Here is a 230,686-nt window from a genome sequence, read left to right on the forward strand (position 1 = left end):
CATCTTTTGCAATAACCTGAATGATTGGGATATTGAATTTTGTTGCAAACTCGAAGTCACGATCGTCATGAGCAGGTACACACATAATAGCTCCTGTACCGTAATCAGCCAGTACATAATCAGATAACCAAATTGGAACTTTTGCTCCATTTAACGGGTTGATTGCATATGTTCCTGTAAATACACCTGTCTTTTCTTTATCCTGCATACGGTCAACGTTAGATTTCATAGATGCATCGTAAATGTATTTTTCTACTGCATCTCTTGTCTCGTCTGTTGCAAGGCTCTTAGCAAGTTCATGCTCCGGAGCCAGTACCATAAATGTTGCTCCGTGAAGTGTATCTGGTCTTGTTGTATAAACTGTAATCTTCTCATCTCTTCCTTCTACCGGGAAATCTACCTCTGCACCGTAAGATTTTCCGATCCAGTCAGCCTGCATCTTCTTAACTTTCTCAGGCCAGTCAAGCTTGTCCAGATCATTTAGAAGTCTGTCTGCATATTTTGTGATACGAAGCATCCACTGACGAAGATTCTTCTTTGTAACTTCAGCTCCACAACGCTCACATTTTCCGCCTACGACCTCTTCATTGGCAAGACCTGTCTTACAGGATGGGCACCAGTTGATTGGGAACTCTTTCTCATAAGCAAGTCCTTCTTTGAACATCTTTACAAAAATCCACTGTGTCCACTTGTAGAAGTTTGGATCTGTTGTGTTGACCTCACGATCCCAGTCATAAAGAGCTGCGATTTCATTGATCTGACGCTTAATATTTTTAATATTAGCTGCTGTTGAAATCTCCGGGTGAACTCCCATCTTAATTGCGTAGTTCTCTGCCGGAAGTCCGAATGCATCCCAGCCCATTGGATGAATGATATAATAGCCCTGCTGTAATTTATATCTGCTCCATACATCAGAGATTACATATCCTCTCCAATGACCTACATGAAGTCCGTTACCTGAAGGATATGGAAACATATCCAGGCAGTAATATTTTTCTTTTTTCTTTCCATTCTCATCAAACTGGACATTGACCGGATTCTCTTCCCATTTGTCACGCCACTTTTTCTCGATCGCCTTATGATTGTAAGGTATCTTAGACATATTGATTTCCTCTCTTTCTGCAATACTGCATCTAAAATAAAATGAAAGCCTTCTCATCTCCAAAGAGACGAAAAGGCTTGATTCCGTGGTACCACTCTTCTTCATATGAATTCTCATATGCACTCATTGCTTCTGTAACGGGAAGTCCCGCTCCTGCCTATGTTGTCCTTACGATAAATGTCTGACCTGTTCAGCAGAAGAACTCCGAGGCGAGTTGGGAGATTACGTCATTGCCTTGCACCCTCCGGCAACTCTCTGAAAACGATAGGCTCTTAATACTCCTCTTCCATGTCTCTTTCATATTCTTCATTATTATAAGAAGAATGATAAAATAAGTCAAGACTCAATCCGAAGTTTTCTGCCTTTTTCAACAGTCAATTTTCATAAAATGTATTATTTCTTGCGCTGAAATCTGGCACTGATTATCATAATGATTGCTGCAAGTGAAATCAATACTGCTATGAAATATCCAACCGGCTTATTGTTATCTCCGGTTTTGATTCTATCCCATACAGTTCCCGGCTGTTTCTTTACACTTTTTACCTGAGTTCCATTCGTTTTAGATTTTCCAGAATCATTTTTCTGATTCGTCAATCCCGCCTTGTTCTCTACAATCTCGAACTTATCCTTTCCACTTGGTTCAGATGCTAATTCATAATCTTTATTCAGATTAGAAGTGTCCATGTAAATGTCGTAAAGTCCGACTTTTTCACCTGATTTACGGCTCAGATAAATTCCAAGTGAATCACCTTCGACTAATCCGTCTCCTTCTACTGTATAAGTCAGCGCCGGATCTTTCTGACCTTTCACTTTCTGTTTCTTATCAATCGCCACAGTAATTGCACGCTTCTTAATTGTAAGTGTTCCTGATTCCAGATTATACTTATAATTTGAATTCTGGTTTGCCACCTGCACATCTAATGTATAAGTTCCAACATGATTACCATCTTCGCGTTTCACAACGGAAATGTCTCCAAGGTTCTCCTTATCACTGACTCCGGATATTTGATAAGTAAACTCCGGAAATGTATTGCCGTACTGTGCTTTACAAGAATCCGCTGTAATTGTAACTTCTTTTGAAATAATTGTATGTGTTCCTTTATTGACCTTGATTGTACGCAGATAGTTTCTGGATACAGATTCCGGAACAGTTACTGTAATAGCATGAGAACCAATTGCTTCATCACTTCCGGCACATGCGATTGTATCCTGTATTGCAGCGATATCTCTCTGTGCTATATTCTTTGTCTGAATAATCACACTGTTCAAATTCAATTTCTGTCCATAAGTAGTCTCTGCGTTTCCGACTGTCACATTCCCCTGGGCAACTGCTTTTGTGATAACCAGTGTTCCAACTTCTGATTCTGCATTATCATAGATTGCTACTACCCGGTACATTCCTGCATCTATTGGAGCACTTGAATTCTCTACCGGAGATACATTCGTTGAAGTCTGTAAAATGTTCTGGTATTCCAGCGCTGCTTCTCCAAGCTTATCTCCGTCCTCATTGTATGCGTAAGCAGTCATGCCGTGTTCATTTCCATCATAACTTGCATATACGATCTTTTTTTCGAACTGAATTGTATTTTTCGCTTCACCAATCGTATAAGTTCTTACAATTGGTATTGCCAAATAGTTACCGCCGATAATAGAGATTGTTTCAATATATTCTCCCTCTTCTTTAAAAGCTTCCGTTCCAGACACAATTTCACCTGTTGCGGTCTTACCAACAAAATTAGTTCTAATTCCAGGTGTATCTCCCACAGCATTTCCATCTACTTCAATATGACCACCAAAATCAAAGCTTTCTGCCTCTGCTGCTGTTAAACGGTTGTGTTTATTTTCAATATTTTGATTAAATGAAAGTTTTGCATTTGTCTTTTTCTGTGCAATTACAAGTGTGCCAACACCAATGGCTGTATTATAATTACTGTTGACTGTCACACCAGCTGCTGTGTATACTCCAGCCTCTGTTGGAAGTTCACCGATATGAATTGTAACATCATTTATTCCAGGAACAATCTTCTCAAGAATATTGATTACTTTTTCAATTCCATTGATCACTCCTGCTATATCGCTTTCAGAACCAATAATACCTTGAATTTTTTCAAACAATTCCGGTAACTGTCCAACTTTAATCGAAGTCATTCCCAAACTTCTCATTACCTCTTGTACAGATTTCTTTCCATATATCGGAATATTCGTTCCTGCAATATCATTAACCGTCACCTCGGACAAATCTATGCTGGCATATTTTTCACCAGATGCCGTAATTCCAACAATCAGCCCAATTGCTTTTGCTTCTTCTGGTGAAGCTGTAAATATTGGTGCTTCAAAACTTTCACCGTAAGTAATCTTCTGGGAATTTACAGATACTGTCGCATCACCTTTTGTAATTGTAATTGTTGCCGTTGCCACAGAATCTTTATAATCATCATCACCCGCATAAGACACTGTCAACTCCTGCTGTCCCACGATCCGGTTATAGCTGAGTGTCAGTTCACTCTTATCAACCGGCAATGTATTTCCATCTTTGTCCTGAACTGTAATATACTGAAGTAATTCCTGTTTCATCACATCTTCTGTGTTGTACTGAATTGTGATACCTTCCTGAATGACCACCTGTGTCTCAATTCGCTCATCGGAAATGCTCACGGTTGTTTCTGCCTCTAATGGAGCATACTGTGAATTTCCTTTATAACTGATGCGGATTTTTTCAGTATCATTATTTCCAAACTCATGTGCAAAAACTCCCACAATTGGTTTATAATCTAACTCTTGCCAGCCAAGACCACTTTGATACTGAATTTCAACATCATCAATTGAAATATTGTTGGGAATTGTATTTTCTTTATTAACAACAGTATTAAAAATGTTGTTCTTCAAACGTTCAACATTCATTCCTTTATGATAAGAAACTATTACATTTTCTTTAAGAGCAAGTACTTCTTTTACAACTTTTGGGCTGATAGTAATAGTAGCTTGATTCGTCTCACCTGAATACCATGAAAAAGATGCTGCATACTTCTCAAAGCTTAAATCGGAAACACTGGCTTGATCCACAGTTACACCTTCAATCGCATAGCCCTTTTGAGGTATAATCTTGATCTGAAAATTTTCATTGAGATTTACTCTTGTATCTTCATTTTCTATAAGTGTGTCATTAATATATACCTCTGCATTTTCTGTCTGCCCTATCTTTACATTAACATAATTTGTAGCAATGTATTCAACTTTTACAGTGACATCATCATCAAATATAACCTCATACATTCCGTTAGCGTCCGGAGTTAACTTTCGTTCTCCTTGACTTCCACCTGTAGCTGTTACTTTTATCTCATAGTTTTCTATATTTTTGACTGTGAATTTATACTTATTATCATAAACTTGAAAAGTGCTGTTTAATGGCACTGCCAGATTTTCACTGTTATAAACGACACCTTCTGAAGAACCATAGATATTGATTCCCATATTATAATATGCATGAATTTCTTTTGTGCCTATATCATTCCATTGGATACCACCAGTCCAAGTAACTGTTTCTTTCTGAAAATAATATGTTCCTGTATCAAATGTATATACTGGATTTCCATAGGCACTTGTCTTGTTCCAATTTTCTCTATCTTTACTCCAACGATAAGTTCCAGCATATGGCCAACTATCTCCTAACAGCTTTTTTAGCTCATTTTGTGTAATCTCACCCTTATGCCAATTCCATTGAGTTTCATCACTACTCAGCATCGCTGCCTGCTCACTCACCTGTGCATTCTGCTGATTGTCATCCGTATTCTGCTGTCTGGAAATTTCTTCTGCTACACCACTATTCTCTTGATTGTCTACTTTCTGAAAATTGTTTCCTTCAAACTGGTTATCTTTCTTTAAATCTGTCCCTGCTGGATTGTCTCCTTCGCCAGAATTTTGTTCAGCACCTGCCGGATTATCCGTACTATTTTGTCCATTTTCAGAATTCGTTTCGTTCTGCGCCCCATGATTTTCCTGCAAGCTATCCGACTGCTGTCCCTGATTTTCTGTCTGTACACTCTCAGTCATCTGTTCCTGTCTCGCAGACTGATTTATCTCTGTCGCAAATGCCGTGACCGGAATATTCGTCACAGCAACAGTCAGCGCCAATGTGACTGCAAATAAACTTTCGCATACTTTTCGCTTCATATTTCACGCCTCCATCTTTTTATCATAGAATATTTTATCGTTATCTCTCCTGTTTTTCAAGCATTTTCAGTCACTTCGAAGTAAAAAATGAATAATGGTCATATTTTTTCACCTGCATTTATCACGCTTTATAATCTGCCTCTTTTTTATTTATAGAATTTTCTAATAAGGTTTGCCCTTCTGCAATGAAAGTTCTACAATTCTTACTTAGATATAGTCTCTGGCAGTGTGTACATGATACAGCAAACAACAACTTTACTCCAGCTAAAAAGGATTATGGATGTGCCGGGACGTTCTTGAATTTTACATATGAAAATGAGGTTTTTGACAATGACTACTCATAAAGAGTTTTATTATATTCTGACTTTCAATACAACTACAGATGCTATGTGTGCAGACAAATGCGCGAAAGAAAACACAAACGGCATTCGCGCTGCACTGATGCCGCTTCCTCAGGAATTTAAAAGCGGCTGCGGCTTTGCACTTCGTTTCCTGGACGATAATTTGGAGGCAATTCTAAAATTCTGTAAGACCTCCCCATTTAATGGAAAACTTTTTAAAATGCATACAAAAAGGATCAACGGTCATCATCCCATTGATCCTGTTTCTCTTACCTCTTTTGACTTTTCTGAATAATTACAGTGTAATTACCTGATCAACTCCAGCCGGTGCCAGTGCTGCATATACATTCGGGAAGCATCCGATTCCTGCAGGTGCGATCAGCTTGTCAGCGATATCTCTCTGATAACAGCATCTGTCGCATGCCATAAGAAGCATCCCTGTCTTCTCGCTCAATGCCTGAAGTCTTGCAGCAATATCTGATCCCTCAACAAGCATATATGCATTATCGAAGAAGAACATCATTCCTGCAACCTCTACTCCGTGACGATCCTCCTCAAGCTGCGGAATAATCATATTCTCCAAAATCTCCCTTGCGTGCTCTGACTCAAATAAATAAGCTACTTTCATGTCTTTTTTCCTCCTTGGAATATAAATTTTTATACTTCAAATGTTGCTTTTGCCTCAATCAGTGCCCGGTCAATATCCGCCTTGATCACATCATTCGGATCCAGCTCCATTTCTGTAACATACGCATCGAATTCTGCAGAACTGCAGAAGAAATTCATAACGTTTCAGCATGATCCTGCCCAGTTTGCAAGTTCCCCTAATGGAAATGTAAGGGCATGCAGAGTCTTCGGTGCATAGTCTGCTACCTTTCCATCTACAATCTTTACATAGACAGGCTCTTCACACATTGCACATACTGAATGCACTTCTGTGTCCTGATGAAATGTAAATGCTGCTCCCATAGCGTCAATCGCACACATCGCTGTAAATTCACGGCCATCCGCCAAAGTTACACGGTGATTCGTCTCCAGTGATGATACCGGATAAATAAAGTTTACATTTTTTGTTTCCTCATCAACGACCATTCCATCTTTATCAATCAGGCACTGAATAATCTCTTCATATTCCTGCTCATCCATCTGAAGTACCTGAAATGTAACTTCTTTATCGCTCTCCAGATTATATGGACGTTTATTATCAATGGTAAAATTAATGATATATAATCTTAACTCATTCTGTCTTGCAGTAAATTTCTGATGTACATTCTGTATTCCGTTCTGAACTACCTTTTCATTCTCGTTCTGTGTATTATTCTGTATATTATTGTCTAACATTCCCCAAATTTATTCCTTATTTATTAATATTTTTTATTATCTTTTTTCTTCTTATTATTTTTATAGATATGGTCGCTCATTCCATATCTGAATCTATGTCACATAATCATTTAAGCTGTCGCTCCTGCTGTATCTCCTGCCGGCTTCTTCGCACTCTCAACCCCCTGGATAAACTCCATAATGTCTTTGTCTTCCTGTGTATAGACACCACCACTCAGTGCAGACTTCAGAATCTCTGTTAATTGATCCACATATGCGTGATACTGTGGATTTGTGCGGTCTCTCGGTCTTGGAAGATCAATCTTTAAATCCTCAAGGATTTTACCATGGTCTCTGGACATTACGATGACGCGGTCACTTAAATATACGGACTCATCTACATCGTGGGTTACCATCAGTGATGTTGTCTTTTTCTGTCCAAGAATATCCTCAAGCTGTCTCTGAAGAAGCTGACGCATCTGAAAGTCAACCGCTCCAAGCGGTTCATCCATGAGAAGCACTTTCGGATCACATGCAAGAGCACGAAGAAGTGCAACTCTCTGTTTCATACCTCCTGAAATCTCATGAATATAATAATTCTCATATTTTGTAAGCTGTGCCATCTCCAGAAGCTCTTTTAACTTCTTCTGTCTCTCTTCTTTTGGCACCTTCATCTTCTTCATCGGATATTCGATATTCTCACCGACTTTTAACCATGGGAACAGTGCATAATTCTGAAACATAAACGCACGGTCCGGTCCCGGTTTTGTAACTACATTCCCATTCACTTCAATAATTCCTTCTGTCGGTTTCTGGAATCCTGCAACAATTGTAAGTGTTGTTGTCTTGCCACAGCCAGACGGTCCCAACAGGCATACGAACTGCCCTTCTTCTATTTCAAAAGAAACATCTTTTAACACCTGATTGTCAGACTCACCTTTTCTTCTTCCTTTAAAATTTTTTGATATTCCCTGTACTGAAATTGACATTTTCTTCGACTCCTTCTCTAGTTTTTTGCTTCCAATGGTAAAAATTTTATCTGTTTCTCTTCGACCCATTCTTTACTTACCTTTAATTTTTCAGCCAGGTAAAACGGGTCATTCAATTTTTCAACTGCTTTATTATAGCTTTCTATAAAATTACGAAATGCTTCCGTCTGTTCAAATTCCTTATCTACGATCAATACATAAGAAATGTAGTCGTTATCTGAAAGAGGCATCGTCGGAATATCGCTGACTTCTGCCGCCTTTGTAATATCCAGAACTGCCGCATCTACCTGCTCATCTTCCATGGCATACAGAATACCTTTCTGTGTAATCTCATCAAATTCTTCAATCTGAGGATATGCAGCCTTTGCAAGTGCTTTTTCCTGCTGTCTGCCCTGCGTAATTCCTACATTTTTTACATCTGCCCAGTCTTTTTTATGAACAATAGTCTCTCCATTCATGAGAACTGGACCGTAGATTTCCACATCTTCATTATTTTCAATAGTATGTTTTGCAATATGCGGGCAATAAAAGCCTATATTAATCTCTTTGGCGTTGAGCGCCCACTGAGCAGTATTGCTGCAACAGTCCTGAAAAGATGAACTCTCCGTGGAAGTGGAAACTTTATATTTCTTATTTATTTCCTGTAATGTCTCCTCCATGAGCACACCGGATATATCTGCTCCGGATCCTACACGGATATCTGCATCTTTATTCCATTTCTTCTCCGCGGGCAGAAACAGTGCCGCGCCAATACCTGCCAGTATAAATACTCCGCCAATGATACCTATCACTCTATCAATTTTCATCTATACCGCTGCCTTATTTGTAGTCTTGCCTTTGATATATTTATACAGTGCATATATTGCATAGCAGATCAGAATCACACTGCTGATATGCTGTGCCCAGTCCGGGAAACTAATAATCATCTTATTTGCATACGAAATCGTGTGCTGTGTCTGGTTATAATCCAGCACTGGCGTAAATCCCGGCATCAAAAGGCGATTTGTCAAATATCCAACTATATTAGAAATTATAACAACCATCGCAAAGTACATGATCATAGCACGTTTCCCGATCATTTTGCTGATTGTCAGAAGTTCCGGAATATTCGTTCCTGCACCTGCCATTAAAAATGTAATTGCAACTCCAGGTGCCGCTCCGCTGGCAACAAGTGCCGCAATAAACGGAATATGTCCCACTGCACATACATACATAAGTGCAGCAATCACGGTAATTCCAAGTAGTGATACAAATCCAGGCTGTCCAAGATAATCCTGAATAAATGACTGCGGTACGACATTGAATATCAGCCCCGCGATTAGCATTCCTGATACGGTATATTTACAGATTGTTACACTTAATTCTGTAAAGGACCAGCGCATTCCGGATTTAATCTTGTCCCAAAAGCCCGGCTCCTCAAACTCAAGCTGAATCAATGGCTCCGGACTTACAGAGTCGTCTTCCTCATCTTCATCAGTCTCTAATGTGGTCTGTTTTATTTCCTTATTCCTCAAACCAATATGTAATTCATTTCCGGCAAACTTATTGGCTATCATACCGATGACCATCGGTGCCACGAATCCTGTAATCAGATAAATCGTAGCAATCTCTTTTCCAAGAAGACCATATGCCAGAAGTAATGCAATCGGATTAATCATCGGCGTGCTGGTCATGAATGCCAGCGTTGGTCCAAGATAAGCCCCGCTGTAATACATACTGATTCCAAGTGGAATTGTTCCACAACTGCAGATTGGAATAAACATTCCTGATATGGTTGTCCAGAATACACCGCTGATCTTTCCGGAACCAATGGCTGTCTTCTGAATCTTTTCCGGCTTCAGAAATTCGTGTAATAATCCGGCAACCAGAAAACTAAAAATAATCCAGGGAGAAGAACTGTTCAGCATGTTCCATGTAGATACTATAATCTTCTCCAAAAATCCCCCAAATTCAGCTAACATGTCTTTAATGCCTCCTCAAATGCTTTTCGTATCGCTGGTTTCGTCAGCTTTGTGACTGCTTTCTTTTCATTAATTACTACCATGCTTTTTGTAACTGCACCGTATTTCGGAATATAGTCAAAGTCTTTCCCCGCTTTGTAAATCTTTACATGGACTTTGCCTTCATACTCCTTCTCCAAGGCTTGAACCAAGCCTTCAAATACTTCGCATCAAGCACAGGCACTAATGTATTCAATTGATGGCTTTTCCATAACTTTCCTCCCATTTTTCCTCCAAATATACGTTGTTATTATATATGTAAACCAAATTTTTTTGTTCGTTTATTAAAAATATAAATATAAACAAAACGCAATATTTTATTCCTTAATAAATATATTTAATATTTGCAGTTTTTGGTATGATTCTACTGTATTTTATAAAAAAAGTTAATAAATAGACGAAGAAAGGAGGCAGACAGATTTTGGGGAACAATAATGAAGCGAATCAACAGATCAATCGAATGCAGGCTGCAACCAACAATGCCGATCGTAATCGCTGGCGGAAGCTGGGGGGAAAGAACCGTAACTTCGCCGCACTAATCGCACTGATCATCATCTGCGGAATTTGGACGGTAGCTGCACACGTTGTAGCAAAACCTTTTATCTTTCCTTATTTTGAAGATGTAGTCAAAGAAGTCATCTATTCTTTATCAGATATGTATGTACTTCGCAATCTTGGAATTACGATGCGCCGAGTAATGACCGGAGCACTCTATGCATTTATCATCGGACTTCCGCTTGGAATGATCATGGGGTATTCACCTAAGATCTTAAGAGCTCTGTCACCATTTATGAACTCTTTAAGACAGGTACCGATCATGGCGTGGGTTCCTCTTGCAATTGTATGGTTCGGAATTGGAGACGGACCTACAATCTTCCTGATTGCGTTCAGTGGTGTATTTACAATTATTCTGAATACGATTTCAGGAGTGCAGGATATCAGCAAAGACTTTTACAACGCAGCCCGCTCGATGGGTGCAAATACACTGAATATCATAAAAGACATCGTCCTTCCGGGATCTCTTCCAGGTGTTATGACTGGTGTGAGACTTGCAATCGGACTTGGATGGATGTCCGTTATATGAGCGGAGTTCATTGCGACCAGTGCCGGATTCGGCTACTGTATGGTGGAAGCTCAGGGTAAGATGCAGACTGAGAAGGTCATTGCTTACATGATCATCGCAGGTCTTATCGGATTCCTGATCGATACAATTATGGTTCTCGCTGAGAAAGTACTTCTCAGATGGAGAGCTCAATAGATAACATCAAAAGGCATGGACACCAGATTGCCTGTTATCTATCTGATGCCAGAATTTCAAATGTGGAATAAACTACAGGCATCAAATTCTTGAATGTTTTTTACATTTATATAAGAAGAAAGAAGCGTATTTCTATCAACTGAAATACGCTTCTTTCTTTTTATACATTCTTAATTATGGTAAACCCTGCAGGGGGAGCAGGATTTTTTTATTATAAGAGATAATCATATTAAAGTATTATCCTGAAATCTTCTGGCATTGCTGCCTGATAGATTTGATCGCACTTGTAATAGGAAGGGTCATAATCCGGTCTTTGTGATACAAAAGATAAATCTGTCTCTCTGTATTCACATTCGGAAATTCAAACTTCAATAATTTCCCCAATGCCAGAGAATCCTGAATTGCAAGACTGCTTACAAATGCAACTCCCATTCCTTCTTCTACACTTCTCCGGACCAGATCAGAAGATTCTGCCTGCATGGCTATCTTCAACGGCTTTGCATGCAGATTCAGTGCTTTCTCAATACTTTCATACGCAAGCTTTGTTCCGCTTCCTGATTCCCGCATAACAAATGTCTCTCTCTTCAGCTTATCAAGCGGAAATACCCCATTCAGACTCCGATATTCTTCTGTATTCGGTGTTGCAAGTACAATCTGATCTTTTAGAAGCGGCATACACATACATTTCTCATGATTGGTACGGATACTTCCTATTCCAAGATCTGCTTCAAATCTTAAAACCGACTGGATCACCTGACTGCTGTCTCCCTCCAGCATACGATAATCAATCTCGGGATACTTAAGTCTTGTCTGTTTCAAAATTCCAGGAAGAATATAATTTCCCGGAACTGATGAAGCAGCGATCGTTACAGTTCCTTTTACCTTTGCTTCCGTCTTATTCAAATGTGCCAGCGCCTCATTTTCTGTCTCAAGAAGCCTGACTGCATATGGATAAAACAGAACTCCCTCTTCTGACAATATCACATCTTTTGTTGATCTGACCAAAAGCTGGACTCCCAATTCCGCTTCCAGTTGCTTGATGTGAGTACTGATCGTCGGCTGTGAGACAAATGCTTTTTTCGCAGCAACAGAAAAGCTCTTACAGTTGACGACATTAATAAAACTTCTTATGTAATCCAATCTCATTATTATCTTTTTCCTCTTTTCCTCATGTCATACTTAAAATTGTAACTATATTTTAAATCTTTTTTTACAAAATGTCGAATTGATTGTTCTCATAGTCTTATCGAACCTGTCTATATTTTATTAACATTTCCAATAATTCTGTATATTTTTATCAAGATTATTAATATTCCTTTATATATCTTTTCATTTAATCAGACGTCTGCTATTATAATCACATAATTATTAACAATTATTAATATTTGTTTTTCAGGAGGAAAAAGAACATGAAAAAAAGACTTGTATCTGTACTTCTTGTGATGGCTCTCCTTGTTCCTACCGTAACAGCTTGTCACGATAGCAGCAAAGATAGTCAGGCAACAAAAGATGTACAGGCAACTGGATATGATCCAGAAGAAGCAGCCAAGAAATTCGACTTTGGCGAATTATCCGATGAAGATAAGAACTACACCATCGAAATGGGTTACAACAACTGCGACCATATGGTCGGCGCTATCATTGGTGAAAAGGCTGGTATTTACAAAGCTTTAGGACTGAATGTAAATGTAACAAAATCCGGTGAGACATTAAAAGCACTCACAAGCGGTGCTATGGACGTTGGATACACAGGTATCGAAGGTGCAATCCGTGCAGTAAACCAGGGTGCTCCATTCTCAATGGCTGCTGCGAACCATATGGGCGGATCACGTTACCTCGTAGTAAGCAATGACATCACAGAGCCTTCTCAGTTAGTCGGCAAAACAATTTCTATGACTGCAGAACCTGAAATTAATCCTGAATGGCTGACATGGTCCGAAAAACTGGGAATCCCGGCTGATGCTTCCAGCTACAATATTGTATCGATGGGTGGACAGGATGCCATGTTCGCACTGAAAGCCGGACAGATTGATGCATTCACATGCTGTGACCCTTACGCATCCATCGCTGAATTCGAAGGATTTGGTCATATTATGGGAATCGGCTGGGGTGGAGCTAATGTCGACTCTGACGCTACTGCTGATACATGGGGACTTTGCTGTATTTATGCTATGTCTAACGATTTCAAAGAGAAACACCCAGAGCTTGCAAGACGTCTTGTGTACGCTCATGAGATGGCTCTTGAATACATGTACACACATCCATACAATGCAGCTATGATGTTCGCAGATGGATTTGATGTAGATCCTTATGTTGCTCTTCGTACGATCTATATGAAGACAGTTGCTGAGGGACGTACAATCACATGGCACTTCTCTGAGAAGAACATTGAGAATTTTGAGAACTATTATACACAGTATCCACAGATTCCGGAAGAAGAGATTCCTCGTGTCAGTGACGTAAGTAAATTCATGACAACAGATATTTCAAAAGATGCTGGTGTTGATGATTTTGATGAATTTATCAAGAAAAATGTTGATGACAAGTTCCCACTTGGTATGACATTCGAAGACTGGTACAACGAAGCTAAAAAGGTTGATGATATCTCTGATGAGGAAGCAGTAGATATCTCCAAGACAGCTACATCTTACTTAAATAAAGACCTGAAAGATCGTCAGGCATATGAATAAGATATTCTTTTAAACAAGCACCACGAAGGAGCAGCCGCAATTGCGGCTGCTCCTTTTTAGTAATAAACCATCATTTAGAATCGTCTACTCTTGGAAAATTCATAATAAATGTTGTTCCTTTTTCTTCTTCACTCTGCACCTGTATCCAGCCTCCGTGTTCTTCTACCATACGTTTCACTACAGTCAGGCCGATTCCGGTTCCTTTCCCCTCTTTTTTCGTTGTAAAAAACGGTTCAAACACATGCTTTCGAAGATCTTTTGGAATACCGCAGCCATTATCTTCTACTACAAGCCTTACCGTTTGGTCATCATCTACACTTAATCCAAACTGAAGTTTTATGCGTCCTTTTTTATCTCCGATCGCATGGATGGCATTCGTTACCAGGTTCAGTATGATCTGATTCAGCGCTCCCACCTGACCTTTTATATAATAAGATGTACTGCATACAGATGTCTCAAATTTAATATTCTCCGGAATTAATCTGCTTACAATACTGATACTGCTCTCCACGGCAAATGTGGCATTATACTCGGATAATACTCTCTCTGCTCTTCCCTGTCTGCTGTAATCCAGAAGCTGTTTTGCCAGTTCTTCACATCTTTTTGCTGATATATTTAATTCATAGACCTCTTCCGGCATCTCTTGCATGACCGTATCATTATCTGATAACAATTCACTATATAACACGATCGGGGTCATGAGATTATTAAACTCATGTGCCAGCGCTCCCGTTAGAAATGTCATCGTTTTCGAATGATTATATTTCTGCATCAGGCTTTCCTGATTCTTCATTGCTTCATTTGCCTCATTGAGTTCTTTTTCATGCGCCAGTGCAATCTTAAGCTTCTCTTCTTCTTTTTGCTGCTGTAAGATCCGATATCCGAAAACTCCGACCCAGATCAAAATCAGCACACCAAATAATGACAAATAAAAAGCAATCTTCACAATCGGTGCAGTAATATCCCTGTAATCTTCCACCACGCAAAGCACGAACTGAACCCCATGAAAATCAACAGTATTGTATGCCACAAGTTTCTGCGTCTTCTTCGGCGATCCGCCTTCTACTTCATATGACCATACAACTTCACAGCCGGATACATCTTTACTCGAAAATGAGATTTCTTCTTTTTCATTTCCTGCATCTGCCATGACTGTTGTGCCATTAATATCTTTTACAATGCAGTATCCCTGATTGCCCACATTAAGATTGGAAAGATCCTGTTCTCCTTCATAAATCTCATCCAGATTCAGTTCAATCTGCACATACCCCGCAATGCTGCGGTTCATATAGACTGCTTTTGTCAGATAAAGTACATATCCTCCGCTATATGTTTTCCTTATTGGTCCTGCAATAACGTGTCCTGGATTTTTTCCTGCCTCTCCGCAGGAATCTGCTTCCCAGTCTTGCAATTGGCTGACCTGATCCAGACGGATATATTTTCCCTTTTCTCCAACTTTCAATAAACTTGCTTCTATACTCTCTTCGTTTGCCATATCACCCGATAATGCAGCATATACGAGATTACTTTTCCCTTGAAGCGTCGCTTGCAAGCTATGCGAACTGACTTCTGCAATATTCTGAATACTTTCTTTTTCATTACTAATGATTGCATCTCGTACCGTTTGATAGCAGAATGCTGCACTTAAAATCAAAAGCAGCACTCCGATGACTGAAATAACCAGTTCTTTTCTTTTCTTATTCATTATTTCTTCTTCTCATTTCCTTACAGTTGACTTTAATTTTTTTCATAGATATAATAAGTTTATCTTAGTATATTTTTAATGATTACAATAACAGAAAGGCAGGTATTTGCAAAATGCCAGATATCTCGGTTCTTATTATAGATGATGAACCTTCCATTTTAAAAGCAGTGAGCATGACTCTTAAGCAGGAACATATCGCTGTCACCTGTGCAGATAACGGCGCACTTGCACTTGATATCCTCAAAGCCAATACATTTGACTTAATCTTACTGGATATCATTATGCCCGACCAGGACGGCTTTTCGATTTTAAAGGTAATCCGCAGCAGTCAGAACTACACTCCAGTCATCCTCTTAAGCGGACGCGGCGAGGATTCGGCCCAGGTCAAAGGTCTGGAACTTGGTGCCGATGATTATATTACAAAGCCGTTCAGCAAAACTGTGCTGGTATCTAAGATCCGTGCCATGGTGCGGCGCACGAATCAGTATGTTTTAAGCTCTGATGAAGCGATCACTGAAGTAAAAAAAGGATCCTTCACACTGCGGATGGAGTCTCAGACTGTCCTGAAAAACGGAAAGGAGATATCCCTTACTTCTAAGGAATTCTCCCTTCTCTATCTCTTTATTGAAAATCCGGAGTACATCTTTTCCAAACAGGAGCTGTTCTCCAAGGTCTGGAGAAGTGATAATTGCGACGACAGTACCATCCTCGTATACATCAAAAAACTAAGGGATAAGCTGGAAGATGATCCTTCTCATCCAACTCATATCTGTACTGTCTGGGGAAAAGGTTACAAGTTCTGCATTTAGCAGCAATCCTCCATTCCCTCTCCAAAAAGATCCACCGGTTGGCCGTCTATCATACGATAGATGGCATAACCTACGGCTCCTTTCTTTTCTCCTGTAATAATAATCTCGATTTCTCCTTCTTTATCGATATTCTTAAACTGAATTTTCTGATTCTCTACCGGTGCTGCTATCGGATCTGAAAAATCATAATTCGTGCTATCTCCTTTATCTGTTACTACAATGGTCCGGTTACCTTCTTCCATTTTACAGATTACAACAAGGTCATCCAGCCCATCATCTGTCACATCTTCTCTGCAGGCAAGCAATACTTCCGCCGTCGGATATGTATTTTTAAACACCTGTAAAATGGAATCATCCTCCGGAACTGCCTCTGCATAACTTGTCTCACGTATGGTCTTTCCTGCTGTCTGCTTGTCAATCTGACTCTCCTCATGCTTGTTCTCAAGCACAGATCTAGCTGCAAATGCAATAACCACTACAATTACTGCAAGAATCACTTTTGCCCAAATACTGTCTTCTAACTTCTTTATTATACTCATCTCTCTACCCTTCTATATTATTATTTTCATCTGTTATACAAGCTTTAACGCCCCTGTATTGCAGGCCTTTATGCATGCCGGTTCCAGTCCCATTGCTACTCTCACAGAGCAGCCGTCACATTTGACAATTTTTCCTTCAGAATCAAATCTTGGCACATCGTAAGGACAGGCTTTCAGGCACATCTTACATCCTTTGCAATTCTCTCTGACTGGTATCACAAAACCTCTTTCGTCTCTTTTTAGAGCTCCAAAACGACAGGCTTTTAAACAGGCTGCCTCCTCGCAATGCAGACAGCTCCTTGTCACATATGTCTCGAAATCACTGTCCCCGCTTTTTTGCATCTCATATATTCTCGCCGGAACTGCATGTTCATCAGCCTCATCATAATGCTGATCCAGACAGGCAACGATACAGGCCAGGCACCCGGAACAACGTGCTTTATCACATTCTACTCTGCTCATTATTATGCCTCCTTTTTCCGAATTCTGCAACAATAAGATTTGAATCCCGGAAATCCTGATATCGGATCAATATACTGGTCATCAACCAAAAGATTAATGTCGTAATCTTCGGCACCATGATATACATTTACAGCACCTCTCAGGCAAGAAGAATTCACCACTGCCTCCATATCCATCTGTCCGACCGGAGTCTCAAGTGTGACCATCTCTCCTGTCTTCACGTTATAATTCTCGGCATCTTCCGGATGTAATTCTACGATCGGACAATCTTCCAGATTTACCAGCCATGGCAGCCGATAGGTCCTGGAATGAAATAACTGTGGCTTTCTGCTTCCGGTACTTAATATAAGTGGATACTCTTTCATCGGCAAGGTTTCCCGGAAATCATGATATGCCGGAACTCCTTCATGCCACTCTTTCTTACAGGCATTAAGAATCGTAGATACGAACTCAATCTTTCCGGTAGGCGTCTGAACCTTCATGATATCCTCTGTTGTCCGGGCTGGCATAATATGTTTTGCCGGCATCATACCATGTTCTTTTAATTCGTCCAATGTAAGTCCTGTCGGGCTTAACCGGTCTGCCAGATATTCTTCATAAGTATGATACGCTGGATTGCCAAGCGTAAACCCAAGCCGCTTTGCAAGCTCTAAAAGAATTTCCATATCATTCTTTGTTTCTCCCTGGTTCTTTACAACTTTTGGCTGATAATAGACCATCTGTGGTCCCAGCAGTTCAACCTGTTCCCGTTCCTGTGTAACAGCAACCGGAAGCAGGATATCTGCATATTTACATGTATCATTCATATATAAATCTGCACAGGAGAAAAATTCCACCTGTTTCATTCCCTCTTCAATCCGGTCCGGTCTTGGCCACATATGATGGTTCATTCCAAAGGAAATGAGATTACGAATCGGATATCTACCATTTCCAAGGAGAAAATCTGCAATATGTTCTACCTGCAGTTCTCTGGAAGTTAATTTGTCCCACGCTGGAAACTCTCCATAATTCACTCCTTTTTCCGGATGCTCACGGTCTTTTTTGGTACCCATGAAAGAATCTTTCAGCATAACTCTTGCAGGTCCCGGGCCTGCAAAACCTCCCGGAATCCCAAAATTACCAGTAAGCGCCATCAATAGTCCGATTGCCCGTCCATTTTGCACACCATTTATATTATGTACGACTGGTGATGCCGATAACATAATGGAAGTCGGTCCCTCTGCTGCAATCATTCTGGCAGCCCTTATCATATCGCTTTTCGGAACTCCTGTAATCTCTTCAACTTTTTCAGGAGTAAAATCCATAACATAGTCTCTATATTCTTCATATCCATAAGTATACTTTTCAATATATTCACAATCATGCAGATTTTCTGTGATGATCACTCTTGCCATGCCCAGTGCCAGTGCGCCATCTGTTCCCGGAATCGGACGAAGATGTAACTGTGCATATTCTGTAGTCGGTGTACACTTTGGATCAACAACAATCACTTTCGCACCCCGATCAACTGCATGTAAAAATACGGCACCGCCTTTGACAGAATTACTGTATAAAGGATTCACGCCCCATACGACCAGAGTCCGGCACCGTCCAAAATCCGGTGGCATCAGCATAATATTTTGTCCAAAATTGCATTGATTGGCCATCATAAGCGCATAAGCACATGTACTGGACTCGGTTCCATAATTTGGAGTCCCATATTTATTTACAAATTCTGTTATCTGTGGTCTGAACCACTTCGGATGTCCTACATAGACCATCGTCTGTTCCGGACCATAAGCCTCTTTTACTGACTGCATCTTTTCTGCAATCGTATCAAGTGCTTCTTCCCAGCTAATCCGTTCAAACTTTCCTTCTCCACGTTTTCCGACACGTTTCATCGGATATAGGATCCGGTCTGGATTGTAAAGTGCCTGTTTTATCGCAGCACCTTTCACACACACACGTCCATTGGCTCCCGGAAGTGTACAATTGCCTTCTGTTTTTATGATTTTTCCGTCTTTTATATAAAAATCTAAAAGGCAGTCTCCACCACAAAATCCACAGAATCCTGTCTTCACTTGAATTCCCGTCTCTTCTCCCGGAATCTTTGCTTTCAATAGCTCTTCTTTTGTTATTTTTTCCATAAATTCCTCCAATAGTTATATAAATCCCCATCATTCTATCTTTATATTATCCTACGCTTATAAGCGCTTCGTCAAATTGGATTTATCTATATATCTATATAAAATCCATATATCTACAGCAGCTTTGTATTTTTCCTGCGCCCTCTTCAACTGTCGCGCTTATTCTAAATTTTTCACGAAATCGTCTAAAAACTCCTTTTTTCAGGTTGTTACTGTCTGTACTTTAGTGTATAATATAAACATCAACTATTCGATACCGGATATGCCCGGTATAATATTATACATAAAGGAGAGTTTGCCATGGTAAATTTATTAACTGGCCCTAAAGGCAGCGGAAAAACACAACAAATGATCGAGCAGGCTAATAAGCAGGCGAAAGAATGTAAAGGTAATGTCGTTTTTATCAAAAAGACTCATCGCGATACCGCAAGTGTTGCATTTGATATCCGTACAATTTGTATGGATGATTTTCCATCTATTACGAATACCGATGAGTACATTGGTTTCTTATATGGAATGTACAGCTCCAACCACGATATTGAGTGTATTTTTATCGATGGTATTTTAAAACACGCAGATATTTCTATTGAGAATATTCCAGGATTTATTGACCGGCTGAAAAAACTCTCCGAGGAATGCGGTATCAATTTTTATGTAAGTATCAGCGCAGAAAAAGCAGAATTAAAGGACATTGATTTGGATGGCTGCACTCTTTTAAATTAAATGGATCAAATATGAAACAAGCGGACAGTCTATCTTAAGATGGACTGTCTGTTTTTATGCATATTTTCTACAACGAATGAAAAGGTAACAAAATACTATGAGCGATAACAATTCAGGAATCAAAGCATCAAAAAGACGCCAGATGGAAGCCAGGCGCAGACGCCTCAGACGCAGAAAAAGAAAACGCGCCATGCTGCTTGGAGGCATGTTATGTACAGTCTGTCTGATTCTATTTAGCACAATATATGGCATCAGTCATCTGTTGCATAAACATACTGACACAAAAGAAGCCGTTAAGACTTCCCAGAAGCAGACAGCCAAAAGTAAGGATACTTCCTCTTCCAAGGAAAAAATTGACACTTCTGCTGTAAAAACGCAGGAACTTGTCATTAATACGGACAATGATTCCGGCAAAAAAAAGAAAAAAAGCTCCTCAAAGGAACCTGCCACCATCACTATCAGTTCTATGGGGGACTGCACACTTGGAACTGATGAGGGTTTTGATCAGTCCACCAGCTTTAATGCCTACTACAACGAATATGGTGCAGACTATTTCTTTAAAAATGTCCGTTCTATCTTAGAAGCTGATGATTTATCTGTTGTAAACTTTGAAGGAACGCTGACTGAAGAGACAAGCCGGGCTGATAAAACCTTTGCATTTAAAGGGCCTGCCAAATACACTGACATTTTAACCGGAAGTTCTGTGGAAGCCGCCAATATTGCAAACAACCACAGCAAAGACTACGGCACAAAAAGCCAGGAGGATACCATCGAAAATCTGTCAAACGCAGGCATTGCTACATTTGGCTATGAAAATGTCGTTGTGGTGGATGTAAAAGGTATTAAAGTCGGACTTACCGGTATCTATGAACTTGCTGAGCATGAGCAGAAAGCAACGCAAATCAAAGAAAATATCCAGGCCTTAAAAGATGCAGGGGCACAGATTATTATCGTTAATTTCCACTGGGGAATTGAAAAAGAATACAAACCAAATGCTACCCAGAAAAAACTTGCACATCTGGCCATCGATGAAGGAGCCGACCTTGTCATTGGTCATCATCCACATGTACTGGAAGGCATTGAAAAGTATAATGGAAAATATATTGCCTACAGTCTGGGAAACTTCTGTTTTGGGGGAAATAAAAATCCTTCTGATAAGGATACGATGATCTTCCAACAGACTTTTACCATCGATACAGACGGTAAAGTTGCCGATGACGATAACATTAACATCATTCCTTGTTCTCTGTCTTCTTCCAGTAATAAAAACGATTACTGTCCGACACCTCTTGAAGGTGATGAAGCAGAACGCGTCAGACAAAAGATAGAAAAATACAGCGAAGGGCTCTAAGCCTTCCGCTGTATTTTTCATTTTATTCACAAATGTTACTTAATTTTAAGGCTTACAACTGTATCTGCCTTCTCGCCTTTCTTATATTCCATCGTCACAGTCTGTCCTGCCTCACACCGGACTACATCAATGTAATCAACTACAGACACATCGAAAATATCCTCTGAACCATCAATCATCAGATAATAATGAGAAGTTCCATCAATGACCGCCTGTGCAATCTTTGTAATCTCTCCGGTGATTGTCTCAATCTCTCTGTCGTCCTTCGCTTCTTCTTTCACACCATTGCTTAAGAGCAGATTCAGATAATTGTCCTCACACTGACTCACACTGTCTCCGATAGCAACGATCTGATATTTCTGCACGTTTACCATGGCATATTTCTTAACCAGTCCCGCATCATCCTTTAATGCAATAAAATAAGTCGGCTCTCCGGATATATTAAGAAGCAGTGGAAATGTTGCGGTATACTTCAGATTCTGCACCTGTCCTTCTGCTGAAGACATAGCGGAAGCTTCTGTTGCTCCCTCACATTCATAATACTTTGTTTCCATTGTTCTCTGATTGGATAATACAAATCCAACATTAGACTGATCTCCGTTGACCGAAGTCACGCCTGTGTACATCCATACGTCATCGTCCAGTGCAAGATAATTGTAACCATCTGTTGTCTTCAGGCAGTCTTTCTGGCTTAGCACACTGTTGAAAAATCCATGTTTCAGTGTTCCATAATAGTCAAACAGATTGACAAGAAGATCCGCGGAATAGACTCTGTCTACCCACTCCGGAACATCTGTTGTCTTATAAGTCGTTGTTTCACCAGTAATAGCATTACAGATCACAACTTTACCGATTGTCTCACCGCCAAACAGACCGATGTTATATTTTTTCACCGGTGCGATCCAGTATGGCACACCATCATCATCAATCTCAAAGCTCAAATCCCCGTAAATGTATGTCGGATGTGCAAATCGCAGATGCCGGTAAATGTTCCGGTTAAAGTACTCACTGTTCACATATTTCATGCCTTTATCCAGCTTTACAAGCTCTGTGTTCTGATTTGCCATATTAATACGAATATATGCCGGTATACCTTCTGAACGGTTCGTAAACCACTTAATAATACTGGCATATCGAAGTGGCGTTACACGCACCGGATTATCCTTATAATTAATCTGGGAATAGATGTCATCTGCCTCAAACTGTGAAACCATATCTACCATACTTCCCATCTTACGGTCTCCCAAAAGTGCGGCAGTATCTCTGTCCAGAAGCGGAATCTTATCAAAGGAAAGCTCTTCTACATCTTCTGTAAAATTTCCCTGCTCTACCTTCATCAGCTTCTGATATTTCTTCGCATTAACAATCGGGGAAGATAAAATACTTCCAATGAAATAAACTGCACCAAGCACAAGCAAAAGTATCACGCCTGCCCGGAGTATTTTGCTCTCTTTCAAATCGCTGATACGAATTTTCGCAGGATTTCTGAATCCATAAAAAAAGAGTTTCACAATTAAAGCTATTACGATTAGAAATAATACTGCTCCCCACGTATCTGTAGAGTGAATGTTGATTGCCGGTATAGTCACATAATAATAAATTGCTGCAACGATTACCACAATCAGGGCTATTAAACCTTTTGTCTTTGTTTTCATAACTTTCTCCTTCTAAAACTTTCTCTTCCATGCAAACATAGTAAGGAAAGTAAGGAACGGGAAGATTTCCAGACGTCCTGCAAGCATATCTATACAGAATACAATCTTTGACAAGATTGAAAAATCTGCAAAATTTCCGGTCGGTCCGACTGCCGAAAGTCCCGGTCCGATATTATTAAGTGTTGCCATTACAGATGTAAATGTCGTAGTAAAGTCCTGATTATCTAAAGAAATGATCAACACAGATACAATTGCCAGCAGTGCATATGCCATCAGATATACATAGACCCCTCGTAAAGTCTCATCGCTGATCTTCTTTCTATTGATCCGGATCAGATTCACAGATTTCGGATGCACAAGCTGCTTGATTTCACGTTTTACTCCTTTGAATACAATCATGAGACGTGACACTTTAATACCGCCTCCGGTGGAAGATGCACAGGCTCCAATGATCATCAGCAGCACTAAAATACACTGGGAGAATGTCGGCCAAAGATTGAAATCTGTCGTCGCATAACCCGTTGTCGTAATGATCGTTGATACCTGGAACAAGGCGTACCGGAATGCTTTCATGATACTGCCATACATCTGATTTGTATTCAAAGTGATCAGAATTGTTGCTGTCGCAACAATTCCAAGATACACTCGAAGTTCTTCATTTTTCCAGAATGCTTTAAAGTCTCCCAGGAGCATAAAATAATACAGGTTAAAGTTGATTCCAAACAGAATCATAAAAATTGAAATAACGTAGTCAATATATGCACTGTCAAAATGTCCTACACTGTCTGCATAATTGGAAAATCCTCCGGTTCCTGCAGAGCCAAACGCATGGATCAGACTGTCGAACAGATTCATTCCTCCAAACATAAGAAGAATGACCAGGATCATTGTCAATCCAAAATAAATTCCATACAGAATTCTTGCTGTCGTTTTGGTCTTTGGAACAAGCTTATCTTTCTCCGGTCCCGGAACTTCTGCACGCATCAGATACATGGAATTCTTCTTGTCCAGATTCGTCAACATCAGAACAAAGACAAGCACTCCCATACCTCCAATCCAGTGAGTGAAACTTCGCCAGAACAGCATACACTGTGGTAATGCTTCTACATCTCTTAAGATGGACGATCCAGTTGTTGTAAATCCAGATACAGTCTCAAAAAATGCATCTACAAAATTCGGAATACTTCCGGACAATGTAAATGGAAGTGCTCCGAATAAGGACCATGTAATCCAGGCACTGGCAACAACAACCATACCTTCCTTTCCATAAATCACCTGTCCCTCCGGTCTCTTTCTTCCGGCTATTACAAAAATGCATGTCAGAATCACTGCCGGTATCACAAATGTCAGGGCTTCTTTTTCTTCCCCATATAATATTCCTACAAATGCCGGAAGAAGCAAGAGCAATGCTTCTACCCCCAACATTCTGCCCAGAATATAACGTACCATTTTTCCATTCATATCTTATGACTCCCTATGCAAGTATATCTTTAAAATCATTGATCGTGTGCTCTTTCGCGATCACAATAACACTATCACCGACTTCCAGATGATCGTCACCATTCGGAATGATAATTCTTCTGTGGCGTCCGATACATGCAATCAGGTTATTCGGCTTAGTAGGCAGATCTTTTAACGGAGTATTTGTGAAATCACATTCTTTGTTAATGATGTATTCCTGTGCTACAATCTTGCCATTCAGCAGTCGGTACATCGTCTCAATATTGGCACTGCTGTAAGAATTCATTCTTGCCTTAACGTAAGCAAGGATTGCATCTGCTGTCGCGCTCTTGGCAGAAACCGTACTCTCAATTCCAAGGCTCTCTACCATCTGTGCCCTTGTATCTGCATTGACCTTCGCAACAATTTTCTTGATCCCTCTTGTCTTTGCAAAAAGTGCCATCATAATATTCTCTTCATCCATGCCGGTCAGGGCAACAATGGCATTGGCATTCTCAAGGCCTTCTTCAATCAAAAGCTCCTGATCCGTCGCATCTCCATGAATAATCGTTGCCTTCGGAAGTAATTCACACAATTCCTCACATCTTGCCTGATTCTGCTCGATAATCTTCACCTGCATGCCAGCCTGTTGCAACTGAACTGCAAGATAAAAACATACATGACCGCCACCACAGATCATAACCTTCTTCACTTTCTCTTCCTTATGTCCAAGTGCACGGAAGAACGATTTCAGATTCTGATGTGATGCGACCACATGCATACGGTCTCCCTTTTCAATTACAAAATTACCATCCGGAATATAGACCTGCTCACCCCGCTTGATGGCGCATACAAGAATCTGGAATTCATATTTCTTGTTAATCTCTGCCAGTGATAATCCCACGATCGGGCTTGTCTCAGCAATCGGGAACTCTACCAGTTCCACTCTTCCTTTCATGAATGATTCGACTTTATTCGCCTCTGGGAAAAGCAACATTCTTGATATTTCATTAGCTGCTGCCAGCTCTGGATTGACCGCCATACTAAGATGCAGGTCTTCCTTCAACAATTCCATCTGGCGATAATAAAGAGGATTTCTCACCCTTGCGATGGTGTGCTTGGCACCAAGTCGCTTTGCCAGAAGACAACTAATCATATTCATCTCATCTGTAGATGTACATGCAATCACAATGTCTGCATGCGGCACATCCGCCTGTTTTAAAACTTCTGCATCCGCACCATTTCCATTAATACAGAAAATGTCCAGATTGTTCAAAGCTGCTTTCAGCTTCCCGGCATTTTGGTCAATCAGGGTAATGTCATAATCTTCTTCTGACAACTGTGTTGTCAGCTTATGACCTACCTTTCCATCGCCGATAATCACTATTTTCATTTCTTATCCCTCGTTATATTCTTCTTTATATTTTCACTGAATGCCTGAAAATTACTATTTATAAAACTGCATATAGGTATAGAGATTATAGCACTTTTAATCACAGAAAAAAAGCCCTAAACGGGCTTTTCTCCTGTTAAAACTTTAATTAACTTTTTCTTATCTTTCTATTCTTCAGCGGCTCTTTTTGCAATTTCTGCTTCTTGTACTTCTGAAGGTGCCTGTTCATAACGTGCAAATGTATATTCATAAGTTCCTCGTCCACCTGTCATAGAGCGTAATGTCGTGCAGTATCCGAATAATCCTGTCATCGGGACATCTGCTTCTACGATCTGATTTCCCGCGCCAACCGGCGTCATACCAAGCACACGGCCACGTCTCTTGTTAAGATCTCCCATTACATCTCCGGTGTACTCATCCGGAACTGTTACTTTCACAGATACGATTGGCTCAAGAAGTACTGGAGATGCCTCCATAAATCCTTTCTTAAATGCCTGGATCGTAGCAGTCTTAAATGCCATCTCAGAAGAGTCTACCGGGTGGTAAGATCCATCGTAAAGTGTAGCTTTGACACCAACAACCGGGTATCCTGCAAGAGGACCTTTCACTACAGATTCCTGAAGTCCTTTTTCTACTGCCGGGAAATAATTCTTCGGAACTGCTCCTCCTACAACTTCTTCATCAAATTCATAAGGTATTTCCAGGTCTCCTGACGGAGCAAAGCGCATCTTCACATGTCCGTACTGTCCATGTCCACCGGATTGTTTTTTATATTTGCTGTCTACATCAGACTGTTTGCGGATTGTCTCACGGAATGCAACCTTCGGAGTCTCCAGTGTTACTTCGCATTTGTAACGGTCTAATAACTTGCTGACTGCAATCTCCAGATGCTGATCTCCAATACCATAAAGAAGTGCCTGACGATTCTCGCTGTCATTGACTACCTTAAGTGTTACATCTTCTGCCATCATTTTCTGAAGTGCCTGAGATACTTTATCTTCATCGCCTTTATTCTTTGTTACATATTTCATATATGTATAAGGTTTTGAATATTCTGTCTTACCATAAAGAACCGGTGTTGTCTTTGTGGACAATGTATCCCCTGTTCTTGTTGCAGTCAGTTTTGCGATGGCACCGATATCTCCTGCAAACAGCTCACTGACTTCCACAGGTTTGTTACCGAACATCGTGTAAATCTTACCAAGCTTCTCATCTGTATCTGTATCTGCATTATAAAGTGTATCGTCACCTTTTAATACACCGGAGCAAACTTTAATAAATGAATATTTTCCAATAAACGGATCAACCATTGTCTTAAATACATAAGCTGATTTGGATCTTGCGAAATCATAATTTGCTTCATAAATCTCATTTGTCTTGCGATTGATACCTGCACATTCTCTCCAGTCCGGACTTGGGAAGAATCTTACAATATCGGACAGAAGATTGGCGACGCCCTGTGCCTGGATATTAGATCCCATAGCCACTGGGACAATACTTCCTTCCATAACCTCTGTTCTCATGGCAGAACGGATTTCTTCTACCGAGAACTCGTCTCCTGCAAAATAGCGCTCCATATATTCGTCACTAATCTCTGCGACTGCTTCCAGAAGCTTCTCACGGTACATCTCCAGGTTCGGTTTACAGTAATCTGGAATCTCACATTCCTCTCTCTGTCCAAGACCTGTATAACGGCGCCCTGCATTCTTGATGACATTGACATATCCGACCAGTTTCTCATTCTCACGGATTGGCTGGAAATGTGGTGCAATGACTTTACCAAACTTATCTGTCAGATCCTGAACGACCTGTCTGAAGCTGGCATCATCCACATCCATCTCTGTTACATATACCATTCTTGGAAGATTGTACTTGTCACAAAGTGCCCAGGCTTTTTCTGTTCCGACCTCTACACCTGCTTTACCGGATACGACAATAACTGCCGCATCTGCTGCACTGACTGCCTCTTCCACTTCTCCTACAAAATCAAAATATCCCGGAGTATCTAACACATTGATCTTTGCCTTTTCCCATTCGATTGGTGTCAGGGTAGTGCTAAGAGAAAATCCACGTTTCTGTTCTTCCTTATCAAAATCACTGATCGTATTCTTGTCCGCTACTTTTCCCATACGATTCGTTGCGCCTGATACATACGCCATGGCCTCAACAAGACTTGTCTTACCACTGCCCCCGTGCCCTAACAGGACAACATTTCTGATCTCGTCCGTTCTGTAAACTTTCATATTGGTTGCCTCCTTATATTATGTAGTAATTCTCAAGAATTCTTTATAATACTTCTTCCTGATATCCCATGTGTATATTGTACTAAACAAATCGAATTATTACAACTATTTTGTGCAAATATTATATGAAATATTGATTAATTTTCTAACTTTTGCTATATACAAACATTTTTGCCTTAAAATTCAGTTTTTGCTTTGTTGCTTTAAAGTAACAAAGCATTGACAAATCATAAGTAAGCAAGTTACAATAATTGACAGACATATTTTTGTCTTATGAAACACCAGGAGGTTTTACTATGAAAGAAAAGGTCGGCTTTATCGGTCTCGGACTCATCGGTGGTTCTCTTGCAAAAGCAATTCGAACCTACTTTCCGGATTACGAAATCGTAGCCTTTGATAAAAATAAAGAAGCTCTGGCACTCGCTACCCAGGAATCCGTCATTGATGTTGCGGCAACTACTATTGATGATAATTTTCGCAACTGTTCCTACATATTTTTATGCGCGCCGGTTGCTTTTAATGTAGCATATCTGAAGCAGTTGACAGAATATCTGAACGACGCTTGCATTCTGACCGATGTAGGCAGTGTAAAAACTAATATCCATGAGGAAGTTATTAAGCTTGGCATTGAGAAATATTTCATCGGAGGACACCCGATGGCTGGCTCTGAAAAAAGCGGTTATGCCAATTCCAAAGCAATGATTCTGGAAAATGCTTATTTTGTTCTGACTCCTTCAAAAGAAGTATCTCAGGAAAAAATAGATAAATATGAGCAGCTTGTCTCTACGATCCATGCACTTCCAATTATTCTGGACTACAAAGAACATGACTATATTACAGGCACTATCAGTCATCTGCCGCATATCATTGCTGCAACGCTGGTCAATTACGTAAAGGACAGCGATACAAAAAGCGAGTTGATGAAACGTCTGGCTGCCGGAGGATTTAAAGATATCACACGTATTGCCTCCTCCTCACCGACCATGTGGCAACACATTTGTCTAAAGAATAAAGACAACATTTCACAGATTCTTGCTTCTTATATTAAATATCTGGAAGAAGTAAAGAGCATGATTGATTCCGGAGATGGGCAGGCAATCTATGACTGGTTTGATTCCTCCAGAATATACCGGAATTCACTTCCGGGAGCATCGTCTGGTCCGATTAAAAAGGCATTTGAAGTATACTGTGATATTATTGATGAAGCTGGTGGAATCGCAGCCATTGCAACAATCCTCGCTTCGAATGGTCTCAGTATCAAGAATATAGGAATTGTGCACAACAGAGAATTTGAAGAAGGGGTTCTGCGTATAGAATTCTACGATGAGTCTTCCTCTAAGAAGGCCGCAGAGTTACTGCAGAAATTCAGGTATATTGTATATGAGCGATAGAATTATCTGCCCATGCAAAGGATTGCATGGAGAAATTATGATTCCGGGAGACAAGTCCATCTCCCACCGTTCCATTATGTTAGGTGCACTTGCACTTGGCACAACAGAAATCACTAACTTTTTAGAAGGTGCTGACTGCCTGTCTACTATCGGCTGTTTCCAGTCTATGGGGATTCAAATTGACCGTACTCCAGAGAAAATAATTGTTCACGGAAAAGGCATGCACGGTCTGGCCGCACCAAAAGATATTTTAAATGTAGGGAACAGTGGCACAACAACTCGCCTGATGTCTGGTATTTTGTCTGCCCAGGACTTTACAAGCGTGATGTCCGGTGATGCATCTTTGAACTCCCGGCCAATGGGGCGTGTTATTACACCTCTCACTCAGATGGGAGCACATATCACAAGTGTAAACGGTGATCTGTGTGCTCCGTTAAAAATAGAGCCAGGCACACTGCATGGAATCGATTACACTTCACCGGTAGCTTCCGCACAGGTCAAATCTGCCATACTTCTTGCAGGACTTTATGCAGATGGCAAGACTTCTGTTACAGAACCGGCTTTGTCCAGAAATCACACAGAACTGATGCTGAAAAGCTTTGGTGCTGATATCACTTCCACAGTCAACCCTGACGGTACTGCCACAGCACATGTAAAACCATGTCAGGAACTATACAGTCAGTCTATCTGCGTACCGGGAGACATCTCCTCCGCTGCTTACTTTATTGCAGCCGGACTTTTAACTTTGGATTCTGAGCTGCTTGTAAAAAATGTAGGAATTAACAAAACCCGCGCAGGCTTTTTGGAAGTGTGCAGAAATATGGGCGCTGACATTACTCTGGTCAACGAATCACTTGAGGGAGGTGAACCTCGCGCGGATATTCTTGTCCGTACAAGTAAACTGCATGGCACAACGATAGAAGGTGCATTGATTCCGACGCTCATTGACGAAATTCCAATGATTGCCGTCATGGCAGCCTGCGCCAAAGGTACCACTATCATCAAAGATGCGGCCGAATTAAAAGTTAAAGAAACAAATCGAATCGACACGACAACAGAGGCTTTAAGATCCATGGGCGCTGACATAACCCCGACTGACGATGGAATGATCATTCAAGGTGGACGTACTCTTCACGGTGCAAAGATCAACAGTTATCTGGATCACCGGATTGCCATGGCCTTTGCAATTGCAGCACTTAGTGCCGATGGAGATACCATCATACACGACAGCCAGTGCGTTGATGTATCTTACCCTGAATTTTTCGAGATTCTGGACGGATGCCGATAAAAGCGGCATCGTAAAACGCAATTTGACACGTAGTGCTTTTGCATTTCACTACGTGTCAAATTAATTCAGCTGATCTACAGACCCATTAAATGCTGTTTTAATATCCTGGTCTTATCTCTGGCAATTGGCAGGATCTGATCTTCATATCCCCGCATGCGCAAACTGAAGCTGTTACTTCCCCACGGGAATACTTCCCGCACTTTATCGAGATTTATAATAATACTTTTGTGAATCCTGAAAAACTGTTCCGGATCCAACTTCTTTTCATATTCTCCGATAGATTTGTTTTCGCAGTATTCCCCTTCTGTTGTGTAAATCTTGCAGCCTCGGTTATATGTCTCAATGTAAATAATATCTTCCACATTTTCAATAATAGTTCTTCCGTCACTGTTGATTGCCAGGCGGCGGATGGATGCCTGTTTTCCCTGGCTTTGTGAATCTGCATGCTGTACATTTTCTTCTTTCCCGCCAACTTTACACCTATCCAACACTTTTTGAATTCGATTCTGGTCAAAGGGCTTCATTACATAATCCTCTACCCCCAATTCAAATGCCTCAACTGCATATTCGGAATAAGCTGTCACAAATATGATTTTTGCCTGTGGCTGCATATTGTGAATTGCATTTACAAGTACGGTGCCTGATATATCTCCCAGGTTAATATCGAGAAAGAACAGTTCATACTTTCCGTCTCCTGCAAGCTGTAATGCTGCTGTACCGCTGTCTCCTTCTACTATTTCTGCCTCTTTTAGTAATTCCTGAATCTGATGCCTCAGTTCACTTCTTGCCGGTCTTTCATCATCTACAATCGCTATTCTCATGCTTCCTTCACCCCTTTATAAAAGTATAACTTCACAGTACTTCCCTTAGGCGTACTCTGAATCTGAAGTCCACGTTCCTCTCCATATACACTCTTCATACGCTTATGTACATTCTGAAGCCCGATGCTACTTCCTACCGGTTCATCTTTTGCTATTTTTTCCAGTACTTCTTCTGGAAATCCTTTCCCATGATCTGAAATTTCTACCCGGTATGCATCTGCTTCCTCAGTAATTCCAATATAGACATAACGGCATCCGGTCCGGTCAATTCCATATCGCACTGCATTTTCTACAAGTGGCTGTAAGATCAACGTTGGAACCAGAATTTCCATTTTCTCTGGCACATCATAAGTCACCTGGAGCTTCTCCTCAAATCTTGCCTTCTCAATCTGAAGGTAATCTTTGACATGTTCCAATTCTTCTCTTAGCGGAACCATATATGCATCATAATTTAGATTATAACGAAAATAATCTGCCAGTGTAAGCAGAAGTTCCCTCGCTTCCTCCGGATTTTCCCTGCATACCCACGATATTGTATTCAATGCATTAAATAAAAAATGTGGATTCACCTGAAACTGCAATGCCTTAAATTCGGCTTGTGCAAGCAAATTCTTCTGCTGTTCCAGTTCTAATACCGCAAGCTGTGAAGATCCAAGCGTCATCAGATGCTGTAACAACTCTATTTCACTTTGTCTGTCCATCCACTGACGTTTCATCCATACCGTCAGACTTCCGACTGACTGATTCTTCACCCGAAATGGCACCGAACTGATTGAGTAATCCTGCGCTGTATGGATCCATTTTTTCTCTCCAGTCTGTGCTTCGTATTTGACAAGTTTTCCTTCTTCCATTGCCTGTCTGCAGATTTCCGGAATTGGATCTCCATACTTTGCCTGATAGAAAATTGCCTGTTCATCTTTCGCTTTGCACTGCCACTGTATAACCTTTTCCCGGTCTGTAAACAAAATGCCGGACCACTGCGTTTCCTTCAAGATAATATCGGATAGTTTCTTCATATTTTCTGCTTTATTCAACCCGCCATCTTGCAAAAGTGGAAGACATTTTTGGGAAAGTACAGACATCTTCTGGATCTGTCTGGAGCTTTCCAGATCCTGAAAAATAAATACCCCGTTAAAATTGGAAATAAATACAATCATCCCAATCGCATTCATAATAATCATTGGAAGTGCAGCATCTACAATTGTATCTACTGCTACTTCCAGTGATACTGTCATGCGAAGCAGGGATGCCATGTCACAGATTTCTGCAAAACATGCCAGCAGGAACAGATCCGTATATTTCCACTTGCCTCTTTGAAAATAAGGATAGAATCCTGCTCCCAAAAGTCCGAACAAAATTGTAGCAAATGCAGAACCCCTTGCAAATACTCTCGGTGTCGAAAAGATAAGTACATATATTGCTCCTATGGCTGAAGAATATAATCCCACTAACGGTCCTCCAAGAAGTCCTGCAGACATTGCACCAATGACTCTTGTATTCAAACTGTAAGATGTAATCTTCACTCCGATGCAGGTCGATAAAATAATCAGGCCTGCGAAAATCATTGATAATATCAGATCTCCTTTCAACCCTCTTTTTTCCTGCAGAATCAATTTTTGCACTGTCTGGATCCTGGATAAAAGATTCGCTATAATCGCAAGCAATGCGATATTTACAATCAATGCATATACGATATCTTTGATTGACACGTATCCTTCCTCCTGTCTGTCCTTTACAATACTTTTCACAAATTATATCATGAAACTGTAGAAACAAAAACCCCCGGCATATCGAAGTATGCCGGAGGTCTTTGTTATTTATGAATGATGTTTTTAGCGAAACGGCTAATTATATGACTGCCTCTTAGTAAGTAACAGTCTTCTTTTCATCGTATACATCACGGTCAAGCTCACCAAGCTTGCTTGCTACAAGCAGACCGATCATAACGTCTACGTCTACGTTCATCAGTGTACGGAACATTCCGGCGAACCAGTCAATACCAACCAGTACTGCAATACTTTCAAGTGGCAGACCAAGCGATGTTGCAAGGAATGTATATACGATAACGGATCCGCCTGGTACAGAGATCGTACCAAGACACATCAGGCAGGAAAGAAGGATTGCCATTCCCATCTGATATGGTGTCATCTGAATTCCCGTGGACTGAGCCATGAAGAAGATTGCTGCTACATAACACTGAGCTGCACCACAACTGTTCATGGACATCGTAATCGGTCCTGTGAAATCAGCGACTTTACGGCTGATACCGAATTTTGTAACTTCATCTTCCATCTTAGTTGGAAGGCAGATAGCTCCGGAAGTTGTTGTAACTGCCATCATAGACATTTTAGCAAACTTCTTAGGCATCTTGAAAATATTTACCTTTGTTACTGCTGCTGTAAATGGTCCAAATAACAGGAACTGAATAGCATCACCAATCAGAAGTACAAGTAAGAACTTGAGCATCGGGATGATTACCTTAAATCCTGTAGTTCCGGCAACGTTAGCTAACAGACAGAAGATACCGATTGGAGCAACGTTCATAACAATTTTGATGATGTTTGTAATAACACCGTTAATTCCCTGTACCCACTCGATAATGTTACGGTTACCGCTCTCTTTTGCGTAAGCGCCCATAGCAACTCCAAAGAAAAGAGAGAATACGATACATGGAACCATGGAACCTTCAGCCATGGAATTAATGATGTTTGTTGGAACAAATCCAAGAATCGTATCCTGAATAGAGCCTGTCTCAACAGATGAATTTGCTACATCTGCTACACTTGCGATTTCAACTCCGATACCTGGCTGTAACAACATAGACAATGCTACGCCTAAACCAGCGGAAATAACTGTGAAGATAATGATCCATTTGAATGTATGGAATCCCATCTTACCAACATCTTGTCCATCGCCGCCACCAACTGCGGAAGCAACAGCAGACATAACAAGCAATACCACTGACATCTGGATCAGTCTGATAAAGATATCTCCGATAAACTTCAGGTTAGAAGCCCACTCGCCGACCAGTGCTCCAAACACGATACCACCTGCTGTAGCGATCAGTATCTGAGTTGTCAAAGATATTGAAAAACGCTTTTTATTTTCCATTTGTGAAACCCACTTTCTCATTCTTAGATTATCCGGTGCTTCTTAGATTTCATCTGCACTGAATATACCTTTTTCTCTGTTAATTATTAAAATGTGACTTTATTCAATGGGACGGCCGTGCCATATGTTTGACTATATTCTATATTTTTCACAGAACAAGTCAATAGATTCTGTTTCAAGTGTGGTTTATTATGCTTAAACGGTTGTTTTTTCGTTTTATCAGTGGCAAATTTAATAGTTAAATTTCCCGTCATTTTTTTCTTCTAAGGCTTTGATCATATGATAGGTATATTCACAATATGGAACCGGAATTTCAAACTCTTTTCCCATACGCATCATCTCACCTGCGAAAATATCAATCTCTGTGTGTCTTCCTGCATCCAGATCCTGCAAGGTTGAGAACCTCGCCTCTTTCACGGTTCCGTGAAAGAGAAGTAAACGTTCTGGAAGCCGCACACCTTTTTTTGCTGCCACCTGAACCACTTCCTGCCATAGTCCAGTTGCAACAGCCCGCACGTGTTCGCTATCTTTATATGCGCCAAAACCTACGCCAAGAATTGCCTGTGGAAGATTCTGGGAAACATTACTCACATATTTCAGCCACAGATCAGTCATAATATCCGGCACAAAATTAGCTCTTACAGAAGTTCCTTCAAAAAGATCTAACACTGCCTGTACACATTCTGTCGGCTCCGTATGATTCTTCTCTCCAAAGAATACTCCTGCAATCCGGTCAAAATGAAGTTCCATCTGATTGCCGTCACGGACAGCATCAATCCGCATCAGAGAATATAACATATGCCCCATACCAATTTCATTTCCAATAATCTCCTCGCTGGTCACGCCATTTAAAAGACTTAAGACAATCGTATTCTCACCCACAAGTGCGCAGATATCATCCATAATCTCAGGAAGTGCAGTCTGCTTCGTCGCAACCAATACCAGATCTACTTTTCCCGCTTCCTGCGCTGTTTTCAGATTCAGTGGACATCTCGCACCGTTAATATAGATTCCTTCTTTTTCCAGACGTTCTTTCCGCTTTCCAGAAGCAATTACACAAAAACGGTCTCCTAACTTAGCTGGAAGCCCATACGCAAAATATGAGCCTACCGCACCAACGCCAATCAAAGCCGCTGATTTAATTTCCATATCACACACTCCTTGCACACTATACTAATTTTATACTTTCTTCCAATACTACTTAAAAATCTATTTTAAACTTTGCAACAAATCCTAATTCAGAATTTAGTTCTACAAAATAGAGACTTTCGGTGCAATTATGACAGTATTTTACAAACTGTACAACAATGCATTGCAGATACATGCTGCAATATTACTTCCACCTTTTCTTCCCCGCGCTACGATATAAGGTGTATCCGACAATTCCAAAATCAATTCTTTTGACTGAATGACATTAACAAATCCTACCGGCACTCCGATTACCAGCTCTGGTCGGATTTTTCCGGCACGTATCAGCTCATACAGATGAATGAGTGCTGTCGGTGCATTTCCGATTGCAAAAATTAATTTTTCGTCTAATTCACAAGCTTTTTCCATGCTTGCTACCGCACGAGTTGTACCGTCGCGCTTTGCCTTTTCTGCCACGTCTTCATCAGACATAAAGCAGTACACCTGTCCCCCGTACTGAGCCAGTCTTTTTTTATTAATTCCGGAACGTCCCATCTGGGTATCTGTTACAATGGATGCTCCATTACGGATTGCTTCTTTTGCACGTGCAATTGCATTTTCCGAAAATACAAGGTTCTGTGCATAATCAAAATCTGCACTTGTATGGATACATCGTTTGATAACCGGTGCTTTTTCCGGATCCAATACAATCCCGTTCTGTGTAAGTTCTTCGGTTATAATCTCAAAACTCCTCTTCTCAATCTCAGAAGGAAGTACATTTTCCAGTTCGATTGCCATTACTTTTCCTCCACATTTTCCTTCATAATCTCATAAATCCGCTCCATATCCAGATGTGAACGAATACCATCAGCAAGTTTATCATATTGTTCTTCCTTAAATGACTTCAGATCCATACCGGATGCTTTTTCCAGTGTAATCCCTTTTTTCTTTGCCAGTGCTTTAACAATTACATCGGTAACACCTTCCATATCAAAAACACCATGGATATAAGTACCATATACATTTCCATCTGAGATACCATCCTCACTGATCTTACCGCTGACTGTATCCTGAATCCGGCTCATATGCTCCTTGGAAATAACTTCTTCCACGTATGTTGTCTCACCCATATGAATTTCATATCCTTCAAATGCTACATTAGAAAGCTCCGAAAAGATTCCTTCTACATGTGCAAATGTTCCATTTACTCTTGTCCTCGTCTTCTTTCCGGTAAATACAGTCTCCGATGGCAGCAGTCCCATTCCATGTATCATTCCACCGTCTTCTACTTTGTCTGGATCACTAAGTACTTCTCCTAGCATCTGATAACCTCCGCAGATTCCCCATATAGGCGTACCTGTAGCCGATGCTTTCAAAATACATGCTTCCAGACCACTCTCACGAAGCCATTCCATATCTCCCATTGTATTTTTAGTTCCCGGAAGAATTATCATATCCGGGGTTCCAAATTCAGACACATTTTTCACATAGCGAAGGGATACTTCCGGAATATTTTCCAATGCCATAAAATCCGTAAAATTAGAAATTCTTGGCGTACGTATGACTGCGATATCCAGAAGCCCGCCACTTTTCTTTGAAGTGAAACGCTCTGTCAGACTATCCTCATCCTCAATCTCCACATGAAGATATGGCGTTACTCCTACCACCGGAACATTCCCTTTTTCCTCCAGCATCTCGATTCCAGGATCTAGAATTGTCTTATCTCCACGGAATTTATTAATAATCAGACCTTTTACACGTTCCTTTTCATCCTCTTCCAGAAGAAGCAATGTGCCAAGAAGCTGTGCAAATACTCCTCCCCGGTCAATATCTCCGACAAGGAGAACCGGAGCATCTACCATCTTTGCAAGCCCCATATTGACAATATCATTTTCTTTCAAATTAATCTCCGCCGGACTTCCTGCACCTTCAATTACAATGATGTCATAATTTTCTTCCAGTTTATGAAAAGCCTTCATCACATCTGGAATCAATTCTTTTTTGTATTTAAAATAATCACGGGCACACATATTCCCCAGAACTTCTCCGTTTACAATGACCTGAGATCCCACATCATTGGTCGGCTTTAACAGAATCGGATTCATGGATACTTCCGGCTCGATTCCTGCCGCTTCTGCCTGTACAACCTGGGCGCGTCCCATTTCCAGACCTTTGTCTGTGATAAATGAATTCAATGCCATATTCTGCGATTTAAACGGTGCAACTTTGTAGCCATCCTGCTTAAATATCCTACATAGTCCCGCACAAAGAAGACTCTTTCCCGCATTGGACATTGTTCCCTGTATCATAATCTTCCAAGCCATGTGATCAACCTCTCATTTTCTTCTTTTGTCCGCACTGCAATCCGGTAAAAACCTTCTGACAACCCTTCATAATTCTGACAATCGCGGATCAGAAATCCTGCTTCCAGTGCCTCTTTTTCAAGTCCTGGTCTTCCTTTGAAAAACAGATAATTGGCTTTTGATGCAAATACAACATATCCCATCATCTTCAAGATATTTCTCATATACTCCCGCTGACCAGATACATATTCTCTTGTCTGTCTGATATATTCTTTTGGCTTTTCAAGTGCTGCCACTCCCGCCATCTGTGCCGGAACGGACACATTCCACTGTTGAAGCTTCCAGGACATTTCTTCCAGAATATCCTGATTACTGCTGATTGCATAACCAAGACGCAGTCCCGGCATACTGAATATTTTTGTAAATGCTTTGATGATTAGTAAGTTTGGATATTCTCCCCTTAGATCTGACATCTCATATCTGTTTGGTTCATCCAGGAATTCTAAGAAACACTCATCCAATATGACAACTATATTCTGCTTTTTACAACGATCCAGAATCTTAATCAACATATCCCGGTCAATGGTCTGTCCGGTTGGATTATTCGGATTACACAAAAATATCATATCTATTTCTTCCGAAAGCTTATCCACATAATCTTCCCGAATCTGAAAGTTATCTTCCTCACACAGATAATAATATTCTACTTCTGCACCAACACTTCTTAGAGCTTCTTCATATTCTGAAAATGAAGGCGCTATCACCAGCGCTTTTTGTGGCCAAACTGCCTGCACTACCGCGAAAAAAAGCTCTGCCGCACCATTTCCACAGAGGATTTCTTCCATATTCACTTGTTCAAATCTGCTGATTGCTTTCCTGAGAGCTTCGCATCTTACGTCCGGATAATGCTCAATCTTTGCTACGCTCTCCTGTACCGCGCGTTTCACCGATTCCGGTGTTCCCAACGGATTCGTATTGACCGAAAAATCAATCACGTCCGGGTGACGGTAAATATCTCCGCCATGGAGTTTCCTTGGTTTCTTTTGCACTTGATTCTCTCCTTGATTCTCAATTCATTCTTGCCTTATTATGCGGTTACAATTACATTGACAATTCAATGCATTGTGCCTGTTCTTTTATACTTGTACAGTAAAATACCACAAACATACCAGCACTTTCACAACTTCAAATACCACTAATGCAAGTACTGCTGTCATATACAGTAATGTGTGAGATCTGCGGATATCCTCCGGTTCAATCTCCCGGATCGCATCTCCGATCGTAGGCTTCTTGCAAAGCTTTCCAAAATACCAGGCGTCTCCGGCAAGCTGCACATCTAATGCTCCTGCTATAACGGATTCTGTCTGTGCAGAGTTGGGACTTTTATGATTATATCGATCCCTCAGGAATACTTTCTTTGCATTTTTCCAGTCCATGTGCGTAATTGCAGATGCCAGAATCATAAGCCAGGCAGATAATCTTGCCGGGATATAATTCACTACGTCATCAAATTTTGCTGCTGCCGTGCCAAAATACTGATATTTTTCATTCTTATATCCTACCATGGAATCCATGGTATTAACTGCTTTATAACCAAATCCAAGCAAAGCTCCGCCGATTACCATATAAAAAAGAGGTGCAATAACACCGTCTGACGTATTTTCTGCAACAGTTTCTACCGCAGCCTTTGTCACTCCTTCGATTGTCAGATTCTGTGTATCCCGTCCCACGATCATGGAAACGGCTTTTCTTGCCCTCGCAATATCTCCTGTCTGAATTTCCTGATAGACACGGTCACTCTCCACCTTCAGTGACTTTGTTGCAAGGATCTGATAACACATAAAGCTTTCCACTGCCAGTCCAAGATAAAAGGAAATGTGGTATGCAAGATACAGAATTCCTCCTGGAACTGCCATACTGACTGCCACCACGATTACGACTAATAATCCTCCTCCGATCCGCTCCCCCGTTTTTCCACTAGGGAATAAGCTTCTTATAATTTTTTCCACCCCTGAGATCAAATGACCGATCATTCTCACCGGATGATACAGCCACACCGGATCTCCAAACATCAGATCCAGCACAAATCCCGCCATCACCGGAAGAAACATCTGCAATAATAAGTTCATATCCTTCTCCGTTCTTCACTTGATAATCATAATAACTGCCGTCCGGCTGACCATTCTCATCTCTGGCATATCGGTCCATGATACTCATGATCGTTCCACCATGCGCCACAACTGCGACGCTCTTGATCTGATCATGTCTGCACTCCTTTATGACCTTTTCAAAACCGCGCACACATCTTTTTCTGAATTCTTCCGGATTCTCTCCTCCCGGAAATGTCATGGTCCCCCCACTGTCAATCCATGCCTGATATTCCGGGCAATCCGACAATTCTTTATAATTCTTATTTTCAAATATACCAAAATCACATTCCCTGAGTTCTTCTACTTCATAAAAGTTTTCTTTGAAAATCAATTTTGCTGTTTCCATGCAGCGCTTCATGGGACTTACATATACCCTCTGGACTTCCGGATATATATTTTTCTGAATATAACTTTCCAGTAATACAATTCCCTCCGGGCAAAGTGATTCATCCGTCCGTCCAATATATCGTTTTTTCAAATTGCCTGCCGTCATAGAATGACGAATTAAATATAGTTGTATCATTCCATTTATTTCCTCATATAAATCTGCTTCCATTTATCATAATTGGGGCTTTTGCTCCTAACATCATCCTACTTCTAGTATCAAAGATAAACTATTTGACCTGCGCCTTAATTACCGTCGGAATTCCACAGACAACTCTTATCACACTCTTTGCATCTTTCGCCAGCTCTGTGCAGATGCGCCCTGTAGTTTCCCGTACTTCTCTGAGAAATGGGTCCATCGGCACGATTCCATATCCAATCTCGTCCGTCACTAAAATCAAATCTGGATTTTTCTCCTTCAACTGCTTCGCCAGTTCGGAAATATCTTCTCCTTCCGAGAGCAATCGTTCTATATATTTATGAAAATGAAAAATTCCCCTGTACTGAAAGATTGCTTCTTTTTCGCACTGCTCTCCGTCTGTCCAGCGCACATCCGGAAACGTCTCCTTTGCATAGGCAAGTTTTCCCTGATATGCTCCTCCTATAATCATGATCATCTCTTTTCACATGCCTCGTCTTTCTCTGCGTATATCCTATTGACCTCGCATCTACTTTAATAACAATAAAATCTGTTCCATCACTACAACTGCCAACGCCATCAGAATTTCACACATTTGTAGGAAATACCCTGCCAGATCTCCGGTGACCCCGCCGAATTTGCTGATACACATGTGATGATAATACCAGAATACAAGAAGTGCCATAATCACCGCTGCTGCCCCGGACCATTTCCCCACCACAATCATGAGTGCACTAAGTACGATCAAATATATCATGAGCGTTCTTCGATTCACTCTTTTTTCCGCACTTTCTGAAAATGTTGCCACAAGCCCCTGTCCTTTTTTTCTCGCCTGTGGAAAACAGATAACCGAAAGTCCACTCAATGTACGCGACAGCATAAAGCTAATGGCGATTACTTTCGCTGCATGAGCTGTAAGCATAGAATAAATCCCCGCGTACGCTAAAAAATATACGCTGCAGGAAATAATTGCAAATGCTCCGGCATGAGAATCTTTTAAAATCTCCAGTCTGCGTTCCATCGGCTGATAGGAACTTAAAGCATCCTGTGTATCCAAAAAACCATCCAGATGAATTCCGCCAGTAATAAAGATGGGAATCAGCACTAATAAAATCGTCAAAAAAAGATTACTACTGCCTGGTATTCCAGAAGATAACGTTTCCTGCCTGTCAGCCAGCCAGCCTCCTGCCTGATAGACAACCCATGACGCCAGACCGATAACAGCACCCACCCACGGAAAAAAACACATCGCAAGCGACATATTTTCATCTGTCCATTCACTTTGTGGCATGGGAATCTTGCTGTACATAGAAAATGCAATTTTAAAACTATTCCACATTTTTTTCATACTACTTTGTAACCTTCCTATTTCTATATCCCATCATAGTTGGGACTTTTGCTCCAACATCATTTTACTATTTGCTCATTTTATCTTAATCGGGATTCCATAGACAACTTCTGTTACCTGATCTGCCATTTTTCCAAGCTCCTGATTGATCTTTCCGAGAAGTCCGATATATTTTTTTGTTTCTTCTGAATAATCCTGCAAATCACTATGCACTTCGTTCGTCACAATCGCTAATCGCTCCGTCTGTGTGTTCAAATAACGGATTCCTTCTACAATCATCTCCAGAACCACTTCATCCTCTGCAAGGCTTCCATCTTCCTGATATAGCACATCCGCCAGTAAATTGGAAACGCACTCTAACAGAATTCCTCCTGTTTTAGCATTCTCCTGATTTTTTTCGTTCCTACAAGTTTTATTGATATCTAAGATACTTTTACTTCTCTTCCACCTTTGGATAGAATCATCAAGCGTCCTCAAATCTCCATAACACTCCAGCGTCTGAAATCCTTTTCCGGCGCGCATCTGCCTGTGGCGTTCAATCTTCTTTTGTGTCTCTGCACCAAATGGACGCATGGTCGCAATATACAGATATGGGCATATCGCTTTTTTTTCTTCGCTTTTCTCCGGTTTTCCGGTCAGCCACATTTCCGCATAGGCAGATTTTCCACTTCCACTGCCCCCGGTTATTACATGCATCATCATTTTATCCCCAGACTTTCTTTGAATATTCTATTTATCTCCTAATTCTTCATAGTCGTCAATGTGAATATCGGAAAATGTACTCATTTTCTCATATACAGCCAACGCCATATCCAGTACCGGAAGAAATGCAACAGCTCCTGTCCCTTCTCCAAGACACATATCACAAGTCATAGATGCTTCCCTCCCAAGTGCCTTAAGAAGAATATGCATTCCCGGCTCTTTGGACACATGAGACACAATGATATATTCTCTGACGTTATTGCACATTTGCACTGCTGCAAGTGCCGCTACCGCTGAGATGAAACCATCCATAATTACTGGAACGTGGTAATACGCTCCGCCCAGATAAATTCCAACAAGTCCGGCAAGATCAAATCCTCCTACCTTTGAAAGTACATCTACCGGATCATCTGCATTTGGCTCATTTTTTGCAATGGCTGTTTTGATAGCACATATCTTTCTTCTAAGACCAGCACTGTCAAGTCCGGCTCCTCTCCCGGTCATTGTCTCCACTGATTCATCTAAAAGGACACTCGCCACTGCACTGCTGGTCGTTGTATTACCGATTCCCATCTCTCCGGTCGCAAGTATCTGATATCCTGCTTCTTTTTTCTCTTTCATAAGATGCACTCCTGTCAGGATTGCCTGAAGCGCCTCTTCTCTTGTCATTGCAGGCTCTTTCACCATATTCTTTGTTCCATAAGCAACTTTATAATTCGGTACTCTTGTATCACGAACCATACCAATGTCTATCGGAAACAGATCTACCTCTGCACTCTGACACATAATCGCGGCGCTGGTAGCTCCTTCCAGAAAATTCTCTGCTACAATTGCAGTTACTTCCTGTCCGGTCTGTGTCACACCTTCTTCCACGACACCATTATCTGCACACATAGCTATCAGTGCACGATTCTTAAGTTCAACCTCGGCATTTCCAGTAATTCCGGCAATCCGGATAATATGCTCTTCCAGCTTTCCAAGGCTATGTAATGGCTTTGCGATAGAATTCCATTTCTTCCGGGCAGTTTCCATAGCCACATTGTCCAGATTTTCGATTCCATCTATAATAATTCCAAGTTCCTCTTCCCTTGTCATCTATTAATAACCTCCTGCTTCTTAGCTTCTTATCCCTCTTGTCTATCCTGACATCATGCCTGTTAATCTTTTTCTTTATATCTTCTGCACGCACCTGCAAATGCTTCTGCAACTTGTGGATTTCCCATATAATGAATATGTGGATATCCTGCCAATATTGTATCTGTACTGATCATACACTCCCATCCCCTCGTGGACATCGGTTTTTTCGCTGTAAATGCATGACCACATTCTTCTGATTCGTAATAATGAAATTCATGTGTTGTAATGTTTCCAACATTATGACCAAAAACTGTCCCTTTGGATAATATAATATATCCAAACCTTTTCAGTTTTTCTGTCTTATAGCTTTTTCCAAAAAGTGCTCCAACCATATCATATATTTTCCCGTCAGAACCTTCCAGCCGTTCCTGCAAATACATAAATCCTCCACATTCAGCAATACATGGTACTCCCAACATTACTGCATGGCAGATACTTTCACGCATAGAATCATTTTCACTTAATTCTTTCGCATACAGCTCCGGATACCCTCCATAAAGAACAATTCCCTGTATATTCTCAGGCAGGCTTCTGTCGTGTATTGGTGAAAATGTGACAATTTCTGCTCCCAATTTTTTTAAAATCTCCAGATTATCCGGATAGATAAAACAAAATGCTTCATCATGTGCAACTGCAATTCGAATCCCTTTTTGCAAAGTGTCTGATAAATTCAAAAGATGCTCTTTGACTTGTGTATCTTCCTGCATTGCTGATACATTCCGGGCAAGTTCTAATATTCCGTCCAAATCTACGGTATCTTCCATCACCCTTGCCAGATGTTCCAGCTTTTCATCGATTTTCTCTACTTCTTCCGGAATCTGCAAACCCAGATATCTGCTTTCCAGAACACATTCTGATACAAGCGGAACATATCCATATACGCGGACTTTTAACTGTTCTTCTATCATCTGCTTCATCCTTGCATACATCATCGGGGAGATACGGTTTAAAATCACGCCCTTGATATGATGTTCTGTTTCATATTCCAAAAATCCTTTTACAACTGCAACTGCAGAGACAGAGACTCCTTTGCAATCTAAAATCAATATAGCTGGTGTATCTGTTGTATCTGCCACATCCCATGCGCTGGCTTCTTTTGAAATTCCGGCAATTCCATCATAATATCCCATCACACCTTCCAGAACACAGATATCTCTGTTCTTTCCATGAGAAAGAAGTGATTGTCTCACTCCTGTTCTTTTGCACATAAAGGTATCCAGATTGTAACTGTCGATTCCAAGCACTTTCCGGTGGAACATCGGGTCGATATAATCTGGTCCACATTTAAATGCAACACAATTAAGACCACGATTTTTCAGAGCCTTTAATATTCCACATGTAATCATCGTTTTTCCACTTCCACTGGATGCGGCTGTCAATAATAATCTTGGAATTGCATTACTATTTCTGTTATTGTCTTTATCATCTATGGGCTGCATATTTTTTCTGTTTAACTCCTTGTTCAAAGTCCGGCCGTATAATTAATCTAATTCAAAACTTACAACATAAATCGGATTCTGTCCTGTCATCATATGATAACTTCCAACTACTTTAGATTTTGCAATATTGACCTGCACGATTTCATCATTTTTAATCGGATATTTTCTGCAATATTCCAGAGTCTGCGCCAATGTCTCCAGTGAAATAGCATTTAATACCACTCTTGCCTGTGGATTCTTTTTCCTGATAAGCTCCAGAATCTCTTCCAGCCGTCCTTTACTTCCTCCGATAAATACACAGTCTGGTGCCGGAAGATCTTTTAATATTTCCGGCGCACTGCCTTCAATAACTTTTATGTTGCTCACTGCAAATTTTCTGGCATTTTCCTCAATAAGACCAGCTGCCTCCGGATTGATTTCCACTGCATAAACCTGTCCGTCTTCTGCCTGAATTGCAGATTCCACAGATACAGATCCGGTTCCCGCCCCGATATCATATATAATATCCGACTTCCTGATCTTCATTTTTGAAAGACTGATGGATCGCACTTCCTCTTTTGTCATTGGAACATCTCCACGGATAAATTCTTCATCATTCATTCCATGAGTCACCGCATTTTCTCCACCATATGGATTGGCAATGAGCACCGCTGCAAGATTGTCTCCATCATAATCCAGGAATTCTGACACATTTCCTTTTAAAATCTGCTCTCCCTCATAAGTAAGCTCTGCCCCGACTGCCATGTTACAATCTCCAAGTCTGGCATCGATCAAAGTTTTTGCAAGCTTACGGACATCTGCTGCAGAACCTGTCAGTGTAAACGTATACTTATTATTTTTCACAGCTGCAAGAAGATTTTCCTCTCGTCCATGAATGCTGACAAGTTTTATGTCTTCCCATGGAATCTGAAGTTTTGCGCACAAACTGGAAACTGTAGAAATTCCCGGTAAAATCTCTGTCTTTACACGCTCAGGCTCACCACTTTTTTTCAGCCTGTCACGGATCGTTAAAATCAATTTCTTTGCACCACTGTAAAAGCCAGGATCTCCTGACAGTACAACTACTATATTTTCATCTTGTGGATGACTGAAAATATAATCCGTAATTTCCTCCGGTTTGTAAGCTGCAAATGTCTGCTGTCCTTCTTTTACAACAGATTTTAACATACGTGATGCACCGATCAGTACATCGGCTTCCTCACATGCCTTTTTAACTTCCACAGTCATTGAACCTTCTGTTCCCATTCCGATTCCTGCAAGCGTCACTTTTTGCATTGTTTTGAAATGATACTCTTCTTTTAACAGATCAATGATTTCTTCATAAGTATATCCGGACTCTTCTTTCTGACGGCCCAGAACGATGATTTTCACACCAGCCTTTTTCGCTGCATTATATTTTTGCAGGAACCCGCCAATATTTCCCGAATCCTTTGTCACCATATAAGAAATGTCATAGCTCTTCATAATTGCATAATTCATTTCCACCGAAAATGGTCCCTGCATACAGATCAGATTCTTTCCGGTAAACCCAAGCTGTTCACACTTATGTGCCACTTTCGCTGTTGAAAGCACTCTCGCATAAACACGTTTTTTGTAATCTGTGAGATTCTGAAAAGCTGCCAGTTCTTTACTTCCTGTCGTTGCCAGAATATTTCCTGTCGTCTGCTCCAGATATTCAATTGCCTCTTCCATGCTATCCACATAAATGCAATCTGACTTTTCAGCTCCTGTATCCCTTAAAATCCTCAAATATGGAACTCCGGCTTTTTCACATGCATTTTGCAGGTTTTCTGTCACTTCTATCGCATAAGGGTGAGTCGCATCCACTACATATGAAGGATGATATTCATTGATAAATTCTATCATCTGATTTTCATCCATCCGTTCATGTGTTGTTGTAATATTACTTCCCTCTGGCAGCAGACTCTCTCCATATTCTGTTGCCACGCAGACATGAACACTGACTTCCCTTTTTACTAAAAATTCTGCCAGCCGTCTTCCTTCTGTTGTTCCTGCATATATTAAAATTTTATTTTCTGTCATATCGATATCCCCTTGGTGTAACCATTTTATCTTTAATTATTTTTGTCATTTTATTCCCTATATAAACGGTAGAAAACATATCTACCTCGGTATTTCGTAGCTCTTTCAGTGTCAGTATGTTCATACTTTCTTCTTCTCTTGCAATATTTCTCACAATACCGCATATAATACTTTCTTCTTTGTACTCAAGCAAAATATCACAAGCCCTTGCAAGATAATCTTTTCTCTTTTTGCTGGAAGGATTATATAAAGCAATCAGAAAATCCGCCTGTGCTGCCGCCCGAAGTCTCTTTTCAATCAGTTCCCACGGTGTCAGAAGATCACTTAAACTGATCATACAGCAATCGTGTCCAAGAGGTGCACCAAGCACTGCTGCTCCCCCCATTGCTGCTGTCACACCCGGAAGAACCTCGATCTCGACTTCCGGATATTCTTCTCCGATTTCATACATGAGTCCTGCCATTCCGTAAATCCCGGAATCACCACTGCACACCATAGCTGTCACACGCCCTTTTTTTGCCTCTTCAAATGCCAGCCGGCATCGCTCCGGCTCCTTTCTCATCGGCGTTGTCATAAATTCCTTTTCCGGAAAATATTTTTTCATAAGATCTACATATACTGTATACCCGACAATCACATCACAGCCCTTTAGCGCTTCCACCGCTGCAACCGTCATCTGCTCATAAGCACCAGGTCCCATTCCAATCACATATACTTTATTCAAAATCCACACTCCATTTCTCCACTGCCACAGCAACTGTCACTCCTTCGTGCGCTGTCTTGTGTACCAGAATTTTTTCCCCTCCGGCACACATAGCACTTCTTTCACACACATTATCAACACCTGTGGTCTGTTTTACAAATTCAGATCCTGTAAATTTCCCTTCTGCCTGTTCCAGCTCTTCTTTCGAAAATGTCTGAAACGGTATGTCATATTTTTCACAGTATGTACATAGTCCAGGCTCTTCCTTCTTTAAATCAATGCTTGCTGCAAGTTTCACTGCTTCCGGAAAAATCCCATAATCCTCAAGCACCTGTGTTACATGCTTTTCAATCTTTTCAGCATCAGTTCCTTTCTTACAGCCAATCCCTAAAACCACAGCTTTAGGAATCAAATACAACACCTGTGTTCCGCTTCCTGCAGGTGCATCGTTTTTACAGATTCCTATGTGAATCTTTAAAGTCCTTGAATCACATTTGTCTGACTCATGTATGAATTTTAATTCTTTTGGAATCTGTCCTATGACAGAGCATTCTGGTTCTATCTCTGCTAAAACTTGTTTGCCAGCCAAAATATCTGCAGATACGAGTTTTGCCAGTTTCATATCTTCTATATATAATCTATTTTTCTTTGCAAATATGTCAACCGCCCACTTCTGATTCAAATCTGTTGCTGTTGTGATCACGGCCTCCATGGAAAGCATTTGACTGAGTTTTTCTGCAAGTTCATTGGCACCTCCAATGTGTCCGGACAAGATTGGAATACAGTACTTTCCAAGCTCGTCTATAACCAGTACAGCCGGGTCTTCTTTTTTGGACACTACAAATGATGCAACTGCCCGAACTGCAATTCCTGCTGCACCTACATAGATCAAAACATCAGATACTTTCCAATGTTCTCCGGTCCATTCTTTCAGGCTTCCCTCATAAGAATCTGCCTCTTCTTTACATTTGACATTCTCTGCTACAAGCCAGTCTTCTGCCGACAAAGCTTTCCTGACTTTTCCAGCCGTCTTTCTTCCGTTTGCAGTAAAGCTCAGAATTGCAGCTTTCATCTAAGAATCACTTCCTTTCCGGAATTCAGTTGTGAATCCCGGATCATACAACTTTGACCGTTCATAATGACTGTGAGTCACTACATTTCCCACAAGGATCAGTGCAGTCTTTGTAATCTGATGTTTCCTTGCTGTCTCCACAAGTGTATCTATCGTACATACATATGCCTCTTCCTCCGGCCATGTTGCTTTGTACACAATTGCTGCCGGCGTATCTGATGCATATCCTCCGGCAAGCAGTTCTTTTACCAGCTTTTCCAAAAGACCTGTACTTAAGAAAAGAACCATCGTTGCACCATGTGCAGCAAAACTCATGATCTTTTCCCGCTCAGGAACCGGAGTCCTTCCTTCCGTTCGTGTAATAATAACACTCTGTGACACCTCCGGAAGAGTATATTCCAGATTCAGTGCTGCCGCCGCTCCACAAAATGAGCTGACTCCAGGGCAGGAATCATAATCAATTCCTTTTTCATCAAGAATGTCCATCTGCTCACGGATTGCACCGTAAAGACAAGGATCACCCGTATGAAGTCGTACGGTCATCTTATCTTCTTTTTCTGACTTTATCATAACCTCTATGACTTCTTCCAGTGTCATATAGGCACTATTATAAACTTCGCAGCCTTCCTTTGCATATTCCAGCAGTCCTTTATTGACCAGTGATCCAGCATAAATGATTACATCTGCTTCTTTAAGATATCGTTGTCCTCTTACCGTAATCAGATCGACCGCTCCCGGTCCTGCTCCTACAAAATGTATCATTGATTTTCTTCCTCCCACAAATGCATCAAAGTATCTACCTTGCTTGTTTTTCCCAAAATTCCATACACATTTGAATATAAAATTGCCCCAACAGGCATCTGATCTGCCATGCGGTATTCCATATATTTTTCAATGGATCTCATGATTTGCCCGATTGTAGCTTCTCGCTCTTCTTCACTTAAAAGTGCAAGCGCATCATCGGTCGTCACGCAATCCAGAACCGCTCTGGCGCGATCTGCGGAAAATCCAGCCCGTAGCATTGCCGTTGCCAAAAGATCCATACGGCAGTCTGCCCATCTGGAATGCGTATTCATCACTCCACCTGATACTTTGATCAGCTTTCCGATATGTCCGGCAAGTACAAGCCCTTGAAACTTACAATCTGCTGCCATATCCATACTCTGCCCTATATAATTACTGCATTTTACTACATCTTTATCCTGAATTCCATATGCTTCCCGCAGAAAATCCAGCCCATAATTCCCTGGCGCCATAATGAGATAGTTCTTTCCCCCTGCACGCCTGACCTTCATCTCTAATTCAATCGTATCAAGCAGAGCCTGTTCACTCATCGGCTCCACGATTCCACTTGTTCCCAAAACAGAAATACCGCCTTCAATTCCAAGTCTCGGATTAAATGTTTTCTTTGCCAGTTCTACTCCCTGCGGAATGGATATCTCTATTTTAATTCCGCCGTCGTACCCATACATTTCACACGCCTCTTCGACTTCTCTTAAAATCATCTGCCTCGGCACTCGATTAATTGCAGCATTTCCTACAGGCTGATCCAATCCGGGCTTCGTCACCCTGCCGACTCCAATGCCTCCGTCCAGGACTATACCAGATTTTATTCTGCTTACTTTACTGTATACTAAAATTCCATTTGTAATATCCGGATCATCTCCACTGTCTTTTCGTACTGCGCAGGAAACAGATTCTATATCCGGATTACTTTTATTATATTTATTAAATTCTTTTTGAGCCTCAGCGATCTTCAGTGTCAACACTTCTTTTCCTGGTAAAGACACTGTGACCTGATCTACGCTGACATTTCCAAGAAGCATTGTGACCGCGGCCTTTGTTGCTGCCTGTGCACACGTTCCTGTGGTATATCCTCTTCGGAGTTTTTTCGTCATAGTTTTTTACCCTTCCAGTCTGAAATTCTTGAATTCATCATCGTTCGCTCTCTTCATTCTACCTATCTGTGTGAAGGTTGTCAAATCATTTGCCACTTCCATCTATTGTCTTTTTCTTTCAAGAATGCCAAGGTTTTTATTGATGCCAGACTTTTCAATATCCGCGTGCCGAAATCTACATTCTGTGATACAATAAAGCAAGCAAAGAAAGGAGCCATTTTTATGTCAGAACAAAAGCAGCGCGTCTATGACGCCTTAAACAAGCTCGGAATTAAATATGAAGTCGTAGAACACGAACCCGTACACACAATGGAAGACATGGACCGCCTCGGTCTTCCTGAGAAAGGAACTCTGTGCAAGAACCTGTTTCTCAGAGATGCAAAAGGAAAACGTCATTTTCTCATTACCTGTGATGAAAATGCTAAAGTAGACTTAAAGTCTCTTGGCAGACAGCTCGGTGCCGGAAACTTAAGCTTTGCCTCAGAAGAACGTCTCGAAAAATATCTCGGGCTCAAACAGGGAAGCGTATCTCCATTCGGTCTCATGAATGATACCGACCATGCAGTCGAATTTTTTATTGATAAAAACTTAAGCAAATGCAAAAGTCTGGGAATTCACCCATTGGAAAACACAGCAACAGTATTCCTCTCCTTTAAAGATCTGGATAAGTTCCTGTGGAATCTGGATGTAGATGTGATGAAGATTAAATTATAACCAATAGGCAAAACGATATGAGGTTATCTTTCACTGGTAACCTCATTATGTCATATTATTTAACGTTAATTTAACGATTCAAATTTGTTTTTATATTTACATATTGTATTATCAAATTACATATGCTATAATGCCAATAGGCAAAACGATATGAGGTTATCTTTCATTGGTAACCAAAAAGCTGAAGGTGTGTCAGACCTTCAGCTTTTTTATTCCTACTTTTGGCAATGGGAAGGCTTAACCCCACAGGCTAGTTGCCCTCTACTTATCCCCGTCTAACCATTTGTTGATGCGGTGGCAAACCACACCAGCCACAACAGTGATAATAAACGATATGAGTACTTCTTTCACTGGCAACACCCCCTTTCTACGCTATATAGAGGGTAGCAACAGTGTTATTATATCATGTTTCATCCAATATTTATAGTATTGTTTTTATACAATCAACATGGCGTCTCCGAAAGAAAAGAAACGATATCTTTCCTGTACTGCTTCTTCATATGCTGCCAATACGTGTTCTCTTCCTGCCAGTGCTGATACTAACATAATCAGTGTTGACTCCGGCAGATGGAAGTTCGTGATCAATCCATCTAAAATCTTGAATTTATATCCCGGATAGATAAAAATCTCTGTCCAACCACTTGTCGGTTTCAAATGTCCGGTCTCGTCCGCTGCCGATTCAATAGTTCTGCAGCTTGTCGTTCCAACACAGATAACTCTGTGACCGGAATCTTTTGCGCGGTTGATCTTCTCAGCTGCTTCTTCGTCCACCTGATAGAACTCAGAATGCATATGATGATCTGTAATCTCATCTACCTTTACAGGACGGAATGTTCCAAGTCCTACATGAAGTGTCACTCTCGCAATGTCAATGCCTTTTTCTTCTATCTCTTTTAATAATTCCGGTGTAAAATGAAGTCCCGCTGTCGGTGCCGCTGCGGATCCGGTATGCTTTGCATAAACAGTCTGATAACGATTCTTATCTTCCAACTGATGTGTAATATACGGAGGCAGCGGCATCTGTCCGAGCTGGTCTAAAATCTCTTCAAAAATTCCTTCATATTCAAACTTCACCAGACGATTTCCTTCTTCTACGATTCCAACGACCTCTCCAACAAGAAGACCTTCTCCAAATACGATTCTTGTTCCAACTTTTGCCTTCTTACCGGGCTTTACCAGTGTCTCCCAGATATTATTCTCTTTTCTCTTTAATAATAAAATCTCAATCTTTGCTCCGGTTCCTTCCTTCGCTCCAATCAGTCTTGCCGGAATAACCTTGGTATCATTGATGACAAGACAGTCTCCTTCTTTCAGATATCCTGTAATTTCTTTAAATATATGATGTGAAGTAGCTCCCGTCTCCTTGTCAAGGACAAGAAGTCTGGAACTGGAACGATCCTCAAGCGGATCCTGCGCGATTAATTCCTCTGGCAGATCATAATAAAAGTCCTGACGTTTCATGATTATAAATCCCCTTCCTGTATGTTTTCTTCTATATTATCTTCTACTTCTTCTTTGTTTTCTTTTATTTCTGTTACATTTTCACCTGTAGTCCCGGTTGTTTTTTCAGATTCAGCTTGTGTAAACTCCTTTTTCACTTGCCCGGCATCACTCACGAAACTATATCCTCCATCTGGCACAGCTCTATACGGTTGTCCTGGCTGTGACTGACTCTGCACTTGCACATTTTCCTGTACATAATTCTGTGTCTGCACTGGTTCTCGCGGCTGTACAGACATCTGCGGTCCTGCCGCACTCTGATACTCTGGATACATTTTCACTTTTTTCTCATAGACAACTCTTGTGTCGCAGAGCATATCGTGAAAGCCCCGTTTTTCCTTATCAATTCCCACAATAATATATCCAATCCAGATAGATATTCCACATAAGAATCTTCCGACAGTCTCCCGGTATAACACATCCACAAATGAAAGCTTTTCATTTCTGTCAGCAGGTACTACTCTAAGATTCATCAGTCGTTTCCCAATCGTCGTTCCAGTACACCATGTCAATAAAGCAAAATACATGACTTTGAAAATATACAGCACAATATCTTTTAATGAATAATGAAACAATACATTTTCATCCAATATTGTACCACTGATCAGCGCTCCGATTCCAATCCATGCAAGACGCACAACGAGAAGTCCAATTGCCACAATGACGCTGTCTATCACATATGCTGCTAAACGCACCCAGAACCCGGCATAATTCTCATTACTGTAACTGTTCTGCATAATACATCAGCACCCCGCTTTCCTTCTCTTCGGCAGTTTCCTTTAATATCTGTGCCTCAGATTTTGGAACAAGCTTTTCTGCTTTACTAAATATTGCTGCCAATATGCTTTCCTCACTGCTCGGTGTATAGAACTCGTCTACTCCAAGCTCCGAAGCCATCTGATTCATTACATCCTGGTAAGTTGCGATCTCATCAATAAGCCCATTCGCTTTTGCCTGTTTTGCAGTGTAAGTGCGTCCGTCTGCCAGTGCTTTTACCTGGTCTGCCGACATATCTCTTCCGTCCGCAACAATATTTACGAACTCCTGATAACACTCATCGACCTGTGACTGGTAAATTGCGACCTGCTCGTCTGTCAGCTTGGAACTGTCCTTGTTCACACCACTCGTAATACTGACATAACGAATTCCAAGTTTCTCATAAAGTCCGCTCATATCATACCCTGACATAATGACACCGATAGATCCTGTAACCGTATTCTTATTCGCATAAATCTTATCTCCGGTTACAGACGTCATGTACCCGCCAGAAGCTGCATAATGCGCCATATAAGTCCAGATTGGACGGCCTGTCGTCTCTTTATATTCTATCAGCTTGTCATGAAGTTCTTCCGACTCATAGACCGCTCCGCCTGGAGAATCCACATACAGCAGAATCCCTTTATTATCTGAATCGTCCATAAGATTGTCAATATAATCCATCGTTGTATTGTGCTGATATCCAGACGATGTATCCAGTACACTGCTCTGCGTCTGCTCCTGAATCGTCCCCACTACATTCACAACTCCAATATAATCATCTGCCGGCGGATCAAATTCCAGTTCTCCAGCCAGCATCGTTGTCACATCTTCTGCCATTGTATTTGCAGATAAAGTATTCGTCAATACGCTTGTAACACCTGTCACAATAAATACAGCCCCAGCCACAACCAGACCGATTATCTGTTTGTTCTTCATCTTTTTTTCTCCTTTAAGTTCTAAATCTCCATAGCTTTTTTATTGTAACATATGAAGGATTGTTTTTCAAAAAATAATACATTTAACGCGTAGTAAACCTCGAATTTACTACGCGTCCTGCTATTTTGCTAACTTTATTAATTCTTCGATTCTTTTATTACATTCTCCCACCGGCACATCTGTTACAATAACTCTCTTACACTTTTTCATCACTTCAACTGCTCTTGCAAATGTCTCATCACTAATCTGCCGGAATGGTTCTTCTGTAATCACTTCCACTGCCAGAAGTCTTGCAAGCTGATAGTCAATATCATTCTTGTAGAGGATTCCTGCTGCAAATGGAATGTGTTCTTTCTGTAACTGTCGATAAATTGGGATTCCGCTTCCTCCGGACGAAATTACAAATACCTCTGGTTCTCCTTCTATCTTCGGAAGCTCTATGCTTCCAAATACCGGATCAAAAGAACCATTGTCAATTTCATAAAGACTGCGGATTGTATCTTCCTTAAATACCTCTTCTGGCTTTCCATAATGTGCAATGGTATCTCCCTTCACACAGATAATCTTATCCGACACTTTCTGTGCAAGATCAATCTCATGCAGCGACATAATGACTGTAATATGCTTTTTTCTTGCCATACGTTCCAATATTGCAAGTAATTCTAATTTATATCGTACATCTAAAAAAGATGTCGGCTCATCCAGCACAATAATCTCCGGTTCCTGACAAATTGCTCTTGCAAGAAGAACTCTCTGTTTTTGTCCATCACTAATAGCGTTAAAATCGCGGTTTCCCAGATCTTCTGCATGAACTGCCTTCATTGCCTCATCTACGATTTGTTCATCTTCCGGCGTCAGTATTCCAAGCCGCCCTGTATATGGGTAACGTCCTGTTGCCACAATTTCATGACAGGTCATAAGCTCCGTTTTGATACGTTCTGTCAAAACAACAGCCATATTGGAAGAAAGTTCTTTATAAGACATTTCCTGAAGCGACGTGTCATCGAAGAACACCTTTCCTCCAATTAATTTCAATTGTTTTGTAATACTCTTTAAAATTGTAGATTTACCGGATCCATTTGGTCCAATGAGCGTTACAATTTCACCTTTATCAATACCAATATTAATGTCATGGATCAGTGTCTTTCCCTGGTATCCAACAGCCATATCATCCATTTTGAAATAATAATCTACCATGTTACATTCTTCCTTTCTCGCGCTTCACCATCATATAGATGACAATCGGTGCACCAAGTATCGATGTGACTGTACTGATATTCAGCTCCACCGGTGCCAGTGCCATACGAGCGATCAGATCACAGATCATACAGAATACAGCCCCTATAAAAAATGTACCCGGTATCACCACAATCGGTTTTGATGTTCCGAACGCTTTTCTCGTAAGAAATGGAACTGCAATTCCCACAAAAGAAATTGGTCCGGCAAATGCAGTCACACACGCAGAAAGAATACTTGACAGTAATATAATAACAACTCGGAATACTTTAATATTCACTCCCATACTCTGTGCATATGCTTCTCCAAGCTGATATGCACTGATTGGTTTTGACAGTAAAAATGTACACACTGCCGCAATTCCAACTACAACTACAGCTACTTTTATATTTCCCCAGCTCATACCGGAAAAACTTCCCTGTGACCAGCCATGAAGATTTACAATATCAGAATCATCTGCAAATGTCACCACAAAATCTGTAATTGCGGAACAGATATATCCAATCATGATTCCTCCTACCAAAAGGGATGCCATATGATGAATCTTCTTTGACATCAAAAGAATGAATCCCGTCGATATCAACGAACCAATGAATGCTGCCACTACTAATGTGTAAGATGAAAAATGTCCTACATATTTTAAAAATACAATCATAGTCAGTGCGACAGCCATCTTCGCTCCGGAAGAAATTCCAAGTACAAACGGTCCTGCGATCGGATTTGAGAAAAATGTCTGTAATAAGAAACCGGACAGAGACAATGCTCCGCCCAGTAATGCTGCCATGAGGATACGCGGCAGACGTATCTTCCATATGATACTGTACTCTACCGCCTCTCCATCATGTAAAAATAATATTCTCAAAATCTTCGGCACAGAAATATGTACATTTCCCGTATTAATATTCAGCACTGTAATGACAAAAAATGCTGCGATCATACACACAAATACAAATGTATATCTGAATCTTTTTCTGAAATTTTCAGTATGAAAACTTAACTGTTCCTGCTTTGTTTCCTTATTTTGCATATTTCTCCACCAGTTTCTTTTATTTTTTGATCTTTATTTCATCTTTTCAAGAAATGTCATCTGACTGGCATCACCCTCTGTCAGCATCAGATGAATATCTGAAATCAGTTCTCCAACTGTGTCTGTCGCCTGATATAAGTTTTTACCAGTATACCATACATTTCCATCTTTGACAGCTTTAAACTCTGCAAACAGATTGCTCTTAGCTTCCAGATCACCAAGACTACTCACCTGTCCGTCAATGGTTCCGTTGTAAATAAGATAATCTGCATCTACTGCCGTTGCATAAAATTCTTCCATCGTAAGTTTTACAGATGGCGCATTCCCCTCAGAATTCTTCAGATCCTTGAACACATATCTTCCACCGGCAATCTCAATCATAGTCGGAATGTAGTCATCGGATTTGCGGACAACCACAGAACCGTCTGTATTGATGTAAAAATATGCCACTGTCTTCTCTGTATTCTTAAAATCCTTCAGATCTTCGATTACCTTGGCCTGGTCATCAAAAAATGCTTCTGCCTCTTTTTCTTTATTCAACATTGCTCCATAGACTTTAATCCACTCTGTTCTTCCAAGTGGATGTGACTCATAACTGGAATAATCTACAAATACTGGGATATCAAGGTCTTCAATCATCTCCTGCACCTTCGGTGAATGAAGGATCATCGTAGATTCTACTGCCAGTTTGCAATCTCCATCTACAATCTTCTCATAATCCGGTTCACTGTATTTTCCTGCAAATGTCATGGCTCCGGATTCCATTGCTTTCTTCGCACTTTCTATATACCAGCCGGAAGCCTCTAAACCAGAAAATTTCACAGTATCCATTGCATCTAATGCATCAAATAATGACATGATTGCTGTAGCAGCCATATAAATATTCTGAACCGGCTGATGGATGACAACAATATCACTGTCCAGTCCCTCCGGAGCCTCTTTGCCTTCCGGAACGATCAGATACTGCCGTCCCTCATGAACATCAATCAGCTTATATCCATCTTTGTAATAAAATACATCGAATTCCTGCGCATATGTCAGATTCATCGCAGACTCATACGTCAGCCCGTCAATTTGAGGGGCTTCTGCTTTTTTTGAATCATCACTCTTCTCTGAAGAAGTCTCAGTCTTCTGAGCCGCGCTATCCACACTATTCTTACCGCTTTTCACTGAGTTGCATCCTGCAATACTCGTTATAGTCATCGCAATCGCAACGCCAATACATAATTTTCTCTTTATCCATTTATTCATTATTTTGTCAACTCCGCATAAATTTCCTCTGCTTTATCTTCACAGCCAAAGATTGCTCCATAGACTTTCAGCCATTCAGCCTGTGCAAGTTCATCTTCTTCATCGATGGAGCGATCAATAAATACCGGAATATTTAAAGTATCATATTTGCTTAAAATTTCTTTCATTGTATTCAACTGATCTTCCAGAGTCTCTTGTGTCTCTGAATCCTCTTTCGGAAGAATCTCAGTATCCATCACTGTCAGATTACATTCATCTTTTATCAGTTTTTTATAATCAGGCTCGTCATATTTTCCAATACTGTCTACGGATTTATCCTTTAAAGCATTTTTAATTATTTCATTTGTGCAATCCTTCTCTTCACTAGCCACGGCTTTGACCTGATTTAATGCTCCAAGCTGCTCTAGTTTATCTAAAATCACATCTGACGCAACATAGGTCTTATCTGTCGGCTGCTGGATCACAATTGTTTCTTTATCCAATCCTACCGGAATCTCAACACCTTCCGGAACAATCAGATATTTCACAATATTGTTCATATACAGCTCGGATTTATCTTCCTGTTCTGACTGATTTTGGGAAGCTTCACTTGCACCGTCTTCTGTCTGTTCTTCCTCTTTTTTGCTCTGATCTGTAGTCTTTGTTTCAACACGGCCACTCTGAGTCATTTCTGTGGACTGTTGTACTTCCCCAGATTCGTCTTCCTGATTTTCTCTTGGTGTGCCAGACGCCAGATCAATCTCTAATAATTTAATTCCCTGCTCGTATTCATATATTTTAAAATACTGTGCATGGTTTAATTCTATCTCGCCCTGATATTCCAGTCCGATGATACTTGGTGCTTCCTGATCCAATTTCTTACTCTCAGAAGCCATTCCAGCTCCGATAACAGAACTTCCTTCTGCTGCCTGCGCACCTGCAAGATATACAAAAATGCTATATGTAATCTCATGCGCCTGAGACATTGCCGTTGTCATACCGATAATCTTATTATTCTTATTCAGTTCTACCGGAATCTCAAATGTTGTAGAGCCTCCCTGTGATACCGGTAAATATTTACTTCCATTTGCTTTTACATACTGATAATGTGAACTGCTAAATGCAATTGTCGCATATGCCTGGCCACCGGAAATTCTAATCTGTGAACAGGTAATACTAACCTTTCCAGTTCCGCCGGACCATAAAAAGCCATCTGGACTGTATACACCATCGGCCAGTTTTGTAGAAGTATTCACACGACCTGTAGAACCATTTGTATTGGAATCATACTTATTATCAGAACCATTCTGTCCAGAATTATTATTGGAACCGCTGTTATTAGTATTTCCGCCATTGTTACCTGAGCCACTATTATTGCCGTTATTTCCATTGTTGTTGGAGCCACCATTATTTCCGTTGTTGCCATTATCACCAGAATTGCTCTGATCTTCTCCGGCATCTACAGTGTTGGTGTTGAAGTTAAAGGTGATTGTACGATCATACCAATAATACTGCTGATCTTTTCTTGATTTTGCATATGCTGATATTTTTATTGGTACGTTCAACGCTGAAACTGGGATTTTATATGTGTACTTTCCATTTACTTCTACATATGGAATGAATCTTTCTTCATTTGCCTTTTCTGCTTCTGCTGCAGTTCCCATATATAATTTCTTATAGCTTGTTCCGCCTAATGTAATAATTGCTTCCATTCCTTCTGCTTTCTTCGTTAAAGTAGCAGCAACAACATTAAACATACTACTATTAGTTTCAACTTTATATGGACTATCATTTTTGTTCGGATCAAATTCATAATCTCCATTTTCTATTTCTTGAAACTCCATTTTTTCCGAACTAATAGTAATTTTTCGATCATACCAATGATATTGTTGATCTTTTCTTGATTTTGCATATGCTGATATTTTTATTGGTGTGTTCAATGCTGAAACTGGGATTTTATATGTGTACTTTCCATTTACTTCTATATATGGAATAAAACTTTCTTCATTTGCCTTTTCTGCTTCTGCTGCAGTTCCCATGTATAATTTCTTATAACTCGTTCCACTTAATGTAATAACTGCTTCCATCCCTTTTGATGTACTTGTTAATACACAATCTACTATATTAAACATTCCTGAATTAGATGTCGCTTCAACCTTGTAGCTTGCCCCATCAATCAGCTCAACTGTCTTATGTCCCGCTGCCACTTCTTTGCTTTGAACTTCTCCAGCACTGAGCAAATTCGCTCCTGCCACTTCATTTACTGATGTGGCAAGCTCTGGAAAATGAGCTTCTGCTGGCATATCCAAAAACAAATCTTTCTCTGAATACCACTCATTTTTTTCTGTCAGATGTGGTACGAACTGAAGTTTCTGCCCTAAATATTCAGCCTCAGTCTCAAATACAAAATCATATCCGCCAAGATTATTTTTCTCACCTTTTACTTCCGGTGTTTTTTCTGAATCTTCTTTTTTTCCGATATAAATCTTGTCATAGTTCTCATCTTTTGTAGATACTGTTACCTGAATCTTTCCATTCACAACAACCGCTTCCACTTTTTCTGCCTTAAACTCAGGAACAGCCGCTTCCTGCTCCGGTGATTCTTTTTCCTGATTTTTCTTATCGTTCTTCTCTACATTTGATGTAATATTCTGATTACCATTCTCCTGTACATTTTCCTGATTTGTATTATCAGACACCGGTTCTTCTTTAACCGGAACATTATCCTGAGTATCTTTTACTTCTGCCTGCTCATTCTTACCTATTTCTTCCTTCGAATTCTCCGCAGAATTACTCTTCTCATTTGTCTCACTATCTTCCTGTGCTATATTTTCATCTTGTTTTATTTCAACATTCTGAATCTGATCTGTCTCGCTGTTTTCTTCCGCATGCAGAACTGTTGTTGGTGTAACAGACATAGACACCGCCATAAACAGTGCTAAAAATCTCTTAGAATTTCTCTTCATCTCTTCCTTCTCCTTATTCTATTTCATCTTAGTTGTTTGGGACTTTTTAAGAAATATTTACACGAAAATAAAAAACCTTCTACCTGCAATAGCAAAAGATTTCCTGTTCCTTATGTATTTCGGCACAATCAATTACTCGTGATCTGGAATTTCTATTTCCCGTACCAACGGTCGGCAGGTTTCCTGACTTGTAAATCTTACATAGAATCTCCTTCCCAGTCTCCCAGTGGATGTCTAACACAACCTCAGATTCTGTGCTAACACACAATCTATGTATTCACTCACAGTGACGAGTTCGTACAGGTCTTGCACCTGTTTCCCTTTTACCTGTCTTCTAAAAACAGCACCGAACGTTCTTCATAATTTTCCATAACAAATATAACATTTAGACTTGAGAAAGTCAATGAAACCGGGGTTTTATTACAATTCATTATACTTCAATGACATGCTTAAAAAGCTTCCACAGGATTTCTCCCATAGAAGCTTCTTTTTCAATTTATACGCCAAATTCCTCATACAATTTCTTACGATATTCCAAATCCTCCAACGCCTTAATACTATCTTCCTGACGATTCTGCTTTGAAAGCTTCATTAATAAATTAGCAAGCCGTTCTTCCCCTATACGTTCTCCTTCTTTTCTTCCTTCCTCTCTTCCTTCTATTCTTCCTTCTATTCTTCCTTCCTCTCTTCCTCGTATTCTCCCTTCTCTTAAACCTCGCTCTATTGCCTCTTCTTTTACCAGTCTTTCTCTTTCTTCCATCTTCATATACTCGACCTCCACACTTGTACTTGTTTTTATCTCCTGTATACTCTCATGCAGACGGCGAAGTCTTTCATCACATTCCTCTGGAAGTCCATGTTCATTACTCTCAGTAATATAATGAAGAAAATCCACTAATTCTTTCGATACTTCATCTCCATTTTCCCCTTTTGTACTGAGAAATAATTTTGTAACCTCATCTCCAAGTAATAAATCCGGCTGTTCCTTGCAGCGACTTTCAAACGTATAGCAATACTTCTTCATTCCATATGGATCATAGTCACAAATTACAATAATAAACAGCGGTTTTAGCTTATCAAAACCTTTTTCACCGCTTTTCAACATTGGTGCGTCCATCAATGCCTGATAGAATCTGGTTCGTTTTGGAATATTTCCTTCCTTCCGATTCTGCATCTCTACATCAAAAACGCGACCATCTTCAGATTCTGCGACAAAATCCATTCGGATTCCACGTTTTCCCGGAATATTGTGAATAACCTTCTGACCTTCTTTCCACTTGAGGCTTTTTAATCGCAAACCAGTAGATAATTCGATAATTGTCTTGCAATTTTCCAGTTCCGCGGTTGCCACATCAAATAGAAAATCGTCCGTGAGATTCATCTCCTTTAATGGCTTCCATCTGTCTTCCTGCATGATTAAGTTTTCGGTTCTCTCCATACACTTTTCTCCTTGTATTATACCATTTATAGTTATTTTTTCAAACATGGAATATCGGACGAATCTGTCCGTATGATCAGAGCAGAACTGCTCTTAAATTAACTTGATCTTTTTCGAATGTTTGAAGTGGGTATATCATAACATATTCAACATCTTCTATACAATCAATTAATCCTTAATCTTTCCTTAAATCTGTAGAACTTTTTATAAATGTAATTTTTACATGCCGTTTTGTTTCATTAGATATACAGATGTAAATAGATTTATAAATTCGTCTGCTTTACCAAGAAAGGACAGCCATGTGTTTTTTCACATCGGCTGTCCTTTTGACATTTCACAAATATGCTGTTAAACAAAAGCCAGTGACTACAATAGCTTTACTTCTTTAAAAATCCCATGATTCAGCTGATAGCCAACATTCTTAATACACATCTGTCCGGCAAAATGTGCTTTTCCGATCATATGAATGCAGGCCTGTGCATATCCGATTGGCTCTTCTAACTGATGGTCCACAAACTTCGCTTTTTCTGTTCCAATAAGAGCAAGCGTCGTTTTCGGGCAGAGCAGAATCATAGTCTTATCATCGGCAAGCTGCTCTACTTTCTTCAAGAATGGGTACGTAAAATTCACCGTAACAGCTTCCATCATCTTCGGTCCCAGAATATTCACTCCGCCAGAAGAATCTGCATAGCTGATCAAATCTCCCCCGTACTCTTTCACCAGTTCCATATATTTCAAAATCTGATCTCCCAGTTTCCAGAAGACCTTTTCCATCACTTCCGGTTTTTTTCGCATTCCCTTGAACACATATCTTGCATCGATCAGCACATTGAGAATTGTAAATGGTCCTGCCACTTCGAATACAACATGTTCTCCTTCTTCACGAAGTTTTTTACATGCAAGAAGAGTCTCTTGAATTCGTCCTTTCGTGAAATCCATGTCCGGCAGATTTAATATTTCTTCTACATCTGTACAGACATATCCTCCAGCTCTCGGACCTGCAATCTCATTTCCAAGATTTATAATTCCTCCCATAGCCTCTGCCTCTAATGTATGGCAAAATGGAAGTTCACATATAACTGTTTTATCTTTCTCTTTCAACACTTTTGAAAGAGTCACCATTGTATCACAGTATGTGTATGCATCTGGAAATGTTAGTCCCAGTCCTTCTGTCACTTCTGAACGAATTCCTGCTGAATTATCATATGTACAATTAAAATCTTTTATATCTCCCATATTTTTAACATTACCTCTTCGCATAACCAAGATTGGATTTCCTCGCTTTATTCGGGTATTTCCTATCTCATTCGTTTCTTCAATTTTTAGTGAACTTCCGGAAACATAAGGCAATCGGCAAATAATCTCTCATAGCCTTCTGTTGCACCAAGTTCCATATAATCCATATGATGAGCCAGTTCTTCCATCTCACGCTTCACCTGACCGGATAAGAGCGCCATATAAGCCCCGGTCTTGGATGAGTTACCGACATAGACAAGTTTATCTTTCACTTCTGCCGGAAGAATTCCTGTTCCAATGAGGCTGTCTGCCGGAAGATGTGCTCCAAATTGTCCTGCGATCATAACCTTGTCAAGCTCACTCATCTCTTTTCCTGCCTTCTTAAGAAGTGCATAGAAGCCAGACAGAATGGCTCCTTTTGCAAGCTGTACCTGTCGGACATCTCCCTGAGTAATCTTAAGGTCTTCCGTCATCTTAAACTGACGTTTGATACCATCCATCTCAATCATTGGGTAACGATAATCTGTCTCTTCCAGATTCTTCAACTTGATAAATGCGCCGTCTTTTCTTACAAGTCCGGTTCTTACCAATTCTTTTACCACTGCCAGAATACCACTTCCACAGACACCGATTGGATCGGCATTGCCGATAATTTTCAGCTTCACGCCATCTTCCTTAATTTCAACATCTTCAATAGCTCCCTCTGCCGCACGCATACCTGAGCTGATGTTCATACCTTCCAGTGCCGGACCTGCGGCACAGGAACAGGAAAGTAATCTTCCATGATCTGAAAATACAATCTCTCCATTCGTTCCGATATCAATAAACAGAACATTTTCATCTGCCTTATGAAGCTCACAGACATAAGCTCCTGCCACAATATCTGCTCCGATATAAGATGATACTGACGGCAGACAATAAAGTCTTGCCCCTCTGGATGCATGAATACCAATCTCCTCTGCTTCAATATCCTTTGCCTTTACAAACATTGGTGCATACGGTGATTTTCCAATGGACAGTGCATCTACACCAAGAAGCATATGCATCATCGTACAGTTCGCTCCTACAGAGACCTCGTAAATCTGTTCTTTCTTCACTCCGGTCTGTCCACAGACATCTGCGATCATCTCATTGATGGAAGCAACGATTGCTTCCTTAAGTGCCTGTACCCCTTCCTTGGGATGCTCCATCTCATAAGTAATACGAGTCAGGACATCCAGCCCAAAATGCTTCTGTGCATTGATCATAGAGGAATCTGCCAGTTCTTTTCCGGTCAGCATATCAATCAGTGCTGTAACAACGGTCGTTGTTCCGATATCTATTGCGATTCCATACATAGAATCTGTAGTATCTCCCTCTTCCAGATCCATCAGCACTTTTTTGCCATCTTTTTCACGATGGATAACTGCCGTGTAACTTCCTTCTTTGAAACAGAATCCACGCAATACAGAAAATGGAAATTCCACATTCGAAAGTTGTTCTTTAATCTGATCTTCAAATGGTGTTTGGTCTGTCAAAAGCGGCTTATGTATATTCACAATCTGTTTGACAATATCCAAGTCTTTTTCAAATTTTGGCACATATCCTTTTGATAGAACTTCATGCTTGCGCTCTTTCTGCATCAGCTCTACTTCCAGATCACACTGTGGATGAACCATACAAGAAAGACGCACACCACTTTTTACTTCTTCTGGTTTTAAGAAACGTAATTCTGTAGAAGATACTTCCCCTACTTCTCCTGATACGATGCGTACTTTACACTTTCCGCATACTCCTTTTCCATTACACGGATTATCAATAAATATGTTCTGCGCCAGCAAGATTTCCAGAAGGCTTGCTCCCGGTTCATAATCGTATTGCTTGCCAGACTGAACGACACGTAATTTATACATTAGCTGCTTCCTCCATAATTCCATGACGGATTGCCTGGATATTGGTCAGTGGTGACTTCGTTCCAAGTCCGCATGCCGGAGAAATGATATTGGAACCGTCTCTCCAACATTTTACTGCAAGCTGCTCTACCTTCTCAGGCTGTCCAAACTCCAGCGTCCATGTACTGACATTTCCCATCAGGGCGTGCTTTTTTAAATGTTCGCGTGCCTCACGCATAGATACACAGGAATCGAAACTAAGTACGTCAGAATGTATCAGTTCTGCCTGCGGATATACATTTTTCATCTGTCCGCAAATATGCATGATTTTTCCCATGGTTTCTTTCTGAAGAGCATCCCAGATCATATTATTATATTTGACCGTATACTCCTCAAAAAGCTTCGGTCCCAAAATTTCTCCTGTTCCACTTGGATCGGAAATTGCAATTATATCTGCGCCGGCATCAATCTGTGCTCTTGCAAACTTTATGATCTCATCAGTCACAAACTGCATGTAACGGTGCGCTTCTTCTTTTTTCTTACGAAGCTCTTTATAAAAAATAACCGGCTCCATAACGGAACTTGCTGTGCTGACCGGTCCCGTAATATTTCCGATAATCGGTACATCTAAGTTTCTGGATTTCAGAATACGGATTGCATCCAGTACAACCTTTGCTCTTCCTTCCTCCATACTCATCGGTGTAATGGTCTCCCACTCTGTGACCGAATTGATCGCATATCCCGTTACATGCGGCTCATAAATCTTACTGCCCATAGTCACCTGAGCCCCCATAGCTTCTGCCTCAATCGTCATGCAGAATGGAACACCTACATTTTCAAAGCAGCCTTTTTCATAATTAGCTTCTGCCAGATCTGCCATCATTCTGGCATTCAGATGTGCCTCCGGCCAACTTACATTTGCCTCATCCATCAGATCTGTCGTTATCATATTCATCATTCCACCGGGACAGATACATGGCGGTCTGTCTGTCGGCTCCTGATGCATGGCTTTCCTAATTCGTTCTTTTGCATCCATAAATCCCCAGCTCCTTTTTCGAATTCTTATTCGGATTCTTTTATATTTAGCCTGGCCTATACCTTTTCAGACCGTTTCCAGTACATCTTTTGTCTTTTCAGTACATCTTTTGTCTTTTCTATCTAGGCAATTCCTGTCAGCTCTTTCGCAACTTTTACAGCTTCAACCGCATTCACAGAGTATCCCTCTGCTCCGATATCGTCCGCAAATTTTTTGGAAATCGGGCTTCCTCCGACCATAACTTTAAACTTATCACGGATTCCCTGGTCTTTTAATTTCTCTATAACTGTCTGCATTCCACCCATAGTTGTCGTCATCAGTGTGGACATACAGATCAGATCTGCATCTACCTCTTTTGCCTTCTCAATAAACTGGTCAAGCGGAACGTCTCGTCCAAGATCATACATCTCGAATCCTGCTGTCTCCATCATAATCTTTACCAGGTTTTTACCGATGTCATGAGTATCTCCTTCCACAACACCAATAACTGCTTTTTTCTTCGTCTGATCATCTGTATTTTCCAGATGCGGACGAAGTACATCCAGTCCCGCATACATTGCATCAGAGCAAAGGAGTACATCTGTTACAAAATACTCTTCTGCATCGTAAAGCTCACTGGCCTTGTTCATACCATCTACAAGACCTTCCATAATTCCGTCAAACGCCGGATATCCGGCCTCAATATATTCTTTCGCAACTTCTACGACTTCCTCATCTTCCATCTCTACTACACACTCTGATAATTTTGCTAATAATTCTTCTTTAGATGCCATACTATAAATCCTCCATAATCTAAATTTTTATTTTGTTAGAAAATACCTCATAGCCCGCAAGCTGTTTTTTCCTGACATTCTCATCTCTTGACGTGTTTTATCTTGATACATTTTAACATTAATTACACATATCTTCAAATTGAGCACTTCCATATATTCGTACAGACATTTATCCATTCTATATGTCATCCATCAGATAACGAATCGCCCAAGCCGGCACTTCCGGAATCTCATCCAAAACTTCACTATCATATATAAATGCCACTGGATACTCCGGTTTTTTTCTCGGATAAACACCCATTCCATCTGTAAAATACAGCATTCCATTCAAGTTCGTAAGTTCTCCATTTTTTCGAAGTTCTTCTATATACTCAAATGCCGGTCTGAAATCAGTTCCTCCCCGGCCATAAAGTGTCAAATCTTCCATCACCTGCTCCAGTTCTTTCTCTGATGTAATCTTCACATCCTTCTGAACCAACGCATCACACTGGATCAGATGGAAATTCACTCTGTCTTCGCTTTTCTGCCCACTTTTTAATATCTGGTACGTTTTTTCCAGAAATCTCCGAAGTTTTTCTTCCTCCACTGACCCTGAAGTATCAATCACAGTCACAAATGTTTTCACTACCCGGACATCCTTGTACTCCAACGGCTCGACCAGCGGCATATTTCCATACAGTTGCATTCCATAAGTATAGAAATTATAATCAAATTCCTCATCATTGATCTTCATACGTTCCCCAAGCCTGGTGAACTTTCTTAAGAATGCACTGTAGTCCTGCTTCTTTCTGTTCGCAAGCTTTAAATTCACCAAAAAATCACCGGTTTCACCACTCCGGCTTTTCATAAATGTCTCAAGATCCACCTGAATCTTTTTCGCAGCCTGCTTCCACAGCTCTTCCAATTTTTGATTTGAGAACATGACCTCCCGGTTCTGATTCACCTGCCCTGATTTCACCTGGATTACATCATTCCTGTTTTTTGTTTCGGGATACCAGAAGCTATGGTCATCCCGACGGAAAATTTTCTCCAGCCAGTCTATTTCTGACTCTTTTGTCTTTTTCAGATATCCATAAATCTTTTCCGCATTCATAAGTCCCACATTTTTCCGGATGCGGTCAAGTTCGCGCTTTTCATCTGCCCCGGCACTAATGTCTGCAAAGTCCAGTTTCCAGCTTTCGATGATATATTCTGTTGCCATATCGCATGCAAGATCCCATTTTCTTTGCTCGATCTGTGGATTTACAAAGAAATGTCTGAATATTCCATGCACGACTAAATGCAAATACATTCTGCTGACGAAACCTTTCTCTTTCTGATATGCTCTCAGTACGTATTCCGGATTATAGTAAAGATTTTTTCCATCTGTTCCCATACCATATGAACGATTACACATACATTTAGAGGGACTCTCCGTCAGCATCCGAATTGCCGGTTCCAGAAACCTCATATTGACCAACGTTCTCTGTCCGCTAAAGTTCAGAACTTCTGAAGCCACTTTTATTATTTCCACACACATAAATATTACACCTGATCAAGCCCCAGATTTTGAATCTGATCCATAAGATTTTTCTGTCTCTCGTAGAACATCAAATTCTTATTATGTTTAAAATACTCCCGACATCCATACTGACTGATAAATCTGGCCGTATATTCATTTTCCGTAAGTTCTGTCACAAGTACAAGAATCTCCTGTCCTTCTTCAAACACATCTTCACAAAAGTAAAATGAGTTGGACAGACACCCCGATGCTTTTCTTGTCTGCTCTTGAAAGCTTTCTGTCAACTGGGCAAAATAATCTCTGAGAATTACAAAATCTCTTTCATCCGGAGTCCGTATGCCTGCTTTTTTCCGGCATTCTTCCAGATAAACAAGCACACGGTCATCTTCCCACACCTGGGCACGGGATAAATTACCGGCACGTTTTTTCTGTTTTTCTTGTTCCATTAAACATTCTTTTTGTTGTTCGATACAAGAAACAAGGTCTCGGCCTTTTTCCACATCTGCTTTTATCTTTTTCAGGCAATCCCCAAATACAAACAATGCATTTTGCATCTCCATTGTCTCTTTAACAGTATCCGTAATTCCATCCATCAAAAGACCAAGGAAAGAAATCCTCTCATCAAAAGATGCTTTCATCGCCCTCTGTCTTACTTGCTCTGATGGAATGCCAAATAAGATACGGTCCACCTGATAATCATTTTTATATTTTTTGAACAAATCATAATAAATTGCAAAGTCACGGGCAATCTGCTCATCCTGCACGTACTGGCTGATCAGATTCAGATCCACAGGCAGATTCTTCTTTTCACTCAGACACATGATCTGACTTAAATCTTCCCAGCCTCTTGCTGTCACAAAATGCTTTCCATCCACTGTATTTTCCACGGAATAAAATGCATCTTTCTTCAGATCCAGATAGGTCAGGATTGCCGGGTGCATCCCCTGCTCATAAGCATATGTTTTCCAGACACTATAATCAGGCTCTACATCCATTCTCTTTACGCGGTCCCAGGACGCAATATCGAATTCCCTCACAGAATGATTGTATTCTGGCGGATTCCCTGCAGTTACGATAATCCAGCCCTCAGGCACTTTGTGCTGTCCAAATGTCTTGTACTGTAAGAACTGAAGCATCGCCGGCGCCAAAGTCTCAGATACACAATTGATCTCATCTAGAAAAAGAATTCCTTCACATATTCCCGTGTCCTCCATCACTTCATAAACCGCTGCAATAATCTCACTCATCGTATACTCAGATACCTGAAATTTTTCTCCGCCATACTCCTTTTCTACAATGTATGGAAGTCCCAGTGCACTCTGCCTTGTGTGATGTGTCATCGTGTAAGACACAAGTGCTACTCCAAGTTCCTGCGCAACCTGCTCCATAATTGCAGTTTTACCGATTCCCGGCGCTCCCATCAAAAATACCGGACGCTGCTTTTCTGTCGGAATTATATATCTGCCTTTTTCATCCTTTTCCAGGTACAATTTTACCGCATGTTCAATCTGCTCTTTTGCTTCCCTAATATTCATAAATATTATGACAACGCTGCCAGAAGCTGATCAAGCTGGCTGCCCGTCTCCTCCTTCTTATCCTCATTTTGGATTTCATCCTGATAATTCAACAGCATGCTGCGGATCTCCATATCGGATTTTTGCAGTGACTGATCCAGAAGTCTGTTCACTGCCTGTTCCGCCAATAAATTGTAATGAATGAAAAACTGTAATAACTTTTTATTTTCTAATAAAAGGACTTCATAGGAACTCCGGTTTTCTTTCAGATCCTTCACATAAGAATCAAGGATTTCACTTCTTACATCTCCCTGTTCTACCAGGTAATCTGCAAGTCCTGCTGCCGCCCACATTCTCCATTCTTTTGCAAATCTCGTAATCCTCATATTCGGTGCAATGATTTCTTCCATATCATAGCAAGTTGTCCACATATCCCAGTCCTGAAACACTTCTTCATCCACCGGATTTCCTTCTATATACACTCGTTTTAATGCAGAACATTGTGAAAAGATGCCTTTGCCAAACTCTGTCACCCGTTTTGGGAAATGAAGTTCTTTTAAATTCGTACACCGGTAAAACACCTTGCGTTCTACCACCTCCAGTCCTTTTGGCAAATGTACTTTCTCCAGACTGACACAAGTCACAAAAGCACCTTCTTCAATTCGCTTCACACTCTCCGGTAAATCCACCTGTTCCAGTGCCGCGCACCCGGAAAATGCATGAGCCCCAATCACTTCTGTATCATGCGGCAGTATTACTTCCCGCAGTTTTCCACAATCATTAAATGTATCATGCGGAATCTCCACCAGATGTTCTGGAAACTTCGCTTTTTTTAACATCCTGCAATAACGGAATGCACTGTGCCCAAGTTTCTGCAAATTCTCCGGTAATTCTATATATTCCAGAGGTGTTCCGCTGAAAGCATAAATGTCGATTGTTTTTATGCTTTCCGGTAAATGTATCTTTTTGATTCCACTCCCCTGAAAGGCATGCTTTCCAATTCGTTCCACTGAATCTGGCAAATGCACTTCCTGCACTTCCATGCAATACTCAAAAGCACTGTCTGCGATGATCTGGATACCATCCGGCACTTCTACAAATGCGTCAGCTCCAAGATATTTTATAAGCGTATCTCCTTCTATCTGAAGATTTTGATCTACGCTTCCAGATTCCATTACACTTTTTAATACTTCCCGTGCATTTTCACTTTTCAACGCTTTCGTATTCAGTCGTTCCAGCGCTTTCCAGCCTTCTTCTATTTCCTCCAATTCCACATCGTCTGAATCAATATTGTTGACCAGAATTACATCTGCATGTTCAATCTGGTCTACATAAAATTCTCCCAGTCCGGAGGCATATGCCTCCACCATGCCAATGTCTACAACGGTAACATTCGGTCCGATCACCATCTCAAGATGTTCCTTCTCTTTTAGCTGCGTACATACTTTCACGACATCGGACAGTTTTCCAAATCCAGATGCTTCTATAAAAATTCTGTCCGGGCAATCTTCCATGGCAATCCGGCGCATCTTTTCTTCAAACTCAAGTGCCATCCCACAGCAAATACAGCCCTCACCGATTTCTTCATAGATCAAGCTGCCTTCTGCATTTTCCCGGTCAACTGCCTGTGCACCAAAATCATTTTGAATTACCGCAGTCTTTCCCTTTACCTGTTCTATACATTGATTTAAGAATGTTGTTTTTCCGGATCCCCGAAATCCAGATATGATCTGAACAACCATGTCCTGTTTATCTACCTCCATCAGATTAGTTTTCTGATTTTATATCTTTTTATTCAAATTTGGCAGATTATCTTTCCGACACATTTTACTCAAAGTTCTTAGGATCTAATGGCCATTTTCCATACTTTCTTGCTGCATTCATAAACGCTTCAATATTCTCCAATTTTACCTGACCGGAAAGATCACATCCAGAGGCAAGAATATAACCATTCGGTGAATCCCATGCTTTCTGCAAACACCTCTTTACAGCTGCATCCATTTCTTCCTTTGTTCCCTGAATAAAATAGTCGACCGGTGCCACATTTCCAAGAATCGGCATCTTCTGCCCTGCTGTATTTTTTACATGCTCCAAATCAACGACATTGTCCACACTGATCATATCACTTCCTGCATCTGCCATGTCATCAATTGTTTTGGTCGTATCCCCACATATATGATAGCAGACCATTCCTCCTGCATCATGAATTGCCTGATTTACTTTTTTTGCATACGGAAGCACAAACTCCTGATACTGACTCTTTCTCAAGATTGTGCCAGAAGCGAGTGGATCACATTGTAGGATCAATACCCCTTCTTGAATGAACTCTTTATAAATATCGATAAGACAATCTGTTGTAAACTGCACAAGTCTGTGAACCTTTTCTGGTGATTTCCTCATGGCACGGAACAGCTTCTCTGCTGGATAACAGCTTGTGGCAGCTGTATATGGTCCAGTAATCAGAACCCCGACCGGTACTTCATCACCAATTTCTTCTTTTACAATGTGGCATGCCTCCAGACAATGTCTTAGGTGCGGATCATTTTCTTTTTTCAGACGTTCCGGATCCAGCTTGTCAATATCATCCAAACTTTCAAGCGGATACGTTGCGATTGCAGGTGTCTGAAACTCCGGATCATTGGTCGTTCCCCCAAGCCCAACTCCTACCATGTGAAGCCCGTATTCAATGACTGCAAGGTCATTACCAAATCTTTTGTACGCTTCAATCTGACACTTTGCCTCATTCTCCGGTGAGCTTCTTTTCTCGCGATGAGTCATCCCACATACATCGCCTGACATAGATACTATGACCGGCATTGCAAGCATTCGATCCATCGATTGTCCTGTCATAAAAGCATTCAGTCTTTGATTCGGTGTCATCTGGTCTAATTCGTGCATAAATCTCCTCCTCGTATTATACATGCAAACAATAAGTTTCTCAATATTCCCCCTGGATTTTATACACTATAACTTCTATCACTGTCATGAACGATCAGTATAAAATATTTTTCCACTAAAAAAGGCAGGGAAAATAAAACGAAGTGTCTGTTCTTTTCCCTACCGAAAATCCCAATTCCTATATAGCAGGTTTCCTGGCTTGATTTCATCCTCTGCTTTCCTCTTCCCGGCTTATATTACTGCTGTTCTGTTGCAGATATAAATACCAGTGACTTCGTTGAAGCTTCGTCCATCTTACAGTAGAATAGGCTGCCCTGTATTCTCACCAGATTCCCTTTTAAATGTCAAATCCATCACTAATATAGTCTTCTGCATCCAGTATAATTATTAAGCACGCTTATTTCAAATAAATAATATTGATATATCTACCCAATTATCGTTTTTTCAAATAAAATACACTCAGTCTTCATGGAATTCCTAAAAAGAATAAACTCATAAAAACCAAGTGTACATAATTAAGAATGGCTCTACATTCCTACTTGCGAAACTATATACTTATTTTTTTCTTAATGCTTTCTTTTTCTCAAGATTTGTGACAACCATGCAGCAGCTTGCATCACCTGTGATGTTTACTGTTGTACGTCCCATATCAAAGATACGATCCACTCCGGCTACAAGAGCGATTCCATCTACTGGAAGTCCTACAGATGTAAGTACCATTGCCAGCATAACCATTCCAGATCCCGGCACACCTGCTGTTCCGATAGATGCCAGTGTTGCTGTCAGGATAATCGTCAGCATCTGTGGAAGTGTCAGGTTGATTCCATAACAGGACGCGATAAAGATTGCACATACTCCCTGATAAATTGCAGTTCCATCCATGTTAATTGTTGCTCCAAGCGGAAGCACAAATGAAGTCACTTCTTTTGATGCTCCCATGTTCTCTACACACTCCATATTGATTGGAAGTGTTCCTACGGAAGAAGCACTGGAAAATGCAAACATCATTGCCGGAAGCATTCCTTTAAAGAATGCGATCGGACTCATACCGCCCATTGTCTTTACTGCTAATGAATATACAACAACTGCATGTATAATGTAGCAGACATACGCTGCTAAAAGCACCATTGCCAGTGAACCGATGATCATCGGACCATTTACTGCAATAACCGGGCACAACAGACAGAATACTCCGATTGGAGATAATCTTAAGATCATCTCCATACATTTCATAAACATATCATTCAAATCATTACACCCCTGGATCAAACGTGGATTTTTCTCCGGTCCAATCAGAATAATCGCAAATCCGAACAATACTGACATCACAATTACCTGAAGCATATTGGACTCAGACATCGGTGCAATAAAATTGGATGGGAAAATATTCACAATTGTATCCATAAATGATACCGACTCTGCTGCTTCATAAGTCAAGTCTGTTGTTGCAACGACCGGGAACATTCCTTTGAACAGATTTCCTCCAATCAATCCAAATGTGATTGCAAATGCGGTTGTACACATATAGTATACAACGGTCTTTAAACCAATTGCTCCTACTTTTTTAATATCCTGCATGGAAATAATCCCACACATAATGGAGAATAATACGATTGGAACTACGATGAACTTTACAAGGTTCAGGAAAATTGTTCCAAACGGCTTAATGTAACTCTCTGCAAATTCTGCATGACTCTGCATCAGAAGTCCTACTACAATTGCAAGAATCAATGCGATAAAAATCTGCATTGCCAAAGACATTTTTTTCTTTTGTTTCATGATTTTAACCTCTCTTTACTTGATTTCATTTCCACGTTATATTTTACCCCAAAAAAGCACTGTCATAAGACAATGCCTATTCTCTGATATAAAATTATATCATACCTTATTCTGATTCATCAACCAGTTTTTTGCAAGTTCATGTGGAAAATTATGCATTTTTTGATTTGTTGGGGACGTAGCAAACTTTCAAAATACTACGTCCCCAACTGCGAAACACGGTGTCCCTTTTTTGCCTCAAAATATCATTTTTGCATTTTTGTCGCTTCATTTGCACAAATTACATATTTTAATCTTCCAGAATACCTTTCGGAAGCTTTCCTAACTGCGCACCACGACCGTATTTTCTTGCCGCATAGATAAATGCCTCCACATTTCTTTTCGGTGTACCAATCGGGAGCTGACATCCTGTATTCAAAATGTAACCTTTTGGATTATCTCCACATTTTCTCAGGCAGTCTTTACATACCTCAATGACATCATCAATCGATCCATCTTTCATCACTTCGATCGGCGGAACGTTTCCGGCAAAGCGCATCCGGTCACCCACCTCACGCTTAGCAACCTCCAAATCCTCGCAATTATCGATACTGAATGAAAATAGACCTGCATCTGCAAGATCACTCTAAATAGGGCTTGTCTTACCACAAATATGAGCTCCCGGTCTTGATCCCATAATTTTCTCTGTTCCATCAATCAGTTTTTTAATATAAGGAAGCGAAAATTCATCAAATTGCTTCTTACTAATTACATCCATACAGGTTACCGGATCGGAAAAATTCGTTCCGACCGATCCGAACTCATGGTAAAATGCTTCAAACCATTTTAAAGAACAGACAACTGTCAAATCAAGCAATTTGTGAAGCATTTCCGGATTCTTTCTCGTATCGCGAAGAACCTTTTCAACTGGCCTGACTGCTATAGCTGTTGAAATCGGACCTGCCACACTCGTTGTCATACTAACATCCGGGAAACGTTCTTTCAATCTCTTGGCACTTTCCAAAATCGGTGCAAGAACTGGATTTTTATAAGGATCCGTCACTTCCAATTTGTCGAAATCCGCATAATCCTGCAACACATGATGTTCAATATAATCAATTCCATGTTCAGGAACCCCTAACTTTGAACCAAGCGCAACGCCAATTGTGCGAAGACCTAATCCAACATTAAAGCTATCCAGACCAAATTCTTCTTTTCTTCGTCTGATTACTTCGCTTTTCACTTCAAAGTCTTTCGCAAATTGTGATGTTGTAAATCCAAAAATATCTGCCATAGCCGGATCAGGTGCCTGTAATGTATACGGGATATGATCTACCTCTTTCCCCTCGTTATAGGCCTTGATACGCTCCGCCGCAGTCATCTCAACCTTCTGCTCGCTCATTAATTTCTTTAATTCCGTATAATCCATAACTTCCTCCCTTTCTTGAATTGGGAACATAGTAAAACTCAAAAAAACTACGCCTCAATCTTTCAATATGGTGTCCATTTTACACGACATATGTTGTATGCAATGACTCTTTGTTTGTCATTCCAAAATCTTCTTCTGTCATTACACCTCCTTTTTCAATAATCAAAAATTGGTCATCCCATTTCCCAGACACTAATTTTTCTAATATAATATTACTTCCCGGCACATATTGATATGGCACATTTATAATTGCAGACTCCCTTTTTGCACGCTCTACATATTCTTTTGAATAACAATCATAAACACCTGTATCCACAATATCTACACTCTTGTAAGCATCAAACCAGACTTTCATAACTCTTTTGGCTCTTCTTTCGCCATACTTTAAAACTAAATCTTGTTCCATCTGTTCAATAGACATCAAATCTCTGTTTTCAGTCAAATAAAAATGTCCGACTTCTTTTAAGTTGTAATGAAACTTTTCGTCCGTATGCATTAAAAGTGTAATACAATCATCAACTTTTGGCATAATTGTCCGCCTTGGAAAAGTCCATCCTACTGATGCCCCTCCACAAACTCCCAGTCCCAAAAGCACGGTGTCTATTTCCTCCGGAAGTTGTTCCATGGCAAGAAATGCCAAATGCCAGAATTTTTCCGGTCTGCTATGCTTGGAATTATCCAGTTCAATAATGGGATAATTTGTATTCATTTTTTTCTGTGCTGCTTTCACATGATTTGTAAGTGTGGAGCAGACTATTATAGCAGTATTCATATAATCGTCCTTATACTTTTTATATTTCTATGTATTAAAAAAGGCAGAGTAAAAACAGCGTAACCGCTGTTCTTCCCCTACCGGAATCCCATACATATACATAGCAGGTCTCCTGACTTTGCATCCTCCTTTGATCATATCTTCCCCTTGCATCTTAGCCAGAGTGATTTTCCAGACCATCGTCCGCTTCACAGTAGAATAGGCTGTTCCAGATTCTCACTGGATTCCCTTTTCAATGAATTATAATCATCACTATGCACTCTACATAATTAATTTTAACCCATTCTACTCTCGCCAGCAAATAGCTTGTTTCCATATATATGTTTTATTATTGTTATTCTCTATCATATTGTCTAACTATTCTTTTCCCCGAACCAAATGTTCAGCTCTCCGCCGATCAAAATGCAATACATGCAGAAATACATCCACATCATGATCAACATGATCGTTGTCAGACTTCCGTACATACTGGAAAATCCTTTGAACACATCCACATATACAGAAAACACCCAGGAAATGACCATCCATCCCAGCGTAGAAAATACTGCTCCCGGAAGTTGCCTTTTATATGTGTCTCTTCTATTAGGAAGGAATTTATATATCAACAGTAAAAATACAATCATTACAATCGGTGTAATGATATTCCTTGCCCGGATCAGCCAGTCGGCCATATTTCTTAAAAATGGTACATGCTCAGCAATAAAAATATTCAGGCTGTTACCAAATACCGACAACACAAGTAAAAATATAATAACGAGTATAAACATTACTGTATAAACAGTTGCTCTTATCCTAAGGAAAAAATAGTTACGTGTCTCACGGCAATTATACACACAGTTCAGTCCTGAACTCATGGCAAGTACACCTTTTCCTGCAGACCAAAGTGCTACCACGATCGTAATCGGGATAATACCAGATGACTGATTATAGACCTGATTGACAATGGATGTAATCAATGAATCTACCGATGATGGAAATACCTGGATCACAGCCGTCATGACATCAGCCTTTGTGACGGGCGTATATTGCACCATAGTCAATAACAACAATATAATCGGGATCATGCAGAGCATAAAGAAAAATGCTGTCTGTGCAGCGTATGCCCCTACATGGTCTTTCGTTATCTCTCCAGTCAGCTCCATGATGTCATCATATAATTCTTTTATCTTTTTCATCACTTTTACCTAGCTTTGTTTATGTTCCGGCGTTCTACTTTTCCCAGTGATACCGCCTGTTCTGAACAGTTACATAATTTTATATTTTACCCGATTTTATACATTTTGTCTACGAACAATTATCCAATGGTGACGCCTTGATAAAAAAAAGTCAATATTTCCTGATAGTTTTTTCCGCATTTTGCCATTTCATTCGCACCGGTCTGACTCATGCCAATCCCATGTCCGAACCCGCCGCCCTTTATGACAAATGTATCTCCGGACTTATTTATTGTGAAAAATGCACTTGGAAGAAGCTTGCTGCTTTTGACTTTTGTACCGTCCTGCTTTATAATTGTGTATCCTTTTCCTCCAAGAGCACGCCGGATTTTATTTTCCGTTGAGACTCTTACACTACCTTTGTCACCGACAGCCTCTATTGTTAATACTACACCACCCGGTCCATTTTCCAAAATATTGATATTCTGCAACGTTCCAATATCTTTGCCGGTATTTAGTCCAATCAAATTTGATAAAGTCTTTGCCTGAATCTTCGCCTCCCAGCGATACCATGGCAGATTTCTCTCATAATCACCGTTCTCATCTTTTACTTCTACAGACTGAAGATATCGGTTTCCGTCATTCGCCTCATTCCCCCAGGCTTTCATACTGGTCGTCTTTCCGCAAGAAGTGGAATAATAATAAGTCGTCACAATCTCTCCGTCCAGACGCACGACTTGTCCTGCCGTCTCCTGAACAGCTAGATCTGCGCTGTCTGCCGGTGCACTGTTGCCGTAGACCTGATAATTCGTACTGTCATCCACATGAGCTTCATATTCCGGATATCCATATTCTGCCATCTGCCTGTAGGCGTAACTTCTGGCACAGACTGCCTGCGCTTTCAGCGCTTCTATTTCATAACCGGACGGCATTTCGCTGGGCACGACTCGGCACAGATAATTCTCAACGGGGAGTTCATTGATAATCGCAATTCCTTCCGCTGTTGTCCGGAGCTCCAGTATGCCTTGATAAGAAGGACTCCCGTATCCACGCTTCAGGCTATTTACCGTAATCTCCCCTTCTTTTGCCTGGATTCGGATATTCCCACTCTGAAAACGGCTGTCATCTGGCATAAATGTCACTTCCATCCCCGCTTCACATTCTTCTACTTTCTCCCCATACGTAATAGAAAGTCCAGATGTTGAGCTGACTGTCACAGACGGATGAATGGTATTCTTATATCCATCCGTCATAAGAAGAACCCGGATATTCGGATTAGACACTACCTGCGTCTCTTCTCCCTGATTTTTCTGCTCCGTTTGAACTTCTTCCTGCTTCTGGTCAAATGCTTCTTTTTCCTGACGGTTTCCACGAACTCCGCCTTCGAGATTACTTGTTAGTCCTGCAATAATAAACACCAGAACCAGCACTGACATACCATAATAAAATCTCTTTTCTCCTCGAAAATGTTTCAAACTCTATTCTCTCCCTAATCATTATGCCCTATGATTGATTCAACACCCACTCAAGTAGAAGGGGAATCAAATAAATGTCCCCCTCACATTAGAAAAAGACAGCCGCATAAACGACTGTCCTTTATCTTTTGTATGTTCCCCAAAATGCCGGTTCCTGTATTTTGACTCCTAGCTGTCTGCTAGGTGGGTGTCCGCATTCGCTTTTCTGCCATCCTCTGCATAATGAAGGCTCGACATATTACGAAGATATAAGAGTCCCGTTTAAAGTGATGTAGGTTCAAAATAACAGGAGTTATCGTGCATCCCAGGTTCTTACTTCTTGAATTATTATAACTCATTTACCCGTTTTTTACAACAGGTAGATTTATCTAGTTTCCATTTTATAAAATCTAAACATTACATTAAATATCATTATTTTTTCTGCAGTGACTGAATTGCATTTACCAGATTCAAATATGAATCTTCTACCTCTTCCTGATTTGGCTTTCCCTGAATCGTTTCTTCGGCCTCTTCTTTTGCCTGATTTAAAGTATTTACTGTTTCATCTGTATAAACACTCTGATTAATCTTTCCGGCACTTTCAATCAAATCTTTCAGTTTGCTTTCGTCTACTTTTTCAGCATTAATAACAAGCGCTTTTACTTCCGTCTGATTTTTTGATGTCTGCTCTTTACCAGCCATGCGGCTGATAGCAAAAACTGCTACCGCCGCAATGACTATGCATAAGATCAGGGCTGCCAGGATATAGGCTTTTTTCTTTTTATTCCGGTATCTTCGATACCGTCTTTTGTGTTTCATGTGATTATTCACAGTTTCTAGATTGTTCTTTTTCTCTTAATCAGAACAATAATTGCTGCCACTGCTGCTCCTACAAGTGTAAGCATGTAAGCGATTGGCATACTCTCATCACCTGTTTTTGGAGCTTTTTTATTTTCGTTCTTTGCTTCTGCTTTCTTAGCTGCTGTCTTCTCTACCTTCTTATTGTCAGTAGTTTTGTTTGTAGTATTGTTTACTGTATTGTCTGTAGAAGGTGTAGCTGGCTGAGCTGGCTGAGTTGGCTCTGTCGGCTGAGTTGGCTCTGTTGGCTCAACTGGGTCTACCGGATCAACTGGAGTCTCATCTTTTGTAAATGTAGCTGTTACTGTGTAGTCATCTTCTACTCCATATGGGAACGCAATAGAGCTTGTGTTTGTGTCTAATGAGTATACTACTTCACCTGCTTTATTTGTTACTTCCCAGCCTGTCCATGTATATCCTTCTTTTGCTGTTACAGTTGGAAGGAATCCAAGTGTATAATCAGCTTCCTGAAGGTTATTGTTCTCGAGCTTTGTTGCTCCGTCATATCCTTCAAACTCACCCTTTTCAGGATCTACAACTACATTTGCATTAACTACTGCTGTTGTCTTATTCTCTGTAAATGTAGCTGTTACTGTGTAGTCATCTTCTACTCCATATGGGAACGCAATAGAGCTTGTGTTTGTGTCTAATGAGTATACTACTTCACCTGCTTTATTTGTTACTTCCCAGCCTGTCCATGTATATCCTTCTTTTGCTGTTACAATTGGAAGGAATCCAAGTGTATAATCAGCTTCCTGAAGATTATTGTTCTCAAGCTTTGTTGCTCCGTCATATCCTTCAAACTCACCTTTTTCAGGATCTACAACTACATTTGCATTAACTACTGCTGCTTTTTCTTCTTTCACTTCTTCGAAAACTGGCTCTACAGAAATGTATCCAACATTTTCTCCGTCATTAAAGTGAGCAAGGCCTGCAAATCCTAAAGTTGTTGCATTTGCATCAAGTTTGATTGACTCTTTTCCTTCTACTGTCCATCCTGCAAGTCTGTATCCATCATTAGCCTTTACTTCTGGTAAAAGAATTGGTGCCTCAGCAAACTCATCAAGATCTGTATAAGTGATTGTAGCATACTTATCATCTCTTCCTACAAATTCGCCTTTTTCAGGATCGATTGCAACATTAATTGTTACGCTTCTCTTAGCTACTTCAGCTTTTTTGAACTGAGCTGTTACAACAATATATCCTGTGTCAGATCCTTCTGGGAAATGAGCAAGTCCTGTAATTCCAAATGTCTTTGCATCTGCACTCCAGAAACCTTCTTCTTTTCCGTTTACTAACCAACCTGTAAACTCGTAACCTTCTTTAGCCTCTACTGTAGGTACAAGGAACTGATCTGCTGAATCTTCTTTAATTGTATATGTAACAACTTTTGCCCCTGCCGGATCTGTAAACTGTCCCTCTTCTGGAGCGACATTGAAGTTTACAATTACGTCTCTTGCTTCTTTTTCTTCTTTGATAGCTTTTACTTTTACATTGACATCTTTGTCTTTACCATATGCTACTTCCACGTCAGTTACATCACCAACTAATTCATAGCCTTCTGGAGCTGTAAATGATGTTGCAGCAAATGTAGCTTTTTCACCTACTGTTCCATTCTTTGTTAATGAAACAATATACTGTGATCCATCTAATGGTGTACCGTTCTCATCTACATAATGAACACGTAAAACAGCATCAGCTTTCTTAGCTTCTTTCTTAAACTGAGCTTCCAATGTAGCATATCCGTCATTACTTCCTTTGGCATAATAAGCAAGTCCTGTAATTCCAAATGTCTTTGCATCTGCATCCCAGTTACCATCTGTTGCTCCGGATAATTTCCAGCCAGTAAATGTATATCCATTGATTCCTTCTACTTTAGGAACATTATACTGTGTCTCTGAATACTCATCATCATCAAATTTTACATACTCAGCGTTCGCTGGATTTGTAAATTTACCCTTTTCCGGATCAACATTAAATGTGATATGAGCTGTTTTTTTCTTCTCTACCTTCTTTACTTCTGCTGTAACTGTAGTATAGCCTTCTGTCGCTGTAGCTGGGTAAAAGTTTGCATTTGCATCTTCGAAAGTAAAACTTTTTTTACTTGCTTTCCAAGTTGTGTCACTTTTTCCTGATACTTTCCAACCTAAGAACTCATATCCGTCATCTACAGTAACTTTCGGTAAATCCTGCGTATCTCCTGCACTCAACTTATACTGTGCATAGTTTGTGCCATTATCAAATTTACCGTTTTCAATGTTGAAATTAACTACCGCAACTTTTTCAGCGGTTGCATCTGTTTCTGCTTGCGTATTTGCACTTGACTCTGTTCCGTTAGTTGGCTCAGCAGCAAAAGTTGCTACTGAATTCCCCCCTACAAGAGCGACAGCCAGAGAAAACGCAAGCATTTGTTTAAGAACTTTGTTCTTCATACTTGTTTTTTTCCTCACTTTCGTTTATTTAATTTCTGCCTTATCCCATTGCATGCCTATCCTAGCATTCCCATTATATGTCTTATATTCTAAGACGTCAATATTTTTGTCGTTATTTTTAAGACTTTTTAGGGTTTAAGAATTCCTTTACCTTAATATAATGATAAAAAGGAGTTTTTAGGCATATGAAGGATATTGGCGCTGTCTTAAAAAATGCACGAGAAAACAAAGAATTCACTCAGAAACAAGTGATGGAACTAACCGGTATCAACAAAAAATCCCTTTCCGGTTATGAAAATAATGTTGCTGAACCAGATCTTCAAACATTCGCAACACTGATTAATTTGTATGGACTTTCGGCAGATGAAGTCTTAGAAATTAGCACTTCTGCTCCTTCTCTTTTACTTTCGAAAAAAGAAATTTCTCTTCTTTCTACGTTTAGCAAACTTGACTTTCAACATCAGGAAGAAACATTATTACTACTACGGACTTTATCAAAATACCTTACACAAAAATAAAGAGAAAAAACAGTCCATACGCTCTTTTCAGATTGTATGGACTGTTTTTTCTTTTCTATTCCGTTCGAAGTGCGGTCACCGGATCGCTCTTGGCTGCCTTCCTGGAAGGGATCAATCCGCCAAGTAATGTAAGTACGACACTTAAAAAAATCAGAACAATCGCCGGTGCGACTGGAAGTACCGCGCTGACCTGATTATTACCTGCAAGCGCATGGATCAGCATATTTCCCGGAATCAATATCAGAAGTGTCAGTCCGATACCAATGAGTCCGGCGCAGAGTCCGATGATAAATGTCTCCGCATTAAATACCTGCGAGATATTTCCTTTGGATGCTCCGATAGCTCTTAAAATACCAATCTCTTTCTTTCGCTCCAGTACACTAATATAGGTAATAACTCCAATCATAATCGATGATACGATCAGGGAAATTGCCACAAATGCAATTAATACATAACTGATTGTATTGATAATAGTGGTCACGGATGACATCATTGTTCCTACTATATCTGTATAAGAAATCACCTGCTCTTCTTTTCCCTCGTCTTCCATTTGCTGATTATAATGATCCAGAACCTCTACCACTTTTTCTTTGTTATCAAAGTCTTTTGGATAAATGGAAATGGAACTCGGATGACTGAAATCTGCATATCCGAGCTGCTGCAGATTATTATCATAGGAAGCGCTCTGTGTCCCAGACATGGACATCATAAGTTCCGTCAGATCATCTTCCGTCATATTGAACTGGAATGCATTTGCAAATGCATCCGCATCAAAATCCATAGCACCTCCAAGTGCATGTTGCAGATTTTCTCCTATCTGATTCATGGCAGATGTCATAACCGTTTCAAGTCCACCGGCAAGCTGCGTGGTCACCTGACTCATAGCAGATGTCATCTGTGTACTGATTGCCTGAGAAATGGCACCGGTATATGCACCCATGGACTGACCCATATAGCTATTCACGGCCGTACTGATCTGCTTTTGGAGACTATCCATATTGATTGCCTCTGAAAGTCCCTGATTCAGGCGTCTCTTTCCATCATCCGTCTTTATATAATTCACAAAGTTCTCTGCCATCTTTGTCGGATCTGCATAATTTTTTTCCTTTGCATATGCAGTATAACCTTCTGCCAGTTCCTTTGCCATAGCTTGCAGTGTGTCACTGGAAATGTTGAAATCTATATCTCCAAATATTTCATTAGCCCATTTATTTACAATTGCATTGGCACGCCCGGTCTGTAGATACTGCTGGAAGTATGTTCCAAATTCCTCTGCGCCCGGATTAGCGTTCTGCTCTACAAGCCAGCTTTGAAAATCACTCATCACGCTGGTCAACAGTTCCTTAATCTGCTCTGGTGTAATCGTAACTTCCCCGTTATTTTTCAGAATGTCTTTCAAATATTTCTGAATAATGCCCTTTGCCTGATCGGAAGTCAGATATTCTGCAATCTGATTTCCAAGATTGGAATAATCTGCTTCCGGATGACTCTTTACATATTCCTGATACCCTTCCGAAAGGCTAATTAACATTTTCTGCATGCCATCCGCATTGACCTGTACATCCAGATTCGTAAGAATATCCCCCAAATTCATCTGTGGCATATTGCCCATGTTGATTTCTACCTGATCCAGATTCACCATACCGGACAAATCCATAGAATTTCCGTCCATCTGAAATGCCTTGGAAAGATCAAGTCCCGACAGATCCATGGAACTTCCAAGATTGTTCATGGCGCTGCTGTCAAAACCAAATGCATTTTTCAGAGCATCCTCATCTATACTGAACAGAGAATTCATGTCAAATCCATTGTTCCCATCTGTATTGCCAAATTCTTCCCCGGTAAATACATTTACATTCGGGTTCGCAAGCTGCTGTTTTACAATCTCGCTGTCTTTTGCCTGTTCTGCCACATGATTTACAAGATCTGAGGTATAGTTAATTCCCGGTGTCAGTGATGAAGCCTTCGCATCTTCAGCTGACTGCACGATTCCCACAATTTTTACATTCTCACCGTCTTCGACCAGTTTTTTCATGTAATCCGCATTGTCAGTTTTGTCTTTCCACACCTGATATTGATCGTCATATTCATAATAATCTGAAGCATTTACCAGTTTAAATGTCTTTCCCAAAATATCATCATAAGTATAAGTTCCGATGTTTTCAGGCGTTTTTATCGTCTCTTCGTTGATGAACTGCTTAATCATATTATCGAGTTCAACCTGGTCTCTGAGTCCCAATGTATATAATAAGAAGTCGCTCATAGAACCATCCGGCGTCAGTACAAGAACGCATTCATTATATTTTTTCGGCCATCTTCCGGCTTTTACATCATACTGTTCTTCATAGAGATCCGTATTTTCCGGCATCTCAAAGAACACATTAGTACTCATCATGGAGGACATCAGACTATTCGAACCTGCAGATGCACCAAGTCCCAATGAGGAAAATGACTGATCCGGATTGACCTGACGAATATTGTCACCGTCCTGTCGGAACAACTGCGGCATCACATTGTAAGAATATTCTATTGCTTTTGTATAGTCATGAATCTTAGATTCACCACTGTCCAGATATTTTTTTAAAGCACCAAGGTCATTGGAATCCATCTTTGAAAACATATTGGTGACTACCTGCATGACCTTTACCTTATCTTTATCTTTTCCACTTTTCTTATCATCACTGCTTCCGGAATCCCCATTCATACCCACCATCATGGAAGTGAGATCAAATCCGGTACTTTGTATCTGCAGTGGATATTCAGACAATGTCTCCTCCTCAATAGACCGGATATAAGCATTGACTCCATTTGAAAGAGCCAGAATCAATGCAATCCCGATAATTCCAATAGATCCTGCAAAAGAAGTCAGAAGAGTTCTTGCTTTCTTTGTCCTTAAGTTATTAAAACTCAGTGACAGTGCCGTCAGAAGAGACATGGAAGATTTCCCCATATTCTTATGCTCCGGCGGTGCCAGATTTTCCTCTTCCATAATATATTCATCGGTATCCGAACGAATCTTTCCATCTTTCAGATTGACGATCCTGGTCGCATACTGCTCTGCCAGTTCCGGGTTATGTGTGACCATAACGACCAGACGGTCTTTCGCTACCTCTCTAAGAAGATCCATGACCTGCACACTGGTGTCACTGTCCAGTGCTCCGGTCGGCTCATCTGCAAGCAGGATCTCCGGATCATTGACCAGCGCTCTTGCAATTGCAACTCTCTGCATCTGGCCTCCCGACATCTGGTTCGGCTTCTTATGAAGCTGCTGCCCAAGACCCACCTTCTCCAGTGCATCCACTGCACGCTTTCTTCGTTCTTCCTTCCCGACTCCCGAAATTGTCAATGCCAGCTCAACATTCGCAAGCACCGTCTGATGCGGGATCAGATTGTAACTTTGGAATACAAAACCAATCGTATGATTACGGTACGAATCCCAATCTCTGTCCTTATATTTTTTTGTGGAAATGCCATTGATGATAAGATCTCCGCTGTCATAGCGGTCCAGTCCTCCGATAATATTCAGAAGCGTGGTTTTACCGGAACCACTGGGACCTAAGATTGCTACGAATTCATTATCTCTCAGATTCAGACTCACATCGTCCAGAGCCTTCTGTACCAGACTTCCAGTCCGGTACTCTTTTTTGATGTGTTGTATTTGAAGCATTCAAATTCTCCTATAGTTATATTTTGACTGTAATTTTTAGTTCATCTAATTATAGCGTAAATTTGTATACTTTTTCACACTGAGAAATGTTTTTAATAAAAGTTTTAGATATGAAGCTGATATATTACATCTGATGTCTTACAATGCGGTAATCATCCCCATTTCGATAATACGGGCACTGGTAATGCTGGTCAGAAATCAGACGCATATATTCATCCTCATCCATATTCACATCACACATATAGCTTTCATATTCTTCATCATATGTATAATACGTACAAGTCTCACAACTACCTCTCTGAGTGGTCTTTGCCATTTTCTTTCTTCCTTTCCCATATAAATTATATTCTATAATTTTATTATCCTTGTATAAATGTTCCTACATATCATAACATAAAAAGCGTCCGGAACAAGTACGAATTTCTCCTACTGACTCCGAACGCTTTGTTCATTACTTTAATGCCTGATACCATGCATTCATCTCATCTTCATCTTTACTATTTATAAACACTGTATAATCTGTCGCCTTAATTTCAATCACATTTTCCTGGTCCAGCCACACATACATCCGGCATTTTCCAGTCTTCTTTCCTTCAAATTTTCCCAGCAGCTGTTTCTCATCTGAAAATCCATTTGTCCGGTTGTAATGATCCTCCGGCAGTCCGTTCTTTAATAATTTTACACTCCGAATCTCTTTTTTCTTCATAGTTGTATTCGTATATCCGGAAGTAATTCTGACTTCCGCTCCGTCTGCCACAAGACGAATCGGTGTAAAATCCATTCTTAAAAAGACAATACACATCCAGAACAAAAGTACTACAACTACAATACAAATGCCACCGAACATATACCTTCCTGCCGGCTTTCCAACGTTTGTTGTATAATTCATACTGTTGAATCTGTCCTGCACAAATAATCTTGGATCACCCGGATTATCATACCAGCCATTTCTCCAATAGTAATCATCATCCATATACATTGGCGTTTCATCTTCACATTGTAGTACATTTTTTTGTTTCTTAATCCACATAGCAGTTGCTATAGCAATTATTGCAGGTACACACAGCACTGTGGCATATATAATAATATCCAGATTATAAATCCATTCTTCTTTTGTCATTCTATATGCAAGATAGAGCCATGCAATCGCATTACAAATATTTGCCACAAGAAAGCAGATACTCCAGCTCTTCTTTTCCAGATAATTAATTCTGAAATTCAGCTCCGAACTCTCACTGTAAATCCGGTTCGCTCCTCTTTTGAATATCCATGCAATCCACAGAAATACAACGCCGACAATTACAGAGGTCAAAAATAAAATCCAGCCCTGTGAATTCTCGGAAAACGTTCCAAGATAAATTCGAAAGCCTTTAAAAGCAAATGGAACTGCCAGTATTAGAATCAAGACAATATGATACCACAATGGCAGACTCATTCTCTCACTATGCATCATAGTCTTAGTATCGACCCCTGTCATTGCCGTGCTTTCTTCTGTATCTTCTCCCGACGTTCCCCATCTATATTGAATTTTCAAATCATAAAGTTTCCTGTGATTCCTGAACATGACACCGACTGCGCCCACAATATAACACAGAAACCATACACACCACACACACATAAATATTGATGTATACCAGAAACACAATCCACAAATAACAACTCCGGATATACCAAGTCCCAAATAAACCTTCCGTACATCTTTTTTATAATTTTTCATAAATTCTACAAGTACTGGATCTTCCTGCTTCTCACGTCGTATATGTACTCCAAGAACCATTCCATCACTGTAACCTTCTACTGCTGTTCTTCCATACACTGCATAGGCAATTCCCACCATAAAAAGATCTGTTATTAAGAATATGATTGCTAAAATCATGAAAATGCAACCTCCATTCCCTGAAATGCCTTACGGCATAAATCCATAAAATCATTTTGATCCATGCCTCGAATCGTTGCCTCTGCGCTCAGAAGCTCCAGTTCATCTGCAAGCTTCTCCTGAAATTCTCCATCTGAACTTCTTCTAGAATCCCGTAAATTACAGACAACAGTTCCCTTTCTCCGGTCAGTCTCGATAAAACCTTCTGTCTTTAATAACTGATATGCTTTACTGACGGTCATTGTATTTACCCCAAGTTCCATAGCCATCTGACGGACAGTTGGCAATGATTCACCAATCTCAAACTCACCTTTTCCGATTCCCTTCACAACCTCATTACGTAGCTGCAGGTAAATCGGTGTCTCTGATTTTGTATTGATCTTAATAATCATGATTGTCTCCTTCTGAATCTATTATCTTATCTTGCAACAAGGATTTTATATCTTCGCTTTTATTTGTATTATATCACATAATACAAATAATACAATCTTTTTATATTATTTCTTGCAATACAAAAATATAGTGGTTCAGAAAGAAATATCAGTCTTTCATAACTCTTTACAGCCCTGCAAGCTTTCTCCGCACTCTCTTATCTCCGGTCTCATCTACCCAGTCCTTCCACTTGACTCTGCCCCGACATTCCACTCCGTCAAACCATGCCAAAATTTCTTCCATACTGACTGGTGAATATCCATTTGCATCGACTCCGACATCATAACGATATAATCCCTGCATACGATTCATCTCATTATAAAGACTCCCCTCACTATGAATATGACCATGTAAATGAATTGACTCATGTGACATAGACTGCCAGTCTGCCATTGGAAAATGTGAAAGGACATACTTTCTTCCATCGATTTTCAATACTGTGATTGGCTGCTCAACAATAAAAGTTCCTTGTACGAGTTTGTTATTCCAGTCCTTGTCATGATTTCCTGGCACAAGATGAACTTTTTTACAATAGATTTTCTTTCTGAGTGCTGCTGCCTCTAAAGCTGTAATCTTAAAAGAATAATCCCCAAGTATATATAACTCGTCATTTTCTTTCACCTTTTCATTAATATTTGCAATAATTCCTTCATTCATTTCATCAATCTGATTCCATGGCCGACATGTGAAGTCCAATGCCTTCTCATGTCCGAGATGCATATCTGATGTAAACCAAATCATTTCTTTTCTCACTTTCTAATTTCTTTTATAGTTTTTTTATTTCTTTTCATCTTTATAGAACTTTGAATGTCCTCGTCATTTTCATAATGCTCCTCTTTTGAATCTTTATCACTGTTTGTATATCTGGATTATAAAAATTTTTAGACAAGCTTTGTCTGATTTTGACCCATAAGACTCTTTTTAATCCATTCCCAGGGAAAAATAATTTTTCTTTCCCTCAGTCATTAGTTTCGGTTTGTAAAGTTGTTTTTTCTGTTTGCCATAATAAAAGGCCTCCTATGATTCATTTTATCATAGAAGACCTTTATATTTTACATAATTCTCTATCCCATCAGTTCCTCTTTCTTACTGAGAATTGCTTCTACTGCTGCGCATGCCGGGCAGTCACAGTACTTTGCTCCTGCTGCCTTGATCTCTCTTCCGTGCTCTGCTACACCTTTGGCTTTTTCCGCTCCGCCAAATACTTTTGCTCCTGCATCGGACTCTGCAAATGCGATCAGTCCATCAATTGGAATAATATCTTCTTCCATCTCAGCGATGAATTTCTTTGTCTCTTCTGCCTGCTTGTCCGTTCCCACTGCTGCAATCCACGCCTGGGCTGCTTCTTTTGCCTCTGCACTACAGCTCGGTGCTGCAATCAGCTCTTTTGCTTTTGCTACAACATACTCTAAAGTTTCTTTTGACATAACAAATACTTCCTTTCCTGATTATGCTTCCTGCTTCCACACACTTCTATGCAGAAGACCCTTATAAGTTGATTGTAGCACATTCACCCCAGACAGTCGATAGACAACTTTTAATCTTTCACCAGCACTTCGAATGCTTCTTTGTTCTGCAAGTTCTCTTGCATTTCCCTTTAATTCTTCTTGATCTTCCTTGAAAATATGCATCAAATTATGCTTATATTCTTCCAGATTATGTACTTTATATGCCTGCATTTGATCTTGAATCCATTCTTTATATACAGGAATATCCCGCAGGACTACCGGCACTTCACAGGCAAGTGCCTCCAGCACTACTATTCCTTCCGTCTCTTCATAGCTGAAGAATGCAAATGCGTCGGCTCCGCAGTAGGCGTTCCGAAGTTCTTCTGCTTCCACATATCCGGCAAAGATTACATTTTCACTTTTCTTTTTTACTGCTTCTTTTACTTCTTGTGTCACCAGGCTGTCATTTCCGCCTCCAAACCAGATAAAGGTTGTTTCCGGCATCATCTTTGCCAGCTTTAGGAAATCCAGAATACCTTTTCTCTGAATCAGATGCCCTGCTGATACAACCACTTTACGATTCATTGGAATTTTATATTTCTCATGAAGCTCCTGCTTTTCTTTCTCTTTATTTCTGGATTGGAAAAATTCCGTATCTACTCCATTGGAAACAGCATAGATTTTCTTTTGGATTCCATAGCTTTTCAAAAGACCTTTGGAATACTCTGTCGGTGTAATGACAATATCTCCAAGACCGTAGCAGAAACAGATCCATTTCTTAAAAAGAGGTGCGAAACGGTTGGAACCGATAAAAGAGTTCCGGAAGTCCTCCATCGTTGAATGTCCATAATAGACGACTTTCTTACCTTGCATTTTTGCCAGACAGGCTGCCAGCACGGAATCTGGAAATACCGTATTAATGTGTACAATATCCGCCTCTTTCCAGCTTTTTGCTTCTTCAATATCTGCCTGCTTCAACATATTCTTCTGGTGTTTGATTGCACTGCCCACACCACTTTTTGCGACGATACCAAGACCGCCTTCGTATATATATGTCTTCATAATTTCATCTCCCCATTCTTAATCTTTGTTCAAGGTGCAACATTTTACCTTCTACCGATAACACATTAGACTGAGAATATCATCCGAAATGCTGTCGTAAGTCCCAGACTGTAAAGTGCAATGGAACATGGTTTTCCAAGCAAAATGACAAGTGAGAACTGCTTCCATGTCATCTTCGTCGTTCCTGCCAGATAACATAAGAAGTCATCTGGTGCTACCGGAAAAAAGATTGCCAGTGTAAATAATTTTAAGAACCGGCTGTCTTTTTCTGTCCAGGAATCATATTTCTGAATCAATTTTTCCGAGAACATCTTATGTAAAACCGGACGTCCCATCATTCTGGATATTCCAAATGCTGCCAGTGAGCCAATACAGATTCCTATATAGTTATATAAAAATCCAAGCCATGGTCCGAAGAAAATCACTCCACCCAGGCAGCTGATTCCTCCCGGAAGAATCGGAATGACCACCTGGACAATCTGAATCAGTACAAAGATTGCCATTCCTCCATATCCGAACTTACTGATAAATGCCTGTAATGTATCCACAGAATTAAGAATACCGTTTTTGTATGCCCAGAATGCAAGTACTACACAGATCAATAACCCGGCAAGTGAAACCAGATTCCATATTTTCGCCATTTGATTTCTATCATTAAGCCGCATAGACATTCCGTCTTTTTCTTTCTTCCAGCACTGCCAGGTAAACCTTCTCCACCCGCTTTGCAAAGCTCTCTTTGGAAAACTGGTCTGCTGTCCGAACTGCTGTATTGCGCATTCTCCTCTTTTCATCTTCACTGAACTCCTTCCATTTCTGTATACACTCAAGGTACATAGACTCTTTTTCATACTGCCAGCCATTCTTTCCTTCCGTAACTACCTCTTTCAGGCAATCATCTTTTCTACATAAAAGCGGTACTCCACCAGCCAGCGCCTCATCATATGTCATACCCTGTGTCTCGCTTGTTGATGCGCTGACGAAAAGATCTCCAATCTGATAATATCTGGCGACTTCATCTGGCGACACCATTCCTGTAAAGATTACACTATCTGTTACTTGATATTCTTTTGCCTTTTCTTCCAGTGTAGTTCTATATGGCCCGTCTCCTACTAAGACAAGTTTTATATTGTTTTGTACACTTTTTTGATACCAAAGCAACTCTTCAATGTTCTTTTCTTTTGCTATTCTTCCAACATAAACGAAAACAATTTCTTCTTTCTTTATGCCATATCGTTCCCGAAGCGCCTCTCTGCTTCCATCATCAATTCGTCTTCTATATTTTTCTGTATCGATTCCAGACGGTACAACACTGACCGGACAGCTTACCCGGTAGCCTTCCAGAATCCGCTCTATCTTTCCACTTGGTGCGATCATGGCATCAACCTGATCTGATAATTTTCTTGTCATCATCTGTACCAGGCTCCTGCCCCATGCTTTCTGTGGTGAGAAATAATGTGTGTAATCCTCGTATACAGTATGGTATGTGTGAATGATTGGAATATCTAATTCTCCTGCAATTCTTTTTGCCAGAAAAAATGTCGAGAATTCACACTGGGAATGAATCAGATCCGGCTTCCATGCAAGCAACTCTTCCATATATTCTCTCGCCACAACCGGAATCTTCACCCTTGCCTGTGGATATATCTTTCCCATACCTACCGATCCTGCATAGATCACATTTTCCTCTTTATATGAATGACAGTTTCTGGAAAGCGTCAGAACCTTTACTTCATGACCACGTTTTTCCAATTGCTCTGTCAGATTTAACACGGAAGTCACAACTCCATTTATCACAGGTCTGTACCAGTCTGTTGTAATCAGTATTTTCATTGTTCATTACCTCCTCTTCCTTACAGTAACAAGCTTATCATCCGGTTCTTAAAATAAACGCAGTCAATTCTAAATATTTCTTAAAGATTCCCGCAATATTTTCTTACTACAAGTACGATTTCTGCATGACGCTTTTTTATAATAGGAAATGCAATTTCCCATCATCAAAAAAATCCCTGCGAAGTTATCCATTCAAACTTCACAGGGACATGTGTTCCGACCTTTTATTCCGAGATACTCTATTCTCTTGTTTTTATTTCTTACGATTATTTCTTTCCAAAATGAAAGAATCCTTTTTTCTCATATGGCTCTGTATGGACGTCTACCAGTTCATAGCCAATCTCTTTGATTTCCTTTTTCAGAAATGGGATATCCAGATTCTCTTCACTGATTACAACTGTCTCACCACCTTTTACGGAAGAAGTCACTTTCTTTACATTAAAATTCTTGCGTACCAGATCATTCATATGTGCTTCACACATACCGCACATCATGCCATTTACCTTTAATACCGTCTTTATCATAATTCTATCTGCCTCCTGTTATTGGTTTCTGCCAGATTATATTTTCTATTTGTCAACGAAGCATCTAATCTAATTAACAGTTGACTCTCCACTCTTAATCAGATTCTTCTCTCTGACGTTCTCATGTTATACCCCTCCAAGGTATAAGTCAATGGTCTGGTTTTATTTACCTAACTGATGAAACTTTTTTATCAATAAGAAGAAGTGTACAAAGATTTTCTTTTATTATCTGAGACTTACTTTTTGTTATACTGTTCACTTTTTCTCTGCTTTTTTTCTCATAATAACAGGCCTCCTTAAAACCAAGACTTTTTACTTTGTCTTCATTTTAAAGAGGCCTTTTAAATACCCTGATATTAAATTCTAAACAATACTTAAACTATTTCATGTAAATTCATGACATTTTTACATTATACTCCAAGTATTCCTTTGACCGTATCTTTCATCTTATCCGCATCACATTCCAGATCATGAAGTACTTTTGCATCCAGAATATCTTTAATTGCCTGTGGCATCGGAACACCGGATACTTCCTGCAGTTTTGGAAGAAGATCAAATTCATCTGCATTTGCATTCTCTGCATCGATAGCACTCATCACACTCTTTACGAATTTGTATGGGCTTGCTGTAGATGCAATGACACATTTTGTCTGATCACCACTCTTAGCACGATACTGTCCGCATACATGAGCTGCAACTGCTGTATGTGTATCCATGACATATCCTGTCTTCTGATAGGTATCATGAATACTTTCTGCCGTCTCTTCTTCTGTAGAATATCCGGCAGCAAAATCAGCTAGTTTTTCTTTCATTTCCAGTGTAATTGTATACTTTCCGGTTGTCTTAAGCTCTTCCATCAGCTCTTTTGTCTTCTCTGAATCTTCACCATAGATGAGATAGATCAGACGCTCCAGGTTGCTGGAAATCAGAATATCCATGGAAGGTGATGTCGTTAATACAAACTCACGGTTCTTATCATACGTTCCTGTCTGGAAGAAATCATATAATACTTTATTATCATTAGAAGCGCAAATTAATTTTGCGATCGGTACACCCAGATTCTTTGCATAGTACGCTGCCAGAATATTTCCAAAGTTACCAGTCGGTACGACTACATTAATCTTCTCGCCGTCTTTAATCTCTCCATTTGCAAGCAGTTTTGTATATGCATATACATAATAAGCGACCTGTGGTACAAGACGTCCGATATTGATGGAGTTTGCTGATGAGAACTGGTATCCCTTATCAGCCAGTTCTTTTGCAAGTTCCTGATCTTCGAACATCTGCTTTACTCCACTCTGGGCATTATCAAAGTTTCCATGAATTGCAACTACATCTACATTTACCCCTTTCTGGGTTCTCATCTGGAGTTCCTGTACTTTGCTGACACCATTCTTTGGATAAAATACGATAATCCTTGTTCCTTCTACATCTGCGAATCCTGCCATAGCAGCTTTTCCTGTATCTCCAGATGTGGCAGTCAGAATTACAATTTCATTCTTCACCTGATTCTTCTTTGCAGATGTTGTCATCAGATGTGGCAGGATAGAAAGTGCCATATCTTTAAATGCAATTGTTGCTCCATGGAACAGTTCCAGATAATAAGTATCTTCTACTTTTACAAGTGGAGCAATTGCCTCATCATCAAACTTGCTGTCATATGCTTTTTCAATACAATTCCTTAACTCTTCTTCTGTAAAATCTGTAAGGAAACACTTCATAACTTCATAAGCAGTATCCTGATAGTTCAGATCCTTCAGTTCTTCCATAGACTTTCCAAGTACCGGAAGCTTCTCCGGCACAAAAAGTCCTCCATCCGGAGCAAGTCCTTTTAAAATTGCTTCCGATGCAGTCACTTTCAAATTAGAATTTCTTGTACTTTTATAATATAAATCCATCTGTTCCACCCTTCTATGATCCTGTAATTCTCTGCCTGGCATCACTTTTATTTTACTTTTTTACTATTTGTATATTTTACAAGTCCGCCTGCTGCAATCAGTTTCTGCATGAATTCCGGGAATGGCTGTCCCTTAAATTCCGTTCCTTTTGTACGATTATAGATCATACCATTATCAAAATCAACTTCCACTTCGTCTCCGGCTTCAATTCCTTTCGCAGCCTCTGGACATTCGATGATCGGAAGTCCGATATTGATTGCATTTCTATAGAAGATTCTGGCAAATGTCTCTGCTATAACACAGCTTACTCCTGCTGTTTTCAGACACAGTGGCGCATGCTCTCTGGAGGATCCACATCCAAAGTTCTTATTTGCCACAATCAGATCTCCCGGCTGTACCTTATTTACAAATTCCGGATCAATATCTGCCATTGCATGGCTTGCAAGTTCCTGTGCATCAAAAGAGTTCAGGTATCTTGCCGGAATGATTACGTCTGTATCTACGTTGTCTCCATATTTAAATACATGTCCTTTTGCTTTCATTATTCAACGACCTCCACTTTCTCAGGATTTGCGATGCATCCTGCAATTGCACTTGCTGCTGCTACTTCCGGTGATGCAAGATAGATCAGGGAATCTACATGTCCCATTCTTCCTACAAAGTTACGGTTCGTTGTCGATACACACTTTTCTCCTGCTGCCATAACACCCATATGTCCACCCATACATGGTCCGCAGCTCGGTGTATTCACTGCACATCCTGCATCTACGAAAATATCCATCAGTCCTTCGTGGATACACTGTTTGTAAATCTTCTGAGTAGCCGGAATTACCATAACACGTACATCTTCGTGTACTTTATGACCTTTGAGAATTGCTGCTGCCTTTCTCATGTCTTCCATACGTCCATTCGTACAGGATCCAATAACAACCTGATCGATCTTGATTGGCTCCATAGCCTCGATCTCATCGATCGTTTTTGCGTTTCCAGGAAGATGTGGGAATGCAACGGTTGGACGGACTTCTGCAAGATCGATTTCAACGACCTGCTCATATTCAGCGTCCTCATCGGCTTCATAGACTGTATATTCTTTCTTTGTATGCTCATTCAGATACTGGATTGTCTTGTCGTCTACCGGGAAGATTCCGTTCTTTGCACCTGCCTCGATTGCCATGTTCGCCATTGTAAAACGATCGTCCATAGACAGATTGGCAATTCCGTCTCCGGTAAATTCCATAGATTTGTAAAGGGCACCGTCTACACCAATCTTTCCAATGATGTGAATGATAATATCTTTACCACTTACATACTTGCCCGGTTTTCCAGTTAATACGAATTTGATTGCAGCCGGCACTTTAAACCACAGCTCTCCCATAGCCATTCCTGTTGCGATATCTGTTGTACCCACACCTGTTGAAAATGCTCCAAGTGCTCCATATGTACAGGTATGTGAGTCTGCTCCGATAATCAGTTCGCCGGCTGCAACAACTCCTGCCTCCGGAAGGATTGCATGCTCTACTCCGGATTTTCCCTGTTCAAAATACCAGTGCAGTCCCTGTGCTTTTGCAAACTCACGGATTGCTTTTGAATTCTCTGCGGATTTGATATCTTTGTTCGGTGTAAAATGATCTGGTACAAATACTACTTTATTCTTATCGAATACAGTGTCGGACATCTGCTTTAAAATCGGCAGTGCCATCGGTCCTGTAATATCATTTGCCATTACTACGTCTAATTTTGCTTCTATTAACTGTCCGGCTTCTACATGATCCAGTCCAGCATGCGCAGCTAATATTTTCTGCGTCATTGTCATTCCCATCACGACAACCTCCTGTTCTTTCCATTAGTGCTTTTTATGATGTTTCTTAGCTTTTCGCCATGCGTTCATTGTACCACACAGCACAATCACGGTGCAAGAAAGAATCAGTATCAGGATAATTCCTGTTATATTTGCTACATCTCCCGTTTTCACAGTTGATGCTTTTAATGATTTCGCCGATGTAACTGCCGGTGTAACAGGTATCTGCGGTTCTTCTACTTTCGGTTCTTCCACTTTCGACTCCTCCACTTTTGGCTCCTCCGGTGTCGGTTCTTCCACTTTCGGCTCTCCCGGCTCAGGTTTTGGTTCTTCTTCTACTTTCACAGTCTCTCTGTCTTTAACTTCTTCTGCATTTTCAGAACACACAACTACTTCATTTTCAATCTCTTTTCCAATTACGCTCTCGTCAGTAATTGCAACCTGATATTCTACCGTGTACTTCTGACCGCTTTCCGGTCCCTCCAGGAATTCACCTGCATGAATTGTGTAAGAATTCCCCTGCACTGTAATCTTTGCGTCAGGAATTTTCTCACCGTTTTCATTTAACAATATCACTGAATTTTTCTGAAGTTTTACTCCTTCTGTAAGAATCGTATCCGTGATCACCACATTTTTTGCAATGGCTTTTTCAATCTGCTGAGTCACATCCAGCGTGTATGTAATAATATCCCCTAATTTATAAGTTTTACCGGACTTATCTGCATTTTTTTCTACCTGAAGCTCCGGCTTATCCAGCCATTTTACCTGCAATTCGATTGGTGATGATACAATCTGCTGCATAGAAGCTGTCCCAATATTCTGACTTCCATTTCCGGTCTTGACCAGAAGAATTTTCCATGATTTTGCAATTTCTCCCCTGATTTCACCACTGCTCCAAGTCGTTCCATTTCCATATGCAACATCTGCCCTTAAGTAAAATGTGTCTCCTCCCGATACTTTGACATTTCCACTTTCACTCGTGCCTCTCGTCTCATTAACAAGCATGACTCCATCAGAAAGCGGAACGGTGATACTATTTGCCGTATCCCCTACAAGACGAATACTTTTGGTTCTCTGACATTTCTGCTCCCGGTCATAATAAGCCGTCAGCCCATTTTCAGAAAGTGCCAGCTCTGCATCTGGTATATCCGGAAGATTTTTTACATAATCCGCATACATGACTACCGCACTGGCAATGTCTGCATTCAGGCCTTTAAACGCTGCACTGTTCTGATCACAGCCGTCATAAATGTATGATAATACACAATGGGTCAGACAATAAGCATTGGCATCTTCACCCCAGCCTCCGGTCAGTGAACTTTTGATATATTGCTCATACCCCGGTCCACCGTACATGTAATACATTGCTTTACTAAGATGTGACTTCGAATCCAATTCTGATGCGCTATATGCACCATTCCCCGGTGATTTCATATCTGGCTCCAGACAAAATGCCAGATTACCATCCACGTAATAATAATGGGTCGAATATCCCATATACCTGATTGCATCCCCTTTTACAAGGGATACTTCCTTTGCTTCTGCATTCACTGCCGGCAAAATGAGTAACAAAAAGAACACCCCTACTGCCAAAATGAACTTACGGGCAAAACAAACTCCTTTTTTCTCCATATGCAATTCTCCTCTTAATGATCAATGAATCTGTTGTTTATGGGTTACAAAAAAGACCTCCCTTCACCTGTTTTCTCGTTTTGGAAATCTGGGAAGAAATAAATTCCCTTCGTTGGGGATACACCCCATGATGTGTTACTGAAAATTAGAATTTCTTAGACGAGTGCTATTATCATAGCCAGAATGCTATGATTTGTCAATAGCACTTTTAAATAAAATATTCGATGGTTTTCTCAGACGTAAGCTCTGTGTTCTTATTAAAAAGGATGATTGCCTCCCGCCCCTGATAAGGCCCCAGAGAATAGACATTTAACGCAATTTTATTAAAATATTTCCACGGCACAATGCGATTATAGCGCGTCGGACAATTTTCGACAATCTGTATGTCATCAAGACCATATCCTTCCTGGTCATAATACGGATCAAACATGTAGACATGTTCCCCCTCTTCGCCTGTAAGAAGAACATAGTGCCACTCATCAGAAAACAGACGCAGCACAACAGCGCCTCCTCTTCTGAGAGCATCATTAACATAGCTTTCATTTCCAAGATACACTTCTTTTCCGGACAGATAACGGCTTTTTACAGGGAGAATCCCCAGATCCCCCATGCTGTTCAGCCAGTTCGACAGAAACATCATGGCAGCGCAGGACGTTCCACTTTTTCCGGGAACTCCTTCACTGCTATAGCAGTCCAGACAATATAGCATAATGTTGCGCAAGACTTCCGGTGGAATTTCCTCTCGTTCGAATAAAAAACTGATGGCATTCTGCATAGATGTCGGTCCGCAGTCATATTCTGAAAACTGATAATGTAATGGATTTTTCATGCCTGTCTCCTTTAGAAAAACTGACGGATACCTTTCGCATCCACCATAAATAAAAAACTAATCTGTTGCATAAGAAACAAATTTCAATCTTTAGATATAATACATATCCTGTCCATAGTCTACATATGTCTGGTACTCTTTTTCCAGATCATAAAGTGTAATGCCTGTCAATATCTTCTCCAGTTCGTAATTCACCTTGTCTATGACCAGTTTTTGTATTGCCTCCGGTGCTGCTTTATAGTCACAGTCTTCCGGCACATCTTCAGCCTCGATTCTATAATCACCTTCCAGGGCTTCGATCACCTCTGAAATTGTAATCTGTTCTGCGGGTTTATTTAAAAAGTATCCGCCCTGGGATCCTTTTATACTCTTGACAATTCCTGCTTTTCTAAGGCTCGCAAATACCTGTTCCAGATACTGTGGAGAGATATTATTTCTCTCCGCGATGCCCCCCAATGCTACCTGCTCATTTTTAAAATTTACTGAAAGATCAATTAATGCCCGCAGGCCATATCTGCTCTTCATCGAAAGTTTCATAATCTTCTCTCCTCTAGTTTAACGTATCAGACAGCCGGCTTTTGCCCGCTGTCCTACGTCAATATCTATTCACTCTCTTTTTTAATCTTACTCAGCGAACAGAGGGGTTGAATAATATCTGTCTCCGTTATCCGGAAGTAATGCTACAATAGTTTTACCTTTATTTTCCGGACGTTTTGCATAATCAATTGCTGCCCAGAGAGCTGCTCCTGATGAAATACCTACCAGAACTCCTTCGTGTTTTGCAAGAAGTTTTCCTGTAGCAAATGCATCGTCATTCTCAACTGTAATTATCTCATCATATACTTTTGTATTCAGTACATCTGGAACGAATCCTGCTCCGATTCCCTGAATCTTGTGTGCTCCGCTCTTACCTTCTGAAAGTACTGGTGATGTTGCAGGCTCAAGTGCTACAATTTTAACATCTGGTTTCTTTTCTTTCAGATACTCTCCAACTCCAGTCAGTGTTCCACCTGTACCAACTCCTGCGATAAAGATATCCACATCTCCGTCTGTATCATTCCAGATCTCCGGTCCTGTTGTTGCTCTGTGTGTTGCCGGGTTTGCCGGGTTCACAAACTGTCCCGGAATAAAACTGTTCGGAATTTCTTTTGCAAGTTCATCTGCTTTTGCGATGGCACCTTTCATTCCTTTTGCCCCTTCTGTCAGCACAATCTCTGCTCCGTATGCTTTCAGGATATTTCTTCTCTCAACACTCATAGTCTCAGGCATTGTCAGGATAATTCTGTATCCCTTAGCTGCTGCGATTGCCGCAAGACCGATTCCGGTATTACCAGATGTAGGTTCGATGATCACAGATCCTTCCTTCAAAAGTCCTTTTTCCTCCGCGTCTTCAATCATGCCTTTTGCAATTCTGTCCTTCACACTTCCGGCCGGATTAAAATACTCAAGCTTTACAAGTACTCTTGCTTCCAGTCCTAATTCTTTTTCAATATTCTTAACCTCAACCAGTGGTGTATTTCCAATTAAGTCAATTGTTCCGTTGTAAATCTTTGCCATGATATCTTCCTACCTTTCCTATCAATGTAGTGTGTATTCGTCGTTGGTATTAATATAGCACCACATTTCAAACTTGTCAACTATGTTTTATATGTTTTATATTTTTTATATTTTTTCCACCTTTCCATCATCTATTTATAAATACTTTAAGTTTTTATAAATTCTATAAAATTAATTGATTGTCCGCACATTTCGTGATAATCTATAACCACTTTAAGAGAAGCAATCTGCAACTCTTTCAAAGTTCTAAGTCGTAAGACATCTCATTTCGGTGTTTCATGTTCGAAACTACTATCCGATATGAAGAGAAATGTAACTGTAGGCATAGATATTCTATTGCAAAGATGAATCGAAAACTTTATAATAAAAGGAGAAATGGATGGAGCAAAAGAGAAAGACGATAGAATGGCATCCGGCATTCACGGCTTCACTTCAGATTGAGTTCGAAGATGAAGCAGATAAAATAATATTTGAATCGGAACATTTGTTATCAAAGAAACCCATGCAGATTGATGAACTTGTAATAAAAGTTCATGACAATGAGAAAATCCAGAAAAATATAGGGAGAATATTTCGAAAGCATAATATTGTGGAATATAAAAGTCCGGAGGATTATCTGACAATTAATGATTTTTATAAAGTATATGGATATTGTTGCTTTTATCAGTCGGATACTGAACATGTATGTGAGATTCCACCGGAAGAACTGACTATAACATTTATATGTAACCATTATCCGAGAAATCTGATACAGCATTTGGAAAAAGTTCGAAAGTTGCAAATAAAAAAAGAAGAGCCAGGGATATATTATTTTGTTGGTGATGCAATTCCAATTCAATTATTGATTACAAAAGAATTGAATCTGGAAGAGAACCGATGGCTTGGCAGCTTGAGAAGCAATATTAAGAATCAAAGTGAGATTGAAGCGATTCTAAAAGAATATGAAGAAAAAAAGAATTCAAAGTTGTATCAGGCAGCAATGGAAGTAATAACAAGAGCTAACTGGGAGGCAATAAAGGAGGCGAAACCTAGTATGTGTGAGGCACTAAAAGAATTAATGGCAGAAGAATTTCAGGAACTGGAAGAGCAAGTGACGGAACGAGTAACAGAACAGGTGACAGAGCAAGTAACAGAACGGGTAACAGAACGGGTGACGGAGCAGGTAACGGAGCAAGTAACAGAGCGGGTAACGGAACAGTTGGTAAAAAATTTATACGAAAATGTAGGCAATGCTGAAAAAGTTGCAGAAATGTTAAAATTGCCCATTGAAACCGTACGCAGAATACTCTAAATAATATGTGTTGCAGCGATTTTATCAAGCAAATATATGAGGCATGTATTTTTTTAAACGGCGATCAAATAAATCGCCGTTTAAAAATATAGCATCACATTTTCTTACATATTCAGAAAATATTCATGTATTCTCGTATCCCCGTCCAGTTCCGGGTGAAATGCTGTCACGAGCTGTCGTCCCTGTCTGGCAGCCACAATTTTACCATCTACTTCTGCCAGAATCTCAACACCTTCCCCTGCCTGGGCAATATATGGTGCACGGATAAATGTCATCGGCACCTGACCAAGTCCATCAAACTCTGCATCTGTATGAAAGCTTCCAAGCTGTCTTCCATATGCATTACGCTTTGCCGTAATATTCATAGTACCAAAACACGGAACTCCTGCTTCCACTTCATCTGCCAGAAGGATCAGTCCCGCACAGGTTCCAAAAACTGGCAGACCTGACAGGATTTTCTCTTTTAAAGCATCGTAAATGTCAAGTTCCAGTAACAGTTTTCTCATCACGGTACTCTCACCGCCCGGAAGAATCAGAGCGTCAAATGATCTGTTCAGATCTTTTTTCTGACGGATTTCAAAATAATCTGCTCCAAGTTTCTTAAGCATCTGTTCATGTTCCAGAAATGCTCCCTGAAGTGCCAGTACTGCTACGGTCATCTTATTTGCCCCTCTCTGCCATCAGAAGTTCAATCTCCTGTTCATTGATTCCGACCATTGCCTCACCAAGATCTGTGGAAAGTTCTGCGATCAGTTTTGCATCTGTATAATTAGTTACTGCTTTTACAATTGCTGCGGCACGTTTTGCAGGATCACCAGATTTGAAAATTCCAGATCCTACGAACACTCCTTCTGCTCCAAGCTGCATCATCAGTGCTGCGTCTGCCGGAGTTGCAACTCCTCCTGCTGCAAAGTTTACAACCGGAAGCTTTCCATTCTCATGAACATATTCTACCAGTTCAACCGGAACCTGAAGCTGCTTTGCCGCCTCAAAGAGCTCGTCCTCTCTTAAGCTCTGAATTCTGCGGATTTCAGCATTCATCACACGCATATGGCGGACAGCCTGTACAACGTCTCCTGTTCCCGGCTCACCCTTTGTACGGATCATAGAAGCTCCCTCAGCAATTCTTCGAAGTGCCTCTCCAAGATCTCTTGCCCCACATACGAATGGCACTTTAAAGTCTCTCTTGTTGATGTGATATACATCATCTGCAGGTGAAAGAACTTCACTCTCATCGATATAGTCAATCTCAATTGCTTCCAGAAGCTGTGCCTCCACAAAATGTCCGATTCTGCATTTTGCCATGACCGGAATTGATACGGCCTCCTGGATTCCGCGGATCATCTTCGGATCACTCATACGGGATACCCCGCCTGCTGCACGGATATCTGCAGGAATTCTCTCCAGTGCCATAACTGCACAAGCACCTGCTGCCTCTGCGATTTTTGCCTGCTCCGGTGTTGTTACGTCCATGATAACTCCACCCTTTAACATCTGTGCTAACTGCTTGTTTAATTCATATCTATTCTCTGCCATAGTTTTTCACCTTTCTCTTCATCCGATTCTTTTCTTATTTTCCTAATATTTTTTCTCTGTGTTACGTAACTATGATACATATCATACTGCAAACTGGTATTTATTAAATATCCAGTTTTTACATTTTGTAGCAAGCCAGTTTTAAACTTATCACAACACAATCATAAAAAGATCCAAAAGATACCTTCTGAGATTGCTTACAATTACCAAGGTCGGAAGACTACTCAGACTTTGACTCGCCACTAACGAAAAAAAAGAACAGATCCATCGACCTGTTCTTCCTCGACTTTATTATTTCTTCGCTATCAACTCAATTTCTATTAATGCATCTCCGCAAAGTCCTGTCACACCAACTGTTGTCCTAGTTGGATATGGTGCTGAATCTTCTTCTGACATTCCCATCTCATCAAGAATACTCAGAAGATTCTTAAAAAAAGTCTCCTTGTACTACTATTTTTTTCTCTTCATCTTTTCTTTCAATCTCAGCTTCTCACGTAACTCGTTAAATGTCTCCTTATACTGTCTGGATTCCATACGTGGGAATGCCTTCATCAGACGTCTGGACACGGCTCCGCCCTGACCTGACAACTCTTCATACTTCTTACGAAGTTCTTCACTTCTTGCCTGAAGCTGCTGCCTTGCTTCGTCTGCGGTTCCACCAATCCTTGTACGCCCCTCATTAAGCTTACGGCGGCTGCCTTCCGTTGCAGCTTCCAGTTTCCTGCGGCCTTCCTCTGTCGCACTTTCCAGTTTACGACGGCTTTCTTCCGTAACATTTTCCAGTTTCCTGCGGCCTTCTTCTGTCGCAGCTTCTAGCTTCTTGCGGCTCTCTGCTGTTGCTGCTTCCAGTTTCTTGCGTCTTTCTTCTGTTGCCTCCATCGTATCCATCATACCTTCATGGATATTTTCACCAAGCTTATCCGAAATCTCATGCAGCTCTGCGGCAATCTTCGCCATAGCTTCCAACTGATGATTCAGTTTCAGGATTCCGGCCGCAGTCATATACAGATCAACAAAAATACAGATTTCCAGTACTGCGAGCATTATAAGCCCTAATGTATGTGGAATAAATGTCAATATTTTATGAATGACCGGATGAATCACACGGACGATTAGTACGCATGCTACTCCCCACACAAGGGAAAATATCAGGCAAACATATCCACCGATATTCAGTGGCTGATTTGTATAATCCCACCATTTATGATGAAAAATCTTATCCATCAGATATCCGGTAAGCCCTTCCAGAACTGTCACCAACACTGTGGACAACGCATACAGCAAAATCAAATTGTCCTTATACGGTGTCAGGAAATAGACGACTACCGTCACACCGACTCCATAAATCGGACAGATCGGACCATTCAGGAAACCTCTGTTCACGAACTTTCTCTGCTTTGTTGTCGCATATGCAACTTCTGTGCACCAGCCCAGAAAACCATACACAAAAAAGTATAACATCAAGTAATAAATCTGCATAAAATCCCCCTTTATGTTTATGAAATCCAGTATACTTCACATTGAAGTTTTCGTCAATTGATGATATAGTTAGTGGAGTAACCGATAAATAATTCTCATTTACAATTTATAAAAAGGACAAAAGATGACTTTAAAGCAAGGCAAAAATAACAAAACTTATCAGGTTCTTTCTATCAACATTGAGCTTCTTCTTGAGAGACGTCTAGAAGCGCTTGGATTGACAGAAGGCGCCAAAATCACAATATTGAACAACAATAAAAAAGGTGCTCTTACCGCCAGATTTCGTGGCACACGATTTGCACTTGGCAAAAGAATCGCAGACCACATCGAAGTGAAGGAGGTCACGGAATAATGGAAAAAATCATTAATGTAGGCTTCATCGGTAATCCAAACTGTGGCAAAACAACACTCTTTAACGCTTACACCGGTGCAAATCTAAAGGTAGCTAACTGGCCCGGTGTCACAGTGGAAAAGAAAGAAGGCTTCACGACCTATGAAGATCAGAAGTTCCGTCTCATTGACCTTCCGGGAATCTACAGTCTGACTTCTTATACAATGGAAGAAACTGTATCTCGAGAATGTATTATGAGTGATGAAGTTGATGTCATTGTAGATGTCATTGACGCTTCCAGTCTGGAACGTAATCTCTATCTGGCCCTTCAACTGATCGAACTTGGAAAACCCGTTGTACTGGCTCTGAACATGATGGATATTGTAGAGAGCCGCGGCATGGAAATTGACTTGCACCGCCTCCCGGAAATGCTTGGAATTCCTGCAATTCCTGTATCAGCACGAAAAAAGACAGGACTTTCCATTCTGCTGCATGCCGTTTCCCATCACAGTGAATATGCCAGCCAGGGACCTTTTATTCATCATCACAAAGGAATGCATTCTGAACACCGGCATAATCATCACTCAGAATATGCCATGGTCTATTCCGACCTTATAGAAGATAAAATCGACGCACTGATTACTTTGATCACCGCAACTTATCCGGAAATGGATAATATGCGTTGGCACGCCATCAAATATCTGGAAATGGATAAAAATATTCTGGATCAATATCCACTTGCCGGAATGGAACAAATTGTAGACAGAAGCTATGAAAAGGATATTATCAATCAAAAATATGACTTTATCGAAGAAATTATTGATGAAGTACTTGTCAATAAAGCTCAGAAGGCAGCCTCTACAGAAAGAATTGATAAGTACCTGACCGGAAAATGGCTTGGTCTTCCGATTTTCCTTCTGATCATGGCATTTGTATTCTTCCTCACATTTACTGTAGGAGACTGGATGAAAGGATATTTTGAGATTGCTCTTGAAGTATTCTCAAATCTCGTATCAAATGGTCTTGCTGCTGTCCACACAAGTCCGATGTTGACTTCGTTGATCGTAGACGGCATCATTTCAGGAGTTGGCGGAATTCTGACATTTCTACCAAACATTTTCATTCTCTTCCTGGCTCTTGCGCTTTTGGAAGACAGTGGATACATGTCACGAGTCGCATTTGTCATGGACGATATTATGAGCAGTCTCGGATTATCCGGAAGAGCATTCCTTCCATTGTTGCTCGGATTCGGCTGTACCGTACCTGCAGTCATGGCTTCCCGGGCACTTGAAAATAAAAGAGACCGTTTTAAGACTATCCTGATCACACCATTTATGTCGTGCAGTGCAAGACTTCCGATCTATGTCTTATTTTCCTCTATGTTCTTTGGAAAATATGCCATGATCGTCTGCTATTCCATGTATCTGATCGGCATCATTATCGCAATTACAACAGCATTTATCCTGTCCAAAATCGACGGAAGCAAAGCGACACATGCCTTGTTGATCGAATTGCCGGAATATAAAACTCCAAGTGCCCATACGATTGCGATTTATGTATGGCAGAAGATAAAAGATTATCTTACAAAAGCTGGAACTGTTATATTTATCGCATCCATCTTAATGTGGGCAATCTTAAACTTTGGTCCTCATGGATATGTAACAGATATTTCTGAAAGCTTTGGTTCTGTCATTGGACGCCTGATCGTACCGGTCTTTCAACCGGTCGGACTCGGATATTGGCAGATTATTGTAGCTTTGATCGCTGGTATTGCCGCAAAAGAAGTTGTTGTCTCCAGCTGCAGCGTACTCTTCGGAATTCAAAATATTACGACTGCCCACGGAATGACCGCAATGGTGGCTTCTCTTGGTGCCATTGGTTTTGGCCCGGCAAATGCTTATGCACTTATGACATTTTGTCTGTTATATGTACCATGCACAGCAACCATTGCAACGATTCATCGTGAGTTGCAAAGCTGGAAATCCACTGGTTTTATCCTGCTCTATCAGCTGTGTACTGCCTGGATCATAAGTTTTGTAGTTTATCATATCGCAAGTTTGTTCTAAGTTCTTATAAGGGCGCACTAAAAAAGAAGTATTCTGACTTTGAGTAAAATCTCATTTATCAGAATACTTCTTTTTTATTTATTACATATATTTCAACTCAATCGGATCGATCGGATCGACAGGATTCTCAATCTTTCCATTCAGCATACGTTTTCTCTTACGCATGATTGTACCGGCCTTATTATAAAACCAGAAAGAATATGTCAGAATCTTATCCGCCTTTCCCATCTTGTCTTTTGTCGTCTTTCCATACAGACTGCCACCTGTCTCAATCACTGAAGATTTTGACCTGATCAGTGCGATCAGCTCTGTCTCACATGTCACTCGCTCTGGCAGAATGGTATACCCCATACCTACACAATTAGGTCGGTGTGCGTCACTGCCACCGATTCCCGGTTTCTTATATTTCTGTGCAAGCTTAAGGGCTCTCGCATTAGACTCTGCTGATTCACATGCATTAAATACTTCAATAAAGTCAAACCGCTTAAATAACTCTGGTGATTTGTAATAACGCTTTGTGTTCGTAAAGCTTAAATATTTGCCCCCGCATGGATGTGCCGGCCCCAGAATTCCTCCGTGCTTATGCACAAAATCAATCAATACTGCAACCGGAAGACCTCGGAGTTCCAAAAGTCTCATCTTCACGCCTTCTGGCATAATGCATAAAATATGTCCCCCGTCACAAGTATCATACTCAATTCCTTTTAAGACTACAAAATCATCATGTACTTTTCCCTTCATCTGGTATTTCCAGTGTCGGTATCCTTTATACGTATCATGATCTGTAATCAGCATTCCGTCAAATCCACGTTCTTTTAAAAGTGTAATGTACTCGTCCAGGCTCACCTTGCTGTCAATGGACCCTTCCTTTACATGACAATGCATGTCCAGTTTCATAAGCCTATTCCTCGCTCTCCTTGTCAGATGGAATATCGTCTAAATCCAAATCCCTGATCTCGATATCCTCTGACTCATCATCTGAAAAATCCTCATCTTCATCCAGATATCCTTCCGGCTCTTCTGCCTCTTCCTCATCCAGATATCCTTCCGGCTCTTCTGCCTCTTCCTCATCCAGATATCCTTCCGGCTCTTCTGCTTCTTCTGGCTTCGCTTCGTCCTCATCCAGAATCATTCGGGCTTTCTCTACTTCATTCTCCATAGAGACCTGTTCCTTGATATGTTCAGATTTGATTCTCTCTTTCTTTCCAATCTTACTTGACTGCATCATGAACTGAATCATAAGTCCTACAAATGCAAGAACTGCACCTGCTGCATATTTTAACCATGACGGATCTGTAATTCCAGCAAGGTCGAGAATCGCCGGACCTGCAAGAAATCCACCTGCTATACCGGTAATTACAATGATCATCGGCTCTGCAAATATTGCAGCAAGAATCGCAAGCACAAGTGCCACTGCCAGTTCCACAATAGTAATGACTGAACTTTGTGCCGGTATCACTGCTGCCAGCACTCCCATAGAGCAGATGAATATCATCACAAATACACCCAGCCTGTATACAAGAAAAGACACTACTGCCAGCAATATCGCGCAGACTAATATAACCGCTACGGATGCAATACCTTCAATTCCCGCTAATGCACAGATTCCAGCTCCCACTCCTGCTCCAATCAGAAATCCCAGGAATGCCGCAACCACTTTCACCAGCTTCAAGCCGAAAAATCCAATTAAAATACCGATTGCTATCACAGCCGCAAACACTCCCACGCTTAGCTTTCCGGCAAGGAACACTGAAGTCGGTCCATCCATGGAGCCTATCGCACTTATGCCTTTCACCAATGTTGTCTCATTCATTCTATTATCTCCTTTACGTGTTAATTATTTTCTCCCGTCTCATTCATCTTTATTATATCAGTATCTGAAACACACGTAAAGTCTCTTTCTTGTACCCCTTATGCTTTCTTCCTGTTGATGATCAGACGTTCAATGATTTCTATCGTCTCTTTGATTCCGTAGTTGGCACTGTTAATGCACAGGTCATAATTCTCAGGAGTTCCCCATTTTTCACTTGTATAAAATTCGTAATATTTTTTATGCTGGCGATCCATTTTTTTCAAAAACTTCACCGCTGTCTTTTGATCCATCTCACGCACGTTCATCATATACTGCAATCTCACTTCAAATGGTGCGCTGATGAACAGACTGATATGTGGAATATAATTATTGCGCAGAATAATATCCGCACATCTTCCAACTATAATACAATCTTCTGTTCGTGCCAGATTGCAGATCAGATCGCTCATATTAAAGAAGACGGCATCTTCTCTGTTAAGTCCATGATAACGATACATATTCCGCAGCTTTGATTTCAATGTTTCTCGTTTTTTTCCATATTTATCAAACTCTGTAAAGCACTCTTTCTCTTTAATGTGAAATTTTTCTTCTTCCTGACGTTTTAGTACCTGCTCGAAAATCTCTGAATCATAATAATTGATATGCAGCTTATCTGCCAGCTCAAATCCAATATCATTTCCCGCACTTCCCTGTGTACGGCTGATACAGATAACGAGATGCGCATTTTCGTCCACTTCATCCCAGTGTGCAGCCGGATTCAGAGCCATTCTTTCTGCATTGACAATATCCGTTGCAGACATATCCGGAAGCTGCTCCATTGCTTTAAGAATCTCATTATATTCTGTCATCATACGGCTCTTATCTTCTTTATTCTTAATCGTACGAGCCATGTTACTGATCAGCGCCAGCTCACTTCGCAAGAGATGTCCGTCAGGCTTCGTATACATCAACATACTAAGTGCACGAATCGTATTCTCTCTGCTTCCTGTAAATGTTCTTCCAAGGGAAGATCCTACACATTTATATACTTCACCATCCAGATCATAGATCCGATTCGCAAGTTCCATATACATATCTTTATTATTTGCCATATCCGTAACCTCCTACAAAAAGAACACAAGCATATCCAGTATAAATACCGGAACTAAGAATGCAAGCGACCATAAGATATATCCAAAGAACGATGGCATATTGACACCATTTTCATCAGAAATCGCTTTTACCATAAAGTTCGGTGCATTTCCTATATATGTGTTTGCTCCCATAAATACAGCTCCACAGGAAATAGCCTCTAGAAGATTCACCGGAATCTGTCCAAGAGCCGTTGTAATACCTCCTGTTAATCCAAGTGTTCCCGCAGTTGTCAGGAATACAAGATAAGTCGGTGTATTGTCAAGGAAGCTGGGCAGCGCTCCTGTTGCCCAGAACATCTGGTACGGCTCGCTAATTCCAAGGTTTGGTCCAACAGATTTTAACAGCATCAGTGCCGGCTGCATAGTAATAAAAATTCCAATAAACAAAACTGCAACCTCTTTGATTGCTCCCCACGTAAAATGGTTCTTTGTACGGATTGAACTGTCTGTTGTCTTGAATGACAGAAATGCTGCAAGTAAAATAATCACGATCTCAATCAGCGCAGGAAGCGTCAGTGTAACTTCTCCGTACAGATGAATTCCTCTTACATTACCTGCAGCGTCCTGGAATGCTGACATTCCCGGAAGTACTCCACGCATAAATCCCATTAGAAGCGGCGGATCTCCGATTGGCGTAAGACAGCCACCCATATTGGAAATCAGGAAAATGAAAAATACCATAATATGTCTTTTTCTTTTTCTCCATGAATTCATCTTAATGACCGGACGAACCATGAGCATACTGGCTCCCGTTGTTCCAATACAGCTGGAAAGCAGCGTACCCAATGCCAACAGACATGCATTTACTCTCGGTGATCCTGCAAAATCTCCTCCAACTGTAATGTTACCAGATACACAGAATAATCCAAATAACAGAACAATAAATGTCAGATAATCATTCACGATACATTTCAATACTGTTTCAAATGTATCGCCTGCACCATAAACGATTGCAAATGGCACTACAAGTAATATGATCCACATAAACACCACAAGTGGCTGGTGTGCTTCCCACCACTCAGCACGTAACAGTGGCATGACCGCTATACATAACAAAAGAAAACAGATAGTAAAAGCCAGCTTTTACTATCTGTTTCTTTTTATCTTCCTACTCGAATTCTACAGCTCCTGTTTCTGTTCCGTTGATCACATAGTAGACCGCATTCTCTTCCGGTTTTATGTAAAGATCCATCTCTTTAATGTCTCCGACTTTTTTACCAGATCTCGTCCATGCTTTTTTCACACGGGCAATGATGTCTTTCTCTTCTACCTGCTTACCATAATACTCAACAAATGCTTTTATTTTAATGTCTTTCTTAGCAGCTTTCTTTACAGTCTTTGTCGCAGTCTTTGTTACAGCTTTTGCTACAGTCTTTGCCGCACCTGCACCTTTCACTGCTTTTTTCGTAATCTTTTCTACTGTATCTGCAGCAGCCTTCTCAACTTTAGCTTCTACTTTCTCTTTTGTCTGTGGCTTTATCTCGGTCTTAGCTTCTGCCTCTACTTTCTCTTTTGTCTGTGGCTTTATCTCGGTCTTAACTTCTGCCTTTGCTTTCTCTTCTGTCTTTATCAAATCAGCCATAACATTTGCAGCTATTTTTACATCTTTTGTCTTTTTTACAGGTGTCCCTTTTTTTGTTACCATAATAAATCCTCCTCACAAAAAGGTATATCTCAAGTGTGAACATATTTATTATAGCACATCAAAATAGAAAATCAATTTCGAATATGTTAACCTTTTGTCAATTCGTGTCGCTTATCGACAGCGTTTTTCACAATTTGACAACTTAAAATCCGAAGATCTGTAAAACCATTCCTGCAATCACTGAAAGTGCATATAAAGTGAGTACAATCTTTATGTTCTCACGTTTATCCCGATTGACCTTAAAAAGTACAACCAATCCAATTCCTGCTCCGGTACAGAGACCTGAAATGGCAGATGCGAATGAAATTGCACCGCTGATATAAAGCTGCGTGATTACAACAGAAGCCGCACAGTTAGGTATCAATCCAATAAGTGCTGCAATCACTGGCTGGAAAATACTATCTGCCAGAAGATATTCGGATAATGTCTGAATCCCAATTACTTCTATAATAAAATTCAAAATTGCTGTAAATACAAAAAGATAGAGAAATATCTTAATTGTATGGCGAAGTGCTGGTTTTAAAAGTCCGGCGTGGTGATCATGACATCCACAGTGATCACAGAGATTTCCACACTCTTTTGGAGTTGCAATTTGTTTCTGCAGGAAAAGATCAATGATGTATCCTGCTACGACCGCAATCACAACTTTTACCGCAAGGAGTGTCAGAACTGTCTTTCCCTGATCCGGATTGCCAAGCAAAATCAATACTGCTTCATCTGATGTTGCAAGAAATACAGAAAGCAATGTTCCTACCGATATAATCCCTCCTGCGTAGAGGTTAGAAGCCATGACTGAAAATCCGCATTGCGGTACACAGCCCACGAGTGCCCCCACAACCGGACCTGCTTTATCTACATCTTCCAGTGCCTTTCTTGTCAATTTTGTCGAATAATGCTCCAATCCTTCAATTAATAAAAATGCTACAAAAAGAAATGGAAGCATCTTTAAACAATCTGCCAACGCATCTGCAAGTACATCTATTATCATTTCCATATTATCACCTCTAATTCTACGCCTTATTATCTAGTTACTTATTATGTTCTATTCTTAGTAACACAATCCGCAATATTATATCTTATTCTTTTCCAAATTACAAGAACTCCTCTGCAAATTTACAGGAAATTCGAGGCAATACTGTGAGGTACGGTACAAATCAAATATCACTTCATCATTCTGTAAATTTGCAGGGGAGTCCCTTTTCGATATTATATTCGAAACTTTTTTATTTCTTTTTCAATGTGTTAATGACTATGTAAACAGTTTTATGTAATCTTATCTATAATTATAACGGACTTTTGATCTCTTCATGTGCTCTTCCATAGCTTCTGCAGCACCCTCTCCGTCTTTTGCAAGAATAAGACCATAAATTTTCTGATGCTCTTCATAAATTTCCTGAAGCTGCCGTCCGTCAATCATTCCCGTCTCACTGACATGACGCATCAGATTACTGATTGTCTGAAGCATACTGTAAATTACAGTATTCCCGGAACACTCTGCAATACTGCTGTGGAACTCCAAATCTGCATCCAGAAACTTCTTATAATTCTGCTCTACATATGCCTGATGGATTTTATGTGATACATCATACAGACGATTCAGAGCGCGATCATCTACGCAGTCAGCTGCCAGATAAGCGGCTTTCACTTCCAGAAGATCTCTCACTTCCAAAATAGACTCTGTCTGATTGCCATTCATAAATAAAGACCAGGAAAGTGGAATGACGAAAAAATTTGCTTCATTTCCACTAATATAAGTTCCCTGCCCCGGCCGGATATCAATCATGCCAAGCACATCCAGAACTTTCAATGCCTCACGTACTGCCGAACGTCCAACTCCAAGTTTTGTCGCAAGTACACGATCTGACTCTATCTTATCCCCTTTTTTCAGACTCTTATCAAACATCTGCTCTGCAAAATACATAGTCAGGCGATTCAAAAGTTGATTAATGCTGCCTTTTTTAGACTGAAGCTTTCCAAGCGCTTCCGGGCTTACATCATCCGGTAACAGAATATGTATCTTCTCGGCAAATTCTTCTGATGGCATAGAAAAATGCATAGAATCAATTCCAAGCTGTTCTGAGACACTGATAATGACATCATTCATTCTGGGACCGTCTTTTGCCTCCAGGTTAGACAATGTCGCGATGCTCATAGTTGGCTTTCCTTCTTCATCCGACAGGAATCTGTCAATGAATTCTTTTTGAGTCAGCCTTAAAGCTCTTCTTAACAATCGTAAGTTTTCTCTTTTGTACATCGGATTTAATTCGCCCATATCTTTTTCCCCGTTTCTTTCTCGAAAGGCCGCAGGATATCTCTTCCTCCGGCCTTTCGAATCACCATTCATAAATAATTATTTTTTCGGATTACTCAGCAAGAAGCTTTTTAGCAAGACCTGTCATAACAACAGAAGCTTTTGCAAATTCACTATACTTTGTAAACTCTACCGGGCAGTGACTTCTTCCGTCTTTACTTGGAACGAAAATCATAACTGTCGGAAGTACCTGACCAATCTCAAGTGCATCATGTCCTGCTCCACTAGGAAGTCTCATATAAGAATATCCTCTTGCTTTGCAGTCTTCTTCCATGATGTCAAGCATACCTTCATCCAGCATAACTGGCTCGATCACAAGCTTTGTATCGATGTCATAGGATCCACCCATAGCCTTCACTTCACGGTCTAATGCTGCACGAATTCTGTTTGCGATGTCATTAATATTGTCGTTGCTCTTAGAACGAATGTCAACTGTAAATTCACATTTTTCAGCTACAATATTCATTCCACCAGGTATCGTGTTAATGTATCCGATTGTTGCAACTGTTCCGTCAGCTTTCTCTCTTGCCCAATCTGGGATTTTAGAAATAACCTTTGTTGCTGCATCAACAGCATCAAGACGCATATCCATTGGAGTTGTTCCGGCATGGTCAGCTCTTCCGTTTACTGTTACCATATATCTCTGGATTCCAACGATACAATCTACAAGACCAATCTCAATATTCTTTGCATCCAGAACCGGTCCCTGCTCAATATGGAGCTCAAGGAATTTTCCGATAGAACCTTCCGGCCATTTTGCATCTTCAATCTTCTCTGGATCAAGTCCATATCCCTTCATGGCATCATAGATAGAAATTCCGTCTGTATCTTTGTAATGTTTGCAATATTCAACATCTCTGTGTCCAAGCATAGCTCCGGATCCAAAATATCCTGTTCCGAAACGCATACCCTCTTCATCGCAGAAACCAACGATTGCAAAGTTTCTCTTTGGTGTAAATCCTTCATCTTTTAACTGTCTTGCAGCTTCGATTGCACATACAACTCCGGCGATTCCATCAAAGTCTCCACCGTTTACTACTGAATCATAGTGAGATCCCATCATAACACATGGAAGATCTGGATTCTCTCCTTTTAAGATACCGATTACATTTCCGGCCTCGTCCTCATGTACTTCAAGACCAGCCTCTGTCATAACCTCTCTCAGGTAATTTACGGCATCTCTAGCCTCTTTTGTAAATGGAAGTCTTGTACATCCATCTCCTGGTGTTGCTGTAAAACGTTTTAAACACTCTAAATTTTCAGCAATTCTTCCTGTTACTTCTTCAATTGCCACTGTTCCCATAGTCTTTTTTTCCTTTCTGGTTACAATAATTACTTATGTTTTGGTGTTAAGATAAACACTTTCACCGGTGAATAGAACATAGCTGCCATCATGATTACAAATCCAACTGCACAGGCTGCGGTTGTCCCGGTATATAAACCGAAAAGCATAATAGCAAATGCAATCATAATTACGATAAATGCTAATGTCAGTCCACCTTCTTTAGTTTTAAAAAAGCTATTCTTCTCCATTGTCAGCACTCCTTTTTCCAGATTCAAGACTTTCTTATAAAGCTGTCATAACAAACAATACTGCTCCAATCAAAATCGTAGACGGTATTGTAATCGCCATAAGCTTTTTCATAACTTCGCCTTCGCTTCCAAGGATACTTGCTGTTGTCGTACCAAGAATAATCTTGCTCGGGCTGATTGCAGCTCCGATTGCACCACCAGCTGACTGCGCTCCAAGGATTGCAGCAGTATTAGCCCCAAGAAGTTTTGCGGTTGTCATCTGGAAACTTCCAAATAAAATATTGGAACTCATGTTACTTCCTGTCATAAATGTTCCAAGAAGTCCTACAAATGGTGCAAAGATAATGTAAACTTTTCCGAGTACATTTGCAATTCCATTTGCAAGTACAACTGTCTGTCCTGTTCCATCCATAATCTTTGACATAATAACAAGTCCGATAACTGCAATACCAGACGGCATTGTCATGGAAACAGATTTCACAAACACTCTCTTCGTACCACCTTCACCGATCCAGCCATGCTTTTTGTAATAAACAAGACCAATGATCGCTGATACAAACAAGAACATACTTGCATGAGTAAATGGAGCTAATGGTGAAAAGCAATCTACTGCTTTATTTACATAACCATAACCCGTAGATGTCTCCGGAAAAGCAAATCCAAATTTAAACTGTCCAAGCACTGTATTCAGTGGTTTTACAAGTAATACCACCAGTGTGATAATAGATAACGCAAAATATGGTACAAATGCCTGAACAAGTGTCATATCCGGAATTTCTTCTTCTCCATCGGCTGCAGCAAAATCACGATTCATAATCGGGCTGTCCTCAATGCACCACTCATCTTTATACATTTTTGTTCTTCCAAGAAGAAGAATGACTACCAATGAAATAACTGCTGGGATGAAACAAGCCAGTGTTGTGCTTACTTGTGTCAGCAGAAGTTCTCCGCCTCCCTGAATGACTGCCATAATTGCTACGGCTACAAATCCTTTTTTCAGTGCTTTTCCTTTACCGTAGAACCAGCATGTGGCAAAACCACCGATTGCTGTCCAGATAAATAAGAAAAATGCTGTCCACATAGCTGTTGTAAGATACTCACTGCTTCCTACAGCAAGTCCGGCTGACATAGCCAGAGAATCCCACGCAGCTCCAAGTGTACCGAATGTATTTCCCCACGCCTGACCGATAAGAGGGATAATAACTGCCCACAGCGGTTTCACACCAATACCGATCAAAAGAGGTGCTCCTACTGCAACAGGTACGCCGAATCCTGTGATTCCCTGAAGGAAACTCTCAAAAATCCAGCCCATTGCAAGTACAAGAAGCAATTCGTTTGGCAAAAGTTTACGCATACCATTACGGATTACCAAAAATGCTTTTGCCTCATCTCCAACCTGATACATCAGAATTGCAGTCCATACAATGATCAATATGATCAGTGCATTCCACACACCTTTCGCACTTTCGGAAGCAAGAAGCGTAATGTCTGCTTTATAAAAAGCAACTCCAGTAACTACCGTTATCAGTAATCCTACCGGTGCCGCCTCGGTCGCTCCCCAGCCACACTTGATCATTAAGATCAGAAGTGCCGCAATTGGAAGGAACGCCATAATCCACATAAATAGATTTACTGGTATATTCATCTTGTTCCATCTCCTATTTTCTTCTCATTACTTACAGATGTGGGATAACTCCCACATCTGATATAACTATTATTGATGGATCACAGTTCCTGTCTTTCCGGCAATTCCTTCTGCCGCTTTGTCAAGAAGTGTAATCAATGTTCTTCTTCCTTCTCCTGACTCAGCAAAACGAATTGCTGCTTCAATCTTCGGAAGCATAGAACCTTTTGCAAACTGTTCCTCGGCAATATACTCTTTTGCCTGTTCTACAGTCAGATCTGAGAGCCATTCCTGATTCTCTTTGCCAAAGTTGATCGCAACTTTTTCTACGGCTGTCAAGATAACCAGATAGTCTGCTCCAAGCTGAGCTGCCAAAAGGCTGCTCGCATTATCTTTGTCAATAACTGCGTTGACTCCGACCAGTTTTCCGTTCTCACTGATTACCGGAATTCCACCGCCACCGCATGTAATCACGATGTGTCCTGCATTTACCAGTGTCTTGATCGTCTCAAGCTCACGGATTCTCTGTGGCATTGGAGAAGCTACAACTACACGGTAGCCTCTTCCTGCATCTTCCATACAACGCACGCCATTTGCTTCATTTTCTTCCGCCTCTTCCTTAGTAAGGAACCTTCCGATTGGTTTTGTCGGATTTTCGAATGCCGGATCATTCTTATCTACTTCTACTTGTGAAAGGATTGTAGATACTTTTCCTTCAATGTTACGGCTGTAAAGCTCGTACTTAATTGCATTCTGAAGATCGATTCCGATATATCCCTGGCTCATTGCCACGCTTGTCGGAAGCGGAACCTGTTTATAATTCTCATGCGTAACAACCAGGTTGTCCATAGCATTCTGGATCATTCCGACCTGTGGACCATTTCCGTGTGTTACGATGATATCTAATCCCTGCTGTGCAAGGTCAACAATTACTTTTGCAGTCTTAGCCACTGCCTCTTTCTGCTCTTCTACATCTTTACCAAGCGCATTTCCTCCAAGAGCAATGACAACTTTTTTCTTTTCCATGGCTGCCTCCTATCTTCCGGACTTATGCCTCGAATCCAAGCTTCTTAGCGTATGCTACGATAGCTTTTTCGAAACACTCGATTGGCGGGTGAACTGTACCTGCTCCAATCTGTCCTTTTCCTGCTACTTTGTTAGCAATACCTGTGTTGATTACTGGTGTGATACCTTTCTCAACTACAAGTCTTGCATCAATTCCAAGACAAATTCCCTGGAAATTCCATGTAGGAACTGTGAAGTTCGGGTTTCTGTCTGTAACGATTTCCATCATCTCGTTACTTGTACGAAGAGCATCCTCGTATCCGCCAGCACCTACGAATCTTGTTACAGCCGGTGCTGCGATCATTGCCATACCACCGACACCAAATGTCTCTGTAATAGCACTGTCTCCCATATCCGGGCAAGCATCATCTGCATCATATCCTGTAAAGTACAGTCCCTGTGGTGTATTAACCGGACCTGTGAACCACTCGTCACCCATACCAGCAATACGGATACCGAACTCATATCCGTTACGGCACATTGCTGTAACGATTGTTCCGTCTGTTCCTTTACGTGCATCATCCATAACAGCCTTACCTGTAGCCATCATGATGTTCAAGAAGAACTGATCTGTATCAGCAAGGAATTTGATAACATCATAGCGGTCTTTCTCGCTGATATCTTTCATCTCTGTAATAAGCGGAGCCATCTCTTTTAAGAATACAAGAGAAGCTGCAATATTTCTCTGGTGGAACTCGTCACCCATTGCGATTGCTTTTGCGATCAGTGGGTTAATTGCAAGTCCATTCTCCATAGAACGAAGAGCTTTTCCAAGTGTTGGACCAAGAACATCTCTCATCCAACGAAGTCTGTTAACAACTTCCTCATCATAAGCTCCGAAACGAAGAACTTTACCAATACCCTCGTTCATTGTACAGTAAGCTCTGTTAGCTCCTGTCTCGTTCTCAACTACAAATACTGCCATGTTAGGAGATGTGATTCCACCCATAGGTCCTACTGCGTTGCAGTGGTGGCAAGGGATGAATTTGATCTCGCCATTCTCAAGCATTTTTCTAGCTTCTTCTTCTGTCTCTGCCCACTCCTCGAACATTACAGCACCTACGCAAGATCCCTGCATCGGGTCTGGCATATTCTTGTAATCTACCGGAGGACCTGCATGAAGAATTACTTTTCCATTATTTTCAGAAAACTCTGGAATTACTTCTTTTGCACGAACGTTATCTTTTAATACTGGCTGGCTTGCTACAACCTTAGCAATCACTTCACGGTTCTTCTCTTCGATTCCTTCGTAATTTCTTAAGAAGTTCAGAGTCTTAATAAGTTTTACATTTCCGCCTGCCGGTGGAGCCCAGTCATACTGTACAACTTCGCATCCAAACTCTTCTACAACTTCTGCGAAGCTCTTCAGTCCGATGTTGATGATACGTGGTTTCTCAGAAAGAAGCTCTTTTAATGTCTCAGCTGGTGTATGTTTCTCACATGCAACAACCTCTTTTGCGCGAATCTCTTTCTCTGGCTCCTGGAAATCTCTTCCGATAGCGTGGATAGCTGTCTGACATGCAAGCTTATTGTTCTCACATACGATAACTCCAGCCTCTTTTAATTTGTTAACAGCCTCATCATATCCCTGATAATCTCTTCTTGTTCCACATACTGTAGCGATGAAGAATACTTTTCTTCCTGCTGCATCTGCTTTTGCCTGAAGTTCTTTGATTGTCGGGATCAATGATCCTGCCATATCTGCGTGTGAACCATATCCAAGCATGATGTCAAGAAGAACAACTCCTGTAGACGGATCATCTACTGCTTCCTGCATACACTCAATACGTTTTGCAGGATCGATCATCGGATGTGGTTTACCCTGTGTATAAGCATCATCTCCAAGGTCAACTACTACGTTGCCATCTAACTGGAGCATATATCCTTCAACGTCCTCTGGTGGAACTTTGCAGTTCATTGCATCTTTGATCAGCATAGCTGCCTCATTTGCAAGTGTACCACCTGAGTAGTAAGCTTTGATTGTCTTTCCGTCTTCTGCTTTGTAGAATTCAGACTCATCTACATCAACAGTAGCTTCCGGAACCTTTGTTCCTCTTACAAGACCTACAGCAAGACGAGCTGCCTCATCCAGTGTGTATGCATGATAGAAGTTCTCCTCATGATACTCTGGTTTCTCTCCAACAAACAGAGTAACAACTGGTTTGCTGAAGTTAGAAAGTCTTGCAGAGATTTTATCTCTTACTTCTTTTGCAGGCGGTTTGGAAACGATTACAAGTACTTTCACTGTATCGTCATCTTCCATTGCATCGATCATATCCATCATTGTGATTCCACCGACCTCAGCCTTCAGGTCACGTCCACCGATACCGATAGCGTTTGTAACACCCTCACCAAGTCTGTCGATAATTGTTGTAAGCTCCTGGATACCTGTTCCTGAAGCTCCGATGATTCCGATAGAACCTTTCGCTACATTATTTGTAAATGCGATTGGAACTCCCTGAATGATTCCTGTACCACAGTCAGGACCCATAACTGCAAGTCCTTTTGAATGAGCTTTCTCTTTCAGAGCTTTCTCATCCTCGATTGTTACATTGTCACTAAACATGAATACGCTCAGTCCCTCATCCAGTGCACGGTCAGCCTCTAATGCTGCATATGCTCCCGGAATAGAGATAACTGCCAGGTTTGCATTGGACATTTTCTTCAGTGCCGCATCCCATGATTTTACACTTTCAGAACCTTTCTTTCCTTCTGCTGCTGTGGACTGTTTCTTTAAGAACTCCTCAACTTTGTCCATTACAGCATCAAGTACTGCTTCATCATTAACATCAGCTACAACTACCATATCATTTGCTGTAGCGTCCATTAACTCATCTGTTGTAAGTCCACTCTCCTTAAAAATGTCTTTGTTCGCCGGTGTAGCCATCATAACCTGAATCTTGTTGACTCCATCCAGTGAAGAAAGCTCATTTGTCAGAAGCATCAGAACTACTGAATCCTGGTAACTGCCTTTTTTTACGACTGTCTTTAACATGTCATTTCTCCCTTCTTATCTAGTTCATTGTTTTTATAGTTTGATATCATCTGTTTTTGAGATGGGACCCGGGAAGCAGAGGAGTGCTCCACTTCCTGGTCCATTGGAAATTGCACGAAATAAATGAATTAGTCAGCGAATCTGTTTTTGTGATCGTATCTGTCAAAGTGAATTGCGTCACTCTTGAGATAATCAACAAGCTCATCTACGACTTCGATTCCACCTTCAGCATAAGCTTTGTCTCTTCTCATAAGAGCTCTCTGTCCTGGGTAGTATACTTTGTCAAATCCCGGAGCTGGTCTCATAGCATTTAACTCATCGCATGTCTGAGACATATTCTTCTTGAACTGCTCAGCACCGCAGAATCTCTCTGGATCGATAACGATAATTGTCTGTCCAAGCTCACGTCCTTTAGAGCAGTCATGATACATGGAGCTTACATGTTTACCAAACGGTACTCCAAGAAGTACTCCTGAGAAGATGTCTACCATCATCATAAGTCCATATCCCTTAGCACCGGCAATCGGTACAAGAGCATTTACTTTATGTGGATCTGTTACAGGAGCTCCGTCCTCATCTACAGCCCAGTCTGCAGGAATCTCAGCACCCTGTGATCTCTTGTCCAGGATTTTTCCCCAAGCCTGAACTGTTGTAGCCATATCAAATACAACATTACGATCGTCTGCTGTCGGGCAAGCAAATGAAATCGGGTTTGTTCCATAATAAGGCTCTGTTCCGCCGTATGGTACTGCCATCGGATCTGACTGGCAGAATGTGATAGCTGCAAGTCCTTCTTTTGCACACATCTCTGTATAATATCCGATTGCTCCTGTATGAGATACATTAGCCATACCTACAATAGCAACTCCGTTCTCTTTTGCCATCTCAATAGCTTTCTCAGTAGCTTTTGTTGCTACCCAGTAACCGATACCATTGTCTCCATCCATGATTCCTGAGCAAGGACCTGTCTGCTTCCATGTGATGTTTGGCTCATGTGTGATTCCGCCTTTGAAGATTCTCTCACAGTAATACTCAACACGAACAGCACCATGTGAAGCAAATCCTCTCTCATGTGCCCATGTCAAAATTTCTGCTGTCTGATCAGCGTGATCCTCACGAAGTCCCGCCTGGATCAACTTGTTTTTCATTAAGCCCTTAAGCTCTTCTCTTGAAAGTCTCATTTTTTCATACCATCCTTTTCTTTATTTTCTCTCTTTATATACCATATAGTTACCTATATAATTATCTACGTGTTTTCTTTACATGCAGTATTTTTCTAATTTATACATCTTCTAATTCACACTTTTTCAATTCATCTTTTCTATTTTGTCACATTATTGACAAACTCTTATATAGCATATACGCCGGTACACACAGTTTCTTTATTGCTCCCAGCAATGCCGCTCGCTTTTTTTACTGTATATACCGGCATATGATGTCAATCGTATATAATTTATATTCGATTTTATTATGTGCTAAATATCATTTTCAGTGTAAGAACATCGTTCAGGCTATGTACTATATATTACAGAGCAACGTCTCTGTTGCAGTCTTTAGAGTAGATGTAAACTAACTCTTCCTCACGTCCCTCATCGCCTACAGCGTAGCAAGCCTGTGGAACATAAGCGTCCATGAAGCAGTAATCACCTTTCTGAAGCGGTACCCAGTCATCTCCAAGTCTGTACATAGATTTTCCAGACAGGAAATACATACCATGCTGCTGAACATGTGTCTCGATATATCCATGAGAAGCTCCGATGTGGAATTTCAGGATATGCATATTCATGTCAAATCCGATGTCATGAGCTGATGGAAGGAAATCCTGTACATAGCAGTTCTCCATTCCTTCATAGGACATCCACTCAAGATCATTAGCATTTCCAACTACTGTGTGAGCACTGTGCCCTGCAACTGGCTCATAACGGCGTCTGTATACATATAATGTAGCCTCGCCTTTAGCTTCAAAAGTAATGTTGTTACTTGCTGGTGAGTAAATGTATCCACCTTTTGTAAGTTCTGCGGACTGATCATCATTCTTTACTGAAAGTTCACCATCAACTACATATAAGAAGGACTCGATTCCCTCTCCACCGATTCCTGTATTCTTTCCACCTTCGTGAACATGTACAAGATAGTCAGCAAATGTTGCACCCATAGCCGGTGAGCCAAGAATTGTAACATCACAGTTCTCATATCCCGGAACTACATTCTTTACAAGTCCATCTGGATCAAGAACGATGTAATCTCCTTTTTTAATAATAGAACGTGTGTCCAAAAGTGCATCACGATATCCTAATTGATTGTTTAAGTAACTCATTACCAAATACCTCTCTTTCTTAATGCGGAACACAAAATCAAATTCAGGTTTTGTTGTTACCATGTTTTATGGTCTTATTATGTCATTAAAGCTTAAAATTTGCAATCGGAATTTTAGATAAAAGGTTCAACCACTTTTTATCTACTTTATGGTAAATTTTGTCTAATGACTTCTCTTGAAAATGACATTTTTTGTGATATACTGTTAATTATTGGATAAAAGCCTATATATTTTAGCTATAATCGATTTAATAAATATAAAAATAAAATAGTCGGAATTTGACCGGATTTTAATTCATTTTCAAATTTTTTGACAATTTATACAAAGGAGGATTTTTATGTTAGATAAGAAAGAATTTGAGATTCCAAGTGAAAAATTCAAAAAAGGAGCAACCGTGTATACTGATTCAGACACACCGGTAAAAGCTGCTATCATCTATTTTCACGGAGGCGGTCTTTTATATGGAAGAAGAAAAGATCTTCCACGCCCTCACTTGAACACTCTGACTCAGGCCGGATATGCAATCATTGCTTTTGACTATCCTCTGGCTCCTGCCGCAAAGTTAGAAATGATCATGAATGATGTAGAAAGTTCCATTCAATATTATATCGATCACAGTGACGAACTAATTAAAAACCCTAAATCTTCCGAAGGATCTCTTCCATATTTTTTGTGGGGACGTTCTGCTGGCGCTTACCTTTGCCTGATTGCAGCAGCAAAAGGAACTTATACACAGGCACCTGCCGGAATTCTTTCCTATTATGGATATGGATTTTTATGCGACAACTGGTTCAAGGAACCAAGCAGACATTACTGCACGCTTCCGAAAGTTCCAGAAAGTGCTCTTTGTGTTATTCCAGAAGGCATTCACGCAGATGGCGATCTTGACACACACTACAGTGTCTACGTCTATGCAAGACAGCAAGGAAACTGGATAGATCTTTTTTACGAGGGACGCGAAAAGTTTTTCTATCTGGATTATACACTTCGCGCCTGTGATAAACTTCCTTGCCCACTGTTCTGTGCCCACAGCACCGGAGACACCGACGTACCATTTAGTGAATTCACAGAACTAAGTAACAAATATCACGCAAAAAGATTCATCGTGTCCGGAACAGAACACGACTTTGACAGAGACACAGAAAATCCATTCACACAGAAAGTGCTGGACGAGACAGTGGCGTTTATTGAGAAGTGTTTAAATAAGTAGTTTTTAGCTTTCTTTCAGAGAAAAAATTCCCCGCAAATTGCTTTGATATACAATTTGCGGGGTTTTTATTTGTTTAATATGTTAGTCGTCAAAAATAGTTCCTTTTCGGAATCCTTTCTTCACTACTATGGAATCTGCTGACTTCTCACAGTTCGTTGTTACTAGGCTAGCGGAACCTCTGTGAGACCTCCACGCTTAAGGTGCACGCTCTTTCCTCTCATCTATCCGCCACATTTACTCGTACTTCCAGCAACTTTTGGACTTCATCTTCTTTTGCAGACTTATCCGTATTTCCAATCCTTATATGTGATTTCTGTCCGTCGGACCAAGAGTTTGCTTACAGCTTTCTTCAGATTCCACCTCGCGATGGACCCTTGCTGTTCAGCTATACACTTCCTCGTTGTCTAGGCGTGTTCACGACTTTCACCCGTTAGAGCGCGCCCATGGCGCGCAAACAAAAAGAAGACTAGACTTTTACGTCCAGCCTTCTTAACCTTTTTAATAATAAACTACTTATTTTCCAGTGTTGTTCCTTTTCTGAAATTCTTACAACTCTTCATATATTTCATTCCAAAGTAGTAAACAAGTCCTGTAGGAATTGTTGCTGTAAAGAATGAAATATTTACATTCAGAAGTCCGATCACAGCTCCGATTGCAATTGCAAGAATTGCTGCCCAGTTGACACCTGCATGATTTCCATTATCATCATAGAGATCATCCAGATACTCTGGTGTGATTTTTCTCTTATGAAGAATGAAGAAATCTGTAATCAATACTGCAAAGATTGGTCCGAAGAATGCAGTGTAAATCTTACTGAATAATGCAAGTCCTGCTGCTGAGCTGTCACTTGTCAGGATCCATGGGCAAGTACATACTGCCAGGATACCGATTAAGATAACTGCTGTCTTATGTTTCATCTTGAATGCATCCATAAATGCGTATGCAGGTGGAATTACATTACTTGCAAGGTTTGTTGTAAGCTGTGCAAAGATGATGAATCCAAGTGTTACGATCATTACGACTTTGTTGTCTACCATATCGGCAAAAGCATTGATTGGGTTTGCTTTTCCAGTTGCTGTAGATGCCATAGCACCGATAACTCCAAGAAGTACAGTAGCTGGTACCATAGATAAGAAGTAAGAACTTCCACGTTTCACTGTAGAATATCCACCTTTCATCTCACGGGAATAGTCACCAGCATTCAGCATAACTGTAGTACTGTTACCAAAGAATGCAATGATTGCTGCGATAAATGGCATTCCCCATGTTCCAGACTTATTGATCAGTTTCTCACTTACAACATCGCCATACTGTGTAATGCAAAGGAATAACAGGTAAATCATAGCCAGAGAAATAACAACTCCTCCGATATTTCCAACCCATTTTGCACCTTGGAATCCTTTGATTGATAACAGGATCTGGATAATCTGGAATAAAATGAAGAATAACCAGATATTATCATATCCAAATAATGCTTTTGAAATATTGTTGATTGCTGCTCCTCCAAGCCATGTCTGATAACCGTACCATACGATAGCCGGAAGTCCTCGAATCAAACTTGGAATTTTGTTACCTTTTGTTCCAAATGCACTTCTAAGCTGAACTGCATACGGTGCACCAGTCTTGTAACTAAACTGGTCATTCATTGCGATACCTACAACGAGGATCATAGATCCAATTGCTACTGCGAGGAATAACTGCAACAGGTTCAGTCCTGCTTCCATCTGTGCAGATCCCATTGCTAATGTTCCGATAGAAATACATCCACCGAGCCAAAGCATTGTGTTGGATCCCCAGCCCATGATTCGATCTTTCTCAGGAATTGGCGCAAGGGAGTTTGTTTCTTCCTGTTTTACTTCTTTGTTTACATCACTCATGTTCTCTCTCCTATTCGTGTTCCTATGTGTATTCGTTTATTTTACCGGTGTTACATATTCGCCGTATCCGATTGCTTCATCTTTGTACATGCCATCCTGAGCAACTACTTTACCTCTGATCATTGTACATACTGGAGTTCCTTTTCCTTCCAGTCCATTGAAGCAGGAAACATGTCCTTTTGTAAGCAGTTTCTCCTGCTCACATTTCCATGTCTTTTCCGGATCAACGATTACGATATCACCGTCAAAACCTAATTCAAATGCTCCTTTACGTCCATAGAGTCCGAATACTTTTGCCGGATTATAATCCATAACCTTTGCAATCAGACTTGGGCTTAAGCCTTTTTTATGAACAACCATATCGAACATCATTGGTAAGAAGAACTGGATTGAGTTAAGTCCTCCCCATGCATGCCAGATATCTTTTGTTGCATTATCTTTTTCTTCATCTGCTGCTGGAGAATGGTCGCTTCCTACACAGGAAAGTGTTCCATCTAAAACGTAATCCCACAGCTTCTCCATATCTTCTTTCTTACGCATCGGAGGTGTACATTTTGCCGGTGCACCTTTTTCAAATACAAAATCTTCTGTAAATCCAAGGTAATGTGGACATGTCTCAGCAGTAATCGGAAGTCCTTCATGGATTGCATCCTTAACAACCTGAGCTACCATCGGGTGGCTGACATGGCAAATGTGTACGCGTCCGCCAGTTGCTCTAGCCATATCAATAACATTCTTTGTAGCAACATATTCTGTCCATACGTCATGAGAATCCAGGAAGTCACGAATCTTCTCTTCATTTGTTCTTCCTTCTTTTGCTTTTGCTTCTTTTTCTCTCTCAAGAACCTGTCCATATTCCTCACAATGGAATCCACAAAGTGCTCCATACGGTTTTAAAATTTCAAGAGCTTTACGAACATTTCCCATGTTAACTGTCGGGAACAGATCACCGTTTGGACATGTAAATCCTTTAAATGCTGCAACTCCACAATTGTGAAGATCTACAAGATCATTCATATTATTCTTTACTGAGTCCGGTTTGTCATCATAATCTCCTACGATTCCTCCCCAAAGTGCATAATCAACTAATGAGTGTTTGCTAATTTTTCCAAGCTTCAGGTCAAAAATCTCCTTATTCATAAGAGATGGATCATTATTAAGTGGCATATCAATCAGTGTTGTACACCCTGCAACAACTGCTGCTCTTGAACCTGTCTCAAAATCCTCACGATACTCAAATCCTGGCTCATTCAGATGTGCATGACAGTCGATGATACCTGGAAATACATAATTTCCTTTTGCATCAATCACTTCTTTTGCATCTACCGGTGCTCCCTTTGCAAAAAATCCTGCATACTTTCCGTCCTGGATTGCAATGTCTGCCTCGTAGATACGATCTGGTGTTACAAGTTTTCCGTTCTTCACTAAAACATCATACATATTCATGTTCCTCCTTAAAAATTGAATCAAATCAGCCGTAACCAGCTCAATTTCTTTCTATAGTCGATATATTACTGGATTTTCCCCAAAAATACAATCACTATTTTCTTACATTTTTCTCCATCTTTTTATCTACTTTAGATAATTTCATCGCATTGTTTATTGATTTTTTTGTCCAATATGCATAAAAATACGCAAAGTAACCCTATCGTCTTGGCTAGGCTCCTTTGCGAAAATTTCAACCACTTTTTAATTTTTATTGATTTATATCAAAAATGATTGGTCAACCGTTTTTCAGTTTCTTTTACATATATTTTATCCTAATTTGATAATTTTCACAATGACCTATCCTCCAAAATATGACACATTTTTTTGTATAATATGCACAGTCATGTATTGTATTTTTATATAAACAATACAGTTTTATTGGTTAATTTTAAAATTTTTTATAATTTTCGTTATATTATTAACATTTTCTTCGGTTTTTGCCCATTTTTTCTTATTTAAAATTTGTGCAATTTTATTTAAAATTTCAAGAACCACATTTTATATTGTGTATTATATTGTGTACATTGTGATTTTTCGGCAAATCTGTTATGATAGTACCTGCCAGACAGGCAAAAGAAACATACACAGGAGTGCATAATTATGACATTATTTTCCATTACAGATACATCTGACTATTTAAATGAACTGCTTTCGGGAGAAACAAGCGGGACAGTCCACTCTGTATATAGAAAAACTATCAACTTATCTATTGGTGGAACACTGGCAGCCTTACAGGCAAAGGGTTCACCCATCTCGCCAATCAGTCTGATTACAACATTGACTTCCGAAAAAATGGAGAGTCTTGAAATATCTGCCGGAGATTTTGTTACTTTAAAAGAGAATATCATTACTATTTATAGAAGTAACCGCACTCTTCAGGCTTCCACAGATATGAACACTCTTGATAATAAAAAGGAAATTGGATTTTCTTTTGAAGAAGCAACAATTCACAACTTACATTTGTTACATTCATTAAAATGTGCAAACTCTCTGTCAGATACCATGCTTCACCAGCTTCATAACAATATCAGAACATGTCTTTCTAATATTTCCACCGGAGGCTTTGAAGTGATCTTCAACCAACGTGTAAATGATGATACTTCTATGATGCTTGTTGCTGCAAAGAAAAAAATCGAACGATGCACCAGACTATATAGAAATAAAAAATATACAGAGACCGGAATCGAACTTGCCCGACTGATCGGACTTGGCATCGGGCTGACTCCAAGCGGTGATGATTTCCTATGCGGTGTGCTTGCCGGATTAATTCTTACAGGGCAAACAGAATCCACATTTGCCAAGAGCCTTCACAAAACAATTGCAGAACATCTGAATGATACCGTCGATGTAAGTGCTGCATTTCTCCACTGTGCATTAAAAGGACAATTTAGCCTGGCTGTGAATCATTTACTCGTAAATACAGGTTGTGAATCTCCACAAGATACTTCTTATATTAAATGCAACCCTCAAATTACTCCTGGAATTGCAAATATCCCAGCAATTACTGAAAATTTTCTGGCAATCGGGCATTCTTCCGGGACAGATACTTTGTGCGGAATTCTATACGCACTGGAATTATTTCTTTTTCAGAAATGTAACCTATAAAAAATTTTGTTCATAATAAAAAAACATTCTTTCCATGTACACCCGGCTCTGAAAAGTCGGATTATAAACCTTACTTTTTCAGAGCCAGCATGACATTCAGAATGTTTTAATAACTAATTTTCAACCAAAAATCCTAATTTTCTCAGTTCCTCTTCTATCATCCCCAGCGTTTCTTCACTGTCCGCTGTCACAGTATGATAGTGATAATCGGAGGTAATATTCTTAAGCGGTGTTGACTTGCCACTTTCGATATCTGCCAGAAATTCTTTTACTTTTCTTCTGGAAGTAATTCCAAGTTCCGCCTCAATATGCCCATAAACTTTATGGTTTACCATAACATTTTTCACTTGACCGCCAAGATCGACAATAGTACAAAGTTCCGTCTCAAGCTGCTCGTCTGTATGACGTACTTTAAAAACTCTCTCGGCGCAAGTCTGCCCTTCCAATACATATCCCCGGTTTGTTGATATGATATCATACCCCGAAGCCCGTAACAGGGCAATATCCTGAACAATAACCTGACGGCTCACATCATAATCCTTCGCAAGTTTCGAACCCGAAACCGGTCTGTCACTTTCTTTTATATTCTTCAATATCTCCTGTCTTCTATCAGAACCTGTCATACTGCTTTCGTAATCTCCTTCATCATCAATCACAAAATCTATCATTTAAAAACTGTTTTTAGAAGCATTTCCACTTACTGTCTTAATCATTATAATGCACATTTATAGTATGTGCAAGAATGCTCTTCCAAACATGAACAGAATCCTCTACTGAAAGATCTTTTGTACATTTTTCATCTGCAGAACCTGCCACCGGCAGCTTCTTCCGAACGCATGGCAACACAAAAACCCCTCACGCCATAATTGATGTAAGGGGTTTTCTATATAAGCTAATTAACGTTCTATGCCAGTCACCTACAGTGTACTACCTTTGATTTATGGCTGCCTGCGCAGCAGAAAGTTTGGCTATTGGAACTCTGAATGGTGAGCAGGAAACGTAATTCAATCCCAACTCATTGCAGAACTCTACAGATGACGGATCTCCTCCATGTTCTCCACAGATTCCAATATGAAGGTTCGGATTTGCTTCTTTTCCAAGTGCAATTGCCATCTCCATCAGTTTTCCAACACCTTTTTGATCCAGTTTTGCAAATGGATCGTTTTCGTAAATCTTCGCATCATAATATGCGTCCAGGAATTTTCCTGCATCATCACGGGAGAATCCAAATGTCATCTGAGTCAGGTCATTTGTTCCGAAGCAGAAGAAGTCAGCTTCTTTTGCAATCTCATCTGCTGTAAGTGCTGCTCTTGGAATTTCGATCATTGTTCCGACTTCATATTCCAATTCAATACCTGATGCAGCAATCTCTGCATCTGCAGTTTCTACTACAAATTTCTTTACATATTTTAACTCTTTGACTTCTCCAACCAACGGAATCATAATTTCCGGCTTAATGTTCCAATCCGGATGATTTTTCTTTACTTTAATAGCTGCCCGGATGACTGCTTTTGTCTGCATCTTTGCGATTTCCGGATAGGTCACAGCAAGGCGGCAGCCACGATGTCCCATCATCGGGTTGAACTCATGAAGACTCGCAATAATATTTTTAATCTGTTCTACCGTTTTTCCTTGTGCATCTGCAAGCTTCTTAATATCCTCTTCCTCCGTTGGTACGAATTCATGAAGTGGCGGATCCAGGAAACGTATTGTAACCGGGTTTCCTTCCAATGCTTCGTAGAGTGCTTCAAAATCTCCCTGCTGATATGGCAGGATTTTATCCAGTGCTGCTTCTCGCTCCTCTACTGTATCTGCACAGATCATCTCACGGAATGCTGCAATTCTGTTCTCATCAAAGAACATATGCTCTGTACGGCAAAGTCCAATTCCTTCTGCTCCAAGTTCTACCGCTTTCTTAGCATCTGCCGGTGTATCCGCATTTGTCCGGACTTTCATAGTACGATATTTATCAGCCCAGTTCATGATCTTCTCGAACTCACCTGTAATTGTTGCATCTACAGTAGGAATGATGCCTTCATAAATGTTTCCTGTCGTTCCATCTAAGGAAATTGCGTCTCCTTCGTGAAATGTTTTCGCTGCTAAGGTAAATTTTTTATTTTCTTCATCCATTGCAATATCACCGCAACCAGATACACAGCATGTTCCCATACCACGGGCAACTACTGCTGCATGGGAAGTCGTTCCTCCGCGGACTGTCAAGATTCCCTGTGCGGATTTCATACCGGTAATATCCTCCGGTGATGTCTCCAGGCGGACAAGAACTACTTTCTCTCCTCGTTTTGCCCACTCCACTGCATCTTCAGCAGAGAATACAACCTTTCCGCATGCAGCTCCCGGAGATGCACCAATTCCTTTTCCAAGTGCTGTTGCTCTCTTTAATACTTTCTGGTCGAACTGCGGATGGAGAAGGGTATCCAGATTACGAGGATCGATCATTGCAACAGCCTCTTCCTCTGTTCTCATTCCTTCATCAACAAGATCACAAGCAATCTTCAGAGCAGCTTTCGCTGTTCTTTTACCATTACGTGTCTGTAACATATACAATTTACCATGCTCTACAGTAAACTCCATGTCCTGCATATCTCTATAGTGTTTTTCAAGAGTCTCACAAACCTGTTTGAACTGTACGAATGCTTCCGGGAATTTTTCTTCCATCTCTGAAATGTGCATTGGTGTACGAACACCTGCAACTACGTCTTCTCCCTGTGCATTTGTAAGGAATTCTCCGAACAGACCGTTCTCTCCTGTAGCCGGGTCACGAGTAAACGCAACACCTGTACCACAGTCATCTCCCATATTTCCAAATGCCATCATCTGAACATTAACTGCGGTTCCCCAGGAATAAGGAATATCATTGTCGCGACGATACACATTTGCACGAGGATTATCCCAGGAGCGGAATACTGCCTTTATAGCTTCTGTTAACTGCTCTTTTGGATCTGTCGGGAAATCGGTACCAATCTTTTCTTTATATTCTGCCTTAAACTGCCCTGCCAGTTCTTTCAGATCATCCGCGGTAAGCTCTACATCAAGCTTCACACCACGTTTTGCCTTCATCTGATCAATCAGCTCTTCAAAATATTTCTTACCTACTTCCATAACTACATCGGAAAACATCTGAATGAATCTGCGATAGCAGTCCCATGCCCAGCGTGGATTACCGGACGCACAAGCCAAAGTCTCGACAACTTCTTCATTGAGTCCGAGATTCAGGATTGTGTCCATCATACCTGGCATCGATGCTCGTGCTCCAGAACGAACAGAAACGAGCAGCGGATTTGTCTTATCACCAAATTTCTTGCCTGTGATAACTTCCATCTGATCAATGGCTTCAAGAATCTGTTTCATAATCTCGTCATTGATCTGTCTGCCATCTTCATAGTACTGTGTGCAGGCTTCCGTTGTCACGGTAAAGCCTTGTGGCACCGGCAGTCCCAAATTCGTCATCTCCGCAAGATTTGCGCCTTTGCCACCAAGGAGATTTCTCATGGTAGCGTTACCTTCTGTAAACATATAAACCCATTTTGCCATAGCTATGACCTCCTAATACATTTCCTGTTAAGGGTCAAAGCCAAAAACACCATTGTTTTTGTAGAAAATGGTCATGAGGCAAAAACCCCAACATTATATTTTTTGTAAGTCGCAACTATATTGTAGCACTTTGTTATATTTTTGTCAATAAAACAGAGGGATTATTCTCCCTCTGCTCTACAATAATTCGCATGCTTTTCGACATATTTCGTTCCTTAAAAATGTTCTTGGCATCTTTACTGAGAAATGCACGTCGTGCAACGTATACACGTAAATACTACATATTTTTCAAAAATGCAACATAACCTTTATATGCCTCGTATACATCGGCTTTGCTTGTCACTTCCCAAGGTGCATGCATGGATAACACTGCCACACCGCTGTCGATGACTTCCATGCCGTAATTTGCCATGATGTAAGCAATGGTTCCACCGCCGCCTGCGTCAACTTTTCCAAGTTCGGCGAACTGATAAGATACGTCTGCATCATCCATGACACCACGAATCTTTGCAAGGTACTCTGCATTGGCATCATTAGAACCACTCTTACCACGGCTTCCAGTGAATTTATTAAATACAAGTCCTTTTCCGAAAAATGCAGAACTTCTCTTTTCGAACACATCTGCGTACATCGGATCATATGCTGCACTTACATCGGAAGATAACATTCTGGAATTCTGCAAAGCTCTTCTGACTTGCAGCTCGGACTCCCCGTCAGTCATAGCAACCAGTTCAGCCACTACATTTTCAAAGAATCTGGAATGCATACCGGTTGCGCCTACGCTTCCGATCTCTTCCTTATCTACAAGGATGCAGCATCCGGTACGTGTAACCTGAGGCGTATCCAGAATTGCCAATAAAGATGTAAATGCACAAACACGGTCATCCTGACCGTATGCCAGCACCATGCTTCTGTCAAGACCACAGTCTCTTGCTTTTCCTGCCGGAACAATCTCAAGTTCTGCAGAGAGGAAATCTTCTTCCTCCATATCATAATATTTCTTCAGAAGTTCCATCACATTTGCCTTAACTGCTTCTTTTTCTTCCTGATCAAGAGAAGAATCCTGCTCAAGCGGCCGGCTTCCAATTAAAAGATCCAGTTTCTCGCCTTCTACGACTACACTTCCCTTTTTCTCAAGCTGCTTTGATGCAAGATGTACAAGAAGATCTGTAATCACAAATACCGGATCTTCCTCCTCATCTCCAATGCTGACCGGAACAATTGTTCCGTCTTTTTTTGCGATCACACCGTGAAGAGCAAGCGGAAGTGTTACCCATTGATATTTCTTGATTCCTCCATAATAATGAGTATCCAGATAAGCCAGCTCTTCATTTTCATATAAAGGGTTCTGCTTCACATCAATACGCGGAGAGTCAATGTGTGCACCTAAGATATTCATTCCATTTTCCAACGGCTCCTGACCGATGATGAACAGTGCAATACTCTTATCCATGCACACTGCATACACTTTATCCCCAGCTTTTAATTTTACATGTTCCTTCTGAAGCTCTTTTAAATTCTTATATCCGGCAGCTTCTGCCTTTTTCACCGCAAGTGTAATACACTCACGTTCTGTCTTTCCATCGTCCAGACAATTCTTATATGTCTCATTGATCTTGTCTAATTTTTCCAGTTCTGTCTGGTCATATACTTTCCATGCATTTCTACGTTCCATGCTCAAGACTCCTTTTTCTTATATTTCGCAGCTAAATTTCTGCCACAATTTGATAATAAGTATATCATATTATAAATACATTATTTACATTTTTCCTAAAGTTCATTATAATTTTAATTGCATTTTAATTGTTATACTATCAAAAGGGGAAATGAACATGAAAAATTTGATTCAAAAATGGAACAACATCAGTCTGATCAAACGCATTATCTGCGGTCTGATCATCGGAATTGCTTTGGGACTTATTTTCCCACAGGCGACCGCAATCTCCATTCTCGGAGATCTGTTCGTCGGAGCACTTCGTGGAATCGCACCGCTTCTTGTATTCTTCCTGATTATGAGTTCCCTTTGCCGCATGGCAAAAGGCCAGAAAACGAACATGTCTTTTATCGTGATACTGTACCTGCTCGGCAATCTGTTCTCTGCATTATCTGCAGTTATTGCCAGCTACTTGTTCCCGGTAACTCTGACATTTTCACAGAGCACGAATACTCAGGATATCACACCACCGACCGGTGTCACAGAAGTGCTGAAAAATCTGCTGATGAATGTCGTTGCGAATCCAGTCGACTCACTGGTAAACGCCAATTATATCGGAATCCTTGCATGGGCCATCATACTTGGCATTGCTCTTAAGAGTGCAAGTGATGGCACAAAGAATGCTTTGGAGAATATTTCAGATGCTATCGCAACTGCAGTAAAATGGATCATTAACTGTGCACCATTTGGTATCATGGGACTGATCTTCACTACAATCTCCGAACAGGGACTCGACGTTCTTCTCGGATACGGACGTCTGATCTGCGTACTGGTCGGAACCATGCTCTTCGTGGCACTTATTATGAATCCACTGATTACATTTATCTGCCTTCGTAAGAACCCATACCCACTTGTGCTTCGCTGCCTGAAAGACAGCGGACTGACAGCATTCTTCACCCGAAGCTCTGCTGCCAACATTCCGGTCAACATGAAACTCTGCCAGGATCTTGGTTTGGACGAGGATACTTACTCCATCTCCATTCCACTTGGCGCAACTATCAATATGGCCGGAGCTGCTATTACAATCTCCACTATGGCACTTGCCGCAGCACATACACTGGATATCCACGTAGACTTCCCGACTGCACTGATTCTGTGCGTCCTCTCTGCAGCCAGCGCTGCCGGAGCTTCCGGTGTAGCCGGTGGATCACTCCTTCTGATTCCACTTGCCTGCAGCCTCTTCGGTATTCCGAACGATGTTGCTATGCAAGTCGTTGGTGTCGGATTCATCGTTGGAGTTATCCAGGATTCCTGCGAAACCGCACTGAACTCATCTACCGATGTCCTCTTTACGGCAATCGGAGATATGCGTACACGAAAATAACTATGAGAAACACGCTTCGCGAGTTTCTCAAGTTATCGCGGCAGTCGCCAAGGTCTCGTGCAAGCACGGACTTTGGCTCGTTGCTCGCGTAAATGAATTAGGGACGTAGTAAACTTTTAAAATACTACGTCCCTAATTATTATTTTACCATGTAAATTTCTTTTCAAAGTAAGCGTCAAGATCTTCTATTTTGATTCTCTCCTGCTCCATTGTGTCACGGTCACGTACTGTAACTGCTCCGTCTTCCTCGGAATCGAAGTCGTATGTTACACAGAATGGTGTTCCGATCTCGTCCTGACGGCGATAACGTTTTCCGATATTTCCACGGTCATCGAACTCGCAGTTGTATTTCTTAGCAAGCTGTGCATATACTTTCTCTGCACCTTCGTTGAGTTTCTTGGAAAGTGGAAGTATACCAATCTTCACTGGTGCAAGTGCCGGATGGAAGTGAAGAACAGTTCTTGTATCCGGCTTATCTTCTGTTCCAATATTCTCTTCATCATAAGCTGCACACAGGAATGCAAGAACTACACGGTCTGCTCCAAGTGACGGCTCAATAACATATGGTGTATATTTTTCTTTCTTCTCGTCATCAAAATAAGTAAGATCCTGTTTTGATACATTCATATGCTGTGTCAAATCATAATCTGTACGATCTGCGATTCCCCACAGTTCTCCCCAGCCAAATGGGAACAGGAACTCGATATCCGTAGTTGCTTTACTGTAGAATGAAAGCTCCTCTTTATCATGGTCACGATAACGTACTTCTTCGTCTTTCAGTCCCAGTGTGTGTAACCAGTCAAGACAGAACTTCTTCCAGTAAGCGAACCACTCAAGATCTGTATCAGGCTCACAGAAGAACTCTAACTCCATCTGTTCGAACTCTCTTGTACGGAATGTAAAGTTACCTGGTGTAATCTCATTTCTGAATGATTTACCAATCTGTCCGATTCCAAATGGAATCTTCTTTCTTGATGTACGCTGTACGTTCTTAAAGTTTACAAAGATTCCCTGTGCTGTCTCTGGTCTTAAATATACTGTATTCTTTGCATCTTCTGTAACTCCCTGGAATGTCTTGAACATTAGGTTGAACTCACGGATCTCTGTGAAATCATGTTTACCGCAAGTCGGACATGGAACATTATTCTCTTTAATAAAATTCTCCATCTGCTCATGGCTCCAGCCGTCGATGCTGTCTCCAATCTCAATACCATGCTCGTGAGCGTAATCTTCAATAATTTTATCAGCTCTGAAACGCTCATGGCATTCTTTACAATCCATAAGAGGGTCGCTGAATCCGCCAAGATGACCACTTGCAATCCATGTTTGTGGATTCATAAGGATCGCACAATCTACGCCGACATTATATGGTGATTCCTGAATGAACTTCTGCCACCATGCTTTTTTTACATTGTTCTTAAGCTCAACTCCGAGATTTCCATAATCCCATGTATTTGCAAGTCCTCCGTAAATCTCAGACCCCGGATACACGAATCCTCTGGATTTTGCTAAAGCTACAATTTTGTCCATTGTTTTTTCTACCATATTCCCTTCTCCTTCTCCTCTGATATTGTTAATAATTATACAGTTAATATTATCTATTTTCAAGTCTATTTCCCATATATTTACTTTGTATTTCTATAAATTTCTACAAATCAAACTATTGTCTCTAATATTTCCAATGATTTAAAGTTTCTTCCCACGTATACATTCAGGTAATTGCGGATCAGATTCTCCAGTTCCAAAAGCACTTCTTCTTTCACTGCAAATGTATATAACTTCTCTACTTTTGAGCTGATAATATACTGAAGCGTATATAAAGTAGATGTCCCTACCATCACCGCGTCCGGCGCATGAATCTCACATTTTCTACAGACCAGACCGCCTTTTCTGACGCTGAACTTCATATTTTCTTCCCATCTTCCACAACTGACACATTCAAACACCTGTGGACCTTCTCCATTGATACAAACCGCCTTTAACTCATAAATGCACCGAATCAGCCGATTTGGTATATGTACATTTGTAAGGGCGCGCAATGTCTGATACAAAAGTTTTAAGAGTTCTGTCTCATCGTTGGCTTCCCTTGCATAGTACCCCGCAAAATCCAGAAAATAAAAACCATAGTAAGCACCTTCCACGTCTGTCCGAAGTTCAGAAAAATAATTGGAAATAGAGGCCGACATCAATGTATATGATGTCCGCCCCTCATAGACTACAAATTCTCCAAATGAAAATGGGCTTGTCACCCCAAGGAGGGAACTATTGGTTCTTCTGGCTCCTCTTGCAAATGCTGCAATTTTCCCACGTTCTTTTGTAAGCAGTACAACACGTCTGTCATAATCGCCCACCGGAGTTGCCGAAAGCACCATGCCCGTCACGGTAATCTGATTCATAGGTCTTCTTCTGTGAACGCTCCATGACTCTGTAGCAGATCTTCATGCCACGGTAATAGAGATAGTCCACAATCCTTCCTGTCTTCATAAATTGCTTCCAGTACTTTTCTTCCATAAGGTCACCTCATCATAAGCTTGTTTTCATGTAAATGTTTTTCCTTATGATTAGATTCCCCCAAATACCACTCATTTTATTCTTCTTCCCGATATCCAAAATTTTTCATCAGAAATTCGCTGTCTCTCCAGTCCTTCTTTACCTTCACCCAAAGCTTCAGATTGACCTTACAATCCAACATTCTCTCAATCTCATAACGAGCAGTACTTCCAATTTTTTTCAGCATACTCCCCTGTTTTCCGATGATGATCCCCTTGTGTGAATCACGCTCACAGATGATCGTTGCATCAATATGCATAACTTTGTTCTGCATTTTCATACGGTCAATCGCAACCGCGATTCCATGCGGGATTTCATCTTGCAAACTGTGCAATGCTTTCTCACGGATCAATTCTGCCACAATCTGACGTTCCGGCTGATCTGTCACTGTGTCCTCATCATAAAACTGTGGTCCATATGGAAGATATTTCATAATGACGCGCAGAAGTTCATCCGTATTGTCACCACTTCTTGCAGATACCGGAACAATATCTGCAAAGTCATAAATATCTTTGTATGCAGCAATTGCCGGCAGAATCTCTTCTCTCTTCACAGAATCCACCTTATTGATGACGAGAATGACCGGTGTCTTGACTCTCTGAAGCTGCTTTGCAATATGCTGTTCGCCCGCTCCGATAAATGTAGTTGGCTCCACAAGCCAAAGCACGACATCCACTTCATTCAATGTCTTCTCAGCCACATTTACCATGTACTCGCCGAGCTTGTTTTTCGCCTTGTGGATTCCTGGTGTATCAACAAATACAATCTGACCTTCATCCGTTGTCAGAACCGTCTGGATACGGTTACGTGTTGTCTGCGGTTTGTTAGATGTAATGGCAATCTTCTGCCCGATCAGGTAATTCATTAATGTAGATTTTCCCACATTCGGACGTCCAATCAATGTCACAAAACCAGACTTAAAATCATTCTTCATATATTCTCCGTTACTGAAAACTTATAAAAAGTTATAAACTCCCATGTTTCATTCCCACTTCAACGAGTATGCTTTTGATGATATAAATATCTATCTACTCACAAGTTCTTGTACTCTCCATAGGCGTAAATTCCGGACTAACGTATCCGTACATATTTGCATTAACGTTTCAGTGTTAGCTTGCAAATCGTTCTCCATAGGCCTTGAGATTTATAGATGCCTGGAAATCTCTGTCAATCATATTCCCACATTCACATCTATAAACCCTGTCAGATAACTTCAAATCTTTTTTGATGTTTCCACAGCAGCTGCAAAGCTTTGATGATGGATAAAACCGTTCAGCCACAATAAGCTGGATCCCTTTATCATTGCATTTGTATTCAAGCTGTTTTCTAAACCCAAAAAATCCTTGTTCCTGTACTGCTTTGGATAAATGTCTATTTTTCATCATTCCACTGACATTCAGATCTTCAATACAAATAAATCTTGGCTTTCGATTTACGATCTCAGATATGGTCTGATTCAAATAGTTTTTACGGATGTTTGTTAATCTGTGATTTTGTTTTAATAAAAGTTTTTCCTTTTTGATTACATTATTTGTTTTACAGTAACTTTCCCCTTTCTTATTTTTCTCGTAAGAACGAGAGATACTACGCTGTAATCTGCGTTTCTGTTTTTCTAGTTTCTTTACTTTCTGACTCTTATTGATGTTCTTATACTTAACGGCATCAGAGCAGACAGCTAAGTCTTTAATTCCTAAGTCTATGCCAACTCCATCATCATTAAGTGTTTCTTTGCAATCAGGAAATTCTACACATACACTGATCCACCAGTTCAATCCGTCAAAGGATATTCTCGGATTCATATATTTAACATCTGTTGGAATACGTCCATGTTCTGCAAGTCTTACCCAATTCTTTTTTTGCTTATTTGCTTTCCTGCTGGAAGAAAAGCCTTCAAGCTTAACGTGGGTATTACTCAATTGTATCTTAACGTTGTCCTGATAGAACTTCGGCATTGATCTCTTTCTGGACTTGAATCTTGGGAATTTTTGCAAACCCTTGAAAAAGTTCTTATACGCAGTACAGGCATCTTTGATTGCCTGTTTGGTTACATTATTTGAAATATTCAGCAACCATGCGTATTCATCAGAATGTCTGAGCTTTGTAAATTCTTTTCTGAGTTCTGAATCTGAAATGAATTTGCCACCTTTTTCGTAGCTTTCTTTTTCCCTGGCCAAAGCCCAGTTATAAGCAAATCTTGAAGCTCCTGCGTACTGAAACATCTTAGTTTTCTGTACGTTGTTTGGTATCAGCATTACTTTTATGGCTTTTACCATCCGTTTCCTCCTGTATCAATTCTCGGATAAGTTTCTTAGCTTTGTTCGCTCGTTTTCCTTGTAATTTGCAACTGAATACTGTGATTATTTGAACCAGATCTTCAACAAGTTCCTGCTGTTCAGATTTTTCAGTATTATCAATAATCTCAATCTCACAATTATAAAGTGAAGCGATATATTCTATCAACTCAAAACCAAATCGCAATAGCCTATCTTTATATAAAACAACAACCTTTTCAACCTGATTTTGAGAGATTCGTCTGATCAATTCCTGAAGCCCTTTTTTCTTATAATTTATATTTAACTGTTAACAACCTCTCAATTAGGGACACCCCTAATCACTGATGGGGCGTAGTATTTTAACGAAATGCTACATCCCTGGTTAAAAGCTTGTCACCTCGCCAAATAATTCTTTATCTTCTTCTATTTTCTCTTCTCCACCAATGACGCACAACTGGTCTGCTGCCAGTACTGCTTTTGCCACCTTGGCGAGTGCCCGGATATCTTCCTGTGCCGCATCCAGGATCTGTGCGCGTTCTTTCTTAATCATCTCGGCACTTACTTTGTTCATGTAGAGATTCATAGAACGTTCGCCCTTGGTCGCCGGTGTCATTGGCTGATCAATGTTGCTGATTGTTCCAATGATGTATTTTGTCATATCACGGTCACTGACAGTAAAGTTCTCCAGGTAATCTACCACGCCCTCATATACATCAATGGTACGTTTTAAATTCGGGTCACGGTAAGACACAAAGTAACCTTCTCCGATGCGGTTGAAACTGCTCATGCAACCGTAAGCTCCGCCTTTGACACGGATATTCTGCCACAGATAATCATAGCTTAAGATCACTTTGAGAATCTGCAGTGCTCCTGTATATTCTACGCCACGATCTATGAAGTTACCAGTGCGTGCTACATACTGAACTTTTGATGCAGTCTTAAATCCTTCATTCTTTTTCTCGCAATGAATGATACACGGTGTCTCTGTTACTTTCTCATGATTGAGCTTTCCGGCTAGTTCTGCGATTCTCGGCTCCATGCCCTCAAGACCTTCTCTTGCCGCTGTATAGCTGATCATCATATTGTCCGGACGGAAGATTTTCTTTGTCAGTGCGTACAATCTCTGCGATAACGCCTCTTTTTCCTCGTCAAAATGTTCCTCTATATAGGCAACTCGTTTGTAGAAGTCAATTCCGCTTGTCATATCTTTGAATTTAGCAGACGGTGATGCATAAGACAGTGCACGAAGTGCTGCGGTCGTATGTCCAGAAGACTGGAACTTCATAAGCAGCCTTGATTTCAACATAGCGAGAATCTCCCGGATTCGTTTCGTATCATCTAGTTTTGATGCCGTAAGAATCTCTGCCATCATGGCAAATGTTTTCTCAAGTTGTGAATATAATGCTTTTCCTTTGATCTCAAATGTCGCTTTGAATTCTTTTTCTTTCACACGTGTCACATTATTATACAGCTCCAGTGATGTACCGATTCCTCCGGTATTTACATTTATCTCATTGAATAACTCACTGTATTCATAGTTCTCTGTATCAATAATTCCAAGTACTGACTGCAGGATTCCAACATCCGCCAGTTCTTCTGCACTGACACCGGACAGATCGAACATAACGTTCACATATCCGATTCCATTTGTCTCAATCTCATGGTAAACAACCGGCACATCTGCCAGCTTCATTTCTTCATTAAAGAATGGGGCTATCTCTCTGGAAATGTCTTCTCTGCGCAGTACCGGGATTTTTTCCAGGTTTTCTATCGCTTCCGGCTCAGACTGGTACTCTTCCAGCGCCTTCGTGTCTGCCACCAGTTTTTCAACCTCTGCTTCGCTCAATGACTCTTTATATTTCTGAAGCTTGTCCTGGAGCTGTGCATCCAGACGTGCTGTACGTCCCTGCTCCGGGCGGACCACTACGATTGCTCCGTGTGTATTGTCAAGCAGATACTTCTGGATCAGTTCTTCATAATATCCGGTTCCAACTTTGTTCTTTAAAAATTCAAATGTCCCTAACGCCTCAATATGGATAAACGGCTGGTTTTCATCATAAAGCCAGCTATCCATGACTTGGAGTCCATACATAAGTCCTTTTGGATAATTTCCAAAATCAGCTTCTCTGTATCGAAATTCGTTGTAGTTGATTCCTGCCAGCAGCGCTTTCTGGTTGATGCCATTCTTCACCTGATCTCTAAGAACGTCTTCAATCACCTTCACAAACTCATCTTTCTGACTTTCCTCTGCATTTTTCGCAACAACAGAGAAAATAGGCTGATACACACCGTTGTCATAAGAACCCATAATGTCTTTTCCGATTCCGGCATCGGTAAGGGCCTTCTTAAGCGGTGCTCCCGGTGCAGATAACAGTGCGTAATCCAGGATTTCAAATGCCTGATAGAGTTCTCGGTCCAATGTTGTTCCAATGACCTTATTATAAGAAAGAAATGTATTCTCTTCTGTAGATTCATCGCTTGCTATAGAATATTCAAAAGTCTTCTCCTGTACCTCATCAAATGGCTTCTGCAAATGAATCTCTGAGTTTACGTCCTTTTTGTCATAGTGACACAGGTATTCCTCGTCAAGCCAGCGAAGTTTTTCCTCCATATCCATATCTCCGTACAGATAAATATAACTGTTGGACGGATGGTAATATGTTCTATGGAAATCAAGAAACTGCTCGTAAGTAAGCTGTGGAATCACCTCCGGATCTCCACCGGACTCATTTGCATAGCAGTTATCCGGGAACAAGGTATTCAGAACAACCCGATCCAGAACTCCCTCCGGTGAGGAAAATGCTCCCTTCATCTCATTGTATACAACTCCATTGTAGGAAAGCTCGCCATCTTTTTCATCCAGCTTGTAGCTCCAGCCCTCCTGACGGAATGTCTTATCATGATTGTAAATATTCGGATACAAAACCGCATCCATATATACATGCATCAGATTCTGAAAATCCTTATCATTACAGCTTGCCACCGGATAAACAGTCTTATCCGGATACGTCATTGCATTTAAAAATGTATTCAAAGATCCCTTCACCAGCTCTACAAATGGATCCTTTGCCGGGAAATTCTTTGACCCGCAGAGTACGGAATGCTCCATAATATGCGGAACTCCTGTACTGTCTGACGGCGGTGTCCGAAATGCAATGCTGAATACTTTGTTATTGTCATCATTCTCAACAAGCAGAACTCTCGCGCCACTTTTCTTATGCTTTAAAAGCTTTCCTTTCGCTTTAATACCCTTTAAATCTTCGTCTTTTAATACTTCATACGTCGTTAAGTCTTTTACACTCATAAACTTGCCGATGTTCTCCTTTCTCATACACTGAGGCTATTATATCACATTTTTCCATAAAATAAACTGTAAGCCCTTTGGAATACATGAGGATTTTTTATATAATAGGAAATACAATTCCCTATTATATAAAAAAACATCTGCTCTTTAAAAATATCCTAAAAACCGAATCCATTTCTTAAGGCAAATGTTCTTTTAGTTCTTTTATTCTTCTTTTCCTGTAATTGCACGAATCACAAAAAGTGTTCCTGTCATCAGTATAATACCAATCGGCAGACAGATCCATGCGTTCTGTACAAATCCTGCAATGACATAAGTCACAAATGATACTGCTGCCACAGTCATAGCATATGGAAGCTGCGTCGATACGTGATTTACATGATTGCACTGCGCTCCGGCTGATGCCATAATCGTCGTATCAGAGATTGGCGAACAATGGTCACCGCATACCGCACCTGCCATGCAGGCTGAGATAGAGATGATCATCATCGTTTCATTTGTTCCCTGGAATACAGCAACTACGATTGGAATCAAAATTCCGAATGTTCCCCAGGAAGTTCCGGTCGCAAATGCAAGGAAACAACCCACCAGGAAAATAATTGCCGGGAGGAAATTCACAAGCCCTGTCGCAGCCGTCTCCATAATTCCTGCCACATACTCTGCTGCACCAAGACTGTCTGTCATAGCTTTCAGTGTCCATGCAAATGTCAGAATCAGGATTGCCGGCACCATAGCCTTGAATCCGTCTGGAATACATGCCATAGAATCTGTAAACTTCAAAACTCTTCTAAGTGCATAGAAAATAACCGTGATCACAAATGCGAAGAAGCTTCCAAGCATCAGTCCGACTGACGCATCACTGGCTGAAAATGCTTCTACAAAACTAACGCCACTGAAAAATCCTCCACTGTAAAGCATTCCGATAATACAGCAGCCAATCAGTACAAGAATTGGAAATACAAGATCAATCACGCCGCCTTTTTCTTCAACTACATCATCCTGTGCATCTGCGTACGGTCTGTCCGGTGTAGTATAGATATCTCCTCTTAATGCATTATCTTCATGGACACGCATTGAGCCATAGTCAATCTTTAACACAACAAGAAGAACCATGGTCAGGATTGTCAGAAGTGCGTAATAGTTAAATGGAATGGCACGGAGAAAAATGGAAAATCCGTCCTCTCCCTCTACGAATCCGGTAACTGCTGCCGCCCATGAGGAAATCGGTGCAATGATACATACCGGGGCTGCCGTAGCATCAATCAGGTAAGCTAACTTTGCTCTTGATACCTGATGCTTATCTGTGATTGGTCTCATAACACTTCCAACGGTCAGGCAGTTAAAGTAATCATCAATAAAAATCAAAACTCCAAGCACGATTGTCGCAAGCTGGGCTCCGATTCTTGTCTTAATGTGTACGCTCGCCCAACGGCCAAATGCAGCGGAACCTCCTGCTTTATTCATCATGCACACCATGATTCCAAGAATCACAAGGAATACTAAAATTCCCATATTATAGCTGTCTGTCAGAACCCCTACAATACCATCTTGAAATACATGAAGTACTGTATTCTCAAATGAAAATCCTGACCAGAAAAGTCCTCCGATCACAATTCCTACAAATAAAGAACTGTAAACTTCTTTTGTGATCAGCGCCAATACGATTGCTACAACCGGTGGCACCAGCGCCCAAAAAGATGCATACATCTTTGGCACATACTCTGTTGTCTCTTCTGCTGCAAAAACTGTGACAGAACTCATAGCCAGCATCAGAAGACAAACTACAGCCCCCCAGGCTGCCAGTTTTCTCTTTTTCAACATAATCTCTACTCCTTTATGTAATTTAATATTTTCGGAATAAAGCTCTGCCTGGTTATATCTTTTCTACCACAGATCTTATACCTGTTTTTCATACCTGTCATGAAACATTTTCATGTCAACTATAAATCTAAATAGAAAAACCGTGAATGCATCTGCGTCGTGCACTCACGGTATAATTCATCAGTCCAAATATCCCGTTCTTTCTCCTTACGGTCTATTCTTTATTATACTCTGATAGCGCTCCACCGATGTGACAGTTCGCAGCATATTCTGCCACGCCCCAGAAAATGTACTTGGGATATTACATTTTCTTCGGCGGTCTCCCCTTTCATGTCCGGCAGCTTCCCAAGCTGTCGCCGATCATTACTGATGAATCCCGCACCTCTATCAAGCAAATTCTTTATTCACATAGTACCTTTTTATCACCTATGTTAAAAAAAGTCAATCCTTTTTCTTATACTTTTATCGTTATTTTTTTATCATTTTTATTATTACTGTTTACTATACTTTCTCTACCCGGCATGGTACAGATTTAATAAGTACAAATCCTGTCATCGGATCTGCATAGTCCAGACTACACAAATCATTGACATTTCCATTTTTCCAAGGTTCTGCCATATAGGCGCTTCCACCTCCATGTGGAATATGTATTGCATGTCTTGCAATGCCACGGATTTTCGCTTTAAATGTTCCGTCTGCGAATGGCGTTATTACTTTTACCATGTCGCCATCTTCGATACCAATTTCTTTTGCATCTTCCGCATTGATATCTACAAACGGATACGGTTCAATCTCAGCAATTTTATCTAGATTTGCCCCAAACACACCCATACGGTTATTGCTTCTTGCTCCACTTGTCATAGTAAATGGATATTCTTTACCAGCAAGTTCCGGAATTGAACGAACATCCTTATACTCTGGATATGGGACAAATCCATTTTCCTCCAGAATTGTAGAACAAATTTCTAGCTTTCCGGACGGTGTCGGGAATCCCGGTTTTCCATCTGCTCTTAACTCACCTATCTCATATTTCTTATAATGCTTTTCTTTTTTCTGGTCTGCACTTGTCCCAAAATCTCCTGCATATGGCGCAGTTCCACTAAGAAGCCAGCTTCTAAGTTCTTCTTCTGTCTGTGGAAGTTTATCACCAAATCCAAGTTTTTTGGCAATTGCTCCCATAATTAACACATCGTTTTTAGATTCTCCGACTGGCTCAATCAGGGGTTCCACAATATGTGGTCCTTCTGGTCCTGGTACAGCTTTTGGCACTTCGAATAACGAACAGGCCGGAAAAACTACATCTGCATACCGGGCATCTTCTGTAAAGTAACGATCCAGAACAATCAGGCAATCTAATTTTTTATATGCTTCACGCCAACTTTTACTATCCGGGAATGACAATACCGGCGATCCTCCTAAAATCATAAGTCCACGGACCGGGTATGGCTCGTCTTCTAATACTGCTTTCGGAAAACGCGAAAACTGTCCCTGACCACTGAATTTATAAAATAACGGAAATTCATCTACTCCGATTGGTTTGTCATCTTCTGGTATTTCAAAAAGCTTCGGAGTCTCCAGTCCTTTTGCATTCAGATAGATTGCACCCGGCGCATCCAACTTCCCGGTAATTGCCCACAATACAAAGATTGCACGGTTATTTTGAATTGCACTGAGCTGATATTCCAGACCCGTATATGCAACAAGCGGAATCTTTGCAGTAGAGCAGAAAATATCTGTCAGCTTTTCAATATCTGTCACGGAAATGCCACACCATTTTGAAAGCTGCTCCATTGTCTGTGTATCCAGATAAGTTTTAAACTCTTCAAATCCTCTTGTATATTTCTCAACAAATTCATGGTCATAACGTCCACTGTCTATAATCAGTTTCAGCATTGCAAGGGCAAGTGCTCCATCGGAACCCGGCGTAATCGGAATCCACCAGTCTGCAATTTTTCCAAGTCCTTCCTGCCTTGGATCTATCACGATCAATTTTGCTCCTCGCTTCTGAGCTTCCTTAATACGATGCAACATCACCTGCGGACCATCGTCACTGGCAGAGTTTTTACCCCATGAGATAATATAATCACTTTCTTCAATCTCCTGCACCATCATTCTCGTATTCAGACCCATAAGTGTTCCAGGCGTCACTGTACTGGATGCCAGATTACAGATGGATGAACAATTCATATCATTGACAGAACCCAGATTTATAAGAAATTTTCCTTTGCCGCTTCCATCACCTTTGCCACAAAGTCTTGTTACAGGAAGCCCTAAAATACCTCGTCCATAGTAAGATGCCAGAGATCTGCCGCCATATGTATCTGCGGTTTTTTTCAGTAATTCCGCAGCTTTGTCAACAGCTTCTTCCCAACTGCACTCGCGGAATTTTCCTTCTCCACGCTCGCCAACTCTGATCAATGGACGTTTGATACGCTCCTCCCCATAAAGAATATCTGGTACCAATGCTCCTCTCGGACATAATCTTCCTTTCGGAGATTCTTTATCTGGTTCTGCTTTCACAATTTTCCCATTTTCAATAGTATAAACTACTGCACAGCCGCCTTGACATAAACCACAGGTTCCTTTTTTTACCATAATGCTTCCTCCCATCTGTAAAATACGTACTATTTATAGTTTAACACTCCCTACAATAGTCCTCAAATTGTTAATCTCTATATATAAACTTCAGTTATAGATTAAAAGAGCGCTCACCTTACAATCGTATAATAAGATGATGCGCTCTGCTTTCCTGTGAAACTTTCTGTCTGTTATTTTCTTTTTGCATATAACAACTAATGAACAATTACTTTTTTTCTATTTTCTTTTTATATTCGTAAGTCCCGATCATAATTCCTCCACAAATCAACATCAAACCTGTCAGAGTTTTTATATCTGCGCTGTCCCCGGTCTTGACCGTCATGCTTTTTTGTTTGGCTTCCGATGCCTGATATCTGTTCATAAAAACAGGATCAACTTTCTCGCCTTTTGCATTGTATGCGATAATAAGTGACTGTAGCGTATCTGTCTGTTCATTTCTCATAATATAGACTTCCAGGGAATACTCGGACTGGTCATATATCCAGTTTTTTCCATCACCAGCCACCTGATTGATCGTATATCTGTACACCCCCGGCTTTTCATACTGAATTTGAAATGCATCTTTCTTTGTTCCTGTTATCTGAGCTTTTGAAATCTTCGGCATTGGGCTTTGTTCATCATTTTGTTTTAATAGAAACGAAAATATTTCGTTTTGTTGCGAGTTTCCAGTAATTTTTAATTTCACAGGAATATTGACCGTTATCTGCTCCTGTGTATTCTCTACCGCTGTCACATGATTTGTTTCTACATCTGTCATCTGGTTTTCTTCTGCACTTGCTGCATGAATTTTCACTGAAGATAGCATCGCTGTAGATATCAGTGCAAAAACTACCATTACCAGCCACATTTTACATTTTCCACACATACTTGCCTTCTCTTGTATATTTATCCCCCGCATTTTCTCATTCATTTTCCGTCTCCACATATACTTTTCCACTTCCTTCCTCCGAAGCACTGCTGTGCACAATCCTGCATATGAGAACATGTCTTGCATTGGTTCCGCTTGTAGAACAGGTCGACAGTGCTACCATCTGATCTTCCGTCGTAAGTTCTTCTCCTCTTGTATACTGCGCCTGTTCATAAATGCGTTTCAAAAGCTCCTGCCTTTCCGATACATTATCCCACTGGGTTCGATAAATATATTTGTCATATGCATCTACTGTAAGAAACGCAGCTGTTTCCAGGTATAGCGCCCGGTCCGGCAGATAAATTTTCCCAGTTGTATTTTTCTGGAAAAATGTTTCATCACTATATTTATCCAGATCACCGAACATTTTTCCTGCCTGCATATGATGCCCCATAAGTACCATATATGGATCTGTAAACTTCCGATTATTCTGCCAGTCTAAAAAGATACTTCCGGATATCTCCGAATTTCCAAGTGCATCCTTATCCAGATATTCAAAATTGTCCTCTCCCTGAACTATTGGATAATCGATTCCTGTATGATCCATAACAATCCATCCACATACATCCGGATTCATAGCCATAAGCTGACTGAAATTATAAGAAGGTCCTTCTGCCTCGTCTGGTTTATATTCCACCATCGTTTTCAGTGCATTTTCCGAGCCATCTAAGATGCTCCAGTTGTCCCACAGCGCATAACCGGCATAGGCGAAGCAGCATAAAAAAATAACTGCCGCCACGCCGTTTACAACCATATCAAGCCCTTTAGTCAGATAATACTCCGGCGTTCGTTCCATCCTTAGATTCTCTTACGACGGAAAAATACGAGACATCCACCGAACGCTGCTGCAAATGCAAGAAGGACTGGGGCAAAATGAAGGATCACACCTGTCGGTGGAGTAACTGTGTCAATATTGGTGTAAGCAACTGTGTTTGTTGCATCCAGATTAATTATTCCATTTGCACTCTTACTTTCAACTGCATTTTCACCATTCACACTGACATTTGTTGTATCATACCCTTTTGAGTCAATTTCGTTTACAGTATAGTCTGCCCCTGCCGGAAGATTTTTAATTTCAAACGTCTCGCCGTGTTTCAGTGTAAATGTAGTTTTCTCTCCATTTGTCACGGTAACATCTGCTTTGTTTGTAGAATAAGTTCCGTCAATTCCATTCACAACAACAGTAAAAGTGAACTCATCATTTTTATTTGCAGCACTTCCGGAAACAGTTTTTGTTATTTTTAAAGATTCTGCATCAGCTTCTGTATTTTCAAATCCTGCCCCTTCACTTTTCTGATTGGTTGCCACACTCGTTGTTGCAATGCCTGATACCTTTAAATTTCCTGTCTGGGATCCGTTATCTTCTGTCTCCCATACAACCTGAACATCTAACAAATAAGACTGATCAGAATATGCAATATTGGGATTGTGTCCCGGATTCTCACTTAACATGAAGTGATATAACCCCGGAGCTGTAAATCTAATTCCGTCGAATAACTCATCATAAGACAATGTTTCACTGGAGCTTGCTCCGCCTGCTGCCTTTGTCTTCCATGCTGATGTAATCTGCGCCGTCTTTGTGGCATTATTCTGTGTCATTTCACTTCCATTAAATGTCGGTGTGCTCGAAGCATTGGTTCCGATTGCATCAGAACCTGTGTACTCTAATGCAAAATCAAATGTTTCTGAATCATTGAGTAATCCATTTTCTGCAACTGACCAGGTCTTGGCAATCTGCTTTCCAGGGCCAGAATATCCATTAACACTAATTCCCTGTGTTTGCGAATTCGCTGCAAATGCAGTGAATGACATACCCATAAGCATTGCTGTGGACAGCATAGATGCTACCAGTTTTTTAGTAAACTTTCTCATACCTTACATTCCTTTCCATATTCTAAAGCAACTTTTTTATTTCTTTTTTGATTATATATTTCTCCTTCGGATCACAGTGATAACAAGTCCTCGGATCTCGTTTTTCGATACTGCTCCCAGTGTCCTGCTGTCTCTGGACACACTGTGATCATCACTTAAAATATAATATTGCTGACTTTTAAGCGTTACTTTTCCTGTACCATTTTCATTTCCCGGGTTATACATATCTTCCTGGTTTATATCTGCCTGTGTATAACCATTTATGACAAGCTGTCCGTCCTTCGTAATTTCCACTGTCTCACCAGGCATCGCCGCAATTCTTCCGACCATCTCTACTCCTCGCTTTTCATATACGACTACATCACCTCCCGTATATGAGTCCTGCAGGCGGTAGTATAATAACAGATCTTTGTCACCAATTGCCGGTTTCATATCGCTTCCATACTCAAATGTCACTCCGAACACACACCTGAACAGAAGCACAAGAAAGACCGCAAGAAATGCTGCTTTTCTAAGATCACTGCCACGAAGCTTCCGAAGTATCGTTCGCTGCCTTCTTTGTCGGATTACCTCTTCCGTACTACCTGCCCGGTTGGATCGTATACTCTGCTCCATGTTTCTCCTTTAATTGCATGCGAAACTTTTCTTCCTGGATAAAAAAGACTCGACGATACATTTCGTCCAGAATCAGAAGCTTATCCCACACTTCCTGTTCATCAATCAGTCCAAATATTCTGTGAAATTGCATAGTTTCAATAACATGTGCAATATCCTTTACAGATGATGCATGCCTGGCTTTCTGAATCCATTCTTCATTTTTCCTCTTGTTCTTATTCTCCTTTTTGTTCTGTCTCATACATTTCTCTTTCTTCTGGCATATCCATATCCCAATGCCAGCACTGCGATACAAAGAATCAGCACATATGGAAATGTCATCATGGCAATCCCTGTCACCGGCTGCTGCTCCATCTGATTTGTAAATGCTGCTGTAACATTCGTATTGTCAATATTAAGCAGGAGGCCATTCTCCTGGTCATATCTCTCATCAGCACCATTTACAGTAACAGAAGCCCAGTAATCTCCACTTTCTTCTTTGATTCTAACGTCTCCAGATGTGATCTGTTGTATCGTAGCTGACTCACCATTTTTCAGAACAACGCTGGCATTTCCTGACTGGTCAAATGTAATCTTTGAAGCATGTGCTTCGGAACAATTCTGAGTTCCATTATAGATTACATCGAATGTCTTTCCTGCCAATCTGGATGCAGTCAGTGTAAATGTAAAATGTTCGGCTGGATTTGCTGCACTGCCTTTTATAATTTTGGAAATGGTCAAATTGACCGGTGTCACATCTTCTACTTTAATCTTCATCCGGCTCAGATAATAAGTATTCCTCGAAACAGTCCGGTAAGAAAACTTGTTATTTGCCGGATCCACATGATAAATACCTGCATAATCTTTATCTGCCCCATCTGTCTTTGGCGTGATAGTCACCCGCCATATCCGTCCATCTTTGTCGTAGTTCAGAACAATCCGGTCTTTTTCCTCTGTCAGATATTGATAATTCGTTCCACCAAGTGCTTCTTCCACTTTTGTTTTAAAATCTGCATAAGTAACACCTGGAAGCTTTTGTTCATTGGAAGAAATTGCAAATAATGCCTGATCATTCTGATCATATAACTCCACTACATAAACCGGTGGATCTTTCTTCAGAATTCCGTCAATATGCCAGCCATCATTCTCCCGTTTCAGGACATAACCTACAAACATATTGCTTCCAAATACATTTTCAAACTTCTTCTGATCCGTACTGCTCATAGCCTGCAGAATTGCTTGCTCCCAGAGATTCGTGGCATTTTGCACCCGGTTCGCAGCATCTGCCTTATCTCCTGGATTCCAAGATTCATCACTGTCAATGGAATAGTAGATGTACCATGTCCGACCATAGTTTTTTACATAAGTCTTTACTGGCTTTTTATTCAACTGGTCCAAATTCACCGTAACCGTAAAATACGGAGCATTGTTACCCGATGGTCCAAATTCATCCATACCAAAATCCTGGTTAATATCTTTTGGTATCGCATTACTATATCTCAGATATATTTTTGCAGTAATCTTACCTGTAGCAGGATAATTGTCTGCAAGTACTGAAATATCCTGGTCATCCTGCATCGTATTGTCAATCTGATTTTCATCTATTGTAGTAGCATTTTCCTGCTCTGGCATCGCCTCCTCTACAGCCTGTACAGAACTACTGTCTTCCTGTGCATCTGCCGCCAATGCATTCATCTGTGACGGCATCAGAAGGCAGAGCCCGAGGAGTAATGAAATCAAACATCTTCTTCCTCTTTTTTTCATGTCTGTAACTCCCTTTCTGTTTTTCAAAACTTTGTTTTTTCAGCCTGCCTATATATATCCTATGAAGAAAGTTTCCAGATTATTCCTAAAATGGCAAAATATAAGCAAAGAAAAGCTGTACACATGACCCTTGATCTTCTGGATCACGCATACAGCTTTATGCCCCACGTCTCTTTTTACACATCGTCTTCTTCATACAGAAAGCTAATGTATTCATAAATCTTTGCAAAATCTACTTCACATTCTCCTTTGAATATACCCACTGGAACTTTGGAGCTAAATCCATAAATAGACGGTGTTACCTCTGCTTCAAAATCATACACAATAACCTTCTTCCCCTTCGGATCCACCAGCCAGTATTCCCGAACTCCTGCATCCATATATTTTCCCAGTTTCACATACATATCTTTTTTCTTTGTAGAATCAGAAAGTATCTCCACTGCCAGATCCGGGGCTCCATATATACATTTTCTTGTAATCTTGTCACGGTCACAGACGACCATAACATCTGGCTGCACCATAGTTTTATCGTCACAATCAAGCTGTACGTCCATAGGTGCAGCCATGACAATACATCTTCCTTTCTGCTGACTGATATATGACCGGATTATATTACACAATTCTGTAGACAGGATCTGATGGATGGCAGTCGGTGAAGCCATATCATAAATCACGCCATCAATAAGTTCAACACGTCTTTCCTTCGGAATTAAATAATAATCCTCTACCGTATAATCACCCTGTCTCTTTTCAGACGTCTCTGGTAACGCTTCACCAATTCTGTCTGTCTGCTTTTTCAATACCCTTTCAAGCGCAATTAAAGTTTCATATCTTGGAGATCTGGTAACTCCCGCAAGAACTTTCTGCACCGTTCCAAGCGGTACTCCCGAAAGCTCTGAAAGTTTCTCATTCGAATAACCAAATTCCTTTTTTCTTTGCTTCATCTCTTCTACCGTCATCGCATCTCCTCCACTGTTCAAGAATGCCTCGGCATTCTTGCTGCGAGGTGCGCGTCATGCAATTGCATGACATACTTCTACTGCGCACCTCTGCAATCCTGCCGGAGGCTATATCAGCTGGGAGATTGACTCCCAGCTGATATAACATCTTATTCTTTCCATTATATTATCATATTTTCCATATTAATTCAATACAGTTTCAATATCATTCCGTTTTATTTCCATTTATGTATATAATTCAAGAATGCCTCGGCATTATTGCAACAACAGGCTTTTTAATACCTTATTATTTTATATTCCCTTTTTCGATACTATAATATATATTTTTCAATCGCAGCTGCAACACCTTCATGCCCATTATCCAGTGTTATATCATCTGCTACGCTTTTCACGTCATCAGTTGCATTCCCCATGGCAATTCCAAGTCCTGCTTCTCTTAACATCTCAATATCATTTTCACTGTCTCCAACTGCCATAACTTCATCCATAGTCATTCCAAGATACTCTGCAAGGAGCTTAAGTCCAGAGGCTTTATTTGTGCCAGCTTTTGTAAATTCCAGATTGTTGAATCCTCCGTTAACAACCTTGATATCTGGACATTCTTCCAGATATTCCTGCACTTCCTCCCGGTTCAAAAGTTTATCTTTTTCTTGCTTTTGAAAGTTTAAAGTTGCTTTTTGCATCTTTGCATCACCGTTTTTTAAGTATTCTATCAAATCATTGATTCCTTTTCGATTCTCTTTCATGTGCTGGATCACATAGTCCGGAAGATCCAGATTGTCAATATAAGGATACACCTGAACAGGTGTATAACTGACACCATCTACAAATACATTGATATATATTTCTTTTTTCAGAAGATATTCAAATATCGGAATCATTTTCCCGGAATCCAGATATTTTTCATAGAGACATTTTTTCGTCTTTGCCTCATAAACTGCACTTCCATTTGTCGTGATAACATAATTAATATCTACATTTTTTAACTGATCCCAGGGAATTCCATCATAATCTCTTCCTGATGTCGGCACAACCTCTATTCCTGCCTCTTTTGCCTGATTCATTGCATCAATAGACGCCTGGCTGATTTTTCCGTTATCATCGAATAAAGTTCCATCCACATCCAGGGCCAGAAGTTTAATTGTTCTATTATTCTCTGTCTTTCCCATATTTTACTCCTTATAACCAAACAATTCCCTGAAAATATTATGTTAAAGACAACATCACACATTTTCAAGGAATTGTTTTTATCTTTATTGTTATCTTATCATATACACATAAACCTGATATGGTTTTAATGTAAGATGATTGTTAAATGTATCCGGTGCGTCTCCATAGTTAGAAATAAGCAGGCTGCTCTCCTGTGCCTTCACTTTTTCGTCTACCTGATAGTCGATTTCTTCATCCGTAAAGTTCGCTGCGACAACCAATGATTCGTTCTCACCTTTTCTCAGATACGTATATATTTTTTCGTTTTCGGCATCCAGAAGTTCATACTCACCATCTGTGATTACTGAAACTTCATGACGTAGTTTTACAAGCTTCTGATAATAGTAAAATACAGAATCCGAATCTTCCAGACATTTTTCTGCATTAATCTCTGTATAATTTGGATTCACATCAATCCACGGAATACCTTCCGTAAATCCCGCATGTCTTGTGTCATCCCATTGCATTGGTGTTCTTGCATTATCCCTGGATTTCAGTCTCAAAAGCTCCAGTGTGTCTTTCTCGGAAAATCCCTTTCTACCTGTGAAATCTTTAAAGATATCAATCGCTTCCAGATCTCTGTAATCTTCAATCTTATCAAAAAACGCATTGGTCATTCCCAGCTCTTCGCCTTCAAAAATATATGGTGTTCCCTGCATCATATGAAGCACGGTTCCGAGCATTTTTGCAGAAATAACGCGATACGCCGGACTTTCATTTCCAAATCTTGTTACGGCTCTTGCCTGGTCGTGATTACTCCAGTAGAGACTGTTCCAGCCATTACAAGCATGCATTTTTTCCTGCCACTCAGTCATGACACGCTTTAAGTCGGTAAGCTTTACTCTTGTCTTTGCATATTTTCCATTTTCATCATAATCCAAATGCATATGGTCAAAATGAAAGACCATCTGCAGCTCTTTCTCACCGGCTGCCGTGTATGGGACTGCTTCGTCAGCGCTTGTATGCGGTGCTTCCCCAACCGTCATAATATCATATTTACTCAGTACTTCCCGATTCATTTCTTTCAGATATTCGTGAACTCTCGGACCACTTGCACAGCCTGCATAATAGCTTCCATATGCTTTATTTTGTATGATCGGTCCGTCCGGGAATGTCGGATCCTTGGAGATCAATGTAATAACATCCATGCGGAATCCGTCGATGCCTTTATCCAGCCAGAATCTTAAGATGTCATAGACATCTTCTCTGACCTTCGGATTATCCCAGTTCAAATCCGGCTGCTCTTTTGCAAAACAGTGAAGATAGTACTGATCAACTGCTTCTACATACTCCCATGCAGAGCCACCGAAACTGGATCCCCAGTTATTCGGCACTTCATCTTTCCAGATATAATAGTCATGATATGGATTGTCTTTTGATTTTTTCGCTTCCTGGAACCATTGATGCTGATCGGAAGTGTGGTTCACTACGAGGTCGAGAATAATTTTAATTCCGTGCTTATGTGCCTCTGCAAGAAGTTCGTCAAAGTCTTCCATAGTTCCAAGTGTCGGTTCAATCTGTCTGTAATCTGAAATGTCATATCCGTTGTCTACCTGTGGTGATTGGAAAATCGGATTCAGCCAGATTACATCGATTCCTAGCTTCTCCAGATATGGAAGCTTTTCCTTCAGTCCGTTCAGATCTCCGATTCCATCTCCATTAGAATCCTTAAAGCTCTTCGGATACACCTGATATACAACGCTTTTCTTCCACCAATCCGCTCTATTCATCTTCATCATCTCCATCATCTGCAATTGCATTTACATATTTAATTTCCATTCTTGCCTCTTCCACAATCTGTGCCATACGCTCGGTACTGATATAATCGTCCTGAGGCTCCATAGCAGCCGTAACTGCAAGTGGAAGATTCATTCCGCTGACAATATGAGTATGTGGACGGTTACGGTATTTGAAGAATTTCTGATTAACACTTCCAGATGTCAGATCGGTGAGGACAACCACCTCGTCTTCATCTGCGAATCCATTCATCAGTTCGTCAATCTCTTCCTCCACCGGACGGTTATCTACATAGGCACTTAAAGAAACAACCTCTGTAAGCCCGCCTGTGATAAAATTCAATGTCTCCTTTAATCCATCAGCCATTCTGTGATGAGATGCAATTACAATTACACGTTTCATAATCCATCTATTCCTTTCTCTACTATGCTTTTAATTTTATAGCTCCTGTCTGTATGATAGACAGGAGCCATTTTAGAATATTTATACCGTCAGAATTCCAAAGAATGAACAAACCAATGCAATTACGATAATCAAAAGAATTAATTTTGTAGGTGTCCATTTCTTATTTCCAAGAAGTTTGTAAACCAGTACGGTCAGAAGTACCGGAAGAAGTGCCGGCATAATCTTATCAAGGACATCTGCCTGAAGAGCAAGTTTAACTTCACCGACTTTAAAATTTAGTCCCGTTGTCATCTTAACCGATGTCGCGATCAGCGCACCGACAACGCTCAGTCCCATAATAGAGGCTGCCTCGGTAAATACTGCCAGTCGCTTTCCAAGATTTGTAATCAGCTTTGTTCCAGAAGTATAACCAACTTCAAATAATTTTGATTTCACAAACCAGAACAGAATGTTGCAGATAAACCATACAATTGCTCCAAGCGGGTTGCCCTGCTGTGCCATATATCCTGATATAGATCCCATAATTGTCGGCCACAATACCCAGATCAATGTGTCGCCGACTCCGGCAAATGGTCCCATAAGACTTGTTTTTAATGATTGTACTGTCTCTTTTGCTTCAATTCCGTCTTTTTCTTCAATGGCAAGTGTTGCTCCTAAGATGACACTGGACATAGCTGTTGTTGAATTGTAGTAGTTAAAGTGGTTATTTAACGCTGCTTTATATTCTTCATCATCTTTGTAAATCTTGCGAAGTACCGGTGCCATCGCCCAGGCAACTGCCGGTCCCATCTGAGATTCATAGTTGAAAATGTTACATGCCATGAAGTTATATCTTGCTGCTGTTCTTCTAAGATCGCGTTTTGTTACTTTATATCTTCCATCTGCAGTCTGCTCTACCGGAGTCTGCGTATTTTTCTGATTTACTGTATTCATCTCATTACTCATCGAAATCATCTCCCATCTCTTCTGTTACTGTATTTGCTGCTACAGTTACTGCCTCTGTCGCATCTGATTTTCTAAGCTCTGTTGTAAAATACCAGAAAGCTGCAGCAAATCCTACAATTGCAATTCCAAGTACCGGTACATTTAAATAAGCGGAAAGTACAAATCCGATTAATATAAATGGAAGGAATTTCTTTACCGGCATGTAACGCATCAACATTCCGATTCCGACTACCGGAAGCATTCCTGCTGCTATTGAGAGTCCATTTGTTACCCACTCTGGAATAAATTTTAAAATAAAGTTTACTACATTCGCACCAAAGCATACGACAATAATGGTAGGAATCACTGTCTGGAGGGAACAGATTGCAGGTCCAAGCCATGCCTCACGGTTCATTCTGCCCCATTTTCCTGCGTTATTATCATTCTGCATCTTATGCGCTACAAAGTTATTTACAATTCTTACAACAACTTCTAACTGAATCGCAAGAAGTCCTACCGGAAGTCCGACTGCCAGCGCTGCATCTGTCCCTGTTCCGGTACGGACTGCAATAAATGTACCGATAATGGTCGCAAGTCCGTAGTTCGGAGCAGATGCTCCACCAAGCGCTGCAACACCAAGGGACATTAACTGGAAGGTACCACCAATTACAAGTCCTGTATTCATATCTCCCATAATCAGTCCTGAAATCATTCCAACAATTACTGAGAACCAGGAAAGTACGACCGGTCCATTCTGGTCAATGGTCATATAACCTGCTAAAATCACGATTAATATATCCTGTATTACTGTCATAATTTTTCACCTCAAACTCTATTTTCTAACCTTTAATCTGTTTTTTATAATGTTTCTTAGTATGCTTCCTCTGCATCTGTCGGCACATACTGAATAACTACCGGAACCCCTTTGTCTTTGATTGTCTGAAGATCTGCTCTCTCTTTATCATTCAGGGCAATGAACTTTGTAACTGCCTCTCTTCCATCTTCGTTGAACATGATTCCAAGATCAACCTTTGGAATTTCAACTCCACCTTCCATCAATTTGATCAATGTCTCTGGCTCTTTCACAAGAACCAGAACTCTCTGTCCATCATATTTTCCGGCTTTGAAGTTTGTGATTGCTGTCTCTGTACTGATAACGGAAACTCCTGTTCCTGCAGGTTTTGCCATTCTCATGCTGGCTTTAATATCATCGTTATTGCAGAGCACATCGTCTACAACCATAAATCTCTTTACCTGAAGTGCCGGTGCCCACTGATTTACTACCAGTCCGTGAATAAGTCTCTGATCAATTCTTGCTAATACTACCATTTTGTTCTCCTCCTGATTTCTTTACATTTTAATTTTTGTTTTTCATTGGTATCGATACCAATTTAGTTTCAAAATTTACCAGCACATCATTTTCTTAGTAATATTCTAATTCGATATGCTGGTTTTTTATTGTTATGACTTTTCTATGCTGACTGTCTGATGACCAATTCCAGTTCTAATTCTTTTCTAACTGTATCATCTGGTTCCTCTGAAAGCTGCCTGATAATCTCTTTTGCTGCGAGCATTCCTTCGTCCTGCACTGGTTGCCGAATCGTCGTCAGCGGGATTGGTAACAGTGACGCAATCGGCTGATCATCCACACCTACGATTGCCAAATCCTCTGGAACTTTAATCCCCTGATTTATAGCTTCTGTAAGAATTCCTGCTGCCACCTCATCACTTCCTGCAATGATTGCATCTGGACGGTTCTCCCTTTTTAGTATCTCTTCGAGAATTCTTCTACCATCGTCCATGGTCTTTGCTCTCGTAAAATTGAGATTTGGATCTGCTGTCATTCCATGTGCTGCGAGTGCTTCTATATAGCCACTGTAACGGTCACTGTCAATATTCATTCCATTCGGCTGATGCATCACCCCGCGGCTTCCTGTACAGTAGGCAATTTTCTGATAATTCTTTCCAATCAGATATTCTGTTGCTTTATAGAAACCTTCATACTGTCTTGCACGCACCGTAGAAATGCTTGTATCTTCGTTGTATTCATTGCATACAACCACTTTTCCATATTGCTCATAGGATCTGATCTTATCCCAGTCATTCTCAATCGCACAGAGGATAATTCCATCTGCATGATGCATACGCACCAGCTCCATTGCTTCTTCCTCTCGTTCCTTCTCTCCGAATGTCTGAGTAATCAGTGTTCTGTAATTGTACTTCCGGCATGTTCTCTCAATAGAATCAACCAGATATGCAAAGAAGCTGTTCGTGATACTCGGAATGGATACTGCAATATTTCCTGATCCTGATCCTCTCATCTGCCTTGCTGCCTGCAGTGGACTATAACCAAGTGCGTCCATTGCTTCTTTTACTTTCCGTTTCTTCTCTTCTGAGACATGAGGTTTATTATTAATAACTCTGGAGACTGTTGATACTGATAATCCTGACAGTCTGGCCACGTCTGATATCGTTGCCAATTTTTTGTCTCCTTTCATTCTTCCTTGTTTTTCTTTTCACCTACAGAATAATCCTGTTTTTTTAATTTGTCAAAAGCTTTTTTGGTATCGTTACCAATTTTAGTAATGTGAACAAATTTACATTTTTAAATTTGTATAGTTTGCATAGTCCGCAGTTGTAAAAGAAGTATATCATGCAATTGCATGACATACTTCTACTGCGCACCTCGCAGCAAGAATGCCGAGGCATTTTTGAACATCCGAAACTAAAAAAGGTCCACCGGACCTTTTTGTCGTATGCTTGGCAATTCAAAAGAGGAGCGATATTGTACTAAATACAATATCACTCCTCTAATTTACATGAATGACACATCAGAATTCAAGTTCACTTGAATTCTCGTATCCTTTATAGATTCAATTCTACTCTTCTGCTCCATAGAGTGTTACAAGTTTCTTCAGATACTCGTATCTCTCCATAGCTTCCTGCTCGTTTTTCTTGAACAGTCTTGCTGCCTTCTCCGGATTAGCTCTCTTCAGTGCGTTGTAACGTACTTCTCCGTCCAGGAATTCCTGATATCCTTCTTCCTTAGGCTCTTTGCTATCCAGTGTGAACTTAGCGCCCTCTGCTGCAGGGTTGAATCTGAAGTTATTCCAGTATCCACACTCTACTGCTAACTGCTCCTCAGTCTGAGCTTTGCTCATACCTTTCTTAATACCATGGTTGATACATGGAGCGTAAGCAATGATGAGTGATGGTCCCGGATAAGCCTCTGCCTCTGCAATTGCTTTTACAGTCTGGTTATAATCAGCACCCATAGCGATCTGTGCAACATATACATAACCGTAACTCATTGCGATTCCTGCAAGGTCTTTCTTCTTTGTCTCTTTACCACCAGCTGCGAACTGTGCTGTAGCACCTGTCTTAGTAGCCTTTGAAGCCTGTCCACCTGTGTTAGAATAAACCTCTGTATCGAATACCATGATGTTAATATCCTCGCCACTTGCAAGAACATGGTCTACACCGCCAAATCCGATATCGTAAGCCCATCCGTCTCCACCAAAGATCCACTGGGATTTCTTAGCCAGGAAGTCTTTGTTCTTAACGATGTCCTTACATGTATCACAATCACAACCATCTAATGCTGCAACAAGTTTATCTGTAGCGTCACCATTAGATGCTCCACAGTTAAATGTGTCAAGATATTCCTGACAAGCTGCTTTTACTTCTGCAGATGCTTTATCGCTTGCAGCAATTGTCTCAACTTCTGCTTTTAATCTCTTTCTGATAGCCTTCTGGCCAAGTAACATACCATAACCAAATTCAGCATTATCCTCGAACAGTGAGTTAGACCATGCCGGTCCCTGTCCCTTAGCGTTTACTGTATATGGTGTAGATGGTGAAGAGTTACCCCAGATAGAAGAACATCCTGTAGCATTAGCGATATACATTCTATCTCCAAATAACTGAGTTACCAGTTTTGCATATGGTGTCTCACCACATCCTGCACAAGCTCCTGAGAACTCTAACAGTGGCTGCTTGAACTGACTTCCTTTTACTGTTGCAGGTTTGAACTTCGCAACAACCTCTGGTTTTACCTCGATCTCACGACCAAAGTCAAATGCTTTCTGAGAACCTGCATTTGCTTCCATGTTCTCCATAACAAGAGCTTTTTCACCCTTCTTACCTGGACATACATTGACACAAGATCCGCAACCTGTACAGTCATAAGCAGATACTGTCATTGTAAATTTCAGTCCTGGCATACCGATCATATCGATTGCTTCTGTTCCTTCCGGTGCTTTAGCGAGCTCTTCTTCTGTAAGTGCTACCGGACGGATAACTGCATGTGGACATACATATGCACAACGGTTACACTGTACACAATTTTCTGATTTCCATACCGGAATATCTACTGCAATACCACGTTTCTCATACTCAGCAGATCCTGAAGGTGTAGAACCATCAGCATAATCAACAAATGCAGATACTGGCAGGTTATTACCTTCCTGTGAGTTAACTTTTGACTGAATATTTTTAACAAATGCAACTACATCTGCGCGGCCGTCTTTTACTTCCGGAGTAAAGAGTCCCTCATCCGGACAAGATTTCCATGAATCCGGAACCTGAATCTCTACAACCTGTTTTGCACCGGCATCAATAGCATCATAGTTCATCTGTACAATCTTGTCACCTTTTCTTCCGTAAGTAGCTTTTGCTGCTTTCTTCATAAGGTCGATTGCCTCTTCCTCAGGAATGATTGCTGCAAGCTTAAAGAATGCTGACTGAAGAACTGTATTGATACGTCCGCCAAGTCCGATTTCTTTACCAATCTTGATACCATCGATTGTGTAGAATTTAATATTGTGGTCTGCAATGTAAGCTTTTACCTGTCCCGGTAAATGTTTCTCAAGACCTTCCATATCCCATGAGCAGTTCAGAAGGAATGTTCCTCCGTCTACTAACTCCTGAACCATGTTATATTTATTTACATAAGATGGATTATGACATGCTACAAAGTTTGCTTTGTGAATCAGGTAAGTAGATTTGATTGGCTTCTTACCGAAACGCAGGTGTGACATTGTAACACCACCGGACTTCTTAGAATCATAATCAAAATAAGCCTGTGCATACATATCTGTGTTGTCACCAATGATCTTGATAGAGTTCTTGTTAGCTCCAACAGTACCATCTGCTCCAAGTCCCCAGAACTTACAGTTGATTGTTCCCTCTGGTGTTGTAACCAGCGGAGCTCCAACTTCCAGTGACAGATGTGTAAGATCATCCTCAATACCAATTGTAAATCTCTTTCTGTCAACATTGTTAAATACAGCAACGATCTGAGCCGGTGTTGTATCTTTAGAACCTAATCCATAACGTCCACAATTAACCGGAATACTATCAAACTTAGATCCTTTCAGTGCAGATACGACATCCAGATATAATGGCTCTCCTTCTGCTCCTGGCTCTTTTGTTCTGTCAAGAACATTGATATATTTTACAGTGTCCGGAATAGCGTCGATAAGTGCCTGTGCACAGAACGGTCTGTAAAGACGAACCTTTACAACTCCGACTTTCTCTCCGGCTGCTCTTAAGTAATCGATTGTCTCCTCAATAGTATCACAGACAGATCCCATAGCGATGATGACTTTCTCAGCATCCTCTGCTCCATAATAGTTAAACAGTTTATAATCTGTTCCAATCTTAGCATTAACTTTGTCCATGTACTCCTGAACGATTGCCGGCATAGCATCGTAGTATGGGTTACATGCTTCTCTTGCCTGGAAAAAGATATCCGGGTTCTGAGCGGAACCTCTCTGGCATGGGTGATTAGGATTCAGAGCATGTTTTCTGAATTCATCGATTGCATCCATATCTACCAGATCTTTCAGATCTTCATAATCCCAAGTCTCAATCTTCTGAATCTCGTGTGATGTACGGAATCCATCAAAGAAGTTGATAAATGGAAGTTTTCCCTTTAATGCTGCACAATGTGCAACTGGTGTCAGATCCATAACTTCCTGTACACTGGACTCACACAGCATAGCTGCACCAGTCTGACGACAGGCGTAAACATCAGAGTGATCTCCAAAAATTGAAAGTGCATGACTTGCAAGTGCACGAGCTGATACATGGAATACTCCAGGAAGCTGCTCCCCTGCAACTTTATATAAGTTAGGAATCATCAACAGCAATCCCTGAGATGCTGTAAATGTTGTTGTAAGTGCTCCTGCTGCCAAGGATCCATGAACGGCTCCTGCTGCACCAGCCTCTGACTGCATCTCTGTTACCTGAACAGTCTCTCCAAATATATTCTTTCTGCCTTCTGTAGCCCACTCATCTACATGCTCCGGCATAACAGATGATGGTGTAATTGGGTAAATAGCTGCTACTTCAGTATATGCATATGAAGCATGTGCTGCGGCCTGATTACCATCCATGGTTTTCATTTTTCTTGCCATTTTGTTGTTCCTCCTTAGACATTATTCAAGAAAACTAATTCTTTACATATATCTTATATTATAGTCCGGCACTTCTTAAAAGTCTAGATATTCTCCGTTTCTTTTTGTTCCTTTTTTGATACAAAATTAACGACGCTTCTAATTCTAATGCGATAACACTAAAAAAGCTGCCTAACAAGCAGCTTTTTTCTTAACCTTTATTCGATTATATACAATCAAAACAAATGATACAACTACAATGGTTCCGGCAAGAACCTGTGATACCGGAATTTCTGTCCCCGGAATCCAGAGTTGGTCTGTTCTTAATCCCTCGATCCATACTCTTCCTGCACCATATCCAAGCAGATACATCAAGAATACTTCTCCCTGGAACTTTTTATGTCTGCGATACAACAACAGTAATATCAACAAGGCGAGACACCACATAGACTCATAAAGATATGTCGGGCTCACTTGAATATAAGATACCCCATCCACTGTTTCCATGTGTTTTCTCATTAAATCCGTGATATCCGAAGATCTGACTGCATCTACCGGAAGTTTCATAGCAAATAATCCATCTGTATACTCACCAAATGCTTCCCTGTTAAAGAAATTTCCCCAGCGTCCGATTGCCTGTCCAAGTACAAGTCCAAGACCTGCTGTATCAAAGATCTGTGCTGCTGATAATTTCTTCACTTTTGCAAATACAATTACTGTAAGAACCGCTGCGATCACACCGCCGTAAATTGCAAGTCCTCCCTGTCTGAGGTTAAAAATACTAAGCAGGTCATCTTTGTACATATCCCATGAAAAAATCACGTAATATGCCCTGGCACCGATAATTGAAATGATTACTGCACAAATAGACAGATCATAATAATCTTCTTCTTTCTGTCCAGTTCTTTTTGCTTCATATACTGCCATAAAAATTCCGGCAAGAATCCCAGCACCTATGATCATTCCGTAATAAGCAATATCAAATCCAAATACCGTAATATGATTCCCTACTGAAGAAAGATGTATTCCCAGATGTGGAAAATCAATCGTTCTAGTCATTTTTCATACTTCCTTCCACACTGTGATTATACATTAAATCGGAATAACATAATATCGCCGTCTTTTACTACATATTCTTTTCCTTCCAGACGGATCAGACCTTTTTCTTTTGCAGCTGCATGACTTCCACATGCAATCAAGTCATCATAAGAAACAACCTCTGCTCGGATAAATCCACGTTCAAAATCAGAGTGGATCTTTCCTGCTGCCTGCGGTGCCTTTGTTCCCTCTGTAATTGTCCATGCACGGACCTCCGGTTCACCTGCAGTCAGATAACTGATCAGTCCGAGGAGCTTGTAGCTTGCCTTGATCAGTTTCTCAAGTCCTGACTCAGTAAGACCAAGATCTTCCAGGAACATTTTTTTCTCATCATCATCTAATTCAGAAATCTCAGCTTCAATTTCTGCACATACTACAAATACTTCACTTTCTTCTTTTGCTGCATACTCTCTGACTGCCTGAACTCCTGCATTGGAAGCTCCGTCATCTGCAAGATCATCTTCTGATACATTTGCAGCGTAGATGACCGGTTTATATGTCAGAAGATTATAACTCTTAAGCCACTCCTCTTCTTCCTCATCTTCTACTGCGTCAAATGTCTTGGCAAGTCTTCCATCTTCCAGATGTGCTTTGATCTTCTCAAGAAGAGCCAGCTCTTTTGCTGCTGCCTTGTCATTTCTTGCAACCTTAGTTGTCTTTGCAATTCTTCTCTCCAGGATCTCAAGGTCTGAGAAGATAAGCTCCAGATTAATTGTCTCAATATCTCTGAGCGGATCAATACTTCCATCTACATGTACAATATTACTGTTCTCAAAACAACGTACTACATGCACGATAGCATCTACTTCACGGATATTTGCAAGGAACTGATTTCCAAGCCCTTCTCCTTTTGATGCTCCCTTTACAAGTCCTGCAATATCTACGAACTCAATTGCAGCCGGGATGATCTTCTTCGTGTGATACATCTCGCCAAGGACATTCAGTCTCTCGTCCGGCACAGTTACAACTCCGACATTCGGGTCAATAGTACAGAACGGATAGTTTGCAGACTCCGCTCCTGCTTTTGTCAGTGAATTAAAAAGGGTACTCTTACCTACATTCGGTAATCCCACGATTCCTAATTTCATTTTTGTATTTCCTCCTATAAATCCTTTGATTTCAGCATACTTATTTTTGCAAGTGTGCCATTTAGTGGGCCATTGTTTTTTCTTTCCAAATCAATCTGCAAATCTGGCCGAGTATAATCCCGTACTTTCCTAGGATATTCCCTTGCCAAGTTCTTTGCCTTTTAAATCTTTTCCTATATTTCAGCTTCTCTCATAGAAACCCTAATACAGTATCTTGTATTATACCATAGCATCTTATCTTTGTGAATATTCATTTTAGGCATTATAAGGATATAAAATTTGCGGACATAAGAAAAAAGGAAGGCTCTCAGCCTTCCAAATAAACTTATACATCAGAGAACTCGTGCCATACCGCTTCTCTGTTATGTTCAAGCATACTTACTTTCTGAATCAACCCATAACAATCTTCATCGTAATCCGGTTTAACAATTACTAAATCGTCATCCTCACTTTTTCTCTTTATATGGGAACTGCTTATCAAACTCTTCTGCTTCCTGCTCATCTACAAGATAGCCTTCTGGTGTGGCATACTCTCCAGTAATCCCATCAAGATAACCCGGAATCAGTTCCTTACATAGGAAAAATGATGCATCCTCTCCCTCCGGCAATCCATGATATCGGATACCATACTCGCTTGCCGGTTTGAATCCACTCTTCCCATAAAAATCAATATTTCCTTCCAAGCATAATGCACCGCAGCCTAGCTCTGCAGCTTTCTCCAACGAATAATCAAGCAGACTTTTACCATATCCTTTCCGTTTATATTCGTTCTTGATACAGATTGGTCCCATCGTCATAATGGAAATACTTGTGGCATATCATATTCTGTTGCCTGTTCACCATCCTGCTGCTCCATACGCCCCACAATACAATCAAAAATATCTCTTTTGCTTTTGTAATGACGGTACAATGCCCCTTTTGTCATATCCTGCTATCTGGCTGACTGAGACAGCCTCGTAACCATCTCTGGCGAACAAATGCAGTGCCACAATTAATATTATCTCTTTTTATAAATCAGAAGCTCCGGATTTTCACCATCCTTCTCATATGTACATATCAGAATAAAATCCATACTTGCCAGGATACCGAAACACCTGTCTCCTCCGAATTCGGACTCCAATTGATTACCCAAGTAGGTTTTCTCATCATCAAGGAATTTCACTTTTTGTCCATTCGGCAGAGTATATTCCAGATTCACATATTTCCCCACAAGTGCATTTAGTTTGTCTACCCTTGGAAGTCCGTCTATATGCAGATCATTAATTTCATTTATCAATTGCTTTTTAAACTCTTCAAACTGCCCATTGTCACTAAGTTCATCATACCTTTTCCAGTAATCTAACTTTGGAAGCATTTCTTTCAGATAAAAGCGTGCCTGTTCTTCAGTAAAATTTTCATTTACCATATTCTTTACACATACATCAATCAATTCATCCATATCATTATATGTGTATGTTCCATCTGCATAGCACCATTTACAATACTCCTCATTTAATGTGCCATCCTTATCACGTCCCAATATGGAATCATCATCAATTGGCATCCCGCAGCACTGACAGATCAGCTTTCTGGGTTCTCCCAAAAGCGTATTGATGGAAACATCAAATTCTTTCGATAAGAGCTTAAGTGTATCCGTATTTGGAACTGTAGCTCCATTTTCCCAACGTGATACTGCCTGCCTTGTAACCATGATTTTATCTGCCAGCTCGTCTTGTGACATTCCTCTTTCTGTGCGAAGTTTCAAAATAATATTTTTTATTTCCATAATCATCACCTCCGTTATCTTTATCATATCGATAAATCTGCAGTCTGAAAAGCAACCTGCTGTTGCCATAAATATTAACAGCTGCAAATGATAACATTACACACACTGCAATCTGAATCGGCCAATGAAATGTAAAATATGACAATTTATTTTCCATATAAATTTTCACACCAACCAAGACTACCACTCCCGCAGTAAACAACAATCCCATCACACACATAAAATAATAACTGCCTTCGCCAAAGAGCATTAATTTCATCTGCTTATCCGTCATCCCGATACTTTTCATAATATCAAATTCTTTTCTCCGAGCGTACATCCCGGTAAATACGACGTTACAATAATTGGTCAATCCCGCAATGAATAATATGATGCTTATAGCACCTAGGAGAATTCGATTTCCTCTCATATATGTTTCTTTTTGTTGCATCAGGTCTGATTTACAGATAACAAAAACTCCTGCTTCGCCGGTTCCTTCATCCATCGATACTTCTGTCATTTCGGATCGTTTCTTATTTTCCTCGGATATCAGCTCGCTGATCTGTGTTTTCACATAAGGTTCTTTTTCCGGATCAGCAGTTAATTCCATTGCTAATATCTTTTTCTCAGTTGGTATCTTTTGAAAGCCTTTCTCACTGATAAAATAATATAAGCTGCCTTCTCTACCATGCCAGGATTGATGTATTTCCGGGAAATCATCACTTTGCCTGTCTAAATAACCACATAGAGGAAATGTTTCAGATTCTTTTTGAGGGAATTCGTCTTCCTGTTGTTTCTCTTTATTCTCAGAATTACTTTGTTCTTTTCTACGAATCGCATCTTCTCTTGAAAGCAAAGTTTTAAAGTATACCGGTTCGCCAATTGCTTCATCTGCAAGTTTTTGCTGTTCCGGGGTCAGCATATGATCATGTATGATCAGCACACCATTTCCTTCTTCCAAAGATTTCAAATCAATATTGAGTTGATTATCCTGAACGTATTTCTTAAGCGACAAGATTTGATTTTCATTTAAAATCTGCACCGTATCCCAACTGAATCCTTCCACCATATTGTCATTTGTAAGATCTGAAAGCCCCTCGTCATAAGGACGAATTCCTTTCTTAGACATAACCGTAGTTACATAAGCTCCTTCAATCAGATTTGAATTTTCCCAATCAATACCATCTATCTTGTGTAGTTTTTTCTCCAACTCTTGAGAGATTGGTGAAAATTCATCATAATCATTATCATACAACAGTTCCACACCGTCTCCCTGTGTCAGTAAAGGATCAACATCGATTTCTCTGGTTTTATATTCTTCCCCACATCCCTGGCTTTTCCCGAATTCGCTAAACTCTCCTGCCAGCAAAAAATCAGGACGTTTTTCAAGAAGATGCTTATAATCGCATCCATTTGTAAGTACATTCATTAGAATAAAAGACAGGACTCCTAAAAATATGGAAATACTTGTAATGATAAATCGTGCTTTATGTCGTGTTATATTTCCCCATGCAATATAAAACATTTCTCCTATTTCAGAACGTTTCAACACCATTTCCACAGGATGTTTTATTTTTCTGTTAAGCTTATTTCCATCATAAGTGGCACTCTCAACGCAAGACAGAGTCGTTATTTTTCTAATAACACCTTCCGATGCTATCCACAGAATTCCATTTACAAATAGAACAGAAATCAAAAGAATCCACGGCCTGAAAAAGGAAAGTATTGTATTCCCTCCCATTTCCTGATAAAAATGGAAGCCTAATAGTTCCGGTATTATTAAAACTAAAATCACTGCTGAGATCAAACTTCCCAAGACAGAACCTTTTAACATGAGTAACCTCATTTGTTTCCGGTATATTTTTGTAATCTGTCTTTCTGTGGCTCCGATCGTGTGGAGCAGTCCGAGATTTTGAACATCTTCGCTCATGGATATCCAAAGGACATTGCGTACAAGGAAATATATTCCACACAAAATTCCTATTGTTCCTAATATCACCATCTCATATCCACCTGCGAATTTAGAAACAGCAGTATATTGTGCTGTATCAGAAACGTATATCTTCTGATCTGCACTCTTCATCGGCAATGTCTGATATAATTTTTCCTCTGTTTTACTCCTGTTTAAATGATCACTCTGACTGAAAAGTAAAGTATAAGGACCCTTTTCCAGTTTCAACTCTTTAATTTTGTCATGTGAAATATATCCGATTGCTAATTCATTTCCAGAGTCTGTATACCAGCCACACAATTCGAATTTTTCTTTCGAATGTTCGAACACACCTTTGTATACATCTAAGTTTATTTCCATTCCTTGTTCCGGTTCAGAGATACCAAGTTTTTTCAATGCCCGCTCAGATAATAGAATTTCTTCCTTTTTCTGCGGATAATTCCCAATCACATTGGTATATGCCGGCCTCAAAAAATTGTTCCAACTTTCTGAATCAGCCCAAACTACGTTGCATATCGTTTTTTCATTATTCTTAGAAATATCTGTAGCTTCACCTACAAAAATACTTTTCCCAACTTGTTTTATATAATCCAGTTGTTTTAATTTTGCATATTGTTCTTCTGTTCCATCTTCTATTCTGCCCGAAGAAGCAGCTCCATTTTCTCTGATTAATTTTATTTCTTCTGCCTGTATTTTTCCAAAAGAGATTCCGAATACCATGGTAATCGCAACAATTCCGATTACTACCGAGCAAAATAAAATCGTATTTCTCACCTTTTTTGTGCCTGCAAAATTTTTAGCCAGAAATCGGATTATGTCTTTATTGTTATTTGGAATGTTCTTATGAAACATAGTAATCCCTCCTAACAATCGTTACAATCTCTTGTATAGATTTTCCCATCGGACATACGTATTACTCTGTCTGCCATCTGTGCTACTTCCTCTTGATGAGTTACGATCAATGTCGTCTGATGGAATCTTGCGGCACAGGATTTTAGTAATCCCACAACTTCCATACTTGTAACAGAATCCAGATTTCCGGTCGGTTCATCCGCCAGGACAATTGCCGGTTTCGTTAATAATGCCCGCGCTATAGAAACTCGCTGTTGCTGCCCACCAGACAGTGTTGATGGGAAACGTTCTAATTTATCTTTTAGTCCAAGTGTTTCTACAATTTCATTGAAAAAATCCACATCGATTTTCTTACCATCCAGTCGCATCGGAAGAACTATATTTTCGCGTATGCTAAGAGAAGGTATCAAATTATATTGCTGAAATACAAATCCGATATTTCTTCTTCTGAATATCGTTCTTTCTTCCTTGTTAAGATCTTTTAAACTTGTATTTCTGATCCAAACACCTCCAAAATCCGGAGTGTCAAGACCGCCCAAAATGTTCATAAGTGTTGTCTTTCCACATCCAGACGTACCGACAACTGCTATAAATTCGCCCTCTTCTACTGTTAGTGACACACCATCTAAAGCACGCACTTCATATGTATCGGATGTATAATATTTTTTAAGATTTATGGCTTTAATTATGTCCATCTTTTCTGTAACCCCCTTTCGCAAATGCTGCATTTTTTCAGCCATACTCTATTTTACATGGTACATCTTACAAACTTCTTACAAGGTGCATATGAATTGTCTATATCGGAAGATTCACCTCTATAAGGAACCCTGGATTCATTTGTTTTGCTTTGATCATCCCTTTTTGTAATAAAACAATCTCTCTGGAAAGATATAAACCAATTCCGCATCCTTCCTGACCTCTTGCCTGTTCACCTCGATAAAATCTTTGAAAAATTTTGTTTTCTTCTCCGTCTTTTATCCCGATTCCATAATCTCTTATCTGAATTTTATAAAACATTTCCGTTTGTTTCATTGTGATATCGATCGTACTGTTGCTTTTGCTATATTTGACTGCATTATCAAACACATTATAAAATGCCTCACACATCCAGTTTTTATCATGTTCGCAAATGATTTTCTCCGGCAATTCTACTTGAAAAAAGATACCTTTATCTTCTGCCTTTTTTTGTATTTGCCCTAATGCATTTAGAATTGTTTCGACAAGATTTTCTTTTTGCATGTGAACTTGTATGATTCCTTGCTCTAATCGAGCAGTTTTTATAAAGCTTTCCACTAAAAAACATAATTGTTCTTCACTCGTTCGCAAGTCTTTCATGTATTCTGTATTCAATACTTCTTGCGTTTCATCCAATGACTCTTGCAGTAATTCTGTATAATTTTTTATATTCGCCAGCGGTGTCCTTAGTTGATGCGCAATCTCAGAAATCAATTTTTGTATCTCATATTGACTTTTTTCGGCCTCTTTTCTTCTTCCTTCTAACATTTCCTGTAAACGGATTAACTGATTGGCTGTTTTAGAATAAAGCGTTTCCTTCCCTATATCAGAATCATCTAAGTCATTGCCATTTATTAAAGATTCGGTCAGTTTATATATTTTGTTCATTTCCTTTGTTCTAAAATGATTTTCAACTAAATATACAGTGCTTCCTCCGAGTATGAAACCTACTAAAAATACTGTGAAAATTGCTACAGCCATGCTAATCTCCCATTCTATATCCCATTCCAAATACATTACTGATAACATTCGATGAATCATTTAATTTCTTTTTCAATCTGCTGATCATAACGCTAATTGTGTTAGGATCAATAAATTCACTATCGATTCCCCATATATTTTCCATTATCATCTCTTTTGTAAGAACCTGATTCTGGTTCATAATAAAATATTCCAAAAGCTGATACTCTTTGAGTGTTAACGATATTTCTGTTTTTCCTACAAAAACCTGTTTTCTATCCGAATACAAGATAACCTGCCCGCACATAAAAACATTTTCATTTGATTTTCTCTTCAAAACAACTTCCATACGTTTTAACAATACCTTTATTGAAAATGGTTTGACCACATAATCATCTGCTCCTATATCAAACGCTTTTAACATATCTTTTTCATCATCTTTTGCAGTTAAAAAAATTGCCGGGATTCTTCCATTTTTTTGAAGTTCCTGATATAGATTTATTCCATCTCCATCCGGTAATCCAATATCTACAATCAACAAATCTACAAAACTATCTATATTTTTAATTGCTTCTTTTCTTGAAGCAGCAAGAATCGTTGTATAACCTTGATTTTGCAATGATGTATCTAAGGCTTTTCTCAACCAATTGTCATCTTCTATAATTCCTATTACCATACACACCTCCTGATTTTTCTAACTTATATATTAAAAAATGTCCTTACATTCTTACCGTTATGTAAAAAAGCAGGATATATCCTTTTTTCGAGAACATATCCTGCCTGATATTTTATGACCCCAACATCATTTTGTCTGTTTACTTTTTATCCCGGGTTTCCATCAGAATTACAATCCCGGAACCAAATGTAATCTTTACTTCATCTTCTTCGAACTGGTTGCTGACACACAGACTGTCATAAGGTGTGAGCTTATGATCATGAAGCGGATATTTTGCACCTTTGATGCTCAAGTTGTAAATCTCCTGTCCTAATGGGAATATTGAAAAATACGGTCCATATGCATCCTCGCGACGGATCACTGTGTCGCCGCCAATCAGGCGAATCTTATTCTGGGAATCCAGAATGACCGTATCAACTCCCGCTTTAAATGGAATTGTGAGTGTCTGTACATTTGCCCACAGATGGTCGATTCTTCCACCGGTCGCTCCAAGGATATAGATTTCACTGGCTCCAAGTGTCATTGCCAGGCGAATTGCGATTTCTGTATCTGATGCATCTTTTACCGGATTAAATTCGCGGATCGGAACTTTCGTCTCATTGCGGTAATAGTCTCCGATTTTCTGGTCTACACTGTCAAAATCTCCAACAATATAACTTGGAAGTATCTTATGATGATAAAGAAATTCCATTCCCTTATCAACACCAATAATAAACTGACTGTCCAGTGTTTCAAGTTCTGATAATACAAATGATTCCTCTAACTCTCCACCACTTACAATCACAATTTTCTTACTCATAAGTCTTCAAAATCTCCATCATCGCTTTTGTATTTTCTGCCGGGTCTCCCTTAAATACTGCTGAACCGGCTACAATAATATTCGCTCCTGCATCCAGTACTTCTTTGACATTAGTCTGGTAGATTCCTCCATCGACCTGGATATCTACGGAAAGTCCCTGATCTGTGATCATTTTTCTCGCCTCACGAATCTTATCCAGAGATTCCGGAATAAACTTCTGTCCTCCAAATCCCGGATGTACACTCATGATCAGTAACATATCAATGTCTTTTAACAGATTCTCTACTTTTGAAACCGGTGTTTCCGGGCAGATAGAAAGTCCTACTTTCATTCCACACTCACGAATCTTCGCAATTGTAGCGTTCACATCTTCACAAGCTTCCAGATGAATCGTCACGATATCGGCTCCTGCTTCTTTAAAAGCCTCCACGTAACGAATTGGTTCCTGCACCATAAGATGCGCATCCATAACCTGGTCTGTTGCATTGTGGATAGATTTTAATACCGGCATTCCAAAGGAAATGCTTGGCACGAACATTCCGTCCATAACATCAAAATGCAGATATTTTGCACCATTATCCTCTGTAAGTTTCATCTGCTCTCCAAGAACTTTAAAATCTGCCGACAATATTGACGGCGCTAAAATGTAATCCATAACTAGTACCTCCTCTTATTTTTCAATTCCTCATATAACTCTTTATAATCTTCATACCTGACAGCATGAATCTTTCCTTTTTCGACGGCTTCTTTCACAGCACAACCTGGTTCATGAATATGATCACACCCATTAAATCTGCACTGACCTTCATATAGCTCAAACTCCGGAAAATAATATTTCAGCTCTTCTTTTTCAAAATCATTCACATATAATGAACTGAATCCAGGCGTATCCATAATATAAGAATCTTCACCAATCATAAATAATTCTGAATGTCTTGTCGTATGCTTTCCTCGTTCAATCTTCCTACTGATACTGCCGGTTTCCATATTGGCCTTTGGATTTAAAAGATTGATAATTGACGACTTTCCGACCCCGGAAGGACCAGCAATTGCTGTAGTCTTACCTTCCAGCATCCTGCGCAAAGTTTCCATATTCTTTTCTTCTTTTGCACTGACAAATATAAGCTGGCACCCACATTTTTCATAGATTTCCGCCAGTTCCGATAATTTTTCTTCAGAAGCAATATCCTCTTTATTAAAGCACAAAATCACCGGTATCTCTTTCGTCTGCATCATAACAAGAAATCTGTCAAGCAGGTTAAAATGCGGGCTTGGCTTTGCCGCTGCAAATACGACCAGTGCCTGGTCAATATTAGCAACTGCTGGTCGGATCAATTCATTCTTTCTCTCAAAAATGTTTATAATACTTCCAGTCTTTTCCACTTCACTTAAAACTTCGATTTCTACGTCATCGCCTACCAGTGGTTTTTTCTTATCCTTGCGAAAGATTCCTTTCGCTTTACATTCATAAACACCGGATTCTACTACATGAACGTAGTAGAATCCGGCAATTCCTTTTACTATCTTTCCCTGCATCTTTTTCTATATCCTATTGCTGACCGCTGTCACTTCCACTGCCGCTGTTGCCATTGTCCGTATTTCCACCAGTATTCGTGTTATCAGACGGTTTCGGTCCACGGCTTAATACATAAGTGATCGTGCTGCCTTTCGATACACTTCCTGAAGCCGGGCTCATAGAAATGATTGTTCCCTCTTCATAGTTACTGCTGTATTCATCTTTCTGCTTACTTGCATTCAAACCGTTCTGAGATGCCCATGACAGAAGTTCTTCCTCATCTTTTCCTGCAAAGTTCTGGATACTTACCTTATCGCTGCCACTGCTAAGTACCAGATTGACGGCTGTTCCGGCTGATACTTTTTTACCAGGTGTCACGCTCTGAGAAATAACATTTCCCTTTGCTACACTGTCATCATGCTGGGTGCTGGTAGATCCTACAGTAAGTCCTGCTGCCTGAATCTCACTTCTGGCATCTGCTTCAGATTTTCCACGCACATCCGGTACTGTCTTCTTCTGAGCTCCCTTACTTACAATCATCTTAACCTGCGTGTCTTTTGCTGCCTTGGAATTTGCTGCAGGTGTTGTACTGATTACATTACCTTCAGCTACATTATCATCATACTGAAATTCCGAAGTAGGTTTAAATCCTGCATCTGTCAATTTTTCCTGAGCTTCATCCTCACTCATGCCAGATACATCCGGCACAATAATCTCTTTTCCAATTAATGCGGAACTTACAACTACATGAACGGTTGAATGTTTCTTTACCTTTGTTCCGGCTTTTGTCTTCTGCTCACTGACTGTTCCTTCCTCATACTTCTCAGAATCTTCTCTGGAGTCAACTTTAATTCCAAGCTTCTTATCTTTCAGTGCTTTTGTTGCTTCTTCTTCTGTCATTCCGACAATAACAGGTACTTTTACTGTATCTTTGTCTGATGAATCTTCTGTTGTTGTTCCGGATCCAATAGATTTAAAAATTCCTGCTGCTTTTCCGACTGCAAAAATCAAAATAAATGCAATGATCAGTGCCACTACGATCATTAGAATCTTCATGACCTTGTTCATATGTGGATTAACTTCTTCTGCGCCTTTTCTGCCATCATAATCGTCATCATCGTACTCTTCGTCGTCATCATCATAACGGTCATCACCATAATCATCGTCATAGTCATCGGCGCCATAATCATCGTCATCTCCGTAATCATCATCATAGTCGTCATAAGAACTTCTGATATCATCCAGTTCATCATCTGTGATAATCACTGTATCTGCATTACGAAGTGGCGGAATTTCAACAAAATCTCCGTCCGGATCCATCATAGATCTCTTCAGATCTCTTGTCAGATCTGCTGTACTTGCATAACGTCTCTCACTGTTCTTCTGGGTACATTTTAAAATAATCTGCTCCAGACTGTACGGAATATCCGGTGCATACTCTGACGGAGGTGTGATTTCCTGCTGCAAATGCTTCATAGCAACTTCCACTGTTGACTCTCCGTCGAATGGTACTCTTCCGGTTACCATCTCGTATAGTGTGATACCAATTGAATAAATGTCACTCTTCGCATCACTATAGCCGCCTCTTGCCTGTTCCGGAGATGTATAATGAACAGATCCCATTGCATTGGAACTGATCGTATTAGAAGTAACAGCCTTGGCAATCCCAAAATCAGTCACTTTGACCTTACCATCTCTGGATATCATAACATTCTGAGGTTTAATATCACGGTGTACGATACCTGCCGCATGTGCTGCCCCGATACCATTGCACATCTGAATTGCAATGCTAATGACTTCTTTATGGGAAAGCTTTCCCTTCTTTTCAATATATTCTTTTAAAGTGATGCCCTCTACCAGTTCCATCACCATATAATAAAGTCCCCGGTCCTCTCCGACATCATACACATTTACGATATTCGGATTCAGAAGTCCTGCGGCTGCCTGCGCTTCTGAATGGAATTTACGGACAAAATTCTCGTCTTCGCGATATTCTTTTTTCAATACTTTGATCGCGACATAACGGTTCAGCATTGTGTCTTTTCCCTTATAGACATCTGCCATACCACCGGCACCAATTTTGCTCAGTACCTCGTATCTCTTTCCTAATACAATACCATCTTTTACCATGCACTCACCTCATCTGCAAGCGGCTCAGCTAAAACAACCCCTATGTTATCTCTCCCGCCATTGCTGTTTGCTTTTTCGATCAACATCTGTACTGCCTCGACGATGTCTCTCGCTCCCTTTACAATATCAAACATATCCTCATCTTCAACCATATTACTGAGACCATCGGTACACATCAGGATCATATCCCCCTTTTTCAGCCGATATTCGTAAATATCAGCCTCTACTTCTTCCTTGACCCCCATGGCTCTTGTAATAATATTCTTATCCGGATGATTCTTAGCTTCTTCTGCTTTTATACCTCCCAGACGAACCATCTCTTCAACAAGAGAATGATCCTTGGACAACTGTTTTATCTTATCACCAATCAGATAAAGACGACTATCTCCGACATTCGAAAAATATAAAGTATTCCCTATTACAGTAGCTATTACGAGTGTCGTTCCCATACCTTCTAACTTCACATCAGACTGTGCTGCCTGTATCAGCTTATGATTTGCTACAGACACAATACTCTTCAAGATTTCTTCCGGTTTATCAAGTTCTGTCTTTTCCAGTTCTTCATGGACAACCTTCACGGTATATTTTGACGCAAAATCACCCGCTTTATGTCCTCCCATTCCGTCTGCTACTACAAGCAGATTTGGGAAAGGACCTACCGGCTTATCTGTCACATAGACATAATCCTGATTCATCTCACGTTTTCGACCCACATCAGTCTTCGCATATATCTTCATCTGGTCTCTCCTCTTTTACAGCACCATATCGTCTTCTGAGCTGTCCACAGGCTCCGTCAATATCAGAGCCTCTTTCCCTTCTAATAGTAACATTTATTCCGTTTTTTTCAAGTTTATTTTGAAATTCCATAGCTTTTTTGCTATCTGGCTTTTTGAAATTCCTCTCCTTAATTGGATTTACCGGAATCAAATTCAGATGACAGTTACGATGTTTCAATATCCCGGTCAGTTCTTTTACATCGTCCGGTCCATCATTCACGTCTGCCACCAGACTATATTCAAAGGTCACTCTCCGCCCGGTCTGCTTGTAATAATCATCACAGGCTTCCAGTACTTCTGAAAGTTCGTATTTATTCGCGATCGGCATCAGTTTTTTACGCTTTTCCTGACTGGAACCATGTAGCGACAATGCAAGAGTAATCTGAAGTCCTTCCCCTGCCAGTCTGTGAATATTGGGTACAATTCCACAAGTGGAGGCGGTAATACTTCTCTGGCTGATATTCAACCCATGTTCATCACTAAGCATATGTATAAATTTTACAAAGTTATCGTAATTATCCAAAGGCTCTCCTGTTCCCATAACAACAACATTGGATACTCTTTCGCCTGTCATCTTCTGGATCTGATAAATCTGTCTTAACATCTCAGAAGTTGTCAGATTTCTCTCAAGCCCATCCAATGTAGACGCACAGAATCTGCACCCCATCCTGCATCCGACCTGTGAGGAAATGCATACCGAATTGCCATAGTTATATTTCATAAGAACGCTTTCGATACGGTTCCCGTCCTCCAGCTCAAACAAAAATTTTTCTGTCGGATCCACCTTGGAGATCTGATGGGCGACCACTTTCACTTTACGGATTTCATACGCCTGATCAAGTTTTTCCCGAAGTGCTTTCGACAAGTTTGTCATCTCATCGAATTCTTCTGCCAGTTTTTCATGAAGCCATGCATAAATTTGTTTTGCACGGAACGGTTTTTCTCCGATGCTCTTTATCTCATCTTGTAATTCATCATAGTTATAAGATACGATGTCTTTTTTCTCCATGACCTTGCTCCAATCTATTGTTTTCTAAATTCAGCAATATAGAATCCATCCCCCATATCGCTTCCCGGCAGCATCTGTTTTTCCCGGATTTTTTCAAATTCCGGAAAGTTTTCCACAAACCATGCCGTGTTATCCTCATTTTCTTCCCGATTAATTGTACAAGTGCTGTACAGAAGTTTTCCTCCTGGTTTTACATAATTATGGACAACTGTCAAAATCTGTCTCTGTAAGTCTGCAAGTCCTTTCGCCATCTCTACTGTCATCTTACTCTTCAAGTCTGGTTTTTTACCAAGAATTCCAAGTCCTGAACACGGAAGATCTGCAATTAGAATATCTGCTTTTTCATAAGACGCCTCATTATTGATCGTCGCATCCTGGCATACAGCCTCTATGTTATCAAGTCCGCTTCTTTCAATATTCTCTTCAATCAACGCAACCTTGTATTCTGTCAGATCTCTTGCTTCCACATACCCGGTTCCAGACAACTTTTCCGCAAGGTGAATTGCTTTTCCTCCCGGTGCTGCACAGACATCGATCACATAATCTCCTTCTTTCGGTTCTGCCCATTCGGCCACCTGCATGGAACTGATATCCTGGATATAGAAATATCCTTTCTGAAATGCCAGAAGTCCTGCCAGATAATCATAATTGGTCAATTCATATGCATAAGGAAGTACCGGGTGTCTGCGATAGACCACACCATCTTTTTCCAGTTCTTTTTCAAATTCTTCCTTTGAAACAACAGCTGTATTACGTCTGACTGTCACTGGGCGCTCTTCAAGAAATGCTTTTCCCATCTTCTCTACTGTCTCTTTTCCATATACCGAGATCCACTTTTCTACCATCCACATTGGCAGAGAATATCTCACGGAAAGACAGGCAATCTCATTGGAAGGATCCGGATATGAAAGCATGTCCAAATTTCTGCTGATATTACGAAGGACTCCATTTACAAATCCTTTTAGATTCACAAATCCTTTTTTTCCTGCAAGTTTTACCGCTTCATTACACACCGCACTGTCCGGTACGTGATCCATATATTTTAACTGGTAGACCGAACTTCTTAAAATTGTGCGGATCACTGGTTTCTGTTTGTTCACTTTTACTTTTGAAAATTGATTGATGATATAATCAATCTCTATCTGACGCTCAAGCGTGCCCTCCACCACTCTCGTGATGAATGCACGCTCTCGTTTTTCCAAATACTGATATTTATCAAGAACATTTTTCAGGGCTATATGACTGTACTCCCCGTCTCTTGTAATTAAGAGCAGCGTCTCCAGTATGATTTCCCTTACATTTACCTGCGTTGCCATGTGTCTATCCTCATTTCCTTTTTATCAAACTATATCTTCACTCAATCACACCATCTTCACGACTACTCTTCTTCATTTTAACTAATCTCTTCAATGTCTAGTCGTCTCTTCTGCCACCTGTCAGAATCAGGATTCGCAAAAGCTGAAGGATTGCAGAAGCTGCACCTGCAACATAAGTAAGTGCTGCTGCCGTCAGTACCTTTTTGGTTCCGGAAAGTTCATCCGGATATAATAGATTGCTCTCACCCAGAATCTTTATCGCTCTTCTGGAAGCATTGAATTCTACCGGAAGTGTTATGATCTGAAATAACACTGCCAGTGAAAATGCCAGAATACCAAGATTCAGTAACACTTGGGACATCTGGGAATTAAAGAACAATCCCAGAAGAATCAGCGGCCACGCAATGGTACTTCCAAAATTGGCAGCCGGAACAAGTGCACCACGAATCTGTAGCGGTGCATATCCCACCTGATGCTGGATTGCGTGTCCGCACTCATGTGCTGCTACTCCGACAGCTGCCACCGATGTCTGTCCATAAGTCGCATCAGAAAGCCGGAGTACTTTTCCTCTCGGGTCATAATGGTCTGTCAGATTACCGGATATCCTCTCAACCCGGACATCATAGATACCAGCTCTCCTCAGGATTGTCTCCGCAGCCTCTCTTCCTGTCATACCAGAATGACTTCTCACTCTGGAATATTTATTAAATGTTGAATTCATCTTCGCAGATGCAATCATGCAGATGACTACACCGATCAGAACAAGTACATAGGTCGGATCAAAATACATTGGATAATACATAACTTTCTACCTCCTTTATCCTTTAGGGGTATTATATATGAAAAAGACGCAAAAACACGTCTTTTCATACTTTCTTAACATTTTTTTAGAATTTCTCCATATTCCAGGTGATTTCCTCTAAGAAATGCGCCTGCATCCATACGTTTTTTGCCTTGAAGCTGGAGTTCCTCAATCTTCAGAAGTCCTTCACCAGTCTGGACATAAAAACTGTCTTTTTCCACTTTTACAATCGTTCCGGCTTCCTGGTCTGTATTGTCTTCCACGACATCTGCCTGCCACAGCTTGATCACTTTATCATTCCAGTGTGTGTAAGCACTTGGCCATGGGTTTAAACCTCGGATCAGGCGCTCAATCTGAACAGCCGGATCATTCCAGTTAATATTACCAAGATTCTTATCCAGCATCTTTGCATATGCAGTCGTGCTCTCTCCCTGCGGCTCCCATGTAGCTGTCTTATCTTCCAGACATTTCAAAGTCTCTACACAAAGCTTTGCTCCTGCCTCTGCCAGTTTATCGTGCAGGCTTCCACCAGTCTCCTTTGGATCTAGCGGGATTTCTGTCTTTAAGATCATATCTCCTGTATCCAGGCCTTCGTTCATCTGCATCGTTGTCACACCGGAAAACTTCTCACCATCAATGACTGCCCACTGAATCGGTGCAGCTCCTCGATACTTTGGAAGTAAAGATGCATGGACATTAATGCAGCCATAAGGTGTCATCTGTAGAATTTCCTTTGGAAGAATCTGCCCAAACGCAATAACAACCATAATATCTGCGTTATATTTTTTCAATTCTTCAATACATTCCGGCTCCCGGATCTTTTTTGGCTGATAAACCGGAATGTCCCGGGCAAGAGCTGCTTCCTTGACCGGCGTATACTGCATCTTGCCGCCACGCCCTTTCGGTTTATCCGGCTGTGTCACTGCAAGAACAACCTCATGCCCGGCTTCTGCAAGCGCCTCTAATGTGCCAACAGAGAAATCCGGTGTCCCCATAAATATGACTTTCATCTATTCCTCTCCCTCTTCTACATTGTGAATACCGCCTTCAACAAGATCTACATACATTTTTCCATCCAGATGATCGATCTCATGGCAGAACGCCCTCGCCAGAAGTCCTTCGCCTTCCATCTCAAACTCATTCATATCTTCATCCAAAGCTCTGACTTTTACATAGTTCGGTCTTGTCACCTGTCCACATTTTCCAGGTACACTTAAGCATCCTTCTTCTCCTGTCTGCTCTCCGGAAGTTTCCAAAATCTCCGGATTGATCAGTATGATCGGACCTTCCCCTACATCAATCACTACAATTCTTTTTAACACTCCGACCTGTGGTGCTGCAAGTCCGACTCCCATAGCCTCATACATGGTATCTAACATATCCTCGATCAAAATCTTTGTACGGATACTCATCTTTGTTACTTCTTTACAGTGTTTGGTCAAAACATCGTCCCCAAGCACTCTGATTTCTCTGATTGCCATAATCTTTTTTCTCCTTTACCTGCTACATTCTATCTTATGACGCCTGTGGATTGTAACCTGCTTTGCATCGGCATCATGTCTTCACTCTGATAATCTTATTATTACGGATTCATATCAAACTGTATCTTTAATGACTGAAAGCCCCGATTGATCTCAATGTATTTTTCCATCCGATCCTTCACCGCCATCAGGATTCTTTCATCTTCACTTTTCAAATAGATGACCTTACGGTAAATATCATTGATCTTTCCTATGCCTGGACTTGCTGGTCCAATGACTGCCATCGGTGCCTCTCCAGCTGCCCGCACTGCAAAATCTTTCAGGTATCCTGAAGCTTTCGTAAGAAGTGCCTCGTCTGCCCCTGAGGCATAAATTGCCATCAGCCCGGCAGCCGGTGGATATCCCATAAGTCTCCGGTAACTGATTTCTTCTTCATAAAAACTTTCATAATCCTGCCTTGCGGCATTTACAATACTATAATGCTCTGGACTGTATGTCTGAATCACAACCTCTCCCGGAAGATTACCTCTCCCGGCACGGCCTGCAGCCTGCACAAGAAGTTGAAATGTACGTTCTCCGGAACGGTAATCGTCCCCATACAGTGACATATCTGCCGCCAGAATTCCAACCAGTGTTACCCCAGGAAAATCATGACCTTTCACAATCATCTGCGTTCCAATCAGAATATCTGCTTCTTCATTTGCAAACGCTGACAGAATCTTCTCATGCCCGTCTTTATTCTTTGTCGTATCCAGATCCATACGCAGGACTCTTGCCTGTGGAAAGCGCTTCTTTACCAGATCCTCTACCTGTTGTGTTCCCATGCGGAATCCACCAATATAAGGTGAACCACAGGACGGACAAGTTTTGATCATCCTCTCCTCATGCCCACAGTAATGACAGATGAGCCTGCCTCCTCTGTGCTCTGAGAGCGAAACATCACAATGAGGACATTTTACTACATATCCACAGGACCTGCAAGAGACGAACCCCGCATATCCACGCCGATTGAGGAAAAGCATCATCTGATGGTGCTCACTTAAACACTTTTCCATAAGTTCTGTCAGTCTGTCACTTAAAATACTGCGGTTTCCATTCTTTAATTCTTCCCGCATATCGACCGTGTATACCTTTGGCATCACTTGCCTGGTAGCACGGTTCTTTAATTCCAGCATCGTGCAGCTTCCGCCCTGGCACCAGGAAAATGCTTCCACAGAAGGTGTTGCTGAACCAAGTACGACACTTGCCTGTTCAATCTGTGCACGGCGTATTGCAGTCTCCCTTGCATGATATCTTGGCACCTGCTCACTTTTATAAGTAGGTTCATGCTCTTCATCAATCACGATTAGTCCCAGATTGGAAAATGGTGTAAAAAGCGCAGATCTAGGTCCAATCATCACATCCACTTCTCCACGTCTGACACGCTCCATCTGATCAGAACGCTCTCCCTGGGAAAGTCTGGAATTCAAAATCGACACCCGGTTTCCAAATCTGGCATAGAAGCGCATCACCGTCTGATAAGTCAGCGCAATCTCCGGAATCAACATAATTGCCTGTTTTCCCTGACTGACCACCCGACTGATCATCTCAATATAAACTTCCGTCTTCCCACTTCCGGTTACGCCATAAAGCAGATATGTTCCGTAATGTCTCTGACTGTAATCTTTCCAGAATGTGTCGATTGCCTGCTGTTGTTCTGGTGTATGTGTAAGTGGACCGAAATCTTTTTTCTGGTAGTGTATCGGATTACGGAAATTCTCTTCTTCCTGAATCTCCAATACTCCCTGCTCTTCCAGAGAACGAATGACCGAAAGTGTGACATTTAACTTCTTTGTAATGAGCTCATAGTCCTGCTGCGGCTGATCTAACAACCCTGCCAAAAGCCTTGCTCTTGCCTTTTGGTTCTTGTGCAGATAAATATCTAACTGCTTCTTTCCTTCCTCTTCATTTAAAAGAAGCTTCACCTTGCGTTTGTGCTGGATCCGCTCTTTTTTCTTAATAGGAAGTACCGTCTTCAATGCCTGGAGCATAGTTCCACCATAGTATTCTCGGATCCATGCAGCTAGAGCAATAAGTTTTGACTCGATTTCCTGATGGTTTTCTTCAATACAAAGAACTTCTTTAATTTTTGCGAGGTCGTAATCTGCTTTTTCAGAAAATCCTATCACATATCCATGAGTTTCTTTATTCCCTTTGCCAAATGGAACTACAACTTCCATTCCAACTTGAAGCACCCCCTCAAGTTCTGGGGGGATGCGATACTGAAACACTTTATCTAATTTTTCATGCGTAATATCAATAATAATATCAGCGAACATTACTCTCCTTTAAGTTCTTCCAATACTTCTTTAATCAGGACTCTCTCATCCATGTCATATTTCACGCCTTTGATTTCCTGATATGTCTCATGTCCCTTTCCAGCCAGCACAATGACATCACCCGGACGTCCATGCTCGATGGCATAACGGATTGCCTCTTTACGGTCACAGATGTCGATATATTTTCCATCTGTCTTTTTCATACCCACGATGATATCATCAATAATTGCCTGTGGCTCTTCGAATCTCGGGTTATCTGAAGTAATGATTGTAAAATCAGACAGTTTTCCGGATACCTCTCCCATCTCATAACGTCTTGTTTTAGAACGGTTTCCGCCACAGCCAAATACCGTCACAATACGTCCCGGATTGTAATCACGAAGTGTGTGTAACAAGCTTTCCAGTGCCATAGCATTATGCGCATAGTCAATCATAAGTGTAAAATCATCGGATACCTTGACCATCTCAATACGACCTTTGACCTTTGCGACTTTCAGTGCATCTTTGATTTTCTCGACCGGTACATTAAAATGTCTGCATACTGCAATAGCTGTCAGTGAATTGTACACACTGAATTCTCCAGGAATGTCGATTTCCACATCAAAGTCCATCAGTCCTGTCACATGGTACCAAACTCCAAGATATCCCGGTCTTGAGATGTGCTTCACATCGATTGCACGAAGATCTGCCTTCTCCCCAAATCCAAATGTCTCAATTTCGCAGGTTGCATCTTTAAATACATCTTCGAACCACTTGTCATCTACATTTCCAATTCCAACTTTGCACTGTTTGAACAGAAGTCCTTTACAGCGCTTATAGTCCTCAAAATCTTTATGCTCATTCGGTCCAATATGGTCTTCTCCAAGATTTGTGAAGATTCCGATATCAAACATAATCCCTGCGGTTCTGTGAAGCATCAGTCCCTGTGAAGAAACCTCCATAACCACACAGTCACATCCTGCTTCCACCATCTGTGCAAAATACTTCTGAATCGTGTAAGACTCCGGTGTTGTATTATTAGATGGAATGGTCTTATCTCCGATGATTGCCTCAATCGTACCAATCAATCCGACTTTGTGTCCTACTTCCTCCAAAATAGCTTTTACCATATAAGTTGTTGTCGTCTTACCCTTGGTACCGGTAATTCCAATGGTCTTAAGCTTTTCAGCCGGATATCCGAAGTAGGCTGCTGACATAAGTGCCAGTGCGTATCTTGTATTTTCTACTTTGATAACTGTCAATCCCTCTGGCACTTCCACATCTTTTTCCACAATAACCGCTGCAGCACCTCTTTCTGCTACATCTTTTACATACTGATGACCATCCGAGACAGCACCACTGATACACACAAACACACTGCCCGGTACGACCTTTCTGGAATCATTGACAAGTTCTGTAATCTCTATATTATCACTGCCTGCGACTACCTTGTAATCCAGACGCTCCAATAACTTTGTTAATTTCATTCTCTATGCCTCCTGATCATATTTTCAAGAATACTTCCTTAAATACCTATTTAAATAATACAAGGTACCATGGAACACTTTCATTTTATTATATACCACCCCTTAGACGAAAAGCAACGAATTCGTAAATACATCTCGAACAAAAAATTAAATTTTTCCTGCTTTTCTCTAACCATTTTTATGATACAATAGAAACATTAAGGTCAGAGAGTTTTACAAAATATCATTTTTCTGATATCTATGATATCAGTTTGGAAAGAGGCTTTTATTATGTCATTAGCGAAAGCAAAAAAATATCTGGAAGAAAAAGGTTATGTAGACCATATCATCGAACTGGAGGATTCCAGCGCAACAGTAGAGCTTGCAGCGCAGGCACTTGGTGTAGAACCAGGCATGATTGCCAAAACATTATCTTTTTTGATTGGTGATACCCCGATTTTGATTCTGACGGAAGGAACAGTAAGAATCGATAATCACAAGTATAAAGATACATTTCATGCAAAAGCAAAAATGATTCCATTTGATGACGTTGAAGCATATATTGGACATGCTCCGGGCGGTGTATGCCCATTCGGCATCAAAGAAGGAATTCCTGTTTATCTAGACGAATCCCTGAAAAAATTCGATATTGTATATCCAGCAGCAGGTAATGACCACAGTGCAGTCAAACTTACAATTGCAGAATTAGAATCAGTCTCAGGTGCAAAAAAATGGGTCGATGTCTGCAAAGAATAATGTCAGGATATACGATTGTGATGCACAGAACATTTTGTGAGTATCACAGTGATAAATCTTTAATATTCTATTAATTTAAAGGAGTTATATTTTATGAACGCATATGAACGATTACTGAAATATGTGGTAATTCGCACACCGAGCAATGAGGAAAGTGAGACAACACCTTCTTCCCAGTGCCAGTTTGACCTGGCAAATGTTTTAAAAAAGGAAATGGAGGAATTAGGCATCTGTGATGTAACATTGACAGACACATGCTTTCTGTATGGAAAGATTCCGGCAACTCCAGGATGTGAAAATGCACCTGCAATTGGTTTTATTGCACATATGGATACGGTTTCAGATTATTGTGACCATGATATAAAACCGATGATTACAGAGAATTATGATGGAGAAGCTCTTGCACTTGGCGAAAGTGAACTTGTCTTAAGTCCGGAAATGTTTCCGCATTTAAAATCTATGAAAGGACGCACATTAATCACCAGTGACGGAACAACAATTCTTGGTGCCGATGATAAAGCTGGAATCGCAGGCATTTTGACTATGGTCGAACGACTGAAAACTCAAAGCATTCCACACGGTCCCCTGTGTATTGCATTTACACCTGATGAAGAAACTGGAACCGGCGCTTCACATTTCGATTTGCAAACATTCGGTGCTGATTTTGCTTACACACTGGATGGCGGTATGGAAAACGGAATTGAATACGAGACATTTAACGCAAGCAGTGCTGTCGTAGAATTTCACGGAGTCAGTGTACATCCGGGTTCTTCCAAAGATACGATGATCAATGCCAGTCTGGTCGCTATGGAATTTGATTCTATGCTTCCAAAAGGTGAGAGGCCTCGCGATACAGATGGATATGAAGGATTTTATCATCTCATGAAGATGGAAGGTGAGTGCAGTTATGCAAAATTGAACTATATTATCCGAGATCACGATGCAGAAAATTTCAATCACCGTAAAGAAATTATGCAGCAGATTGCAGACGACTTAAATACAAAATGGGGTGAAGGAACTGTCTCACTCACATTAAAAGATCAATATCGCAATATGCGAGAAGTAATTGAGCAGCATATGCATCTGATTGATAATGCAAAAAAAGCCTGCGAAGCTGTCGGTCTTACACCAGTGTGTTTACCAGTCCGCGGCGGTACAGACGGATGCCAGCTCAGTTTCCGCGGTCTTCCTTGCCCGAATCTCGGAACCGGCGGATACGCATATCACGGACCGTATGAACATATTACAGTAGAAGGTATGGATAAGGCTGTTGAAATGATTACAGAACTGGTGAAAATATATAGCATACAATGCAATTAATATTAAAATGAACCATAGGGAAAATAATTCGACTTTTCCTATGGTTCTCTTAGTCTCACAATTCTTTCAGTCTTTTCTTGCTTTATTATTCTCCCTATGTTACACTACATCTACATCAAATTTCGGGCATGATATTTTCATTATGTTTCAACGCCCATAGAAATCTCTAGCCAAGATTTCAATTCTGAATTTCATTTGCTTTTTCAGCAAATAATTCACTCAGATTTTTGATGAAGTTACTCATTCACCGCAGCTTTCAGTGATTCCCGGCACTGGTATAGCTACAGTTTCACCGGGCAAATGATACGGTACTTCTGAATGTAATTACATTTTCTCATCATATGCTCTTTTTGCATTGTCTTTTTATACTCAAAATGTTAAAATATATTCAGATAGTTTCCATATCACATTTGCCCAGAGAGGAGATTTATGGAAACAAACAATACGACAACTTCAAATGGGGTACACAATACTCACACAAAAGACAACGCTGCTAAAATTGTATTCGGAGACCCGGTACTTTGTGCTCAGTTCCTAAAAGGTTACACGGACATTCCTCTTTTTAAAGAGATTAAGCCCGAAGATATTGAAAATGTTTCTTCACATTTTCTGCCTTTATTTCAGGAATCCAGAGACTCTGATACCGTGAATAAAATTTGGATAGGCAATTCTGAGATTTATCTGATTGCACTCATCGAACACCAGTCAGAAAATGATTTTGATATGTCCTTCCGAATACTCCGTTATATTGTATTTATCTGGACAGATTATGCCGCGCAACAGGAAAAGTTACATAAAGGTACCACAAAATCTAAGGATTTTCTTTATCCACCAATCCTGCCTATCGTATATTACGAGGGGAGCAGCACATGGTCTGCACCGTTGAACTTTAAGAATCGCGTCTTTTTGAGTGATGTCTTCGGAGATTACATACCAAGTTTCAATTACCTGGTCGTTCCGTTAAACAAATATTCCAAACAGGATTTGATTGAAAAGAACGACGAACTCTCTTTAATCTTTCTGATTAATCAGCTTCAGAGTTCCTCAGAATTTCATGCCTTAAAAGATATCCCTAAAAAATACACGGAACATCTTACAGAAGACACCCCAGATTATCTGTTAAAAATTATTGGTAAAGTGATCGCCGTTCTTCTTCATAAATTAAATGTACCTGATGAAGAAGTTTACGAGGTTACAGACCAGATCACAAGGAGGAAATTCAGTATGATGTTTGACAATTTTCAGGCTTACGACGTACAGGAGACCAGACGGGTCAGCCGCGAGGAAGGACGGCTTGAGGGACGAATCGAAGGCGAACGTGCCGGGCGAATCGAAGGTGAACGTGCCGGGCGAATTGAAGGCGAACGACTCCATTTAATCAAGCAAGTTATTAAACGAATTGAATTACAGTATTCTGTCAATCAAATTGCAGAATCACTCCTAGAGCCACTAGATATTATCCAACCTATTTATGATATTGCATTGCAACAGCTTCCTGATTACAACGCCGAAAAGATTCTTGAGCAATTGAATTCATAACTTGTATCGCAAAAATAAGATTCCTTTTTTCAATAACTATCAAAAAAGGAATCTTATTTTTATAAATGTTGTCCTTTTAGATATCTCTATTCCTGCTTAAATCCTTCTCCGACAACTTCATTGGATTCCATAATGATCGTAAATGCTTTCGGATCTATCTCTTTTACCATTCTTTTTATCGTATACATCTGCTTGTTATTGCATGCACACATGACCACGTCTTTTTTTTCACCACTATAGCTTCCCACACCTTCCAGAATCGTTGAACCACGGCCTGCATATTCATCAATCTGTTCTGCCACCTCTTTTCCTTGCTTTGTTACAATCAATGTCATCTTACCTTCATCAATTCCATACATAATACGATCCATAACCGTCGCCATAAGATATGTCACAAGGATTCCATAAATCAGTCCGTCAACTTCTTTGAATACCAGTGCACTTCCAAGGATAATCGTACAGATATCCAAACCGAATGTGATCATACCGAGTGTCATGTGTGGTTTTGCTTTCTTGATGGACATACTGATAAAATCCTGTCCTCCGGTAGAGGAACCTCGCATAAAAATCAGCGCAAATCCTATTCCGCATAATACACCCATGCAAAGTGCAGCCAAAAGCCTGTTTCCATTATACACTGGAAGCATCGGTGCCACATAGTCTGTCAGTACGGACCAGATCAGAGTTGTCTTTACTGACTTTAGGAAAAATGTTTTTCCAAGATATTTGTAACAGAAAATGGTGACCGGGATATTCAGAAGTATCATTCCTGCACCAACTGGAATCTTAAACAGATGATACAGTATGATTGCAATTCCGGAAAATCCTGCTACCGGGAAATTCGCATTCAGCGCAAAATTATAAATTCCAACCGCACCAAGCATTCCTGCTGCCAGATCCACCAGAAGATCAATCCCTAATTCCTTCCAGTCAAATTTTTTCTTTAACATATACATTTCCTCCTCTTATCTTTCATCTGATATCATAGCTTCTCTCAAAAAAAAGAACAGACACAAACTATATATTCTATAATTCGCATCTGCTCTTGTATTATAATTTCATTTCACGAAGATTTAAAATTCTCTGATTACTGCTTCCCCGAAACTGTAAGGTAATATCCTTCAAATCTTCTACAAACGGACCATCTACCAGTACATCTATATAAGACAACATCTCATCCGTGACTTCTGTATAGGCTCTTCCACCTGGTATCAGATCTTTGTCATATACATACCCGGAATAACTCCAGATATTCTTCTTTGGATACATTTCCCGGACTTTTTTTAAGAGCTTTACAAGTTCTCTTTGATTCTCCGGTTCAAATGGTTCTCCGCCAAGAAGTGTAAGTCCTGCAATGTATGGATGGTTCAATGCATCCAAAATTTCTTTTTCAGTATTCTCAGTGTACGGATTCCCATAATGGAAATCCCATGTTTCTGCATTAAAACAACCTTTACAGTGATGACGACATCCTGAGACAAACAATGTCACTCGAACTCCCGGACCATCTGCTATATCATATTTTTTTATTTCTCCATAATTCATATAAAATTCCCAGCCTTTATTTTTTCCAACTAATCTGCAAATTTTAATGCGAAATCCGGGAACCGTATAATTTTATACTTTAACTCCGCAATTTGCTTTTACAGATGTAAGACTCTATCCTTAATCTCCTGTGTTCTTCCCTGATTCCAGAACTGTGTTCCGATATATCCACATGTTCTTCTGGCTACTGACATCTTATCCTGATCACGGTTCCCACAGTTCGGGCACTCCCAGATAAGCTTTCCACTTTCGTCTTCTTTAATCTGAATCTCTCCATCATAACCACAGATTTCACAGTAGTCACTCTTTGTATTCAATTCTGCGTACATAATATGCTCGTAGATGAACTGCATCACAGAAAGGACTGCCGGAATGTTCTGCTGCATATCCGGGACTTCAATATAGCTGATTGCTCCTCCTGGTGACAGTTTCTGGAACTCTGCCTCGAACTCCAGCTTGTCAAATGCATTGATTGGCTCAGATACATGTACATGATAACTGTTCGTAATATAATTCTTATCTGTAACTCCTTTGATGATTCCGAATCTCTTCTGAAGACATTTTGCAAACTTGTATGTGGTAGACTCCATCGGTGTACCATATACAGAATAGCTGATATTCTCAGCAGCTTTCCACTGGGCACATTTGTCATTCAACCTCTGCATAACTGCCATTGCAAATGGTCTGGCTTCCGGATCTGTATGCGTCTTTCCAAGCATGCGCATGCACATCTCATAAAGGCCTGCATATCCAAGAGAAATGGTTGAATATCCGCCATATAGAAGCTTATCAATGGTCTCACCTTTTTTCAGTCTTGCCAATGCACCGTACTGCCAGAGAATCGGTGCCACATCTGAAATAGTTCCAAGAAGTCTCTCATGACGGCAACGGAGTGCTCTGTGGCATAACTCCAGTCTCTCATCAAGAATCTGCCAGAATCTGTCCATGTCTCCTTCTGCGGAACATGCTACATCTACCAGGTTAATTGTAACAACACCCTGATTGAAACGCCCGTAGAATTTATGCTTTCCGTTTGGAAGCATCTGAGAATCCTCTACTGTCAGGAAAGATCTGCATCCCATACATGGATAAACTTCACCCTTTTTCAGTTCCTTCATGATCTTTGCAGAAATGTAATCCGGAACCATACGCTTTGCAGTACATTTTGCTGCAAGCTCTGTCAGATACCAGTACTTAGAATCTTCTGTAATATTATCTTCATCCAGGACATAAATCAGTTTCGGGAATGCCGGTGTGATCCAAACACCCTTCTCATTCTTAACGCCTTGCATTCTCTGTTTTAATACTTCTTCAATGATGAGTGCCAGATCCTGTCTTGTCTGACCGTCTTCCACCTCATCCAGATACATGAATACGGTAACAAACGGTGCCTGTCCGTTACATGTCATGAGTGTGATAAGCTGGTACTGGATTGTCTGAATTCCGCTTTTTACCTCTTCTCTCAGACGGCAGTCTGTCAGTTTGTCAATGATTGCCTCATCCAGACTCTCCCCACATGCTTTACGTTCAGAGATAACAATATTACGGATTTTCTTACGACTGATATCCACAAATGGTGCAAGATGTGCCAGTGTAAAAGACTGTCCTCCATATTGATTACTTGCGACCTGTGCTACAATCTGAGTCGTCACATTACACGCTGTAAAGAAGCTGTGTGGTTTTTCGATCATTGTCTCACTGATGACGGTTCCGTTCTGAAGCATATCTTCCAGATTGATCAGATCACAGTTGTGCTCTTTCTGTGCAAAATAATCTGAATCATGGAAATGAATGATTCCCTGTTCATGTGCTTCTACAACCTCTTCCGGAAGAAGTACACGCTTGGAAAGGTCTTTACTTACTTCTCCTGCCATATAATCTCTCTGCGTGGAGTTGATCACCGGGTTCTTATTGGAATTTTCCTGATTGACTTCTTCATTAATGTTATCAATCAGTGCAAGGATCCCGTTATCTGTTGTATTGGACTTTCTTGCCAATTCACGTTTATAACGGTAGCGCACATACTTCTGTGCCACTTCATAGCCACGCATTCCCATAATTCCAGTCTCTACCATATCCTGAATATCTTCTACATGTATAGCGTGAGTTGATTTTTTTACCTGTCCTGCAATATCATCTGCAATTGCCCGGACCTGGAATTCATTCAGTTTGTAAATATTATCAACTTCTTCATTAGCTGCGCGGATTGCATTCTCGATCTTTTCCAGATCAAAGCCGACTTCCTCTCCATTTCTTTTGATTACTTTCGTCTTCACTAACATCTTCATGTCTCACGCCTTTCTTATATATCTTTGTTCTTCTGCTTTTCGGATCCACCACAACATCTTGTGTTCCACAATTCACACTCACTCCGGTAAGAAACTATTTAGTTTCTTCAAAATCACAAGATATTGTGTTCCGCCCCATTATATTACTACAAAATATGGCGTTTGAAAAGCATTATTTTAATTTTAACATACTTTTATAAGTATACCTTTTTCTGTCCATTTTTTGCCCATTTTGTCTGTTAAAGATCAAATAATGACAACTGATTGGACTCCGGAAGGTCTCCTAAAAGTCCTAAATCTGCCATGTAATCTACAACCGTCTTACTTGCTTTCGTACGGTTTCTAAAATCATCTTTGGACAGATATGGACCATCTTTTGCCGCTTCCTCCACCGCTTCTGCAGCCTTCTCTCCCATTCCGTCAATGCTGGAAAACGGTGGCATCAGCTTTCCGTCTACGATACTGAATTTTGTTGCTTTTGCGCGATAAATGTCGATTGGCAGAAACTCATATCCCCTCGCATACATTTCCTGAACAATATGCATGTCCTTCATTGTATCCTGTTCTTTTTTACTGAGAGAATCAGACCGTCTTGTATAATCATCAATATAGTATTGCAGTTTTTCCTTGCCCTGACACATAATTTCATAAGAAAATGCATCTGCACGGATTCCAAAATATGCTCCATAGTATGCCAGCGGATAATTTACCTTACAATAGGCGATACGATATGCCATCATGACATAGGCTGCCGCATGGGCTTTCGGAAACATATATTTAATTTTCTCACAGGAACCAATGTACCACTCTGGCACATCATGTTCCAACATATCTTTTTTATACTCCGGCCAATCTTTACATTTTCCTTTTGCAACGGTACCTTTACGCACTCGCTCCATGATCGTGAAGGATTCCTCACTATCCAGTCCTTTGTTGATCAGATATGTCATAATATCATCTCGGGTACAGATTGCTGTAGAAATGGTTGCCTTACCGCTCTTAATCAGCTCCTGCGCATTGTTCAGCCATACGTCCGTTCCATGGGACAATCCGGAAATACGGATCAGATCTGAAAGTGTCTGTGGTTTTGTATCTACTACCATCTGGATTACGAAATCCGTTCCGAACTCCGGAATTCCAAGACATCCTACCGGACATCCCCCGATATCATCTGGTGTGATTCCAAGTGCCGATGTATCATGGAATAAAGACATTACCCCCTGATCATCCAGAGGGATATCTGTTGCTACAAATGGATGATCCGTCTCATTGTACTCATTTTCCATAGCAGGCGAACTGATATATGCCTCAAGTGCCTTGATCATGGTTGGATCATCATGACCCAGAATATCCAATTTTAACAAGTTGTGGTCGATGGAATGATAGTCAAAATGTGTCGTAATAATATCAGTCGTCATATCATTTGCCGGATGCTGCACCGGAGTGAATGAGTTGATATCTTCCCCGTGAGGAAGTACAATGATTCCTCCCGGATGCTGTCCGGTACTTCTGCGGATACCGGTACATCCCTGAACAATCCTGTCAATTTCGCAAGTTCTCTTTCTTGTTCCCCGCTCTTCAAAATAGTTCTTTACATACCCAAATGCTGTCTTATCCGCCAACGTACCAATCGTTCCGGCACGGAACGTCTGTCCGGCTCCGAAAATAATTTCCGTATATTTATGGGCATTACTCTGATAATCTCCTGAGAAGTTCAGATCGATATCTGGCTCTTTATTTCCTTTAAATCCAAGGAATGTTTCGAACGGAATATCAAATCCATCTTTTACAAGCCTGGTTTTGCACACCGGGCACTCCTTATCCGGCATATCCCATCCACAGCCCCCTGCGTAAGCCCGTACTTCTTCGGATTCAAAATCACTGTAGTGGCACTTCGGGCAATAGTAATGTGGGCTTAATGGATTTACCTCTGTAATTCCAGCCATGGTCGCAACAAAAGAAGATCCTACCGACCCACGGGATCCTACAAGATATCCGTCCTCATTGGATTTCCACACCAATTTCTGTGCGATAATATACATAACGGCGAATCCGTTGGAAATAATGGAATTAAGCTCACGTTCCAGACGCTCTGTAACAATCTCCGGGAGCGGATCTCCATACATAGAATGTGCCTTGTTATAACAGATTTCACGAAGCGTTTTATCTGAATCTGGAATGACCGGTGGACACTTATCCGGGCGGACTGGTGATATTTTTTCCACCATATCCGCAATCATATTGGGATTGTCAATGACAATTTCTTTTGCTTTTGCTGAACCAAGGTATTCAAACTCCTCCAGCATTTCATCTGTCGTATGCAAATACAACGGTGCCTGCTGATCTGCATCTTTGAATCCTTTTCCTGCCATAATGATACGGCGGTACACTTCATCTTCCGGATCCATAAAGTGCACATCACAGGTCGCCACGACCGGCTTATCAAACCGTTCTCCAAGACGGATGATCTCACGGTTGATCTCACGTAAATCTTCCTCACTTTGAACCTTCTCCACACGATCACTATCAATCATGAACCGGTTATTTCCAAGTGGCTGTATTTCCAGATAATCATAAAAATTAACAATTCTGGCAATCCGCTCTGCAGATTTTTCTCCCAGTATTGCCTGATACAATTCTCCTGCTTCACAAGCACTTCCAATAATCAGACCCTCTCTGTATTTTAACACTTCGCTCTTTGGCATTCTCGGCTGACGTCCAAAATACTCCAGATGTGACTTGGAAATCAATGTATAAAGGTTCACGCGTCCAATATCATTCTTTGCCAGAACAATGACATGGTAAGACGGCATCTTACGGATTGCTTCCGCGTTGTGCGCGCCAAAATGATTCATCTGATCCAGTGTCTCGATTCCACGTTCTTCCAGCATCTGAATAAATTTCACATAAATCTCTGCGGTAACTCTGGCATCATCCACTGCTCTATGGTGATGTTCCTGAGAAATATTCAGTGCTTTTGCCACAACGTTTAGCTTGAATTTTGAAAGTGTCGGTAATAATACACGAGCAAGTCCCACCGTATCTACAGAAGTAAAATCCGGTTCTATGCCCTGCTGCCTGCAATTTTCTTCGATAAAGCTCACATCAAAACTGGCATTGTGCGCTACCAGCACTGCATCTCCTACGAACTTTAGAAACTGTGGGAGAATTGTCTCAATCTCCGGTGATTCCATAACCATCTCATCAGTAATGCTTGTAAGCTGTGTGATTCGAAATGGAATCGGAATCTTCGGATTCACAAATGTACTATACTTATCCGTAATTTCTCCGTTCTCAACTTTAACTGCACCAATTTCGATAATCTTATCTTTTGCCGAACTAAATCCCGTCGTCTCCAGATCGAATACAACATAGGTTCCTTTTAAAGACTGACCTTTCTCATTGACTGCCACATCCTGCAAATCATCGACCAGATATCCTTCCACACCATAAATAACTTTAAATGGATCGTCTTTATCCAGTGTCTCAATATAATGATTCGCGTCCGGGAACGCCTGTACCACACCATGATCTGTAATCGCAATTGCCTTATGCCCCCAGTCATGTGCTCTCTTTACAAGATCTTTGACCTCGGAAACTCCGTCCATGTCACTCATTTTCGTATGACAGTGGAGCTCCACTCTCTTTTCTACCGCATTGTCTTTTCTGGATTCTGTAAAATCAGAAATTTTCTTAATTCCAAACACAGAAGAAATGACAAGTTCGCCGTCAAATTTGTCAATATTGGTCACGCCTTTAATTTTCAGGAATGCACCCATTTTAATTTCAGCCAGTACATCTGCAAGTTGATCATTACGCACGAACATCTTGACCATGATCGTATCAGTAAAGTCTGTCACTGCATACATGACAATGGTCTTTTCATTGCGGATTTCTCTTGTATCAAAGCTAATGACTTTTCCTCGAAATGTAATTTCTCCCATCTCACCAATCACGGTTGACAGTTCAATCGGCTCATCGTCAAATGGGCGTCCGTAAATCAAACCTGACTCATCAAGATCCATCTTCGCAGATTTCACAAACACCTTCTTATCACGAAAGCCACCCTTCTGGAATCCACTGCCTTTTGAAAATCCACCTTTTGCAGGACTGCCAGAATTTTTTCCGTCTCCGGAATTTTTTCCACCTTGTCCGCTTCCAGATGTTTCTTTTTCCCCAGACTTTGCTTCTTTTTCCTGCTTTTTTTCCTCTTTTTGCTTCTGTACAGCCTCAACCTGATCCAGTATACTGTCTACTTCCTGCTGCAGACGCATATCATTGTATTTCAAAGTACTTTCTTTTGGTTCTTTATACATGACACGAATCTCAATGGGCAATCCGAAACGTTCTGCATACACACCTTTTAAATAATCTGTCAGAGAATCTTTTTTTCCTTGCGCAATAACAGTGTCGATTAACTGCATGCAAAGAATATTTCCTTCTTCAAAGGTACATTTCGCATTCTGCAGCATATTGCGTTCTACAACACTTCTTGTATCCAGCTCCGCAAGAAAGCTGTCCAGATACTCCGCCATCACATTCTCTGGCGTGTACTGTCCGGACAGCTCATACTTTTCTCGAATCTCTACCTGCACGGCACTTCTTCCGAAAAGCTGGTTCTTGATCAGGTGCTCCATCTCGTATACCAATGTTTTCTGAATCAGATGACGGCTTACTATATGCACTCTTAAAAATGTCCGGTCAGAGTTGGTCGTCACTTTTAATACCTGCGCTCCTTCGAACATATTACGTATATCTTCCCCTGCCTTTAACGTAGGGAATACTTCAAAGAACGGTTTACTCATTCCAATGCAACAGCTCCTGTCTCAATGTCTCTAATAGTTCCTCTTCTTTTACTTTCTTTACAATCTCGCCTTTTTTGATCAGGAGTCCTTCTCCCTTTCCTCCGGCAATTCCAATATCTGCTTCTTTTGCTTCTCCCGGTCCATTGACCACACAGCCCATAACTGCGACCTTAATGTCCAGTGGGATATCTGCAACCATCTCTTCGACCTGATTTGCAAGTCCGATCAGATCAATCTGGGTTCTTCCGCATGTCGGACAGGATACAACCTCAATTCCACCTGTGCGAAGTCCCAGTGTCTTTAAAATAATCTTCGCTGTCTTGATCTCTTCTAATGGTGATCCAGTCAGTGACACACGGATTGTATCTCCGATTCCCTGTCCCAGAATCAGTCCAAGACCTACTGAGGATTTTATATTACCTGCCAATAATGTTCCTGCCTCTGTAATTCCTACGTGTAATGGGTATGGGCATTTCTTGGCGATCAGTTCATGTGCCTTTACACACATCATAACATCAGAAGATTTGATACTGACTACAAGATTATTATATCCCATCTCCTCGATAAGCTGTATTTTGTCCAGGGCACTCTCTACAAGTCCCTCTGCAGTCACCCCATGATACTTCTCTACCAGATGCTTTTCCAGTGATCCACTATTCACACCAACACGAATTGGAACACCGTACTCTTTTGCTTTTTCAACAACAGCACGGACTCTCTGCTCATCTCCAATATTACCCGGATTAATACGAATCTTATCTGCCCCGTTCTCAATCGCTGCAATCGCCAGCTTATAATCAAAATGAATATCTGCCACAAGTGGAATATGGATCTGCTTCTTGATCTCACCAATTGCTTTCGCTGCATCCATATTCGGCACAGCGCAGCGGATGATCTCACAGCCGGCTTTCTCGAGAGCAAGAATCTGGGCAACAGTCGCCTCCACATCTTCCGTCTTCGTATTTGTCATTGACTGTATTCTGATCGGATTACCTCCTCCGATCGTAACATTTCCAATCTGAACTTCTTTCGTGTGATCTCTGTACATGATTTTTGCTCCTTCACATGCAGAAAACCTGCCACACGGCAGATTTTCTGATATTTTCGTTTTAGATTTCTTTTGTCTGATACCTACTTTCTGATGAACGTGAACTGTTCCCCATATTCTCGTTCTGTAAGTGTCAGCTGATTGCCATCTACGCTGTATGAAAAAGATGAATCCAGATCATCCAGTACATTCTCCAGATCTTCTTTTGTATATGCACCGTCCGCTTTCTCAACTGCCTTGTCAATCTGCTCCTCATCTTTTGTGATGGTAATAATCTTTGACTTCATATCTACGCTGTAATTCATCTCTACGGCTGCATCTGTATTCTCTGCAATATCCGTGATATCTACCTGAATCGTATCGTTCTTCTCAATCTTTAGCGCAATCGTTGCATCCTCACTTTCCCAGTTTCCTACTACTGGATTAGTCGTGAACATTCTCGTCAGCAGATATACTGCGATTAAAATGATCAGCACTGAGGATACAAGGGTAACCACTCGCCATATCTTACTTCTTTTTGCCTCATCATTGCCTGCTATAATCATACTCTTATAATCCTCTCACTTTTCTTCTTTTCTATCATAACTAAATTATAGATTCTTTTCCAGACAGTGTCAACGGGTATTCTCATGTTCCAGAACGGAACTTTTTCGCTACTTTTTGTTTACATCCGCCACACTTATCTTTTTTTCACATAACACTTGGTAAAATATACCAAAAATACAAAAGAAAGGAGACCTGGCAAGTGTCATTCGGTCAGAAGCTACGCAAATTACGCAAAAAATTTAATATGACTCAGAAAAATGTTGCTGACTGTATCCATGTCTCCCGCTCTGCTATTGCAGGTTACGAAAAAAAGGGCCGCCAGCCTTCTCATGAAAAGCTGACGGCAATCGCAGATTTATTCGAGGTCCCTGTTGATTATCTTCTGAATGACGAAGAGGATACTATCACCCTCTCTCCTTCCCGGCTTACAACCAATTCTGATGATGAGCTGAATCTTTTGCTTGCATACCGAAGCCTCTCCCGAAGCAGCAAACGTGATCTCAAAAAGTATATGAAACTTTTGAAAGAAAAAGATGCTTCAGAAAGCTCTTAATCTGCACTTATTATTTTTCTTTTTTTATTTTCTAGCACTCTTCTGCAATTTTATAAATTAGATGCTCCGTATCTTCCCAGCCAATACAAGGATCCGTAATGGACTTTCCATATACCATATCAGGTCCGATATTCTGTCTTCCTTCTTCCAGATAACTTTCCACCATAACACCCTTGATCATATTTTTCAGATCCGGATTATATCTTCGTGTATGAAGCACTTCACTGACAATACGAAGCTGTTCTTTGTATTTTTTATTTGAATTAGAATGGTTCGCATCAACAATTGCTGCTGGATTTTTCAGATCTTTCTTCTGATAAAGTTCAAATAATCGCAGGCAATCTTCATAATGATAATTTGGCTGGCATGTTCCATATTTGTCTACGCCTCCACGCAAAATCACATGTGCCAGATCATTTCCTGACGTCTGTACATCCATACCTCTGTAAATGAAACGATGTCCCATCTGGGCTGCCACTACAGAATTCAGCATCACCGACAGATCTCCACTGGTCGGATTCTTCATTCCGACAGGAATATCCATTCCACTTGCTGTCAGACGATGCTGCTGATTTTCCACAGAACGTGCACCGATTGCCTCATAAGATAAAATATCATCCAGATAGCTTCTGTTCTCCGGATATAACATCTCATCTGCTCCGGTCAGTCCGCTTTCTTCCATAGCACGGATATGCATATGACGGATTGCAATAATTCCCGCATAAAGATCCGGTGCCTTATCCGGATCCGGCTGATGGAGCATTCCTTTATATCCCTCGCCGGTCGTTCTTGGTTTATTTGTATAAATTCTTGGAATAATCATCAGTTTATCTTTTACTTTTTCATTGACTTTTGCCAGACGATTCACATACTCACACACTGAATCTTCATTATCTGCAGAACACGGTCCGATAATGACTGCAAATTTGTCCGATTTTCCCGTAAAAATATCTCGAATCTCCTGATCTCTTTTTTTCTTTAACTCTGCAAGCTTTTCTGACAGAGGATATTCTTCCTTCAGTTCTGTCGGAGAAGGCAGTGTCGTATTGAATTTCATAGACATATTTTTTCTCCTTCTATGTTTCTTCTCTCTTATTCATTCAAGACTGCACTATCCTAAAATCTGTACTCCACCAAGAAGCACATAAGATATGAACCACATAATTACAGTTGCCATGCAGATTCCAATGATGACTGCCGGAAATGCTTTCTTAAATTTCACACCGAGAAGTGCGGCAATGAGTGAACCTGTCCATGCTCCGGTTCCCGGAAGCGGAATACCAACAAATAATACAAGTCCCCAGAATTCATATTTTTCAATCTGGTCTTTTTTCTTCATTGCTTTTGCTTCCAGCTTATCTACCAGCGGTTTTAAATGTTTTGTTCCTTTCATCCAGTTAAAAATCGGTGTGATCAGAAGCAGGATAAACGGAACCGGTATAATATTCCCAAGAATACATAATGGAATCGCTTTCGCGACCGGCACTCCAAGAAGCGGTCCTGCTACAAGAAGCGCTCCACGAAGTTCCAGAATCGGAATCATGGAAATAATAAATACAATTGCCTCTTTCCCAACACTTCCACTGAGTGCATCAATAATTCCTTGTACTAATGACTGTGTCATACATCTCTCCTTATTTTTTCATTTATTTTTGTAACTGTTCAGAACCCCGCCACATATATTTTTTCAAAAATGCAAATAATTGTTCCATCTCTTCTCTTGTTCCGATGGTAATACGCATATATTGCTCGATTCTCTCGCTGCCCCAAAATCGCACATAGATATCATGTGCCTTTAATGCCTCAAACAGCTCTTTCGCATCGTATTCCGGGTGCTTTGCAAATATAAAGTTGGACCCGGAATCCAGATATGTAAATCCAAGTTTTGTAAGTTCTTCTTTTGCCCACTCCCTTGTCTCAACAATTTTTCTGACGCCATTCTCGAAATATTCCCTGTCTTTCACAGCTTCCACACCACACACAATTGAAGTCTGGTTCATAGTATAAGAGTTAAATGAATATTTCGCATCATTTAAGTATTTGATCAATGTCGGATTGCTGATAGCATAGCCGATTCGCATACCCGCCATAGATCTTGCCTTGGAAAATGTCTGGACAACGATCAGGTTATCGTATTTGTCAATCAGTTCCAGTGCGGAACGTCCTGCAAAATCAATATACGCTTCATCCACGATCACAATGACATCCTGATTATGTGCAATGATATCTTCTACTACTGACAGATCCTCATAGATTCCTGTCGGTGCATTTGGGTTTGGGAAAATCACTCCCCCGTTCTCCTTATAGTAGTCTTCTTTTACAAGTTTGAAATCCTCATCCAGTTTCTGACATTCATATGGAATCCGATACAGATCCGCCCATACACTATAAAAAGAATAAGTAATATCCGGGAAAAATATCGGTTTTTCGGAATTAAAAAATGTCAGGAAACACATAGACAATACATCATCGGATCCTACACCTACAAATACCTGGTCCGGATTCACATGATAAAAGTCCGCAAGCGCATTTACAAGTGGTGCTGCAGTCGGATCCGGATAAAGGCGGAAACGGTCTGTATCCATCTCTTCTAACGCTTTTGTGACTCCCGGTGCCGGTGGATATGGATTCTCATTCGTATTTAATTTGATGACTTTGCGCTGTGGCTGTTCACCTGGTACATATGGCTCTACTTTTCTTATGTTCTTCTCAAATGCTTTCATACTATGCTCCTGTATCTTTGCTAAATTTGTTCATCGCCGCGACCTCTGAACATTACATGTATTCCTTTGCCAGTTCTTTGAATTTAGGAAGCGAATTCACGATTGTCTCATGAGATACACAATATGCCAGTCTTACATATCCCGGACACGCAAAGGAACTACCTGGTACCATCAGGATATTATATTTCTTTCCTGCATTACAGAATTCCTTTTCATCTGCAACTGGTGATTTTACAAAGAGATAGAATGCTCCCTGTGGTTTGATGCATTCAAATCCACATTCTTTCAATCCGTTATATAGATCTTCTCTGTTTCTGTTGTAGAAAGAAAGGTCTGTCTTTGCATCCAGGCATTTTTCTACTACTTTCTGCTGCAGAGTTGGTGCATTTACAAAACCTAAGATTCTTGTTGCCACATTGGCAGCGGAAAGAAGATCTTCACTGTCTGCAACCTCATCCGGAATAACAAGATATCCTATACGTTCTCCTGGAAGTGACAGGGATTTACTAAAAGAATATCCTACAATCGTATTATCATAATATTTCGTCAGGTATGGAACTTCCACTCCATCATAAGCAAGTTCACGATATGGTTCGTCAGAAATCAGGAAAATCTCTGTTCCATATTCTTTCTGTTTGGCCTCCATGATTGCCGCTAACTTCTTGATCGTCTCCTCTGAATATACAACACCTGTCGGGTTATTCGGCGTATTTACAATGACAGCTTTTGTCTTTGGTGTAATCTTCTGCTCAAATTCATCAAGCTTTGGCTGAAAATCAACTGTATTCGGGGAAATCTCGACCAGAACTCCATCATAGTTATTTGTATAAGAACGATATTCTCCAAAATATGGTGCAAATGCAATCACTTCATCTCCGGGATTGATCAGAGATTTTAAAATGACATTCAATCCACCTGCCGCTCCGACAGTCATGACAATGTTCTTGCCGGAAAATTTTGTATCAAATCTTTCATTCAGAGACTTTGCAATTGCCTCTCTTACTTCCGGATATCCACTGTTACTGTTCGTATAGCCATGAAGCACAACCGGATCTGTGTCATTGACCAGTTCGACAATTGCATCTTTTACAATCTGCGGTGCCGGAACATTCGGATTCCCAAGGCTGAAATCAAATACATTCTCACGTCCGTAAATTCCTGCCAGACGTGTTCCTTCCTCAAACATTGCACGAATAGCGGAACTGTTCGCTACCATATTTTTCATTTTATCTGCTATCATTTTTCTATCTCCTTTTCATGTACATGTCCTTTTTCTACCATAAATACTGGTTTATAGGAAAGCTTTGCTTTTCTGAGTCCCTCAGAACCGGCATCATCTTCCCGATTCACATATTTGTAATCCATACACTCATGTTCTACAAATTGCTGATTGATCATAGTATATGCTCCGGGCACATCTGCATAAGCTTTCTCTATGTGAACAACAAATGTATCCGGGCAGATTGGTTCTCCGATGGTAAATGCTACGATTTTACCATCAATTCGAAGGATACCGCCCTTCAGGTCAAGTTCTTCAAAAAGTCTGAGTGCATTCATTGTCACACACATCTCTGCATTCTTATCTGTATCATCATTACAGCCATTCTCTTTTCTCCACTTCAAAGCCATCTGGAAACATTCCTCCAGATTCTCTTTTTTCATGGATTCGTAGCTCCAGCGTCCTTCAAATTCTTTTCGGAATCGATTCACATGGTTCTTCTTTCCATGCATCTTCTTACCAGACAAAGTCGCTAACTTCTCGCTTTCATAGACATAATCCGCTTCGTCCCGGTCATACTCAATCTCGAATCTTCCCGGATACCAGCTTTCCAGTCGTGCAAAATCATCCGGTGTCACATTATACATACGGAACGGATAACCTCGCTCCTCACTATATGTTTTCATCTTATCCAATGCACGCTTCACATGTTCATCTGTCCCTGCCGGAAATGCATAGGCAACATGTCCCTCATCTTCACTTTTGAACACCATGGCTCCTTCAACAATCGCCCATTTTACCGGGTACTGCCTGGACCATAAAAACACATTGACAAATGTACGTTCACAACTTCTGCTCGGATGCTCATCGAAATACTTTGTCATGATTTCCTTGTCTTCCAGCTCTGTTCTCTTAAAAATAATATCTTTCATTCTATGCTCCAATTCAAAACTAGTAAAGAGCACATCCGACGAAGGAATTCCCCGCCATTGTACTCATCGCAGTTCTCGTCCATCTGATAACTGTAATTTTTACTCTTCCGAGTATAGCACATTTTCTATACTCATTACAAGGCATGCCCCTAATATCATCTATGTGCTTTTTACTGCTCTGCCAAAAAACAAAGCTTCATAGCTGCAATATCTATGAAGCTTTAAGCGCTTTCTTCACAATCTCACTCATCAGTTTGGAAGCTCCCAAAAGTGCTGCCGGATCTACTGTGAATTTAGAATTATGCGCCGGATATTTTCCCCCGGTCCCCACATGAAAAAATGCTCCCGGAACCAACTCCTGATAACAGGAAAAATCTTCTCCTCCCATCTCCGGATGCTGCAAGGTTACATGGAATCCTTCTTCCATTGCTTCTTTTCGCACAAGTTCTGCCAGATCTGCATCATTGTTCGTTGCCGGACAGCCCGGGATCCATGTAAATTCCACCTGATAACCTTCCCGCTCCAGACCTTCAGCCTGTGCCTGCATCAGTTTCACAATCTGCTCACGCACTTTGGGATTAAATGTGCGAACGGTTCCTTCTAGCCTGGCGGTCTCTGGGATAATGTTCCAGCTTGTGCCTGATGTAAAACGAGTCACACTGATAACTGCCGTCTCCGTCGGACTGATTCTTCGGCTTACAATTTCCTGAAGACTTCCTACCAGTCTTGCTGCTGCCGGGATCGGATCCAGACCCGTCTGCGGGGCGCTTCCGTGGCATCCCATTCCTTTTACCGTATATAAGAACCGGTCTACCGCCGCTGAAAATGGACCTGGTGCAATTGCAATCGTTCCGACTGGCATGTTTTGTTTTGTGTGAAGTCCAAAGATTTTTTCAATCTTATATTTTTCAAACATTCCGGTATTTACAACTTTTTCACCACCATGTTCTGCTTCTTCGGCAGGTTGAAACAATAAAATGACGGTACCTTTTATATGCTCTCTCTCTCCTCCAAGAAGTTTTGCCACTCCAAGAAGTGCTGTCGTGTGGAAATCATGTCCACAAGCATGCATACAGCCATCATTTTCTGAACTGTAAGAAAGTCCACTCTCTTCCAGGATCGGCAGCGCATCAATATCCGCTCTGATTGCAACAACACGCCCTGGCTCTTTTCCCTCGATCCTTGCAAGCGCTCCTGTATCAAGTCCCAGATTCAAAAGCTCCACACCTTCTGTCTGTTTTAATACATTTTTTACATAGTTGGTTGTCTCATACTCCTTTAATGCAAGTTCCGGATGTCTGTGCAGCCATTGAAAATGTTCCAATAAGTATGTCTGTAGTTCTTCTGCCATCACGATTTTCCTCCTGTCTTATCTACCATTCTTTACAAATCCCTAGTTCAAGAATGCCTCTGCATTCAAAGCATCTCTAAGCTGATCCATTGCCTGCCTTAACGTCTGACGCGGGCATGCGATATTGATTCGTTCAAATCCTTCTCCTACTGCCCCAAAAATAAATCCCGGATCCAGCCAGAGATTTGCCTTATCAACGACCAGATGTTCCAATTCTTCTACTGATAAACCCAGTTCTCTGCAATCCAGCCAAAGCAGATAAGTTCCTTCCGGCTCAATAAGCCTGATTTTCGGAATCTCCTGTTTCAGATAATCCCGGACAAAGTCCACATTTCCCTGAAGATATACAAGTAACTCTTCCAACCATTCTTCGCCGTTTTCATAAGCAGCCTGACACGCTTCCATTCCCATCAGATTCGGCTGGCTGTAGCCTGCTTGCATCACTTCGTGTTTAAATTTCTCACGCAGCTTTGGATTGGAAATGATAATGTTGGAAAGTTGAAGCCCTGCCACATTAAATGTTTTTGATGGCGCGGTACATGTGACAGTAATATCTGCAATCTCTTCTGAAATAGATGCCATCATCTGATGTTTATGTCCTTTGTATACAATATCACTGTGGATCTCATCGCTGACAAGTGTCATGTGATATTTCAAGCAGAGCGCTGCAACTTTTTCCAACTCTTCTCTTTTCCACACACGTCCTACCGGGTTGTGCGGACTGCAGAAAAGTAATAATTTTACATCATTTTCCCGGATTTTCTTCTCCATATCCTCAAAGTCAATGGTGTAGTGCCCATCTTCTAATTTTAATGGACTTCCAATCAGCTTTCTTCCATTGTCTTCAATGACCTCTCTGAACGGGTAGTAAACCGGCTGCAGCATCAGAACACTTTCTCCCGGCTCTGTGTAGGCTTTTACTGCCATTGCAAGTGCAAATACAATTCCTGGTGTCTTGATGATCCAGTCACTCTCGATTTCCCAGTCAAATCTTCTCTTATACCAGGATTTCACTGCTCTGCAATAATCCTCCAGGGTATCACTGTACCCAAATATACCATGCTCTACAATCTCAAATAAGCGCTCTCTGACTGATTTTGGTGCCTGAAAATCCATATCTGCCACCCAAAGTGGAAGTATATCCGCTTTCTTTCCTCTTACTGTCGCAAAATCATATTTTAAAGAATGTGTTCCTTTTCGATTGATTACTTTATCAAAATCTGTTGCCATATTTATTTTCTCCTTCATTTTCGCAATTGCCTGTTGTCTTCAAATATTTTAGGACAGGGACTTCTTTTAAAAGTACCTGTCCCAGATTTAATTTTCTTATTTCAGCTTTCTCATCTGTCTTCATTTTATATTCAAGTCGAACGTCCGTGAGACTTGGCGCGTGATTCTGGTCAGAGAAGCTGACATATTCCTATCAGAATCACTGCGCATCTTCGCGGAGCGTTTATCTCAGGCGGAGACCTAACTCCCACTGAGACAAATTTGCTATTACTCACCACCTGAAGTGGGAGTCTTCTCGACTGAGATAAAACTTTTTATTGTTTCTTACAATTCTGCCATCTCCAAAAATGCTCTTGTACGTTCATTCTCCGGATTATTAAACAATTTCTCCGGTGTATTGTCTTCTACAATCTGTCCACCTTCCAGGAATAAGATTCTGGAGGCAACATTTTTTACAAAGCGCATCTCATGGGATACTACGATCATCGTCATTCCATCTGCTGCAATTTCTTTCATAACATCAAGAACTCCCCCGATCCACTCCGGATCAAGAGCACTTGTTGGTTCATCAAACAGCATAACCTGCGGTTCTGCTGCAAGTGCTCTCGCTATTCCTACTCTCTGCTGCTGCCCTCCGGAAAGACGTACCGGGTATTCATCTCTCTTCTCGATCAGTCCGACACGTTCCAGCAAATGTTCTGCTTTCTCCACTGCCTGGACTTTCGGCATCTTCTGAACCCGAATCAGTCCTTCCGTAATATTCTCCAGAGCAGTCTTGTTCTTCCAGAGATTATAATGCTGAAATACCATGCTCGTCTTTTCTCTGAGTGCCCGGATTTGTTGTTTATTCTCTTTTCCGGCTTCAATTGTAACTCCATCAATGGTAACTCTCCCTGCATCTGGTACATTTAACCAGTTGAGAGAACGAAGAAGCGTTGTCTTACCGCCTCCGCTTGGTCCGATCAGCGTTACAACTTCACCTTTTTCTATCTGAAAATCCAGATTTTTCAAAACCTGATTATCACCAAAAGCTTTACAAAGTCCTCTTACTTCTACTATCGACATCTTAACTTCTCCTCTCTTTTCTACGCACATAGGTCTCTATCTTTGCAAGCAGACGTTCCAAAAGCATACAGCATACCCAGTAAATCAAAGATACTGCAATATATACCTCAAAGTAACGATAAGATCTCGCTCCAACGATTCTTGCCTGTGCCATAATATCTACAACTGCAATGTTAAATACAAGAGAAGTCTCTTTTAATAATGATATAAAGTTATTGCCCAGACTTGGAAGTGCTACGACAAATGCCTGCGGGATTACAACACTTATAAGCGCCTGCCACTTCGTCATATTCAAGCTATAACAAGCTTCTACCTGTCCTTCATCTACGGACATCAATGCACTGCGGATAATCTCTGACATATATGCCGCTGCATTAAGTCCCAGTGTAATAATTGCGAATACGACCGGGTGGATTCCGTTAATATCAAAACTTGTTCCCCATGCTTCGTTCATCACACGAAGCAGTATCGGGATTCCGTAATACACAAGCACCAATTGTACCATAGTCGGCGTGCCACGGATAAATGATATGTATACTTTCGCAACTGTCTTAAGTACCCGTACTTCAAAATAACGGGCCAACGCAATAAAGAACCCTACGATCAGTCCTGCTACACAACTGGCAATTGTAATCAGAAGTGTAATCGGCAGATATACTGCTATCTGCGGAATGGACTGTATCAGAAATTCAACACTAAATATTTTCCCCATCTCTTTTACACCAATCTTTCTCTTTTATTCGGAACTCTTGTGGTTTCCGGTACAACTTATGAATCGCCCTATAGAAATTCGTGCAAGAACGATTTCTGTATAACGGCGTATTGCACAAAATGCACGTCGCATCTCATACGGCGTGCATCTTATATTTTTCCTTATTTCTTTAAAGATATAAGACACTTTCTCGATTATAATTGTGGTGCATAATCTCCATCAAGATACTTCTCAGATAATTCTTTTAATGTACCATTTTCAATCAACGTCTTCAGACTGTCATCAATAATCTTTTTCAGCTTCTCTCCTGACTCGTCCTGTCTCAGAAGCATGTATGTAGTTGTCTCATCACCAGTCTCAAATGGAAGACACTCTAGTTCATTGTCAAGTCCCTGCTCTTTGAGAACATAATCAGCAGTTACTTTAATAGAAGCAATATGTGCATCTGCTCTTCCGTTAATAACTTCCTGAAGCATCTTGCTCATATCTCCATCTGCATACATAATATCGGCTGCTTTGTCCGGATGCTCTTTGTTATAATTCTCAAGCCAGTTTGTCTGTGCTCCTGAGGTTGCAGATACAATCGTTTTTCCTGCAATACTGTTTACATCACTGGAAATATCTGTACGGTCTTTTTTAAATACAATTGCTGCCTGAGTCTCTGTATATGGAATATCCGGGAAAAGATATTTCTGCTCACGCTCTTCATTCTTACCACACTGGCTGGCAATCACATCAATCTTGCCAGACTCGAGAGCTGTAAAAATTCCATCCCAGCCTGTTGCTTCATATTTAAATTCAACATCTGGATTCAGATCATCAATTGCCTTCATAACTGCAATATCATATCCGTCCGGTTCGCCTTTTTCATTTACAAGGTTGAACGGAGGATATGCTCCTTCTGTTCCAACTGTATAAGTGGTAACTCCGGAATTGTCAGATTCTTTTTTATCATCTGCCGATTTTCCACAACCAACCATCATACTTGCTACCATTCCTGCTATCAATAATGTACTTAATACTTTTTTCTTCTTCATAACTGATCACTCCTTACAAGTCTTTTTCATTAGTTTTTATATTCTTGACTTTTCCTATTATAATTGTAAGAAAGTGGTTTGTCTATGTTTAGATTTTTATAGTTTGCTATAGGATATAATTATAGCAATATCTGAATTGATTGAATCGATTTTTGTTTTTCTTGACGTTTTCCTATATATACGGTATCATTAATTATATTATGTGTAATCATTTTTATTATATGATACCAAAAACTCAACAACATTATATTATAGAGAGAAGACGATAATTATAAAATCAGAAAAGAAAAAACAGGGTTTCACATTAGTAGAACTCATTGTGGTTCTGACAATCCTTGCAATTCTTGCCGCACTTTTGATTCCGGCTTTAACCGGATACATACGAAAGGCAAAAGAAAAAGCAATTATAACAGAAGCAACCGATACTTGGAAAGCTGCACAGGCAGCCATGTCAGAATGCTATGCTATGTATCCTGAAAGCTTTACAAACCCTGATCCTACTAAACCGCCATGCAGATTTGCAACGGAAATCGATGGCAAAAGAATAAAAAATCTGGGCAGAATTACGAACGCTGCTCTGAATGCTGTACAGAGAAATCCCAATGACAAAACAGAAATCAATACATCCAGCAGAAGAATTGCCCGACAGGTATTATCTTATCTGGATAGTGCTGATAAATCTAATGCACAGTACCTTTTCACTGCGCCTTCTGGAAAAAATACATGGGACACTACATTTAATGATTATTTTGGAAAAAAATATGATTCTAATGCTGTACTGCTTCAGATTTTCCATACAACAGACGGAAAAGTTGTTGCAATTAACTTTGGCAAAGACGGTTATATGGTGACAATCGTTCCCGGCAAGGAAACTACATGTGTGTATAACGGAAAATCTTTAAAATCAATCGAAGGCTAAAAAGAGGAGTCAGTTTGCTGCAAGCAGCATCTGGCTCCTCTTTTCTTTTTCATAGCACAAGCGCCCACTTCGATTCCGCTCTGCTCCATCTCAGTGCTCGTTTGACTCACATAGATTAAAATAAGAGTACTCTGGCTCTCGTGCTTCGCTATGATGGCATGCACCCGCCCACCTCGATTCCGCTTTGCTTCTTCTCGGTGCTCGTTTGCATTCTCACACAATATAACAAAAGGACGATTCTCCCTGCAAGCAGACTCCCACCACTTTCGAATAGCACGAACGCCCACTTCGATTCCGCTCTGCTCCATCTCAGTGCTCGTTTGACTCACATAGATTAAAATAAGAGTACTCTGTCCAATAAATTGTCCATAGTACTCTTATATTTAATCTGCGTTCGTGCTATTCGTCCATGTTTGCGAGTTTTTTGGCTTGATCGGCAGCGATGCAGGCATCGATGATTTCCTGGATATCGCCGTTCATAATCTTGTCTAGTTTGTATAATGTCAGACCTATACGGTGATCTGTGACACGTCCCTGTGGGAAGTTATAAGTACGGATTTTCTCAGAACGGTCTCCTGTTCCGATCTGGCTCTTTCTTGCTTCTGCCTCTGCATCATGCTGCTTCTGACATTCCAAATCGTAGAGTTTTGCACGCAGAAGTGCAAATGCTTTTTCTTTATTCTGCAGCTGTGATTTCTCTGTCTGGCTGTAGATTACAATTCCAGTTGGATAGTGAGTCAGACGTACAGCGGAGTCTGTTGTATTGACACACTGTCCACCGTTTCCTGATGCTCTCATAACATCGATACGGATATCTTTCTCATCGATATGAACATCCACATCTTCTGCCTCCGGCATAACTGCTACTGTGATTGTTGATGTGTGGATACGTCCGCCACTTTCTGTCTCCGGCACACGCTGCACGCGGTGTACCCCGGATTCGTATTTCATCATAGAATATGCGCCCTGTCCATCAATCATAAATGTAACATTCTTCATACCACCGATTCCAATTTCTTCGCACTCTACCAGTTCCACTTTCCAGCGTTTACTCTCTGCATAATGCAGATACATACGATAAATTTCTGCAGCAAAAAGTGCTGCTTCATCTCCACCGGCACCAGCACGGATCTCAACTACTACGTTCTTGTCATCATTAGGGTCTTTTGGAAGCAACAGGATCTTAAGCTCATGCTCAAGCTCTTCTACTCTTGCTTTCGACTCATTCAACTCCTCTTTTGCAAGTTCTCGCATATCTTCGTCAGACTCTTCATTCAGAAGTTCCAGACTTTCTTCAATGTTCTGCTTGCATGCTTTATATTCTTTGTATGCTTCTACGATTGGTGTAAGCTCACTTTGTTCTTTCATGAGCTTACGGAAACGGTTTGGGTCACTTGCCACATCCGGTTCCTGAAGTTCGCTCAAGATTTCTTCTAATCGAATTAGCAGATCTTCTAATTTATCAAACATCTCTATCTCCTCCTGTTTACCTGCAATATTACTATAACTGCCATATACCGGCGCAAACATTAAACATAATCCTCACTTCGGTATTCTCTATCCTGACCAATGTCTCACATTTTTGTTCGACTTGAATTTTCTACAACTCTTTTATTGTACATGCCACACACTACACGGTCAAGTCCTGCCAGATCCTTTTTCACATATATATTGCAAAATCCTGCATTTTTCATAAGCTTTGATACATCTTCTGCCTGGTCATGACCGATCTCGAACATGAGCCATGCACCATCATTCAGATGTGAAATGCTTTCGCTTACAATTCTTCTGTAAAAGTAAAGTCCGTCTTCATGTCCGTCAAGCGCGATCCACGGATCATGAAGCTTTACTTCGTCCTCCAGTCCCTGGATCACTTCCGTTCTAATATATGGTGGGTTTGACACAATAAGGTCAAAACTTTCAGATACATTTTCAAAAATGTCACTCTGTACCCATATAACAGGAACCTTAAGTCTCTGAGCGTTCTTTTTTGCCACTTCAAGCGCATCTGCTGATATATCTGCGCCAACCGCTTTCCCCCCTGTAATGTGCTTTCTTTCTGCCGCATACTTTAAAAGACTGATCAGTATACAGCCCGAACCAGTACACATATCCAGCACATGCATATCCGGTCTTATCACTTTCAATGCTTCTTCCACCAGATTCTCTGTATCCTGCCTTGGTATAAGCACATGCTCATTAACAAGAAATTCATATCCCATAAACTCCTGACTTCCCGTAATATGCTGAAGTGGAATTCTTCGTGCACGCTTTTCCAGATATTCCCAATACCGTTTTGCTTCCTCTTCCGAAATATTTTTTTCCGGATTTCCATAGTAGGAAGCACGACTGATTCCAGTCACATATTCCAGTAAATACCATGCATCGATTTGAGCATCTGGTATCTGTCTGCTTTCCAGATACGCAGATCCTTCTTTATAAATCCTCTGCAGTTTTAAAGTTCTCTGCTTCATATGCTCTCCAATCAAATACTGCTTCTACTGCCTGTATTGCCACTTCAATCATTGAGTCGTCCGGTTCTTTCGTTGTCAGCTTCTGGATTGCAAGTCCTGGTCTGCTTAAAAGATTGATAATCGGATTCTCACTTCTTCCTGCAAGTTTCAGTACTTCATAAGAAATTCCTGCAATGACCGGAATCAAGGCAATTCTCACGATCACACGCATCAGCGGTGATTCCACCTGAATCAACATCAACAAAATAATACTGATTGCCAGTACGAAGAATAAGAAGCTTGTTCCACAGCGCTTATGCTGTCTGGAACTGATTCTGACATTATCAACGGTAAGCGGAAGTCCATGCTCAATGCAATTGATGCATTTGTGCTCCGCGCCATGGTACATAAATGTTCTCTGGATATCATCCATTCTTGAAATCAATGCAATATAGAGAATAAATATACCAATCCTCACAAATCCTTCCACTAATGTTCTCAAATGATACGATGGCATCAGTGGTTTTAATAATGAAGACAGAAAATACGGCAGAACCATAAATACTGCTACTGCAATTACTACAGATATTGCAACTGTCGCATTCATCATCCATTTTTCCTGTTTTTCCTTCTTTGCGATTTCTTCCTCTGTCAGTTCTTTTTCGCTTTTTACTTCCTCTTCGTCCTCATAAAATTCAGCTGAAAACATCAACGTCTTAATTCCCAGAACCATAGAATCTATAAAATTGAACACCCCTCTGACAAACGGAATCTTCGTTAAAGCTTTCCATTTGATCACACTGTGATATTCTTCCTTCTGTACAAAAATCTCTCCATCCGGTTTTCTCACTGCAACCGCATAGTCGTCTCCATGTCTCATCATAATTCCTTCAAGGACTGCCTGTCCCCCAATATTGGATGACTTCATATAATTGCTCTCCTCATATCTGATATAAATAGAAGAAAGGGTTGAGATTTAAAAAACCTCAACCCCGATAACCTTCGAACTTATTTCATTCCGTACTTCTTGTTGAACTTATCAACACGGCCACGAGCCTGTGTTGCTTTCTGCTGTCCTGTGTAGAACGGATGACACTTAGAACAGATTTCTACGTGGATATCTTCTTTTGTAGATCCTGTTACGAATGTGTTACCACAGTTGCAAGTTACAGTTGCCTGATAGTATGCTGGATGTATTCCTTCTTTCATGATTTTCACCTCTTCTTTATTATTGTTGCGTTTATTTTAGTTGCGTCAAACGCGAATATTTTCTAAACAGCTTTCTTATTGTACCACACGATTGCCAGCTTGTCTATAATATTTTTTTCTTTTTTACCATTTCAATCAACTCATTGTTGTTCTTTGTATTGGAGAACATATTCAGGATACTCTCCACCGCCTCTTCCGCACGCATTCCATTGAGTGCACGGCGCATGATCTCCACAGCTTCCTGCTCATCTTTGTTAAGAAGCAGATCTTCTCTACGAGTGCTTGACTTCGGTATATCAATAGCAGGGAACATTCTTTTTTCAGAAAGCTTACGGTCAAGTACCAGTTCCATGTTACCTGTTCCTTTAAACTCCTCATATACAACATCGTCCATCTTGCTTCCTGTATCTACCAGTGCTGTAGCGAGAATTGTAAGGCTTCCACCCTCACGCATATTTCTTGCAGCACCAAAGAAGCGCTTTGGCATATGAAGCGCTGCAGGATCAAGACCACCGGAAAGTGTTCTTCCGGATGGTGAAACAGTCAGGTTATACGCTCTTGCAAGACGTGTGATGCTGTCAAGCAAGATCATAACATCTTTCTTATGTTCTACAAGACGCTTTGCACGTTCAATGACCATTTCAGATACTCTCTTATGATGCTCTGGAAGCTCATCAAATGTAGAGTAAATAATCTCTACATTGTCTCCTTGAATGGTCTCTTTAATATCCGTAACTTCCTCCGGACGTTCATCAATCAGAAGAATCAGAAGATGCACTTCCGGATTATTCTTAAGAACAGACAATGCAACTTCTTTTAAAAGTGTTGTCTTACCGGCTTTCGGAGGTGATACGATCATTCCTCTCTGACCTTTACCAATTGGAGAAAGCAAGTCCATAATTCTCATAGACGTGCTTGTCTTGCCACACTCCAGACGCATTCTCTCATTTGGAAAAATCGGTGTCATCTTCTCGAAACTGCTACGTGTGAGAAGTTCCATTGGATCTGTATCATTCACTTTAGTCAAATATAACAGTGCGCTGAACTTCTCCTGCTGTGTCTTAATACGAGTATGTCCCTCCAAAATATCTCCAGTCTTCAGATTGAATCTACGGATCTGAGACGGCGAAATATAGATATCATTATCTCCTGGAAGATAATTATCACTTCGGATAAATCCGAACCCATCTGGCATAACCTCCAGAATTCCGCGTGCAACAATTCCACTGTCCAGGCGGTCAATATCATGGATTTCTTTATCTCCGGTATTCGCAGACATCTCTTTTACTGTCTCACGCTTTTCCTGTTTTTCTTTTTCCTGTTCTTTTTCATCTTCCTGTAACATCAATTCGATTACCTGGGCCTTTTTCATTGTAGAAATACCTTTCAGGCCTCTTGCTTTTGCAAGTTCTTTTAACGTCGTCAACGGTAATGTTTCATATTTTTCTTTCATCATCGCTTTATATTCCTTTCAATTATAGGCTTATGTGTCATCACGGGATTCTTTGTCAGAATAGACTTCATCTGAAACTAAAGTTTATTATACTACAAATGTTTCGCTTTTAAAAGCCTTTTTTCAAAGACATTTCTTGATTTGGTAATCTTAAAATGATATGATGGTATACAAGGGATGACCTTGTTCAAATCCCCATATACAAAATATAGTAGAAAAAGGTGGTATTTAACGTGACAAATCAAGAAAAAGCTCTGAAAATGCACGAAGAATGGAACGGCAAACTTGAAACCATCGCAAAGTCTCATGTAAAGACTCGCGAAGATTTGGCAATTGCTTACACACCGGGTGTTGCTGAGCCATGCAAAGTTATCGCTGAAGATAAAGAAGCCGCATACAAATATACAATCAAATCCAACACAATTGCTGTTGTATCTGACGGAAGTGCCGTGCTTGGACTTGGCAATATAGGACCGCTGGCTGCCATGCCTGTTATGGAAGGAAAAGCTGTCCTTTTCAAAGAATTCGGTGGTGTCAATGCTGTGCCGATCTGCCTGGACACTCAGGATACTGAAGAGATCATCAAAACTGTTGTAAATATTGCTCCTGCTTTCGGAGGCATTAACTTAGAAGACATCAGTGCTCCAAGATGCTTTGAAATTGAGGAACGTCTGAAAGAGCTTCTCGACATTCCTGTTTTCCACGACGATCAGCACGGAACTGCCATTGTGGTTCTTGCCGGAATCATCAATGCATTAAAAGTAACAGGAAAAGACAAAGAGACCTGTAAAGTCGTTGTAAATGGTGCCGGAAGTGCCGGTGTTGCAATCACAAAACTGCTTCTCACATACGGATTTTCTCATATTACAATGTGCGATATCAGTGGAATCCTCGGAAAAGATTCTCAGAATCTGAATTGGATGCAGCAAAAGATGGTCGAAGTAACAAATCTGGAAGGCAAAAAAGGAACCCTTGCTGATGCATTGAATGGTGCAGACATCTTTGTCGGTGTATCTGCTCCGAATATTGTCACAAAAGAAATGGTCGCTTCCATGAACAAAGATGCTATCCTCTTTGCAATGGCTAACCCTGTACCAGAGATCATGCCAGACCTCGCAAAAGAAGCCGGAGCAAAAGTTGTTGGAACCGGACGTTCAGACTTCCCGAACCAGGTCAACAATGTCGTTGCTTTCCCTGGAATCTTCAAAGGCGCTCTGGAAGGACGCGCAACTAAGATTACAGAAGAGATGAAACTTGCAACTGCAAAAGCAATCGCAAGCCTTGTTCCGGATGAAGAACTGAACGAAAACAATATTCTTCCGGAAGCTTTCGACCCTCGCGTTGCAGACGTTGTAAGCGAAGCTGTGAAGGAATTGATTTAATGGCTGTTTACTGGGGCGAAAAGAGATACCATTCTCTGGACTATTATCTCAAAAACACCTATGGCAGCAAATTATATAAACTATCACTGAACGGAGGCATGACTTGTCCGAACCGAGATGGAACATGCGGAACCCGTGGCTGCATTTTCTGCAGTCAGGGTGGTTCTGGTGATTTTGCCGAATCACCTTCCGAGACGATTCGTGAACAGATTGAACATGGAAAATCTAAAGTCGCCGCCAAATATGGAGGCGGTTCTTATATTGCATACTTTCAAGCATATACGAACACTTATGCACCTGTAGACTACCTTCGTAAAATATTTACTGAGGCAATCATGCACCCGGATATCAGAATTCTTTCTGTAGCAACAAGACCGGACTGTCTCGGTGAAGATATTTTAAATCTTCTTCATGAATTAAATCAGATCAAACCTGTCTGGATTGAGCTTGGACTTCAGACAATTCATGAAGATACGGCATCTTATATCCGGCGCGGCTATGATCTTCCGGTATTTGAACATGCATTAAAGAGACTTCGTCAAATGGGTATTCCGGTAATCGTACACACGATTCTCGGACTTCCAGGAGAAGATATCAAGCGGAATCTTGAGACTATGCATTATCTGAATGAACACCACATTCAGGGAATCAAGCTACAGCTTTTACATGTTCTGAAATACACAGATCTCGCGGACGATTACCTGACAGGCAGATTTTCTATTTATTCCATGGAAGAATATTTTGAAGTCTTAAGTTCCTGTATCTGCAATCTGAGTCCGGATATTGTCATTCATCGGCTCACCGGGGACGGTCCAAAAGATCTTCTGATTGCTCCTACCTGGAGCACAAACAAACGACATGTCTTAAACCAGATGCAGTCCTGGTTCAAGATTCACGACATCTGGCAGGGAAAGGAGTTGTAAATTATGGCAGAAGCATTTAAACTTTATAAACTGATCATTCTGTATATGCTGGATAAGGTGGATTTCCCACTGACTAATTCCCAGATTTCAGAATTCATTTTAAACGAAGGCTACACGACATATTTTAAATTGCAACAGGCTCTTTCAGAGCTTTTGGATTCTGGATTTATTCGTGAAGAGTCCACGCACACAAGAACATTTTATCACCTGACAGAAGAAGGCGAGGAAACAATTCATTACTTTAAAAATGATATTTCACCTGCAATCCAGGAAGATATTAACAGTTTTCTCAGTAATAAACAATATGAACTGAAAAATGAAGTTGCCATAAAAGCTGACTATTATCGAAATCCCAACATGGAATATTGTGTCCGCTGTCAGATACTGGAACGTGATGCTCCTTTAATCGACCTGACGCTCACTGTTCCAACGGAATCTGAAGCAATGGCAATTGCAGCAAACTGGACACAAAAGAATGAAAAGATATACGCCAATCTAATGGCCGAATTATTATAGGTATATCCCAAAAAAAGAATGAACTGTATTTTAATTTTCATTGCAAATACAGTTCATTCTCTTTTTATTTAGCCCGGATTTGTATTATCATTATCTTCCAAGGAATGTTCCTATAAAGATTCCATAGTAGTTACCAATGACATATCCAAGAGTACCGACCAGAAGTGCCGGAACTACCATTGCCTGCCATCCTTTTGCAATTGCAAGCGCTGCGGCTGTTGTAGGTCCACCTATATTTGCATTCGATGCAATACAGATCTCTTCCAGGTTGAATTTGAAAATCTTACCAAATACAAAGGAGACGATCATGTTCATACCAACGATGATTGCACAGAATACAAGGAGTAATGGTGCCTGTGTCACGATCAGGTAGATAGATGCCGGAACACCGATTACTGCAAAGAAGATATGAATCAAGAATGTACCAATTTCCTGTGCGCCACCAATATTTCCCATAAATTCTGGTTTAATTGTTGCCAATAACATGGTCAATGTAGGCATGATCAAATATTTGTTTCCAAGAAGACCGTTTAATAATGCCAGTCCAAAATTACTTGTTGGAATCAATCCTGCAAAGAAATCTGCAATTGCTGTAGAAATTGCTACGATTGCAAATGCAATCGCAAGTGCCTCTGCGATATCGATCAGTGCGACCGGTTTTGCTTTCCAGTAACTTGCTGCCTGGTTTTCACTTTCACCACTTGCTTTTCTTGCTTCTACTTCATCAATATATGGATGTTTAAATTTCTTCAAGAAGAATTTAATTGTTGGAATTGCAATCAGTACGAAGAAATAAAGTGCCATCAAAAGGTTATCTGCTACCACTGAAGAAGATACCATATCTCCGCTTGCTCCAAATGCATCAGACATGGCTACCATGTTTACACTTCCTCCTGTGTATGAACCAACCATCATAGCTGCTATCTTGTGCAGATCTGCAATCTGGTTATGTAACAGATAAAATGCTACAATACCACCGACCAGTGTACCAATACCGCTGATCAGGTAAATTACAAGCACACGTCCACTTTCTTTCCAGATTTTCTTCACATTTGCATTAAACAAAAGAAGTGGTACTGCAAGTGGTACAACATATGACCATACAAAATCATATGCCGGTGCATCTGTCGGGATTACCCGGATGTTAGAAAGAATCATAGCTCCAATCAAAGCAATAACACAACCTGTTACTTTTCCTGCCCATTTGTACTTCTGCTCCATCCAGATAGCTAATGCTGCGACGACTACTAATATTGCAAACAACGCCCACGTATTATCCGCACTAATTAATGTTTTCATATGAATTCCTGCCTTTCTCAATCCTATAAACAAGTTACTTTTTCGTATTCTTTATTTCCATACTTCTTTGAATACTCGATAAAAATTCTTATAGCCAATCTTGTCAAGATCTTCCTGACTGTATCCCCTCTTCTTTAATACTGCCAGGATATTCTTTGCTTCTGCCTCATTAGAAATACCGTCGCCACTCGGTGAATCGACATGATCACTGAATGTCTTAAGCGCCTCTCCTCCAAGGTAGTCATCAAAGTCAAATCCAAGACCAATATGATCGATTCCGATCAGATCAGCAATATACTCGACATGGTCTGCCAAATGCTCGACATTTTGTTCATCGTGTTTTTCAGAAATAAACTCTCTCATACTGTTCATTCCCACCAGACCACCAGTCTTAGCAATCGCCTTCAACATGTCATCTGTCAGGTTGCGCATTGCCGGACATACACTACGTGCATTGGAATGTGATGCAATAATCGGTCCCTGCGCCAGATCAATGACGCCCCAGAAACATTTGTCATTTAGATGTGATACATCCATCACCATTCCAAGATCCTGAATCCGCTTTACGGCTTTCTTTCCTGCTTCTGTAAGTCCCCTTGTTACATCCACCGGCCATCCGGTTGCCAATGCGTTTAATTCATTCCAGGTAAGCATTGCATGTCTGACACCTACTTCATCATAAAAATAGTTGATCATATCAATGTCTTCCCCAATCTGGCTTAACCCTTCCATTCCGGTTACGATATTTAATTTTCCTTCTTTTGTGCCTTTTTCAAAATCATCGTACTTCTTCACAAAATTCAGAATATCTGCAGAATCTTCCATTTCCTGCTTAATACTCTTTACAATCTGTTTGGATCGTTTCACTGGATCACTATCATATGGTGGATCGATCCAGATTACGAAAATTCCTCCTGTAACACCACCTTCCTGGAACTTATGCAGATGATGCTTACGAAAAATATCTCTTTCTCCGTGATCTACTGCACGGCAAGTTACATCTGTCCACACATCTCCATGTCCATCAAAAATCATTCTATCTTCTCCCTTCTAACATTTTCAAGACATCTCACATACCGATTATTTTTTCACCACCCTCCTGTTTCATCAGATTAAGAGTCTTTTTTCATTTTTATATATGCACGCCATGTTGTTGCAAATTTTTTCCACTCGGTAAGACCATCTTCCTGGATTCTGGATCCGAGTGCCGCATGATGCGGTGCTTCTTTTATAACTTGTGGCGTAGTATATGCTTCTTCTGCAATCTGACGATATGCATCTACAAATTCATCAATATCATCCTTTGAGTAAGATTCTACAGGCTCTGGTGTAAAAGGTTCTGGAATGATTCTTGGATGATGACTTGTAAAATAATCTTGAAAACCATAATCCACGATTCGTCTGCAGATATCATCTGTCGTTACGCCTGTCTCGTCCGTCAATTCTTTCCAGCTCAGTCTTGCCTGTTCTAATCTGTATTTTCCTTTCGCATATGGCAAGGAAATTCCTTTTATCTCCAAAAGTTTTTTCAACATATAATTATTATTTAAAATCGACATTTCTGCAATCTGTTTCATTCCATCCGGGCCGAGAGTTCGAATATATGCATAGGTTCTCACAAGAACCGCAGGCACTCCATAAAATTTTCTTAACTTTCCAATGCTATCCGGACGATTGTAATCCAGATAATATTTTTCTCCGTCAAATTCTACTGTCGGTGCTGCAACAAACTTTGCAAGCTTCTCACATACGCACTGTGCTCCGGCTGCCGGTCCCTGACATCCGTGCGGTGAAGAAAAGGATTTGTGCAGATTATAATGACACATATCAAATCCTGCATCTCGCGCTCTTGTAATTCCGAACAGTCCATTTAAGTTTGCCTGGTCATATACGCATAAGCCTCCAACTGCATGAACAATATCTACAAATTCTTTAATTTTCTCATTGTAGATTCCAGTATCTTCCGGATTGGTGATCATAAGTGCGGCTGTATGTTCAGAAACGGCTGCTTTTAGAGCCTCTATATCTGGCACACCGTTTTCATCTGGATATAAAGTGATTACCTTATATCCAAGCGTTGCAGCGGCACCTGGATTGCCCGGATGCGATAAAATGGTCGTAATAATCTCATTTCGCTGTTCACCCTCACCTCTGGATTCATGATAAGCACGAATTGTCTCTACATTTGCAAAGATTGCCTGAGTACCGCCTCCTGGCTGTAAGCTTACTTTATCCATACCCGAAATTGCCTTGATGTACTGCTCATCTCGATACATAATTTCCAGGATTCCCTGAATAGTCGACTCGTCCTGATATGGATGAACTTCGCTTAATTTTTCAGATCTCACCAATTGTTCGTGTATCTTAGGACTATACTTCATAGTACAGGTTCCAAGCCCGATATCAATATTAAAATCTGTTCCAATCGTCTCCTGAGATAATCTCATATAATGTCTGAGTACCTGCATCTGAGACATTTCCGGAAGCTTAGGTGCTTTTTTTCGAAGCAGATTTTTCGGAAGCAGCGTTTTTACGGTTCCTGTTGCTTTTGTAACTTTTTCATCTGCTTTGGGAACTAATATACCTCGTTCACCTGGATTGCCAAGTTTCATAATTATAGGTTCGTCCCATCTTGCTTCGTGGAAATCCCGATTTGTCTTATAATATCCCATCACTATTCCCCCTTTGCAATCCGCTTGAGGGCATCACGAAGATGCTCCATCTCTTCTAATGTCGTAATCTCTGATACACAATAAAGTGCACATTGCCCAAGCTCTGGGAAATCATGACTTAAGTCTTTTCCGCCAAATATGTTCTCTTTTAACAATTCTTTATTAATTTCTTCAACCGTCTTTCCAGTCTGGTTAAAATCTATTACAAACTCCTGAAACTTCGCATTCTCAAATCTCTTTGCCCGAACTTTCGGAATCTCATCTAAAATATCCTCCAGATATGCTGCATTCTGAATAATCGTCTCACCGAGTTCGTACATGCCCTGCGGCCCCATACTTGCCAGGTACACACCTGCCGTAATTGCCCAGAGACCTGTTTCTGTTCCAAAATACTCTTTTGCATTCTCACGGCTTCCATGAGAGCTTCGATAATTCATCGCTCTTCCCCATCCATATGTATCTTCTTTCTCTGTCTCTGTAATTCCGTACATATAAGTTGGAAATTGTTCTACCAAATCCATATTCTGATTACATGCAATAAATCCTGCCTGACCACCGCCGAACTGAATGTGCATTCCAAGAGGCTGTATATCTCCACATACAATATCAGCACCCTGATTTACCGGGCTCTCCATAATTCCAAGCGCTGCCACCTCTGTCTGTACAACACAATAAGCTCCTGCATCATGTGCCAGTTTTGCAATTTCTTCTCCTCTTGTCTCAAAGTTACCAAGATAAGTTGGATTTTCAAAAAATACAGCCGCAACATTTTTCTTTGCCAACTGTTCTTTCAACTCTTCCAGATCCATAAGTCCTGTCTCTGGTTCATAAGCTATTTTTCTTACTTCTGCCACATTTCTACAATACTGTACGACCTGTGAATATATTTCCGGATTCATAGTCTTCGGAACAAGAATCACTTTTCCAGCCATTCCTTTTTCTCTGACTGCTCTGACTGCCATACGAAGCGAAGATGCCACTGCCTGACCGCCGTCATAAGTTGTATAACTTACAACATCTGTGTCCAGAAGTTCTCCCATCATGCTTGTGTATTCAAAGATTGCCTGCATCTTACCATGATCAGAATATGTATCTCCGCAGTAAGCAGTCAGAAACTCACCTCTGGAATTTATCTCATCGCAAATTGCCGGCACCTGATGTTTGTAACACCCGGCTCCAAGAAAGCTCGTATATTCTTCCGTTGTAATATCTCGATTCAAAATTCCCATCACATGTCTTTTCAGTTCATATTCACTTCTGATCGGTTCCGGAATATCTAATCGTTCTTTATACAGCAATTCATCTGGAATTATACTTTTGTAAATGTCTTCTACGCTGTTGATCCCCAATTCATCCAACATTGCCTTCTTATTCTCTGGTACACTATTAGGCATATATGGATGTACAAAACTGTTTTCCACAAGAATCACTCCTTTCATGGCAGTTCACTTATTGATTATCTAAACATTTTTATTTATTTCACCTGCAACACATACATTAGTCTTCAATCAGTGGTTACGTCAAGTTATTTTGTTAATTTTTTGATATTTTCGCAATATTTCACCAAAAAACAAAATAAGAAGTCGACCATTTGTCGACTTCTTTAAATATTCCATAATATTCATCTTTACCAAAGGCTATTTGCAGATTCTTTCTTTATCCAACCTTGTAAATAGCAGAATCAGAATTTTCGAATATAATTTTATAATACCCCTTTAAATACTCATCTGCATCTGCATCGCCGGTATCTACATGCATCGGCTGTCCGCCAAGTCCTGCCAGTTTTTCTTTTGTTGCTACAATTTCAATCTGTTCTTTTCCTACTTTTCTGATTACCCGTGGACTAATCTGCTGATTTCCTCTTCCTAACAAAAAACCATTTCCACCAATACAGGTCACCAGAATTTTTATATGACTGTATGAATTGACACAGTCCCACAATTCTCTTTCATTCGCATCTCGAAGTATGATTTTACCATTTCTGATCACATCCACTCCACGGACAGTTCCATGTACGTTCTTTTTCCCAGTATCCTCCTGCTCGTCATTTTCACACAATAACTCCTTTATCTTCCAGGTCGTTCCTCCCGGGCCGATAATATAAACCCAGTCCTTTTCCATTCGCAAGATTGCTGCCCTCGCTATTATAGTTGCGGACTCGCCTGACCCCAAATCCAATTCTTTTGCCTTTTGTAAATGTTTTCCATCGCTTAATACTTCCAAAAATCCGTACAATTGGGGGCTTACGTTTCTGGAATCTAAATCCTTCTCTTCAATATCAAGAACTTCCCTCATTTCATAAGACATCTCTTTTCCTTCAAGCCACCCTGCTAAC

Annotated in this window: 190 protein-coding genes, 1 other RNA gene, 3 pseudogenes, 4 riboswitches and 1 other annotated feature (2 of these 199 cut by a window edge); of the genes and pseudogenes, 24 read left to right on the forward strand and 170 right to left on the reverse strand. The window is 40.6% G+C overall.

Annotated elements, in window-relative coordinates; all coding sequences use genetic code 11:
• Both leuS and NQ560_RS10325 read right to left on the reverse strand, forming a co-directional pair.
• On the reverse strand, positions 1–1,102 hold the 5' portion of the coding sequence (gene leuS / locus NQ560_RS10320) for a leucine--tRNA ligase (RefSeq protein ID WP_117606515.1). It extends 1,328 nt beyond the left edge of the window; only the first 1,102 of its 2,430 coding nucleotides appear in the window; it begins with the start codon at positions 1,100–1,102; the stop codon falls past the left edge of the window.
• 60 nt (positions 1,103–1,162) lie between these two features.
• Positions 1,163–1,400, reverse strand: a binding site (T-box leader).
• Positions 1,401–1,495: 95 nt separating this feature from the next.
• Positions 1,496–5,272 carry an MBG domain-containing protein gene (locus NQ560_RS10325; RefSeq protein WP_005334040.1) on the reverse strand — a complete coding sequence of 1,259 codons (3,777 nt, stop codon included), beginning with the start codon at positions 5,270–5,272 and terminating at the stop codon, positions 1,496–1,498.
• 330 nt (positions 5,273–5,602) lie between these two features.
• Here NQ560_RS10325 and NQ560_RS10330 point away from each other — a divergent pair, with 330 nt between their 5' ends.
• Complete coding sequence (locus NQ560_RS10330; RefSeq protein WP_040015562.1) at positions 5,603–5,908, forward strand: putative Se/S carrier protein; 306 nt, start codon at positions 5,603–5,605, stop codon at positions 5,906–5,908.
• Here the strand turns inward: NQ560_RS10330 and saoD are convergent, their stop codons facing one another.
• From saoD to saoT, 6 genes and pseudogenes are all read right to left on the reverse strand, one after another.
• The gene (saoD, locus tag NQ560_RS10335) at positions 5,909–6,241 is read right to left on the reverse strand and encodes a DsrE-related protein SaoD (RefSeq protein ID WP_005334052.1); all 333 of its coding nucleotides are present in this window, start codon (positions 6,239–6,241) and stop codon (positions 5,909–5,911) included.
• Positions 6,242–6,270: 29 nt separating this feature from the next.
• The gene (saoL, locus tag NQ560_RS10340; protein ID WP_242995368.1) at positions 6,271–6,954 is read right to left on the reverse strand and encodes a MerB-like organometallic lyase SaoL; all 684 of its coding nucleotides are present in this window, start codon (positions 6,952–6,954) and stop codon (positions 6,271–6,273) included.
• Between the two features lie 110 nt (positions 6,955–7,064).
• Positions 7,065–7,922 carry an ABC transporter ATP-binding protein SaoA gene (saoA, locus tag NQ560_RS10345; RefSeq protein WP_040015563.1) on the reverse strand — a complete coding sequence of 286 codons (858 nt, stop codon included), beginning with the start codon at positions 7,920–7,922 and terminating at the stop codon, positions 7,065–7,067.
• 17 nt (positions 7,923–7,939) lie between these two features.
• Positions 7,940–8,728 (reverse strand): ABC transporter substrate-binding (seleno)protein SaoB, encoded by a 789-nt coding sequence (gene saoB / locus NQ560_RS10350; RefSeq protein WP_005334056.1) that lies wholly within the window; start codon positions 8,726–8,728, stop codon positions 7,940–7,942.
• Positions 8,729–9,883 carry an efflux transporter SaoE gene (gene saoE / locus NQ560_RS10355; RefSeq protein ID WP_005334062.1) on the reverse strand — a complete coding sequence of 385 codons (1,155 nt, stop codon included), beginning with the start codon at positions 9,881–9,883 and terminating at the stop codon, positions 8,729–8,731.
• Positions 9,877–10,080 (reverse strand): annotated as a pseudogene (gene saoT / locus NQ560_RS10360) (thioredoxin-like (seleno)protein SaoT); the annotation flags it as partial. The pseudogene saoT and the gene saoE, both read right to left, overlap by 7 nt.
• A 302-nt stretch (positions 10,081–10,382) precedes the next feature.
• Here saoT and saoP point away from each other — a divergent pair.
• Complete coding sequence (gene saoP / locus NQ560_RS10365; protein ID WP_252200397.1) at positions 10,383–11,180, forward strand: ABC transporter permease subunit SaoP; 798 nt, start codon at positions 10,383–10,385, stop codon at positions 11,178–11,180.
• 237 nt (positions 11,181–11,417) lie between these two features.
• On the opposite strand, the gene NQ560_RS10370 is transcribed toward saoP, so the two are convergent.
• On the reverse strand, positions 11,418–12,326 hold the full coding sequence (locus NQ560_RS10370) for a selenium metabolism-associated LysR family transcriptional regulator (RefSeq protein ID WP_005334073.1): 909 nt from the start codon (positions 12,324–12,326) through the stop codon (positions 11,418–11,420).
• Positions 12,327–12,589: 263 nt separating this feature from the next.
• On the opposite strand from NQ560_RS10370, the gene saoX reads away from it, so the two are divergent.
• Complete coding sequence (gene saoX, locus NQ560_RS10375; protein WP_005334074.1) at positions 12,590–13,870, forward strand: ABC transporter substrate-binding subunit SaoX; 1,281 nt, start codon at positions 12,590–12,592, stop codon at positions 13,868–13,870.
• A 70-nt stretch (positions 13,871–13,940) separates the two neighbouring features.
• Here saoX and NQ560_RS10380 read toward each other — a convergent pair whose 3' ends face one another.
• Positions 13,941–15,575 carry a sensor histidine kinase gene (locus tag NQ560_RS10380; RefSeq protein WP_005334076.1) on the reverse strand — a complete coding sequence of 545 codons (1,635 nt, stop codon included), beginning with the start codon at positions 15,573–15,575 and terminating at the stop codon, positions 13,941–13,943.
• A gap of 113 nt (positions 15,576–15,688) precedes the next feature.
• Here NQ560_RS10380 and NQ560_RS10385 point away from each other — a divergent pair, with 113 nt between their 5' ends.
• On the forward strand, positions 15,689–16,384 hold the full coding sequence (locus tag NQ560_RS10385) for a response regulator transcription factor (RefSeq protein WP_005334078.1): 696 nt from the start codon (positions 15,689–15,691) through the stop codon (positions 16,382–16,384).
• Here NQ560_RS10385 and saoC read toward each other — a convergent pair.
• Genes saoC through NQ560_RS10400 form a run of 3 tightly spaced genes read right to left on the reverse strand, consistent with a single transcriptional unit; the run spans position 16,381 to position 19,511 of the window.
• Entirely contained in the window at positions 16,381–16,923 is a 543-nt protein-coding gene (gene saoC, locus NQ560_RS10390; RefSeq protein WP_005334080.1) for a Cys-Cys-COOH (seleno)protein SaoC, read from the reverse strand. The genes NQ560_RS10385 and saoC overlap by 4 nt on opposite strands.
• Before the next feature lie 33 nt (positions 16,924–16,956).
• The gene (locus NQ560_RS10395) at positions 16,957–17,385 is read right to left on the reverse strand and encodes a 4Fe-4S dicluster domain-containing protein (RefSeq protein WP_005334082.1); all 429 of its coding nucleotides are present in this window, start codon (positions 17,383–17,385) and stop codon (positions 16,957–16,959) included.
• A 2-nt stretch (positions 17,386–17,387) separates the two neighbouring features.
• Entirely contained in the window at positions 17,388–19,511 is a 2,124-nt protein-coding gene (locus tag NQ560_RS10400; protein WP_005334084.1) for a molybdopterin-containing oxidoreductase family protein, read from the reverse strand.
• 300 nt (positions 19,512–19,811) lie between these two features.
• On the opposite strand from NQ560_RS10400, the gene NQ560_RS10405 reads away from it, so the two are divergent.
• Together NQ560_RS10405 and NQ560_RS10410 are read left to right on the forward strand one after the other, a co-directional pair.
• Entirely contained in the window at positions 19,812–20,234 is a 423-nt protein-coding gene (locus NQ560_RS10405; protein WP_005334086.1) for a hypothetical protein, read from the forward strand.
• Between the two features lie 97 nt (positions 20,235–20,331).
• On the forward strand, positions 20,332–21,585 hold the full coding sequence (locus NQ560_RS10410; protein WP_005334087.1) for a CapA family protein: 1,254 nt from the start codon (positions 20,332–20,334) through the stop codon (positions 21,583–21,585).
• A gap of 35 nt (positions 21,586–21,620) precedes the next feature.
• Here NQ560_RS10410 and NQ560_RS10415 read toward each other — a convergent pair whose 3' ends face one another.
• The 4 genes from NQ560_RS10415 to NQ560_RS10430 form a co-directional block, all read right to left on the reverse strand.
• A complete protein-coding gene (locus NQ560_RS10415; protein ID WP_005334095.1) occupies positions 21,621–23,240 on the reverse strand; it encodes a hypothetical protein in 1,620 nt (539 codons plus the stop codon).
• A 12-nt stretch (positions 23,241–23,252) separates the two neighbouring features.
• Entirely contained in the window at positions 23,253–24,701 is a 1,449-nt protein-coding gene (locus tag NQ560_RS10420; protein ID WP_005334096.1) for a TrkH family potassium uptake protein, read from the reverse strand.
• Between the two features lie 13 nt (positions 24,702–24,714).
• Complete coding sequence (gene trkA, locus NQ560_RS10425; protein ID WP_005334098.1) at positions 24,715–26,073, reverse strand: Trk system potassium transporter TrkA; 1,359 nt, start codon at positions 26,071–26,073, stop codon at positions 24,715–24,717.
• 167 nt (positions 26,074–26,240) lie between these two features.
• Positions 26,241–28,316 (reverse strand): elongation factor G, encoded by a 2,076-nt coding sequence (locus tag NQ560_RS10430; protein WP_005334099.1) that lies wholly within the window; start codon positions 28,314–28,316, stop codon positions 26,241–26,243.
• A 296-nt stretch (positions 28,317–28,612) separates the two neighbouring features.
• Between NQ560_RS10430 and NQ560_RS10435 the strand changes: the two genes are divergently transcribed.
• Both NQ560_RS10435 and aroA read left to right on the forward strand, forming a co-directional pair.
• Positions 28,613–29,707 (forward strand): prephenate dehydrogenase, encoded by a 1,095-nt coding sequence (locus tag NQ560_RS10435; protein WP_005334100.1) that lies wholly within the window; start codon positions 28,613–28,615, stop codon positions 29,705–29,707.
• Positions 29,697–30,995, forward strand: coding sequence for a 3-phosphoshikimate 1-carboxyvinyltransferase (gene aroA, locus NQ560_RS10440; protein ID WP_005334101.1), 1,299 nt, complete (start codon positions 29,697–29,699; stop codon positions 30,993–30,995). The genes NQ560_RS10435 and aroA overlap by 11 nt, the downstream gene beginning before the upstream one ends.
• Before the next feature lie 74 nt (positions 30,996–31,069).
• Here aroA and NQ560_RS10445 read toward each other — a convergent pair whose 3' ends face one another.
• From NQ560_RS10445 to cbiD, 19 genes are all read right to left on the reverse strand, one after another.
• The gene (locus tag NQ560_RS10445) at positions 31,070–31,816 is read right to left on the reverse strand and encodes a LytR/AlgR family response regulator transcription factor (protein WP_005334107.1); all 747 of its coding nucleotides are present in this window, start codon (positions 31,814–31,816) and stop codon (positions 31,070–31,072) included.
• Positions 31,813–33,525 (reverse strand): histidine kinase, encoded by a 1,713-nt coding sequence (locus tag NQ560_RS10450; protein ID WP_040015566.1) that lies wholly within the window; start codon positions 33,523–33,525, stop codon positions 31,813–31,815. Before NQ560_RS10450 ends, NQ560_RS10445 begins: the two co-directional genes overlap by 4 nt.
• A 154-nt stretch (positions 33,526–33,679) precedes the next feature.
• Positions 33,680–34,927: a dicarboxylate/amino acid:cation symporter gene (locus NQ560_RS10455; RefSeq protein WP_207635668.1), complete on the reverse strand. Its 1,248-nt coding sequence runs from the start codon at positions 34,925–34,927 to the stop codon at positions 33,680–33,682.
• 231 nt (positions 34,928–35,158) lie between these two features.
• A complete protein-coding gene (locus NQ560_RS10460; RefSeq protein WP_005334120.1) occupies positions 35,159–36,076 on the reverse strand; it encodes a ketopantoate reductase family protein in 918 nt (305 codons plus the stop codon).
• 141 nt (positions 36,077–36,217) lie between these two features.
• The gene (locus NQ560_RS10465) at positions 36,218–36,853 is read right to left on the reverse strand and encodes a precorrin-8X methylmutase (protein WP_005334121.1); all 636 of its coding nucleotides are present in this window, start codon (positions 36,851–36,853) and stop codon (positions 36,218–36,220) included.
• Entirely contained in the window at positions 36,853–38,379 is a 1,527-nt protein-coding gene (locus tag NQ560_RS10470) for a cobyric acid synthase (protein WP_005334122.1), read from the reverse strand. Before NQ560_RS10470 ends, NQ560_RS10465 begins: the two co-directional genes overlap by 1 nt.
• Positions 38,361–39,407: a pyridoxal phosphate-dependent aminotransferase gene (locus NQ560_RS10475; RefSeq protein WP_005334123.1), complete on the reverse strand. Its 1,047-nt coding sequence runs from the start codon at positions 39,405–39,407 to the stop codon at positions 38,361–38,363. Before NQ560_RS10475 ends, NQ560_RS10470 begins: the two co-directional genes overlap by 19 nt.
• 87 nt (positions 39,408–39,494) lie before the next feature.
• The gene (gene cbiB, locus NQ560_RS10480; protein ID WP_052302923.1) at positions 39,495–40,430 is read right to left on the reverse strand and encodes an adenosylcobinamide-phosphate synthase CbiB; all 936 of its coding nucleotides are present in this window, start codon (positions 40,428–40,430) and stop codon (positions 39,495–39,497) included.
• Complete coding sequence (locus tag NQ560_RS10485; RefSeq protein WP_052302932.1) at positions 40,336–41,031, reverse strand: histidine phosphatase family protein; 696 nt, start codon at positions 41,029–41,031, stop codon at positions 40,336–40,338. The genes cbiB and NQ560_RS10485 overlap by 95 nt, the downstream gene beginning before the upstream one ends.
• Before the next feature lie 91 nt (positions 41,032–41,122).
• Positions 41,123–41,509, reverse strand: coding sequence for a bifunctional adenosylcobinamide kinase/adenosylcobinamide-phosphate guanylyltransferase (locus NQ560_RS10490; RefSeq protein WP_005334127.1), 387 nt, complete (start codon positions 41,507–41,509; stop codon positions 41,123–41,125).
• 51 nt (positions 41,510–41,560) lie between these two features.
• Positions 41,561–42,379 (reverse strand): adenosylcobinamide-GDP ribazoletransferase, encoded by an 819-nt coding sequence (locus NQ560_RS10495; protein WP_005334129.1) that lies wholly within the window; start codon positions 42,377–42,379, stop codon positions 41,561–41,563.
• 75 nt (positions 42,380–42,454) lie between these two features.
• Positions 42,455–43,081 (reverse strand): bifunctional adenosylcobinamide kinase/adenosylcobinamide-phosphate guanylyltransferase, encoded by a 627-nt coding sequence (locus tag NQ560_RS10500; protein WP_005334130.1) that lies wholly within the window; start codon positions 43,079–43,081, stop codon positions 42,455–42,457.
• Positions 43,082–43,108: 27 nt separating this feature from the next.
• Entirely contained in the window at positions 43,109–44,176 is a 1,068-nt protein-coding gene (gene cobT, locus NQ560_RS10505) for a nicotinate-nucleotide--dimethylbenzimidazole phosphoribosyltransferase (RefSeq protein WP_005334131.1), read from the reverse strand.
• Between the two features lie 62 nt (positions 44,177–44,238).
• Positions 44,239–45,657 (reverse strand): cobyrinic acid a,c-diamide synthase CobB, encoded by a 1,419-nt coding sequence (locus NQ560_RS10510; RefSeq protein ID WP_005334133.1) that lies wholly within the window; start codon positions 45,655–45,657, stop codon positions 44,239–44,241.
• A gap of 42 nt (positions 45,658–45,699) precedes the next feature.
• Positions 45,700–47,700: a bifunctional cobalt-precorrin-7 (C(5))-methyltransferase/cobalt-precorrin-6B (C(15))-methyltransferase gene (locus NQ560_RS10515; RefSeq protein ID WP_005334136.1), complete on the reverse strand. Its 2,001-nt coding sequence runs from the start codon at positions 47,698–47,700 to the stop codon at positions 45,700–45,702.
• Entirely contained in the window at positions 47,687–48,424 is a 738-nt protein-coding gene (cobJ, locus tag NQ560_RS10520) for a precorrin-3B C(17)-methyltransferase (RefSeq protein WP_040015674.1), read from the reverse strand. Before cobJ ends, NQ560_RS10515 begins: the two co-directional genes overlap by 14 nt.
• The gene (locus NQ560_RS10525) at positions 48,417–49,475 is read right to left on the reverse strand and encodes a cobalt-precorrin 5A hydrolase (RefSeq protein WP_005334139.1); all 1,059 of its coding nucleotides are present in this window, start codon (positions 49,473–49,475) and stop codon (positions 48,417–48,419) included. The genes cobJ and NQ560_RS10525 overlap by 8 nt, the downstream gene beginning before the upstream one ends.
• Entirely contained in the window at positions 49,476–50,237 is a 762-nt protein-coding gene (cobM, locus tag NQ560_RS10530) for a precorrin-4 C(11)-methyltransferase (RefSeq protein ID WP_005334141.1), read from the reverse strand.
• The gene (cbiD, locus tag NQ560_RS10535; protein ID WP_005334142.1) at positions 50,234–51,373 is read right to left on the reverse strand and encodes a cobalt-precorrin-5B (C(1))-methyltransferase CbiD; all 1,140 of its coding nucleotides are present in this window, start codon (positions 51,371–51,373) and stop codon (positions 50,234–50,236) included. The genes cobM and cbiD overlap by 4 nt, the downstream gene beginning before the upstream one ends.
• Positions 51,374–51,595: 222 nt before the next feature.
• Here cbiD and NQ560_RS10540 point away from each other — a divergent pair, with 222 nt between their 5' ends.
• Positions 51,596–52,087 (forward strand): prolyl-tRNA synthetase associated domain-containing protein, encoded by a 492-nt coding sequence (locus NQ560_RS10540; protein WP_040015675.1) that lies wholly within the window; start codon positions 51,596–51,598, stop codon positions 52,085–52,087.
• A gap of 435 nt (positions 52,088–52,522) precedes the next feature.
• On the opposite strand, the gene queA is transcribed toward NQ560_RS10540, so the two are convergent.
• The 24 genes and pseudogenes from queA to NQ560_RS10660 form a co-directional block, all read right to left on the reverse strand.
• Positions 52,523–53,548 (reverse strand): tRNA preQ1(34) S-adenosylmethionine ribosyltransferase-isomerase QueA, encoded by a 1,026-nt coding sequence (queA, locus tag NQ560_RS10545; protein WP_005334146.1) that lies wholly within the window; start codon positions 53,546–53,548, stop codon positions 52,523–52,525.
• Between the two features lie 2 nt (positions 53,549–53,550).
• Entirely contained in the window at positions 53,551–54,324 is a 774-nt protein-coding gene (locus tag NQ560_RS10550; protein ID WP_005334148.1) for an RDD family protein, read from the reverse strand.
• Positions 54,305–55,282, reverse strand: coding sequence for a signal peptide peptidase SppA (sppA, locus tag NQ560_RS10555; protein ID WP_005334150.1), 978 nt, complete (start codon positions 55,280–55,282; stop codon positions 54,305–54,307). Before sppA ends, NQ560_RS10550 begins: the two co-directional genes overlap by 20 nt.
• 120 nt (positions 55,283–55,402) lie before the next feature.
• Positions 55,403–56,479, reverse strand: coding sequence for an ABC transporter ATP-binding protein (locus NQ560_RS10560; protein WP_005334151.1), 1,077 nt, complete (start codon positions 56,477–56,479; stop codon positions 55,403–55,405).
• Position 56,480: 1 nt separating this feature from the next.
• Complete coding sequence (locus NQ560_RS10565; RefSeq protein ID WP_005334153.1) at positions 56,481–57,545, reverse strand: FecCD family ABC transporter permease; 1,065 nt, start codon at positions 57,543–57,545, stop codon at positions 56,481–56,483.
• A gap of 33 nt (positions 57,546–57,578) precedes the next feature.
• Positions 57,579–58,796 carry an ABC transporter substrate-binding protein gene (locus NQ560_RS10570; protein ID WP_005334154.1) on the reverse strand — a complete coding sequence of 406 codons (1,218 nt, stop codon included), beginning with the start codon at positions 58,794–58,796 and terminating at the stop codon, positions 57,579–57,581.
• Positions 58,796–61,741, reverse strand: coding sequence for a TroA family protein (locus tag NQ560_RS10575; RefSeq protein WP_005334155.1), 2,946 nt, complete (start codon positions 61,739–61,741; stop codon positions 58,796–58,798). The genes NQ560_RS10570 and NQ560_RS10575 overlap by 1 nt, the downstream gene beginning before the upstream one ends.
• A 156-nt stretch (positions 61,742–61,897) precedes the next feature.
• Positions 61,898–62,107: riboswitch (cobalamin riboswitch) on the reverse strand.
• Positions 62,108–62,237: 130 nt separating this feature from the next.
• Complete coding sequence (locus NQ560_RS10580; RefSeq protein ID WP_233420478.1) at positions 62,238–63,179, reverse strand: Rpn family recombination-promoting nuclease/putative transposase; 942 nt, start codon at positions 63,177–63,179, stop codon at positions 62,238–62,240.
• A 366-nt stretch (positions 63,180–63,545) separates the two neighbouring features.
• A complete protein-coding gene (locus NQ560_RS10585) occupies positions 63,546–64,415 on the reverse strand; it encodes a methylcobamide--CoM methyltransferase (RefSeq protein WP_040015568.1) in 870 nt (289 codons plus the stop codon).
• A gap of 86 nt (positions 64,416–64,501) precedes the next feature.
• Complete coding sequence (locus NQ560_RS10590; protein ID WP_040015569.1) at positions 64,502–66,307, reverse strand: ASKHA domain-containing protein; 1,806 nt, start codon at positions 66,305–66,307, stop codon at positions 64,502–64,504.
• On the reverse strand, positions 66,300–67,322 hold the full coding sequence (locus NQ560_RS10595) for a methylcobamide--CoM methyltransferase (RefSeq protein ID WP_005334161.1): 1,023 nt from the start codon (positions 67,320–67,322) through the stop codon (positions 66,300–66,302). The genes NQ560_RS10590 and NQ560_RS10595 overlap by 8 nt, the downstream gene beginning before the upstream one ends.
• Before the next feature lie 122 nt (positions 67,323–67,444).
• Positions 67,445–68,095, reverse strand: coding sequence for a corrinoid protein (locus tag NQ560_RS10600; protein WP_005334162.1), 651 nt, complete (start codon positions 68,093–68,095; stop codon positions 67,445–67,447).
• 178 nt (positions 68,096–68,273) lie between these two features.
• Complete coding sequence (locus NQ560_RS10605) at positions 68,274–69,593, reverse strand: vWA domain-containing protein (protein WP_233420479.1); 1,320 nt, start codon at positions 69,591–69,593, stop codon at positions 68,274–68,276.
• Between the two features lie 26 nt (positions 69,594–69,619).
• Positions 69,620–71,131, reverse strand: a complete 1,512-nt coding sequence (locus NQ560_RS10610; RefSeq protein ID WP_005334168.1) for an ATP-binding protein — start codon at positions 71,129–71,131, stop codon at positions 69,620–69,622.
• A gap of 5 nt (positions 71,132–71,136) precedes the next feature.
• The gene (locus NQ560_RS10615; RefSeq protein WP_005334170.1) at positions 71,137–72,873 is read right to left on the reverse strand and encodes a leucine-rich repeat protein; all 1,737 of its coding nucleotides are present in this window, start codon (positions 72,871–72,873) and stop codon (positions 71,137–71,139) included.
• A gap of 64 nt (positions 72,874–72,937) precedes the next feature.
• The gene (locus tag NQ560_RS10620; RefSeq protein ID WP_005334172.1) at positions 72,938–74,008 is read right to left on the reverse strand and encodes a uroporphyrinogen decarboxylase family protein; all 1,071 of its coding nucleotides are present in this window, start codon (positions 74,006–74,008) and stop codon (positions 72,938–72,940) included.
• A gap of 167 nt (positions 74,009–74,175) precedes the next feature.
• Positions 74,176–74,385, reverse strand: a riboswitch (cobalamin riboswitch).
• A gap of 178 nt (positions 74,386–74,563) precedes the next feature.
• Positions 74,564–75,787, reverse strand: coding sequence for a dicarboxylate/amino acid:cation symporter (locus tag NQ560_RS10625; RefSeq protein ID WP_005334178.1), 1,224 nt, complete (start codon positions 75,785–75,787; stop codon positions 74,564–74,566).
• 289 nt (positions 75,788–76,076) lie between these two features.
• Positions 76,077–77,225 (reverse strand): annotated as a pseudogene (locus tag NQ560_RS10630) (uroporphyrinogen decarboxylase family protein).
• A 49-nt stretch (positions 77,226–77,274) separates the two neighbouring features.
• Positions 77,275–77,967 carry a DUF1638 domain-containing protein gene (locus tag NQ560_RS10635; RefSeq protein WP_005334185.1) on the reverse strand — a complete coding sequence of 231 codons (693 nt, stop codon included), beginning with the start codon at positions 77,965–77,967 and terminating at the stop codon, positions 77,275–77,277.
• 85 nt (positions 77,968–78,052) lie between these two features.
• A riboswitch (cobalamin riboswitch) is annotated at positions 78,053–78,239 on the reverse strand.
• Positions 78,240–78,320: 81 nt separating this feature from the next.
• Positions 78,321–79,142: a YihY/virulence factor BrkB family protein gene (locus NQ560_RS10640; RefSeq protein WP_005334189.1), complete on the reverse strand. Its 822-nt coding sequence runs from the start codon at positions 79,140–79,142 to the stop codon at positions 78,321–78,323.
• A gap of 119 nt (positions 79,143–79,261) precedes the next feature.
• Positions 79,262–80,557, reverse strand: coding sequence for a SpoIID/LytB domain-containing protein (locus NQ560_RS10645; protein ID WP_005334191.1), 1,296 nt, complete (start codon positions 80,555–80,557; stop codon positions 79,262–79,264).
• A gap of 171 nt (positions 80,558–80,728) precedes the next feature.
• Positions 80,729–80,910, reverse strand: a non-coding RNA gene (ssrS, locus tag NQ560_RS10650) — 6S RNA.
• A gap of 97 nt (positions 80,911–81,007) precedes the next feature.
• Positions 81,008–81,394 carry a hypothetical protein gene (locus NQ560_RS10655; RefSeq protein WP_005334192.1) on the reverse strand — a complete coding sequence of 129 codons (387 nt, stop codon included), beginning with the start codon at positions 81,392–81,394 and terminating at the stop codon, positions 81,008–81,010.
• A 17-nt stretch (positions 81,395–81,411) separates the two neighbouring features.
• On the reverse strand, positions 81,412–83,865 hold the full coding sequence (locus NQ560_RS10660; RefSeq protein ID WP_005334194.1) for an InlB B-repeat-containing protein: 2,454 nt from the start codon (positions 83,863–83,865) through the stop codon (positions 81,412–81,414).
• A 185-nt stretch (positions 83,866–84,050) separates the two neighbouring features.
• Between NQ560_RS10660 and NQ560_RS10665 the strand changes: the two genes are divergently transcribed.
• Entirely contained in the window at positions 84,051–84,383 is a 333-nt protein-coding gene (locus NQ560_RS10665; RefSeq protein ID WP_005334196.1) for a helix-turn-helix domain-containing protein, read from the forward strand.
• 55 nt (positions 84,384–84,438) lie between these two features.
• Here NQ560_RS10665 and NQ560_RS10670 read toward each other — a convergent pair whose 3' ends face one another.
• From NQ560_RS10670 to cysK, 17 genes are all read right to left on the reverse strand, one after another.
• The gene (locus NQ560_RS10670; RefSeq protein WP_005334197.1) at positions 84,439–88,050 is read right to left on the reverse strand and encodes an ABC transporter ATP-binding protein/permease; all 3,612 of its coding nucleotides are present in this window, start codon (positions 88,048–88,050) and stop codon (positions 84,439–84,441) included.
• Between the two features lie 124 nt (positions 88,051–88,174).
• Positions 88,175–88,366, reverse strand: a complete 192-nt coding sequence (locus tag NQ560_RS10675) for a DUF6472 family protein (RefSeq protein ID WP_005334199.1) — start codon at positions 88,364–88,366, stop codon at positions 88,175–88,177.
• Positions 88,367–88,501: 135 nt separating this feature from the next.
• Positions 88,502–89,926: a PH domain-containing protein gene (locus tag NQ560_RS10680; protein WP_005334201.1), complete on the reverse strand. Its 1,425-nt coding sequence runs from the start codon at positions 89,924–89,926 to the stop codon at positions 88,502–88,504.
• Positions 89,923–90,318 carry a GntR family transcriptional regulator gene (locus NQ560_RS10685; RefSeq protein WP_005334203.1) on the reverse strand — a complete coding sequence of 132 codons (396 nt, stop codon included), beginning with the start codon at positions 90,316–90,318 and terminating at the stop codon, positions 89,923–89,925. The genes NQ560_RS10680 and NQ560_RS10685 overlap by 4 nt, the downstream gene beginning before the upstream one ends.
• Before the next feature lie 166 nt (positions 90,319–90,484).
• A complete protein-coding gene (locus tag NQ560_RS10690; protein ID WP_005334205.1) occupies positions 90,485–91,099 on the reverse strand; it encodes a metallophosphoesterase in 615 nt (204 codons plus the stop codon).
• 323 nt (positions 91,100–91,422) lie between these two features.
• Positions 91,423–91,785, reverse strand: coding sequence for a hypothetical protein (locus NQ560_RS10695; protein ID WP_005334207.1), 363 nt, complete (start codon positions 91,783–91,785; stop codon positions 91,423–91,425).
• A gap of 21 nt (positions 91,786–91,806) precedes the next feature.
• Positions 91,807–92,868, reverse strand: coding sequence for a glycosyltransferase (locus NQ560_RS10700; protein ID WP_005334208.1), 1,062 nt, complete (start codon positions 92,866–92,868; stop codon positions 91,807–91,809).
• 65 nt (positions 92,869–92,933) lie between these two features.
• Positions 92,934–93,533 carry a TVP38/TMEM64 family protein gene (locus NQ560_RS10705; RefSeq protein WP_005334210.1) on the reverse strand — a complete coding sequence of 200 codons (600 nt, stop codon included), beginning with the start codon at positions 93,531–93,533 and terminating at the stop codon, positions 92,934–92,936.
• A complete protein-coding gene (locus NQ560_RS10710) occupies positions 93,523–94,698 on the reverse strand; it encodes a glycosyltransferase family 4 protein (RefSeq protein ID WP_005334213.1) in 1,176 nt (391 codons plus the stop codon). The genes NQ560_RS10705 and NQ560_RS10710 overlap by 11 nt, the downstream gene beginning before the upstream one ends.
• A 266-nt stretch (positions 94,699–94,964) precedes the next feature.
• Complete coding sequence (locus NQ560_RS10715; protein ID WP_005334216.1) at positions 94,965–95,222, reverse strand: heavy-metal-associated domain-containing protein; 258 nt, start codon at positions 95,220–95,222, stop codon at positions 94,965–94,967.
• A 410-nt stretch (positions 95,223–95,632) separates the two neighbouring features.
• Positions 95,633–97,120, reverse strand: a complete 1,488-nt coding sequence (thrC, locus tag NQ560_RS10720) for a threonine synthase (protein WP_040015570.1) — start codon at positions 97,118–97,120, stop codon at positions 95,633–95,635.
• Positions 97,121–97,167: 47 nt separating this feature from the next.
• On the reverse strand, positions 97,168–97,662 hold the full coding sequence (leuD, locus tag NQ560_RS10725) for a 3-isopropylmalate dehydratase small subunit (RefSeq protein ID WP_005334218.1): 495 nt from the start codon (positions 97,660–97,662) through the stop codon (positions 97,168–97,170).
• Positions 97,662–98,939, reverse strand: a complete 1,278-nt coding sequence (gene leuC / locus NQ560_RS10730; protein ID WP_005334219.1) for a 3-isopropylmalate dehydratase large subunit — start codon at positions 98,937–98,939, stop codon at positions 97,662–97,664. Before leuC ends, leuD begins: the two co-directional genes overlap by 1 nt.
• 24 nt (positions 98,940–98,963) lie before the next feature.
• Positions 98,964–100,550, reverse strand: coding sequence for an isopeptide-forming domain-containing fimbrial protein (locus NQ560_RS10735; protein WP_005334220.1), 1,587 nt, complete (start codon positions 100,548–100,550; stop codon positions 98,964–98,966).
• Positions 100,551–100,758: 208 nt separating this feature from the next.
• Positions 100,759–101,379 carry a peptidase C39 gene (locus NQ560_RS10740; protein ID WP_040015571.1) on the reverse strand — a complete coding sequence of 207 codons (621 nt, stop codon included), beginning with the start codon at positions 101,377–101,379 and terminating at the stop codon, positions 100,759–100,761.
• 90 nt (positions 101,380–101,469) lie between these two features.
• A complete protein-coding gene (locus NQ560_RS10745; RefSeq protein ID WP_005334222.1) occupies positions 101,470–101,916 on the reverse strand; it encodes an RrF2 family transcriptional regulator in 447 nt (148 codons plus the stop codon).
• 87 nt (positions 101,917–102,003) lie between these two features.
• Positions 102,004–102,936, reverse strand: coding sequence for a cysteine synthase A (gene cysK / locus NQ560_RS10750; RefSeq protein WP_005334224.1), 933 nt, complete (start codon positions 102,934–102,936; stop codon positions 102,004–102,006).
• Positions 102,937–103,315: 379 nt separating this feature from the next.
• On the opposite strand from cysK, the gene NQ560_RS10755 reads away from it, so the two are divergent.
• A complete protein-coding gene (locus NQ560_RS10755; RefSeq protein ID WP_005334227.1) occupies positions 103,316–104,227 on the forward strand; it encodes a hypothetical protein in 912 nt (303 codons plus the stop codon).
• Between the two features lie 104 nt (positions 104,228–104,331).
• On the opposite strand, the gene pdxT is transcribed toward NQ560_RS10755, so the two are convergent.
• The 3 genes from pdxT to NQ560_RS10775 form a co-directional block, all read right to left on the reverse strand.
• Positions 104,332–104,886 (reverse strand): pyridoxal 5'-phosphate synthase glutaminase subunit PdxT, encoded by a 555-nt coding sequence (gene pdxT / locus NQ560_RS10760; protein WP_005334228.1) that lies wholly within the window; start codon positions 104,884–104,886, stop codon positions 104,332–104,334.
• A 1-nt stretch (position 104,887) separates the two neighbouring features.
• Complete coding sequence (pdxS, locus tag NQ560_RS10765) at positions 104,888–105,763, reverse strand: pyridoxal 5'-phosphate synthase lyase subunit PdxS (protein WP_005334229.1); 876 nt, start codon at positions 105,761–105,763, stop codon at positions 104,888–104,890.
• 450 nt (positions 105,764–106,213) lie between these two features.
• On the reverse strand, positions 106,214–107,242 hold the full coding sequence (locus tag NQ560_RS10775; RefSeq protein WP_005334230.1) for a putative ABC transporter permease: 1,029 nt from the start codon (positions 107,240–107,242) through the stop codon (positions 106,214–106,216).
• 124 nt (positions 107,243–107,366) lie between these two features.
• On the opposite strand from NQ560_RS10775, the gene NQ560_RS10780 reads away from it, so the two are divergent.
• Complete coding sequence (locus NQ560_RS10780; RefSeq protein WP_005334231.1) at positions 107,367–107,594, forward strand: FeoA family protein; 228 nt, start codon at positions 107,367–107,369, stop codon at positions 107,592–107,594.
• A complete protein-coding gene (gene feoB / locus NQ560_RS10785; RefSeq protein ID WP_005334232.1) occupies positions 107,594–109,639 on the forward strand; it encodes a ferrous iron transport protein B in 2,046 nt (681 codons plus the stop codon). Before NQ560_RS10780 ends, feoB begins: the two co-directional genes overlap by 1 nt.
• An 81-nt stretch (positions 109,640–109,720) precedes the next feature.
• Here the strand turns inward: feoB and NQ560_RS10790 are convergent, their stop codons facing one another.
• From NQ560_RS10790 to allE, 14 genes are all read right to left on the reverse strand, one after another.
• Positions 109,721–110,536, reverse strand: a complete 816-nt coding sequence (locus tag NQ560_RS10790; RefSeq protein ID WP_005334233.1) for a PHP domain-containing protein — start codon at positions 110,534–110,536, stop codon at positions 109,721–109,723.
• A gap of 4 nt (positions 110,537–110,540) precedes the next feature.
• On the reverse strand, positions 110,541–111,452 hold the full coding sequence (locus NQ560_RS10795) for an ABC-2 transporter permease (protein WP_005334234.1): 912 nt from the start codon (positions 111,450–111,452) through the stop codon (positions 110,541–110,543).
• Between the two features lie 98 nt (positions 111,453–111,550).
• Complete coding sequence (locus tag NQ560_RS10800; RefSeq protein ID WP_005334236.1) at positions 111,551–112,543, reverse strand: cytidylate kinase-like family protein; 993 nt, start codon at positions 112,541–112,543, stop codon at positions 111,551–111,553.
• A gap of 12 nt (positions 112,544–112,555) precedes the next feature.
• Positions 112,556–113,665, reverse strand: a complete 1,110-nt coding sequence (locus NQ560_RS10805; protein ID WP_040015572.1) for a sodium:proton antiporter — start codon at positions 113,663–113,665, stop codon at positions 112,556–112,558.
• Positions 113,666–113,693: 28 nt separating this feature from the next.
• Entirely contained in the window at positions 113,694–114,230 is a 537-nt protein-coding gene (locus NQ560_RS10810) for a DUF6465 family protein (RefSeq protein WP_005334240.1), read from the reverse strand.
• A 142-nt stretch (positions 114,231–114,372) separates the two neighbouring features.
• Complete coding sequence (locus NQ560_RS10815) at positions 114,373–115,224, reverse strand: putative manganese transporter (RefSeq protein WP_005334242.1); 852 nt, start codon at positions 115,222–115,224, stop codon at positions 114,373–114,375.
• 279 nt (positions 115,225–115,503) lie between these two features.
• A complete protein-coding gene (locus NQ560_RS10820; protein ID WP_040015573.1) occupies positions 115,504–116,502 on the reverse strand; it encodes a FadR/GntR family transcriptional regulator in 999 nt (332 codons plus the stop codon).
• Positions 116,503–116,593: 91 nt separating this feature from the next.
• The gene (locus tag NQ560_RS10825; RefSeq protein WP_005334246.1) at positions 116,594–117,844 is read right to left on the reverse strand and encodes a M20 family metallo-hydrolase; all 1,251 of its coding nucleotides are present in this window, start codon (positions 117,842–117,844) and stop codon (positions 116,594–116,596) included.
• 29 nt (positions 117,845–117,873) lie between these two features.
• Positions 117,874–118,074: a hypothetical protein gene (locus NQ560_RS10830; protein WP_005334247.1), complete on the reverse strand. Its 201-nt coding sequence runs from the start codon at positions 118,072–118,074 to the stop codon at positions 117,874–117,876.
• A 34-nt stretch (positions 118,075–118,108) separates the two neighbouring features.
• Positions 118,109–119,719 carry an L-lactate permease gene (locus NQ560_RS10835; RefSeq protein ID WP_005334249.1) on the reverse strand — a complete coding sequence of 537 codons (1,611 nt, stop codon included), beginning with the start codon at positions 119,717–119,719 and terminating at the stop codon, positions 118,109–118,111.
• A 69-nt stretch (positions 119,720–119,788) separates the two neighbouring features.
• Positions 119,789–120,724 (reverse strand): carbamate kinase, encoded by a 936-nt coding sequence (gene arcC, locus NQ560_RS10840; RefSeq protein WP_005334251.1) that lies wholly within the window; start codon positions 120,722–120,724, stop codon positions 119,789–119,791.
• A 22-nt stretch (positions 120,725–120,746) separates the two neighbouring features.
• Positions 120,747–123,758: a bifunctional FdrA/YlbE family protein gene (locus NQ560_RS10845; RefSeq protein WP_005334252.1), complete on the reverse strand. Its 3,012-nt coding sequence runs from the start codon at positions 123,756–123,758 to the stop codon at positions 120,747–120,749.
• Between the two features lie 128 nt (positions 123,759–123,886).
• Positions 123,887–124,939: an ureidoglycolate dehydrogenase gene (gene allD, locus NQ560_RS10850; protein WP_005334253.1), complete on the reverse strand. Its 1,053-nt coding sequence runs from the start codon at positions 124,937–124,939 to the stop codon at positions 123,887–123,889.
• Positions 124,940–125,283: 344 nt separating this feature from the next.
• Complete coding sequence (gene allE / locus NQ560_RS10855; protein ID WP_040015574.1) at positions 125,284–126,075, reverse strand: (S)-ureidoglycine aminohydrolase; 792 nt, start codon at positions 126,073–126,075, stop codon at positions 125,284–125,286.
• A gap of 337 nt (positions 126,076–126,412) precedes the next feature.
• Between allE and NQ560_RS10860 the strand changes: the two genes are divergently transcribed.
• On the forward strand, positions 126,413–127,285 hold the full coding sequence (locus NQ560_RS10860; RefSeq protein WP_005334255.1) for an alpha/beta hydrolase: 873 nt from the start codon (positions 126,413–126,415) through the stop codon (positions 127,283–127,285).
• Positions 127,286–127,794: 509 nt separating this feature from the next.
• Here NQ560_RS10860 and NQ560_RS10865 read toward each other — a convergent pair.
• Positions 127,795–129,162 carry an NCS1 family transporter gene (locus tag NQ560_RS10865; RefSeq protein ID WP_005334256.1) on the reverse strand — a complete coding sequence of 456 codons (1,368 nt, stop codon included), beginning with the start codon at positions 129,160–129,162 and terminating at the stop codon, positions 127,795–127,797.
• A gap of 36 nt (positions 129,163–129,198) precedes the next feature.
• A complete protein-coding gene (allB, locus tag NQ560_RS10870) occupies positions 129,199–130,602 on the reverse strand; it encodes an allantoinase AllB (RefSeq protein ID WP_040015575.1) in 1,404 nt (467 codons plus the stop codon).
• Positions 130,603–131,250: 648 nt separating this feature from the next.
• Here allB and NQ560_RS10875 point away from each other — a divergent pair.
• Entirely contained in the window at positions 131,251–132,255 is a 1,005-nt protein-coding gene (locus NQ560_RS10875; protein WP_005334261.1) for an oxamate carbamoyltransferase subunit AllH family protein, read from the forward strand.
• A gap of 113 nt (positions 132,256–132,368) precedes the next feature.
• Here the strand turns inward: NQ560_RS10875 and NQ560_RS10880 are convergent, their stop codons facing one another.
• The 3 genes from NQ560_RS10880 to NQ560_RS10890 all read right to left on the reverse strand — a co-directional run bounded on the left by NQ560_RS10880 (position 132,369) and on the right by NQ560_RS10890 (position 137,482).
• Complete coding sequence (locus NQ560_RS10880) at positions 132,369–132,878, reverse strand: transcription repressor NadR (RefSeq protein WP_040015679.1); 510 nt, start codon at positions 132,876–132,878, stop codon at positions 132,369–132,371.
• 304 nt (positions 132,879–133,182) lie between these two features.
• Entirely contained in the window at positions 133,183–135,807 is a 2,625-nt protein-coding gene (gene ppdK / locus NQ560_RS10885; RefSeq protein ID WP_005334266.1) for a pyruvate, phosphate dikinase, read from the reverse strand.
• A 277-nt stretch (positions 135,808–136,084) separates the two neighbouring features.
• The gene (locus NQ560_RS10890; protein ID WP_005334270.1) at positions 136,085–137,482 is read right to left on the reverse strand and encodes an aminopeptidase; all 1,398 of its coding nucleotides are present in this window, start codon (positions 137,480–137,482) and stop codon (positions 136,085–136,087) included.
• A gap of 157 nt (positions 137,483–137,639) precedes the next feature.
• Here NQ560_RS10890 and sstT point away from each other — a divergent pair, with 157 nt between their 5' ends.
• Positions 137,640–138,845, forward strand: coding sequence for a serine/threonine transporter SstT (gene sstT / locus NQ560_RS10895; protein WP_040015576.1), 1,206 nt, complete (start codon positions 137,640–137,642; stop codon positions 138,843–138,845).
• A 144-nt stretch (positions 138,846–138,989) separates the two neighbouring features.
• On the opposite strand, the gene NQ560_RS10900 is transcribed toward sstT, so the two are convergent.
• The 45 genes and pseudogenes from NQ560_RS10900 to NQ560_RS11120 all read right to left on the reverse strand — a co-directional run bounded on the left by NQ560_RS10900 (position 138,990) and on the right by NQ560_RS11120 (position 190,877).
• On the reverse strand, positions 138,990–140,390 hold the full coding sequence (locus NQ560_RS10900; RefSeq protein WP_040015577.1) for a glycine--tRNA ligase: 1,401 nt from the start codon (positions 140,388–140,390) through the stop codon (positions 138,990–138,992).
• A gap of 110 nt (positions 140,391–140,500) precedes the next feature.
• Positions 140,501–141,241 (reverse strand): DNA repair protein RecO, encoded by a 741-nt coding sequence (recO, locus tag NQ560_RS10905; RefSeq protein WP_005334274.1) that lies wholly within the window; start codon positions 141,239–141,241, stop codon positions 140,501–140,503.
• Positions 141,183–141,356, reverse strand: a complete 174-nt coding sequence (locus NQ560_RS10910) for a hypothetical protein (protein ID WP_005334277.1) — start codon at positions 141,354–141,356, stop codon at positions 141,183–141,185. The genes recO and NQ560_RS10910 overlap by 59 nt, the downstream gene beginning before the upstream one ends.
• A gap of 76 nt (positions 141,357–141,432) precedes the next feature.
• Positions 141,433–142,329 (reverse strand): GTPase Era, encoded by an 897-nt coding sequence (gene era, locus NQ560_RS10915; protein ID WP_005334279.1) that lies wholly within the window; start codon positions 142,327–142,329, stop codon positions 141,433–141,435.
• 175 nt (positions 142,330–142,504) lie between these two features.
• Positions 142,505–143,668: an RNA-guided endonuclease InsQ/TnpB family protein gene (locus tag NQ560_RS10920; RefSeq protein WP_040015578.1), complete on the reverse strand. Its 1,164-nt coding sequence runs from the start codon at positions 143,666–143,668 to the stop codon at positions 142,505–142,507.
• Positions 143,616–143,966: pseudogene (locus NQ560_RS10925) on the reverse strand (IS607 family transposase); the annotation flags it as partial. The pseudogene NQ560_RS10925 and the gene NQ560_RS10920, both read right to left, overlap by 53 nt.
• 84 nt (positions 143,967–144,050) lie before the next feature.
• Entirely contained in the window at positions 144,051–146,972 is a 2,922-nt protein-coding gene (locus NQ560_RS10930; protein ID WP_040015579.1) for an insulinase family protein, read from the reverse strand.
• Between the two features lie 204 nt (positions 146,973–147,176).
• Positions 147,177–148,793: a Na+/H+ antiporter NhaC family protein gene (locus NQ560_RS10935; RefSeq protein ID WP_005334284.1), complete on the reverse strand. Its 1,617-nt coding sequence runs from the start codon at positions 148,791–148,793 to the stop codon at positions 147,177–147,179.
• Positions 148,794–149,020: 227 nt separating this feature from the next.
• A riboswitch (Lysine riboswitch) is annotated at positions 149,021–149,188 on the reverse strand.
• Positions 149,189–149,294: 106 nt separating this feature from the next.
• Positions 149,295–151,388 carry a molybdopterin-containing oxidoreductase family protein gene (locus NQ560_RS10940; RefSeq protein ID WP_040015580.1) on the reverse strand — a complete coding sequence of 698 codons (2,094 nt, stop codon included), beginning with the start codon at positions 151,386–151,388 and terminating at the stop codon, positions 149,295–149,297.
• Positions 151,389–151,596: 208 nt separating this feature from the next.
• Complete coding sequence (locus NQ560_RS10945) at positions 151,597–152,301, reverse strand: Spy0128 family protein (protein ID WP_005334286.1); 705 nt, start codon at positions 152,299–152,301, stop codon at positions 151,597–151,599.
• On the reverse strand, positions 152,294–153,094 hold the full coding sequence (gene srtB, locus NQ560_RS10950; RefSeq protein ID WP_005334293.1) for a class B sortase: 801 nt from the start codon (positions 153,092–153,094) through the stop codon (positions 152,294–152,296). Before srtB ends, NQ560_RS10945 begins: the two co-directional genes overlap by 8 nt.
• Before the next feature lie 2 nt (positions 153,095–153,096).
• Positions 153,097–154,170 carry a DUF7601 domain-containing protein gene (locus NQ560_RS10955; protein WP_005334295.1) on the reverse strand — a complete coding sequence of 358 codons (1,074 nt, stop codon included), beginning with the start codon at positions 154,168–154,170 and terminating at the stop codon, positions 153,097–153,099.
• A 51-nt stretch (positions 154,171–154,221) separates the two neighbouring features.
• Positions 154,222–154,785 carry a signal peptidase I gene (gene lepB, locus NQ560_RS10960; protein WP_005334303.1) on the reverse strand — a complete coding sequence of 188 codons (564 nt, stop codon included), beginning with the start codon at positions 154,783–154,785 and terminating at the stop codon, positions 154,222–154,224.
• On the reverse strand, positions 154,751–155,026 hold the full coding sequence (locus tag NQ560_RS10965; protein WP_005334305.1) for a hypothetical protein: 276 nt from the start codon (positions 155,024–155,026) through the stop codon (positions 154,751–154,753). The genes lepB and NQ560_RS10965 overlap by 35 nt, the downstream gene beginning before the upstream one ends.
• Positions 155,023–156,528, reverse strand: a complete 1,506-nt coding sequence (locus NQ560_RS10970; RefSeq protein ID WP_040015581.1) for a DUF7601 domain-containing protein — start codon at positions 156,526–156,528, stop codon at positions 155,023–155,025. Before NQ560_RS10970 ends, NQ560_RS10965 begins: the two co-directional genes overlap by 4 nt.
• A 176-nt stretch (positions 156,529–156,704) precedes the next feature.
• Positions 156,705–157,487 (reverse strand): Uma2 family endonuclease, encoded by a 783-nt coding sequence (locus NQ560_RS10975; protein WP_005334309.1) that lies wholly within the window; start codon positions 157,485–157,487, stop codon positions 156,705–156,707.
• 311 nt (positions 157,488–157,798) lie between these two features.
• Positions 157,799–158,656 carry a Cof-type HAD-IIB family hydrolase gene (locus tag NQ560_RS10980; protein ID WP_005334311.1) on the reverse strand — a complete coding sequence of 286 codons (858 nt, stop codon included), beginning with the start codon at positions 158,654–158,656 and terminating at the stop codon, positions 157,799–157,801.
• Between the two features lie 90 nt (positions 158,657–158,746).
• Positions 158,747–160,426, reverse strand: coding sequence for a glycoside hydrolase family 13 protein (locus tag NQ560_RS10985; protein WP_040015582.1), 1,680 nt, complete (start codon positions 160,424–160,426; stop codon positions 158,747–158,749).
• Positions 160,419–160,835: a PTS sugar transporter subunit IIA gene (locus NQ560_RS10990; protein ID WP_005334315.1), complete on the reverse strand. Its 417-nt coding sequence runs from the start codon at positions 160,833–160,835 to the stop codon at positions 160,419–160,421. Before NQ560_RS10990 ends, NQ560_RS10985 begins: the two co-directional genes overlap by 8 nt.
• Positions 160,836–160,916: 81 nt before the next feature.
• Entirely contained in the window at positions 160,917–161,783 is an 867-nt protein-coding gene (locus tag NQ560_RS10995) for a PTS system mannose/fructose/sorbose family transporter subunit IID (RefSeq protein WP_005334317.1), read from the reverse strand.
• Entirely contained in the window at positions 161,776–162,576 is an 801-nt protein-coding gene (locus NQ560_RS11000; RefSeq protein ID WP_005334318.1) for a PTS mannose/fructose/sorbose/N-acetylgalactosamine transporter subunit IIC, read from the reverse strand. Before NQ560_RS11000 ends, NQ560_RS10995 begins: the two co-directional genes overlap by 8 nt.
• 56 nt (positions 162,577–162,632) lie before the next feature.
• Positions 162,633–163,091, reverse strand: a complete 459-nt coding sequence (locus tag NQ560_RS11005; protein WP_005334319.1) for a PTS sugar transporter subunit IIB — start codon at positions 163,089–163,091, stop codon at positions 162,633–162,635.
• Between the two features lie 143 nt (positions 163,092–163,234).
• Positions 163,235–164,242 carry a LacI family DNA-binding transcriptional regulator gene (locus tag NQ560_RS11010; RefSeq protein ID WP_022279181.1) on the reverse strand — a complete coding sequence of 336 codons (1,008 nt, stop codon included), beginning with the start codon at positions 164,240–164,242 and terminating at the stop codon, positions 163,235–163,237.
• A gap of 399 nt (positions 164,243–164,641) precedes the next feature.
• Positions 164,642–168,181 (reverse strand): pyruvate:ferredoxin (flavodoxin) oxidoreductase, encoded by a 3,540-nt coding sequence (nifJ, locus tag NQ560_RS11015; RefSeq protein ID WP_005334321.1) that lies wholly within the window; start codon positions 168,179–168,181, stop codon positions 164,642–164,644.
• A gap of 171 nt (positions 168,182–168,352) precedes the next feature.
• Positions 168,353–169,219 (reverse strand): prolipoprotein diacylglyceryl transferase, encoded by an 867-nt coding sequence (gene lgt / locus NQ560_RS11020; protein WP_005334322.1) that lies wholly within the window; start codon positions 169,217–169,219, stop codon positions 168,353–168,355.
• Between the two features lie 26 nt (positions 169,220–169,245).
• Positions 169,246–170,346 carry a redox-regulated ATPase YchF gene (gene ychF / locus NQ560_RS11025; RefSeq protein WP_005334323.1) on the reverse strand — a complete coding sequence of 367 codons (1,101 nt, stop codon included), beginning with the start codon at positions 170,344–170,346 and terminating at the stop codon, positions 169,246–169,248.
• A gap of 446 nt (positions 170,347–170,792) precedes the next feature.
• Positions 170,793–171,143, reverse strand: a complete 351-nt coding sequence (locus NQ560_RS11030) for a GNAT family N-acetyltransferase (protein ID WP_005334324.1) — start codon at positions 171,141–171,143, stop codon at positions 170,793–170,795.
• Complete coding sequence (locus tag NQ560_RS15880) at positions 171,140–171,271, reverse strand: TetR family transcriptional regulator (protein WP_005334325.1); 132 nt, start codon at positions 171,269–171,271, stop codon at positions 171,140–171,142. The genes NQ560_RS11030 and NQ560_RS15880 overlap by 4 nt, the downstream gene beginning before the upstream one ends.
• 72 nt (positions 171,272–171,343) lie before the next feature.
• Positions 171,344–172,111, reverse strand: a complete 768-nt coding sequence (locus tag NQ560_RS11040) for a zinc ribbon domain-containing protein (RefSeq protein ID WP_040015583.1) — start codon at positions 172,109–172,111, stop codon at positions 171,344–171,346.
• Positions 172,041–174,893, reverse strand: a complete 2,853-nt coding sequence (locus NQ560_RS11045) for an ABC transporter permease (RefSeq protein ID WP_040015584.1) — start codon at positions 174,891–174,893, stop codon at positions 172,041–172,043. The genes NQ560_RS11040 and NQ560_RS11045 overlap by 71 nt, the downstream gene beginning before the upstream one ends.
• An 11-nt stretch (positions 174,894–174,904) precedes the next feature.
• Entirely contained in the window at positions 174,905–175,588 is a 684-nt protein-coding gene (locus NQ560_RS11050) for an ABC transporter ATP-binding protein (RefSeq protein WP_040015683.1), read from the reverse strand.
• Positions 175,589–175,688: 100 nt separating this feature from the next.
• Complete coding sequence (locus NQ560_RS11055) at positions 175,689–176,609, reverse strand: sensor histidine kinase (protein WP_154104236.1); 921 nt, start codon at positions 176,607–176,609, stop codon at positions 175,689–175,691.
• A gap of 1 nt (position 176,610) precedes the next feature.
• Positions 176,611–177,264: a response regulator transcription factor gene (locus tag NQ560_RS11060; RefSeq protein ID WP_005334335.1), complete on the reverse strand. Its 654-nt coding sequence runs from the start codon at positions 177,262–177,264 to the stop codon at positions 176,611–176,613.
• Between the two features lie 139 nt (positions 177,265–177,403).
• Positions 177,404–178,063 (reverse strand): thiamine diphosphokinase, encoded by a 660-nt coding sequence (locus tag NQ560_RS11065; protein WP_005334336.1) that lies wholly within the window; start codon positions 178,061–178,063, stop codon positions 177,404–177,406.
• Positions 178,056–178,718, reverse strand: a complete 663-nt coding sequence (gene rpe / locus NQ560_RS11070) for a ribulose-phosphate 3-epimerase (RefSeq protein ID WP_005334337.1) — start codon at positions 178,716–178,718, stop codon at positions 178,056–178,058. Before rpe ends, NQ560_RS11065 begins: the two co-directional genes overlap by 8 nt.
• Positions 178,719–178,720: 2 nt before the next feature.
• Entirely contained in the window at positions 178,721–179,599 is an 879-nt protein-coding gene (gene rsgA / locus NQ560_RS11075) for a ribosome small subunit-dependent GTPase A (RefSeq protein ID WP_005334338.1), read from the reverse strand.
• A gap of 13 nt (positions 179,600–179,612) precedes the next feature.
• Positions 179,613–181,709 carry a Stk1 family PASTA domain-containing Ser/Thr kinase gene (pknB, locus tag NQ560_RS11080; RefSeq protein ID WP_005334339.1) on the reverse strand — a complete coding sequence of 699 codons (2,097 nt, stop codon included), beginning with the start codon at positions 181,707–181,709 and terminating at the stop codon, positions 179,613–179,615.
• Positions 181,703–182,446 carry a Stp1/IreP family PP2C-type Ser/Thr phosphatase gene (locus NQ560_RS11085; protein WP_005334343.1) on the reverse strand — a complete coding sequence of 248 codons (744 nt, stop codon included), beginning with the start codon at positions 182,444–182,446 and terminating at the stop codon, positions 181,703–181,705. Before NQ560_RS11085 ends, pknB begins: the two co-directional genes overlap by 7 nt.
• Positions 182,424–183,494, reverse strand: coding sequence for a dual-specificity RNA methyltransferase RlmN (gene rlmN, locus NQ560_RS11090; protein WP_005334345.1), 1,071 nt, complete (start codon positions 183,492–183,494; stop codon positions 182,424–182,426). The genes NQ560_RS11085 and rlmN overlap by 23 nt, the downstream gene beginning before the upstream one ends.
• Positions 183,495–183,508: 14 nt before the next feature.
• Positions 183,509–184,810 (reverse strand): 16S rRNA (cytosine(967)-C(5))-methyltransferase RsmB, encoded by a 1,302-nt coding sequence (gene rsmB / locus NQ560_RS11095; protein ID WP_005334347.1) that lies wholly within the window; start codon positions 184,808–184,810, stop codon positions 183,509–183,511.
• Positions 184,811–184,907: 97 nt separating this feature from the next.
• Complete coding sequence (locus NQ560_RS11100; RefSeq protein ID WP_040015585.1) at positions 184,908–185,612, reverse strand: zinc metallopeptidase; 705 nt, start codon at positions 185,610–185,612, stop codon at positions 184,908–184,910.
• A gap of 74 nt (positions 185,613–185,686) precedes the next feature.
• Positions 185,687–186,622 (reverse strand): methionyl-tRNA formyltransferase, encoded by a 936-nt coding sequence (gene fmt / locus NQ560_RS11105; RefSeq protein WP_005334352.1) that lies wholly within the window; start codon positions 186,620–186,622, stop codon positions 185,687–185,689.
• Entirely contained in the window at positions 186,623–187,093 is a 471-nt protein-coding gene (def, locus tag NQ560_RS11110; RefSeq protein WP_005334354.1) for a peptide deformylase, read from the reverse strand.
• A 101-nt stretch (positions 187,094–187,194) separates the two neighbouring features.
• The gene (gene priA / locus NQ560_RS11115; RefSeq protein ID WP_005334356.1) at positions 187,195–189,411 is read right to left on the reverse strand and encodes a replication restart helicase PriA; all 2,217 of its coding nucleotides are present in this window, start codon (positions 189,409–189,411) and stop codon (positions 187,195–187,197) included.
• Positions 189,411–190,877 carry a UDP-N-acetylmuramoyl-L-alanyl-D-glutamate--2,6-diaminopimelate ligase gene (locus NQ560_RS11120; protein WP_005334358.1) on the reverse strand — a complete coding sequence of 489 codons (1,467 nt, stop codon included), beginning with the start codon at positions 190,875–190,877 and terminating at the stop codon, positions 189,411–189,413. Before NQ560_RS11120 ends, priA begins: the two co-directional genes overlap by 1 nt.
• Positions 190,878–191,147: 270 nt before the next feature.
• Between NQ560_RS11120 and NQ560_RS11125 the strand changes: the two genes are divergently transcribed.
• The 3 genes from NQ560_RS11125 (at position 191,148) to NQ560_RS11135 (ending at position 194,471) form a co-directional block, all read left to right on the forward strand.
• Positions 191,148–191,612 (forward strand): YbaK/EbsC family protein, encoded by a 465-nt coding sequence (locus NQ560_RS11125; RefSeq protein ID WP_040015586.1) that lies wholly within the window; start codon positions 191,148–191,150, stop codon positions 191,610–191,612.
• Positions 191,613–191,705: 93 nt separating this feature from the next.
• Positions 191,706–192,932, forward strand: coding sequence for a peptidase T (pepT, locus tag NQ560_RS11130; RefSeq protein ID WP_005334360.1), 1,227 nt, complete (start codon positions 191,706–191,708; stop codon positions 192,930–192,932).
• Between the two features lie 429 nt (positions 192,933–193,361).
• Positions 193,362–194,471: an Rpn family recombination-promoting nuclease/putative transposase gene (locus tag NQ560_RS11135; protein ID WP_005334361.1), complete on the forward strand. Its 1,110-nt coding sequence runs from the start codon at positions 193,362–193,364 to the stop codon at positions 194,469–194,471.
• Positions 194,472–194,557: 86 nt separating this feature from the next.
• On the opposite strand, the gene NQ560_RS11140 is transcribed toward NQ560_RS11135, so the two are convergent.
• From NQ560_RS11140 to NQ560_RS11165, 6 genes are all read right to left on the reverse strand, one after another.
• A complete protein-coding gene (locus NQ560_RS11140) occupies positions 194,558–195,421 on the reverse strand; it encodes a YitT family protein (protein WP_005337149.1) in 864 nt (287 codons plus the stop codon).
• A 100-nt stretch (positions 195,422–195,521) separates the two neighbouring features.
• Positions 195,522–196,016, reverse strand: coding sequence for an anaerobic ribonucleoside-triphosphate reductase activating protein (nrdG, locus tag NQ560_RS11145; protein ID WP_005334363.1), 495 nt, complete (start codon positions 196,014–196,016; stop codon positions 195,522–195,524).
• 98 nt (positions 196,017–196,114) lie between these two features.
• Positions 196,115–198,304: an anaerobic ribonucleoside-triphosphate reductase gene (gene nrdD, locus NQ560_RS11150; RefSeq protein WP_005334365.1), complete on the reverse strand. Its 2,190-nt coding sequence runs from the start codon at positions 198,302–198,304 to the stop codon at positions 196,115–196,117.
• Between the two features lie 239 nt (positions 198,305–198,543).
• Positions 198,544–203,109, reverse strand: a complete 4,566-nt coding sequence (locus tag NQ560_RS11155) for a PolC-type DNA polymerase III (protein ID WP_005334368.1) — start codon at positions 203,107–203,109, stop codon at positions 198,544–198,546.
• The gene (ispG, locus tag NQ560_RS11160) at positions 203,102–204,157 is read right to left on the reverse strand and encodes a flavodoxin-dependent (E)-4-hydroxy-3-methylbut-2-enyl-diphosphate synthase (RefSeq protein ID WP_005334370.1); all 1,056 of its coding nucleotides are present in this window, start codon (positions 204,155–204,157) and stop codon (positions 203,102–203,104) included. Before ispG ends, NQ560_RS11155 begins: the two co-directional genes overlap by 8 nt.
• Positions 204,158–204,240: 83 nt before the next feature.
• Positions 204,241–204,702 (reverse strand): hypothetical protein, encoded by a 462-nt coding sequence (locus NQ560_RS11165; protein WP_005334372.1) that lies wholly within the window; start codon positions 204,700–204,702, stop codon positions 204,241–204,243.
• A gap of 200 nt (positions 204,703–204,902) precedes the next feature.
• On the opposite strand from NQ560_RS11165, the gene NQ560_RS11170 reads away from it, so the two are divergent.
• Positions 204,903–205,256, forward strand: coding sequence for a helix-turn-helix domain-containing protein (locus tag NQ560_RS11170; protein WP_040015587.1), 354 nt, complete (start codon positions 204,903–204,905; stop codon positions 205,254–205,256).
• 31 nt (positions 205,257–205,287) lie between these two features.
• Here the strand turns inward: NQ560_RS11170 and NQ560_RS11175 are convergent, their stop codons facing one another.
• The 10 genes from NQ560_RS11175 to NQ560_RS11220 all read right to left on the reverse strand — a co-directional run bounded on the left by NQ560_RS11175 (position 205,288) and on the right by NQ560_RS11220 (position 215,525).
• Positions 205,288–206,352, reverse strand: a complete 1,065-nt coding sequence (locus tag NQ560_RS11175) for a 3-deoxy-7-phosphoheptulonate synthase (protein ID WP_227086680.1) — start codon at positions 206,350–206,352, stop codon at positions 205,288–205,290.
• A gap of 15 nt (positions 206,353–206,367) precedes the next feature.
• Positions 206,368–206,880 (reverse strand): COG2426 family protein, encoded by a 513-nt coding sequence (locus NQ560_RS11180; RefSeq protein WP_005334377.1) that lies wholly within the window; start codon positions 206,878–206,880, stop codon positions 206,368–206,370.
• Positions 206,881–206,902: 22 nt separating this feature from the next.
• Positions 206,903–207,979: a histidinol-phosphate transaminase gene (gene hisC, locus NQ560_RS11185; protein WP_005334379.1), complete on the reverse strand. Its 1,077-nt coding sequence runs from the start codon at positions 207,977–207,979 to the stop codon at positions 206,903–206,905.
• 52 nt (positions 207,980–208,031) lie between these two features.
• Positions 208,032–209,219 (reverse strand): pyridoxal phosphate-dependent aminotransferase, encoded by a 1,188-nt coding sequence (locus NQ560_RS11190; RefSeq protein ID WP_005334380.1) that lies wholly within the window; start codon positions 209,217–209,219, stop codon positions 208,032–208,034.
• Positions 209,216–210,130, reverse strand: coding sequence for a DUF2156 domain-containing protein (locus NQ560_RS11195; protein ID WP_005334381.1), 915 nt, complete (start codon positions 210,128–210,130; stop codon positions 209,216–209,218). Before NQ560_RS11195 ends, NQ560_RS11190 begins: the two co-directional genes overlap by 4 nt.
• Positions 210,131–210,341: 211 nt before the next feature.
• Complete coding sequence (locus NQ560_RS11200) at positions 210,342–211,481, reverse strand: M20 metallopeptidase family protein (RefSeq protein ID WP_005334383.1); 1,140 nt, start codon at positions 211,479–211,481, stop codon at positions 210,342–210,344.
• 42 nt (positions 211,482–211,523) lie between these two features.
• Positions 211,524–212,711, reverse strand: coding sequence for a MalY/PatB family protein (locus tag NQ560_RS11205; protein WP_005334384.1), 1,188 nt, complete (start codon positions 212,709–212,711; stop codon positions 211,524–211,526).
• Between the two features lie 324 nt (positions 212,712–213,035).
• On the reverse strand, positions 213,036–213,776 hold the full coding sequence (locus NQ560_RS11210) for an amino acid ABC transporter ATP-binding protein (RefSeq protein WP_179974560.1): 741 nt from the start codon (positions 213,774–213,776) through the stop codon (positions 213,036–213,038).
• Position 213,777: 1 nt separating this feature from the next.
• Positions 213,778–214,488 (reverse strand): amino acid ABC transporter permease, encoded by a 711-nt coding sequence (locus tag NQ560_RS11215; RefSeq protein ID WP_005334387.1) that lies wholly within the window; start codon positions 214,486–214,488, stop codon positions 213,778–213,780.
• Between the two features lie 194 nt (positions 214,489–214,682).
• Positions 214,683–215,525, reverse strand: a complete 843-nt coding sequence (locus tag NQ560_RS11220; RefSeq protein ID WP_005334388.1) for a transporter substrate-binding domain-containing protein — start codon at positions 215,523–215,525, stop codon at positions 214,683–214,685.
• 316 nt (positions 215,526–215,841) lie between these two features.
• On the opposite strand from NQ560_RS11220, the gene NQ560_RS11225 reads away from it, so the two are divergent.
• Positions 215,842–216,444: a hypothetical protein gene (locus tag NQ560_RS11225; RefSeq protein ID WP_416386961.1), complete on the forward strand. Its 603-nt coding sequence runs from the start codon at positions 215,842–215,844 to the stop codon at positions 216,442–216,444.
• Between the two features lie 399 nt (positions 216,445–216,843).
• On the opposite strand, the gene prfA is transcribed toward NQ560_RS11225, so the two are convergent.
• From prfA to rho, 5 genes are all read right to left on the reverse strand, one after another.
• Positions 216,844–217,914, reverse strand: a complete 1,071-nt coding sequence (gene prfA, locus NQ560_RS11230) for a peptide chain release factor 1 (RefSeq protein ID WP_029731587.1) — start codon at positions 217,912–217,914, stop codon at positions 216,844–216,846.
• A 104-nt stretch (positions 217,915–218,018) separates the two neighbouring features.
• Positions 218,019–218,918 (reverse strand): peptide chain release factor N(5)-glutamine methyltransferase, encoded by a 900-nt coding sequence (gene prmC, locus NQ560_RS11235; RefSeq protein ID WP_005334392.1) that lies wholly within the window; start codon positions 218,916–218,918, stop codon positions 218,019–218,021.
• Complete coding sequence (locus tag NQ560_RS11240; RefSeq protein WP_005334393.1) at positions 218,881–219,825, reverse strand: DUF1385 domain-containing protein; 945 nt, start codon at positions 219,823–219,825, stop codon at positions 218,881–218,883. Before NQ560_RS11240 ends, prmC begins: the two co-directional genes overlap by 38 nt.
• An 80-nt stretch (positions 219,826–219,905) precedes the next feature.
• Positions 219,906–220,106, reverse strand: a complete 201-nt coding sequence (rpmE, locus tag NQ560_RS11245; protein WP_005334394.1) for a 50S ribosomal protein L31 — start codon at positions 220,104–220,106, stop codon at positions 219,906–219,908.
• A gap of 103 nt (positions 220,107–220,209) precedes the next feature.
• Positions 220,210–221,559, reverse strand: a complete 1,350-nt coding sequence (gene rho / locus NQ560_RS11250) for a transcription termination factor Rho (RefSeq protein ID WP_029731591.1) — start codon at positions 221,557–221,559, stop codon at positions 220,210–220,212.
• Between the two features lie 233 nt (positions 221,560–221,792).
• On the opposite strand from rho, the gene NQ560_RS11255 reads away from it, so the two are divergent.
• From NQ560_RS11255 to NQ560_RS11265, 3 genes are read left to right on the forward strand one after another with little or no spacing between them, the layout of a single operon-like run.
• The gene (locus NQ560_RS11255) at positions 221,793–222,941 is read left to right on the forward strand and encodes an NAD(P)-dependent malic enzyme (protein WP_040015589.1); all 1,149 of its coding nucleotides are present in this window, start codon (positions 221,793–221,795) and stop codon (positions 222,939–222,941) included.
• On the forward strand, positions 222,941–223,864 hold the full coding sequence (mnmL, locus tag NQ560_RS11260; protein WP_005334397.1) for a tRNA modification radical SAM protein MnmL/YtqA: 924 nt from the start codon (positions 222,941–222,943) through the stop codon (positions 223,862–223,864). The genes NQ560_RS11255 and mnmL overlap by 1 nt, the downstream gene beginning before the upstream one ends.
• 3 nt (positions 223,865–223,867) lie before the next feature.
• The gene (locus tag NQ560_RS11265; RefSeq protein ID WP_005334399.1) at positions 223,868–224,380 is read left to right on the forward strand and encodes a DUF4364 family protein; all 513 of its coding nucleotides are present in this window, start codon (positions 223,868–223,870) and stop codon (positions 224,378–224,380) included.
• A 90-nt stretch (positions 224,381–224,470) separates the two neighbouring features.
• Here the strand turns inward: NQ560_RS11265 and NQ560_RS11270 are convergent, their stop codons facing one another.
• The 5 genes from NQ560_RS11270 to NQ560_RS11290 all read right to left on the reverse strand — a co-directional run.
• Entirely contained in the window at positions 224,471–225,679 is a 1,209-nt protein-coding gene (locus tag NQ560_RS11270) for a DUF819 family protein (protein ID WP_005334415.1), read from the reverse strand.
• Positions 225,680–225,730: 51 nt separating this feature from the next.
• On the reverse strand, positions 225,731–226,714 hold the full coding sequence (locus NQ560_RS11275) for a dipeptidase (RefSeq protein ID WP_005334417.1): 984 nt from the start codon (positions 226,712–226,714) through the stop codon (positions 225,731–225,733).
• Positions 226,715–226,791: 77 nt separating this feature from the next.
• Entirely contained in the window at positions 226,792–228,351 is a 1,560-nt protein-coding gene (gcvPB, locus tag NQ560_RS11280) for an aminomethyl-transferring glycine dehydrogenase subunit GcvPB (RefSeq protein ID WP_005334424.1), read from the reverse strand.
• 2 nt (positions 228,352–228,353) lie between these two features.
• Entirely contained in the window at positions 228,354–229,772 is a 1,419-nt protein-coding gene (gene gcvPA, locus NQ560_RS11285) for an aminomethyl-transferring glycine dehydrogenase subunit GcvPA (protein WP_117682743.1), read from the reverse strand.
• A gap of 235 nt (positions 229,773–230,007) precedes the next feature.
• Positions 230,008–230,686 carry the 3' portion of an ATP-NAD kinase family protein gene (locus NQ560_RS11290; RefSeq protein WP_005334428.1) on the reverse strand. It continues 521 nt past the right edge of the window, so only the last 679 of its 1,200 coding nucleotides appear in the window; its start codon lies beyond the right edge, outside the window; it ends in the stop codon at positions 230,008–230,010.

The organism is Dorea formicigenerans, assembly GCF_025150245.1.
Lineage (GTDB): Bacteria > Bacillota > Clostridia > Lachnospirales > Lachnospiraceae > Dorea > Dorea formicigenerans.

Bases quoted from the DNA above. Each gene is read 5' to 3' on its own strand.
- NQ560_RS10325 (WP_005334040.1), bottom strand. From the start codon at position 5,272: ATGAAGCGAAAAGTATGCGAAAGTTTATTTGCAGTCACATTGGCGCTG.
- NQ560_RS10330 (WP_040015562.1), top strand. From the start codon at position 5,603: ATGACTACTCATAAAGAGTTTTATTATATTCTGACTTTCAATACAACT.
- saoD (WP_005334052.1), bottom strand. From the start codon at position 6,241: ATGAAAGTAGCTTATTTATTTGAGTCAGAGCACGCAAGGGAGATTTTG.
- saoA (WP_040015563.1), bottom strand. From the start codon at position 7,922: ATGTCAATTTCAGTACAGGGAATATCAAAAAATTTTAAAGGAAGAAGA.
- saoB (WP_005334056.1), bottom strand. From the start codon at position 8,728: ATGAAAATTGATAGAGTGATAGGTATCATTGGCGGAGTATTTATACTG.
- saoE (WP_005334062.1), bottom strand. From the start codon at position 9,883: ATGTTAGCTGAATTTGGGGGATTTTTGGAGAAGATTATAGTATCTACA.
- NQ560_RS10370 (WP_005334073.1), bottom strand. From the start codon at position 12,326: ATGAGATTGGATTACATAAGAAGTTTTATTAATGTCGTCAACTGTAAG.
- saoX (WP_005334074.1), top strand. From the start codon at position 12,590: ATGAAAAAAAGACTTGTATCTGTACTTCTTGTGATGGCTCTCCTTGTT.
- NQ560_RS10380 (WP_005334076.1), bottom strand. From the start codon at position 15,575: ATGAATAAGAAAAGAAAAGAACTGGTTATTTCAGTCATCGGAGTGCTG.
- NQ560_RS10385 (WP_005334078.1), top strand. From the start codon at position 15,689: ATGCCAGATATCTCGGTTCTTATTATAGATGATGAACCTTCCATTTTA.
- saoC (WP_005334080.1), bottom strand. From the start codon at position 16,923: ATGAGTATAATAAAGAAGTTAGAAGACAGTATTTGGGCAAAAGTGATT.
- NQ560_RS10395 (WP_005334082.1), bottom strand. From the start codon at position 17,385: ATGAGCAGAGTAGAATGTGATAAAGCACGTTGTTCCGGGTGCCTGGCC.
- NQ560_RS10400 (WP_005334084.1), bottom strand. From the start codon at position 19,511: ATGGAAAAAATAACAAAAGAAGAGCTATTGAAAGCAAAGATTCCGGGA.
- NQ560_RS10405 (WP_005334086.1), top strand. From the start codon at position 19,812: ATGGTAAATTTATTAACTGGCCCTAAAGGCAGCGGAAAAACACAACAA.
- NQ560_RS10410 (WP_005334087.1), top strand. From the start codon at position 20,332: ATGAGCGATAACAATTCAGGAATCAAAGCATCAAAAAGACGCCAGATG.
- NQ560_RS10415 (WP_005334095.1), bottom strand. From the start codon at position 23,240: ATGAAAACAAAGACAAAAGGTTTAATAGCCCTGATTGTGGTAATCGTT.
- NQ560_RS10420 (WP_005334096.1), bottom strand. From the start codon at position 24,701: ATGAATGGAAAAATGGTACGTTATATTCTGGGCAGAATGTTGGGGGTA.
- trkA (WP_005334098.1), bottom strand. From the start codon at position 26,073: ATGAAAATAGTGATTATCGGCGATGGAAAGGTAGGTCATAAGCTGACA.
- NQ560_RS10430 (WP_005334099.1), bottom strand. From the start codon at position 28,316: ATGAAAGTTTACAGAACGGACGAGATCAGAAATGTTGTCCTGTTAGGG.
- NQ560_RS10435 (WP_005334100.1), top strand. From the start codon at position 28,613: ATGAAAGAAAAGGTCGGCTTTATCGGTCTCGGACTCATCGGTGGTTCT.
- aroA (WP_005334101.1), top strand. From the start codon at position 29,697: ATGAGCGATAGAATTATCTGCCCATGCAAAGGATTGCATGGAGAAATT.
- NQ560_RS10445 (WP_005334107.1), bottom strand. From the start codon at position 31,816: ATGAGAATAGCGATTGTAGATGATGAAAGACCGGCAAGAAGTGAACTG.
- NQ560_RS10455 (WP_207635668.1), bottom strand. From the start codon at position 34,927: ATGGAAAATAAAAAGCGTTTTTCAATATCTTTGACAACTCAGATACTG.
- NQ560_RS10460 (WP_005334120.1), bottom strand. From the start codon at position 36,076: ATGGAAATTAAATCAGCGGCTTTGATTGGCGTTGGTGCGGTAGGCTCA.
- NQ560_RS10465 (WP_005334121.1), bottom strand. From the start codon at position 36,853: ATGGCAATCGAACTGGAAAATGTACTTCCTTCTGAGATTGAGAAGAGG.
- NQ560_RS10470 (WP_005334122.1), bottom strand. From the start codon at position 38,379: ATGGCTTGGAAGATTATGATACAGGGAACAATGTCCAATGCGGGAAAG.
- cbiB (WP_052302923.1), bottom strand. From the start codon at position 40,430: ATGTTTGGAGATCCGGTGTGGCTGTATCATCCGGTGAGAATGATCGGT.
- NQ560_RS10485 (WP_052302932.1), bottom strand. From the start codon at position 41,031: ATGATACAACTATATTTAATTCGTCATTCTATGACGGCAGGCAATTTG.
- NQ560_RS10490 (WP_005334127.1), bottom strand. From the start codon at position 41,509: ATGATCATGATTATAGGAGGAGCATATCAGGGAAAACTTGCCTATGCA.
- NQ560_RS10495 (WP_005334129.1), bottom strand. From the start codon at position 42,379: ATGAAAAAAATGTGGAATAGTTTTAAAATTGCATTTTCTATGTACAGC.
- NQ560_RS10500 (WP_005334130.1), bottom strand. From the start codon at position 43,081: ATGATGATGCATGTAATAACCGGGGGCAGTGGAAGTGGAAAATCTGCC.
- cobT (WP_005334131.1), bottom strand. From the start codon at position 44,176: ATGACAAGGGAAGAGGAACTTGGAATTATTATAGATGGAATCGAAAAT.
- NQ560_RS10510 (WP_005334133.1), bottom strand. From the start codon at position 45,657: ATGCAGCCCATAGATGATAAAGACAATAACAGAAATAGTAATGCAATT.
- NQ560_RS10515 (WP_005334136.1), bottom strand. From the start codon at position 47,700: ATGACAGAAAATAAAATTTTAATATATGCAGGAACAACAGAAGGAAGA.
- NQ560_RS10525 (WP_005334139.1), bottom strand. From the start codon at position 49,475: ATGAAAGCTGCAATTCTGAGCTTTACTGCAAACGGAAGAAAGACGGCT.
- cobM (WP_005334141.1), bottom strand. From the start codon at position 50,237: ATGATACATTTTGTAGGAGCAGGACCGGGAGCGGTCGATCTGATTACG.
- cbiD (WP_005334142.1), bottom strand. From the start codon at position 51,373: ATGACGAAAAAACTCCGAAGAGGATATACCACAGGAACGTGTGCACAG.
- NQ560_RS10540 (WP_040015675.1), top strand. From the start codon at position 51,596: ATGTCAGAACAAAAGCAGCGCGTCTATGACGCCTTAAACAAGCTCGGA.
- queA (WP_005334146.1), bottom strand. From the start codon at position 53,548: ATGAAACGTCAGGACTTTTATTATGATCTGCCAGAGGAATTAATCGCG.
- NQ560_RS10550 (WP_005334148.1), bottom strand. From the start codon at position 54,324: ATGCAGAACAGTTACAGTAATGAGAATTATGCCGGGTTCTGGGTGCGT.
- sppA (WP_005334150.1), bottom strand. From the start codon at position 55,282: ATGAAGAACAAACAGATAATCGGTCTGGTTGTGGCTGGGGCTGTATTT.
- NQ560_RS10560 (WP_005334151.1), bottom strand. From the start codon at position 56,479: ATGGTAGATTATTATTTCAAAATGGATGATATGGCTGTTGGATACCAG.
- NQ560_RS10565 (WP_005334153.1), bottom strand. From the start codon at position 57,545: ATGCAAAATAAGGAAACAAAGCAGGAACAGTTAAGTTTTCATACTGAA.
- NQ560_RS10570 (WP_005334154.1), bottom strand. From the start codon at position 58,796: ATGAATAAATGGATAAAGAGAAAATTATGTATTGGCGTTGCGATTGCG.
- NQ560_RS10575 (WP_005334155.1), bottom strand. From the start codon at position 61,741: ATGAAGAGAAATTCTAAGAGATTTTTAGCACTGTTTATGGCGGTGTCT.
- NQ560_RS10580 (WP_233420478.1), bottom strand. From the start codon at position 63,179: ATGGAGAGAACCGAAAACTTAATCATGCAGGAAGACAGATGGAAGCCA.
- NQ560_RS10585 (WP_040015568.1), bottom strand. From the start codon at position 64,415: ATGGGAGATATAAAAGATTTTAATTGTACATATGATAATTCAGCAGGA.
- NQ560_RS10590 (WP_040015569.1), bottom strand. From the start codon at position 66,307: ATGTATAAATTACGTGTCGTTCAGTCTGGCAAGCAATACGATTATGAA.
- NQ560_RS10595 (WP_005334161.1), bottom strand. From the start codon at position 67,322: ATGGATGCAAAAGAACGAATTAGGAAAGCCATGCATCAGGAGCCGACA.
- NQ560_RS10600 (WP_005334162.1), bottom strand. From the start codon at position 68,095: ATGGCATCTAAAGAAGAATTATTAGCAAAATTATCAGAGTGTGTAGTA.
- NQ560_RS10610 (WP_005334168.1), bottom strand. From the start codon at position 71,131: ATGAATATTAGGGAAGCAAAAGAGCAGATTGAACATGCGGTAAAATTG.
- NQ560_RS10615 (WP_005334170.1), bottom strand. From the start codon at position 72,873: ATGGAGGTAGATAAACAGGACATGGTTGTTCAGATCATATCTGGATTT.
- NQ560_RS10620 (WP_005334172.1), bottom strand. From the start codon at position 74,008: ATGCACGAATTAGACCAGATGACACCGAATCAAAGACTGAATGCTTTT.
- NQ560_RS10625 (WP_005334178.1), bottom strand. From the start codon at position 75,787: ATGAAACAAAAGAAAAAAATGTCTTTGGCAATGCAGATTTTTATCGCA.
- NQ560_RS10635 (WP_005334185.1), bottom strand. From the start codon at position 77,967: ATGAATACTGCTATAATAGTCTGCTCCACACTTACAAATCATGTGAAA.
- NQ560_RS10640 (WP_005334189.1), bottom strand. From the start codon at position 79,142: ATGAAAAAGATAAAAGAATTATATGATGACATCATGGAGCTGACTGGA.
- NQ560_RS10645 (WP_005334191.1), bottom strand. From the start codon at position 80,557: ATGTCAGTGCTGGTTCTGGTGTTTATTATTGCAGGACTAACAAGTAAT.
- NQ560_RS10655 (WP_005334192.1), bottom strand. From the start codon at position 81,394: ATGAAACACAAAAGACGGTATCGAAGATACCGGAATAAAAAGAAAAAA.
- NQ560_RS10660 (WP_005334194.1), bottom strand. From the start codon at position 83,865: ATGAAGAACAAAGTTCTTAAACAAATGCTTGCGTTTTCTCTGGCTGTC.
- NQ560_RS10665 (WP_005334196.1), top strand. From the start codon at position 84,051: ATGAAGGATATTGGCGCTGTCTTAAAAAATGCACGAGAAAACAAAGAA.
- NQ560_RS10670 (WP_005334197.1), bottom strand. From the start codon at position 88,050: ATGCTTCAAATACAACACATCAAAAAAGAGTACCGGACTGGAAGTCTG.
- NQ560_RS10675 (WP_005334199.1), bottom strand. From the start codon at position 88,366: ATGGCAAAGACCACTCAGAGAGGTAGTTGTGAGACTTGTACGTATTAT.
- NQ560_RS10680 (WP_005334201.1), bottom strand. From the start codon at position 89,926: ATGATTTTAGCAATCATATTCTTAATAACAGATCTTTTTATGGTGGGA.
- NQ560_RS10685 (WP_005334203.1), bottom strand. From the start codon at position 90,318: ATGATTATTAAGATCAATACAAAATCAGAGACACCGATTTACCTGCAG.
- NQ560_RS10690 (WP_005334205.1), bottom strand. From the start codon at position 91,099: ATGATTTGGTTTACATCAGATATGCATCTCGGACATGAGAAGGCATTG.
- NQ560_RS10695 (WP_005334207.1), bottom strand. From the start codon at position 91,785: ATGTCAAAAGAAACTTTAGAGTATGTTGTAGCAAAAGCAAAAGAGCTG.
- NQ560_RS10700 (WP_005334208.1), bottom strand. From the start codon at position 92,868: ATGAAGACATATATATACGAAGGCGGTCTTGGTATCGTCGCAAAAAGT.
- NQ560_RS10705 (WP_005334210.1), bottom strand. From the start codon at position 93,533: ATGCGGCTTAATGATAGAAATCAAATGGCGAAAATATGGAATCTGGTT.
- NQ560_RS10710 (WP_005334213.1), bottom strand. From the start codon at position 94,698: ATGAAAATACTGATTACAACAGACTGGTACAGACCTGTGATAAATGGA.
- NQ560_RS10715 (WP_005334216.1), bottom strand. From the start codon at position 95,222: ATGATAAAGACGGTATTAAAGGTAAATGGCATGATGTGCGGTATGTGT.
- thrC (WP_040015570.1), bottom strand. From the start codon at position 97,120: ATGGATTTATATTATAAAAGTACAAGAAATTCTAATTTGAAAGTGACT.
- leuD (WP_005334218.1), bottom strand. From the start codon at position 97,662: ATGAAAGCAAAAGGACATGTATTTAAATATGGAGACAACGTAGATACA.
- leuC (WP_005334219.1), bottom strand. From the start codon at position 98,939: ATGGGAATGACAATGACGCAGAAAATATTAGCTGCGCATGCTGGACTG.
- NQ560_RS10735 (WP_005334220.1), bottom strand. From the start codon at position 100,550: ATGGAGAAAAAAGGAGTTTGTTTTGCCCGTAAGTTCATTTTGGCAGTA.
- NQ560_RS10740 (WP_040015571.1), bottom strand. From the start codon at position 101,379: ATGAAAAATCCATTACATTATCAGTTTTCAGAATATGACTGCGGACCG.
- NQ560_RS10745 (WP_005334222.1), bottom strand. From the start codon at position 101,916: ATGAAACTTTCGATGAAGAGCAGATATGGCCTGCGGGCATTAATTGAT.
- cysK (WP_005334224.1), bottom strand. From the start codon at position 102,936: ATGGCAAAGATTTACAACGGAACAATTGACTTAATTGGAAATACACCA.
- NQ560_RS10755 (WP_005334227.1), top strand. From the start codon at position 103,316: ATGGAGCAAAAGAGAAAGACGATAGAATGGCATCCGGCATTCACGGCT.
- pdxT (WP_005334228.1), bottom strand. From the start codon at position 104,886: ATGACCGTAGCAGTACTGGCACTTCAGGGAGCATTTCTGGAACATGAA.
- pdxS (WP_005334229.1), bottom strand. From the start codon at position 105,763: ATGGCAGAGAATAGATATGAATTAAACAAGCAGTTAGCACAGATGTTA.
- NQ560_RS10775 (WP_005334230.1), bottom strand. From the start codon at position 107,242: ATGCAGATTTATTACTTGATGTTATACTTTTTTGTGTATGGTTTTCTG.
- NQ560_RS10780 (WP_005334231.1), top strand. From the start codon at position 107,367: ATGACTTTAAAGCAAGGCAAAAATAACAAAACTTATCAGGTTCTTTCT.
- feoB (WP_005334232.1), top strand. From the start codon at position 107,594: ATGGAAAAAATCATTAATGTAGGCTTCATCGGTAATCCAAACTGTGGC.
- NQ560_RS10790 (WP_005334233.1), bottom strand. From the start codon at position 110,536: ATGAAACTGGACATGCATTGTCATGTAAAGGAAGGGTCCATTGACAGC.
- NQ560_RS10795 (WP_005334234.1), bottom strand. From the start codon at position 111,452: ATGAATGAGACAACATTGGTGAAAGGCATAAGTGCGATAGGCTCCATG.
- NQ560_RS10800 (WP_005334236.1), bottom strand. From the start codon at position 112,543: ATGGCAAATAATAAAGATATGTATATGGAACTTGCGAATCGGATCTAT.
- NQ560_RS10810 (WP_005334240.1), bottom strand. From the start codon at position 114,230: ATGGTAACAAAAAAAGGGACACCTGTAAAAAAGACAAAAGATGTAAAA.
- NQ560_RS10815 (WP_005334242.1), bottom strand. From the start codon at position 115,224: ATGGAAATGATAATAGATGTACTTGCAGATGCGTTGGCAGATTGTTTA.
- NQ560_RS10820 (WP_040015573.1), bottom strand. From the start codon at position 116,502: ATGGGCGAATTAAATCCGATGTACAAAAGAGAAAACTTACGATTGTTA.
- NQ560_RS10825 (WP_005334246.1), bottom strand. From the start codon at position 117,844: ATGGGAACAGTGGCAATTGAAGAAGTAACAGGAAGAATTGCTGAAAAT.
- NQ560_RS10830 (WP_005334247.1), bottom strand. From the start codon at position 118,074: ATGGAGAAGAATAGCTTTTTTAAAACTAAAGAAGGTGGACTGACATTA.
- NQ560_RS10835 (WP_005334249.1), bottom strand. From the start codon at position 119,719: ATGAATATACCAGTAAATCTATTTATGTGGATTATGGCGTTCCTTCCA.
- arcC (WP_005334251.1), bottom strand. From the start codon at position 120,724: ATGGAAAAGAAAAAAGTTGTCATTGCTCTTGGAGGAAATGCGCTTGGT.
- NQ560_RS10845 (WP_005334252.1), bottom strand. From the start codon at position 123,758: ATGTTAAAGACAGTCGTAAAAAAAGGCAGTTACCAGGATTCAGTAGTT.
- allD (WP_005334253.1), bottom strand. From the start codon at position 124,939: ATGAGACTTTCAAGAGAAGAGCTTAAGGGCTTAATGAAAAACAAGTTG.
- allE (WP_040015574.1), bottom strand. From the start codon at position 126,075: ATGAGTTACTTAAACAATCAATTAGGATATCGTGATGCACTTTTGGAC.
- NQ560_RS10860 (WP_005334255.1), top strand. From the start codon at position 126,413: ATGTTAGATAAGAAAGAATTTGAGATTCCAAGTGAAAAATTCAAAAAA.
- NQ560_RS10865 (WP_005334256.1), bottom strand. From the start codon at position 129,162: ATGAGTGATGTAAACAAAGAAGTAAAACAGGAAGAAACAAACTCCCTT.
- allB (WP_040015575.1), bottom strand. From the start codon at position 130,602: ATGTATGATGTTTTAGTGAAGAACGGAAAACTTGTAACACCAGATCGT.
- NQ560_RS10875 (WP_005334261.1), top strand. From the start codon at position 131,251: ATGACATTATTTTCCATTACAGATACATCTGACTATTTAAATGAACTG.
- NQ560_RS10880 (WP_040015679.1), bottom strand. From the start codon at position 132,878: ATGACAGGTTCTGATAGAAGACAGGAGATATTGAAGAATATAAAAGAA.
- ppdK (WP_005334266.1), bottom strand. From the start codon at position 135,807: ATGGCAAAATGGGTTTATATGTTTACAGAAGGTAACGCTACCATGAGA.
- NQ560_RS10890 (WP_005334270.1), bottom strand. From the start codon at position 137,482: ATGGAACGTAGAAATGCATGGAAAGTATATGACCAGACAGAACTGGAA.
- sstT (WP_040015576.1), top strand. From the start codon at position 137,640: ATGAAAAATTTGATTCAAAAATGGAACAACATCAGTCTGATCAAACGC.
- NQ560_RS10900 (WP_040015577.1), bottom strand. From the start codon at position 140,390: ATGGTAGAAAAAACAATGGACAAAATTGTAGCTTTAGCAAAATCCAGA.
- recO (WP_005334274.1), bottom strand. From the start codon at position 141,241: ATGAATCAGATTACCGTGACGGGCATGGTGCTTTCGGCAACTCCGGTG.
- NQ560_RS10910 (WP_005334277.1), bottom strand. From the start codon at position 141,356: ATGGAAGAAAAGTACTGGAAGCAATTTATGAAGACAGGAAGGATTGTG.
- era (WP_005334279.1), bottom strand. From the start codon at position 142,329: ATGAAGAATGATTTTAAGTCTGGTTTTGTGACATTGATTGGACGTCCG.
- NQ560_RS10920 (WP_040015578.1), bottom strand. From the start codon at position 143,668: ATGGTAAAAGCCATAAAAGTAATGCTGATACCAAACAACGTACAGAAA.
- NQ560_RS10930 (WP_040015579.1), bottom strand. From the start codon at position 146,972: ATGAGTGTAAAAGACTTAACGACGTATGAAGTATTAAAAGACGAAGAT.
- NQ560_RS10935 (WP_005334284.1), bottom strand. From the start codon at position 148,793: ATGTTGAAAAAGAGAAAACTGGCAGCCTGGGGGGCTGTAGTTTGTCTT.
- NQ560_RS10940 (WP_040015580.1), bottom strand. From the start codon at position 151,388: ATGGTAAAAAAAGGAACCTGTGGTTTATGTCAAGGCGGCTGTGCAGTA.
- NQ560_RS10945 (WP_005334286.1), bottom strand. From the start codon at position 152,301: ATGAATGAGAAAATGCGGGGGATAAATATACAAGAGAAGGCAAGTATG.
- srtB (WP_005334293.1), bottom strand. From the start codon at position 153,094: ATGGAACGAACGCCGGAGTATTATCTGACTAAAGGGCTTGATATGGTT.
- NQ560_RS10955 (WP_005334295.1), bottom strand. From the start codon at position 154,170: ATGAGAAAGTTTACTAAAAAACTGGTAGCATCTATGCTGTCCACAGCA.
- lepB (WP_005334303.1), bottom strand. From the start codon at position 154,785: ATGGAGCAGAGTATACGATCCAACCGGGCAGGTAGTACGGAAGAGGTA.
- NQ560_RS10965 (WP_005334305.1), bottom strand. From the start codon at position 155,026: ATGAGACAGAACAAAAAGGAGAATAAGAACAAGAGGAAAAATGAAGAA.
- NQ560_RS10970 (WP_040015581.1), bottom strand. From the start codon at position 156,528: ATGAAAAAAAGAGGAAGAAGATGTTTGATTTCATTACTCCTCGGGCTC.
- NQ560_RS10975 (WP_005334309.1), bottom strand. From the start codon at position 157,487: ATGACGGTAGAAGAGATGAAGCAAAGAAAAAAGGAATTTGGTTATTCG.
- NQ560_RS10980 (WP_005334311.1), bottom strand. From the start codon at position 158,656: ATGGGAAAGACAGAGAATAATAGAACAATTAAACTTCTGGCCCTGGAT.
- NQ560_RS10985 (WP_040015582.1), bottom strand. From the start codon at position 160,426: ATGAATAGAGCGGATTGGTGGAAGAAAAGCGTTGTATATCAGGTGTAT.
- NQ560_RS10990 (WP_005334315.1), bottom strand. From the start codon at position 160,835: ATGAAACGTGTAATTGTAATTGCATCTCATCACAGAATGGCTGATGGA.
- NQ560_RS10995 (WP_005334317.1), bottom strand. From the start codon at position 161,783: ATGAGTAATGAGATGAATACAGTAAATCAGAAAAATACGCAGACTCCG.
- NQ560_RS11000 (WP_005334318.1), bottom strand. From the start codon at position 162,576: ATGACAGTAATACAGGATATATTAATCGTGATTTTAGCAGGTTATATG.
- NQ560_RS11005 (WP_005334319.1), bottom strand. From the start codon at position 163,091: ATGGTAGTATTAGCAAGAATTGATCAGAGACTTATTCACGGACTGGTA.
- nifJ (WP_005334321.1), bottom strand. From the start codon at position 168,181: ATGGCAAGAAAAATGAAAACCATGGATGGTAATCAGGCCGCAGCACAT.
- lgt (WP_005334322.1), bottom strand. From the start codon at position 169,219: ATGACTAGAACGATTGATTTTCCACATCTGGGAATACATCTTTCTTCA.
- ychF (WP_005334323.1), bottom strand. From the start codon at position 170,346: ATGAAATTAGGAATCGTGGGATTACCGAATGTAGGTAAGAGTACCCTT.
- NQ560_RS11030 (WP_005334324.1), bottom strand. From the start codon at position 171,143: ATGACGATGGGACCAATCTGTATCAAGAACGAATATAAACGGAAAGGA.
- NQ560_RS15880 (WP_005334325.1), bottom strand. From the start codon at position 171,271: ATGACAAAAGGGGCATTGTACCGTCATTACAAAAGCAAAAGAGATATT.
- NQ560_RS11040 (WP_040015583.1), bottom strand. From the start codon at position 172,111: ATGGAAATAAAAAATATTATTTTGAAACTTCGCACAGAAAGAGGAATG.
- NQ560_RS11045 (WP_040015584.1), bottom strand. From the start codon at position 174,893: ATGTTTCATAAGAACATTCCAAATAACAATAAAGACATAATCCGATTT.
- NQ560_RS11050 (WP_040015683.1), bottom strand. From the start codon at position 175,588: ATGGACATAATTAAAGCCATAAATCTTAAAAAATATTATACATCCGAT.
- NQ560_RS11055 (WP_154104236.1), bottom strand. From the start codon at position 176,609: ATGGCTGTAGCAATTTTCACAGTATTTTTAGTAGGTTTCATACTCGGA.
- NQ560_RS11060 (WP_005334335.1), bottom strand. From the start codon at position 177,264: ATGGTAATAGGAATTATAGAAGATGACAATTGGTTGAGAAAAGCCTTA.
- NQ560_RS11065 (WP_005334336.1), bottom strand. From the start codon at position 178,063: ATGAGTAAGAAAATTGTGATTGTAAGTGGTGGAGAGTTAGAGGAATCA.
- rpe (WP_005334337.1), bottom strand. From the start codon at position 178,718: ATGGATTACATTTTAGCGCCGTCAATATTGTCGGCAGATTTTAAAGTT.
- rsgA (WP_005334338.1), bottom strand. From the start codon at position 179,599: ATGCAGGGAAAGATAGTAAAAGGAATTGCCGGATTCTACTACGTTCAT.
- pknB (WP_005334339.1), bottom strand. From the start codon at position 181,709: ATGGTAAAAGATGGTATTGTATTAGGAAAGAGATACGAGGTACTGAGC.
- NQ560_RS11085 (WP_005334343.1), bottom strand. From the start codon at position 182,446: ATGAAGATATATGCGAAGACTGATGTGGGTCGAAAACGTGAGATGAAT.
- rlmN (WP_005334345.1), bottom strand. From the start codon at position 183,494: ATGGAGAAAAAAGACATCGTATCTTATAACTATGATGAATTACAAGAT.
- rsmB (WP_005334347.1), bottom strand. From the start codon at position 184,810: ATGGCAACGCAGGTAAATGTAAGGGAAATCATACTGGAGACGCTGCTC.
- NQ560_RS11100 (WP_040015585.1), bottom strand. From the start codon at position 185,612: ATGTATTATCCAATGTATTTTGATCCGACCTATGTACTTGTTCTGATC.
- fmt (WP_005334352.1), bottom strand. From the start codon at position 186,622: ATGAAAGTCATATTTATGGGGACACCGGATTTCTCTGTTGGCACATTA.
- def (WP_005334354.1), bottom strand. From the start codon at position 187,093: ATGGCAATCAGAGAAATCAGAGTGCTTGGGGACGATGTTTTGACCAAA.
- priA (WP_005334356.1), bottom strand. From the start codon at position 189,411: ATGTTCGCTGATATTATTATTGATATTACGCATGAAAAATTAGATAAA.
- NQ560_RS11120 (WP_005334358.1), bottom strand. From the start codon at position 190,877: ATGAAATTAACAAAGTTATTGGAGCGTCTGGATTACAAGGTAGTCGCA.
- NQ560_RS11125 (WP_040015586.1), top strand. From the start codon at position 191,148: ATGTCATTAGCGAAAGCAAAAAAATATCTGGAAGAAAAAGGTTATGTA.
- pepT (WP_005334360.1), top strand. From the start codon at position 191,706: ATGAACGCATATGAACGATTACTGAAATATGTGGTAATTCGCACACCG.
- NQ560_RS11135 (WP_005334361.1), top strand. From the start codon at position 193,362: ATGGAAACAAACAATACGACAACTTCAAATGGGGTACACAATACTCAC.
- NQ560_RS11140 (WP_005337149.1), bottom strand. From the start codon at position 195,421: ATGTTAAAGAAAAAATTTGACTGGAAGGAATTAGGGATTGATCTTCTG.
- nrdG (WP_005334363.1), bottom strand. From the start codon at position 196,016: ATGAATTATGGAGAAATAAAAAAATATGATATAGCAGATGGTCCGGGA.
- nrdD (WP_005334365.1), bottom strand. From the start codon at position 198,304: ATGAAGATGTTAGTGAAGACGAAAGTAATCAAAAGAAATGGAGAGGAA.
- NQ560_RS11155 (WP_005334368.1), bottom strand. From the start codon at position 203,109: ATGAGTAAACCGTTCTTTGAAGTATTCCCTACGTTAAAGGCAGGGGAA.
- ispG (WP_005334370.1), bottom strand. From the start codon at position 204,157: ATGTACAGAGATCACACGAAAGAAGTTCAGATTGGAAATGTTACGATC.
- NQ560_RS11165 (WP_005334372.1), bottom strand. From the start codon at position 204,702: ATGATTATAGCAGGCAATGATGAGGCAAAAAGAAGTAAGATATGGCGA.
- NQ560_RS11180 (WP_005334377.1), bottom strand. From the start codon at position 206,880: ATGACACAGTCATTAGTACAAGGAATTATTGATGCACTCAGTGGAAGT.
- hisC (WP_005334379.1), bottom strand. From the start codon at position 207,979: ATGAAAGCATTTGAGAAGAACATAAGAAAAGTAGAGCCATATGTACCA.
- NQ560_RS11190 (WP_005334380.1), bottom strand. From the start codon at position 209,219: ATGATAGCAGATAAAATGAAAAATATGGTAGCGAACAGTTCCGCTATT.
- NQ560_RS11195 (WP_005334381.1), bottom strand. From the start codon at position 210,130: ATGAAAGATATTATTTTTAAGAGAACAGAGCTGGAAGACAAGGAAATC.
- NQ560_RS11200 (WP_005334383.1), bottom strand. From the start codon at position 211,481: ATGGCAGAAGAACTACAGACATACTTATTGGAACATTTTCAATGGCTG.
- NQ560_RS11205 (WP_005334384.1), bottom strand. From the start codon at position 212,711: ATGGCAACAGATTTTGATAAAGTAATCAATCGAAAAGGAACACATTCT.
- NQ560_RS11210 (WP_179974560.1), bottom strand. From the start codon at position 213,776: ATGTCGATAGTAGAAGTAAGAGGACTTTGTAAAGCTTTTGGTGATAAT.
- NQ560_RS11215 (WP_005334387.1), bottom strand. From the start codon at position 214,488: ATGGGGAAAATATTTAGTGTTGAATTTCTGATACAGTCCATTCCGCAG.
- NQ560_RS11220 (WP_005334388.1), bottom strand. From the start codon at position 215,525: ATGAAGAAGAAAAAAGTATTAAGTACATTATTGATAGCAGGAATGGTA.
- prfA (WP_029731587.1), bottom strand. From the start codon at position 217,914: ATGTTTGATAAATTAGAAGATCTGCTAATTCGATTAGAAGAAATCTTG.
- prmC (WP_005334392.1), bottom strand. From the start codon at position 218,918: ATGAAGCAGAGAACTTTAAAACTGCAGAGGATTTATAAAGAAGGATCT.
- NQ560_RS11240 (WP_005334393.1), bottom strand. From the start codon at position 219,825: ATGAAGTCATCCAATATTGGGGGACAGGCAGTCCTTGAAGGAATTATG.
- rpmE (WP_005334394.1), bottom strand. From the start codon at position 220,106: ATGAAAGAAGGAATACATCCAGCATACTATCAGGCAACTGTAACTTGC.
- rho (WP_029731591.1), bottom strand. From the start codon at position 221,559: ATGAAAGAAAAATATGAAACATTACCGTTGACGACGTTAAAAGAACTT.
- mnmL (WP_005334397.1), top strand. From the start codon at position 222,941: ATGGCTGTTTACTGGGGCGAAAAGAGATACCATTCTCTGGACTATTAT.
- NQ560_RS11265 (WP_005334399.1), top strand. From the start codon at position 223,868: ATGGCAGAAGCATTTAAACTTTATAAACTGATCATTCTGTATATGCTG.
- NQ560_RS11270 (WP_005334415.1), bottom strand. From the start codon at position 225,679: ATGAAAACATTAATTAGTGCGGATAATACGTGGGCGTTGTTTGCAATA.
- NQ560_RS11275 (WP_005334417.1), bottom strand. From the start codon at position 226,714: ATGATTTTTGATGGACATGGAGATGTGTGGACAGATGTAACTTGCCGT.
- gcvPB (WP_005334424.1), bottom strand. From the start codon at position 228,351: ATGGGATATTATAAGACAAATCGGGATTTCCACGAAGCAAGATGGGAC.